This is a genomic window from Allonocardiopsis opalescens, from assembly GCF_003002095.1.
GTDB lineage: Bacteria > Actinomycetota > Actinomycetes > Streptosporangiales > Streptosporangiaceae > Allonocardiopsis > Allonocardiopsis opalescens.
In genome coordinates this window covers 800592-1031277 of sequence record NZ_PVZC01000001.1, presented here as the reverse complement: position 1 = coordinate 1031277, position 230686 = coordinate 800592, and the positions used below count along the sequence as shown (strand labels likewise).

Below are 230686 nucleotides of genomic sequence, written 5' to 3'. Positions count from 1 at the left end.
CCGGGGTACGAGGCGTCGATGATGTCGATGTCGCGCACGGTGATGGGCGCGTCCATCGGCGCGTCCAGGGCGTAGAACCACAGCGCCCCCACCCCGAACTGCCAGTTCGGGTCGAGCACCCCGGCCCGCTCCAGCGTGTTGCGCTCGAAGCGGATGGGACCGTCGGCGGGGATGGCGGTATGCCGGTTCCCGGCGTGCAGGCCGCCGCCCTGGGTGAGGGTGTCGCGGACGACGTTGTCCACCACGGTGATGTCGTCGCCGCCGTACACGGCGATGCCGTTGGCGAGGATCGGCAGCTCGACGGTGTTGTTGCGCAGGGTGATGCGGTGGTCGCGCTGCTCGTGCGACCAGATCGCCAGGCCGTCGTCGCCGGAGTTGCGCACGTGGGTGTTCTCCACGACGGCGTTGCTGACGCCCCGGTGGAAGTTGAGGCCGTCGGCGGTGAGGTTGCGCAGCCGCGCGCCGGTGACGGTGATGCCGTCCATCGGCCCGTCGAACCACATGCCGACCTTGGTGTGCTCGATCCAGATATTGGAGATCACCGAGCCGCCGCCGATGGCGCCGCCGATCCCGTTGATCTGGTGGCCGTCGTTGCGCTCGCGCACGTCGCCGAAGATGGCGAAGTCGTGCAGGTGCACATTGGTGCTGGCCGGGGTCCAGCGGCCGTAGATCCCGACGCCGTTGCCGGTGAGCACGGAGTGCCACGGCCCGGCGCCGCGGATCGTGACGTCGTGCACCACGATGTGCCGGGTGATCCGGAAGCTGCCGGCCGGGATCCACACCGTCCGGTCCTGCGCCTGCCCGGCCGCGACGGCCGCGTCGAAGGCGTTGGAGGAGTCGGCCGCGCCGGTGGGGTCGGCGCCGAACTCGGTCACCGACAGCGATCCGGCCGGCTGGGCGGCGGGCGGCGCGACCTGCTCGAAGTCGACCAGGTCGATCACGTACCAGGGGGCGTCGTCGCCGGCGTCGACCTGGAGCCGCACCTCGGTGCCGGCCGGCAGGGTGCGGCCGAGCAGGGCGCGGGTGTCGTCGTAGAAGTGGTGCTGGTTGCCGGCCGAGGGGTTGTTGGTGAAGGGGTAGCTCCCGTAGTACCAGGCGTACTGGGAGGTGACGTCGAGGTCGCGGTCGTGCGCGCCGTCGACGTACAGCGACAGGGAGTCGCTGATGCCGGTCCCGGCCGCGTTGTCGGGGATGCTGTAGCGCACCACGATCGAGTTGGCCGGCTCGGTGAGGGTGAACTCGACGTACTCGCCGTCGGCGTCCAGCCGCACGGCCTCGCGGCCCGACGCCTCGGCGGGCAGCTGCCCGAAGGTGCGGTCGGGGCCGAGGACGGTGCCGTTGGTGGCGGCGTCCTCGGCCTGCCGGGTGGTGAACGGCAGGTCGGCGCCGCGGAGGATCTGCGGGTCGTCGGCCTGGGCGGGCGCCGCCGCGGCCAGGCCGGCCGCGGCGGTGAGCAGGGCCGTCGCGGCGGCCAGGAGCGCACGGCGCGGACGGCGGACGAGGTGGGCGGACGGCGTGCTCGGGGGACGGTCCGTGCTTCCTGCTCTCCCTGTCATGGGAGCACACACCTTTCTGGGTGGAACGCCGGGCGCGCGGGCGCCCGGTAGCGGGGTGGTGCGAGGGCCGGTCGCGGCCCCCGTGCCTGTCGCCTCCTTCCGCTCGGGTCGTCTCGGTGCGTCGGTGGGCGCGCCCCCTCGCCGTCGCGTCCGGCCTCGTGCGGGATGTCAGTCGTTGGTCCGCAGCCATACCGCCGTGTCCGGCGGCAGCCCGCCGCCGTCGAGCGGTCCGCTGGCCAGCACCGGCCGGTATCCGCCGGGCAGCGCCGCCGCCGCGGCGCCCAGGTTCACCACGCAGGCGAAGCCGGGCTCCCTGCTGAAGGCCAGTACGCCCTCGGGCGCGGGCAGCCAGCGCATGCCGCCGTCGCCGAGCGCGGGCTCCTCGCGGCGCAGCCGCAGCGCGGCCCGGTACAGCTCCAGCATCGAGCCGGGGTCGCCGGCCTGCGCCTCCGCCGTGTGCCCGGCCCACTCTGCGGGCTGCGGCAGCCACGGCTGCGCGTCGGCGCCGTCGGGGCCGAAGCCGAAGGGGGGCCGCCCGCCCGACCACGGCAGCGGCACCCGGCAGCCGTCGCGGCCCCGGTCGGTGCGGCCCGAGCGCTCCCAGACCGGGTCCTGGCGCAGCTCGTCGGGCAGGTCCTCGACCTCCCACAGGCCCAGCTCCTCGCCCTGGTACACGTAGACGCAGCCGGGCAGCGCCATCGTCAGCAGCGCCGCGGCGCGCGCCCTGCGGGTGCCGAGCGCGCGGTCGGTGGGCGCGCCGTGCTGCCGATCGGCGAACTCGAAGGAGGTCCTCTCCCGGCCGTAGCGGGTGACGTGCCGGGTGACGTCGTGGTTGGACAGCACCCAGGTGGCCGGGGCGCCGACGGGGGCGTGCGCGGCCCGGGTCGCGTCGATCACCTCGCGCAGCGCGGCCGGGTCCCACGGGCAGCTGAGGAAGTCGAAGTTGAACGCGGAGTGCAGCTCGTCGGCGCGCAGGTAGCGGGCGAAGCGCTCCCGGTCCGGCAGCCACATCTCGCCGACGAACACGCGCTCGCCCGGGTAGCCGTCGGCGATCCGCCGCCAGGACCGGTAGATCTCGTGCACGCCGTCGAGGTCGCTGAACGGCTCCTCGGGGGCCTGCGGGAGGACGTCGGGCAGGGAGGGGTCCTTGACCAGGCCGTCGGCGACGTCGATGCGGAAGCCGTCGACGCCGCGGTCGAACCAGAACCGCAGGATGTCCTCGAACTCCGCCCGCACCTGCGGGTGCTCCCAGTTGAAGTCGGGCTGCTCACGGCTGTAGAGGTGCAGGTACCACTCGCCGGGGGCGCCGTCGGGCTCGGTCACCCGGGTCCAGGCGGGCCCGCCGAAGCGCGAGCGCCAGTTGGTCGGCGGCTCGGCGCCGCCGGGGCCGCGCCCGGGCCGGAACCAGAAGCGCGCCCGCTCGGGCGAGCCGGGCCCGGCGGCCAGCGCGGCCTGGAACCACGGGTGCTCGTCGGAGCAGTGGTTGGGGACGATGTCGATGATGATCCGGATGCCGAGGTCGTGCGCGGCGGCGATCAGCTTCTCCGCCTCCCCGAGGCTGCCGAACGCGGGGTGGATGTCGCGGTAGTCGGCCACGTCGTAGCCGCCGTCGGCGAGCGGCGACGGGTACCACGGGCTCATCCAGATCGCGTCGACGCCCAGGCGCGCCAGGTAGGGCAGCCGGGCGCGCAGGCCGGGCAGGTCGCCCACCCCGTCGCCGTCGCCGTCGGCGAAGCTGCGCGGGTACACCTGGTAGATGGCGGCGCGGCGCCACCAGGGCGCGTCGGTCGCGGGAGCGGGAGCGGCCGGGACGTCGGGCACGGGTGTTCCTTCCTTGACGGGGCGGTGCGGGCGGCCGGGAGCGGGTCAGCCCCGCAGGCCGCCCTCGGAGATGCCGGACAGGATGCTGCGCTGGAAGACCAGGAAGACGAGGATCACCGGCAGGGCGGCCAGCACCAGCCCCGCGATCAGCATGTTCGTCGGCATCTCCTGCTCGATCCTGGCCAGTGCGACGCTGAGGGTCTGCCTGGCCGGGTCGGGGAAGACCAGCAGCGGCCAGATGAAGTCCTTCCAGGCCGCGACGATCGCGAAGATCGACACCACCGCGAGGATGGGCCGCGACAGCGGCAGCACGATGCGGACCATCACGGTGAGCGGCCCGGCGCCGTCGATGCGGGCCGCGTCCAGCAGCGCGTCGGGGATCTGGTCGAAGAAGCGCTTGAGCAGGTACACGTTGAACGCGTTGGCGCCCAGCGGCAGCCAGATCGCCCACGGGCTGTTGATGAGGTTGATGCCCAGCAGCGGCACCTCCACCACGGTGAGGTAGGTGGGGACGAGCAGGGCGGCGGCCGGCAGCATCAGGGTGCCCAGCATCATGCCGAGGATCGCGCGGCCGAGGACCGGCCGCAGCTTCGACAGCGCGTAGGCGGCCGGCACCGCCACCGCGAGCTGGAACAACCAGGCGCCGCCGACCACCACGATCGTGTTCCAGAAGTAGCGGCCCAGGTCCATCACCGACCACGCGGCCAGGTAGGTGTCCAGGTGCCACCGGTCCGGGAAGAGGGTGGGGGGCGTGCGGACGAGTTCGGCCGACCCCTTCATCGCGCCCGTCACCGCCCAGTAGAGCGGGAACAGGAACACGAGGGTGAAGACGACGAACACGGTGAGGAAGACGGTCCAGTAGCCGATCCGCCCGGCCGGCCCGCGCAGCTGGGCCGGGGACAGCAGCGTGCGGGTGGTGCGCGGCGCGCGCTTCGCGGGCCGCGGCGCGCGGTGGGCGGGCGGGCGGCGCAGGGGTGCGATTGCCATGGGGGCCTCCCGTCAGCCCGTCGAGCGGGTGATGCGCAGGTACAGGGCGGAGAACGCGCCGAGCGCGACGAACAGCATCAGGCTCAGCGCGCTGGCCGCGCCGAAGTCGCTGTAGACGAACGCGTAGCGGTAGAGCAGCAGCAGGACCGTCACGGTGGCGTTCTCGGGGCCGCCGGCCGTCATGATGTAGGGCTCGGTGAAGACCTGCATGGTGGCGACGATCTGGAGCAGCAGCAGGGCGAGCAGCACGAAGCGGGTCTGCGGGACGGTGACGTGCCGGATGCGCTGCCACACGCCCGCGCCGTCCAGTTCGGCCGCCTCGTACAGCTCGCCGGGGATGTTCTGCAGCGCGGCCAGGTAGATCAGGGTGGCGGTGCCCATGTTTCCCCAGGTGGAGACGAGCACCAGCGAGAACATGGCGGTGTCGCCGGAGTTCAGCCACTCCAGGGTGGGCAGGTTCAGCGCGCGCAGGGTCTCGTTGAACAGGCCGGGCCCGGGGTCGTAGAACCAGCGCCACAGCAGCGCGGTGACGATCGGGGGCAGCATCACCGGCAGGTAGACCAGCAGCCGGAAGTAGCCGCGTGCGTGCCGGATCTCGTTCAGCAGCACCGCCACGGCGAAGGGCACCGCGAAGCCGAAGATCAGCGCGAGGATGGTGAAGTAGCCGGTGTTGGCCCAGGCGGTGACGAACAGCGGGTCCCCGATCACCCGCTGGAAGTTGTCCAGGCCCACCCAGGTGGGCGGGGCGACGAAGTTCTCCCGCTGGAAGCTGAGCAGTACCCCGCGCACGATGGGGAACCACGAGAACACCGCGAAGCAGACCAGCGCCGCGGCGAGGAAGGCGTACGCGATCGCGTTCTCGGCCGGCCGCACGCGGCGGCTCGGCGCGGCGCCCGCGGGCCGCGCGGCCGGGTCCGGGCGCCCGCGGCGGCGGAAGGCGCCGGTGGCGGGCGCGTCGGATGCGGCGGCCGCGCGGCCGCGGCGCCGGGTGGCGTTGGTCATCGGGACTCCCGGGGGCCGGGGTCCGGGGCGCGCCGGCCGCGCCCCGGACCCGCTGGAGGGCTCTGCGGTCAGCTCGGCCGGGCGAGCAGTTCGTTGACGGCGGTCTCCGCCTCGCCGAGCAGGGCGTCGAAGTCGGCGGCCTCGTCGGTGAGCACCGCCTGCATGACGGTGTCCAGCACCGCGTAGACCTCCTGGGCGCGCGGCGGCTCGATGCGGGTGGGCATCTGCTCGGCCGCGTCGACGAAGGGCTGGTAGTTCTCGACCGGAACGTTGGCGTTCTCCAGCCGCAGCGCCTCCTGCTGCTCGCGGATCTCACCCGTCCAGATGTCGGGGGTGGGCGGCATCGGCAGGCCGACGGGGGCGTCGTTGTCCAGGCTGCGGTCGATGCGCGCCTGGAAGCGGTCGGGGTTGAGGAAGCGCCACTCCAGGTAGGTGAGGCCGGCCTCGATCTGCTCGGGGGTGGCGGCCGGGTTGAACATGTAGCCCTCGCCGCCGGCCAGGGTGCCCAGGCCGCCGGGCATCGGCGCGAGGCCGTAGTCGTCGAAGTCGCCCTCGAACTGGTTGACGAGCTGGCTGACGTTGTCGGGGGCGGCGAGGTACATGCCGAGGTTGCCCGAGCCCATCATCCGCTGCGCGTCCTCGAACTCCAGGAGCTGCTGCTCCCCCATGGAGCCGTCCGCCCAGCGCATGTCGTGCAGGTACCGCAGCACGGCGCGGCCCTGCTCGTTGTTGAAGGCGGCGACGGGCGTCTCGCCGCCGGTGTCGACCACCTGGCCGCCCATGGCGTACATCCAGGCGGTGAAGTGCCAGCCGCCCTGGTTGTTGGCGCTCAGCTCGGCGAAGCCGACCCTGTCGTCGCCGAGGCCGGCGATCGCGTCGGCGGCCTCGCGGACCTCCTCCCAGGTCTCCGGGGGCGCGTCGGGGTCGAGGCCGGCCTCCTCGAACAGGGCGCGGTTGTAGAGGAGGCCCATCGAGTAGTTCGCGGTGGGGATGCCGTAGAGGCGGCCCTCTCCGTCGCGGAACACGTCGAGCGCGTCGGGGCGGACGCTGTCCAGGATCGCCATGTCGGCCGCCTGCTCGGTGATGTCGGCGGCCTGGCCTCGGGCGATCAGGTTGGCGGGGTCGGTGAAGTAGACGTAGAAGACGTCCTCCAGCTGGCCGCCGGCGAGCCGGGCGGCGAAGGTGTTGGGGTCCATGAACCCCTCCACCGCCTCCAGGTCGATCTCGGGGTGGGCCTCCTCGAACTCGGCCACGTCCGCGTCGAACATCGCCCGCTCGACCGCCTGCGCCTCGGGCGGGCGGCCGTTGACGGTGATGGTGACCCGGCCGTCGCCGGACCCGTCGTCGGCCGACCCGCCGCAGGCGGTGGCGGCGAGGACCGTACCGGCCGCGACGAGGACGGCACCCGCCCGGAGGAGGCGGGGTCTGCTGCTGGGCGGTCTGTTCATGGCTCGATGTCCCTTCTCCGCCGCGGACGATCCGCGGACCGTCCCGGCGAAGCCCTCAAGGCCCTCAAATTTGTGACGCTCACCATAGACATCTCAGACGGTTGACCGCAATATCTTGACGAGATTCCGTAAAAAATCGACACTACGTCGAAGGCGTGCGGGAGGCAGGTGTGCTGACGTGGGGTCCTCGAATTGAGCGACCCAGGGCCCGGGCCCTATGACGCGCGGACGCGGGCGGTGCGGCCGCTCGGATGGCGGGGATGCCGCTGCCGCCGCACTCTTCTCACCGCCCTCGGCGGCGCTGTGCCGGCTCTCCGGTTGCTCCACGGGGCGCGAGGCGACGGGGACGTGGAGCCTCTCGCCGCACTCCGACCCGTCCGGACGGCCCTCGGCCGCCTCGCCTTGGCCGGCCCGACCCGGGTGCCGGAGCGGGCGGGCGCCCGCCACGCGCTCGCCTCGATGCTCGCCCTACGGGCCCGTCATCGCGTACGCGGTCGCCGCCGCGGTGCCCTCGCTCACGGCTTGACCAGGTTGCGGCGGGCCGGGCGCCGGGCGGAGCGCCACGGGCACGGGGTGGGGGGCTCGACGCGGGCGGTGGCGTGCGTGCGGCGGGCGGGCGAGCGCACCAGCCGAACCGACGCCGCACGCGTCGCTGCCAGCACCGGCCGCAAGATCCCCTCGGGTGTCGAGTTCCCTCACGGTGTCAAACCCGGACCGCGGTTCGTCCACAGAAGCGTGCCGCCGAGGCCGGTCGTCCACAGCCGCCCCGCCCGCCCTTCCCCCGGCGCACCGGATCGCGGGAGACTGGATGTGGGGTCGCCCCCCTGGGCGGGAGGGGGATCGGTCGGGCGGTGCGGCGGCGGACGGCGGGAGCCGGACGCTCACGGTAGACGGCGGTGGCGCGCACTGCGAGGCGGAGCACGGCAACACGAAACGGAGCGCCGCCCCCGTTCAGCCCGTAATCCGCGACGCCCCGTCGAGGTCGCGGGCGCGCGCCACCGGGCCGGTGGAGCCGCGCACCACCAGCTCGGGGTCGAACATCAGCTCCTCGGCCGTGGTGGCGCCGCCGTCGATCTGCCCGGCCAGCAGCTCCACGGCGGCCCGGCCCATCGCCTCGATGGGCTGGCGCACGGTGGTCAGCGGCGGGTCGGTGCAGTTCATGAAGGCGGAGTCGTCGTAGCCGACCACCGACACCTCGCCGGGCACCGACAGGCCGCGCCGGCGGGCCGCCCGCACCACCCCGAGGGCGAGGGGGTCGTTGGCGCACAGCAGGCCGGTGACGCCCCGGTCCAGCAGCCGGCCCGCGGCCACCTGGCCGCTCTCCAGCGAGAACATGGCGTGCTCCACCGCTTCCTCGCCGACGTCCATGCCGTGGCGCTCGCCCAGGGCGCGGAAGGCCGCCAGCTTGGCCCGCGAGGGGACGTGGTCGGGCGGGCCGAGCACCACGCCGACCCGCTCGTGGCCGAGCGCGCGCAGGTGCGCCAGCCCCTGCTCCACAGCCACTCTGTCGTCGCAGGTCACCCGGGCGAAGCCCAGGCCGTCGATGGCGGCGTTGATCAGCACCACCGGCAGCTTGCGCTCGTGCATCCGCCGGTAGTGGCCGTGGGCGGCGTCGGCCTGGGCGTACAGCCCGCCCGCGAAGATCACGCCGGAGGCGTGCTGCTCCAGCAGCATCGACACGTAGTCGGCCTCGGACACGCCCTGAGTGGTGCGGGTGCACAGCACCGGGGTGAAGCCGCGCTGCGCGAGGGCGTTGCCGATGACGTCGGCCAGCGCGGGGAAGATGGGGTTCTGCAGCTCGGGCAGGACCAAGCCGACCAGCCGGGCGCGGTCGCCGCGCAGCTGGGTGGGCCGCTCGTAGCCCATCACGTCCAGCGCGGTGAGCACCGCCGCCCGGGTGCTCTCCGACACCCCTGGCCGGTCGTTGAGGACCCGGCTCACGGTCGCCTCGCTGACCCCGACCTTCTTCGCCACCTCAGCCAATCGCCGTGTCATGGGCCCACTCTACGTCAGTTTCCGCAAATTCTTGCACTCGCTTGCGTAGACCCGTCAACGCACCGCGCCGACCAGCGCGGACGCACGGCTCAGCCACCGACCAGGACGACGTGCAGGGCGAGCGGACCGTGCATCCCCCGCACCAGCTCCATCTCGATATCGCCCGAACTGCTCGGCCCGCTGATCATCTGCATACCCGAGGGGACGGGGCGCAGCGCGGCCAGCCGCGCCACGGCGTCGGCGTAGCCGGGCACCAGCCGGTCGGCCGGGACCACCGCGATGTGCACCGGCGGCACCAGCGAGGTGCCGCGCGGGTGGTCGCGGTCGTAGGCCAGCGCGAGCGTGCCGGTATCGGCCGCCGCGGCCAGCGCCGTGGTCAGTCCGAACTCCGCCGCCCACGGGTCGTCGACCAGCACCAGCCCGGACACCACCCCGGCCAGCACCTCGTCCCGGTCGGCCGCCACCGGCCGCTCCCCGCAGAGCCCGCGCACCCGCTCCGCCGCTTCGGCCGGGTCCGCCGCCCGGTGCACCCGCCCGCCGACCGCCTCCAGGGCCGCCGCGAACCGGTCCGCGAGGTTTCCGGCCCCGCCTCCGGCGGCCGTCGCCGCACCGCCGGGATCCGCCGCTGCGGGCCCCGCCAGCGCGTCACCGGCCGCGGCGCCATGCCCGCCGCCCGCATCACCGCTCACGGGAGCCGCCGCCACGTCGCCGCTCAGACCACGCGCGCCGTCCGCGTTCACGCGACCGGACGCGCCTCCGGGGTCGACCGCTCCGGTGCCAGACGTCCGCACCGCGCCGCCGCGGTCGCCGGCTCCGCCCGCACCGGAGCCCACGCCGCCCGGCCGTCCCGGCGCGTCACCGCCCGGCTCGGCGGCCCCGTCCCGTCCGGCCGGGCTCACGGGCCCACCTCCTCGGGCCGGTCGGCCGGGCCTTCGCGACGGGGCCGCAGGGCGCGCAGGGTCCGCCGGAACCGGCCCGCTTCGCGCAGGTCGGGAAGGGTGCGGCCGCGCGCCCAGCGGCGCTGCGGACCCGGCAGGGCCGCGAGCAGGCGCCGGGGCAGCAGGCGGGAGCCGAGGCGGGCGGCGGCGACCGACAGCGCGTAGCCGCGGCCGCTCGACCAGGCGGCCGCCCACGCTCGCCATCCGGCCCGGGCCGCGAGGGCGGCGGGCGCGGCCCGCTCGGCGTGGTCGGCGCGCAGGTCCACCAGCATGTCCGGCAGCGGGATCTTGACCGGGCAGACGTCTCCGCACGCGCCGCAGAGGCTGGACAGGAACGGCAGCCCCGCGTCGGCCGGATGCTCCCCCAGCAGCGGCGAGAGCACCGCGCCGATCGGCCCTCCGTAGGTGGCGCCGTAGGCGTGGCCGCCGCCCAGGGTGCGGAAGACCGGGCACGCGGTCTGGCAGGCGCCGCAGCGGATGCAGGCCAGCACCTCGGCGTACTTCCCCCGGGCGATCCGGCTGCGGCCGTTGTCCAGGATGACGACGTGCAGCTCCTCGGGTCCGTCGGTCTCGCCCTCGCGGCGCGGCCCGGTGACCATCGACTGGTAGACGGTGACGGGTTGGCGGGTTCCGGCGTAGGACAGCAGCGGGATCAGGGTGCCCAGGTCGGCCATCCGCGGGATCACCTTCTCCAGCGTCATCACCGCGACGTGCACCCTCGGCTGCGAGGTGACCATACGGGCGTTGCCCTCGTTGGTGACGGTGACCAGCGTGCCGGTCTCGGCGACCGCGAAGTTCACGCCGGTCACGCCCATGTCGGCGCGGCGGAAGTCCTCGCGCAGCCGCCCGCGGGCGAAGGACGCGAGCGCGGCGGCGTCCCGGTCCAGCCGCCGACCGGCCAGCGCCTCGAAGCGGTCGGCCACGTCCTCGCGGCCCAGGTGCACGGCGGGCGCGATGATGTGCGAGGGCCGCTCGTCGCCGAGCTGCACGATGTACTCGCCCAGGTCCGTCTCGACCACCTCGACGCCGTCGGCCTCCAGCGCCCGGTTCAGCTCGATCTCCTCGGTGACCATGGACTTGGACTTCACCACCAGCCGCGCCCCGGCTCCGGCCGCGATCCGCCGCACGGCCGCGGCGGCGTCGGCCGCGGTCGCGGCGCGGTGCACGGTGCCGCCGTGCTCGGTGATCCGCTCGGTCAGAGCCGCGAGGTACCCCTCCAGGTCGGCCAGGGTCTCGCGCCGGATCGCGGCCGCCCGCTCGCGCAGCCCGGCCATCGGCTCCGGCCAGCCGCCCCGGTGCCAGTCGCGGCTGCGGTCCGCCAGCCGCGCCCCCGACCGCCGCGCCTCCGGCCGCGCCACGGCCTCGGCCGCGACGAGCGGCAGCGGACGCCGGTGCTCCTGCCGCTCCCCGGCCGCCCACCCGGGCCGCGTCAGCGGCACCCGCTCGCGCCCGGTCAGCGCGGCCGACTCGTGCGGTGCCCGGCTCATCGGACCTCCTCCCCGGCCGGACGCACTCCGGCCCCGCCGCCCGGTGCGATGGTCAGCTTGCGGTGTTCGTCCATCAGTCCCTCCCCCGTCGGGCCGCTCCGGGCGCGCCCGCTCTCCGTACCGCCCGCGGGCGGGCACCGCGACGCCCCGCCGCGGCCGGAGCAGCCTCCGGCCGGCGCCACGCGTCCGGGCCCGCCGAGCGAGACCGCGCCGCTCACGTCGCCGCCCCGTCCCGTGCGTCCGCGGGCAGTGATCGCGGCCCGCCGGGCAGGGCCGCGGCCAGGAGTTCGGCGATGTGGACGGTGCGCAGCGGCAGGCCGCGCGCCTGGGCGCGCAAGGACAGGTGCAGCAGGCAGGTGGCGTCGGCGGACACCACCTGTTCGGGGGTGCGGCCGCCGGAGCGGGTGGCGGCGAAGTCGTCGAGTTTGCCGTCGGCCATCGCGCAGGAGAGTTCGGGGTACTTCAGCGCGAAGGTGCCGCCGAAGCCGCAGCAGACCTCGTTGTCGGCCGCCTCGGCGAGGGTGAGCCCGCGTACCCGGCCGAGGACCTGCCTGGGCGCGGACTTCTCGCCGAGCGAGCGCAGCATGTGGCAGGAGTCGTGCCAGGTCACGCAGGTGTCCAGTTCCAGGTCGAGTCCGTCGGCGCGGTCGTGCACGAAGCGGGTGAACTCCCAGGTGCGCGCGGCGACCCGTTCGGCGCGCCCGCGCCACTCCCCGTCGAGGACCCGGGCGAACTGGTGGAAGACGGTCGCCACGCAGGAGCCGGAGACGCCGACGACCGCGTCGTAGGGCTCGAACACTTCGATCCAGCGCCGCATCAGCCGCTTCGCCGGTTCCCGGTGCCCGCTGTTGAGGCCGACCTGTCCGCAGCAGGTCTGCGCCTCGGGCACCTCGACGCGCAACCCGGCCGCCGCCAGCACCCGCAGTGCGGCGAGTGCCGGTCCGGGCGCGGCGAGGTCGGCCGCGCACGAGGCGAACAGCGCCACCGTGCGCGGCGCCGCGTCCTCCCCCGCTCCGCTCACATCCACACCTCCGTCCGGTGTCCGGCGCCTCGGCGGCTCGTCATGTCCGGCCGTGCGGGCGGCGTACCGCCCGCCGGGCCGCCGACGGCGCGCGCACCGGCCGCCCGGCACCGCCGCGGTCCGCGCCGACGCGCGGCGCGGGGACCCGTCCGGTCCGCCCCGTCCTTGCCTGCGGTGCCACGGCGCTCCCGCACCTCTCGGTCGGCGGCGCGTCCGCCCGGCCCCGGTTCGGGCCGCGCCTGACGCCGGCCGGTCCGCGCCGGGGCGCGGCACCGGCCCTCCGTGCGCCGCCCCCGCCATGGCGCCCCGGTGCGCCGCGGCACCGTCCCGCGCTTCCGCCCGGCATGCGCCCGGGTGGAGGGCCCGCCTGCCCCGCCCGTCCCTCGGCGCGGGGCGACCCGCCGGTCAATGCGACTGCCTCGCCACGGCCGAGCCGCTGCCGCCGACCAGGAAGTCCAGGTCGCAGCCCTCGCTGGCCTGCAGCACGCGGTCGACGTAGAGCCGGGCCCAGCCGCGGTCGTGCGGGAGGTGCGGCGGGGTCCACGCGGCGCGGCGGCGGTCGAGTTCGTCGTCGGGCACGTCGAGGTGGAGGGAGCGCCGCTCCACGTCCAGTTCGATCCAGTCGCCGGTGCGGACCAGGGCGAGCGGGCCGCCGACGGCCGCCTCCGGGCAGGCGTGCAAGACGACGGTGCCGTAGGCGGTGCCGCTCATCCGGGCGTCGGAGATGCGCACCAGGTCGTCGATCCCCTGCTCGGCGAGCTTGCGCGGGATGGTGAGGTTGCCGACCTCGGGCATGCCCGGGTAGCCGCGCGGCCCGGCGTAGCGCAGCACCAGCACGGTGTCGGCGTCCACGTCGAGCCCGGGGTCGTCGACGACGGCGTCGTACTCCTCGATGCTGTCGAAGACCAGGGCGCGCCCCCGGTGGCGGAGCAGCCGGGGCGAGGCGGCCGAGCGCTTGATCACGGCGCCGTCGGGGGCCAGGTTGCCGCGCAGCACGGCGGTGCCCGCGCCCATCGCCAGCGGTTCGGCCAGCGGCCTGATCACCTCGGTGCCCTCGGTGCGCACGGCACCGGCGACGTTCTCGCCGATGCTCTTCCCGGTCACCGTCAGCGCGTCGCGGTCCAGTACCGGCAGCAGTTCGCGCAGCACGGCGGGCAGGCCGCCCGCGTAGTAGAAGTCCTCCATCAGGAAGCGCCCGGACGGCTGGAGGTCGACCAGCCAGGGCACGTCGGCGGTCCAGGTGTCGAAGTCGGCCAGCTCCAGCGGCACGCCGAGGCGCCCGGCGATGGCGAGCAGGTGGATGACGGCGTTGGTGGAGCCGCCGAGGGCGGCGTTGGTACGGATCGCGTTGGCGAAGGAGGCGCGGGTGACGATCCGGCTCATCCGCAGGTCCTCGTGGACCATGGCCACGATCCGCTGCCCGGCGCGCTGCGCGATGGCGTAGCGGCGGGAGTCGACGGCGGGCACCGCTGCCGAGCCGGGCAGCTGCAGGCCGAGCGCCTCGACCATGCACGCCATCGTCGAGGCGGTGCCCATGGTCATGCAGTGGCCGTTGCTGCGCGACATGCCGGACTCGGCCGCCTCGTAGTCCTCCACGCTCATCCGCCCGGCGTTGAGGTCCTGGGTGAACTGCCAGACCGCGGTGCCCGAGCCGATGTCGCAGCCGCGGAACTTGCCGTTGAGCATCGGGCCGCCGGTGACGACCAGCGTGGGCAGGTCGACGCTGGCGGCGCCCATCACCGAGCCGGGGGTGGTCTTGTCGCAGCCGGTGAGCAGCACCGCGCCGTCGACGGGGTTGCCGCGCAGCGACTCCTCCACGTCCATGCTGAGCAGGTTGCGGAAGAGCATTGCGGTGGGCCGCAGCATCGTCTCGCCCAGCGACATGACCGGGAACTCCACCGGGAAGCCGCCCGCCTGCCAGACGCCGCGCTTGACCGACTCGGCCAGCCGCCGCAGGTGCGCGTTGCAGGGCGTCAGCTCCGACCAGGTGTTGCAGATGCCGATCACCGGGCGGCCGTCGAACACCTCCTCGGAGAAGCCCTGCGCCTTCATCCAGGACCGGTGGATGAAGCCGTTGCGGCCGGACTCGCCGAACCACTCGTGGCTGCGCAGCGGCCGCGGCGCCCCGGGCGCCACCCCGCTGCCCGATCCGTCGGGATCGTGGGCGGCGGTCTCGTTCGGTTCGGCCTGCTCAGACGGCATGGGGGCTCCTTGGGGTGAGCGCTTGCGCGGCGGTCCCGGCGGCGGGCGCGCCGGGCGGCACGGCCGCGCCGGGGAGAGCCGCCGCGGCCGTGTCAAATCCGGAGGACGGGTCGTGCACAGGAACGCGCCGGCGGCCCCGCTTGTCCACAGCCCGCCCGGCGCCCTTCCCCGCGCGCACCGGAACGCGGGAGACTGGATGTGGGGTCGCCCCCCTGGGCGGGAGGGGGATGGGGAGAGGGGCCGGGCGGGCCGGCTCCCGCCGTCCGCCGCCCCACGCGGGGGCCGGCGTCATCGCGCGCCGCCGCGTGCGAAGGGGCGGTCGGCCGCGTCGACCAGCCACGAGAGTGCTTCGCGGCCCCGCACCACCGGGTTGGACAGGGTGCCGACCCCGGCGATGGCGATGTCCACCCGGTCGCCCGCCTCCAGGCTGAAGCTCAGCTCGGGCACCACCCCGGTCCCGGTGGCCAGTACGGCGCCGTCGGGGAAGTCGGTGGGCGCGAAGAGCGCCGCCACCAGGTCGTCCAGCCGCCGGTGCAGCCGGGCGGTGCTGGTGCCGCCCCGCCAGGCCACCGCTCCGCCGCGCACGATGCTCAGCTCGATGTCCAGGTCGTAGGGGTCGGCGACCTGCCAGGCGGGGCGGATGCCCGCCGCCACCGAGCAGCAGCCGTTGAAGATCTTCGCCTGCGGGATGTACAGCGGGTTCTCGCCCTCGATCGAGCGCGAACTCATGTCGTTGCACACGGTGTAGCCGACGATCTCGCCGTACCGGTTGGCCACCACGGCCAGTTCCGGCTCGGGCACGTCGATGGTGGAGTCGGCGCGCACCGCCACCGGCTCGCCCTCGGTGACCAGCCGCCACGCCACCGACTTCAGGAACAGCTCGGGCCGCGGCGCGTCGTAGACCTTCTCGTAGACGGAACTCTCGCTGCTCTCCTCCACCCGCGCCCCGCGCGAGCGCTCGTAGGTGACCCCGGCCGCCCACAGCTCGGTCCGCCCGTCCACCGGCGGCAGGGTGGCGACGGCGGCGGGGTCGACGGTGGCCGGGCCTGGCGCGGCCTCGACCAGTTCCCGCAGCTCGGCGGCGCGCAGCCGCAGCAGTCCGGCCACCCCGCCGACGCCGGGCAGCGGGGTGATGCCGTCGGGGCCGCGCAGGCCGACCCTGGCCTGTTCGTCGCCTGGCAGCGCGTAGCGGACGATGTCGGTGGGCGCGTCGCTCATCGAAGCCTCTCTGGTGGGGGTGCGGCGGGGCTCAGTGGACCGGTACGGCGAGGTCGGCGGGGGCCGTGCCGCGCCCGGGGCGGGCGGCCAGCGCGGGCGCCTGCTCGTCGAGCAGGCGCAGCATCAGCGCGGCCCGCCGCACCCGCTCGCGGCCGAGGTCGGCGGCCAGCCCTTCCAGGTGCCGCCCGGCGGGGTAGATGTTGGGGGCGTTGCGCAGCCCGAGCTTGAGGTAGACGGGCGCGGCCGCGCGCACGATGTCGGGCACGTCGTAGTAGCGGACGAAGCCGCCCTGGTCGTCGGGCGCCTCGATGTAGACGTCCAGCGGCGCGGTGGTGGCGGCCCGCACCTCGGCCAGCTGGGCCGCGGACAGGTCGGTGCCGGTGTTCAGGCTGGTGGCGCCGAGCCGCTGGTAGACGGCGCCGGTGGTGCCGTTGGCCAGCGGCAGCAGCACCGAGGTCTTGATCGCCAGCTCGGCGGGCAGGTCGCCGACGGCCTTCAGCTCGCCGAGCAGCGCCAGCACCCCGAGGTCGGCGACGAGCAGCCCGCGCACGCCCAGGCGCACCGCGCGGCGCGCCTCGGCCAGGCAGGCGTGCAGCGCCGCGTCGCCGCGCGCCGCCCCGGCCACCGCGGCGGTGGCGGCGGCCTGGCCGCCGGTGTCCCAGCCGCCGCGCGGCCCGATGAACAGCGCCACCTCCACGCCGTGCCGGGCGCCCAGCTCCGCCATCCGGCGGATCTCGGCGTCACTGAGCATCATCACGCCGCTGCCCTGCGACACCCGGTCGATCCTGACCCCGAGCGCCTCGGCCTCCTCCAGCACGGCCTCGAACACCCGCGGCCCCTCGCAGCTGGGGATCTCCACCCGGTAGCGGGACCCGTCGGCGAAGCGCAGCGGCGACTCGGCCGCCGCCGTCCGTCCGAGCACCTGGGGAACGGTCACGTCGTGCACGGCTGCTCCTCCACGCTCCTCCTTCCGCCGCCCGTGTCCGGGCGGGCCGGGCTAGATCGAGACACCGAGCAGTCCCCGGGTCACCTGGAAGCCGACGTCCGGGCCGGAGGCGGCCGGGACCCGCTCGCGGGACGCGACCGCCGCCGCGGCCTCCAGCAGTCCTTGTGCCCAGTCGGATCCGTCCGGACGCAGCCGCAGGTCGACGTCGGGCCCGTGCGCCGCGAGGGTGCCGGGGTCGGCGCTGGCGCGCAGCAGCGGCACCATGCGGTGCGCGGGCGGCGGCGTGCCGGTGACGTGCCCGGCCACCAGGTGCGCCCCGGTGGCGCCGAGCCCGGTCAGCGTCTCGGTCCAGTGCTCCGTCGGCGCGCGCATCACCTGCCAGCCGGGGGTGAGCGCCCGCTGCCCGTAGGCGAGGGTCGGCCCGGGCGCGGCCGCGCCCGGCCCCAGCGCCTCGGCGAGGAAGGCGTCCGACGCCGTCAGCGGCGAGACCGACGGGACCACGACGGTGCCGCCCGCCGCGACCAGCGCGGCGCCGAAGCGGCCGAAGGCGCGGGCGGCCTCGTCGGGCACCGGCCCGTGCGCGTGCAGTGCCACCCGCAGCGCGCCAGGCGGCGCGGGCGCGGTGCGCAGCGGCGCGGCGGCGGCCAGCACGCCGTCGAACCAGGCCGCCACCCGCTCGGCCACGGCTTCCAGGCCGCCGTCGCCCTGGATGCTGGCCCAGCCGAAGGCGCCGGGGTCGGCCCCCGCCTCGGCGAGCCGCTCCCTGAAGTAGTCGTTGTGGGTCTTCTCGCAGCCGTGCTCCAGCAGCAGCGCGGCCCGCACCAGCGGATGCGTCAGGTGGCCGACGACCGTGCGCGCGTAGGTGTCCTCCGACGGCCCGCCGGACGCGCCGCAGCCCTCGGTGTGCGGCAGCGCCACCACCCGGGTGAAGCGGGACGGGCGCAGCGGGTGGCGGTGCAGCCGCTCGGCGAGCCGCAGCGCGATCCGGCCCGAGCAGATGCTGGTCGGCATGATCAGCGCCACCTGATCGGGCAGCGGGCCCGCGCCGCCGTCCAGGCCGAGGAAGCCGGTGTCCGGCGCCGCGGCGCCGGCCCGGGCCGGCAGCGGCCGTCCGGGCAGCTCGCGGTCGGCCAGCTCGGCGGGCGCGGCGGCGGCCCCGCGGGCGAGCAGCGGCAGCGGCCGGGTCTGCCGCCAGTCGCGCCAGATCGACACCTGGCTGTGCCGGGCCCGCTCGCCGGCCGTGCGCTCCCCGGACGCCACGCGCACCGCGAGTTCGAAGGTGCGCGCGGTCAGCCCGGCCATCGGCTCGCCGTCGAGGTAGGCGCCCGCGTTCACGTCCATCTCGGCGGCCAGCCGCCGGTACCGCCCGGTGGTGCTGACCAGCTTGACGGTCGGCACGAACGGGAAGTTGGTGATGGAGCCGTTGCCGGTGGTGAAGAAGACCAGGTTGCAGCCGGACGCCACCTGCCCGGCGACGCTCTCCAGGTCGTTTCCGGGGCTGTCCATGAAGGCGTAGCCGGGCCCGGGCAGCGGTTCCGCGTACTCCAGCACGTGGTCCAGCCGCACCGCCGGGTCGCGCTTGCGGGCCGCTCCGATGGACTTGATCACGATGTTGTACAGGCCGCGGTGCAGGTTGCCGCCGGACACGTTGGTCTCGGCGGTGTGGCCGTGCCGGGCCACCTGCTCCTTGAAGCGCTCGACGGCGGCCAGGAAGCGCCGCGCGGTGGCGGCGTCGCGCACGTTGTCCAGCAGGTAGCGCTCGGCGCCGATCAGCTCGTCGGTCTCGGCCAGCACGGCGCCGCCGCCGTGCCGGATCAGCTCCCGGGCCACCGCTCCGGCCAGCGGGTTGGCCGACACCCCCGAGAAGGCGTCCGAGCCGCCGCACTGGAGCGCGATGCGCAGCCCGGCCAGCGGCAGTTCGGTGCGGCGGGCCGCGGCCAGCCGAGGCAGCCATCCGCGCACCGTCTCGGCGCCCCGGTCCAGGTCCTGGGCGAAGGAGCCGGTGCGGGTGAGCACCGCGTGCGGCACGGCGGGGCGCGGCCGCCCGTGCTCGGCCAGGTGGCGCAGCACGGCGGCCGCGCTCGGCTCCGCTCCTGGGGCGTCCACCATCAGCACGGCGCCGGCGTTGGGGTGGGCGAGGAAGCCGCCGAGGGTGCGCAGCACCAGTTCGTGGTTGTTGCCCGGCCGGCCGGTGCCGCCCTCGGTGTGCGCGACGGCGGCCACGCCGTCACAGCCGCCCGAGGCGCCGCCGGTGAAGCGCGCGGCCAGCGCCTCGGCGAAGGACGCCGTGCTCGAGGACATGCCCAGCACCACCAGGTGGTTGCGGGTGCCCGCGCCGCGCCCACGGCCCCGGTCGAAGCCGAGGAAGGTGCCGGGCTCGGGGTGCGGCTCGACCGGCCGCCCGGGCGGCAGCGCCGCCTCGTCGAGCACGTACGGGTCCAGCGGGCGGTTGCGCGCGTTGGGGCGGCCGGGGAAGGCGCCGGCCATCCGCCGCTCGCGCAGCACCTCCAGCATCCGGCCGGTGCACACGTAGTCGCCGGGCGCCAGGTCGCGCTCGGCGGTGGCGAAGGGGGTGTTCCACGACAGCAGTCCGGCCCCGCGCGGCACCGCGGCCACCGCGAAGCGGTGCCCTTCGGGCACGGTGTGCGGCAGCCGGACCGGCTCTGCCGCGCCCGGCAGCACCACCGCGGTGCCCGCCTCGATCGTCCGGACGGCAACGGCGGTGTTGTCGCCGCGCTCGGGCAGGACGGCGAGCGCGGCGAGGGGCACGGGGGAGCTCACCGCGCTCCCGCCCGGCTCAGCACGTGCACGGCCCGCCGGGAGCGGTGCGCCCGGTAGGCGGCGTACAGGGCGACGGCTCCGGCCAGGCCCCCGGCGGCGGGCGCGGCGAACAGCAGTAGCAGCCCGGCGGCGGCGCAGCCGGCGGCCACGGTGCGCCACTGCCGCAGCCGCCTGCGGTGGCCGTCCAGCGCCTCGGCCAGCACACCGGGCGGCGGGTCGGCGGCGGGCAGCGGCGCCTCCTCGGCGGCGCGGCGGCCCTCGACGACGGCGAGCCAGATGTTGGCCGGCACCGCCAGCGCGAACACCGCCGCCCACAGCGGGTCGCCGTCCAGCCAGCGTGTGCCGGCCAGCACCGCGAAGCCGATGGCGATCACGAGGTAGCGCCACCGCGGCGCCGCCGCCCCGGCCCTCACGCGATCACCCCGAAGGCCGCCAGCAGCGCGATCGTGCCGCACACGGTCAGGAAGACGGAGCCGAAGGCGACCAGCATCCGCAGCGCGGCGCTCATCCGGTACGGCCCCGGCACGTTCACCCGGTCGACGTAGAGCAGCCCCGCCCCGTAGATGCCGCAGGCGATGACGCCGCCGAGCACGGAGGCGGGGGTGATCAGCGCGACGAAGTCGGCGCCGGTGAGGACCATCGCGACCGCGCCGATGCCGGTCCAGGCGTAGACGTAGGGCCGCACGGCGCGCTGCCCGCGGGCCCGGATCCGCTCGGAGACGGCCGACAGGCTCTCGTAGGCGGTCCAGGAGTAGACCTCCCAGACCGCGTACACGGTGCCGAAGAGCACCATGACGATGGCGACGATGTAGAAGTACTCGAACACCGGCGCGACCAGGGCGAGGAACTGGCCCTGGTGGGTCAGCACGTTGTTGCCCTCGGGCACCTGGCCCTGGGCGCCGAGGATGGCGGCCCCGTTGATCATGAACGCGGCGGCGATGACGCCCAGCGCGACGAAGGCGGCCAGCATGTCGAACAGCGGCGCCCGGCTCCAGGCGCGGGCGTTGGCCACGTCGGCGCCGTCGGCGGACAGCGGCAGCCGCTCGCGGGCGGGCAGGGCGGCCAGCCGGCGGCCGATCGCGTCGATGTCGCGGTGGCCGAGCATGCCCCAGCGCTTCTCGCGCAGCAGCCCGCCGTAGCCGATGTAGTCGTACATGCCGCCGCCGAGGCCGCCCATGAACACGGCCAGTTCCACCCACACGGAGGTCGCCGCGATGTCGGGGTAGCCGGCGGCGACGAAGGGCTGGTAGGCGATCGGGCCCGGCAGCAGGCCGCGCAGGGCCGCGAGCCAGTCGGGCCGGGCGACGAAGACGGCGACGAGGACCAGCACCACCATCAGCCCGGCGATGGCTACCTGGACCTTCTCCAGCACCGGGTAGCCGCCGATCCACGACAGCAGCGTGGCGAAGGCCAGCACGCCGAGCGCGTACACCAGGCCGTCGCCCGCGCCCAGCGTCTCCAGGTAGTCGCCGAGGGCGACCGCGACGCCGCTGGCCCAGCCGGGGAAGGACAGCAGGCAGATGACCAGGAGCAGCAGCGGGAACCAGCCGCGCGGCCCGGGCATGACGCGGGCGAAGCGCATCATCGGGTGCTCGCCGGTCAGGGTGATGTGCCGGTTGGAGGCGTAGACCAGCGCGCCTTTGGCCAGCACGCCGAGCAGCACCGCCCACAGCACCGTGTAGCCGAACACGGCGCCCTCGCGGGAGGCGAGGATGGACTCGCCGCTGCCGATGGTGAGCGAGGCGATGATCGCGCCGGGGCCGAAGAACTTCAGTGCGGTGACGAGGCCGACCCTGCGGCGGCGCAGGCCCTCGGGTGCCTCGGGTATTCGGATGTCCGGAAGGGTGCCGCTGCTCGCCTGGTCGGTCATGTGCATCCCAAGGTCGGTACGCCGCCGCGATCCCCCGGGTGTCGGCTCGGCGCGGTGAAGTCGGACACGCCCCCATGAATCCTATAGGATATTTCCGGTACGAAATGCGATTATTTGATCTCACCCCGCGACTGTCAAGGCCGTGTGGGACCGTGGAGGCTCCGGAACCGCGCTTCGCCGCGCCCGGCGGGGCCCGAGCCCGAACGAAGGACCCATGCGAGCCGGTGGAGAGGACGACCCGATGAGGACGGCGCCCGCGCCCCCGCTCCCCGACGGAGCCGGCGACCCGCTCCCCCGCAGGCAGGTGCTGGCCGACGGCGTTTACGAGGCGGTCAAGGCGCTGATCATGGACCACGTCATCGCGCCGGGCGCGCGGGTGTCCATCGACGGCCTGGCCCGCCGCCTCGGCGTCTCCCCCACCCCGGTGCGCGAGGCGCTGGCCCGGCTGGAGTCGGCCGAACTGGTGGTCAAGGAGCCGCTGCGCGGCTACCGCACCACCCCGCTGCTCTCACTGGAGCAGCTGGACGACCTCTACCGGTTCCGGCTGCTGCTGGAGCCGTGGGCCGCCGCCCAGGCCGCCGCCCGCGCCGACGCCGCCGGCGCGGCCGCGCTCCGCGCCGAACTGGACTCCTGCCAGGTGCCGGCCGCCGAGTCCTACGCCGACTACAAGGCGCTGGCCGCCCACGACACCCGCTTCCACGTGCTGGTCGCCGAGCTGTCCGGCAGTCGCCAGGTGCGCACCGCCTTCGAGCGCACCCACTGCCACCTGCACATCTTCCGCCTCTACTACGACCGCCGCATCGGCCGCAAGGCCGTCAGCGAGCACCGCGCCATCGCCGACGCCGTGCTGCGCGGCGACCCCGACGCCGCCCGCGAGGCCATGCGCGCGCATCTGGAGGCGTCCTACTACGAGCGGCTGCGGCCCCTCTTCGGCGAGGCCGCCGCTCCCCCGCCCGCGGGCTGACCCGCTCCGGGCGGCCTTGCCCGCCCACCGTGTTCCCGTAGTTCCGCCAGGCCGCCGCGGCGGCGAGAGAGAGGTTTCGCGTGCGACTGATGCGTCTGGGCCCGGCCGGTGCCGAGCGGCCCGCGGTGCGGTCCGATGACGGCACCACCTACGACCTGGGCGGGCTGACCCCCGACATCGACGGCGCCTTCCTGGCCTCCGGCGGCGCCGACCGCGTCCGCGAGGAGCTGGAGCGGGGCCGGCTGCCCGAACTGGCCGCCGAGGGCCTGCGGATCGGCCCGCCGGTGGCGCGCCCCGCCGCGGTGGTCTGCGTCGGCCTGAACTACACGGCGCACGCCGCGGAGTCCGGCGTCGAGCCGCCCAGGGACCCGGTGGTGTTCTTCAAGCACCCCAACACGCTCGCCGGCCCCGACGACGACGTCGAGCTGCCGCCGGGCTCCGCGCGCACCGACTGGGAGGTGGAGCTGGCCGCGGTCATCGGCCGCCGGGCCGGACGGCTCGCCTCGGTGGACGACGCGCTCGGCCACGTCGCCGGGTACACCATCGCCAACGACCTGTCCGAGCGCGAGTGGCAGCTGGAGCGCTCCGGCGGCCAGTGGTCCAAGGGCAAGTGCGCCCCCGGCTTCAGCCCGCTCGGCCCGTGGCTGCTCACCGCCGACGAGCTGCCCGACCCCCAGGGCCTCGGCCTGCGCAGCCGGGTGAACGGCGAGCCCAGGCAGGACTCCAGCACCGCCGACATGATCTTCACCGTGGCGCACCAGATCTGGCACCTCAGCCAGTTCATGACCCTGGAGCCCGGCGACGTGCTGCTCACCGGCACCCCCGAGGGCGTCGCCCTCTCCGGCCGCTTCCCCTACCTCGCCCCCGGCGACGTGGTCGAGCTGGAGATCGACCGGCTCGGCCGCCAGCGCCAGCGCGTGGTGCCGGGCCGGCCGGGCCCGGTCTAGCCGCCGCACGCGGACGGGGGCGCGCCGCCCCCCGGCACGCCCCCGTCCCGCCCGCGCTCAGGCCGCCGTCAGCGCCACCTTGGTCCAGCCGGGCTCGCGCCGGTCGAAGGTCCGGTAGGCGTCGAGCGCGTCGCTGAACGGCTCCTCCTGCGTCAGCACCGAGCCGATGTCCACCGAGCCGCCCGCGACCAGGTCCACCAGGTCGGGGATGACGGCGCGATGGTTGCAGTTGCCCATGTTCACGGTCAGGTTCTTGTTCATCGCCGCGCCGAGCGGGAAGTGCTCGGCCTGCTGCGGGTAGACCCCGATGACGCTGAGGGTGCCCGCCTTGGCCACCGCGTCCACCGCCCAGCGCACCGCCTGGGTGGGCGCGTCGCCCGGCACCCAGGTGCCGTGGTCGGGGCGCGTCCGCGGCGCCACCTCGGCCAGCTCGTGCCGGAACTCCTCGGCGTCGCCGGAGCCGGGGCCGCCGGAGCGCGCGTCCACCCCCACCGCGTCGATCACCCGGTCGGGGCCGATGCCGCCGGTCAGCTCGACCAGCGCGGCCACCGGGTCCTCCTTGGTGTAGTCGACCACCTCGGCGTGCAGCATCCTGGCCTGCTCCAGGCGGCTGGGCACCCCGTCGACGGCCAGCACCCGCCCGGCGCCCTGCAGCCGCGCGCTGAGGATCGCGAACAGCCCCACCGGGCCGCAGCCGAAGACGGCCACCGTGTCGCCCTGGGACACCTCGGCCAACTGGGCGCCGAACCAGGCGGTAGGGAAGATGTCGGAGAGCAGGATGCCCTCCTCGTCGGAGACCTGTGGGGGCAGCGGCACCAGGCCGACATTGGCGAACGGGACCCGGGCGCGCTCGGCCTGGAGCCCGTCGAAGGAACCGGTCGCCGCCGGGCCGCCGAAGAAGGCGGTGCCCGCCCGCCGCCCGCCCGGGTTGGCCACGTCGCACTGGGCGTAGTACCCGGCCCGGCAGTAGCTGCAGGTGCCGCAGCCGATGGTCGAGGGGACCACCACCCGGTCGCCGGGCCGGAAGTTGCGAACCCCCTCGCCCACCTCGGCCACCACCCCGACGGCCTCGTGGCCCAGCACCGTGCCGGGCTCCATGCCCGCCATCGTGCCCCGCACCATGTGCAGGTCGGTGCCGCAGATGGCGCTTGTGGTCACCTGCACCACCGCGTCGCCGGGGTCCTCGACGGCCGGTTCGGGCACGTCGTCCAGCCGGATGTCGCCGACGCCGTGCCATACCACCGCGCGCATACGCACCTCCTCGGTCGTGGTGTGCTCGCGGCCGCGCCCGTCCGGTCGCGCCAGGCGCCGCAGGGGTGTCCGGGCCGCGTCCTGGCGGGCACGGCTACCCGGGCGCATCAGGGGGAAACCGGGCCTTCCGCCCGCATCGGGCGGGTCCGCGGCGCTCGTCAGGGAGCGGTTCCGGTGCGCTCCACCACCCGGGTGTCCAGCCGGATCCACACGTCGGGCGAGGGGCCCCGGCCGGGCAGCACCTCCTCGCTCCACGCGGTGCCGACGCACTCGGTCGCGATGCGCCGCCAGAAACGGGCGGCGCCCGGGTTGTCCTCCTGGAAGGCGATCCGCCACGCGCCGGGCCGGCACCGCTGGATCAGCTCCAGTGCGGCCAGCCGCCCCACGCCCCGCCGCCGCAGCGCGCGCACCACGAAGAAGGCGAAGATCGAGGTGGCGCCGTCGGGCAGCGGGCGGGTCAGCGCGAAACCGGCCAGGTGGGAACCGGCGTGGACCAGGTAGGCCTGCCGGCCGGGCTCTGTGAAGAACAGCGGCAGCGCGTCGAAGGCGAACAGGCCGTCGGCGCCGGGGGTGTGGCCGCGGAACTCCGACAGGTCGTGCCGCTCCAGTTGCGCCAGCCGCTCCACGGTGGCGCGCCGCTCCGGGCCCGCTTCCACGACGGTGACCTGCGGGTCCGGTCCGGCCTGTCCAGACTGCTCCGATTCGCGCATTGACTCAAATTACCGGCCGGCTTCGCACCGCCGCGCGCCGTCCGGGGCGTGAACGCGGGGCGGGGCGCCGGTAAAGCCCTGATCGGGCAGGTGTCCGCCGCGATACTCCTGGGAAGGGAGTGGCACAGTCCCTCCGCGCGGGTGCGCGGAGCCGCCCAGGAGGTGGCCGTGGCCTACCTGACCGAAGACGACGTCCTCGACCATGTCCGCGGTGTCTGCTTCAAGACCGGTCCGCCGGGTCTGGTGGGCATCGAGTCCGAGTGGCTGGTCATCGACCCGGAACATCCGCACGTACCCGTCCCACTGCGCACCGTCGCCCCGGTCGTCGACGCCGGGGGCCCGCCGCCGGCGGGCAGTGCGCTCACCTACGAACCCGGCGGGCAGCTGGAGCTCAGCTCGCTGCCGCAGCCCGGCCTCGCGGCGGCCTTCCGCGCGATGGCCACCGATCTCGCCGACCTCGACGGACGGCTCGCCGCCGTCGGGCTCTGCCTGTCCGGGCACGGCCTGGACCCGCACCGCTCGGTAGAGCGCCAGCTCGCCGTCCCGCGCTACGCCGCGATGGAGGCGTACTTCGACGCCCGGGGCAGGGCCGGCCGGCTGATGATGTGCTCCACCGCCTCGGTGCAGATCTGCCTGGACATCGGGCTGGACGCCGAGGACGCCCGCGCCCGCTGGCGGCGGGTGCACCAGCTGGGCCCGGTGCTGGTGGCGGCCTTCGCCAACTCCCCCCTCTACCGGGGCCGGCCCACCGGCTGGCGCTCCACCCGCCAGGCGATCTGGGCGTCGTGCGACCCGGCCAGGACCCGGCCGGTGCGCCGCGGCGACCCGCTGTCGGCCTGGGCCGAGTACGTCCTGGACGCGCCGCTGATGGCGATCCGCCGCGAGGACGCGCCCTGGATCGTCGACCCGGGCCTGCGCTTCGGCGAGTGGCTGGCCGGGAAGTTACACGGCCACCCCACCCGCGACGACCTGGAGTACCACCTGACCACGCTCTTCCCGCCGGTGCGCCCGCGCGGCTGGCTGGAGCTGCGGATGGTCGACGCGCTGCCCCGGCACTGGTGGCCGGTGCCCGTCGCGGTCGCCACCGCGCTGCTGGACGACCCGGCGGCCGCCCGCGCCGCCGACGACTGCACCGCCGCCCTGGCCGAGGCGGCCGGGCCCGAGGGCGGCTGGCGGGCGGCGGCCAGGCACGGGCCGGCCGATCCGGCGATCGCCGAGGCGGCGCGGTGCTGCTTCGCCGCCGCCCGCGACGCGCTGCCCAGGATGGGCGCCCACGAGCTGATCCCGGTCGTGGACGCCTACATCGAGCTCTACGTCGAGCGGGGCCGCTGCCCCGCCGACGACCTAATCCACGAGGAACGCAGATGAGCGAGACCGCGGCAGGACGCACCCCCGACCAGATCAAGGCCCGGATCGCCGCCGAGCTGACCGGCGGCCGCGACCGCACCCTGGGCCTCACCCTCGCCGCCCTGGACGACGACGAGCTGCTGGCCCAGCACTCCCCGCTGATGTCGCCGCTGGTGTGGGACCTGGCGCACATCGGCAACTACGAGGAGCAGTGGCTGATGCGCGCCGCCGCCGGAATGGCGGCGCTGCGCCCCGAGATCGACCGGCTCTACGACGCCTTCGAGCACCCCAGGGCCACTCGGATCACCCTGCCGCTGCTGCGCCCGGGTGAGGCGCGCGACTACATCGCCGACGTGCGCACGCGCGTCCTGGACGCGCTCGACGCCCTCGAACTGCGCCCCGACCGCCCGCTGCTGGCCGAGGGCTTCGTGTTCAACATGGTCATCCAGCACGAGCACCAGCACGACGAGACCATGCTCGCCACCCACCAGCTGCGCCGGGGCGCCCCCGTGCTGGCCGAGGCGTCGCAGGGCGCGCCCGCCCCGGCGGACCCGGGCCGGCCACCGCCCGCCGAGGTGCTGGTGGCGGCCGGCCCGTTCACCATGGGCACCAGCGGCGACTCCTGGGCGCTGGACAACGAGCGCCCCGCGCACACCGTGCACGTGCCCGCCTTCTGGATCGACACCGTCCCGGTCACCAACCGCCGCTACCTGGAGTTCATGGCCGACGGCGGCTACGAGCGCGAGCGGCTGTGGACCGCGGCGGGCTGGCGCTGGCGCGGCTCCTCCGGCAAGCGCTCCCCCGCCTTCTGGACCGCCGACGGAGACCGGTGGCTGCGCCGCCGCCTGGGCCGGGTGGAGCCGCTGCCGCTGGACGAGCCCGTCCAGCACGTCTGCTGGTACGAGGCCGACGCCTTCGCCCGCTGGGCCGGCCGGCGGCTGCCGACCGAGGCCGAGTGGGAGAAGGCCGCCCGGCACGACCCGGCGTCCGGGCGCTCCCGCCGCTACCCCTGGGGCGACGAGGAGCCGGACGCGCACCGCGCCAACCTCGGCCAGCGGCGGCTGCGGCCCGCCCCGGCGGGCTCCTACCCGGACGGCGCCTCCGCCTACGGGGTGCGCCAGCTGGTCGGCGACGTGTGGGAGTGGACCTCCACCGACTTCACCGGCTACCCGGGCTTCAAGGTGTTCCCCTACCGCGACTACTCCGAGGTGTTCTTCGGCACCGACTACAAGGTGCTGCGCGGCGGCTCCTGGGCCACCCACCCCAGCGTGGCGCGGGCGAGCTTCCGCAACTGGGACTACCCGGTCCGCCGGCAGATCTTCGCCGGCTTCCGCTGCGCCCGCGACGCCGAGGCCCGCTGATGTGCCGGCACCTGGCCTACCTCGGCCCGCCGGTGTCGCTGCGCGAACTGCTCTACGCCCCCAAGCACGGCCTGCACACCCAGTCCTACGCGCCGCGCGAGCAGCGCCACGGCACCGTCAACGCCGACGGCTTCGGGGTGGGCTGGTACGACCCGGGACGTGCCGCCCCGGTCCGCTACCGGCGCGCCGTACCGATCTGGGCCGACGCCTCCTTCGCCGACCTGGCCGACGTGGTCCGCTCCACCTGCGTGGTGGCGGCGGTGCGCAGCGCCACCGAGGGCTTCCCCGTCGAGGAGTCCGGCGCCCAGCCCTTCCGCGCCGACGGCCGCCTGTTCAGCCACAACGGCGTGGTCGGGGACTACGAGGCGGTGGAGGCGGCGCTGCGGGCACACGGCGTCACCGGGGTGCCCGACGTGCGCGCCCCGCTGGACTCCGCCGCACTGCTGGGCTGGGCGGTGCGCGCCTGGCGGTCGGGCGCGCCGCTCGGCGAGGGCCTGGCCTCGGCGGTGGCGCACACCGCCGCCCAGGCCACCGGCCGCTACAACCTGCTGGCCGCCGACGGCACCCGGCTGGCCGCCACCGCCTGCGGCGACACCCTGTACCTGAAGACCGCGTCCGGCGACGACGGACGCCCCCGCGCGGTCGTCCTCGCCTCCGAGCCCACCGACGACGCCGCCGACTGGCGGCCCGTCCCGGACGGCTCCCTGGTCGTGGCGGACCTGGAGGGGGTGGAGATCCGGCCGCTGTGAGGGAGCCGCCTTCGCCCACGACGTGAGGAGCACGATGCCCGACCCGCTGATCGACCACCACCTCGGCCCCGACGACCTCGCCAAGGCGCTGCGCGAGGACGTGCACGAGGGGCTGACCCGCCGGCCGCGCGCCCTGCCGCCCAAGTGGTTCTACGACGAGCGCGGCAGCGAGCTGTTCGAGCGGATCACCCGGCTGCCCGAGTACTACCCGACCCGCGCCGAGCGGGCGCTGCTGGCGGCGAACGCCGCCCGGATCGCGCGGTCGACCGGGGCCGACACCCTGCTGGAGCTGGGCGCGGGCTCCGGCGAGAAGACGCGGCTGCTGCTGGACGCGCTGCGCGACGCCGGGCGGCTGCACCGCTACCTGCCCGCCGACGTCAGCGGCGACTTCCTGGCCGCCTCGGCCGCCCGGATCGCCGCCGAGTACCCCGGGGTGCGGGTGCACGCCGTCGTCGCCGACTTCGAGCGGCATCTGGGGCTGCTGCCGAGGGAGGGGCGGCGGCTCGTCGCCTTTCTCGGCTCCACCATCGGCAACCTCGAACCGGAGCGGCGCCGCGGCTTCCTCGCCGAGCTGCGCGCGGTGATGGCGCCGGGCGAGGCGCTGCTGCTCGGGGTGGACCTGGTCAAGGACCCCGCCCGGCTGGTCGCCGCCTACGACGACGCGGCCGGCGTCACCGCCGAGTTCAACCGCAATGTGCTGCGGGTCGTCAACCGGGAGCTGGACGCCGACTTCGACCCCGGCGCCTTCGCGCACGTCGCCCGTTGGGACCCGCGCCAGGAGTGGATCGAGATGCGGCTGCGCGCCACCCGTCCGCAGCGGGTGCGGGTCGCCGCCCTGGACCTGGTGGCGGACTTCGAGGAGGGCGAGGAGCTGCGCACCGAGATCTCGGCCAAGTTCCGGCCCGAGGGCGTGCGCGCCGAACTGGCCGCCGCCGGCTTCGCCGCCGCGGGCTGGTGGTCCGACGGCGACTTCGCGCTCTGCCTGGCCGAGGTCGCCTGAGGCCGCTCCCCCGGGGCCGCCGGGCGGCCCCGGGGAACGCGCGAAGCCCCGCGGCTGCGCAGGTTTACCGCGCCGCGGGGGAGGCAAGCGGCCGGGCCATGACGCGAATCGCTTCGGAGTCCCTGGTGGAACGGCTGGCCGACTGGGGCGTCGACACCGTGTTCGGCCTGCCGGGCGACGGCATCAACGGGATCATGGAGGGCCTGCGGCGGCACCGGGACCGGATCCGCTTCGTGCTGGTCCGCCACGAGGAGGCGGCCGCCTTCATGGCCACCGGCTACGCCAAGTCCACCGGGCGGCTGGGCGTCTGCCTGGCCACCTCGGGCCCCGGCGGCATCCACCTGCTCAACGGCCTGTACGACGCCAAGCTCGACCACGTCCCCGTGCTGGCGATCACCGGTATGCAGGAGACCTCCGTGCTCGGCACCGCCTACCAGCAGGAGGTGCAGCTGGACCGGCTGTTCGCCGACGTCGCCGAGTACAACCAGGTCATCGCCAATCCGGTGCAGCTGCCCGGCCTGGTCGACCAGGCGGTGCGCACCGCGCTGGCCCGCCGCGGCGTCGCCCACCTCACCCTGCCCAACGACATCCAGGTCGCCGACGCCGACGCCGACCCCTGGCAGCACGTCGCCCCGGCCCGCCCGCCGCACACCGCCCCCGTCTTCCTGCCCGCCCCCGGCATCCCGCGCGAGGAGGACCTGGCCAGGGCGGCCGAGGTGCTCAACGCGGCGCGTCGCCCGGCCGTGCTGGTCGGAGCGGGCGCCCTGGGGGCCCGCGCCGAGGTGACGGAGCTGGCCGAGCGGCTGGGCGCGCCGGTCGTCAAGACCCTGCCCGGCAAGGCCGTCATCCCCGACGACTCCCCCTACACCACCGGCGGGATCGGCCTGCTCGGCACCCGGCCCAGCGAGGACCTGATCGACGAGACCGACGTGCTCTTCATGGTCGGTACCAACTTCCCCTACTCCGCGCACCTGCCCGAGCCGGGCAGGGCGCGGGTGGTGCAGCTGGAGGCCGACCCGGTGCGGGCCGGGGCGCGCATCGCCACCGAGGTGCCGATGGTCGGCGACGCCCGCGAGGGCCTGCGCGCCCTGCTGCCCCGGCTGCGCCGGGCCGAGGACCGCTCCCACCTGGAGAAGTACCAGCGGGCGAGTCAGAAGTGGCGGTCGGACATGGCGGCCATGGCCAATCCCGACCGGGACCCCATCGCCCCGCAGTACCTGGTGTCGGTGGTCGACCGGCTCGCCGACGACGACGCGATCCTCACCTGCGACAGCGGCACCATCGCCACCTGGGCGGCCCGCCACTGGACCATCCGCGGCGAGCGCGGCTTCTACCTGTCGGGCACCCTCGCCTCGATGGCGCCCGGCCTGCCCTACGCCATCGCGATCCAGCACGCCCACCCGGACCGCCAGGTGATCGCCTTCATCGGCGACGGCGGCTTCGCGATGCTGATGGCGGAGTTCCTGACCGCCGCGCAGCTGCGGCTGCCGGTCAAGGTGATCATCAACAACAACAACTCGCTCGGGCAGATCCTGTGGGAGCAGATGGTGCTGGGCTACCCCGAGCACGGCGTCCGCTTCCACGAGCCCGCCAGCGACTTCTCCACCTGGGCCCAGGCCTGCCGCGGCCACGGCGCCAAGGTGGCCAGGGCCGCCGACGTGGAGGGCGCGGTGCGCGCCGCGCTGGCGCACGACGGGCCCGCCCTGGTCGACGTGGACGTCGACCCCGACGAGCCGCCGATGCCCGCCAAGGTCTCCTACGACCAGGCCAAGAGCTTCGCCCGCGCCTTCGCGCACGGCCAGCCGCGGCGGGCCGCCATCGCGACCACCCTGTTCAAGGACCGCATCCAGAGGATGGGCGACTGAGCGTGGCCGGCCGCCGGCTCAGCCGAACAGCGAGGGCGGCGGCCCGCCCTCGCGGCGGCGCTGCCGCAGCCGCACCAGCACCACCCCGATGTCCACCGCGGCCACGGCGGCCAGCACCCCCAGCGCGACCGCGACCGCCGTCCAGCCGCGAGCGGCCGACGCCACGCCCGCCGCCAGGCACACCAGCAGCCCGAAGACGGCCAGCACCAGCCGCAGGGTCAGCGCGCTGTAGGGGCGCTCCAGGCTGCCTCTCGGGGCGCGGCGCCCCTCCCGTCCCGGCATGGCTCCTCCGTTCCGCGCGCGCTCGCGCGCCACTACTGCTCTCACGCGACCGCTGCCCGGCTCCCCCGCGCCCATGGGCGCGAATCCGCCTCCCGAGGCGGCCCCGGGGCGGCTCCCGCAGGCGTTTAGGCCGGTCAGGGCAGAGGTAGCGGCCGAGACGGGGGGAGCACCGCTCCCGTCCGGGGGAACGGAGGGGTTCCGCCGGGGAGTCCGGACCCGGAGCCCCCCAGTCGCCGTTGGAAGGTGGCGCCGGATGAGCCTGTCGAACCGGGAAGAGCGGCTGCTGAGCACGATCGAGTCCGCACTGGCCAGCGATGACCCAGAGCTCGCCGCACGAATGCGCGAGCTGAACGACGCCCTCGAAGCCGAGTCGGCCCCCTCGGGGCGCGCCATGCTGATGATCGTCTGCTCGGTGGTCGTCGCCGTGGTGCTGTCGGTCTTCGCCACCTGGCCGGGCGAGGAGCAGGACCTCTCCGGGTCGGGGTCGCCCGCCGAGTCGGTGCAGCCCGGGGCGCCCGCGGGCGACAAGCCCGCCGAGGACCCGCCCATCGGCGGCGACGCCCCCGGCTGCGCCGACGGCTGCCCCGGGTGGTGACCGGCACCCACGGGCGGCGGGTGCGCCGCCCGGAGCCGGGTAGCGGCCCGGCGAACGCGATCCGAGCGAAGGAGTGGTGATCGTCGCCATGCCCGTCCTCTTCAGGGACCTGGTGTCCTCGGTCGCCCGGCTGACCGGGCTGCACGGCGAGGAGGCGCGCGCGGTCACCGAGGTCGCCGTGATCGCCCTCGCCCGCTCCGTTCCCGAACCGGGCCGCGGCCGGCTGCTGGCCGTCCTGCCCGGCGACATGGCCGCCTTCCTGCCCCTGGCCCGCCCGCCGTCGGACCGCACCGACGAGGACGTCGTCCGCGAGCTGGCGCGGCTGGGCCGGCGCGCCCCCGCGCAGGCGCGCGCCGAGGCCATGGCCGTGTACGCGAGCCTGTGCGAGCACGACCCCGGCCTGGCCGGGGAGCTGGACCTGCCCGGCGGCCTGGCCGCGCTCTTCACCCGTCCCCGCCCCGCCCCCGCCCGCTGAAACCGGCCGCCGCGGCGCGCGGCGGCCCTGGAGTGCCGATGCCATCGAAAGCCCCCGGCGCCGTACGCGGCGCCCGGTGGTGGTCGCGGCTGCGCGGCGGCGCCACGGCGCCGGCCCGCCCCTCCGGGGAGAGCCCGGAGCGCTACCTGCGCGACCGCACCGCCCTCGCCCTGAAGGCCGTGCTCGCCGCGGTGCTCGCCTGGCTGATCGCCCGCTACGCGCTCGGCCAGCCCAACCCCTACTTCGCGCCGCTGGCGGCCACGCTCAGCGTCTACCCGACGGTGGCGCGCTCGCTGCTGGAGGGCGCGCAGTACGCGGGCGGCTTCCTGATCGGCGCCGCGCTCGCGGTGCCGGTGGGGATGCTGATCGGCCCGAACACGGCGGGCATCGCGGTCGTGGTGCTGGTGTCGATCGCGGTCTCCAGCTGGCGGCGGCTGGGCGACCAGGGCGGCCAGGTGGCCTTCACCGCCCTGTTCGTGCTGCTGTTCGGCGGCGAGCAGGCGCTCGGCTACGCGCTCCCCCGGCTCGCCGACCTCGGCGTGGGCCTGGCCGTCGGGCTGGGGGTGAACATCTTCGTGCTGCCGCCGCTGCACATGCGCCCGGCCGCCGACACGCTCGCCCGGCTGGGCGCCGACGTCGGTACCGCGCTGGAGCGGCTGGCCGGGGTCGCCGCCGACCCCGGGGACGGCACCTGGGACGCGTGGCGGCGCGCCGAGGCGGAGATGAACACGCGCGCCCGGCAGGCCAGGCGCGCCCACGACCGCGCGTACGAGAGCCTGCGCTGGAACCCCAGGGCGGCGCACCGGCGCGACCGGCCCAGCGGCGCCCTGATCGGCGCCCTGGAGCAGCTCACCGGCTACTGCAGGGCGACCGGGCACACGCTTCGCGAGACCGTCGGCGAGGAGGGCGGGCGCACCGGGCCCGCCGGCGCGTTCGGCGAGGGCTACTGCCGGCTGCTGCGCCGGATCGCGCCGCTGGTGCGGCGCTTCGCCGAGGGCGACGGCTCGGGACCGGACGGGCTGGACGACGCCTGGCGCGCCCAGCACGCGCTGGAGAAGCAGGTCGCCGACCGCAGGGCGGCCCTCGACTTCGGCGACCTGGAGAACCGATTGCTGCAACTCACGCACCGGATGCTGGCCGAGCTGACCGGCTCGGAGACCCCGGGCGGGCGCTAGCGCCCGCCCGCGGAGCGGACCGCCGCTGTTTCACTCTCCGTGGTCCGGGAACACGGACGGCGTGGCGGTAGGGCGCTGTCGGGCGACCGCGCGGACCGGCCGCCGCGGGAAGGAGTCCCCCATGGGCATCGGCGTGAGCCTGACGCTGATCACGGTCGGCGCCGTGCTGGCCTTCGCCCTCGACCTCGACATCCCCGGCCTGAACCTGCCGGCCGTGGGCTACGTGATGATGCTGATCGGCGGGGTGGGTCTCGCCATCCTGCTCTACTTCTGGCGGCCCAAGCTCCGCAAACCCACCGTCGGCGGGCCGCCCGAGGTTGAGGAGGCGATGGTGCGCCGCCGCCGGCCCGGCAGGGTGCGCCGGCTGCGTCAGCGCGACGAGCCCCTCGACGAGTGACGGCGGCGCGGCCCGCCGGCCGCGCCGCGGCGCGCACCCCGGTACGGCGCCGGACGGGGGTGACGTACCGGGGTGTCCGCGGCGGCTCAGCCCTGCCAGGGTGGCGCGACTCCCCAGCCCCAGCGGGGCACCGGCGCGTCCTCGAAGGGGGCGGCGCCGGGCTGTGAGTTGGCCAGCGCCAGCCGGGTGCCCCACTCGATGTATCCGGTGAACGCGGCCCGGAACTCCGGGTCGCCGGGCAGTCCCACCTCGTCGGCGGCGTCGGTGAGCAGCGCGATCCAGCGCCGCCGCTGCGGCTCGGTGATCGCCCTCCCCCGGTGCTGTCCGAGCATGTGCGGGTAGCCGCCGCGCTCCTCGGTGTAGCGCGCGGGCCCGCCGAAGACCTCCGCCAGCCACAGGGCGACGTAGTGGGGGTGGTGCGCGTCCATGTGCCGGAACACCGGTTCGAGCAGGTCGTCGGCGCGGACCTTGCGGTAGAAGGCGTCGGTCAGCCGCTCGAAGGCGTCGGAGCCGCCGGCCCACTCGTACAGTGACGGCGCCGGATCGCCCGCGCCCGCGCCGGTGCCGGCCACCGCGGTGGGCGCGTAGTGGCGCATCTCCTCGATGGCCTGCACGTACGGGCGGATCTCGGCGAAGAAGGCCGGGAAGGCCGCGCTCCCCCGGAAGCCCTGGAGGTGGTCCTCGGCGGAGGTCCACCGGATGCGCAGCACGTAGGCGCCGGGCTCCTCGACGCAGCCGGAGAGCTCGTAGTCGAGGCACTGCGGCGACGAGGCCAGCGGCACGGCCGCCCGCGCGTAGGCCGCCTCGAACTCCTCCCGGTCCGCCTCGGCGATCCGGTAGCGGATGTATTCCACGATCATGCGCCGAATCTAGGCGCCGCCGCGGCCGCGCCGACCGGCTCGGCCGAGTGGTTATGCCGGAGTTCATCCGGGTGTAACCGCGGCGCGCGGGGCGGGACGTCTCTCCTCGCCCGGGCGCGGTGGCACGGCGGCGCGCTGGGTCCGACGGCTGGTCTGAGCCGGTCGCGGACCCGTCCGCCCGGCCGCCGGACGGCGCGTCCGGACACCCAGTCCCGGCGGACCCGGGCAGGGCCCGCCGGGACGCCGCGCCAACGCACGGTGACAAGGCCACACGGCTTCAGGCGCGATCGCGTCGTCCGACGACGGCTTCTCGTTCGGGACGCCCGCGGGTGCAGCGGCAGGCGGTTCGAAGCCGATCGCGAACCCGTACGCCCCGGCCGCGCCCGTTCGGCGGCCCACCGACCCACGGGATCGGAGGCGCCGGGGCGCGGCCCCGCCCGACCGCCCCCAGGTCCTTTTCGGCCCGGAGCGGCCGGGCCGCACATGGCGGCGCGGCCGCGCCGGACTCGCTCCGGGCGCGGCCGCGTCGGGTCCGCGGCGGGCGGTACTCACTCGGGCACGGTGGTGAACCGCAGCACCGCGCCGACGTGGTCGCGCAGCGACAGGCGCGAGCTGTCCACTCCGGCCACCGTCACCACCTCGGCGTCGGTGGCGTGGGCGGCGCGGATCAGCAGCGCGTCGCCGGGGGCGTGGATGGGGGCGCCCCGTCCGGCGAACTCGGGGGCGTCGGCCTGGTCGCTGACCAGCTGCGCCTCGGCCGGGCTGGCCCACAGCTCGCCGTCGACGCCGTCGGCGTCGATCAGCAGAGTGTCGACCTGTCCCTGGCTGAGGGCGGCCGCCGTGCCGGAGCCGCCGTCGACAGCGCGGCGGTCGCGGCCGCGCTCCTGCTCGTAGGCGCCGATCAGCTCGGCGCGCTCGCGTGCGGCGTAGGCGCCGACGGCCTCGTCCACCGCCTCGTCCAGGCCCGCGCTGTGCGAGCCCTCGCCGCGGCCGCCGCCCTCGATCTCCACCAGGATGCTCAGGGAGGTGTCCAGGAGGTGCTCGCGGAGCGCGGCGAGCGCGCGGACGTCGCCGGTGACCAGCAGCAGCCGGGCGCCGACCTCGGTGACGGCCGTCTCGACGTCGTCGGCCACCCGGGCGGCGTTCTCCGCCCACAGGTTCTCGGACCTGCGCTGGTAGTGCTTGTGCGCCCAGTCGCCGACGTGCACCTTGCGGATGTGCAGCGTGCCGCCGTCGACGCTGCGCTCGTCCACCTCGCCGCCCGCGCCGTAGGCGTGGATGTCGGCGCCCACCCGGTCGACCTGCGCCAGCACGTACGGGACGGCGGCGTCGCGGTCGGCGATCAGCGGAAGGGTGTCGGGCACCGGCAGCCAGGAGGCGCGGTCCTGGTCCGGGCGGCGCGACAGCGTGTATCCGGCCAGCACCCGGCCCTCGGCCGCGAAGTACGCGGTACCGTGCGGGCCGGGCATGCCCAGATCGGTGCCCACCACCTCGTCAAGGGCGGCGAGGGTGTCCTCGGGCGCGCCGTCGGACGCCAGGCGCTCCCTGAGCCCGCGCCAGCGCAGCTCGATCTCCTTGGGCGCGTTCTCCACCGAGCGTGTGGTGTCCAGGTAGACGGAGGCGACCGACGCGTCCGTCTCGTACACGGGGTCGAGAAACCTTAGCTCCATGCCGTCCCGCTGCCCCTTCGCCGCACCCCCATTCACACCCCGCCGCCCCCCGGCCCCGCGGGCCCGTCGGGCCTCCGCGCGCCCGCGAAAACCGGGTGCGCGCGGCCGGGCGCGCCGCGATCCTGGACGGCATGGCGTGGATCATCGGCGCGGACTTCGACGCCTTCCCGGCGGACGCCGAGCCCTTCCTGACGCGGCGGCGCCCGCTAGACACGCAGCCGCTCCCCTCCGGTCGACCGGCCCGCCCCGCAGCGCGCCTGTCAAGCCGGCCGTCCACAGGCGGGGGCGCCTCCGGCCGCTCGTCCACAGGAGCCCGCCCGGCCGCCCACCCCGGACGCGATGTGCGCGAAAATGGAAGTGGGCTCGCCCCCCTGGGCGGGAGGGGGATGCGGGTGGTGCGGGTTCGCGGACGGGTGCGGGGCGGCGTGCGGCGGGGTGGGCACAGGGATCTTCCTACTGAAGGGTCGACGATGACCGAACAACCGCTCGCCGGCGGCGGGGCGAACGTCGGGGCCGACGCGGTGGTGCGGTCGGGTGCGATGGTGCGGCGGCCGGTCGGGCCGTGGACGCCGACCGTGCACCGGCTACTCGACCACCTGACCGCGGTCGGCTTCGCCGGAGCGCCCGGGGTGCACGGGTACGACGCGGCCGGGCGCGAGGTGCTGGACTTCGTGCCCGGGGAGGTGGTGCACTACCCGGTGCCCGAGGAGCTGCGCGGCGACGACACCGTGCGCGCGGTGGCCCGGCTGCTGCGGGAGTACCACGACGCCACGGTGTCCTTCACCGTGCCGCCCGACGCGGTGTGGCAGCTACCGCCGCGCGAGCCCGCCGAAGTGATCTGCCACGGCGACGCGGCCGGGTACAACACCGTCTTCCGCGACGGCCGGCCGGTCGCCTTCATCGACTTCGACGTCGCCCACCCCGGGCCCCGGGTCTGGGACGTCGCCTACACCGCGTACCGCTTCGCGCCGCTGCACGCGCCCGGCGCCGACGAGGGCTGGCTGCCGGTCCCCGAGGCGGCCCGGCGGCTGCGCGTGTTCGCCGACGCCTACGGCCTGTCGGCCGCCGACCGCGCCGCCCTGCCCGCCACCGTGCCCGAGCGGCTGCACGCGCTGGTCGACTTCATGCACGAGCGCGCGGCGGCGGGCAGTGCCGCCTTCGCGTCCCACATCGCCGAGGGGCACGACCAGCGGTACCGGGCCGATGCGGCGCACGTGGCCGCGCATGCCGACGTGTTGGGAGCGGCGCTCATGACAGGTCGGACCTAACGGCCCGCGCTGCCGGGCGCCCGCATCTCCGCCAGGAACGCGACCCAGGCGGCACGGTCGAAGGTGAGCTTCCCTGCGGTCCGGTTCTTCGAGTCGCGGACATCGACGCGCATGTCGGTAACACGAACCTCAATGCACGCGTTGCTGGCTCCTGAGCTGTGGCTGGCTGCCTCGGGGCTCATCGCGAGTTCTCGCACCCGCTCGAAGACGCGGAGCAGCGGCCGTGTGCCGGTCTCGGCATCGTGGTGGACGGCAGGTCCGTATACCGACGTCACGAAGCCGATCCGTGGTGCCGTAGCGAAGTCCAGGACGATGATGCAACCACCGAGCAGCGGATCGTTCGGTGCCGGCGCGGACCGAACGACCTGCACCGTGAGATCTGGCCGCGTCTCCAGCAGTTGAAGAAGGTGCAGGAGCTGCCCGCGCATGACGGAAGCAGACCCCATGGGCTACTTCACGAGCGACGACCCGCTGAGCACGTACTCGATGATTACCAGCCCCAGCCGGACGCCCGTCAAGTGCTTCGTGACCCGCGACGGCGGCCATGTCGACCTGTCCTTCGGCACCAACGGCCGCGTCGCGCTGACCATCGACGCCGCGATGCTCGACCCGATCATGGCCGCGCCGGCCAAGGTGCGGACGGTCGCCGAGGCGAGGGCGGTGCACCCCGTCGACGAGGACGACGACTGACCGGCCGGACCCTGGAGGGGAGCGGGTCCGGCCGGTCGGCTTGCCGGGGCGTGTGAGTCAGGCGGGCAGGGCGGCGGACAGGGTCGGGGCGGCCGCGGGGACGGCCGCCGGGCGCTTGACGACGACGTAGCGGATGTGGCGCCAGTGCGGGTTGTCGCCGAGGGCGTCGGCGGCGATCACGTCGGCGCCCGCGTCGTTCATCAGTGCGGCCAGCTCAGGCTGCGGCATGGTGTGCATCCGCATCGGCGCGGGGTGGCGGAGCACCACCCGCTGGAACACCCGCTGCACGGCCAGCGGCGCGTACCGCGACATGAGCCCGGGGAGGGTGCGCTCGTGCCGGTCCGGCATCCCCGCGAGCAGCACCCCCTCCGGGCGCAGCACCCGCACGAACTCGCGCAGGTATCCCCTGGCCAGCGCGGGCGGCAGGTGCTGCAGCACAAGGTCGGTATAGACGAGGTCCACGTGGTCGTCGGGCAGCACCGCCAGGTCGGGCGCCACGTTGTGCACGAAGCGGATCCGCCCGCCGGAACCGTCCAGGCGGCGCGCCTGCTCCAGCATGGGCGCGGACACGTCGACCCCCACGACCTCCCCGAAGCGCTGGGCCAGCGCGTTGCTGAGCCGCCCCGCCCCGCAGCCGAAGTCCAGTGCCCGCTCGCGCCCGGACACGACGCCGAGCCGGTCCAGCCGCGCCATCGCCGCGTCGATCTCGGCGCGGCCCGAGGCCAGGAACTCCTCGTCGGCCCACCGGCCGCCGCGTTTGCCCGCGTGGGTCAGCACCGCCCACAGCGGGTCGGCCGCGCCGAGTCTGGTCCAGTCGCGCCGCACTTCGTCCAAGCCCATGACCGCACACCTCTTCCGCGCCGCAGCGCGTCCGTCGCCAGTGGTCGACGCGCGGTCCCTGTCGGGGCGCCATGGCCCGGGCGTCCAGGCCAAACTACGGCCGCGCGCCGCACCCGCGCGCTACAGCCCGCACCCGAAACACAGGTACGGGCTGCTCCCACCGCGCCGGTGGTGCTAGGTCCACCTCCGGTCCGCCCGGCGCTGCCGCACCGGCCGGACGGTGCCGCGTTCGCACCGCTGATCCACGACGTCTCCGCTGGTGGACGTGGTGGAGCCTGATCCGCCGCCCGCCCCGTCGCGGCCGCCCGTGGGACGGAGCGCGGCGGAGCGCCCTTGACCCGACGCCGCGCCACGCGTCGACCGCACGGAGCCGACCCCACGCGCGCCAACCGTGTTCAGCAGGACGACGGCGGCCCCACTCCCCGCAGCTTCGGTCCAGCGCTGCCGTGGCCGATCCCGTTCCCGCCGGTCCTGCGCGGCTCGCGCCCTACCGCGACCCCGCGCGTGGACGGCAACGCCCCACAGGCCGCCACCCCGGCGAACGGACCGGCTGTTTCCCGCTTCGACCCGAACGCACTGGACGCCGCGAACCTGTGTGCTCACGCTCCCCGCACACACGAGCGGCGGCGGCCTCCGCGCCGAACCACTCGGCGCTCGGGCCGGAGCACTCCCCCGCCCCGAAGCTTTGATCCCGGACGGTCCGGACGCGGCGCACCCGCCCACCGCGGCCCCGTTCGCGCACCCGCGATGCGGTCTCGACGCCCCGGCCACCATTCGGCGCTCGAATCGGAGAACGTCCGGTTCGCCCCGTCCGGCCGGGGGCACCGGGCCGACCGCTGCGCGCGCACCGAGGGCGGCCGTCGATTCGATGCGCCGCATACCGTCCCCGTGAGGGCAGAGCCCGGCAGACCTGCGCACCGCCGCATACGGCCGAGTGACTGCCGGCCGCACCACCTGCTCCAGGCCGCACACCCCGAAGGGTCCGCATATCCCTTCCCGCCCGTCACATGCGACGGTGGCAAGCTTCACCACCTGACCACCGCATACCGCACCCGGCAGTCGGTCCGGTAGACCTGCGCACCTCCGTACACGGTCGAGACACAGCCGACCGCACCACCTGCCCCAGACCGCACACCCCGGAGAACGGTCCGCACCTTCGATCCCCCTTCTCGCCAGACCCGGCCCTCACCTGTCCGCACACACGCGCGACAGTGGCAAGTCCCAGCACCTGACCGCCGCACACCGCGCCCGTGCGGGCAGAACCGGTCCGGCAGACCTGCACCTCCGAACCTGGTCGGGAGACAGCCGACCGCACCGCCTGCCGCCAGACCGCACCCGCGAACGACGGTCCGCACATCCCGATCCCGCCCCCTTTCCCGACCCAGTTCCCACCTGTCCGTACACACGCGACACTGGCAAGCCCCACCACCTGTCCGGCGCACACCGTGCGGCGAGGACGGCCGGACCGCTCGAACGGACCCGTGGCGTCCCCCACGCGGCCGGCGGGAGACCGGCCCTGCCGCCGAACCGTGGCCCCGGCCGCGGCAGACCGGGTCCGCCCCGGTCCGCCGCGGCCGCACGGCACGCGGACCCGGCTAGCTCCGCGTCTCCCGTCGCACCCCCTCACGCAGGCACAGCACCACCGGGCGCGCGCCGAACAGGTGGACCACCAGTTCGCGCTCGACCACCAGTCCCGCCGCCGCGATCGCGGCGGCGTGCCGCTCCGGCTCGTGCACCAGCGCGACGATCCGCCCGCCGGGTGCCAGCACCCGGCGCAGCTCCCGCCACAGCAGGCGGGGATGCCGGGCCAGGGCTCCCGCCGCGGCGACCTGCCGCTGCCACGGCGGGTTGACCAGCACCCGGTCCACCGTCGCGTCGCCCACCGGCAGCCGCCCGGCATCGGCCCTGCCCCACCCGATCGAGGCGGGCGCCGCACCGCCGACCGCCGCGCCCCTTGCATCGCCCAGGGGCCGGTCGGAACCCGCACCGGCCGCCGCGCCGCAGCGGACGGCGTCGGGCATCGACCCGCCGGGACGCGCGACGGCGTCCGCGCGGTCCGCCCCACCGGTCGGCGGAGCGTCGGCACGGCCGTCCGCGTCGGCGGCGGGCATGCCGCCAGAACGGCCCACCGCACAAGGGCCTCCGTACGCCGACGCACCGGCCGCCGTCCCGATGTCGACGCCTGCACCGCTTCGCGGAGCATCCCCGGCCCCTGCGTTGCGGCGACCGCCCGGCCCACCACCGGCTGCCCCGACGCCCTGACATCCGCCTCCGGTGACCGGGACGCCAGAGCACACCGCCGGGGCACCGCCGTATTGGTGGCAGGGCCCGGCGCTCGGCGCCGCCGCACCGGCGTCCACGTCGCCGGAATCCCGCACGTCGGCCGAGGCGGTCGGGCGGTCCGCTCCTGCCCCGCGGGCGCGGTCGAGCAGAGCTCCGCCCGCGGGGGCGCCACCGGCGGCGGCTCCGTCGCCCCCAGGGCGCCGGTCGTCGTCGGTGACCGGGACGGGTCCACGCACGGCACTGGCCGTCAGCGCGCAGGAGAACGGCTCGGCCCCGCCGGATCCGTGCGCCGCCTCCAGGGCAGGACGGGGAGCGGCCGACCGGATCGCTCGGCCTGCCGAGGGCCCATCGGGAGGGGCGTCCGTCGCCGTCGTTGTCGGCCCGGTTCTCCCCTGATCCGCCGCGTCCGTCGGTCCTCGTAGAGCGCGCGAGGCGTTGGCGGTGGCGGCCGCGAGGGCGGCCGGGTCGGCGTCCAGCCCGAGGACGCGCAGGCCGGGAACGGCGCGGGCGGCCTCGATGGGGAGGGTTCCGGCACCGCAGCACGGGTCGAGCGCGGTCTGGCCGGGACGCGGGCCGGCCAGGGCGGCCATCGCGGCGGCCAGCGGCGGGTGCAGGGTCCCGGCGACGGACGCCTCCTTGTACGCGCGGCGGTGCAGGGGCCGTTCGCCGATGCGGACCGCGAGCACGGCCCGCTCGCCTTCGACGGTGACCCGCCAGCCGAGCCCGCCCCGCGGCGGGCGCGCGCCGCCCCGCCTGGAGTGGTAGGACGCGCCGAGGCGTTCGGCGAGCACGGCGCCGACGGCGTCCTCCAGGTCGTAGCGGTTGTAGGCGCGCTTGCCGAGGAAGGACGCGGACACGTCGAGTCCGCCGTAGCGCGGCGACCCGCCGCAGCGCTCGCGCAGCCGCAGCACCGCGTCCAGGTCGGCGGCGGCCGCCGCGTCGGCCAGCCGGTCGGGCCCGGACCGGCCGCGTCCGACGCCGCCGACCTCCGCGGCCAGGGCGAACACGTCGTCGGCGATGGTCAGGGCGAGCACGTCCGCCCCGCGTTCGGGCACCGCGAAGCGCACTTCACGGTGCCCGATCGCCTGGATCTCACCCAGGCGAAGCCGCTCGATCTCGGCGGCCAGTAGTGGTTCGACTCCTCGCACGCTCCGCGCCACCAGGCGCGCCGCCGTCACGGAAGGACGACGGCGCCGGGACGCGGAGCTGCTGAGCCGAGACGCGACAGAGCGCGCGGCATCGTAGTTTCTCCCACGTCGCGACCCGGGACGGCGCTTCGCCGTCCCGCATCACTGGCGGCGGGGCTGCCCTGGGGCCGCCAGCGGTCAGCCGCGTCGGAAGAAGAACGTCATGGACGGGAGGTTAGCAAGGCCCGGGTGCCGCGCCCAATCGGTTTTCGGTCATGCGGACACGGGCGCGCGGTGTCCGGCCGCCTGGAACGTGCTCGTACCCCGAAGGCTCCGCCCCCCTTCGCGGACGCGTCGCGGACGGCGAAGCGGGCTCGCCGGAGGAGCCGCCTGGCGTCGGCGGCGTCCGGACCGACGGCCGGTCGCAGGGCTCCGGCGGCCGCTGCGGCCGCTGCCTGGAAGGGGCGTCCCGGCGCCGGGGCGCATGGCAGAACACGTCGAGGTCCCCGGCCGGACGGTCCAGCCGTGCGGGGCGCCGCCGGCCCGGACGCGCGTCCGCCCGGCGGGTCCCGAGTGGGACCCGCCGGGCGGAGACCGCGGCGCCGCGCGGCTAGCCGCGTACCACCAGGGTGCGGGCCGCCATGTCGCCGAGGCGCTGGTTGCGGTCGGTGGCGATGATGAGGATCAGACCGACCAGGCCACCGGCCATGCCGTCGACGATCAGCAGCACCCACCGGATCAGCATCGTCACGGCGCTGACGGGTTCGCCGTCCTCGCGGACCACCCGCAGGCCGAGCAGCCTCATGCCGAGCGTCCGGCCGCTGCGCGCCGGGAGGAACACCCAGTAGGCCAGGGCGATCGCCACGGTGAGCAGCAGGGCGACGGCTCCGACCGCCACCGCGGCCCCTCCTGACGCCGGTTCGCCGTCCGGTTCCCACGGGACCAGCAGGAACAGCAGCCAGGGCAGGCCCATTAGCAGGCCGGAGACGATGGAGTCGATGATGTACTGCACCACGCGCCGCCCCACGACCCTGGTGTCCGCGCTCGGCGCGTTGGTGCCGGTTCCCCTGTCGATCGTTCCGCCGTACGTCATGTCGCCGTTCTCCTCTCCCCGGCGGTTTCCCGGCGGTCCTGCTTTCGGGATGTCCTCGCTGCTGTCCCGATTCACCCATTTCAAACACCGTCGTCACCGAGCGTGCATGCAATGGGATCGTTTCGGCCGCCAACCCCCATTTCGGCTTGATTTACGGTTAACTGCTGTGATTCCTGTCGGCGGAAAACGCGGCTGCGTCGCTAGAATCGCGGTCCGTTGACGCCTGAATCGTCGGCGGTCGAGGGGGCCTGGTGACCGATTCCGCGAGTGCGCCCAGACGACTCGACCCGCATACGTCCGCTCCGGCGCGAAGCTCCCCCTCCATGCCCGGCCGCGACCGGCACGGGCCTGCGAAGCGGGGCGCCGCGCGGCACGCGGGCGGGGGCTCGTGTCCGGTCGGCGAGCGCGAGGCGCGCCGGATGACGCCCCGAACCCGACATCTCGGCCGGGTGGCGTGCGCCGACAGCCTTTCGGTCGTCTGCGTGCGGTTCGAGAGCCAGTGGGGGACCATCCTGCTCATCGTCCGGGTACGCCGCGAGGTACTTTCGGAGTGCCCCGGCCCGCAGGATCGGTCCGGGGCGGTGTCGCGGCGTACCTGGGGCGGACGGGTCCGCGGGGTCAGGCGGTCCCGAGTGCGCACGGCGAGAGCCGCGCCCGCGCCGCTCGCCGACCGCCGCGGGCGCGGCCGCGTCGCCCGTGGAGCGCTGAACGCGGCGGGCCCGGCGACGTGAACGACGACGCAGCCGACTGGGCCGGACGCACCGACGGCGTGCGGAGCGAGGACGTGTCCTTCGGGGCGGACGCGGGGCGTGAGGTGCAGAAGGCGGCCGCGCACCGGCGCAAGGCGGCCGGGCGGCCCGTCGACTGGTCGACGCCCAGCCCCGCGCGGATGTACTGCTACTACCTGGGCGGCAAGGACTACGGCCGCGCCGACCGCGCCGCCGCCGACCGGGCGGTGGCGGCCATGCCGGAGCTGCCGGACCTCGCCCGGGCCAACCGGGCGTGGCTGGGCCGGACCGTCCGGTACCTGGCCGGGCTCGGCATCGACCAGTTCGTGGACGTCGGCGCGGGGCTGCCGGCCGAGGTGAACCTGCACGAGTCGGCGCGGTCGGCCGCGCCGGACGCGCGCGTGGTGTACGTCGACAACGATCCGGTGGTGCTCGCCCACGGGCGCGCGCTGCTGGACGACGGCGACCGCACCATCGTGGTCGACGCGGACCTGCGCCGCCCCGAGTCCGTCCTGGACCATCCGGAGCTGCGTGAGGTGGTCGACCTGGAGCGGCCGGTGGGCCTCATCTGCGCGGCCGTACTCGACGGATTCACCGATGCCGAGAACCCCTACGGCATGGTCGCCCGCCTGTGCGAGGGCATCGCACCCGGCAGCCACCTCGCGGTGTCCCACATCGAGTCCACCCCGCAGACGCGCGCGGTGGCGGAGGAGTACCGCAGGTCCGCGACCTCCTCCCCCGTCGTGCCGAGGAGCCGCGAGCAGATCGCGCGCTTCTTCGACGGCCTCGACCTGGTACCGCCCGGCATCGTCCCCCTGCACCAGTGGCATCCCGACGGCGGCGAGGCGCAGGTCCGGGCGGGGCTGTGCGGGGTGGCGCGGAAGGGCTGAGACGGTATCGGAACCGCCGGTCGTGCCGCCGCGATCGCCCGCACCGTCCGGCCCCCTGAACCGCCCGCACCGCCACGACCGGCCGGAGCCGTCGCCGCCCTCCGACCAGCGGGCTCGACCCGGCCGACCACCGATATCGGCCCGGCCGGACCATGACCGGGACCGGACAGCGCCACGTCGGCCGCAGGACCGACCTCCGAATCCGCGCCCGCCCCCGGAATCCGCCCATCCCCCGCCCTCCCAGGGGGGCCGACCCCAACACCAGCATCCCGCGGCGGCCGGGCGGCCCGGAAGGGCTACCGGCGGGTTGTGGACAACTCCCGGCATACCGAGCGGTCTGGGGACAAGCGAACACACCGGACCGGCCGGACGGCGCACAATGACGGGTGCCCGCAGGAGTGCCCACCGCGAGGAGGTACGACCATGACCGATCACCGACGCGTCCGCCTTCCGACCCCCGGCGGCCGTCCGTGCGCGGCGGGCTCTGCCGAAGGCCGACCGGAGCGGTCCGGAGTCCGGCCGCCCCGGTCCCGGGCGGCCGGTCAGTCGCGGGCCATGGGCGGCCACTGGTCGTGCCAGGGGCGGGCCTCCTCGAAGGCGCGGCTGGCGGCCAGCACGGCGCCGTCGGCGTGCCGCGCGCCGACGATCTGCATCCCGATCGGGAGTCCGGCGGCGGTGAGGCCCACCGGCACGCTCGCGGCGGGCTGCTGGGTCATGTTGAACGGGTACGTGAACGGCGTCCAGGAGGTCCAGCGCCGTCCGGGCGAGCCGGCCGGGACCTCCAGTCCGGCGGTGAAGGCGGGGATGGGCAGGGTGGGCGTCAGCAGCAGGTCGTAGCGCTCGTGGAAGTCGCCCATCAACCGGCCGAGCCGCATCCGCTCCGAGGTGGCCGTCAGGTAGTCGACGGCGGAGTAGCGGGCGCCTTCGTCGCAGACCTCGCGCAGGCCGGGGTCGAGCCGTTCGCGCTGGGCGTCCGTCAGGTGCTCGACGCACTTGGCGGCGCCGGCGAACCACAGCACGTGGAAGGCGTCGACGGGGTCGGCGAAGCCGGGATCGATCTCCTCGACCTCGGCGCCCAGTTCCTGGAAGACCTCGGCGGCGGCCGCGACGGCGGCGGCGACCTCGGGGTGCACCTCGGCGTAGCCCAGGTCGGGGCTGAACGCGATGCGCATCCCGGCCACCCGGGCCAGCGCGGCGTCGGCGAAGCGGTCGCCCGGTGGCGCCAGCGCCGACCAGTCGCGGCTGTCGGGGCCGCACACCGCGTCCAGTAGCAGGGCCGCGTCGGTGACCGTGCGGCTCATCGGGCCGACATGGGCGAGGGTGCCGAAGGGGCTGGCCGGGTAGTGCGGGATGCGGCCGTAGGTCGGCTTGATCGTGTAGATGCCGCAGAAGGCGGCGGGGATGCGCACGGAGCCGCCGCCGTCCGTACCGAGGGCGAGCGGCGCCAGGCCGGCGGCGACGGCGGCCGCGGCCCCGCCGCTGGACCCGCCCGGCGTGAGCTCGGGGTCCCAGGGATTGCGGGTGACACCGGTCAGCGGGCTGTCGGTGACGCCCTTCCAGGCCAGCTCCGGGGTGGTGGTCTTGCCGACCATGACGGCACCCTGCTCGCGCAGCCGCGCCGGACCGGGCGCGTCGACCTCCCAAGGACCGTCGCGGTCGATGGTGAGCGTGCCGCGCAGGGTGGGCCAGTCGCGGGTGAGCAGTACGTCCTTGACCGAGACGGGCACCCCGTCGAGCGGGCCGAGCTGCTGGCCCCGGTGCCAGCGGACGGCGGACTCGTCGGCGGCTCGCAGCGCCCGCTCCGGGTCCACCAGGCAGAACGCGTTCAGCGTGGGGTCGATGCGCTCGATCCGGTCGAGCACGGCGCGGGCCGCGTCCACCGGGGAGAGGTCGCGGCGCGCGTACGCCTCGGCCAGCTCGACGGCCGACATCGCCGCCGGGTCCACATCGCCCAGACGCGGCGAGCGGCGGGCCGCCCAGGTCATACCGGCGTCGGTCGTCCGGCTCCGCCAGTCGCCCATCGTCGTCATGGTCACCTCATTCGGATCTCGGGTCCCGGCCATGCCCGCGGACTCGTGGGTGTCCACAGCCCGCCGACCGGCACCAGTCGTTGTCCACAGCCTGCACTTCCCACCCGGCGCCACACGCCGAAAACCTGAAAGGATGGTTGTAGGGGGTGCCCCCCAGGGCGGGCGGGGTGGGGGAACGGAGGCGATTCGGGCGGAGGCGGACCGGTCCGTCCCGGTCCGGGCGGCGGGACGCGGTGGACGCCGGGCGCATAGCACAGGTCCGGGGCCCCGCGTCCGGTTGTGCACAGGGCGGAGCGGATGCGGCGCAGTTCGTCCAGAACCGGCTGGTAGGGCTCCCCACGGCGCACCACGGCGCGAAATACTGGTGTCGGGATGCTCCCCCCGGGCGGGAGAGGGCTGCGCGCGGGGCGACGGGCGGGGCATCAGGGAGTCCGCACGTAGCCGTGGCGCTTGTCGACGATGTTGCGGAGCGGGCGGCCTTCGATGTAGCGGTCGAGGTTGTCGGCGAAGAGACGCACCAGTTCCTCGCGCCAGCCGACCGCGTCGCCGGACATGTGCGGTGAGACGACCACGTTCGGCAGCTCCCACAGCGGCGAGTCGGGCGGCAGCGGCTCGGCGGCGAACACGTCCAGGGCGGCGCCGCCGATGGTCCCGGCCGTCAGCGCCGCCACCAGATCGTCCTGGACGACCAGCGCGCCGCGGCCGACGTTGATCAGGTAGGCGTCGGAGCGCATCCGGGCCAGGGCGGCCGCGTCGATCATGCCCCTGGTCGCCGGGGTGAGCGGGGCGGCCAGCACGAGGTAGTCGGCCGAGCCCAGGGCCGTGCCGAGTTCGTCGGCGGCCAGCACCTCGCCGAAGTCGGGATCGCCGGACCGGGCGACCCGCCCGGCGCCCGTCACGCGCAGCCCGGCCGCGCGCAGCAGCCGCGCGATGGCACGGCCGATCGGGCCGGTGCCGACCACCAGCGCCCGCGCGCCGGTGATCCGCCGGGTCTCGCGGTGCCGCCACCGCCGCTCGCCCTGCAGCCGCAGGGTGGCCGGGAAGTCCTTGGCGTGGCAGAGCACCAGGCCGAGCACGTACTCGGCGATCGGCTGGTCGAACACGCCCCTGGCGTTGGTGACCACCACCTCGCTGCGCACCAGTTCGTCGAAGACCAGCCGGTCCACCCCGGCGCTGGCGCTGTGCACCCACCGCAGCGCGCCGGCGTTCGGCCATGCGGCCGGCACGGCGTCGGACAGGAAGTCCCACACGAACAGCACGTCCGCACCGGGCAGCGCCTCGGCCAGCTCCTCGCCGGTGGCGTAGCGCACCCGGGCCCGCTCCGCCACGGCGGCCATCCCGGGCGGGCGGTCACCGTCGCGGTGCAGCACCACGACACGCGGCGTCGGCGAGCTCACGGCGCCTCCCCCGGAAAGCCGCACACCCGGGACGCGGACTCCGGTGCGGCCGGTGCCGGCACCGCTCCCCGCGCAGCCCCCTCCCGCCCGGGGGGAGCACCCCGACACCAGTCTTTCGCATCGCGGTGCGCCGTGGCGATGCCTACCGGCCGGTTCTGGATAAGCTCCGGCCCGCCCGGTCCGTCCTGTGGAAAAGCCTCGTTCGGCCGCTCGTCCCCCTTGCGGCCGCTACACGGAACCGGATCCGCCGGGAGTGGTCCGGACCGGTGTTCCCGCGTGCGGACGCCGGGCCGCCGGTGGTCCGGGACACCGCGCCCCGTCGAACGCCACAGCTTCCGGCACGCGCTGCCCCGCGGCTGGTCGAGGGCACCTAGAACCGCTGATCGCCACGGCCCCTCGCATGCGCCGCCCCAAGGACGGTTCGCGGCACTGTGAACCGCCGATCGCCGCATCCCCGCGCGGACCCCGCCCCCTGGATGCTCCGCGACACCGGGAACCGCCGGCCGGCACCGCCCCTCGCACACCCCGCCCCGCGGACGCTCCGCGACACCGCGGGCCGTCGATCGCCACCGCCCTCCGCGCACCTCGCGGACGCCGGCCGGGCACGGCCGCGGGGCCGTGTACAGGCCGTTCGCCGGTGTGCGGCGGGAAGGCTTCGCGATCACGAAAACTCCTTGTAAACAGCGCCTTCGCGGCGCTGGACGGGCATTGACACGCTAAGAAGCAATCGTATGATTGTCAACAATCGGCAACCTTCGCAGTTCGCGCGAGATCAAAGTCAAGACCGTGTCTCACGGACCGTCTTCCCGACCGCGCATGGGTCGCCGGCGACTGAGCACCCTTTGGCGATCTCTTCGGCGAGAACTCCCTGCGGCCGTGCCGATCGGTTCGTCCACCCCGCACGAAAGCGGATAAGGAGTGCTGATGTCGCGGTTGATGTCCATCACGCTGCAGAGTCGCGGTGTCTCGTGCGTCGCGGAACTGCTGGACAAAGAGGCGCCGCGCACCTGCGAGGCGGTATGGAACGCGCTGCCCCTCAGCGGCGACGCCCAGCACGCCAAGTACGCGCGCAACGAGGTGTACACCATGGTCCCGCGCTTCACCGGCGAGATCGGGCTCGAGAACCCCACCGTCACCCCCATCCCGGGCGATGTCGTGTACTTCTCGTTCTCGGGCGGCATGCTCGACCAGCGCTTCAAGGAGGACCAGGGCATCCACGAACTCCCGGGCGTCATCGACCTGGCGATCTTCTACGGCCGCAACAACCTGCTGCTGAACGGCGATGTCGGCTGGGTTCCCGGCAACGTCTACGCCACCGTCGTCGAGGGCCTGGACCAGATGGCCGAGGCGTGCCATGACGTCTGGCGCTCGGGCAGCGTCGGCGAGCGGCTCCTGTACCAGCGCCACAGCGGCTGAGCGGGCGGCCGCGGATGGCGACTGACGTCCTGGAGATGTTCTCCGGCCCCGAACCGCCCGGCCAGACCGGGCTCGGCGTGGTGGCGCCCTTCGACTTCGCGCTCGACCGCGAACTGTGGCGCTGGGCGCCCGACTCCGTGTCGCTGTACGTCACCCGGCTGCCGTTCGTCCCGGTCCCGGTGACGGTCGACATGGCGGCGGCGCTCAGCGACGGCGAGCGGGTGCGCCGCGCCACCCAGGACCTGCTCGCTCCGGAGCCGCTGGCGGTGGCCTACGCCTGCGCGTCCGGCAGCTTCGTGCACGGGGCGGCAGGCGAGCGGCGGCTGCACGAGAGCATCCTGGGGGCGGGCGCGCCCGCCGCCACCACCACCTCCGGCGCGATGATCCAGGCCCTGAACGCCCTCAACGCGCGCCGGGTCGCGGTCGTCACCCCCTACGTCGACAGCGTCACCGAACGGCTCCTCGGCTTCCTGGACGAGCACGGGGTCGAGACGGTCGGCAGTGTCGGCCTGGGCCTGCTGAACCACATCTGGAAGGTCACCTACCGGGAGGTGGTGCAGGCGGTCACGGAGGTCGACCGCCCGGAGGCGGAGGCCATCTACATCAGCTGCACCAACGTCGCCACCTACGACATCATCGGCCCGCTGGAGCGCAAGCTCGGCAAGCCGGTGCTGGCGGCCAACCAGGTGACCATGTGGTCGGCGCTGAACGCGATGGGCTGGCGGGCGCTCGGCGAGGGGCAGTGGCTGGTGGAGTCCACCCCGCTGACCGCCGCCTGAGGGCGGACCGGTGCGGCTGGGAGCCATTCCCAGCCGCTTCCCGGCCCTTTCCCAGCCTCATCCGGTCGCGGACGATAGATTGTCGACAATCGACGGGCCGAGGCCCCGGAGGAGTGACACGGTGGAGAGTGCGGTGGACGACCCGGCCGGCGGCACGGCCCTGAGCGCCCCGGCGCCCTCGGACGCCGCACCCGGCGCGGCCGTCCCGACGGTCGGCTTCCTGTACCCCGGCTACAGCGCCGAGGACGACTACCCGGCCTGGGAGCGGCTGCTCGGCGACGTCCGGCTGCCGCTCGTGCACACCCTGATGCGCGAGGACGCGCACCGGGTGGACGCGCTGCTGGACGTCGGCGGCGACGACGTGCTCGCCGAGGGGGCGCGGTCGCTGCGCGCCCACGGGGTGGACGCCGCCGTGTGGGCCTGCACCAGCGGCAGCTTCGTGTTCGGCTGGCAGGGCGCCCGGCGGCAGCTGCACGTGGTCGAGGAGGCGTCGGGCGCGCCCGCCACCTCCACCTCCTTCGCCTTCGTGAGCGCGGCCCGCCGGCTGGGCCTGCGCCGGGTCGCGGTGGCCGCCACCTACCCGCATGACGTGGCCGAGCACTTCGTCGCCTTCCTCGACGTGGCCGGAATCGAGGTGGTGGCGCTGAGCAGCAGGGGCATCGTCACGGCGGCCGAGGTCGGCACACTGCGCGGCGACGACGTCGCCGCGTTCGTCGCCGCCAACGACCACCCCGGCGCGGACGCCGTACTGGTGCCCGACACCGCCCTGCACACCGCGGGCCTGGTGGCCGGCCTCGAGCAGCGGTGCGGCAAGCCGGTGCTGACGGCCAACCAGGTGAGCATCTGGGAGGGGCTGCGCCTGGCGGGGGCCGACACTCCGCGCGAAGGGCTCGGGGCGCTGTTCGGCTCGCGGCCGGCGGGGAGACCGGACGGCTCACCGGGCCCGTGACGTCATGACCGACTGAAGATCGAGGTGCAGTATCCGCCATGAGCGATCCTGGAGAACTGGAACCCGTCACCCGGGAGTCGACCGCCGCCATCATCGCCAACCAGCTGCGTTCGGCGATCATGTACGGCTCGCTGGCCCCGGGCGACCAGCTCACCGAGACGGGCCTGGCCGCGCAGTTGGGGGTGAGCCGCGGCCCGCTGCGCGAGGCGATGCAGCGGCTGGTGCAGGAAGGGCTGCTGCGCAGCGAGACCCACCGCGGCCTGTTCGTCATCGACCTCGACGCCGCCGACGTGCGCGACATCTACCACGCGCGGCTGGCCGTCGAGCGTTCGGCCTGCCTGCTGATCATGCAGGGCAACCGGGGCGAGGCCCTGGTGGCGCTGACCGCGGCGCTCGACCGGCTGGTGCAGGCGGCGGAGTCGCGCGACCGGGTGGCGATGAGCGACGCCGACCAGGCCTTCCACCAGACCCTCGTGCAGCTGTCCGGCAACACCCGCCTGCAGCGGATGGCCGAGACCCTGCTGGTGGAGACCCGGATGTGCCTGACCGTGATGCAGGAGAGCTACCCGGAGCCGGCCGAGCTGGTCGAGGAGCACCGGGTGCTGGTCGACGCCATCGCCGACGGCGACGAGCAGCGGCTGCTGCGCCTCATCGAGGAGCACATGCTCTCGACCGTCGACCAGATCACCGACTCGGGCCCGGCGGCCCGGGCGGGCTGAGCCGCCGCCGGTCGCACGGATCCGGCGGTCGTGGCGTACAGTGCGGTCGCGAGGGCGTCGCGCACCTGGCCGGCGTGAGGCCGGACCGCCGGAGCGGCCGCCGCGGAATCGAGGTGGTGGCCCGGTGGAGGCGGGGTTCCCCGACATGTCGCGCTGTGCGCGTCTGGCGGCCTTCGGTTCCGTCTCCACGGCGCTGGCTCTGCGCAGCGACCGCGCGCTGGGCGAACTCCTGGACACGGCCGTGCCACTCGGTTCGGGCATCGGCGGGACCTCGGTCCTGCTGGAGGTGGCCGGAACCCCGGTGTTCGTGAAGCGGGTGCCCCTCACCGACCTGGAGCTGCGGCCGGAGAACGCTCGGTCCACGGCGAACCTGTTCGAGCTGCCCGTCTACTGCCAGTACGGCCTCGGGGGGCCGGGTCTGGGGGCATGGCGGGAGCCGGCCGTGCACACCATGACGACGAACTGGGTGCTGGCGGGCGATTACGAGGGCTTCCCGCTGATGTACCACTGGCGGGTGCTGCCCGGATCGGCGCCGCTCCCCGAGGAGCTGGCCGACGTGGAACGGGCCGTCGCCTACTGGGGCGGCGGGGCGCAGGTGCGCCGCCGGATCGATGCCCTCCGGCGGTCGTCGGCGAGCGTGGCGCTGTTCCTGGAGTACATCCCGAGCAACGTGCACCAGTGGCTGGGCGTCCAGATCGAAACGGGCGGCGAGGCGGCCGACCGGGCCTGCGCCATGGTGGAGAGGGAGCTGGAGGCCGGAGTCTCGTTCATGAACGGTCAGGGGCTCCTGCACTTCGACGCGCACTTCGAGAACATCCTGACCGACGGGCGGCGACTCTACTTCGCGGACTACGGTCTCGCGACCTCCTCCCGGTTCGAGCTGTCGCGCGAGGAGGCCGACTTCTTGGAGCGGCACCAGACCTACGACCGCTGCTACTCGGTCAGCCACCTGGTGAACTGGCTGGTCACCGCCTTGTACGGGTCCGGGGCGGAGGAGCGCGAGGCGCGGGTGCGCGCCTACGCCCGAGGGGAGCGCCCGCTGGGGGTCCCGGCGGCGGCCGCCGCCGTCCTGGCCCGCCACGCGCCGCTGGCCGCGGTGATGGCGGACTTCTTCCGCGCGCTCCGGCACGAGAGCAGGGAGACCCCGTACCCGCTGGAGGAGATTCGGCGGATCGGCCGGCTGGAAGGGGCCTCCCCCGGCTGACGTCCACGGTGCCCCGGAGGCCGGACGGACCCGACCGGGCACCGTCCGTCCGGCGACGGTCCCGGCCGCGCCCCCGACGCACGTCGGGCCCGCGGCCCCGCGGGGGCGCCCCCCGACGTCCATTCTTCCGCCGCGCGGTGCGCGGCGCGGCGTTCGCCGGCCGCTTGTGCGCGGGCGGCCGGGCGGTGCGCGGCTGTGGACGGGCGGTTTGACACGCGGTGCGTGCGCGGAGGGCGCGGGTCAGCCGACGGTGACGTCGATCGTGTGCCAGCCGGAGGCGCCGTCGGGGGCGGGGGGCGCTTCGCGCTCGGTCTGCACGGTGCCGTCGCCGTCGGTGGCACGGACCTGGATGGTGTGCTCGCCCGGGGCGGCGTCCCAGTCCAGCACCCACTGGCGCCAGGTGTCGGCGGAGTCCTCCGCCGCGAGCCGGGCGGGCCGCCAGGGGCCGCCGTCCACGCGCACCTCCACCGCGGTGATGCCGCGCGTCTGCGCCCAGGCGACGCCCGCGATCGGCACCCGCCCGGGCGGGATCCCGCTGCCGGGGCGGGGGGTGTCGATCCGCGACTGGGTCTTGATCGGCCCGCGCGCCGCCCAGCCGCGCGGCACCCAGTAGGCGTCGAAGGCGTCGAAGGTGGTCAGCTCCAGGTCGACCAGCCACTTGCACGCCGACACGTAGCCGTACAGGCCCGGCACCACCATCCGCACCGGGAAGCCGTGCTCGACGGGCAGCGGCCGCCCGTTCATGCCGATGGCGAGCATGGCGTCGCGGCCGTCCATCACGTCCTCGACCGGGGTGCCGATCGTCATCCCGTCCGACGAGCGCGAGACCAGCTGGTCGGCGCGGCCGCCCTCCGAGGGCGGACGCACCCCCGCCTCGCGCAGTAGCGCGCCCAGCGGCACCCCGATCCAGCGCGCATTGCCGACGTAGGGCCCGCCCACCGGATTGGACACGCACGCGAGCGTGACGTCGCGCTCGACCAGGCCGGGGTGGGCCAGCAGGTCGGCATAGGTGTAGCTGCGCTCGCGGACGCCCTGGCCGTGCAGCCGCAGCCGCCAGCGCATCGCGTTGAGCTGCGGCACCACCAGCGCGGTGTCCACCCGGTAGAAGTCCTCGCTGGGCGTGGTGAAGGGCTCCACCCCCGGCACGCCGAGGTCCGCCCCGGCCGGGACGGGACCCGCCGGCGACGCCGGCGCGGGCAGCCGGATCGCGGACCGCGACGCCCCGGCCTCGGACCGGGCCGCGCCCACCGCGATCCCGGTGGCGGCCGCGCCCGCGGACAGCACCGCCGTGGCGGTGGCGGCCAGCACGAAGCGCCGCCGGTCGAAGGCGGCGGCCGCGCCCGGCCCACCCGCACGCATCACCGGCGGCAGGCCGGCGTGAGGCGGCTCCGGCCGGGCGTCGCCGCGCTCCGGGGCCTCGGAGTCGCCGGACGCACCACCAGATCCGGGCGCGGCTCCCGGCTCCGCTCCCGCCGTCACCCCGTGCGGTCCTGCTCCGTCCAGGCCGTCCGCCGACGCCACCTGTTCCGGCCCTGAAGCCGAACTCGATCCGGACGCCACACCGGACGCCGCCCGCCCTTCCGGCCGCGTCGCGTCCGGCCCCGACGCTGCCCGCTCCGATGCCGGCACCGGACCCGGATCAGACGGCGCATCGGTCCCTCCGGCCGCGCCGCCGTCAGGGCGCACGGTGTGCGGATCCCGGCCCGGTCCGCGGGATCGCGCGGTGGCGCGCGCTCCCCCTGACGGCGCTTCCTCGGCCCGTGTCTCCGGCACCGGTGCGGTCGCCCGGCGGGCGGGCGGTGGCGGCGCCGCGGGCCAGGCCGACAGGTCGGGGCCGCCACCGGACAGGCGTGTCAGCACGACCAGCACCAGGCCGGCCGCGGCGGTTCCGGCGAGTGAGGGCAGGGCGTCGGCCGGTGCGGCCTCGGGCCGGCTGAGCGCGGCGGTCACTCCGATCGCGCCGAACACCACGACACCGAGCAGGCCGGCCCAGATCCGGAGCCGGGCCAGTACGCCGATCACCGCCGCGAAGAGGGCCAGCGCCGCGGAGATCGCGGCCAGCAGCACGATCCGGTCGGCCTCGCCGAAGACCGCGATCACGAACTGCTCGACCGGCTGCGGCGCACCGTCGATCAGGGCGCCGCCGACCGCGATCAGCGGCGCCGCCTGCGGACGCGTCAGCAGCGACACCAGTTCGCCGGCCCCGATCGCGGCCGCCGCCGCGAGCACGCCGCACAGCGCACCGAGAAGCCGTCCGGGCCTTCCGCCGCCCGGGTGGCGGTTCGTCATATCACCCACAGCACCATTCAGCCCCGTCCGACGGCGGAATGCGCGCCCGACGCGGCCCATTCGCCATGAACAGAGCATTACGTCCGACCGCGGCCCCGGCAATCCCCGCCCAGCGGGCGCGGGCGGTCCCGGGCGGCGGTCAGGCGCTGGGCAGGGCGCGGATGATCTCGTCGGTCATCTCGGTGGTGGAGGCGGTGCCGCCCAGGTCGGGGGTGCGGGCGTCCGTGGTGGCCAGCACCGTCTCGATGGCGGACTCCACCTCGCGGGCCGCGGCCTCGTGGCCCAGGTGCCGCAGCATCAGCGCGCCCGACCAGATCTGCCCGATCGGGTTGGCGACGCCGCGTCCGGCGATGTCGGGCGCTGAGCCGTGCACCGGTTCGAACATGGACGGATGGGAGCCGGACGGGTTGAGGTTCGCCGATGGCGCGATCCCGATGCTGCCCGCCACGGCGGCGCCGAGGTCGCTCAGGATGTCGCCGAACAGGTTCGAGGCGACGATCACGTCGAAGCGGGCCGGATTGAGCACGAAGCCGGCGGCGAGCGCGTCGATGTGCAGCTGCTCGGTGCTCAGGTCCGGGTGGGCGGCGGCGAACTCGCCGAACACCTCGTCCCAGAACGGCATGGTGTGGATGATGCCGTTGGACTTGGTGGCGCTGGCCACCCGGCCGCTGCGCTCGGCGGCGAGTTCGAAGGCGAAGCGCATGATCCGCTCGGTGCCGCGGCGGGTGAAGGTGGACTGCTGAACCGCGAACTCCTCGGGGGTGCCCTGGTAGAGGCGGCCGCCGATCTCGGAGTACTCGCCCTCGTTGTTCTCCCGCACCACCACCATGTCGACCATGCGCGGGGTCGCGTCGCGCAGCGGCCCGGTGATGCCGTCGAAGAGCCGGATCGGGCGCATGTTGACGTACTGGCCGAAGGCGCGCCGGATCGGGATGAGCAGCCCCCACAGCGACACGTGGTCGGGGACGCCCGGGTAGCCCACGGCGCCCAGGAAGACGGCGTCGTGCTCGCGGAGCCGGTCGAGTCCGTCGGCGGGCATCATCGCGCCGTCGGTGAGGTAGCGCTCGCAGCTCCACGGGAGGACGGTCGCGGCCAGGCGGAAGCCGTGCGCCGCGCCGACCCGGTCCAGCACCCGCAGCGCCTCGGGCAGCACCTCGTTGCCGATGCCGTCGCCCGGTATGGCCGCGATTCGGTGTTCTCGCATCTGGGTCCCGTCCTATCCGAGATCGTCCGCCGACTCGACGATTCTGGTTGCCGCGTGATCACGGATCAAGCCGCCGGACGGCCGGTCCCGGGCCGTTGCCGTCCGGTGCGTCAAGCGAGCCGTCCACAGCCGTCCGCGGCGCGGCCCGCCGTCCACAACCGCCCGGTAACCCGTCGCGGTGCGCAAGCCAGGGCGGCAGGATGGTCCTAGGGGTGCCCCCCAGGGTGGGCGGGGGCTGTACTCCTGCATCCGGCCGACGCCCCCGTCTGGCGCCCCCACCGTCGCCGCCCGCCCCGCGGCGACCGGGCGCCGGGCCTGGCCTGAGCCGCCACCGGGGCGGGGACGCCCCGGTGGCGGCTCAGGCCAGCACCGCGGGGACCGCTTCGGCCAGGATCCAGGCGCCGAAGACCGCGAAGAGGGCGGCGGCGCCGATGGCGACGGCGCGTTCGGGGAGGCGCTTGCCGATCTGGCGGCCGACGACGATGGCGAGCGCGTCGGCGGCGACCATGCCCAGCGTCGAGCCGAGCCAGGTGCCGAACCAGCCGTAGTCGGTGGCCAGCACGATGGTGGCCAGCATGGTCTTGTCGCCCAGTTCGGCCAGGAAGAAGGCGGTGGTCACGGCGATGACGGCCGACCGGGTGGTGCGCGCGGCCCTCCCCCGCTCGTCGTCGCTGAGCGTGTCGCCGCGCAGCGTCCACACGGCGAAGCCGAGGAAGGCGACGCCGGCCGCGACGGAGATCCAGTCGGTGGGCAGCGCGGCGCCCAGGCCGTAACCGATGCCGACGGACAGCGCGTGCACGACGGAGGTCGCGAGGGTGATGCCGATCAGCACCGGCCACGCCCGGAAACGCGTCGCGAAGGTCAGCGCCATCAGCTGCGACTTGTCACCGAGTTCGGCCACGAAGATGACGCCGAAGCTCACGGCTGTGCTGAGGATGAGGGATTCCATGGGGGAGACTTCCGGCTCGGGCCGGGACGGGGCGCGCGAGACTCCGACCCGGCAGCTGACTGCCAAGGTCGAAGGTCTCGCCCACCCGCTCACGCGGGCGCCGCGGCCGGAGGTCCGCGGACCTCAGTGTGTCGACCGGCGGGCTTACGGGCTACTCCCCTTCGCCAACACCCGCCAGCCTAGCGATCTTCACTCCATTGTCAATCGATTGCGCAAGTGATGTGATGTGGCTTGGGCCACCGGGTGTCGCGCCGTCCGCCCGCATCGGGAAGAATCGGCAGGGACATGACGGATCCCCGGTCGTCCGAACCCAGCGCACCGCCCGAGCCCGGGCCGCCCGCCGCGCCGCAGGTGCCGGTGCCGCCCGTCGAGCCCGAGGTCACCCCGCCGCAGCTGCGGGCCGCAGCCAACACCTTCGGGCTGCTGGCCGCGCCCACCCGCCTGCACCTGGTCTGGATCCTGGCCCGGCACGAGTGCGACGTCGGCACGCTGGCCGAGCGCACCGGCGCCACCGTCGCCGCGGTCAGCCAGCACCTCGCCAAGCTGCGGCTGGCCGGGCTGGTGACGGCGCGCCGGGTGGGCCGCCACCAGATCTACGCCGTCGAGGACCCCCACGTCCTCACCCTGGTGCAGCAGATCTTCGCGCACATCGCCCCCGACGGCGGCCTGGCGCCCGACCCTCCGTCCCCGCGCCACCCCGCCCGCGAGGCCGCCGGCGGCGACCCTGACGCCCCCTCCTGACGCGCGGCGTCAGTCCCGGGCCCGGCGGAGCATGGTGCGCACGGCGTCCTCCACCGGGCCGCCGGTGGACAGCTCGCCGAAGGAGGCGTCGGCGGCCAGTTTCGGAAGTTTCGACCGGATGGTGACGCCCCGCCGGTACAGCTCGAAGACGCGGGGGTCGATGTAGGAGGCGCGGGCCACGGCCGGGGTGTTGCCGAGGTACTCCGCCACCTCTGACACCACCCGCGCCTCGGCGCGCTGCCGGCCCGCCGAGTCGCGCGGCACGTCGGTGGAGACGGCGACGCCGACCGCGGCGAGGACGGTCGCGTGCCAGGTGCGGAAGTCCTTCACGCTCGCCTTGGGTCCGGCCAGTTCGCGCAGGTAGCCGTTGACGTCCTCGGAGCGCACGTCGTGCCAGCCGCCGGGCACCCGGTAGGCGAGCAGTTCGGGGCCCGGCGCGCGCCGCCGCTTCAGCGCGGTCACCAGGGCGCACAGCCGGTCGTCGGCCAGCTCGACCTCGCGGCGCCGACCGCCCTTGGCGGGGTAGTCGAAGACGACCCGCCCCCTGGTGCAGCTGACGTGCTCGCGCAGCAGCGTGGCGACGCCGTAGGTGTCGTTCTCGTCGGCGTAGCTTTCGCCGCCGGAGCGGAAGAAGCCGAGGTCGACCAGGCGGATCGAGCCCGCCAGCACCCGCTCGGGGCCCAGGCCGCCCTGGTCGAGGCCGGCCGCCACCCGCTCGCGCACCTCGGGCAGCCGCTCGGCGAAGTCCAGCACCCGGTCGTGCTTGGCGCGGTCGCGCAGCGCCCGCCACCGGGGGTGGTAGAGGTACTGGCGCCGCCCGGCGTCGTCGGTGCCGACGGCCTGGACGTGCCCGTCGGGTTCGACGCAGATCCACACCTCGGTCCACGCGGGTGGGATGACCAGGTCCTTCAGCCGCGCCTTGGTCTCGTGGTCGGTGACGGCGCGGCCGTCGGGGGCGAAGTAGCGGAAGCCGCGCCCGTGGCGGCGGCGCGTGTAGCCGGGTTCGTCGGGGGAGCTGGGCCGCAGTCCCGCCCGCGCGAGCTCGCGGGGCGCGTCGGCGGCCCGGTCGCGGTCATCCGCCATAGGAGGCGATCGGCAGCCAGCGGTCCTCGGGCGGCGCCTCCCAGGGGGCGCTCGCGTTGATCTCGTCGGCGATCCGCCGGGCGCTCTCGGCGTCCAGCTCGCCGGGGGCCACCCGGGCGACCAGTTCGGGCAGGGTCAGCAGCACCAGGTAGCGGCCGCTCTCCGGGCTCTCCTCCAGCAGGGGGCCGCCGAGCGGGTCCCGGTTCTCGTCGTAGGCGTTGGGGAGCACCAGGACCTGGCGGCTCGACGTGTCGTAGGAGAGGGTCGGGGTCTCCATCCCCGACCTGGCCAGCTCCCAGATGTCGTCGGGCCGCACGGTGCCGGTCATTCAGGACTCCTCGGGGTCGGCTCGCAGGTCGCCGCGGCCGCTACCCGGCGCCTCCAGGGCGAAACGGCACCCTGAGGCGGCTCACAGGTCGATGACGACCTTGACCTCGTCGTCGGCCGGGTGGAACGCCTCCGCGGCTCGGTCCAGGGGCAGCCGACGGGTGATCATGCCCTCCAGCCAGGCGCGGTCGGCGGCGGCGAGGGCGCGGACGGCGAGCGCGTAGTGGTGCAGGTTGGCGTTGACGGAGCCGAACACCACCGAGTTCAGCCGCACCATGTCGCCGTTGACGGCGCCGATGTCGACGGGGAAGGTCTCGTCGGGTGAGACGCCGAGCAGGCAGGCGATGCCGGTGCCGGCCGGGGCGTGCATCGCGTCGACCACGAGCCGGGCCACGCCGGTCGCCTCGATGACCACGTCGGGCCGCACGGCGCGGGCGACCTCGGCCAGCCCGCCGGTGTGGTAGGTGGCGCCGAGGGCGGCCACCAGTTCGGGTTTGCGGCCGGAGTCGACCCGGTCCAGGACGTGGCAGTCCAGGCCGCGCTGTCGGCCGAGCAGCGCGGCGAGCAGCCCGATCGGGCCGGCCCCGGCGACCAGCACCCGGCGCGGTTCGAACCAGGCGCGCGCGCCGATCCGCTCGATCTGGTCCCAGGCCTTGGCCACGATGGTGGTCGGTTCGAGCAGCACGCCGACGCGCTCCAACTCCGGGTCCAGCCGGACGGCGTAGTCGGCCTCCACGGTCCAGCGCTGCGCGCCGAAGCCGTGGTGGCCGGTGATGCCGCGCTCGGTGTAGCGGCCGTTGCGGCACATGTCGAACTGGCCCTGCCCGCACGGGCCGCAGGGCACCGGATCGGGCCGGCGCACCACGCCGACGACCAGATCGCCCTGGGCGAAGCCGCTGTCGGGCGGCGCGGAGGCGACCCGGCCCAGCGATTCGTGCCCGATCACCAGCCGGTCGGCGCCGGGCGGCGGGGCGCCGAACAGCCCGTCGGCGATCTCGCGGTCGGTTCCGCACACGCCGAGCGCGAGCGCGTCGACCAGCAGCTCGCCCGGGCCCGGCCGGGGTTCGGGCACCTCCTCGACCCGGAGCGTCCCGGCCTGGCCCGGGTGGACGGTGAGCGCGCGGATGCCGGTCATGGGGCCATTGTCACCCGGGACCGCCCGCGCGGGGGCGCGCACGCGCCAGCGAAACGATCAATGGGGCTTCCCGGCCGGTTCAGCCGTCCGGGAAGGGGTCGTCGGGGAGTGCGGCGGTGCCGAGTTCGGCGTCGGCGGCGCTGATGACGGCGATGTACTCGTCGTCGATCTCGTACCAGTACTCGCCGAGCCGGAACATGGGGGTGGAGCCGGTCTCGACGGGGCCGAGCCGGACGCGGCGCGGGTACACCGACCAGACCGCGTCCGGCTCCGAGGGGCGGAGCAGCCGGGTGGAGACCAGGGTGATCATGGAGTCGGCGACGACCAGGTAGAGGCACGCCGAGCCGCCGGCCAGGGCGATGGGGCAGACGTAGCGCATCCGGGCGCCCTCGGGCAGGAAGGCGCGCAGCCGCTCGCGCACCTCCGCTGGTACCGGCACCGCACCCGCCTTCCGCTCCGCCTCTCCCCGCACTGTAGACGCTGGGTCCGCGGGCCGGGACTCCCGCCGCCCCGGGCCGGGGGCGGCGGGAGGCGGGGCTCAGACCTCGTCCAGGCCGAAGCCGGTGAAGGTGATCAGGTCGGGCACGGTGAAGTCACCGGCTTCGGCGCCCGGGAGGAAGGGGCGCCAGCCGGGGTCGGTGCGCAGATAGGAGGAGGGGTCGGCGGCGAGGAGGCCGAGGAAGACCTCGGCGACGATGCGGCCGCCGACGGGGCCGAGGTGGCGGCCGCCGGCCAGGACCTGCGCCTCGCGCAGCACGTAGTACCACAGCGGGGCCGGCCCGCGCCCGGGCAGGCCCAGCTCGGACCCCGACAGCGGCTCCACGCCCATGGCCCTGGCCACGGCCTGGCCGGACGGCAGTCCGAGGCGGGCGCCGCGCACCAGGTTGCGCCGGACCAGCGAGGCCATGCCGGGCGCCTCCTCGGGCGGCAGCGCCAGCAGCGGGGGCGCGATGTGGACGTCGATGGCCCGGGTGGGCTGGAGGTCGGGGTCGCGCTTGCCCTCGATCTCGAAGAAGCGCCGCCACTCGATCTGCCAGAACGGGGGCAGCCGGCGGAAGCCGCCGAAGTGGCTGAGCGGGTCGGCCTCGCCGATCGGCTCGCTGGTGAAGACGGGCAGCCCGGGCACGGTGGTGTTCAGCTTGTACCCGGCCCGGATCATGGAGTGGCCGAAGCGGTAGGCGGCGACGCTGAACTCCACCGGCATGAAGGGCTGCCGGTTCCAGTTGAAGAAGCGCAGCCGGGGCCGCTCCACCTCGCGCCCGCCGCGCACCAGCGGCTCGCGCGGCAGCACGTCGTCGAAGGTGTCCTCGCCCACGATCCGGCGGAGGAAGTCGTGCACCACGGCCCACTGGTAGTGCCAGCGCACCACCCGCTGGGCGGCGGCGAAGGCGTCCTCGCCGGCCTGCGGCGCGGCCTCGGGGAAGTCGCCGAGGCGGGCCACGACGCGGTTGTGGAACAGCAGCATCGTCAGGTGGACGTGGCTGACGAAGACGTTCTCGTCGTTGCGTGGGTCGCCGATGAGGGCGGTGTCCTGGCCGTTGCGGGGCAGGTCGAGCAGGTCGTCGTGCTCGCCGACCAGCAGGCTGCGGCCGTCGGCCTGGTCGTAGAGGTAGGGCTGGTCGCGCGGGCCGCGCCCGTAGACGCTGTCCAGGTCGAACCTGGGGGTGCGGAAGTTGGTGAGCGCGTCGGGGTCGTTGCGCCGCTCCAGGCTGGAGACGGGGTCGAAGGTCAGGTCGTGGTCGACGAACTGGCCGATGTAGGTGTATCCGGCCGGGATGGCGTCGTTGTCGCCGGCCGGATCGGGCGGCGAGGGCTCGGCCATCACGGCGGCGACTGCGGCGATGCGCTCGTCGTCGGGCAGGTAGGCCGGCAGCCGGCGGAACATCCGGCCGAAGCGGCCCTCGTCGAGTCTTGAGCCGGCGACGTGGTCCAGGCCCCGGGTGGTCGCCCCGTGGCTTCGGGGTGTGGAGGCGTGCTGCCCTGCACGGGTCATGGTGGTCCCCTGACCTCACGCGTGCGTGGGGCTACGTGAATGGATCTCGGTGGCAATGGTGGTCTGCGGCTCGGCGGCACCGAAGGTCGGGAACGGGGAAAACCGGCCGAATCCCTTCCGAGCCGGAATACACGATCCCGCCTCCGCGCCGCCGCGGGCAAGCGCTTGGCCGACCCCGGCCGCCGGGCCGATCGCACCGGATCCGCGAAAATGTGATATCACTATGACATTAGATATCGCCGTACCGCGGCACCGATCAGGAAGGACGCGAGATGAGTGTGGGACCCGAGGTCGACGTCTCGGTCGAGATGCCCGCCCCCCAGGTGCGCGAGCGGCTGATCACCGGATCGTCGGGCATCCCCGTGCTGGGCCTCGGCCTGCTCGGGCTGATCGGCGGCGCCGGAGTGGCGGTGTGGGGCATCGTCACCGCCGCGAACGACGCGCCCGCCCTGGGCGTGCCCATGATCCTGGGCGGGGTGCTGCTCGCCGTGGGCAGCTTCATCGTGCTGTGCGGGCTGACCAACGTCGCCCCCGGCGAGGCGCGGGTGGTGCAGCTGTTCGGCCGCTACACCGGCACGATCCGACTCGACGGGCTGCGCTTCGTGAACCCGCTGACCAGCAGGCACAAGGTGTCCACCCGGATCCGCAACCACGAGACCGCGACGCTGAAGGTCAACGACGCCGACGGCAACCCGATCGAGATCGCCTCGGTGGTGGTCTGGCAGGTCAAGGACACCGCCCGGGCCAGCTTCGAGGTGGACGACTTCGTCGAGTTCGTCGGCACCCAGGCCGAGACGGCCGTCCGGCACATCGCCAACAGCTACCCCTACGACGCCCACGGCGACGGCGAGCTCTCGCTGCGCGACAACGCCGACGAGATCACCGAGAAGCTCTCGCTGGAGATCGCCGCCCGGGTGGAGTCGGCCGGAGTGCACATCATCGAGTCCCGCTTCACCCACCTGGCCTACGCGCCGGAGATCGCGCACGCCATGCTCCGCCGCCAGCAGGCCGGCGCGATCGTGGCCGCCCGGCAGCGGATCGTGGAGGGCGCCGTGGGCATGGTCGAGCTGGCGCTGGCGCGGCTGGCCGAGCACGAGGTGGTCGACCTGGACGAGGAGCGCAAAGCGACCATGGTGAGCAATCTGCTGGTGGTGCTGTGCGGCGACCGCGACGCCCAGCCCGTGGTCAACACCGGCTCCCTCTACCAGTAGCCGGGCGGCCGCCTGGCGGCACCCGCCGAGGAGGATGGTGACCGAGCGCAAGAAGGTCCTGCTCCGGCTCGATCCGGCGGTCCACGACGCCCTCGCGCGGTGGGCCGCCGACGAGCTGCGCAGCACCAACGCCCAGATCGAGTTCGTCCTGCGCCGCGCGCTGGCCGACGCCGGGCGGCTGCCCGGCAACGCCGGGAGGATCCCCCGCCGCGGCCGCCCGCCCAAGGAGCGCCCGAAACCCGACGGCGAGGCCGAGCCGGCCTGACCGGCCGCCCCTAGCCCGTCGGCGGGCGCCGCATCGCCCAGGTGCGCGGCCCGCCGCCCGGCAGTTCGACCTCGGCCGCGAGCTCGAAGCCGAGCCGGCGGTAGAAGGCGACGTTGCGCTCGCTGGAGGTCTCCAGGAAGGCCGGGATCCCGGCCCGCTCGGCCGCGGCCAGCCCGGGGCGCAGCACCGCGCCGCCCAGGCCGCGGCCCTGGGAGCCGGGGTCGACCCCCACCGCGGCGAGGAACCAGACGGGTTCGCGGGGGCGGTGCGGCTCCATGGCCTCCTCCGCCGCCCGCATCGCCTCGGCGCGCTCGCCCGCCAGCCCGTCCAGCAGTGGCGCCACCTCGGCGAAGCCCGGGGACGGGTCGCGTTCGGGGGTGGTCCACACGGCGACGGCGCGGCCGCCGCCGGCCACCCAGACCCGGCCGTAGGCCATCCCGACCCGGGTGAGGAACAGCTCCTGGAAGCGGCGCACCCGCTCGGCGTGGCCGTCGGCCGCGATCACGTGCCGGGTGAAGGGGTAGTCGGCGAAGGCCCGCGCCAGGGTGTCCACCGCCGCGGGCACGTCGGCGGGGACGGCGGGGCGCACCCCGTGGTCGTCGGTGATGGTGGTCCTCCCCTGTGGTGTCCTCATGGCGGCGGAGCGCCGCCCGGCCGGCCGGCGGGGACCAGGAAGGCGACCCCGCATAGGCGGTGCGGTGGTAGCGGCTGAGGCCCTCGATGACGGAGGCGCGGGCGGCCGGGACCACGTGGACCGCTCGCCAGGCGAGCAGGTGCGGCGGTGGCGATCAGCGCGATGAGCTGGGCGTCCACGCCTGGATTGTGCCAGAGCGCGCCCGCGCGCCCGAACGGGCGGGCGGAGCGGACGCGCGCCGGAGCCTCAGGAGCAGGGGCGGCGGATGTGCTGGCCGCCGGGAGCGGTGATCTCGTCGCGCTGGGCGTCGCTGAGCAGCGGGCAGGTGAGGCAGACCTGGCCGCCGGGGACCTGGTAGTAGAAGCAGCAGGTGCGGCGGAGCGGGTAGGGCTTGGCGGCGCCGTCGGCCGAGACCAGCTCGGCCGGGTCGACCAGGCGGCCGTAGGGGCAGGGCACCGCGTCCAGCAGCCGCTCGACGTCGGCGAGGGTGGCGGTGTCGTCGTCCAGCAGCGCCCAGGCGAGCCCGGACATGATCGAGCCCCACATGCCGCGGGCCCCCAGCCGGGTGACGTCGGCCAGGGTGCGTCCGACGGGCTCCAGGTGGCGGACGACGACCGCCTCCACCAGGGCGGACAGGCCCTCCTCGGCGTCGGCCAGCGCGGCGGGGGGCGGTGTTCCGCGCCCGCCCGGCGGGCGCAGCCGCACGCAGCGGAGGTCGGAGTCGAGCTGGAGCTCGACGTGGTCGAGGCCGACCTCGGCACCGGTACCGGTGCGCATCCAGCGGGTGGCGGGCTCCAGCGCCACCCAGTAGGTGTACGCCTTCCACCACAGGGCGGCGGCGACGTGCTCAGGGGCCTTCCACAGCCGCTCGTGGCTGCGCAGCGCGGTGCGGAGCACGTCCGGGTCGAGCATGGCCGAGCCCGGCAGCCAGCCGTCGGCCGCCTCGGCGGTGCCGGAGAGGGCACCGAGCTCGCGCACGGACATACCGTCGGACTCCTCACGTCGTCGCGTTTAGCTTAGGCTAGCCTAATGGCAAGGACGCTGCCAGCGCGACCCGGGTACTCCGATCACCAGCGCTCGAATCCCCTGCGGCGCTCCCAGTCGGTCACCTCTGCGGCGAAGGCGGCCAGTTCCGAACGCCCCGCCGCGGCGTAGTGCCGCACCGCCTCGGCGCCGAATGCCTCGCGCGCCGCTTCGCTGCCCTCCCACAGCCGCACCGCCTCCTCCAGCGACTCCGGCAGGCGGGGCAGCTCGGCCGCGAAGGCGTTGCCGTCGAAGGGCTCCCCCAGCGGCAGCGCGCGCTCGATCCCGTACAGCCCCGCCGCGACGATCGCCGCCACCGACAGGTACGGGTTGGCGTCCCCGCCCGGCACCCGGAACTCGATGCGCTGGGACTCCCGCTTCCCGACCACCCGTACCGCACACGTCCGGTTGTCGACGCCCCAGGCCACCGCGCTGGGCGCGTAGGCGCCCGGCGCCAGCCGCTTGTAGGAGTTCACGGTCGGTGCGTGCAGCAGCGCGAACTCGCGCATGCAGGCGAGCTGCCCGGCCACGAAGTGCCGCAGCGCGGGCGCCAGCCCGTCGGGACCGGCCGGGCCGCCCGCACCGCCCTCCTCCTCCGGCGCGAACACCGGGCGCCCCTCGGCGTCGCGCAGCGACAGGTGGACGTGGCAGGAGTTGCCCTCGCCGCCGTCGAACTTGGCCATGAAGGTGAGGGCGGCGCCCGCGTCGGCGGCGATCCGGCGGGCGCCCGTCTTGTACACGACGTGGTTGTCGCAGGTGCGCAGGGCGTCGTCGTAGCGGAACACGATCTCGTACTGGCCGGGGTGCACCTCGCCCCTGGCCGACTCCACCCGCAGCCCGGCGCGGGTCATCGCGGTGCGGATCTCGCGCATCAGCGGGTCGATCCCGGCGACGGCGCCCAGCGCGTAGTCGGCGCTGTGCCGGGTGGCCGGGGTGAGGCCGCGGTAGTCGAGGCGGTGCGCCTGCGCGTAGTCCTCGGCGAAGACCAGGAACTCCAGCTCGGTGCCTGCCAGCGCCCGCCAGCCGCGTCCGGCCAGCCGGTCCAGCTGGCGGCCCAGGACCCGGCGCGGCGCCACCTCCACGGGCTCGCCGCCGGGCCAGTGCGCGTCGCCGAGCACCAGGGCGGTGCCCGGGTCCCAGGGCAGGTAGCGCAGGGTGGACAGGTCGGGGGCCACCGCGAAGTCGCCCAGGCCCCTGGCCCAGGGGTCGAGCGCGTAGCCGGGCCTGGCCTCCATGTCGATGTCGACGGCGAGCAGGTAGACGCAGGCGTCGAAGCCGCCGGGCACCACCCGCTCCAGGAAGTACTCCGGGTCCAGCCTGCTGCCCTGCACCCGGCCCTGGAGGTCGGGCAGGCCGACGATCACGTTGTCGATCGCGCCCGAGGCGGCGTCGGCGCGCAGCCGCTCCAGCGGGACCGGGAACGGCGGCCGCTCGGCGAGCGGGCTGCTGCTCATCGCTCCTCCTCCGTCGGTACGTGCAGCGGGTTGGGCACCCGGGAGGCGTCCAGGTGGAACTCGGCGTCGCGCTCGGCGCGGTCGTGGTAGCCGCCGCCGAGCAGCCGCTCGCGGTTCAGGCAGACCCGCTCGAAGTCCGGCCCCAGCAGGTCGAACAGGGCGAAGCGCCCGGCCAGCTCGGGGAAGCGGGCCTGGTAGCCGAGCACCCGGCCGCGCACCAGCTCCCAGAAGCGCGCCTCGGGCACGCCCAGCTGCTCGGCGGCCAGCGGCGCGAGATAGCGGAAGTGCCCGGTGAGCAGCGACTTCACCAGGGAGGCGGTCAGCTCGGGCGCGCCGAAGCGCATCAGCACGGCCAGCGCCTCGGGGGGCAGGTCCGCATAGGCGTCGATGTCGGTGTCGAGCAGCTTCATGTCATCGACGAAGTCCTTGACGGCCAGCCGCACCGGCACGTCGCGCTCGTCGTAGACCACGATGGCGTTCTCGCCGTGCGGGTTGAAGGCCAGCCCGTACCGGTACAGCAGGTGCAGCAGCGGGGGCAGCACCGCGCCGAAGAGCCGGTCCAGCCACTCCTCGCCGGTCAGCCCGGAACGGCGGACCAGCTCGGCCGCCAGCGCGCGGCCGGCCGGGTCCACGTGCAGCAGCGCGGCGAAGGTGCGGGCCCGCTCGCCGGGGTCGAGCAGGCGGTCGACCGGCTCGCGCCACAGCGCGCCCAGCAGCTGCCGGTACCGGTAGGGGGCGCCGGGGATCGCCTCCAGCGAGGGGTGGCGGACGGCCACCGCGGCCACCTCCCCGGGCAGCACGATCCGGCATTCCTCGGCGAGGAAGGGATCGCGGTCGCGCAGCGCGTGCACCCAGGCGGTGCTGCGCGGGGCGGCCCGCGCCAGCTCGGTGGGGATGCCCCGGTAGACCATGGTGTTGAGGATGGACAGCGACAGCTTGACGTTGAGGCGGTCGGGGCGGTCCATATTGGTGAAGGTGCGGATGGACTGCTGCGGCAGGTAGCGGTCGGCGGCCTCGCCCAGCGGCACGATCCGCCCGCCGGCCAGCTCGGCGGCGAAGTGCGGCACCACCACCTCGTCCCACTGCCAGGGGTGCACCGGCAGCCACACGTAGCGCTCGGGGTCGGCGCCGGTCGCCCCGGCGCGGGCCAGGCCCTCGCGCAGCGCCGCGCCGAAGCGGCTCCGGTGCCCCTCTCCCAGCTCCGCGGCGCGCAGGGCGGCCATGTCCAGCCCCTCCACCGCGTGGTAGTCGGCCAGGTCCGGGTGGACCGCGATCCACGGCAGCGGCATGAGGCGGCGCGCCTCGGGCGCGTAGCGGCGCCGGTCGGCGGCGGAGAAGCCCACCCTGCCCTTGTTGGCGAAGATCCACGGGTGCCCGGTCTGATAGCCCTCCAGCTCGGCGTAGGGCAGGTCCGCCAGCCGCGCCGCGTCCGGACCGGTGGCCAGCAGGTGCGCGTCGGCGCTCAGGGTGGCGCTCAGCTCGGTGACGGTGAGCGCGGTGACGGCCGGGTCCATCCGCCAGTGCGCGGCCAGGTCGGCCAGCAGCGCGAACGGGTCCTCGGCCGGGGCGGCGCCGCCGGCGGCGTGCCGCAGCACCGATCCGTACTCCAGGCGCCAGCCGTCCAGGCTGGTGCGGCGGGCGGCGAAGGAGTAGGCGACCGGTCCGCCGTCCCCGCCGTCCAGCCGCACCGTCCAGCGGCCCTCCCCGGCCGGTTCGGGGCGCAGCGCCTCCTCGAAGCTCAGCTCGGCGAGCATCTTGGCCGCCAGCTCGCGGGCTGCGCGCCGCCAGTGCTTCCCGGTCAGCTCGGGCGGCAGCGCCATTGCGGCTGACCCCGACGGCGCGGCCGGGCCGGGGGCGGTCTGCGGTGCGGCGGTCACGCGCGGCCGCCTTCCGGTGCCTCCGGCGGGCCCGCCGGCGCGGTGCCGGGCTCCGGCCGGTGCAGCGGGTTGACGACCTTGCCGTACATGACGTCGAACTGGGCGTCGCGCTCGGCGCGGTCGTGGAAGCCGCCGCCGATCAGCTGCTCCCGGTTGAGCGCCACCCGGTCGATCACCGGCGCCAGCAGGTCGAACCAGGCGAAGCGCTCCGAAAGCTCCGGGAAGCGACCGTGGTAGGCGGTGATCTCCTCGCGCACCAGCGCCCAGAACGCGTCCTCGGGCACGCCGAGGTGCCGCTCGGCGATGTCGGTGAAGTAGCGGAAGTGCCCGGCGCAGATGGCCGAGAGCACGGAGTGGGCCAGCTCGCCCGGCTGCCAGCGGTGCAGCACGGCGCGCACGTGCTCGGGCAGCCGCGCGTACTCGGGCAGGTCGAAGGGGAGCAGTTCGACGTCGGAGCCGAAGTCCTTCAGCGCGATCCGCACCGGCACCTCGCGCCGGTCGAAGACGAGCACCACGTTCTCCCCGTGCGGGGTGAAGGACGCGCCGTACCGGTACAGGTAGTGCAGCACCGGCGGGAGCAGGGCGTGCAGGAAGGCGCGCAGCCAGGCGTGGGCGTCCAGGCCGGAGCGGGCCACCAGCTCGGCGGCGAAGGCGCGCCCGTCGCTGCCCTCGGTCAGCAGCGCGGCCATCGTCCTGGCCCGCTCGCCCGGCTCCAGGTAGTTGTGCACCGGCTCGCGCCAGATCGCGCCGAGGAGCTCGTGGTAGCGGTACGGGGCGTCGGGCGCCTCGGCGAAGGCCGGGTGCGGCACGGTGACCGAGGCCGACTCCGCCAGCATCGCCACCCGGCACTCCTCGCGCAGGAACGGATCCCCGTCGGCCAGTTCGCGCAGCCAGGCGGTGGTGTGCGGCGCGCACCGCGTCTGGGTGGCCGACAGGCCCCGCCACACCAGGGTGTTGCGGATCATCAGCGGCACCTTGACATTGCGCCGCGAGGGCTTGTCGAGGTTGGTGAGGGTGCGCACCGACTGGAGCGGCCGGTAGCGGTCCGGGCTCTGCCCCAGGTGCACCAGCCGCCCTTCGGCGATCTCGGCGGCGAACAGCGGCCGCACCACCTCGTCCCACTGGAAGGGGTGCACCGGCAGCCACAGGTAGGCGTCCGGGTCGGCGCCGGCCGCGCGGACCGCGGCGGCGAAGGCGGCGCGGGTGGCGGGGTCCAGCTCCTCGGCGAGCAGCCGGTGCCGGTCCAGTCCGGGCACGGCCTGGAAGCCGCCGAGATCGGGGGCGACCGCGATCCACTCCAGCCGGAAGTCGCCGCGCGCCTCGGGGGTGTAGCGCTCGGCGTCGGCCGCGGAGAAGCCGGTGCGGCCCTTGTTCAGGAACATGCAGGGGTGCCCGGTCTGGTGCGCCTCCAGGTCCTCGTGGGAGAGCTCGGCCAGCTCGGCGGCGGTGGGCAGCGAGGCGCGCAGCCGGGCGTCGGCGGTCTGGGTGGCGGTGATGTCGCGGACGACGTCGGCCAGCACGTCACCGGGCAGCCCGATCGCGGACCGGGCGTCCAGCACGAAGCGGCGCGGGTCGCAGGCCGGCTCCTCGGCTCCGCCGGCCGTCCGGACCAGCGAGGACGGGTCCACCCGCCAGGCGCCGAAGGCGGCGCGGCGGGCCGTGAAGCGGTAGGTGACGCCGCCGTCGAGGTCCAGCCGCCACCGGCCGGGGCCGCCGTCGGGGACCGGCACCGCCATCTCCTCATAGGCCAGTTCGGCCACGGTGCGGGCCAGCAGCGCGGCCCCGGCCGCGCGCCAGTTCTCCCGGTTCAGCACCGGATCGGTACCGCTGGGGGGCGGCGCCGACGCAGGCGGGCCCGCCGGGCTAGCCGACACGGACATCGTCACTCTCCTTCACCGGTGGCCCGGCGGCGGGTGCCGCCGGGGGCCGGGCGGACGGGCGGAGCAGGGCGAGCGGCGCGAGCAGGGTCAGCGCCGCGAACAGGCCGGCCCCGGCGGCCAGCGGCGCCGCCAGGTCCGCGCCGGCCAGCGGAGTGGCCAGCACCGGGCTGACCAGGGTGCCGACGGTACGTCCCGTGCCGACGGCGGCGAAGGCCGGCCCCCGGGTGCCGACCGCCTCGAACACGCGCAGGTCCAGGGCGATGTGGCCGAAGCCGAGGCCGGCGCCGAACAGTATCCTCCCGGCCACCAGCAGCGGCCCCGGTTCGGCGGCCGGCAGCTGCATCAGCAGCCCGGCCGCGCAGGCCGCGCACGACAGCGGCAGCAGCCAGCCGCCGAGCAGCCGGTGCACCCGCACCACCGACGGCAGCACGGCGACCGCCACCAGCTGCGGCAGCAGGTACAGGACCGCGGCGGCGAGCGGCCCGGCGCCGCCCGCCTCGGCGTAGGCGGTGAAGAAGGGGCGCACCACCTGGCGGCCCACCTCCGACACGAGCACCAGCACCGCGAGCAGCGCCACCGCGCGGACCAGGGTGCCCGCGGACCCGGCGCCCCCGGCCGACCCGGCCCGCGCGCCCACCGGCGCCTCGCCGGTGGCGGCGGCGGTCCCGGCCGCGCCGTCGGGGCGCCCGGCCGCACCGGCGCCCCGGCGCGAGCGCAGCAGCACCCGGTAGCAGGCGGCGGCCAGCACGATGTCGACCAGCGCGAAGGCCGAGATGCCCCAGCGGACCTCGGGCAGCGCCATCACCCCGGCGCCGATCAGGGTGGCGGCCACCGTGCCGATGTTGATCACGTAGGCGTAGCTGCGCACGTCCCTGATCCGGTCGTGCTCGGCGCCCAGGCTCATGAAGGCCGGATAGGCCAGCACGAGCGCCATCGTGGTGAACACCAGCGCGGCCGACAGCACGGTGAAGGCGGTGAAGGTGGGGGCGAAGCCGAGCGCGAAGCTGAGCACGGCCGAGGCGGCCAGGCCCGCCACCACCAGCCATCCCACCGGGACGCGTCGGGCGGCCAGCCCCCACAGCGGCAGCGCCGCCACGGCGGTGAGCCGGCAGACCCAGATGAACACGCCGGTGGCGTTCAGGTCGGTGATGCCGAACAGCCGCTCGAACAGCTGCGGGTAGAACGGGCTGAGCGCCACGTCGGCCACCAGGTGCAGCACGATGACCGCGAGGTAGACGTGCCGGGTCGCCCGCGTGCTCACCGGCGCGGCCCCCGCTCCCCCGGCCCGGCGCCGTCGGACCCGTCGACGCCGAAGGTGGTGTAGGCGGTGCGCTCGGGGAGCCGGTAGACGGTGCGGCCGGTCACCGCGTTCAGGATGGTGGCGCTCCGCCACGCGCCCAGGCCCAGGTCGGGTGCGCCCACCCCGTGGGTGTGCTCCTCGGCGTTCTGCACGTACAGGCCGCCGCGCACCTTGGGGTCGGTGGCGACCCGGTAGTCGGCGCCGACCCGCAGCCGGCCCCGTCCGTCGGTGCCGAGGAAGGCGGCGAGCGGGTCGAGCAGGTCGGGGCGGCGCGGCCGGTAGCCGGTGGCCGCCACGATCCGTCGGGTGCGGAAGGAGAAGGCGCGGTCCTGGTCGAGGTGGTGGCAGTGCAGCCGGTAGCCGCCGCCGTCGCGCTCGGCCGCCGACAGCTCCACCCCCGGCATCAGGGTCGCCTCGGGCAGGCCCGGGCGCAGGCTCCGCTGGTAGAGGGCGTCGTGGATGTCGGCGATGGTGTCGGCGCTGATCGCCTTGTACAGCTGCCACTGCCGGGGCACCAGCCGGTCGCGGACCGGTTCGGGCAGGCCGTGGAAGTAGCGGGTGTAGTCGGGGGTGAAGTGCTCCAGGCCGAGCTTGGAGTACTCCATCGGCGCGAAGGCGGGCGAGCGGGTGATCCAGCGCAGCCGCCGGGGCGCGGGGTCGCGCAGCAGCTCCAGGAAGACCTCGGCGCCGGACTGCCCGGAGCCGACCACGGTGATGTCGTCGGCGGCCAGCAGGGTGGCGGCGTGGCGCAGGTAGTCGCCGGAGTGGCAGACCTCTCCCTCGGGGGGCGCCGCCCCGCCCTCCGCCGCCAGCAGCTCCGCCAGCGGTCGCGGCAGCGCCGGCTCGGTGCCGATGCCGAGCACCACGTCGCGGGCGCGCACCTGGTACCCCGCGCCGCCGGGCGGCCGGACCTCGACGGCGAAGGCGTCGCCGTCCCAGCGCACCGACGCCACCGGAGCGCCGAAGCGGCAGCGGCCGCGCCGCTCCAGCTCGCGGGCGACCCACCCGCAGTAGGCGTCGTACTCCACCCGGGGCATGTGGAAGCGCTCGGCGAAGTAGAAGGGGAAGAGCCGGTCGTGCTCGCGCAGGTAGTTGAGGAAGGACCAGCGGCTGGTGGGGTCGACCAGGCTGACCAGGTCGGCGAGGAAGGGCACCTGGAGCCGGGCGCCCTCCAGCAGCAGCCCCGGGTGCCAGCTGAAGGACGGCTCGGCCTCCAGGAACAGCGTGTCCAGGCCCTCGACGGGCTCGGCGAGCGCGGCCAGCCCCAGGTTGAAGGGGCCCAGGCCGATGCCGACCAGGTCGAAGGCGTGCGCGCCGGATCTGGCGCCCGGCTCGCCCGGGCCGTTCGGCGTGCTCATCCGGCCTCCCCCTCGGGGGCGGCGGCGCCCGCCTCCTCGGCGGCTCCGGCCGCCGCCACCTGGTCCACCAGCGCGTCCACATCGGCGGGGGTGGCGTCGGGGTTGAGCAGGGTGAGCTTCAGCCAGATCCGGCCGCCGAACTCGGTGCGGCCGACCACGGCGCGCCCCTGCGCGAGCAGCCGGCGGCGCAGCGCGGCGTTGGCGCGGTCGTCGGCGGCGTCCCCGGCGCCGGTGCGGTAGCGGAACACCACCGAGGTGAGCACGGGCGGGGCCGCCAGCTCCAGGCGGGCTTCGGCGGCGATGCGGCGGGCGGCGTGCGCGGCCAGCTCGTGGCAGCCGTCGACCAGCGCGCCCAGGCCGCGGCGGCCCAGGGCGCGCAGCGTCACCGCGATCTTGAACACGTCGGCGCGGCGGGTGGTGCGCAGCGACCGGCCGAGCAGGCTCGGGTAGCCGGCCTCCTCGTCGTCGGCCGGGTTGAGGTAGGCGACCTTCCTGGCCAGCGGCTCGAACAGGGCGGCGTCGCGGGTGAGGAACACCCCGGCGGCCACCGGCTGCCAGCCCAGCTTGTGCAGGTCGAGCGCGACGGAGTCCGCCCGGTCCAGGCCGGTCAGCAGCCCGGCGAGCCGGTCGGAGAACAGCGCGCCGCCGCCGTAGGCGGCGTCCACGTGCAGCCAGGCGCCATACTCGGCGGCCAGGTCGGCGACGGCGGGCAGCGGGTCGATGCCGCCGAGGTCGGTGGTGCCCGCGGTGGCGACGACGGCGGCGGTGAACTCCCCCGCCGCCGCGACGGCGTCCAGCGCCGCGCGCAGCGCCTCGGGCCGCATCCGGTGGCCCTCGTCGACCGGCACCGCCAGTACGGCGTCCTCGCCCAGGCCGAGCAGGGCGGCCGAGCGCTGCACCGAGAAGTGCGCGGCGGCGCCGCACAGGATCCTCGGACGGGCCGGTGCGGCGGCCACTCCGGCGCGTGCGGCGTCCACGCCGAAGCGCTCGCGCAGCGCGGTGTCGCGGGCCAGCATCAGCCCGGTGAGGTTGGACTCCGTGCCGCCCGTGGTGACCACGCCCCCGGCCGCCGCAGGGTTGAAGCCGACCAGCCCGGCCAGCGCCCGCACGACCTGGGGTTCGAGCACGGTCGCGGCCGGCGCCTGGTCCCAGGAGTCCAGGGACTGGTTGAGCGCCGAGGCGGCCAGGTCCGCGGCGACCGCCACCGCCAGCGGCGGGCAGTGCAGGTGCGCGGCGCAGTGCGGGTCGGCAGGGTCGGCGGCGCCCGCCGCGTACCTGCGGGTCAGCTCGTACAGCGCGCCCGGCCCCTGCGGCTCCTCGGGCAGCGGCTCGCCCAGGTCGCCCAGCAGCGCGGCGGCCAGCCGCCCGGGCGGCCCCTGCGGCGCCGGGCCGCCCCGGTCGGCCCGGCCGTCGGCGAGGCCGCGCAGCGCCTCCTCGACCAGTTCCGCGAGGGCGTCCGCGTGGGCCGGCGCACCCGGCGGCACGCGTGTCGGCAGGGTCATCGCAGCGTTCTCCGCTCCGCGGTCCCGATCGCGTCGGCCAGCACGGCCAGCACGCGGTCCGCTTCCTCGTCGGTGATGGTCAGCGGCGGCAGCAGCCGCACCACGGCATCGTGCCGCCCGCCCAGTTCCACGATGACACCGGCGCGCAGCGCCTCGGCCTGCACCCTCCTGGCCAGCAGCGGGGCGGCGGGCAGCGCGCCGAGCGCGTCGGGCTCCCCCGACGGGTCCACGATCTCCAGGCCGAGCATCAGGCCGCGGCCGCGGGCGTCGCCGGCCGAGGCGAAGCGCCCGCGCAGTTCGCGCAGCCGCGCCAGCATCCGCTCCCCCAGTTCGGCGGCGCGCTCGGCCAGCCGCTCGGCCGCGATGAAGCGCAGGGTGGCGGCTCCGGCCGCCATCGCCAGGGTGGTGCCGCGGAAGGTGCCCGCGTGCGCGCCGGGGCGCCACACGTCCAGGTCGTCGCGGTAGGCGATCACGGCCAGCGGGAGCCCGCCGCCGATGGCCTTGGACATGACCATGATGTCGGGCAGCACGCCGGAGTGCTGCACGCCCCACATGGCGCCGGTGCGCCCGGCGCCGGTCTGCACCTCGTCGGCGATCATCAGGGTGCCGTGCCGGGCGGTCAGCTCGCGCAGGCGGCGCAGCCAGCCGTCGGGGGCCGGCACCACGCCGCCCTCGCCCTGCACCGGCTCCACCAGCAGCGCCGCCGCCGGGGTGACGCCGCCGGAGGGGTCGTCGAGCAGCCGGGCGGCGTACTCGGCGGCGACGTGCTCGCCCTGCTCGCCGCCGATGCCGAACGGGCAGCGGTAGGAGTAGGGGAAGGGCAGCCGGGTGACGTCGGCGGCGATGCCGGTGACCGGCTCCTTGGCGGCGACGCCACCGGAGACGGCCAGCGCGCCCAGCGTCATGCCGTGGTAGGCGCCGGTGAAGGCGAGCAGGCCGCCGCGGCCGGTGGCGGTCTGGCTGAGCTTGAGCGCCGCCTCCACCGCGTCGGTGCCGGCCGGGCCGCAGAACTGGACGCGGGCCCGCTCGGCGAACGCGCGGGGCAGGCCGGCCAGCAGCGCGTCGGTGAAGTCGTCCTTCTCGGGGGTGGCGAGGTCCAGGGTGTGCAGCATCCGGCCGGAGTCGAGCACCTTGCGCAGGGCGTCGACCACCACCGGGTGGTTGTGGCCCAGGGCGAGGGTGCCGGCGCCGGACAGGCAGTCCAGGTAGCAGCGGCCGTCGGCGCCCTCGACGGTCATGCCGTGCGCCCGGACGGGGACGACGGGGAAGCGCCGGGCGTAGGTGCGCGCGGCGGATTCGCGGCGCTCCTGGCGGTCCAGGATGCCGCGCATCGCGGCGCGGTCGGGTACGGGGGCGGACGCCTGGTCGACGTCGGAGCTGAGCATCGCGGAGTCGGCCACGGGTCAGCGGGCCCGCAGCGGCAGCACGATGGCGGTGTGCCGGCGCCAGCCGGGATAGGGGACGGTGGTGCCGACGGCCATCCACCCGTGCCGGAGGAAGACGGAGAGTGCGTGCTCGTTGGACTCCGCGACCAGCCCGGCGGCGCGCTCCTCGGTGCGGCCGGTCAGGAAGGCGGCCATGGCGGTGCCGGTGAGGCCCAGGCCGCGGAAGCGCGGCAGGATCAGGCCCTCGCACACCGCCACGGTGCGCCCGGGCCACTCCTGGACGAAGCCGGGGTCGGGCTCGGGGTCCAGGCCGCGCCACCAGCCGGTGTCGGGCCCGAGGGTGTATCCGTAGACGAAACCGGCGGGCTCCCCGCCGACGTGCCCTGCGGTCAGCCGGAACCCGGGCCGGGCGGCGCTGTGCGCCAGGCGGGCGGCGAAGGGCGGGTCGCGGTGGTCGGCGAGGTGCGCCGCACCGGCGTAGACCTCGGCGTACAGCGCCGCCCAGGGGGTGGGGTCGCCGGCGACCTCCTCGCCGTCGAGGTGCGTGTACTCGACGGCGGCCTGCGGCGGTGCGGCGGTGCGCATGGGCGTCAGCTCGGCATGGGTCATGGCGGGTCCTTCGCTAGGTGCGTGCGGCGCGCGGCGCTGCCTCCCGGACGCGGGGCGCGGCCGACTGCGGACGGATCCACGCATCCATCCGCTACTTAGGTATGGCTAACTCAAATCAGGCAATGCTTACCTTAGTTGGCCCGAGAGGGCCGTCAAGGAGCACCCCCCGTGAACCGGGCGTCACCCGCCGCCCGGGCGGCGGGCTCGGCCGGCCGCCCGCCCACCACGGACCCGGGGGCCGCGGTGGGCGGCACCGAGCGCCGGAACGCGGGCGGATGGCCCAGGAAGGCGGGCATGGCGAACTCGAAGCCGTAGGCGCCCGCGTTGGGGAAGACCACCACGTCGCCGGCCCGCAGCAGCGGCACCGTCACGTCCCTGGCCAGGGTGTCCTCCGGAGTGCACAGCTCCCCCACCACGGTCACCGGCACGCCGCGCGCCTCGGGGCGGGGCCGCCCCGGCGGCCAGTCCGGCACCGGCACCACCGCGAAGTTGTGCCGCAGCTCCCAGGAGACCGGCAGCTGGAAGTGGTTGATACCGCCGCGCAGCACCGCGAAGGCGGTGCCGTAGCTGGTCTTCACATCGGTGACCTCGGCGGCGTACCAGCCCGCCGGCGCCGCGATCCAGCGGCCCGGCTCGACGACCACCTCGACCCCGGGGTCGGGCAGCCGGCGCAGCTCGGACGCGAACAGCTCCAGGTCGAAGGCGTCCTCGTCCTCGAAGGGCACCCCGAGGCCGCCGCCGACATCCACCAGCCGCAGCGCCACCCCGTGGCGGGCGGCGGCAGCCGCCGACCACTCCAGCACCGAGCGCACGTAGCCGGCGTGCGCGGCGGCGTCCAGGTTCCCGCTGACGGCGTGCACGTGGAAGCCGGCCAGGTCCACACCGGGCAGCGACCGGGCCAGCGCGACCGCGGCCGGGACCCGCTCCTCGGGCAGCCCGAACGGGCTCGGCACACCGCCCATCGCCAGCGCGCCGCTGACCGCCACCCGGTCAGGGTTGATCCGCAGCGCCACCCGCAGCCGGGTCCCGACCGCCCCGGCGGCGGCCGATATCCGGTACAGCTCCAGCTCGCTCTCGGCGTTCACGACCACCCGGCCGCGTCCCTCGGCGTGCGCCCGCGCCAGGGCGGCGAGCATCGCCTCGGACTTGCCGGGGCCGCTGGCCGCGATCCGGCGCGGCCCGCCCGCGGCCAGCGCCTGCTCGGCCTCGGCCGCCGACGCCACCTCGAAGCCGTCCACCGCCCCGGCCAGCCGCTCGACCAGCGGCGGGTATCCGTTGGCTTTGAGGGCGAAGTAGACGCGGGCCCAGCCGGGCAGCGCCGCCCGCAGCGCGGCCGCGCGCCGCGCGGCCAGGTCCGGGTCGTACAGGTAGCCGGCGACGGGCTCGCCGCCGCCGGCCAGCTCGCGCACCCGCGCGACCACGGGCGGGGGCAGCGCCGACAGCGGCCGGGCTGGGGCGCCCGCGAACGAGCGGGGCAGCTCCATGGGCGGTCCTTCCTGGTGCGGGCACGCGTACGGCGGGGACAGGGCGTTCGGACGCCCCTCCCCGCCGCGGCGGTGCGCTACTCGTCGGCCGACGCCTCGTCGCTCGGCTCCCCGCTCGGCCCGGCACCGGGCGACGCGCTCGCGCCGCCGACCGCCGGGTCGACCCCGAACTCGGCCGCGATGTCGTCCAACACCCGGTTGGCGGCGATGACGCCGACACCGGAGATCCAGTAGGCGTCGTCCACCTCGTGCTGGACGCCCTGGAGCTGGTCCCACAGCGGGCTGGAGGTATAGCGCTCGCGGTCGGCCTCCACCTCGCCGGTGCCGTCGGCGTAGGTGGCCACGAAGATGTGCTCCGCATCCAGGTCCAGGATCCGCTCGGGGCTGTGGTAGGTGACGATGTCCTCGGTCTCGGCCTGGCCCTCGGGGGCCGGCAGGCCGAGATCGTCCAGGATCACGCCGATGTAGGAGTTGCGCGAGTACAACCGCACGCCGTCGGCGTCGCCGGCGAAGCGCACGATCGAGACGGTGGGGGCACCGCCCTCCTGCTCGCGGATGGCGTCGCCGATGGCCTGGGCGCGTGCCTCGAAGTCGGAGACCAGCCGCTGCGCCTGCTCCTCGCGGCCCAGCGCCTCGCCCGCCAGCAGCAGGTTCTCCTTCCAGGTGGCGCCGGTCTCCTCTGAGTAGACCGTGGGCGCGATGGCGGAGAACTGGTCGTAGCCCTGCTCGTCGCGGACCCGGGCCGACAGGATCAGGTCGGGGTCGGTCTGCTCGACCAGTTCGGGGTCGGCCTGGGTGAGCAGTCCCACCGGGCGCGCGTCGGCGGCGTAGGTCTCGGCGGCCTCGCCGAAGTACGCGGGCAGCGGCTCGTCCTCGGCCACGAAGGTGGTGTAGCCGACGAGGGTCGCCTCCAGGGCCAGAGCCGCGTCGACATAGGTGGCGTCCAGTGCGAGCACCCGCTCGGGCGCCGTCTCGATCACCGTCTCGCCCATGGCGTGCTCGACCACGCGGGGGAAGCCGTCCGGGCCCGGGGTGACCGACGCGGGGTCGGTGCCCTCGGCGCCGCCGCCGCAGGCGGAGACCAGTGCGACCGACACCGTGACCGCGGCCAGGCCCAGGCCGATCCGGCGTGCGCCGGAGCCGCCCCGGCGGGCGCGTTGCGTGCTGTACATAGCCGAACCCACTCACATTCCAGCCGCCCGCCGCCGATACCCCGCGGGCCACTTAGCCGAACCTAACTTAGGCGTGGCAAACTTAATCAGGCCGTACCGTAAAGAGCAACCGCCCGCATCGCCACCCGTCCGCCGCGCCCGGAAGGAACCGAGTGACCACCCCGACGACCGCGACACCCCCGGCCGCGGCGGCCGTCGCGGCGGGGCCGCCCGAAACGGGCGCCCGGCGGCGGCGTCGGGCGGTCGGGCTGCTGGTGCTGCTGGCCGCGCTGGCCGCCGCGGTAGTGGCGAGCGTCACGGTCGGCACGAACCCGCTCTCCCCCGGCACGGTGTGGCAGGCGCTCACCTCCACGGCGGGCCCCGAGGCGGACGTGATCGTGCACGAGATCCGGCTCCCGCGCACCCTGCTCGGACTGCTGGCCGGCGCCGCACTCGGCCTGGCCGGCACCCTCATGCAGGGCCACACCCGCAATCCGCTGGGCGACCCCGGCCTGCTCGGCGTCACCCACGGCGCGGCGCTGGCGGTGGTGCTGTGCATCGCGCTGCTGGGCGTCACCGACCTGCTCGGCCTGGCCTGGTTCGGCTTCGCCGGGGCGGCCCTGGCCGCCGTCGCCGTCTACCTGGTCGGATCCACCCGAGGCCGCGGCCCCACCCCGCTCAGCCTGGCGCTGGCCGGTACCGCGGTCAGCTGGCTCACCTACTCGCTGGTCTCGGCGATCGTGCTGATGGACCAGCAGACGATGGAGTCCTTCCGGTTCTGGCGGGTCGGCTCCCTGGTGGGGCGCGACCCCGCGATCCTGCCGCAGATGCTGCCCTTCCTGCTGGTCGGCGTGGTGCTGGCGCTGGCCAACGGACCCGCCCTGAACGCGCTGGCCCTCGGCGACGACGTCGCCCGCTCGCTGGGCCACCGGGTGGGGCGGGCGCGGGTGGTCGGACTGCTGGCCATCACCCTGCTCACCGGGGTCACCGTCGGCGCCTGCGGGCCGATCGCCTTCGTCGGTCTGATCGTGCCGCACCTCGCCCGCGGGATCACCGGCGCCGACTACCGCTGGCTGCTGCCGTACTCGGCGCTGCTCGGCGCCGCGCTGCTGGTGGCCGCCGACGTGATCGGCCGGGTCGTCGCGCCGCCCGGCGAGCTCCAGGTCGGCATCGTGCTGGCGATCATCGGGGCGCCGTTCTTCATCGCGCTCGTCCGCCGCAGGAGGCTCGTCCGGCTATGACCCTCCTCGCCTCCGCCCCAGGGGCGCCCGTGCGCCGCCGCGGGCGCCTGGTGGTCAGGATCGGCCCGTTCTCGGCCGTCCTGCGCCTGCGCGGCGCGGCCACCGTCGTGCTCGGTGCGCTGGCGCTGCTCGGCACGCTGCTGGCGAGCCTGCTGATCGGCCACAGCGACGTCCCGGCAGCCGACGTGATCGCCACCGCGCTCGGGCTCAGCTCCGACAACCAGTTCACCGTCTGGCAGGTGCGGGTGCCGCGGGCGGCCACCGGCGCGCTGGTCGGTGCGGCGCTGGCCATGTCCGGCGCCATCACCCAGACGATCATGCGCAACCCGCTGGCCAGCCCGGACCTGCTCGGCGTCACCCACGGCGCCAGCGTCGCCGTCGTGGCGATCGCGGTCGCGGGCGGCGTCTACGGCGCCGTCAGCGGACTGCTCGCCCAGCTCGGCGTGCCGCTCGCCGCCCTGGCCGGCGGGCTGCTGGCCGGCGGCGTCCTGTACCTGCTCGCCTGGCGGCGCGGCATCGACGGCTACCGGGTGCTGCTCATCGGCGTCGGTATGTCGGCGGTGCTGATGAACGTCACCCTGTGGCTGCTCACCCGGGGCGAGGTCACCGACGCCGGACGGGCACTCGTCTGGATCACCGGCAGCCTCAACGCCCGTACCTGGGAGAACGCCGTCCCGGTGGCGATCGCGCTGGCCGTCCTCGTGCCGCTCGCGCTGCTGGGCGCCCGCTCGCTCGACGCGCTCGGCCACGACGACGACACCGCGCGCGGCCTGGGCGTGCGGCTCGACCGCGACCGCTCCGTGCTGCTGCTGCTCGCCATCCTGCTGGCCGCCATCGGCACCGCCGCGGCCGGACCGATCCTGTTCGTCTCGCTGGCCGCCCCGCAGATCGCGCTGCGGCTCGCCGGCGGCCACCGGCCGCCGCTGCTCGCCTCCGCTCTGGTGGGAGCGGTACTGACCTGCGGTTCCGACCTCGCCGCCCGCAGCCTGTTCGGTGCCTTCCAGCTGCCCGTCGGAATCATCACCGGCAGCCTGGGAGCCGCCTACCTGATCTACCTCCTCGTCCTCCGCAACCGGAAGGCCAGCGCATGACCGAGCCGCCCCCTCCGCAGGTGCGACTGCACGCCGAGGGCCTGCGCCTGGGCTACGACGACACCATCGTCGTCGACGGCCTGGACCTGGACGTGCTCGACGGCACCATCACCGCCGTCATCGGCCCGAACGGCTGCGGCAAGTCCACCCTGCTGCGCGCGCTCGGGCGGCTGCTGCGCCCGCACGCCGGCCGGGTGCTGCTCGACGGAGCCGAGATCCGGCGGCGGCCAACCCGCGAGGTGGCGCGGGTGCTCGGCATCCTGCCGCAGTCGCCGCAGGCGCCTGACGGCCTCACCGTCGCGGACCTGGTCGCGCGCGGGCGCCACCCCACCCAGCACTGGTACCAGCAGTGGTCGTCCGACGACGAGGCGGCGGTGGACGAGGCGCTGCGGCTCACCGGCATCCTGGACCTGGCCGAGCGCGGTGTGGACGAGCTGTCCGGCGGCCAGCGGCAGCGGGCCTGGCTCTCGATGGCACTCGCCCAGGGTACCGACCTGCTGCTGCTGGACGAGCCGACGACCTTCCTCGACCTCGCCCATCAGGTGGACGTGCTCGATCTGATCGAGCGGCTGCACACCGAGCTGGGCCGGACGGTCGTGATGGTCCTGCACGACCTCAATCTGGCCGCGCGCTACGCCGGACGGCTGGTGGTGATGCGCGAGGGCAGGATCGTGGCGCAGGGGCCGCCGAGCGAGGTGATCACCGAGCGGCTGCTGGCCGAGGTGTTCGACTTGGAGGCACGGGTCATCACCGATCCGGTGGCCGGGACTCCCCTGGTGATTCCGGTGGGGAGTAAGCACCGGACCGAGGGTTCTCCGGTTCCGGTGGTGTGAGGGGGTTCGCCTCCTGTCTGCGGAGGCGGCCCGGTGGGATGGAGGCCGTGGGCCTCACCTCCGTTTCGGGGACGGCGGCCCGCCGTGGGCCGGGATGCTGACTGCGGACTGGTCTGCGGATGATGGTGGACGGTCACGTCGCCGTGGTACGCCACTGGCCATCGTTTCGTTGTCAACAACGGCCCCGGCTGGCCGGGACCGTGCTTCCCGTGAAGCCCCGCCGACTCGCGTCGACGGCCCTCGGGCGTCCAGGCCACTGCGGGTGCGTGCGGGGGAACCAGCGCGCATCGGCTCTCCCTCCCCTGACAGGACCTGGTAGGCGGCAACGTGACCGCCACGGTTCGAGAATGCCGCGGCGGCCAGGGCGGCGCCATCGCGGCGGCGGCGGGCTGTGGACAACCGGGCGCCGCGGATGGGCTTGTCCACAGGGGCGCTGGAGGGCTTGCGCTCGCTCCGGTGGACGGCCAGAGCCGTGATGCGTCAGTTGGGTGAGCCGACCAGCAGCGACTCGGGGCCGAACACGAAATCCGGGTCCACTTGGGTGGCGAGGTCGGCGCCCACGGCGGCGTTCGCCCAGCCGCGAGCGTTCTTGAGGTGGAACTCCACCGCCTGGCGGCCGAAGGTCTCCCAGTCCTGCGGGACGGCGCGCACCGCGTCGGCCAGCACGCCGAGCGCCTCGCGGTTGGCGGGCTCCAGGTCCGCGAGGGTGAACGGGCGGCCCTGCTCCATGGCGCGCACCGCGGCGGAGTGCTCCAGGGCGACCAGCAGCGCGTCGCCGACCTCGGCCTGCAGGAAGGCGAGGTCGTCGGGTCCGGTGACCTTGTTGCCGATCACCGCGATGCGTACGCCGTGGTCGCGGGCGTAGTCGGCGTACTGGCGGTAGACGCCGATGCCCTTGCGGGTCGGTTCGGCCACCAGGAAGGTGAGGTCGAAGCGGGTGAACAGGCCGGAGGCGAAGGAGTCGGCGCCAGCGGTCATGTCGACCACGACGTGGTCGTCGGGGCCGTCGACGAGGTGGTTCAGGTACAGCTCGACGGCGCCGACCTTGGAGTGGTAGCAGGCGACGCCGAGGTCGTCCTCGTCGAAGGGGCCGGTGACCATCAGCCGGGCGCCGCCGGGCAGCACGGCGGCGAAGCGGCGGTGCAGCCAGTCGTCGGCGCCGGGGCGCAGCAGCCGGGAGCCTCGGCCGGGCGGCGTGGTCTTGACCATGGCGGCGGCCGAGGCGATCCGCGGGTTGTCGCCGCGCAGGAACTCCTTGAGCTCGGCCAACTCACCGCCCATGGCGGGCGGCAGCCGCCGGGGGTCGGTCACACCGAGCGCCTCGCCGAGGTGCTGGTTGATGTCGGCGTCGACGGCCACGACGCCACGGCCGGACGCGGCCAGGTACCGCACGAACAGCGATGACAGCGTCGTCTTACCGCTGCCGCCCTTGCCGACGAAGGCGATTTTCACCGGGGATCATCCTCAATCCGAGAGTCCTGTGGGTGGGTGCCGCGCGGACACGTCACCGCGATACGGTCACACTCTGCAACCATGCGACGCCTGGATATGATAACCGTAATCATTCCTCGAATGTGGGCGATCAGTCGTGGCGGCCGCATCCCGAGGCTTTGGCGGGATGAACGGGCTCAGTCGGACGACGAGCGCAGCTTGCACGCACACGTCAGGGCGTGCCCCGCCGCAGGGTTGCCATCGGACGAGCAGGTCCAGGCGGGCGGCCGGCACCGCCACGGGTCAAGCCATGCGGCCGCGACGCGAGCTTCAGGGCGAACAGGCTCAGGACGGCGAACGGACCGCCGCTCATACGGGCAGGCGGCGCGGCTCCGCCGCGAGATGTCAGACGGTAGGCCGCGACATGCGGCCGGTCGGACGGACAGGCTCAGACGGGTGAAGGCGCCCTACTCGTAGGGGTCGGGAGGGGCGTCCAGCCCGATGACCGTCAGGGCCGCCAGCTCCGGTGTCGGCACCTGCTCCGAGGTGTCGCCCTGGGGCGGCACCCACGTGCCCACGACGCTCACCCAGGAGTCGGTCGGCGGCGCTTCGGCGCCCGAGACGACCACCTGGTTCACGATGGCGTCGGCCGCGCAGCAGTTCATCTCCAGCCGGGTGAGGTACCAGCCGCCCTCGTCGCTCTCGGTGACGAAGCCGGTGAGCTGCACCTCGCGACCCTCGAGGCCCGGGTCGGCCAGCCAGGCGCGCATCAGGAAGTCCTTGAGTTCGATGGCGACGGGGCCGTCGGCCTCCGGCAGCGGTTCGAGCGCGGCCGCCGCCGGTCCGGCGGCCGCCTCGGCGGGCGGCTCGGCGCGCTGGCCGGTCTCGGCGGTGAAGGCGCCAAGCGGCGGCGGGCTGACCACGAAGACGAAGATCGCGGGAAGCAGCAGCAGCCAGGCCACCCGGGGCGCGCCATGGGCGTGGTCGTGCGGGTCGCCGTGGGCCTCGCCGCCGTCGCCGCCCTGCGCGACGGCCTCGGCGGTGCCGTCCTCGGCCGGCGGGCGCAGTGTGCGCCGGAGTTCGGCGGCCACCCGGGCCGCGCCCAGCAGCGCCAGCACCGCCCCGGCGGCGGCGAGGAACGGGCGGAAGGCACCCTGGACGTAGTTCAGGTAGAGGTCGGAGGCGAGGGTGCAGCCCAGCGCGGCCGCGCCCAGGAGCACCAGCACCATTCCCTGCGCCATGCGGTTCACAGCAGCCACCATCCCACGAGCGCGCCGGCCGCGACGGCGGCGGCGAAGGTGGCCGGGGCGAACCGGACCACGAACGCGCGACCGAAGGTGCCGGCCTGCAGAGCGATCAGTTTGAGGTCGACCATCGGCCCGACCACCAGGAACACCAGCTGGGCGACGGGTGAGAACGCGGTCAGGCTCGCCGCCACGAAGGCGTCGGCCTCGGAGCAGATCGAGAGGAGCACGGCGAGCACGGCCAGCGCCAGCACGGCCAGCCAGGGGTTCTCCGCCACCGCCGTGAGCCAGTCGCGGGGCACGGCGACGTTGAGGGTGGCGGCGGCCAGCCCGCCGACCACCAGGAAGCCGCCCGCGTGCAGGAGGTCGTGCTCCATGGAGGCGCGGAACACCGCCCACCGGCCGCCGCCCTCGACGTGGGGGCGGCGCGGCAGCCGCAGCCACTCGGCCCGGCCGAAGCGGGCCCACAGCAGCCCGATCGCGACGGCGACCGCGAGCGAGGCGACGAAGCGGGCCAGCACCATCTCGGGCTGGTCGGGGAAGGCGACGGCGGTGGCCACCAGCACGATCGGGTTGATGGCCGGGGCCGAGAGCAGGAAGGTGAGGGCGGCGGCCGGCGCCACCCCGCGCCGGATCAGGCCGCCCGCGACCGGAACCGAGGCGCACTCGCAGCCGGGCAGCACCGCCCCGGCCAGCCCGGCCACCGGCACCGCGAGCCCGGCCCGCCTGGGCACCGCCCGCGCCCACCACGAGGCGGGCACGAAGGCCGTCAGCGCCGCCGACAGCGCCACGCCGAACACCAGGAACGGCAGCGCCTGCAGGCAGATCGCGACGAAGATGGTGGCCCAGGCCAGGAAGGCGGGCGCGGTGAGCCAGCCCGACAGCAAGGAGTGCCCGACCGCGAGGAGCACCGCGATCGCGGCGAACAGCCAGACCGTGCGGGTGGTCTCGCTCTGCCTGCGGCGCCCCCATTCGTCCGGCGGGATCAGATCGTCGTCGGCCCACGTCGAGTGCCGATCGTCGGTGGTGGACACGGCGCAACCCCGGTAAGAGACGGCGAATCGCGGCAAGCCTACTCGAAAACGGTTCTCAGTTACGGGTCTCCGCAGACGCCCGTGGTCCGCGCTCGGCGCCGGGCCGGACGGAACCGCGGCGACCGGGACCCCGGCCATCGGAGCGGCGGCGCCATGCCTCAGACGGCCACCGCGCCGGGCGCGATGGCCGGACCGGTCGAGGCCATGGACGTGACCGGCGGCTTCCGCGTCCTGAGGGACTAGCGGCGCGACGGAGATCGGCCGGGTGTCGGCGGTCCGGACGATAGTGCTGGATCCGAGGTTGACATGGCAGCGGCGGGGGCGACGAGCCACTCGAAACCGGTCCTGAGATCCGCGGGCCAACGCATGCGGCGGCCGCACCGGGCTCATCGCAGGGCGGCGGCGCGACGGCGGTCCGGGCGCTGGTGCATGTACGGGCGCACAGCGGTGCCGGGAAGCGGATGCGGGAGATCGTCCGAGCGCTGGCCGTGCGGCGCCGATGGTGCGTGCGGCGGGTCGGCGGCGACCGCCTTGACCGGTGTCCGTCCCGGCGAGCGCTGCCGGATGCCTGCTTCGCAGGCCGCTGCGTCTGCGCATCCGATCCGCGTGCGGACTCGGGGATGGAGGCGGCGCAGCCTTGGAGGAGCCGGCGCGGCACGGGCTGCGGGACGGCTCTACCGTGCTCGGGCGCCGGTCACGCCGGAGAACGGCGCCGGAAGATGCCGGAGCGAGCGGCGGCAGGCGGCGGGAGCGCCCGGTCGCGCCCGTCGAGCAGGGAGGGAGCGTCCTTCCTTGGGAACAGCGGACCGCCTGCCCCAGCAAGCGGAACGCCTACTGGACCGCGGCCGGCATGTCCGCCGGCTTGCACGCCACTGGACCGACGCTCCCACCATGTCCGACTTGCGCGTCGATCTGCCCGGAGCTCGCGAGGGCGTACGCCCGACGTGGCATTCCTCGCCCTGGAGGCGCGCACGGGCGGAGGGCCCTAGCGCCACGGGGACCCATTGCCGGCGCCCCGCCTACCGCCGACCCGTGCATCGGCCGTGCGCATGTCCGCACCGGGCCGGCGGCCGCGCCGAGGTGCGTCTGGTGCCTCGGCGCCGCCGTGCCGCCGGACGAGCGGCCCCTGTCCGCGGACGGTTCATGCCGGCCGTGCGGGGCCACCCGACCGGCTGAGACAAAACCCGGAGCGCGACAAAAGGAATCGACACAATTCCAAGATCAACTTAACGGGACGATCACGTCCATCTTGATTAAGGCAGTGTTACCCGCTTATTATCTCGACTTGGACGCCGCATCAGAAATCGCCGTTCTACCGGAGATCTGGTGCCCATGTTTTCTCCCCCGCACGTCCGCGTGCGATCCGCTCTGCGCCCGATCCTCGTGGCGCTGACCAGCCTCTTGCTGCTCTCCACGATGTTCACGGGAACCGCTTCGGCGCACGGTTCCATCACCTCGCCCGCCACCCGCAATTACGGTTGCTGGGAGCGTTGGGGCCATGACCACCTGAACCCCAACATGGCCCAGCAGGACCCGATGTGCTGGCAGGCGTGGCAGGCCAATCCGAATGCCATGTGGAACTGGAACGGCCTGTACCGCGAGAACCTTCGCGGCAACCACCGGGGCTCCATTCCCGACGGGCAGCTGTGCAGCGGCGGCCGCGCCGAGGGCGGTCGCTACAACGCTCTCGACGCCGTCGGCGCCTGGCAGACCACCCGGCTGCCCAGCAGCAGCAACTTCTCGGTCACGCTGACCGACCAGGCCCGGCACGGCGCGGACTACTTCCAGATCTACGTCACGCGCCAGGGCGTCAACACCGCCACCCAGCCGCTGCGCTGGAGCGACCTCGAGCTGATCCGGACGACCGGCTCCTACGCGCCGGCCGAGACGACCGTCATCAGCAACCTCAGCGCCCCCGGGCGCACCGGCCGCCACGTCGTCTACACGATCTGGCAGGCCAGCCACCTCGACCAGTCCTACTACCTGTGCAGTGACGTGACCTTCGGCTGACGAAGGCTTCGCCCCATCACGCCGCGGGGGCACGTCCGCGCCGCACCGGCGCGGACGTGCCCCCGTTCCCGTGCCCGCCCCTTGCGCGCGCCGCCACGGAAAACCGGTTTGCGTCTCCAGCGGCTGGAGTCTCTAGCGTCCATGCAGCCGGTGACCAGCACGGATGCGAAGGGGCGACCATGGCGGCGACACAGGGGGCGCGCGGATCGCGCAAGGCGGTGTTCGAGGCGACGCTGAACCTCAGCGCCGGGGACGCGGCAGTGGCCGACCTCGGCAAGACGCTCGGCCAGGCCGGCGCGAACCTGATGGAGGTGAAGCGGGCCTACGACTCGGCCACCGCCGGGCAGCGCGGCGAGGTGGTGCCGGCCGTGGTGACCGTCTTCGAGGACCGCTCGTTCGCGCTGCGGCTCAAGACGCCGCCCACCGCGTACCTGATCCGCCGGGCGCTGGGCGGCCCCGGCGCCGGGCGGCCGGGGCACGAGCGGGCGGGCGTACTGACCCGCGCGCAGCTGCGCTCGATCGCGGAGCGGAAGCTGCCGGACCTCAACACCGGCGATATCGAGGCGGCGATGCGCACGGTGGCCGGGACGGCCCGCTCGATGGGGGTCGCGGTCGAGCCGGGCTGACCGCGTCCGGGCGGCCGCCCTGGCAGAGGCGCGGAGCGTCGGTTTCGGATCGCGCAATTACCCGAAATGACGACGGTACGCAGGTCAAGATCATTTCTGTACTGTCAGACCCGCACTCCACGGGGCAATTCGTCCAATTTTGGTCATGTTATGGACGAGGACCCCGCGGTTAATGACAAACTACGTCCGACACCGTTTTGACCTGCTTAACCCTCCGCCCTCCCCTGCCGCGAGCAATCGATCTACCCCGACATGACCACTGGGCAGCACCGCCACAATCTGCCGGCCGAGCCGAACGGATTCTTCGGCCGCGACCGCGATGTCGCCGAGATCCGTCAACTCCTGGCCGACAATCGCCTCGTCACGCTGTGCGGAGTCGGCGGTATCGGCAAGAGCCGCCTGGCCACGCAGGTCGCGCTGCGCGCCGCCGACGACTTCGCCGACGGAGTCCGGATGGTGCAGCTCGCCGAGCTGGACCGGCCCGAGCACGTCGACTCGCGCATCGCCGCCACGCTCGGCGTGCTGGAGGAGCCCGACCGCCCGCTGCGCGCCACCATGGTGGCGGCGCTGCGCGACCGCCGGATGCTGCTGCTCCTGGACACCTGCGAGCACCTGATCGAGGCCGTCGCCGACCTGGTGCGGGCGCTGATCACCTCAGGCACCCGGCTGCGCGTGCTCGCCACCAGCCGCGAGACGCTGCGGGTGCCGGGCGAGACCGTGTGGCGGGTGCCGCCGCTGTCGTGCCCCAACCCGGCGATGCCGATCGAGCCCGGCCAGCTCGACGAGGTGCTCTCGCACGGCGCCATCGAGCTGTTCTGCGCCCGAGCCGCCGCCGTGCGGCCCGACTTCGACACCACGCCGGACACCATCGGCGCGGTGGTGGACCTGTGCCGGATGCTCGACGGCATCCCGCTGGGCATCGAACTGGCGGCGGCGTGGGTGCGGGTGCTGACCCTCGACCAGATCCTGGACCGGCTGTCGGACCGCTTCCGGCTGCTGACCCGCGGCGACCGCGCCGCCCCCGCCCGCCAGCAGACCCTGCGTGCCACCGTCGACTGGAGCCACGACCTGCTGTCGGACGCCGAGCGCACCCTGCTGCGACGGCTGTCGGTGTTCTCCGGCTGGTCGCTGGACATCGCCGAGGAGGTCTGCGGCGACCGCTCCCTGCCGCGCGAGGATGTGCTCGACCTGCACACCTCGCTGCTAGATAAGTCGCTGGTGATGTTCGACGGCGAGGTCGACGGGCTGGCCAGGTACCGGCTGCTGGACACCATCCGCCACTACGCCGCCGAGCAGCTGGCCGCCTCCGGTGAGGAGACGGCGCTGCGCGACCGCCACCGCGACTACGTCGTGGCCGACTGCGAGCGGTCCACCGCCGCGGGCTTCCGGCGCGGCACCCCGTGGCGGCAGCAGGTGCGCACCGTCCGCCGGGGCGACTACGAGCAGGGCAATCTGCACGCCGCCCTCAACTGGTCGCTGGCGGGCGGCGCCACCGAGCAGGGCCTGCGCGTGTGCAACGCGCTGCGCACCTACTGGGTGCTGCGCGGCCGCTTCACCGAGGGCGCCCTGTGGCTGCGCCGCTTCCTGGAGCGCGACACCTCCCGCGTCGCTCCCGCCGTGCTCGGCGAGGCGCGGATCCGCTACGCCGAACTCGCCTTCGACCTCGGCGCCCGCGAGGACCTGGCCGCCGTCGCCGCCGACGGTCTGGCGCTGGCCCGCGAGCACGCCGCTCCGGCCGTGGTCGCCTCCGGGCTCAGCGCGCTGGCGATGCAGCTGGCCCGCACGGCCTCGCTGGACCGCGCGCTGGAGCTGGCCGAGGAGGCGGTGCGGGTGTCGGAGCGCTCCGGCGACCGCTGGGAGGAGGCCTTCGCGCTCGGCATCGCCGCGAGCGTGCTGGCCCGCCAGGGCCGCCTGGAGGAGGCCGAGCGCGCCAACCACGCAGCCATCCGGGCCTTCCAGGATGTCGACAACCAGTGGGGGGTGGCCAGGGGCCTGGCCGGTCTGGGCACCCTGGCCATGGTCAGGGGCGACCTTTCGGCGGCGCGGGCCCGCTTCGAGGAGGCGCTGCCGCTGGCCCGCAGCATCGGGGCGGCGCCCGAGATCGCCCGCTGCCTGGCGCAGACCGGGCGGGTGCTGACCGAGCAGTCCGACTACGCCAGGGCCCGCGAGCTGCTGGTGGAGAGCCTGCGGCTGAGCAAGGCGACCGGCCAGCGGCTGGCCGTCGCGCGGAGCCTGGAGGCGCTGGCCTCGCTGGCCGTGCGCGAGGGGCAGCCCGAGCGGGCCGCGCTATTGGGCGGGGCCGCGTCCCGGCTGCGCGACGAGTCCGGGCAGCTGTCGCGCAACGGCGACCGCCTGCTGGCGGCGGCGGTGGCGCGGCTGGGCGACGAGGCCGCCAAGGACGCCTGGGAGCGCGGCCGCGGGCTGGGCACCGAGGACGCGGTGGCCGCCGCGGTGGAGTTCCCGGGGCCGCCGGTCTCCGGTCCGCCGCTGAGCGCCGCCGAGCTCACCCCGCGCGAGCGGGAGATCAGCGCGCTGCTGGCCGAGGGCCTGTCCAACCGCGCCATCGGCGAGCGCCTGTTCATCAGCCCGGCCACGGTCGCCCGCCATCTCGCCAACATCATGCGCAAACTGGGTCTGCGCGGCCGTACCCAGGTTGCCACCTGGGCGCTGCGGGAAGGGCTCAGCACGGAGCGGCGCCGGGAATAGGGGTATAGCCACAGCAGCCGCAGGGCACGTTCCCGACCGCCCCCGCCCCCTCGCCGTGAGGAGCCCGTGAGCCAGGATGGCCGACCCCCGCCCGCAGCCGCGGCACAACCTGCCCGTCGAGCCGAACAGCTTCATCGACCGCGAACGCGACCTCTCCGAGATCACCCAGCTTCTCGGGAGCAGCCGCCTGCTGACGCTGTGCGGGGTGGGCGGCATCGGCAAGACGCGGCTGGCGCTGCGGGTCGCCACGGCGCTGCTGGACGGCTACCGCGACGGGGTGTGGCTGGTGGAGCTGGCCGACCTGGAGCAGGGCGAGCTGGTCACCGCGCGCGTCACCGGCGCCCTGGGCATCCGCGAGGAGGCCGGGCACGCGCTGTTCGACACCCTCGCCGACGCACTGCGCTCGCGGCGGCTGCTGCTGGTGATGGACAACTGCGAGCACCTGCTCGACGCGCTCGCCCCGCTGTGCCGCCGGCTGCTCGCCGTCGCCCCGTACCTGACCATCCTGGCCACCAGCCGCGACCCGCTGCGCATCAGCGGTGAGACCGTGTGGCGGGTGCCGCCGCTGAGCCTCCCGCCCGAGCCGGTGGGCGACCCCGCGTCCTGCGCGCTGGCCGCGCCGACGGCCTGGTCGGCCTTCGAGGCGGTGCGGCTGTTCACCGACCGGGCGTCGGCTGCGCACCCCGACTTCAAACTGACCTCGGCGAACGCGCCGACCGTCGGGCGGATCTGCCGGATGCTGGACGGGATTCCGCTGGCCATCGAGCTGGCCGCCGCACGCGTGCGGGTGCTGACGCCGCAGCAGATCGCCGACCGGCTCACCGACCGCTTCGCGCTGCTGCGCACCGGCGAGCGCACCGCCCCGGCCCGCCAGCGCACCCTGCGCGCCACCGTGGACTGGAGCTACGAGCTGCTGACCGGGCCGGAGCGGACGCTGCTGGCGCGGCTGTCGGTGTTCTCCGGCTGGTCGCTGGAGCTCGCCGAGTCGGTGTGCGCGGACGCCGCCCTGCCGCGCGACGGGATCCTGGAGCTGCTGACCGCGCTGCTGGACAAGTCCTTCGTCACGGTGGACCGCGAGGTCGCCGGGCACCTGCGCTACCGGATGCTGGACACCCTGCGCCAGTACGCGGCCGAGCGCCTGGACGAGGCGGGCGACACGGCGGTGCTGCGCGGGCGGCACCGCGACGAGATGCTGCGGCTCGCCGAGGAGCTGGCCAGGCACAACGCGATGGGCATCGGCGCCAGCTGGGCCGAGCGGGTGCCGTGGCTGGACCGCGCGGTGGCCAACCACGACAATCTGCGCTCGGCGCTGTCGTGGTGCCTGGAGCGGGGCGACGTGGCGGAGGGGCTGCGGTTCAGCGTGGCGCTGCGCACCTACTGGGTGCCGCGTGGGGAGTCCACGGAGGGGGCGGGCTGGGCCGACCGCTTCCTGGCGGCGGCCGCGGGCGCCGACCCCGGACTGCGGGGGGCGGCGCTGGTGCGGCGGGCCGAGATGGCCTTCGAGAACGACGACCGCGAGGCGGCCAAGCGGTTCGGCGCCGAAGGGCTGCGGCTGTGCCGGGAGGCGGGCGACCACCACTCCGTCACCACCGCGCTGAACATCCTGGCCATGGCCGAGCTGCGATCGGGCGACCCGGCGGCGGCCGGGCCGCTGCTGGACGAGTCGCTGCGGATCAGCAGGGCCGAGGGCGACCTGTGGAACGAGGGCATCGCGCTGACGATCCACGGCCCGGCGGTGGCGATGACAGGCGACCTGGAGCGGGCCGAGCTGCTGTGCGCGGAGAGCCTGCGGATCTTCCGTTCGATCGACCACGCCTGGTGCGTGGCGCGGTCGCTGGTGGGGCTCGGCCGGATCGTGGAGATCCGCGGCGACCTCGCCACGGCCGAGCGGCACTACACCGAGGCGCTGGCGCTGCTGCGCTCGGTCAACGCCCGCCCCGAGATCGCGCGCTGCCTGTCCGGGCTGGCCAGGCTGGCCACGGCGCGCGGCGACCACGCGCTGGCCAGGTCGCGGATCGTGGAGAGCGTGGCGCTCAGCCACGGTTCGGGCCAGCGGCTGGGGGTGGCGCGCGGGCTCGGCGCGCTGGCGGGGGTGGCGCTGCGGGAGGAGCGGTACGCGGAGGCGGCGCGGCTGGCCGGGGCGGCAGCGGCGCTGCGGGCGGCGCTGAAGCATCCGGCGGGCGGGGCGGGGCCCAGCGGCGGGCCCGACGGCATCGCGGCCGCGGCGGGCGCGGCGATCGGCGAGGCGGCGGCGCGCCAGGCCTGGTTAGAGGGCGAGGCGATGGACGTGGACGCGGCCGTGCGCTACGCGCGGCGGGGCGGCGCCGAGCCGGCTCCGCCGCCGGCCGCCCCCGAGCCGCCCGCGGGGACCGGGCCGCGGCGCCCGGCTCCCGCGGTCCGGCCGGCGGCGCCCGCCGGGCGGCCCCTGGTCGCGGCGGAGGCGCTGACCAACCGCGAGCGCGAGATCGCCCGCCTGGTGGCGGGCGGGTTGACCAACCGGTCGATCGCGGCCGAACTGGTGATCAGCCCGGCCACGGTCGCGCGGCACATCGCCAACATCCTGGCGAAGCTGGGCTTCCGCTCCCGTACCGAGATCGCCATCTGGCAGGTGGCCCAGGACGCCGGGGCAGAGCCGGGGACCGTGCTCGACTCGGCGTGAGCGCACCGGCCCGGGCACACCGTCGCGCAGCTCTATGGACAACTCGGACTATCCCGTGGCAGCTGGGCAGATCTGCCCAGATGCAGGGCGCCTCGGCGCGCCGCCGCCTCAGGTTCGCTGCGACGTCTCAGGTCAGGACATATATCGTCTCGGTATTCGGGCGGGCGACGGGCGCGGGATGTAGGCGGCCGCCGGTGGCGGTCCGGCAGCGGGCGGGGCGGCGGCTACACATCCCGGACGCCGATTCGCGCGAAACTGCACGGTTCGACGCATGTGCCGATGCAAATGCACGTCGTACGGTCGGGGCATGATCTACCGGAGCCCCCACCCGGAAGTGCCGATCCCTGAGGTGAACATCACCCAGGCGACGCTCGGCCGGGCACGCGCGCGGGGCTCCCGTCCGGCGGTGATCGACGCCGACACCGGCCGCACGCTGAGCTACGCGCGGCTGGCCTCCGCGCTCTCGGCCGCCTCGGTCGGGCTGGCCCGCCAGGGGCTGCGCCCCGGCGAGACCGTCGTCCTGGACCTGCCCAACGTCCCCGAGTACCCCCTGGTCGCGCACAGTGTGCTGGCGGCCGGGGGCGTGGTGGCGCCCGTCCCCGAGCAGCTGCCGGAGTCGCTGCTCGCCCGGCTGCTGCACCACAGCGGCGCCCGCTACCTGGTCACCGACCCGGCCCGGCTGCCGCGCGGCCTGGCGGCCAGCCGCGGCACCGGCGTGCGGCAGGTGCTCACCGTCGACGCCCGCGTCACCGACGAGGACCGCCGCGCGGCGCCGGGGCCGCAGGCGGCCGACGAGGCCGTGCCCTTCTCCTCGCTGATGTCGCCGGGCGGGCCGACCGACACGGCGCCGCCCGCGCCGGGCCCCGGCGACCTGGCCGTGCTCGGCTACGGCGGCAGCCAGGCCGGGCTGCCCCGCGCGGCCAGGCTGCGCCACCACAACCTGGTGGCCGGCACCCTCCAGCTGGTCGTCACCGCCGACATCCGCACCGAGGACCGCGTGGCCACCACCCTGCCCTTCGGCCACCCCTTCGGCTTCGGCGGCGTGCTGAACCACTCCCTGTGCCTGGGCGCCACCCTCGTCACCGCCGCCCGTCCCGACCTCGCCGACTTCCTGGCCATGGTCGAGCGGCACCGCGTCACGGTCGCCGTGGTCGGCCCGCCGATGGTGCGGGCGCTCGCCGAGGACCCCCTGGTCAGCCAGTACGGCTTAGGCTCGCTGCGGCTGGTGGTGTGCACCGGCGCCCCGCTGGCCGCCGCCACCGCGCTGGCCTGCCGGCTGCGCACCGGCGCCGTCGTCAAGCAGGCCTACGGCCTCGCCGAGGCCGCGCCCGCCACCCACTTCCACGCCCTGGCCGAGCAGGAGGGCGAGTACGGCTCCGTCGGGCCCTGCCTGCCGTGGACCCAGTGCCGGGTGGTGGACCCGCCCAGCGGCGCCGACCGCGTGCCGGGCGACCCCGGCGAGCTGCTGGTCCGGGGGCCGCAGGTGGCGTCGGAGTACCACGGCGGCCCGGCCGGGGGCCATCCGCCCACCGGCGACGAGGACGGCTGGGTGCGCACCGGCGACATCGCCTTCGCCGACGAGCTGGGCCGCTTCCACGTGGTGGACCGCCGCACCGACCTGATCACCGTCAGGGGCCGCCCGGCCTCGCCCCGGCGCGTCGAGGACGCGCTGCTGCGGCACCCGGCCGTCGTCGACGCCGCCGTGGCGGCCGTGCCCGGCCGCACCGCCACCGGCTACGTCGTGCTGCGCCGCCCGGTCAGCGACGACGAGCTGCACGACCACCTCGCCGAACTGCTGCCGCCGCACCAGCGGGCGGTGGCGCCGTGCCGGGTGGAGCACATTCCCAGGACCGCCGCGGGCCGGGTGCTGTTCGCCCGGCTGGACGGCCGCGCACTCCGTGTCCGCCGTGTGGAGGGGACATGACGGCCACGGAGCCCGAGAAAAGCGGGGGAGGGGCCGAGCGGCCCCTCCCCCGCCCGGACCGGCCCGGCGGATTCCGGGCATCCGCCGAGGTCGACCATGAACACGCAGACGAATACACAGCCGCCTACACAATCCAGCGGATGTGTACCCGGCCGTACCCGCCGTACGGTCTCGACCATGGATGATCTCCCCGTCCGGGGCGACGAACCGCCCGGCGGCACCGCCGCCCTGCCTCCGGTCACCCGGACGCTGCTGGAGACCGCGCGCCGCCGCGGCCGCCACCCGGCGATCATCGAGCTGACCCCGCTCGGACCGGCGCCCGGGTCCGGCGCCGGGCACGCCCCCGGCCCCTCGGCCCTGGGCTACAGCGAGCTCGCCACGGTGATCACCACCGCGGCCCGCGGCCTGGCCAGACGCGGCGCACGCCCCGGCGACGTGGTCGCCGTGCTGGCCGAGCGCGGCATGGACGAGCTGATCGCGGTGCACACCGCGCTGGCCGCGGGCTGCTGCGCCCAGCCGCTGGACCCCGCCGCACCGCTGCGGCGCACGGCGGCCGCGCTCACCCGCAGCGACGCCCGGCTGCTGCTTACCGGCCGCGGCGCGGCCGACACGGCGCTCGCGGCGGCGGAGTCCTCGCGGGTGCGGCAGGTGGTCGCCTTCGGCGAGGTCCCGGCCACCACCCCGTTCAGGGACCTGCTGCTCGGCGGGCCCGCGCCCGCCGCCGGCGGCGCCGCCCCGGTGCGCGCGGTGCTGGACCACCCCCGTGCCGAGCTGAGCCACGACGACCTGGCCGAGCGGCTGGCCAAGCTGGCGGTGTCCGCTCCGGTGGAGGCGTCCGACGTGCTGCTCGCCACCCGCACCGGACTCGCGTTCACCCTGCTCACCACCTTGGCGCTGAGCCGCGGCGCCACCGTGGTGAGCGCTCGCGGCCACGTGCCCGCGCAGCTGGCCGGCGCCGTGCGGCGCTTCGGGGTGACCGCCGCCGACCACCCCGAGACCGCGGCGCGCTCCCGCTTCGGAGCGGTGCGGCTGTGCGATCCGGAACCCCCGATAGATGAACCTCAGGCACCATAATCGCGACACCCCTCCAACATCCGCCCGCTGTGCGACATACTTCGGGTACCGCCCCACACGCACACGGGCCCGATACGGTCCGCTGAAGGCCGCATACGGCTGTGATCCGGGAGTACGCCAGGTGGTCGACGTCGCGGACGCCCACGCGTCCATCGGAGCCGCGCCGGGGGTGCCCCATGCGCGGGTGCCGTCGGCCGCCGCGTCCGCGCACGCCCGCGCCCTGTCGGCCGCCGGCCGGTCCCCGTCGCCGGTGAACGGCGAGCGCGCCGCGGCGGGCGGCGGCGCCGAGCCGCCCTCCGCGCCCCCGGCCGCCGGCGGGGTGCGCAGGCTGCGCCGCCGCTTCCCCGGGCTGGCCGGGCAGGTCAAGCACGCCCGCAGGTTCGTGGCCCGAGCCCTGGGCGCCGCCCCGGTCACCGACACCGCCGTGCTGCTCACCAGCGAACTGGTCACCAACGCGCTGGTGCACACCCGCTCGGGTGTCGGCAGCGGCAAGTTCGTGGTGATCGTCCACATCGCCCCCGGCTGGTCCCGGGTGGAGGTCCGCGACCAGGGCAGCCCGCACTCCGTGCCGCATCCCGTGCGCGGCGCCCGCGCCGACGACGCCGAGGGCGGCCGGGGTATCGGCCTGGTCGAGGCGCTGGCCGACCGCTGGGGCTTCGAGCTGCTGCCGCTGGGGCGGCTGGTGTGGTTCGAGGTCGACCACCCGGCCGGGCCTGAGGAGGCGTCGCCCGGCTGACCCGCGCAGCCCTGTTGCCTTGACGTCGGCGTCAAGGTCTAGCGTCGGTGCCATGCGCATCGGCGAACTCGCGGAACGGACCGGCGTCAGCACCCGCACCCTGCGGTACTACGAGTCGCGCGGGCTGCTGGAGTCCCGCCGCGCGGTGAACGGCTACCGCGTGTACGGCGACGGCGAGCTGCGGCTCGTCCAGCAGATCCGCGCCCTCCAGGACTTCGGCTTCGAACTGGAGGAGACCAGGCCGTTCGTGGACTGCCTGCGGGCGGGCCACCCGGCCGGCGACTCCTGCCCCGACTCCCTCGACGTCTACCGCGGCAAGCTCGCCGAGATCGACGCGCTCATGGACCGGCTGCGGGCGGTGCGGATGCGGGTGGAGGCCGAACTGGTGCGGGCCGAGTCGCGGCGGCAGGGAGCGTCCGTGCCGCGGTGCGAACTGGAAGGACGAACATGATCAAGGCAGCGGGCGTGGACGAGGTCACCGACGCGGACTTCGCGGACGAGGTGCTGGCGGCCGAGGGCCCCGTGCTGGTGGAGTTCACCGCCGACTGGTGCCCGCCGTGCCGCCAGCTGGCGCCGGTGCTCAGCGCCGTCGCCGAGCAGGAGCGGGACCGGCTCCGGGTGGTGCAGATTGACGTGGACGCCAATCCGGTGACGACCGCCGCCTACGGTGTGCTGTCGATGCCCACCCTGATGGTCTTCCGCGGCGGCGAGCCGGTGCGGTCGATGGTGGGCGCCCGGTCCCAGCGGCGGCTGACGCAGGAACTCGACGACGTGCTGTGAGGGCGGGGTGTTCGAGGCCGCCCCGCCCGGGCGCCCGCCCGCGCGGGGCGGCCGGATCGCTATAGTCGGGGCACGTTCCGTGCCCGGGAGCCGCGGTGCTCGACTTCATCCCACTTCCCCCCTGGCGCTACACCCTGCTTGGGCTGGCCGGGCTGGTGCTGGCCGTGGTCGGGCTGATCGCGGTCGAGGCCGCGCTGCCCGGGCGCCTCCCGCTCGCCCCGTGCCCGCTGACCACTGAAGGCGGGCCGGCAGAGCACCCGTCCCGGTACACCGGCAGCGCCGACGCGTACGCCGGGCCGGGGCCGCACCCCGTCGTGCACCACCTGCTGGCCGGGCCCGCCGGCGGCGGCCCGCTCGACTACTACGAAGGCGGCACTCCGCTGCCCGAGGAGTGGGACGCGGGCGACTCCCCGGAGCGCGCCCCGCTGGTGCTGTGCGAGTACGTCATCGCCGGCGGCACGGTCGGGCGGTGCGACTACCGGCCCGGATTCGACGGCGTCGAGGTGACGAGCCTCCCCCTGGTGCGGACCACCCGCGACTTCCGGCTGTACGAGGCGCGCACCGGCGAACTCGTCGCCGAGTTCGAACTGGAGGGCACATCGGGATGCCCCGACCGCATGACGTACCGGTCCGAGCGGCCTGAGCGCGTCGAGCAGAGCGCGGACCCCGACGAGCTGCGCGAGCGGCTGCGGCCCTTCGTGGAGGGCCGGCCCTGAGCGCGGTGCTCAGTCGCCGTCGGCGGCCAGCATCTGGTGGCGCGGCGCGATCCCGGCCAGCGCCATGAAGCGTTCCACCTCCGCCACCCGGGTGCCGCGGGTCAGCGGCAGGTAGGGGCGGGTGGCGCGCCTGTTCTTCAGTGACGGGAAGGCCATCGGGCGGCCCCGGTAGTCGTACAGCGCCAGCGAGCGGGTGCGGCCGCGCACGATCCGGTAGGCGCCGATCTCCTCGAAGGGGCGGCGCAGCAGGTAGCGGCCGTGGGTGTAGCGGAACTCCACCCCATCGACCTCAAGGACCGGCGACGGGGCCAGCAGGCCCGCCGCACCCAGGCCCGCGGCGGCCAGGGCCGCCGGTACGGCGGCCGCGTACCAGCCCGGCAGCACGGCACCGACGGCCGCCGCCGCCAGGACTCCCGCCGCCACCAGCATGGCGAGCCGACGCCCGCGCGAGCACGCGAAACGCAGCCGCTCCCCGTTGCCGTCCAAGCGTTCACTCCCTCGGGCACACAGGGCCCGGTGCAGAAAAAGGACCGAGATGACGAGACTGAGGGAACGCTATCGCCCCGCCGGACGGCCCGGCGGGCAGATGCGCAATGTCGGGCCGAATCGGCGTTCCCGCGCCGGCGGGGCGGCCCGGTAGGCCCGCGCACTTGGCCATTGGTCGGGTCAGCGGCGCGGTGCGGTCCACCCCCATTGCGGGGAGCGGGCCTACCGGGGTCTGCGGGCGCCGGCCGGCGGGGCGGCGGCGCGTTCCCCTCCACTGTGCGGTGGTATGCCCCCCGACCCGGGCTAGCGACACGGCCACAGATGAGTGGCCGTGCGGACACCCGGACACTTCGGACCCGCAGGTTTCCGCGATTGGCTCATTTATCCAGCGTGTGCGAGTATCGGACCGAATCAGCGATGGCGGACGAGGAAGCCGGTGCGAATCCGGCGCGGTACCGCCACTGTGACCGGCGAGCGGACCCCGGCGAGCCACTGCCCATCCGGGCGGGAAGGCGGGGCGAGCGGCGACCCGGAGCCAGGACACTCGTGCCATCGCCACCTCGTCAACCGGGGCGGATCTCCCCGAGAGAGGCGGTTGTCGCGTGTCCGCACGCCTGCCCGTAGACCTGTTCGACCCGTTCCGTCCCGCCGCGCGGCGCGCGGGACCCCTGCGCGCCGGAGTGCCGGCCGCCGTCGCGGCGCTCGCGCTGGCGCTGGCCGGCTGCGGCGCGGGCGGCGCGGAGCCGGAGGGCTCCGGGGGCTCCGCCGCCGCGGCCGAGGGCTGCGTGGAGTCCTACGACCCCGGCACCGACTACTTCCCGGACAAGTCCGAGCTGCGGCACGCGAGCAACTTCACCATCGAGTACGAGTCGTCGTACCAGGTGGTCACGGTGAACGAGCCCTTCCCCGGCGGCGCGCCCGAGACCTACGTGCTGGTGCGCTGCGGCACCCCCGCGCCGGAGCTGGAGGGCGAACTCGCGCAGGCGCCGCAGATCGAGGTGCCGGTCACCAGCGTCTACGCCGCCTCAACCCCGCCGCTGCCCGCCCTGGTGGAGCTGGGCAGCCTCGACGCGCTCACCGGTGTGGCGGCGGGCGCGTACGTGTCCGACCCCCAGGTCAGGGAGCGGCTGGACGCCGGGGAGCTCGCCGAGTTCGCCCCCACCGGCCAGACCGACACCGACGCCGTCGTGGAGGCGGCGCCCGAGGTGCTGCTCAGCGCGGGCGTCGAGGACCCCGGCTACTCCGTGCTGCGCGACGCGGGCGTGCCCGTGCTGGCGCATGCCGAGTACCTGGAGCAGAACCCGCTCGGCCGGGCCGAGTGGATCAAGTTCACCGCGGCGCTCACCGGCACCGAGGCGCAGGCGGCCGAGATCTTCGACGCCGTCGAGGCCGAGTACCAGGAGACCGCCGCGCTGGTCGCCGATGCCGAGCCCGTCCAGGCGCTGCCCGGCCAGATGTTCGAGGGCGTCTGGACGGTTCCGCAGGGCGACAGCTACATGGGCCGCCTCATCCAGGACGCCGGCGGCTCCTACGCCTGGGCCGACACCGAGGGCACCGGCAATGTCGAACTCGACCTGGAAGAGGTGCTCACCGGCGCGCAGGACGCCGAGGTGTGGCTCGCCACGGCCAATGAGTGGACCTCGCTGGCCGATGTGAGCGCCGCCGACGAGCGCTATGCGGAGTTCGCCGCCTTCGAGAGCGGCGAGGTGTGGTCGTCCAACCGGGCGCTGAACGCCACCGGCGGCAACGACGTCTTCGAGCGCGGCTCCGTGCACCCCGAGGTGCTGCTCGCCGACCTCGTCTCCATCCTGCACCCCGACGTCCTCCCCGAGCACGAGCCGCAGTTCTACCAGCGGCTCTCCGAGTGAGGTCCGCGCCGTCCCTTCGCCCACCCGTGCCGCCGGCCGCGTCCGGCGGCACGGGTCCGGGCGGTGCGCGCCCGGTGGGGCCCGTGGGCGCGTCCGGCCGGTCCGGCGGCCGCCCGTCGGCGAACCGGCGCGACGAGTCGCCGGCCGCCGGCGCGGCCGCGCCGCGTCCGTCCGTTCCGGCGCCTAACGAAGCCCGCCGTCCCGGGCGCGGAGCGGCCGGGCGCGAGCGCGGGCGGTCGCGGTGAGGGACGGGCCGGCGTGGCGGCTGCCGCTGCTGTTCGGTTCGGTGTCGGTGGCCGTGGTGGCGGTCTTCCTGGCGGCGCTGTGCCTGGGCTCGACGCCGCTGCCCGTCGACCAGGCGGTGCGGGCGCTGTTCGGGCTGCCGGTGGCGGAGCCGCGGGCCGAGGCCGTGATGTGGAGCGTGCGGCTGCCGCGCGCGCTCACCGCCGTGCTGGCCGGGGCGGCGCTGGGGATGGCGGGCCTGCAGATGCAGACGCTGTTCCGCAATCCGCTGGCGGAGCCGTACATCCTCGGGGTCAGTGCGGGGGCGAGCCTCGGGGTGGCGCTGGTGGTGACCGGTGCGGGCGGGGTCGCGGTGGGCGGCTTCACCGCGGGGCTGGCCGGGCTGGGCCGGACCGGGATCGTGGTGGCCGCGTCGCTGGGGGCGGCGCTGGTGCTGGCGATCGTGCTGGTGCTGTCGCGGTGGGTCCGGTCGGTGGTCACGCTGCTGGTGATCGGCGTGATGGTCGGCTCCGGGGTGACGTCCGTGATCAGCGTGCTGCTCGTCTATACGAACCCGCAGGCCGCGCAGCAGTTCATCAACTGGGGGCTGGGCACCTTCGCCGCGACCACCTGGCTCGACCTGCGGCTGTTCGCGCCCGTGGCGCTGGCGGCGCTGCTGCTGGCGCTGGCCGGGGTGAAGTCGCTGAACGCGCTGCTGCTGGGCGAGAACTACGCCCGCACCATGGGGGTGCGGGTGCGCCGCACCCGGATGCTGACGATGGCCTCGGCCGCGCTGCTGGCCGGAAGCGTGACCGCGTTCTGCGGCCCGGTCGCCTTCCTCGGCCTGGCCGTGCCGCACCTGGCCAGGATCGCCTCGGGCACCGCCGACCACCGGGTGCTCGCCCCGGCGACCGTGCTGCTCGGCGCGGCGGCCGCCCTGCTGTGCGGTATCGCCGCCCAGGCGCCGGAGACCGGCATCCTCCCCCTCAACGCGGTCACCGCCCTGCTGGGCGCCCCGATCGTCATCGTCGTGCTGGTCCGCAGCCGCGGCGCCCTCCGCGGGGCGGCACTGTGAGCGCCGCGGCCGCGAGCGGTGCGGGCGGCGCCGCCGGGGCGGACCGCCTTGCGCACGAGGGCCGTGTGGCCGGCGCCGCCGCGGAGGGCACCCCTACGACCGGTCCCCCTATGGTCCGCGCGGTCATGTCCGCCACCCTCACACCCCCACCCCTCCCGCCCTGGGGGGGCACCCCCTATACCCATCCTCGTGCCCTGGCGTGCGCCCGGCCGGGGCGGGCGGAGGGCTGTGCAGAACTCCGGACCGGAGCGGAGGGCTGTGGATGAGCGGTAGCGGCGCCGCCCCGCCGGCTGGTAGTGCGGGGGCGGACGACACGGGCGGCTTCGCGCTCAGCGGGCTGGCGGTCGGGTACGCGCGGCGCCGGTTCGGCCGCCGGGCGGTCCAGCCGGTGCTCAGCGGCCTGACGGCCACCGCGCGGCGCGGCGAGTTCACCGTGCTGCTGGGGCCGAACGGCACCGGCAAGTCCACCCTGCTGCGCACCCTGGCCGGGCTCCAGCCGCCGCTGGACGGCACCGCCCGGCTCGACGGCGTCGACCTGGCCGCCGCGGACCCCGACGAGCGGGCCCGCCGGCTCGCGGTGGTCCTCACCGAGCGCGAGGTGCCGGGGCTGCTGACCGGGGGCGAGCTGGTCGCCCTCGGCCGCCACCCGCACACCGGCTACACCGGCCGGCTCACCGCCGCCGACCACGTGGTCGTGCGCTGGGCGCTGGGCGCGATGGACGCCGCGCACCTCGCCGGCCGCCGGGTGGCGGAGTGCTCCGACGGCGAGCGGCAGCGCCTGTTCACCGCCCGCGCGCTGGCCCAGCAGCCCTCGGCGATCCTGCTGGACGAGCCGACCGCCTTCCTCGACGTGTCGGCGCGGGTCGCGCTCACCGGGCTGCTGCGCCGGCTCGCCCGCGAGCAGGGGGTCGTGGTGGTCGCCTCCACCCACGACCTCGAACTCGCGCTGCGCGTGGCCGACACGGTCTGGCTGCTCGACCACGCCGGGCGGCTGCATACCGGCACCCCGGAGGAGCTCACCGCCGCCGGCCTGGTCGGCACGGTGTTCACCGGCGACGACCTGGTGTTCGAACCCGGCGCCGGAGTCTTCACCGTGCGCGGCGAGCGCCGCGGCACCGCGGCCGTCGACGCGCCCGCCGACCTGGCGCCGCTGCTGCGCCGCGCGCTGGAGCGGGCCGGCTGGCGGCCGCGCGCCTCCGGTGACACCGGCCCGGCCGACCTCGCCGTCGCGGCCGGCCCCGACGGCTACCGCACCGAACTGGACGGCGCCGTCGAGCATCACCCCACCCTCGGCGCCCTCACCCGCTGGGCCGCCGAGGCGCGCCCGCCGCGGCCCTGAGCCGGGCGGTCGCGTCCGCGGCGGTCACGGGTTCTGCCAGAGGCCCACCGTGTTGCCCTCGGAGTCGGCGATGTAGGCGGTGAAGCCCATGTCGCCCACGGGCCGCCTGCCCTCCACCACCCGGCCGCCGCCCTGCTCGACGCGCCGCAGGGCCGCGTCGATGTCGTCGACCTGGACGGTGACGACGGGCACCGACACCGGGCCGCGCCGCGGGGTCATGCCGCCGTTGATCGCGCCCGGGTCGCTGGGGACGCCGTCGGGGCCGGTCGGGGCGGTGCCGAGCATGACGTAGTCGAACTCCGGCATCGGTGTGGTGGTCCAGCCGAACACCTGCTGGTAGAAGCGCTGCGCCCGGTCCACGTCGTCGGCCGGGAGTTCGAAGTGCACAACAGGGTCGCTCATGGCCGTGGCCTCCTTCGGCCGGGCGGTCCCGGCACGTGTTCGCTGGTATGGGCGGTGCGCGGCGTCGGCGCGCCCTAAAATCGTCACATTGACGATATGAGGCACCGCCGGCGCACCCACCCGCTCCGACACGGCCTTGCCGGTGAATTGGCACCGAATTGACCGAAGCCCGGGACTCCCCGGCGAAGCGCCCCAGCGGCGAGAGACGAGGAACGAGGAGCGATGACCCCTTCCCCCGCGCATCCCCCCTCCCGGCGAGAGCGGTACCGGTCTCGGGTCCGCGGCTGCCTGCTGGGCGGTGCCGTCGGCGACGCCCTCGGCGCCCCGGTGGAGTTCCGCGCGCTCGCCCAGATCCGGGCCGCCCACGGCGGCGCCGGAGTCCGCCGCTTCCTGCCCGCCTACGGTCGGGAGGGCGGCGCGATCACCGACGACACCCAGCTCACCCTCTTCACCGCCGAGGGCCTGATCCGGGCCGCCCGCCCCGCCGGCTCCGGCTGCGACGCGGTGCCGTGCGTCGACCGCGCCTACCAGCGCTGGCTCGACACCCAGACCCACCCGCTGCCCACCGGCGAGCGCGACGGCTGGCTGCAGGGCGAGACCTGGCTGTACGCGCGGCGCGCACCCGGCACCACCTGCCTGGACGCGCTCACCCTGCGCCGCGGCGGCGCGGAACCGGGGCGGGCGGCGAACACCAGCATGGGCTGCGGCGGGGTGATGCGGGTGGCGCCGGTCGGGCTGCTCCCCTCGCGGTCCGAGAGCGAGGTCTTCACGATCGCCGAACGGTGCGCGGCGCTCACCCACGGCCACCCCTGCGGAACCCTGCCGGCCGGCGCCTTCGCCGTGATCGTGCACCGGCTGGCGCACTGCGACTCGATCGAACTCGCCGTGGCGGCCGCCATCGCCGAACTGGCCCGTCACCCCGGCCACGAGGAGACCACGCTCGCCCTGCTGGCCGGCCGCAAGGCCACCGCCCACCCCCCGTCTGCCGAGGTCGTCGAGCGGCTGGGCGGCGGCTGGGTCGGCCACGAGGCGCTGGCCATCGCCGTCTACGCCGCCCTCGCCCACCCCGGTCCCGACGAGGTGCTCGACGCGCTCGCGCTCGCCGTGACCCACTCCGGCGACAGCGACTCCACCGGCGCCATCTGCGGGAACATCCTCGGCGTGCTGCACGGCGAGGCGGCGCTCCCCGGCGAGCTGGCCCGGGCCGTCGAGGGCCGCGACACCGTGCTGCGCATCGCCGACGACTTCGCCCGCCGCTTCGGCGCGGGATCCCCGCCGCCGCCCTGGGAGGACCCCGCCGACCGGGAGCGCTATCCCGCCGGCTGAGGCCGGCGGCGCGGCCCCGTGCGCCTCAGTCCCTCTCCTCGCTCAGGAAGAAGGTGTTGCCGTCCGGGTCGCTCAGCCAGGTCGCCTTGGCTCCCCACGGCATCGGCTCCGGTGCCTGCCGGAACCGCACGCCCTTGGCCGACAGCTCCGCGTAGGCGGCGTCGATGTCGGGAGTGACCAGCGAGATGCCGCAGTCGCTGCTCACCGTGCCCTCGGGCCTGCCGTAGTCGGCCGCCATGCCGAGGACGAGTTCGGTGGCGGCGCCGGGAGGGGCCACCGTGAGCCAGCGGCTCCCCTCGCCGAAGGAGTTGTCGGCCCGCTTCTCCCAGCCCAGCTTCCCGACGTAGAAGGCCAGTGCCTCCTCCTGGTCGCGCACCAGCACGGTCGTCGAGTGAATCCGCGAGATCATCGCTACCTCCGCTCAGGGTCGCCGCGGCTGCTCCAGCCGCGCACCGCGAGCGTATCGGTGCAGGTCGCGCCGGTGCTTCTTCTCCGTTGCGGTCCCGCGCGCCCCCGCCTGCCGCCCCCCGGGGAACGGCGCCCGCCGGGCCCGGGCTGACACCGCCCGGCGCGGAGTGGTATGCCTACCGCGTGCTGTCACGCCTGTGGGGACCGTGGTTCCGGGTCGCGTCGGTCGCCGCGCCCGCGCGGGCCGCCTCGGTGGAGGGCGACTTCGTCTCCGTGCTCCCGGCGGCGCTGACCGCGGCGCGCCGGGACCGTCCGCTGGTGTCGGGCTGGGTGTCGCCCGGCGGCGGCGCCGCGCTGCGGCTGGTCACCAACGCCGGACCCGTCGCGGCGCCCGCGACTCCCGGCGGCGCAGAGCTGAACCTGCTCTTCCCCACCGAGTCCCGGGGCCACCCACTCACCGAGGGCACGGAGGGATTGGACGGCCTGCTCGACGGGCTGGTGTGGGGCGTGTGCGCGGGCCGGCCCGCGCCGCCGCTGGTGGAGGACGGAGCGGACCGGTCCGCCGAGGAGGCGCGGCGGCCATCGCTGTTCGAGCTGTCGCTGACGGCGCTGATCGCCGAGCGCTTCGCCTGGCTCGTGCTGGCCGAGCCCGGCGGCGATCTGGACGCGGTCCGCGCCGAGGTGCAGGACCGGCTCTCCCACCTGCGGCTGCGCTCGGACCGCTCGGCGACGGCCCGCTTCGACGTCGAGGCGGCCGAGCGGCGGCTGGCCGAACTCGACCGCTTCGCCGACGGCGGGCTGTGGCGGATCCGCGTCCTGGTGGGCGCGGACTCGCCCGACCGGCTGGCCCGCCTCGCCCCCGTGCTCACCGGCTCCGTGGAGCCGGGCGGGCACGGCTACCGGCTCCGCACCGGGCTGCAGGGGCTCCCCCTGGACCGGGCCGTGGCGCTGCGCGAGCCGGCGGCCGACCCGGGCGGCTTCGCGGTCCCGTTCACCGCCACCGCCGGGGTGGTGCCGGCGCTGGTGGGGGTGGCGCGGCGGGAGGTGCCCGGGCTGCGGGTGACGGAGTCGGGGCACTTCGACGTGACCAACGAGGGCGAAGGCCAGGCCGGCGGCGCGGCCGGCGACCGGCTCGGCCTCGGCGCGATCCTGGACGGGCTCGACCGGCCCGTCGGCCCGTTCACCGTCTCCCGCGACACCCTGAACCGGCACACCTTCGTCACCGGCGCGACCGGCGGCGGCAAGTCGCAGACCGTGCGGCACCTGCTGGAGCAGCTGGCCAGGGGCGGGGTGCCGTGGCTGGCGATCGAGCCGGCCAAGTCGGAGTACGCGGCGATGGGCGGGCGGCTGGCCGGCGTCGAGGGGCCCCTCGGCCGGCTCACCGTGATCAATCCGTCCGACACCGACGCCGTGCCGGTGTCGGTCAATCCGCTGGCGCCCGAGCCCGGCTACCCGGTGCAGGCGCACATCGACCTGGTGCGGGCGCTGTTCCTGGCCGCGTTCGACGCCCAGGAGCCCTTCCCGCAGATCATCGCCCAGGCCCTCCAGGAGGTCTACCGGGCGAACGGCTGGGACACCGTCACCTCGGGACCGCTGGTGGCCGGCACCGTGCCGACCGTGCCGACCCTGGCGCAGCTGCAGGCGACGGCGCTGGCGACCGTGGCCGAGGTGGGCTACGGGCCGGAGATCGCCGCCAACGTCACCGGCTTCGTCGACGTGCGCATCCGCTCACTGCGCACCGGCTCGGCCGGTCGCTTCTTCGAGGGCGGCCACCCCGTGAGCGTGGCCGAGCTGCTGGAGCGCAACGTGGTGCTGCAGATCGAGGACATCGCCTCCGACGAGGACAAGGCCTTCCTGATGGGCCTGCTCATCATCCGGATCGTCGAGCACCTGCGGCTGCGCGCCCGGGCCGGCACCCGCGGCGGCCTGCGGCACGTCCTGGTGATCGAGGAGGCGCACCGCCTGCTCCGCAACCGGGGCGAGGGCTCCCCCGCCGCCCACGCCGTGGAGCTGTTCGCGTCACTGCTGGCCGAGATCCGCGCCTACGGCACCGGCATCGTCGTCGCCGAGCAGATCCCCGCCAAGCTCATCCCCGACGTCGTCAAGAACACCGCCTGCAAGATCGTGCACCGGCTGCCGGCCGCCGACGACCGCGAGCTGGTCGGCTCCGCCATGAACCTCGACGAGGACCAGTCCAGGCAGGTCGTCTCGCTGCGCCCCGGCCAGGCCGCCGTCTTCACCGACGGCATGGACCGGCCGCTGCGCGTCCAGATCCCCCTCGGCGAAGGCCGCGAGGCCGTCACCCCGTCCCCGACCCCGCCGATCGCGCAGGTGCACAGCCCGTCCTGCCCCTGCGTCACGGCCCCCGGCGGCCCGTGCACCCTCCGCGAGCTCCGCTTCGCGGAACTCGCCGCCACGGCGGCCACGGACGCCGGCGCCTGGCTCCGGCTGTGGACGGAGATCCTGATCATGGGCCACCTGACCGGCAATCCGCTGCCCTCCCGCCCGCCCATCGTGCACAACCTGCTCAGGCGCCTGGACGTACGCCTCCGCGCCCCCCTGGTCGCGGCGCTCGTCGACCAGGCGGTGACCCGCCGCACCGACGCCCTGCGCCGCATCGGCGACCCCGCCGACCTCGCCCGCACCGTCGCCGTCACCGCCCACCGCCACGGCCTCGTCGGCAGCGACCCCGGCACGGCCTGGGTCACGGCGCCGATGGCCGAACTGGTCCGCGCAGTACAGGCCGGGCGGCGCCCCCGCCTGACCGCCGCCACCGCCGCCGAGATCCGCGCCGCGCTCTTCGGCTCCGACCTCGACACCCCCGCCGTGGCCGACACCGAACGCCTCGCCCCCGACGGCACCTACACGGCGGGCACCATGGTCCTCGCCAAGCACACCCAGTGCCGCTGGGTCCTGCGCATCCCGACCCTGTGGGACCTGGTGCACCCATGACCGGATACGGCCGCGCCCAACGGCATGGCGCCGCCACCCGCCGCGTGGGAAAGTGGTCAGCACACGTCGGGCACGGAGGTGTGCGGTGAACGCGATGGACCGGATCCTGCGCCCCGCCCACGACAGCGGCGACCGCCCGTCCGGCGCCCCCGACCGCCCCCGCACCATGGACGCCGCCCTCGGCGCCCCCGACTCCGACCTCGGCCGCCGCAACCGCGCCGCCCTGGAGGCGGCCTTCGACTCCTGGGACGACTCCCCCGGCGACTGGGACCTGCCCGAGGACGACGCGCCACCAGCCGACGACGTCCATTCGGACTGGCCCGGCACCCGGACGGCCGCTTCGGAACGCGCCTCCGGCCCGAGCTGGCACGACATCTCGGCAGAGATCTACGGTCCGCCGTCTCCGTCCGAGCAGCCACCGGTCGCATGGCCGGCCGCGGAGTTCCGTGGCGGCCCGGGCCGGACCGCCGAGTCGGACAGTGACGCACCGAGGTCTCCCGACCCGGCTGACACCGCACCCGATCCCGCCGAAAGGCCCGAAGGAGTGTGGAGCGCTGACCGCCGCGCGACCGCCGCCGCGCCCGAATCGGACCCGACGACGCTCCGCCGCTCCCCGGCCGAGTCCCCGGAGCCCTTCGACGAGCCCGACCAGCCGGCTCAGCCGTCGTCGGTCGAACGGCTCGCGTCGTCAGACGACGAAAGCGCGAATGGCGAAGGGACGCGGTATCGCGCCGATCCGGCACCCTCAGGAGACCCGACCCAGCCCGGCGACGCCGGCCTCCAGAACATCAGTGATCCGCTGAGACCTGAGCGCCCGCCCACGGGTCAAGAGTTGGCCGACATGCACGGCGACAAGCGCTCCCGAAGCGAACGGGCGTTGAGGACCGCCTTTCGTCGCGGCGAGGACGCTCTCGATGCCACCAGCGCGACCGGGGACCGTATGGTCGTCGATCTTGAAGCCCCATCGCCGACCGGCCACCCCGAAACGAGGGTCCCGGGATCAGATCCCGCGCCGCCCCCGCAACACGGCATAGATGGCGGAGACGCCACCTCCGCGTTGTTCGTCGCTTCTCTCGGAACAGCACAGCTGCTTATCTGGGGCCGGAACAAGTTCGCCGAAACGATAAAGAGAGTGCAATGGCCTTGGCAGTGACCGATGAACAGCTTGCCACTCTTCGTGCCCTCCTCTCCGGTGAGGTCGAGAAGTATCGAGGGTTGTTCGACCGGCTCGATCGACGCGCCGCCCAGGACGGCTACACGGCTCTGATCGCCGCGGGCTTCTTCGAGGCCGTCGACCGGAAGTTCTCGACGGGGTACGAGTATGCCGACATCATCGACTTCGTCGGCCGTCTGCGCGCACAGTCCGACGCAGCCGCCGAGGACGTGGACCCTCACGCTGCCGAGCTGCTCATCCGCCATTCCCTCGGGGAGGACGTTCCGGTCGACGAGATCGACACCAAGACCATGGTCAGTGCGCAGACGAGGGTGCTGGGGAGGGTGGTCCAGGAAGAAGGGATGAGCGGAGCCGAACTGGACTCGTTCCTGGCCGACGTTCGGCAACTCGCCGACAACTGGCTGGGCCGAGAACAGGAACAGTGACTTCGTGGTTGCCGTGACCGCCGAAGACATTGCGGCTCTTCGTTCGATTCTCACGGGTGATCTTGAGCCCTTGGATCGGCTGCATGACCGGCTCCCGGAGAGCGGTTCGCCTCCAGGACTCAAGGTGCTCCTCGTGAGCGCGTTGCGGGATGCCGCTGAACGCCGCTTCGGGCGGACCTGGTCAGGAGCGGACCTCGTCTCCTACGTGGCGCGGGTACGCGCCCGTGACCCGTCCAGGGCCGGAGCGATCGATCCGCTCACCGCCGAGCGCGTGTTGCGCGGAGCGCTCGGTGACGGTGAAGCGGTCGCGGGTTTGAGTTCCGATCAGTTCGCCCGCACGTTCGTGGAACTCCTGATCGAACTCATCATCGACGAGCAACAGGCCGGCACCGGCCTGGACGAGTTCCTGGACCGAGCGATCCGACGGTCGGAACGGTATCCGTACTGACACCTCACCCGGCTCCCGAGGCGGTCCCACCGTGCGCCGACCGGGAGCACGGGTCGGGCGCGCACCCATGGGTGCGCGCCCGACGACCGTTGGCCAGAACCGGTTCCGGGCCTCCCTACCCCTTCAGCCAGCTCATCAGCGGGCGGAGTTCGGCGCCGACCTGTTCGATCTGCTCGGACTGCTCGGACTCGCGGCGCTTGAGGAAGTTGGGGCGGCCGGCGTCGAACTCTTCGACGAGTTCGCGGGTGAAGGTGCCGTCCTTGACCTCGGCGAGGATGCGGCGCATCTCCTCGCGGGTCTCCTGGGTGATGATGCGCTGGCCGCGGGTGTAGCCGCCGAACTCGGCGGTGTCGGAGACGGACCAGTACATCTTGGAGATGCCGCCCTCGTACATGAGGTCGACGATGAGCTTCATCTCGTGCAGGCACTCGAAGTAGGCGACCTCGGGCTGGTAGCCGGCCTCGACGAGGGTGCTGAAGCCGGCCTTGATGAGCTCGGAGACGCCGCCGCACAGGACGGCCTGCTCGCCGAAGAGGTCGGTCTCGGTCTCCTCCGCGAAGGTGGTCTTCAGGGCGCCGGCGCGGGTGCCGCCGATGGCCTTGGCGTAGGAGAAGGTGAGGGGCCAGGCGTTTCCGGTGGCGTCGCGCTCGACGGCGACCAGGACGGGCACGCCGCGGCCCTCGGTGAACTGGCGGCGGACCAGGTGGCCCGGGCCCTTGGGGGCGACCATCGCCACGTCGACGCCGGCCGGCGGCTCGATCAGGCCGTAGCGGATGTTGAGGCCGTGGCCGAAGAAGAGGGCGTCGCCGTCCTGGAGCTTGGGGGCGACCGCCTCGGTGTACAGGGCGCGCTGCACATGGTCGGGGGCGAGGATCATGATCACGTCGGCCTCGGCGGCGGCCTGGGCCGGGGTGGTGACCGGCAGGCCGTCGGCCTGCGCCTTCTCCCGGCTCGCCGAGGTCTCGGGCAGGCCCACCCGCACGTCGACGCCGGAGTCGCGCAGCGACAGCGCGTGGGCGTGGCCCTGGCTGCCGTATCCGAGTACGGCGACCTTCCGGCCCTGGATGACGCTCAGGTCGGCGGCGTCGTCGTAGAACATCTCAGCCACGTCGGCTCTCTCTTTCTGGGATTCGGACGACCCCCGATCCGGTCCTCCGGGCGGCGGAGGGCCGTCCGGAGGACCGGTCGCGGGTGGTGGTGACGCTTCGTTGTGCAGTTGGGACGTCCCCGATCCGGTCCCCGACGGCGGACCGTACGGGGACGCTCTCGGGCGGCGCCGGTCGTGCTCTCGGACCCGCGATCCCGCCCCGACGGCACAGGCCGTTCGGGAACGCTTTCGGGACGACGGCGCCGGGTCGTTCCGTCGGAGGCCCCGATCCCCCCTCCCGACGGCACAAGCCGTACAGGAGACGGTCACGGGACACCGGCGCCCGGTCGCCGTCCGCGGGCCGGCGGCTCAGGCGCTGCGGTCCAGGACGCGCAGCGAGCGGTCGGTGATCGAGCGGGAGCCGCGGCTGAGCGCGACCACGCCGGACTTGACCAGCTCCTTGATGCCGAACGGTTCCAGGACGCGGACCAGGGCGTCGAGCTTCTCGGGGTTGCCGGTCGCTTCGACGGTGACGGCCTCGGACGCGACGTCCACGACCTTGGCCCGGAACAGCTGGACGGTCTCCAGGACGTGCGACCGGGTTTCGGCGTCGGCCTTGACCTTGACCAGCAGCAGCTCGCGCCGCACGGAGGACTGCGGCTCCATCTCGACGATCTTGATGACGTTGACCAGCTTGTTGAGCTGCTTGGTCACCTGCTCCAGGGGGTGGCTGTCGCAGTTGACCACGATGGTGATGCGCGAGATGCCCTCGTACTCGGTGGGTCCCACCGCGAGCGAGTGGATGTTGAAGCCGCGCCGGGAGAACAGCGCCGACGCGCGGGCGAGGACGCCCGGCTTGTTCTCGACCAGAACCGACAGGGTGTGCAGAGTCATCGGACGTTCCTACTCCTCGTCGTCCCAGACCGGCGCCATGTCGCGCGCGTACTGGATCTGGTCGTTGCTGGTGCCGGCCGCGACCATCGGCCAGACCATGGCGTCGGCGTGCACCACGAAGTCGATCACCACCGGCTGGTCGTCGATGGCCATCGCCTTCTCGATGGTGGTGGTGACGTCCTCGGGCCGCTCGCAGCGCATCCCGACACAACCGTACGCCTCGGCGAGCTTGGCGAAGTCGGGAATCCGCACGTTGCGGCCTGCCGGCCGCGGCACGGTGTGCAGGTCGGTGTTGGAGTAGCGGCCCTCGTAGAAGAGGGTCTGCCACTGGCGGACCATGCCGAGGCTGCCGTTGTTGATGACGGCGACCTTGATCGGGATGCCCTCGATCGCGCAGGTGGCGAGCTCCTGGTTGGTCATCTGGAAGCAGCCGTCGCCGTCGATGGCCCACACGGTGGTGCCGGGCAGCGCCGTCTTGGCGCCCAGCGCGGCCGGGACCGCGAAGCCCATGGTGCCGGCACCGCCGGAGTTCATGAAGGTGCCGGGGTTCTCGTAGGAGATGAACTGGGCGGCCCACATCTGGTGCTGGCCGACGCCGGCGACGTAGCGGGCGTCGGGTCCGGCGATCTCGCCGATCCGCTTGATGACGTGCTGCGGCGACAGGCTGCCGTCGTCGGGCTCGTCGTAGCCGAGCGGGTAGGTGTCGCGCAGTCGGCCGAGGGTGGACCACCAGGCGGCGTAGTCGCCGCGGTTGCCGGCGGCGTGCTCGGCCTGGACGGCGACGACCAGGTCGGCGATGACCTCGCGGCAGTCGCCGACGATGGGGACGTCGGCGTGCCGGTTCTTGGAGATCTCGGCCGGGTCGATGTCGGCGTGCACGATCGCCGCGTCGGGCGCGAAGGTGCTCAGCTGGCCGGTGACGCGGTCGTCGAAGCGGGCGCCGAGCGCGATGATCAGGTCGGACTTCTGCAGCGCCCCCACCGCGGCGACGGTGCCGTGCATACCGGGCATGCCCAGGTGCTGGGGGTGGCTGTCGGGGAAGGTGCCGCGGGCCATCAGGGTGGTGACGACGGGCAGGCCGGTCAGTTCGGCGAGCACCCGCAGCTCCTGGCTGGCGCCGGCCTTCAGCACGCCGCCGCCGACGTAGAGCACCGGGCGGCGCCGTTCGCAGATCAGCCGGGCCGCCTCGCGGACCTGCTTGGCGTGCGGACGGGTGACCGGCCGGTACCCGGGCAGGTCGAGCGCCTGCGGCCAGCTGAAGGAGGTGGCCGCCTGCAGCGCGTCCTTGGCGATGTCGACCAGCACGGGCCCGGGCCGCCCGGTGGAGGCGATGTGGAAGGCCTCGGCGATCCGGGCCGGGATCTCGGCGGCCTCCTTGACCAGGAAGTTGTGCTTGGTGATCGGCATCGTGATGCCGCAGATGTCGGCCTCCTGGAAGCCGTCGGTGCCGATCAGGGGGGTGGCGACCTGCCCGGTGATCGCGACGAGCGGCACCGAGTCCATGTAGGCGTCCGCGATCGGGGTCACCAGGTTGGTGGCGCCGGGGCCGCTGGTCGCCACGCACACGCCGGGACGGCCGGTGGCGTAGGCGTACCCCTGCGCGGCGTGGCCGGCGCCCTGCTCGTGCCGCATGAGTACATGGCGGACCTGGGTGGAGTCGAGCAGGGGGTCGTAGGCGGGCAGGATGGCGCCGCCGGGAATTCCGAACACGACGTCGACGCCGACGTGCTCCAGCGACCTGATGAGCGATTGAGCTCCGGTCATCCGCTCGGTCATCACTCGATCCTTCGGTGGGTTGGTGGGGGCGGGGGTCATGCGTCACTTGGCAACAAAAAACCCTCCACCGCGGGGCGGTTGGAGGGAGCGCGCAGAACAGACTCGGTCAGCTGGCTGCGCGCCGACCAAGTACGAGAATGAAAAGCTTGCCATGCACGTGCCTCACGATACGCCCCTCAGCTGCAAGTCCCAAACGAACCCGGAAAACGTCTCGGCATGTGGGACAGTGATGTTCGGCATGCAGCCATGGCGGAGCCGTCGGAGGAGGCCGCGGGTCCGCGCCGGGTGGGGCTCACGCGTCCGTGCCCGCCACCGACAGGCGCCCGGCCCGCTCCTCGGCGAGGGCGGCGACGCCCGCGGCGCTCATCGGCCGGGCCACCAGGAAGCCCTGGCCGTGGGCGCAGCCCATCTCGCGGAGGAGGTCGAGCTGCTCGGGGCGCTCGATGCCCTCGGCGACCACGGTCATGCCGAGGTCCTGGCCGAGGCGGACGATGGTGCGGGTCAGCCGGGTGACGGTCTGGTCGTCGCCGAGGGCGGCCGTGAACGAGGGGTCGATCTTGATCGCGTCGACGGGGAGCTGGCGCAGGTAGACGAGGGAGGCGTAGCCGGTGCCGAAGTCGTCGATGGCCAGCCGGACGCCCAGCTCGCGCAGGGCGCGCAGCCGGGGCACGGTCTCGGCCGCCTCCTCCACCAGCATCTCCTCGGTGACCTCCAGGGTGAGCCGGTCGGGCGGCAGGCCCGCCTCGGCCAGCATCTCCGCGACGTCCTCGACGAAGCGGGGGCTGCGGATCTGCCGCGCCGAGAGGTTCACCGACAGGCCGATGTCCCAGGAGGACGCCCGGCAGGCCACCACCGTGCGGAAGGCCTCGCGCATCGTCCACGCGCCCAGCTCCACGATGAGGCCGGACTCCTCGGCCGGGCCGATGAAGGAGTCGGGCGGCACCAGCACGCCGTCGCGCCACCAGCGCAGCAGCGCCTCGACCCCCAGCACCTGGGAGCCGGCCAGGTCGACGATCGGCTGGTACTCCAGGGTGAAGTCGCCGTCGGCCAGCGCGCGGCGCAGCTCGCTCTGGAGTTCGAGGCGGCGGACGACGTCGGCGTGCATGTGGCTGGCGAACAGCTCCACCTGGCCGCCGCCGGCGTCCTTGGCGCGGGCCATGGCCACGTCGGCGTTGCGCAGCAGCTCGGCGCTGCTGTCCAGGTTCTCGTCGGCGAAGGCCACCCCGACGCTGGCCGACAGCGCGATCTCGGTGTCGCCGACCTGGAAGGGCTCGCGGGAGACCTCGCCGGCCAGCCGGTCGGCGAGGTCGACCACGGACTTGGCGTCCAGGACGTTCTCGATCAGCACCGCGAACTCGTCGCCGCCCCAGCGGGCGAGGGTGTCGCCGGGGGGTACGGCGGCGCGCAGCCGCCGCGCCACCCGGGTGAGCAGGAGGTCGCCGGCGGCGTGGCCCGCGGAGTCGTTCACGGCGGTGAAGCCGTCGAGGTCGAGGAAGATCGCGGCGGCGTGGCCCCCGGCCCCGCGGGTGACGATCTCGCGGGTGCGCTCCTCCAGGTAGGCGCGGTTGGGCAGCGCGGTGACGCCGTCGTGGAAGGTGAGGTGCTCCAGCTGCTCCTGCAGCGACACCTGCGCCGTGATGTCGCGGACGGCCACCAGCAGCCGCTCGGGCTCACCGGGCCGCTGGTAGCGGGTGGTGGTGGACTCGGTGTGCCGCCAGGTGCCGTCGGCGGCGGCCACCCGGGTGCGCAGCCGCACCCCGCTGCTGTCGCCGCGGCGGAAGGCGGCGAGCGCGGCGGCGGTGCGGGGCAGGTCCTCGGGGTGCAGGATGCCCTCGACGGGGCGGCCGACGATGGCCTCGCGCCGGTAGCCGTAGGACTCCGCCGAGCCGGGGCTGGCGTAGTGGACGACGCCCTCGGCGTCGATGATGAGGATGACGTCGCCGGTGCTCTCGGCCAGGGCGTGGAAGTGCCGCTCCCAGGTGGCGACGGAGCGCCGCAGCACGAAGTTGTCGGCCATCAGGCCGAGCATGCGCAGCAGCAGCAGCGCGATGACGGAGCCCGCGACCAGGGGCAGCACCGGCGCGAGCGGTGCGGGGCTGCGGGTGGCGTGCACGGCCAGCACGCAGGTGGCGACCGCCACCATGCCGGCGGCCGCCAGTTCGGGGGCGAAGCGGTACAGGCCGCGGCCGGTGATGCGGCTGTGGCCGGAGCCGACGCGGTGCACCGCGAGCACCGGCAGGTAGGCCAGCAGCGCGAAGGCGACGACGCGCAGCGGCGACTCGGCGCCGCCCAGGGCGGGCACGCCCGTCATCTGGGTGAAGGTGCCGAGCAGGTCGGCGGCGGAGATGACGGCGAAGGCGGCCCAGGAGGTGGCGGCGAGCCGGCGCTGGCCGCGGGGGGCGGTGACGACCAGCGGCGCCACCCCGCACAGCACGAAGATGTCGAGCACCGGCAGCACGAGGACCAGCGCGAAGGTGGACCAGGACTCGCCCGAGGCGGCGTGCAGCGGCTGCAGCCACAGCACCCACACCACCACGAACAGCGAGGACGCGCAGACATAGGTGTCGGCGATGTGGCGCAGCCGCGGCTTCAGGCCACGCGGCGGCGGGGCCAGCCGGATGATGCCGTACCAGAACAGCGCGACGGCGATCAGCGCGAAGAGGTCGCCGAAGGTGAGCGGGACGTTGGTGGTGCCGAACAGCCCGCGCAGGATGAGGTCGAGGGCGGCGCCGAGGAACCAGGCGAGGGCGGCGTAGCCGAGGAGGCGCGGAATGGGGCGGTTGCTGAGGACCCGTCCCGCGTAGCCGAGGGTGCCGGCGGCGATCATCGCGGCGGCGGCGACGGCCCACTCGGTGGGGCTACCGGGCCACAGCCAGACGGCGCCCAGCGCGTAGCCCAGGCCGAGCACGAGCACCAGGCCCGGCCCCAACCAGGGGTTTCGTTGCCAGATCGCCATCCGCACGCCGCACCGCAGGCGGCCACCTCGCCCTCTCTCGGCACGTACTCGGGCGTTACCCACTGTAGGTCCGCTAGGTCACGGCGTGATTGAGCTGCGCTTGAGAGCAGGCGTCGAAATGGGGGCGACCGCTGGCGGTTTATCCGCATACGTGTGGACTTGTTGGGGTATGCCAATTCGTTTGAATCATACAAGTGGCGTGGCGGCCGCGAGGGCGGGAAGGCACCTTGGTGCCCGGCCGCGCGTTGACGCGGCAGGGCGGTGCGGTCCCGGTGCGCCGGGGCCGCGGTCCGCGATGGCAGGTGCGACGGCCGGGCGCGTCCCGGCGGGTGGAGGCGGCGGTGGCGAGGTACCGGACGGCGACGGCCCTGCTGCTGTGCGCCGCACTGCCGCTGGCCGGCTGCGGGGGCGCCCAGCCGCCCGGCGAACCGCGGGTGCCGAGCGCGGCGCCGCCCTCGGCGTCCGGCTCGGCCGCCGAGGCGGTCGCCGTGCCGGGTGAGCCCCGTGACGTGGCCACCGGGCTGGACGTGCCGTGGTCGGTGGCGCCGCTGCCCGACGGCTCGGCGCTGGTGTCCGAGCGCGGCTCGGCCCGGGTGCTGCTGGTGGAGCCGTCGGGCTCGGTCAGCGAGGCGGGCACGGTCGAGGGGGTGCGGCCGGAGGGCGAGGGCGGGCTGCTCGGCCTGGCCGTCCCGGCCGACTTCGCCGACGGCGACCACGTGTACGCCTACCACACCGCCGCCGAGGACAACAGGATCGTCCGGATGCCCTACTCGGACGGCACCCTCGGCGAGCAGGAGGAGCTGGTCACCGGCATCCCCCGCGGCGCCAACCACAACGGCGGGCGGCTCGCCTTCGGCCCCGACGGCCTGTTGTACGCCGGCACCGGCGACGCCGGGGACCGCGCGCTCGCGCAGGACACCGGCTCGCTCGGCGGCAAGATCCTGCGGATGACGCCCGAGGGCGAGCCGGCGCCCGGCAATCCGTTCGACACCCTCGTGTACAGCTACGGCCACCGCAATGTGCAGGGCCTGGCCTTCGACCCCGAGGGCCGCCTGTACGGCATCGAGTTCGGGCAGGACGCCTACGACGAGGTGAACCTGATCGAGCCGGGCGGCAACTACGGCTGGCCGGAGGTGGAGGGCGCGGGCGGCGGCGGTGACTTCGTGGACCCGCTGCTGACCTGGACCACCGACGAGGCGTCGCCGAGCGGCGCCGCGTACGCGGGCGGCTCGCTGTGGGTGGCGGCGCTGCGCGGCGAGCGGCTGTGGCGGGTGCCGGTCTCCGGCGGCGAGGCGGGCGCGCCGGAGGCGCTGCTCACCGGCGAGTACGGCCGGCTGCGCGCCGTCGCCGCCGTGGACGGCGGCGCGGCGCTGTGGGTCACCACCAGCAACCGCGACGGCCGCGGCGAGCCCGCCGGCGACGACGACCGGGTGCTGGAGATCCCGCTGACGGAGTAGGGGCGGGCCGGCGCCCGCACCGCGGCCCGATCAGCCCTGGACGCCCAGGCGCTCCAGGATGAGGGCGCGGGCGCGGCCGGCGTCGGCCTGTCCGCGGGTCGCCTTCATGACCGCGCCGACCAGCGCGCCGGCGGCGGCGACCTTGCCGGAGCGGACCTTCTCGGCGATCTGGGGGTTGGCGGCGATGGCGTCGTCGACGGCGGCGCCCAGCGCGGAGTCGTCGCTCACCACGCGCAGGCCCCGGCTCTCGACCACGGCGTCGGGCTCGCCCTCGCCGGCCAGCACGCCCTCGATGACCTGCCGGGCCAGCTTGTCGTTGAGGGAGCCCTCGGCGACCAGGGCGGCGACCCGCGCCACCTGGGCCGGGGTGATCGGCAGCTCGGCCAGGGCGACCTCGGCCGCGGTGGCGCGCCGCGACAGCTCGTTCAGCCACCACTTGCGGGCGTCGCCCGAGGTGGCGCCGGCCGCGACCGTCTCCTCGACCAGGTCGAGCGCCTCGGCGTTCACCAGGTCGCGCAGTTCGAGCTCGGACAGCCCCCACTCGCGCTGCACGCGGGCGCGGCGCGCGGCGGGCAGCTCGGGCAGGCCGGCGCGCAGCTCCTCGACCCAGTCGCGCGCGGGCGCGATCGGCACCAGGTCGGGCTCGGGGAAGTAGCGGTAGTCCTGCGCCTCCTCCTTGCTGCGGCCCTGGGCGGTGGTGCCGGTGTTCTCCTGGAAGTGCCGGGTCTCCTGGACGACGCGCCCGCCGTCGGCGAGCACGGCGGCCTGCCGCTCGATCTCGTGCCGCACCGCGCGCTCCACCGAGCGCAGCGAGTTGACGTTCTTGGTCTCGGTCCTGGTGCCCCACTGCGAGGCGCCGCGCTCCATCAGCGAGACGTTCACGTCGCAGCGCAGCGAGCCCTGCTCCATGCGCACGTCGGAGACGTCGAGGGCGCGCAGCAGGTCGCGCAGCTCGGTGACGTAGGCGCGCGCCACCAGCGGGGCCAGCTCGCCGGTGCCCTCGATAGGCCGGGTGACGATCTCGACCAGCGGGATGCCGGCGCGGTTGTAGTCGACCAGGGAGTGGTCGGCGCCGTGGATGCGGCCGGTGGCGCCGCCGACGTGCAGCGACTTGCCGGTGTCCTCCTCCAGGTGCACCCGCTCGATGCCGACGCGGAAGCTGCGGCCCTCCACCTCGACGTCGAGGTGGCCGTCGGTGCACAGCGGCTCGTCGTACTGGGAGATCTGGTAGTTCTTCGGCATGTCCGGATAGAAGTAGTTCTTCCGGGCGAAGCGGCACCACTCGGCGATGGAGCAGTTCAGCGCCAGGCCGATCCGGATGGTGCGCTCGATCGCGGAGGCGTTGGCCACCGGCAGCGCGCCGGGCAGCGCCAGGCAGACCGGGCACACCTGGGTGTTGGGGGCGGCGCCGAAGCCGGTGGGGCAGCCGCAGAACATCTTCGCCGCCGTGCCCAGCTCGACGTGGGTCTCCAGGCCGAGGACCGGCTCGAACCGGGTCAGCGCCTCGTCGTACTTCATCAGCGACACCGTGTCAGCCATGCCGACAATCCAGCCCTTCTCCAGCCTGGTGGGGGTGGCCGCGCCGACCGGGGGTCACCGGTCGCGCCGCCGCTCCCCCAGGGTATCGAGGACGCGGTGGGGGCGTGACCATGCGCGGACCCGGCGTGACGGTGCGGAACGGATCAGTGACGGTTCGCGAAGTATTCCAACTTGTTACCACTGGTGTCGGTTTTTCTCCTGAGCTTCGCTCTTCCCGCCAGAGCCGAAGCAGTAATGTTCGCAGGGCGCCGCGTCACTCCCCGGAGGACGCGCGCTACTCCGCGACAGGCCCGAACAGCGGCAGGCGATGAACGATTCACCTCGATCTCGCGGAAGGCTACTGCGCCTGGCTGACGACCCGTTCCCGGGCCGGGCGCCGGTCCACTGTCCACCCCCTCCTGAGGACTGACTCAATGCGTTCTGTTTCCCCCCGAGGTGGCCTGCGGCGCGTGGCGACCACGCTTGCCGCCACGGCCACGGCTCTGTTCCTGGGCGCCGGGCTGGCCGCCCCTGCCATGGCCGACGAAGAGCCCCCGCCCGCCGGTGTCACCGGCGACCTGCTGGAGAGCACCACCCCCGGCACCGACGTCAACTTCGGCGGCGAGGCCGACTACGCCACCCACCTGTTCCAGCTGGAGCTGTCCGACGGCACGGTGGTCGAGGCGTACTGCATCGACATCAACCAGAACACCAACACCGAGGTGCCCTACGTCGAGGGCAGCTGGGGCGACCACCCGCAGAACCCGGACTTCGAGGCCAACGCCGACCGCGTCCACTGGATCCTGCAGAACTCCTACCCGACCGTCGACGACCTGGGCGCCATCGCCGAGGCGGCGGGCACCGACAGCCTGACCCTCGAGCAGGTCATCGGCGCCACCCAGGCCGCGATCTGGCACTTCGCCGACGGCCGCGACCTGGCCGAGGGCAATGACGCCGGCGTGATCGCCCTGTACGAGTACCTCACCGGCGAGGCCAACACGGGCCTGCCCAGCGGCGGCGAGCCCACCGCCTCGCTGAGCATCACCCCGGCCACCGCCGAGGGCACCGCCGGCTCCGACATCGGTGAGTTCACCGTCGCCACCACCGCCGACGAGGTCCCGCTGACCGTCGAGGGCGCCGAGGGCGTCGAGGTGATCGTGGACGGCGCGGCCGCCTCCGCCGTCGCCAACGGCGGCACCTTCGCCGTGCGTGTCCCCGAGGGCACCGAGGCCGGCGCCGCCACCGTCAGCGGCGAGGTGAGCGCCACCGCGAACCTGGGCCGTATCTTCCGCAGCGCGAACTACGACCCGAACAACGAGGACACCTGGACCCAGACCCTGATCCTGGCCCAGACCACCAACATCACCGCCCAGGCGTCGGTCTCCGTCACTTGGGACGACGCCCCGGCTCCCAGCCCCAGCCCGAGCCCGAGCGACACCCCGAGCCCGAGCCCCTCGCCCAGCGACACCCCGAGCGAGACCCCGAGCCCGACCCCCAGCGACACCCCCGCCCCGCCGTCCGATGACGACGACCTCCCCGTCACCGGCTCGCAGATCGGCATCCTGGCCGCCGTGGCGGCCCTGCTGATCGGTGGCGGCGGTGCCGCGATGATGATCGCCCGCAAGCGCCGCGCCGCGGCCGCCGGCCTCGACGCCGACAGCTGACCGGTCCTTAGGGCCTGACACACCGGCCGGCCCCGGCGATCCGAGAGGATCGCCGGGGCCGGTTCTTCGTGTGCGGGACGCGACTCCGCTACAGGTAGCGCAGATCAGCGAGGGCGGCCTAGGTCCGCTCGACCCACGCCCGGTAGGCGGGCAGCCGGTCCAGGACCTCCAGGTCCGTCGTCTCGCCCAGTAGTTCCAGGCACTCATCGACGGCCCGACGCCGGGGCACGATCCGCTCCAGCAGTGCCTTGGGGTCGTGCACCCGCTCGGCGTCCGCGGACCGCGCCGGAAGCAGCTGCCGGTTCGCTCCCCCGATTCCGGTCCACGCCGCCGGATCGGCGAGCAGCCACGCCTCGGTCTCGCGCTTCGGGATCAGCGGCACGGCGGGGCAGCCGACGCCCAGTTCCGTGAGGCGTTCGAGCAGCCGGTCGGCCTTGCCGCGTTCGCGGTGGTCGTGGTGGACGAAGAGCACGTGGCACTCGGCCGCCAGTTCCGCGGCGGCCTGTGCCACCCGCTCGCCGTCCGCGACGGTGTGCAGATCGGACAGCGCCACATCGCCCACGTCGACCTCGCAGCGGGCCGATGCCTGGGTGGAGCGCCGGAGTTGCCGCACGATGACGCGGCCGAGGAAGAGTTCGTCGGAGGCGCCTTCCGCCAGCAGACCCGGGATCAGCAAGCGGGTCACTGGGCGTCCTGCCGGACGGTGCCCAGGTAGCGGCTCACCTCGCGCGGCGAGACATAGGTGCCGGGCTCGCCCGCGTCCCGCACCGGGCGGGCGCGGGTGATCCGGGAGGTCGGACCGCCCGGCTGGACGCGTGTCACGGTGTCCAGGAAGACGACGGAGCCGGGGCGCTCGCGTACCAGTTCGCCGACCACCACGGGCGAGTGGCTGGTGAGGACGACCTGGCGCAGCGGCTCTTCCGCCGACGCCGGGTCGGACAGGTCGGTGACGCGACGCGCGATCCGCCGCAGCAGTTCGGCGATCCGCCCGGGGTGCAGGCCGTTCTCGATCTCCTCGATCAGCAGCACGCCGGGGTGGTCGGGATCGTACAGGGCGGCGAGCAGGGCGATGATGCGCAGGGTGCCGTCGGAGACGAGGGTCGCCGGGATAGCTCCCTGGCCGCTGAACACCACGTCGAACGACCATTCCTGGTCGCGCTCGTCAAGAACCGGCTCGACGCCGGTGACCCCGGGGACGAGCGCGACGAGATCGACGACCAAGTCCTTGAACGCTTGGGAGTCGCGCATCCGGCCTAGCACCGCCGCCAGGTTGGACCCGTTCTCGCGCAGTGCGTATCGGTCTGCGGCCGGGGCGGCTTTCCGCATCTCCATCGGTTCCGGCGTGCACCACCGCCATGTGGAGGACGGCGACCAACCGGATTCCGGCTCCATGCCGATGAGTGAGATGCTGTCGGCCTGGTTCGTGACGTTCAGACCGATTATTCCCTGAACGAAGGCGGGTGACCGCTGCCATACGCCGTCCACTCGGGAATCGACAAGGACATCGGCCTTGATGGTGAACTCTTCCACCGGCCGCCGCTCGCTGTCCCAGTGGAACAACTCGCGCGGACGGCCGCGGCGTGCGGCCAGGACGGCGTCAAGCTCAACCGTCTGGAGGTCCGCGAGACACCCCAGCGCGTCGAACAGGTTCGACTTCCCGCCCGCGTTGGAGCCGACCAGGGCCAGAAACGGCGGCACGTCGAGGGTGAAGTCCAGAAAGGACTTGAAGCCGTCGATCTCGATGCGGGTGATCATGCCGCCGCTTTCTGAGCCGGGGTCGGAGCCCTCACGTTAGACCAGGGACGGGGCCTTGGTGAGGAGCTCGGCGCCCCAGCGGGCGGTGAGGGCGGACTCGACGGCGGCGGCGACGCGGTAGGTGCGGTCGTCGGCGAGGGCGGGGGCCATGATCTGGAGGCCGACGGGGAGGCCGTCTTCGGGGGCGAGGCCGCAGGGGACGGAGAGGGCGGCGTTGCCGGCGAGGTTGGCCGGGATGGTGCACAGGTCGGCGCGGTACATGGCCATGGGGTCGTCGGCGCGTTCGCCGATGGGGAAGGCGGTGGTGGGGGTGGTGGGCGAGACCAGGACGTCGACCTGCTCGAAGGCGGCGGTGAAGTCGCGGGCGATGAGGGTGCGGACCTTCTGGGCCGAGCCGTAGTAGGCGTCGTAGTAGCCGCTGGACAGGGCGTAGGTGCCCAGGATGATGCGGCGCTTGACCTCGGGGCCGAAGCCGGCGGCGCGGGTGAGGGCCATCACCTCCTCGGCGCTGCGGGTGCCGTCGTCGCCGACGCGCAGGCCGTAGCGCATGGCGTCGAAGCGGGCGAGGTTGGAGGAGCACTCGCTCGGCGAGATCAGGTAGTAGGCGGGCAGCGCGGTGGTGAAGTTGGGGCAGGACACCTCGCTGACCTTGGCGCCCAGCGACTCCAGCAGCTCCACCGCCTCGTTGAAGCGGGTGAGCACGCCGGGCTGGTAGCCCTCGCCTGCGAACTCGCGGACCACGCCGACGCGCATGCCGGCGACGTCGCCGCGCCGCGCCGCCTCGACCACCGGGGGCACCGGGGCGTCGACGGAGGTGGAGTCCATGGGGTCGTGGCCGGAGAATGCCTCGTGCAGCAGGGCGGCGTCCAGGACGTTGCGGGCGAAGGGGCCGGGGGTGTCCAGCGAGGACGCGAAGGCGATGACGCCGTAGCGGGAGGAGCCGCCGTAGGTGGGCTTGGCGCCGACGATGCCGCAGACGGCGGCGGGCTGGCGGATGGAGCCGCCGGTGTCGGTGCCGGTGGCCAGCGGCGCCTCGTAGCCGGCGACGGCGGCCGAGGAGCCGCCGGAGGAGCCGCCGGGCACCCGCTCGAGGTCCCAGGGGTTGCGGCTGGGGCCGTAGGCGGAGTTCTCGGTGGAGGAGCCCATGGCGAACTCGTCCATGTTGGTCTTGCCGAGGATCACCAGGCCGGCGGCGCGCAGCCGCTCGGTGACGGTGGCGTCGTACGGCGGGATCCAGCCTTCGAGGATCTTGGAGCCCGCGGTGGTGGGCACGCCCCGGGTGGTGAAGACGTCCTTGTGCGCGATGGGCACGCCGGCCAGCGGGCCGAGCGGCTCGCCCTGGGCGCGGCGGCGGTCGACCTCGCGGGCCTGGTTGAGGGCCCCCTCGACGTCGACGTGCAGGAAGGCGCGGACGCGGTCGTCGACGGCGCTGATGCGGTCGAGGTGGGCGCTGGCGACCTCGACGGCCGAGACCTCGCCCGAGGCGATGGCGGCGGCCAGTTCGGCCGCGGTGCGGTGGGTGAGTTCGCTGCTCGTCACAGGACTACTCCTCGTCCAGGATGCGCGGGACGCGGAAGCGGTCGTCCTCGGCGGCGGGTGCCTGGTCCAGTGCTTCGGCCACGCCCAGCGGCGGCCGCACCTCGTCGGGCCGGAACACGTTGGTCAGCGGCAGGGCGTGGGAGGTCGGCGGGACGTCGGCCGAGGCGGCGTCCTGCACCTGGGCGACGGCCGAGATGATCTCGTCGAGCTGGCCGGCGAGGGCGTCGAGCTCCTCGGGGCCGAGCGCCAGCCGGGACAGCCGGGCGAGGTGGGCGACCTCGTCGCGGGTGATGGCGGACATAGGGGAACCGTTTCTGGGCGTACGGGCGGACCGGGTGGACCACAGGGCCTAGTCGCCATCCTAGGACCTCGGCCGCGCCCCTCTCCCCGCCTCGGCCGGCCGGCGGCCGCCGGCCGGGCGGCTCAGGGCCGGATCTCGCCGTCGCGCATGGCCGGGACGGGGGTGGAGCCGATGGCGCCGCGCAGCCACTCGGTGGCGAGGTCGGCGGGCATGGGTTTGGCGAAGTGCCAGCCCTGGGCGGCGTCGCAGCCGGCGATGCGCAGGATCTCGGCGGTGGGCTCGTTCTCGACGCCCTCGGCGACCGAGCGCACCCCCAGGGCCTGGATGATCTCCACGATGGAGCGGATGATCAGCTGGTCGGCGTGGCTGCGGTCGGCGCGCCGGATCACCGCGGTGTCGATCTTTACCTCCACCAGCGGCGGCAGCCGGTGCCGTTCGAGCAGCACGTAGCCGCCGGCCAGGTCGTCCACGACGATGCCCACGCCCATCGCGGCCAGCTCGCTGAGGGTCTCGCGGGCCGCGGCGGAGTCCTCGGCCAGCGCGGTCTCGGAGATCTCGATCTGGAGGGTCTGCGGGCGCAGCCGGTGCTCCAGCAGGCCGGTGCGGACGGTGTCGAGCAGGTCGGTGTCGAGGAGGTCGCGGCCGGAGACGTTCACCGCGACGGGCACCCGCAGCCCGGCGCGGTGCCAGGCGGCCGCCTGGCGCAGCGCCTGGCCGACGACGTGCTCGGTGAAGGTGCGCATCAGGTAGGAGCGCTCGGCCATCGCCACGAAGTCGCTGGGCAGCAGCAGGCCGCGCTCGGGGTGGCGCCAGCGCGCCAGCGCCTCCACGCCGAGCACCTGGCCGTCGCGCAGCCCCACCTTGGGCTGGTAGTACAGCTCGACCTCGCCGTCGGCGACGCCGCGGCGCAGCTCGCCGAAGAGGGCGAGGCGGTCGGCGGAGTTGCGGTCCTTGTCGGCGACGTACATCTCCACGCCGGTGCGCGACTCCTTGGCGACGTACATCGCGACGTCGGCGCGCTGCATGATCATCTCGAAGTCGGGGGCGTGGTCGGGGTAGAGCGCGATCCCGATGCTGGCCTCCAGGTCGAAGGACATGCCGTCCAGCCGCACCGGTTCGGCGAGGGCCACCCGCAGCCGGGCCGCCACCTCGCGGGCGGCGGCGCCGTCGCGCACCGAGGGCAGCAGCACCGCGAACTCGTCGCCGCCCAGCCGCGCCACCAGGTCGCCGGGGCGGACGCTGTGGGTGAGGCGCTGCGCCATGATCTGCAGCAGGCGGTCGCCGGTGGGGTGGCCGAGGGTGTCGTTGACCTCCTTGAACCGGTCCAGGTCCAGCAGCATCAGGCCGACGCGCCGGGTGCCGGCCTGCGCGTCGGCGAGCGCCTCCTGCACCCGGTGGATGAGGTACTTGCGGTTGGCCAGCCCGGTCAGCTCGTCGTGGTTGGCCTGGTGCTCGCGCTTGACGGAGACCGATGCGCTGGCGTAGACGGCGATCAGCGGCAGCAGGAAGAGCGGCACCAGCAGCAGGGAGTGGTCCATCACCACGACGACCAGCGGCGCGAGGCTGAGCAGGGCGCCGGTGACCAGGAACTGCGGGCCGATCTCCTTGCGCAGCACCCGCCGCAGCGAGGCGCGCTCGTGCAGGGCGACGGCCGAGCCGACCAGCAGGGAGTTCAGCACGAAGTAGCCGGTGGCGGCGGCCGCCACGATCGGCAGCTCACCGCCGGTGGGCACCCAGGGGCTCGGCGGGCCGCCGGGGTACATCAGCGCGATGGCCGAGGCCGCCACGGCCAGGCTGAGGGTGTACTGGGCGACGTTGAACAGGGTGCGGTGCCAGGAGTGCCGCCGCGCCACCCCGGCGGTGAGGGTGGCGAAGGCCTGAACGAGGGCGGCGGCGGGCAGGCCGTAGTAGAGCAGCAGCGCGAACGAGAACGGGGTGGAGGTCGGGGCGCCGCTGGACTCGCCGCCCGAGCCCCCGGTGGAGGTGACGATCGGCCGCAGCTCGCCGAGGATCACCAGGCAGGTGATGGTCCAGATCAGTGGCTTGATCAGCAGGTTCTCGAAGCCGGCCCAGCCCAGTCCGGCCAGAGACACGCCTAGCAGCGCGCAGCCCGCGGTGGTGGCCGCGGCCAGGTACATCCACAGCGGCGACCCGATCCGGGGAGTGATGTCCCGGGGGTCCTTGGGCTCCTTCATCACGTCCTCGGCGCTCTGGGGAAGGCCCCGGCTGGGGCCGGTGGGCGGTTCTCCCACGGAGTTCTCCGGGGCGGGGAGGAGAGCCGCGTTCGCCAGGGGCCGGCCGACCCCTCGCGGTTGCTTCCACACTTTGTGTTACCACTAGTTCACGCGACATCCGGGATCATTGGACCCGTATGTCCAGTTTAGGCAGTGGAATGACCAGAGGTGGCCGATCAGTTGCCCTACGTGAAAAGGGGTGCCCCGAATCCTACTCGGCCGCGGCGGCCGGCTCCCCCACGACGGCCACACCCGCGGCCGCCTCGGGACCCTGTTCGAGCAGCACGTCGAAGCCGTCGTCGTCCAGGACCGGGACGCCGAGCTTGACCGCCTTGTCGTACTTGGAGCCGGGGCTGTCGCCGACGACCACGAACGAGGTCTTCTTCGACACCGAGCCGGAGACCTTGCCGCCGCGCCCCTGCACCGCCTCGGTCGCCTCGTCGCGGCTGTAGCGGCTCAGCGAGCCGGTGACGACCACGGTGACGCCCTCCAGCGGGCGCGGCCCCGCCTCGCCCTCCTCCTCCATGCGCACCCCGGCCGCGCGCCACTTGCGCACGATCTCGCGGTGCCAGTCGACCTGGAACCACTCGGTGACCGAGCGGGCGATGGTGGGCCCCACGCCGTCGACCGCGGCCAGCTCCTCCTCCGACGCCGCCGCGATCGCGTCCAGCGAGCGGAACTCGCGGGCGAGGTCCTGGGCGGCGCGGGGGCCGACGTGGCGGATGGACAGCGCCACCAGGATCCGCCACAGCGGCCGCCGCTTGGCCAGTTCCAGCTGCTCGAACAGGGTCTGCACGGTCTTCTTCGGCTCGCCCTTGAGATTGGCGAAGAAGGAGACGACCTTGGGCTCGCCGGTCTTGGGGTCGGTCTTGGCCTCGCCGGTGTCCTTGTCGAGCACCACAGTCCGGATCGGCAGCAGCCGCTCGGGGGTGATGTCGAAGAGGTCGCCCTCGTCGCGCACGGGCGGCTCGGCCGGCTCCAGCGGCTGGGTGAGGGCGGTGGCGGCGACGTAGCCGAGCGCCTCGATGTCCAGCGCGCCGCGCCCGGCGAGGTGGAACAGCCGCTCGCGCAGCTGCCCCTTGCAGCGCCGGGCGTTGGGGCAGCGGATGTCGACGTCGCTCTCCTTCTCCGGCCGCAGCTCGGTGCCGCACTCGGGGCAGTGCGCGGGCATCTCGAAGGCGCGCTCGGAGCCGTCGCGCAGCGCCTCGACCGGGCCGACGATCTCCGGGATGACGTCGCCGGCCTTGCGCAGCACGATGGTGTCGCCGATCAGCACGCCCTTGCGCACGACCTCCTGGGCGTTGTGCAGGGTGGCCATCTCGACGGTGGAGCCGGCCACCTGCACCGGCTCCATCACGCCGTAGGGGGTGACCCGCCCGGTGCGGCCGACGTTCACCCGGATGTCGAGCAGCCTGGTGTTGACCTCCTCCGGCGGGTACTTGTACGCGATGGCCCAGCGCGGCGCGCGGCTGGTGGAGCCGAGGCGGCGCTGGACGGCGACGTCGTCGATCTTGACGACCACGCCGTCGATCTCGTACTCGGGCTCGTGGCGGTGCTCGCCGTAGTGGGCGATGTAGCCGCGCACCTCGTCCAGGGTGCGCACCACCCGGTAGCGGTCGCTGACCGGCAGCCCCCAGGCGGCCAGCCGCTCGTAGGCCTGCGACTGGCTGGTGATGTCGAAGCCGCGCCGGGCGCCGATGCCGTGCAGCAGGATGCACAGCGGGCGGCTGGCGGTGACGCGGGGGTCCTTCTGCCGCAGCGAGCCGGCCGCGGCGTTCCTGGGGTTGGCGAAGGGCGGCTTGCCGGCGTCGGCCAGCCGGGCGTTGAGCTCCTCGAAGGCCGCGACGGGCAGGAAGACCTCGCCGCGCACCTCCAGCAGCTCGGGGGCGGGGTGGACGTCCTCGGACAGCCGGGCGGGCACCTCGTCGATGGTGCGGATGTTGTGGGTGATGTCCTCGCCGGTGCGGCCGTCGCCGCGGGTGGCGCCGCGCACCAGGCGGCCGTGCTCGTACACCAGGTCGACGGCGAGGCCGTCGATCTTGGGCTCGCACAGGTAGGCGTCGGTGGGCACCTCGGCGGCGACGCGCTGGGCCCAGGCGGCCAGTTCCTCGTCGTCGAAGGCGTTGTCGAGGCTCTGCAGCCGCTCCAGGTGCTGCACGGCGGCGAAGTCGGTGCTGATGGGCACGCCGACCTGCTGGGAGGGCGACTCGGGGGTGCGCAGGCTCGGGAAGCGCTCCTCCAGGTCGAGCAGTTCGCGCCAGAGCGTGTCGAACTCGGCGTCGCTGACGGTGGGCGAGTCGAGGACGTAGTAGCGGTAGCGGTGCTCGGTGAGGTCGGCGGCCAGCTCGCTGTGGCGCTCCCTGACCTTGGCCGGCACGCCTTCGACCACGTGTTCGCTCATGTCCTACCCCCACATACCTCGGGCCGCCGGCTACTCCGGGGCGTCGCGCAGCGCGCGCGCCCCCCGCACGCAGGCGGCGAGCACGGCGCGGGCGCGGCCGGGCGACGCCCCGGCCAGCCCGCAGGCCGGGGTGACCGCCACGGCCCGGGCGAGCTGGTCGGGCGCGAAGCCGAGCCGGCGCCACAACTCCCGGATGACTGAGACGTTAGCCGCCGGGTCTGACAAATCCGCGGTGCGCACGCGAGTGTCGCCACCGTCCGTACCAGGGAAGACGCCGAGGAGGAAGCCGGTGCCGGCCTCCACGGCGGCGCCGATGGCGTCGTAGTCGGCGCGCCGCACCAGCGACAGGTCCAGGGAGAGGGCGTCGGCGCCGGCCCCGCGCAGCAGCCCGATGGGGGCGCCGGGCGCGCAGCAGTGCACGGCGGGCGCGGCGCCGGCCGCGCGGACGGCGTCGAGCAGGGTGCGCAGCGCGTCCTCGGCATCGGGCTCCGGCACGGCGCGCAGCCGGCCGAAGCCGCTGGCCGTGGGGACCGTGCCGGCCAGTACGCCGGGCAGCGCGGGTTCGTCGACCTGGACCAGAAGCCGGGCGCCGGGCACCCGGCGGCGGACCCGCTCGATGTGGGCGGCCACGCCCTCGGCCAGTGAGGCGGCGAGGTCGCGCACGGCGCCGCCGTCGGCGAGCAGGCGGTCGCCGGAGCGCCCCTCGACGGTGGCGGCCAGCGTCCACACGCCCGCGACCTGGATCTTCATCGGGCCGGTGTAGGTGCCGGCGTGCTCTTCGAGGGCGTCGAGGTCGCGGCCGAGGTGGGAGGCGGCGCGGGCGAGGTCGCGGCCGGGGCGGTCGGCGACCCGCCAGCCCGACGGGCGCACCTCGACCGGGATCTCCACCAGCATGCCCGCGGTGCGCCCGACCATGTCGGCGCCGACGCCGCGGGCGGGCAGTTCGGGGAGGTGCGGCAGCTCGGGCAGCTCGCCGAAGACGATCCGGACCGCCTCGGCGGGGTCCTCGCCCGGCAGGGAGCCCACACCGGTCGCGGCGGCCGGGCCCCAGGGGTATTCGCGCTGCTCGCTCACGAGGCCACAGCTTAGAGCGTGCGCGGGTGCGGCGGCGTGCCGCGGGGCGGGGCGCTCAGCGCGCGGGCGGTACCGGCTCGCGCTCGGGTTCGGCGCGGGCGCGGCGGCGCCGGGCGATGCGCCACCACACCGCGGCGGCGACGGCCGCGGCCGCGGCGGCCGCCACGGCGGCGGCGCCCGCGGGCGAGCCGGCGAGCAGCCGCAGCCAGGCCCACAGCGCGGCCATGCCCACGGTGCTGTAGATGCCGGCCCAGATCAGGCAGCCGGGGACCAGGGCGAGCAGGTAGCGACCGAAGGGCATCCGCATCGCGCCCGCGGTGGCGTTCACCGCGGTCTGGATGCCGACGGTCATGAAGGAGAGGGTGACCGCGGGCGGGCCGAAGCGGCCGATGATCCGCTCGGCGCGGCCCAGCCTGCCCCCCTCGATCCGGCCGCCCAGGCGCGAGCGGTGCAGCCCCGCCGCCGCGGCGCGGCCGATCCAGTAGGTGGCCTGCGCGCGGGCGAAGACGATTCCGAACAGCGACAGGTAGACCACCCAGAACGGCAGCCCGGCGAGGAAGGGGTACTCGTCCATCACGCCCGCCCCGCACGGCGGGCGGCGGTGCCGGGGCCGCGGCCGCCCGCGGTCCCGCACGGCCGGTCCGGCCCACCTGGCAGCATGCCAATGATGATATGCCTTACCTAACTTCCGCCGACACCGGCATTCGGGACGAAAAGGGCGAAGCTCACATCGCGGGCGAGGAGGCCGGTTCGGCCCGCGCGCTCCGGGTGGCGCTGATGGTGCCCGAGCCGAGCACGGCGGTGCCGGTCGCCTCGTCGTAGAGCACGGCCGCCTGCCCGGCGGCCACCCCCCGCGCGGGCGCGTCGAGCCGGATGCGCAGCAGCCCGCCGTCGAGCCGGGCGGTGCAGGGGTGCACCTCGCCGTGGGCGCGCAGCTGCACCTGGCACCGGACCGGCTCCGACGGCGCCGGGCCGCCCGACCACACCGGCCGCTCCGCGGTGATCTCGTCGACGTCCAGCGCCTCGGCCGGGCCGACCCGCACGGTGTTGCTGACCGGCTCGATGGACAGCACGTAGCGGCGGTCGACGGTGCCGCCGCCGAGGTTCAGGCCGCGCCGCTGCCCCACCGTGTAGGCGTAGGCGCCGTCGTGGCGCCCGACGACCTCGCCGGAGGCGTCGACCACCGGGCCGGGGGCCGAGCCGAGGCGGCGGCCGAGGAAGCCGGCGGTGTCGCCGTCGGCGATGAAGCAGACGTCGTGGCTGTCGGGCTTGTCGGCCACGGCCAGGCCGCGCCGCGCCGCCTCGCGCCTGACCTCGTCCTTGGTGACGTCGCCGAGCGGGAACATCGCCCGCGCCAGCTGGTCGGGGCGCAGCACCGCGAGCACGTAGGACTGGTCCTTGGCGGTGTCGACGCTGCGGTGCAGCACGCCGCCGAGCAGCCGGGCGTGGTGGCCGGTGCAGACGGCGTCGAAGCCGAGCGCGACCGCGCGGTCAAGTACCGCCGCGAACTTGATCTTCTCATTGCAGCGCAGGCACGGGTTGGGGGTGCGCCCGGCGGCGTACTCGCTGACGAAGTCGCGCACCACGTCGCGGTCGAACTCCTCGGCCATGTCCCAGACGTAGAACGGGATGCCGATGGCGTCGGCGGCGCGGCGGGCGTCGCGGGAGTCCTCGACGGTGCAGCAGCCGCGCGCGCCGGTGCGGTACGAGGAGGGGTTCTTGGACAGCGCCAGGTGCACGCCGACCACGTCGTGCCCGGCCTCGGCGGCGCGGGCCGCGGCCACGGCGGAGTCGACGCCGCCGGACATGGCGGCGAGTACGCGCAGCGGCCGCGCGGGCGGCGGGGTGGGGGTCACCGGTGAGTTCGACATAGCATCTCCCAGGGTATGTCGTGCCCGCTCCGCCGCCGACGCCGTTTTCGGGTTTCACCGGTCGCCCGCTGCCACCGTTTCACCCGGCCGGCTCCGCCGGGGGCGCCGACGCCGTACCCTGGCCGGATCGGCCAGGGACTGGACGAGGATCCGGACAGGAAGGTCATCCGATCATGGGTCTGTTCCGTCGGCGGAAGCCGGCGCCCGACGCCTCCGCGGCGATCGCCGAGTTCTGGGCCTGGTGGTCCGCCCGCCACGCCGACGTCTCCCGCGCGCTGGCCGACCGGGAGCCCGACGCCGCGCCCGCGCACGGCTTCGCCGGTCCGCTGGCCGACGAGCTCACCGAGCGCGTGCACCGCATCCACCCCGGGCTGGCCTGGGAGGTCGATCCCGCAGACGGCGGCGAGGGCCACCGCCTGGTGCTCAGCCCCGGCGGCGACGACGCGCTGCGCGCCGCCACCGAGCGCTGGCGGCGCTCCGCCCCCGCCACCGAGGGCTGGACCTTCCACGCCTCCCGGCCGCCCGCTCCCGAGCGGCTGGCCGGCGCCCTGGACTGGGACGGCCACGAACTCGACCTGAGCCACACCCGGGTGGCGGTCCGGGTGAACGGCGACCGCATCGACGGCTCCGTCTACCACCCCGACTTCGCCTTCCTGCCCGAGGAGGTCCGCGACGCCATCGCGGCGCACGTCATGGCGCTGGCACTGGGCGAGGACACCGCGGCGCGCTGGCTGGGCGCGGTGCGCGGCGCGGAGGCGCCGCCGGTGGACCCGGTGCCCGCCGCGAGCCTGCCGTCGGTCGTCGAGCAGCTGGCCGGGATGCTCGGCGGGCCGTGGCGCAGCGGCCAGGGCCGCACCCCGCTGGGAAAGTCGGTGCTGGTGGCGCTGCGCTTCCCGCTGCGCCGCCGCGACTTCCCCGTTCACGACCTGCACGTCACCGTGCAGGTGCCCTACGCGGAGTCGGGCCGCGACGGCCTGCCCGCGGGCGGCTCGGCCGCCGCCCTGGAGGCATTCCGGGCCGCGCTGGAGGCGGAGGCGGGCGAGGACGGCGCGCTGGTGTTCTACCAGACCGGCAACGGCAGCCAGGTGCTCCGGCTGTACTGCGACCCCGCGTCCGACGTGGTGGAGCGACTGGAGAAGCTCGCCTCGCAGTGGAGCGAGGGCCGCGCCAAGGTGGCGGGCTTCCTGGACCCGGAGTGGCGCGCGCTCGCCCCGTACGTGAAGTGACCCCCGGACGGCTCAGGTGCGCGCGGCCGCGGCGCGGCGCGCCCTGGCCACGGCCGGCCCGATCGCCGCGGCCAGCTCCGCCACCTCGGCCTCGGTGGAGCCGTGGCCGAGGCTGAACCGCAGCGAGCCGCGCGCGGTGTCGGGGTCGGCGCCCATGGCCAGCAGCACGTGGCTGGCCTGGGTGACCCCGGCCGAGCAGGCGGAGCCGGTGGAGCAGGCGATGCCCTGGGCGTCCAGCAGCATCAGCAGCGCGTCTCCCTCGCAGCCCGGGAACGACAGGTGCACATTGCCGGGCAGGCGGTGGGCGTCGCCCGGCTCGGGGTCGCCGTTGAGCTCGGCGTCGGGCACGGCCGCGCGCACCCCGTCCAGCAGCGCGGCGCTCAGCGCGCGCAGCCGCCGGGCCTGTTCGGCCCGCTCGGCCACCGCGAGCCGTACCGCGGCGGCGAAGCCGGCCAGCAGCGCGGTGGGCAGGGTGCCCGAGCGCACGTCGCGCTCCTGCCCGCCGCCGTGCAGCACCGGCACGGGGTCGATCCCGCGGTCCAGCAGCAGCGCGCCGATGCCGACGGGGCCGCCGAGCTTGTGCGCGGTGAGGCTGAGCGCGGCGGCGCCGCTGGCGGCGAAGTCGACCGGCAGCCGGCCGACGGCCTGCACGGCGTCGGTGTGGAAGGGCACTCCGTGCCGGCGGGCGACGGCGGCCAGCTCGTGGACGGGCTGGACGGTGCCGATCTCGTTGTTGGCCCACATCACCGACACGACGGCGACCTCGCCGGGGGCGCGCTCGATCGCGGCGGCCAGCACCTCGGGTGAGGTCCGGCCGAGCCGGTCGACGGGCAGCTCCTCCACGACGGCGCCCTCGTGCTCGGCCAGCCAGTGCGCGGCGTCCAGCACGGCGTGGTGCTCGGCCGCGCCGACCAGGACGCGGCGCCGCGCGGGCTCGGCGGCCCGGCGCGACCAGTACAGCCCCTTGACCGCGAGGTTGTCGGCCTCGGTGCCGCCGCTGGTGAACACGACGTCGCCGGGCCGGGCGCCGACGGCCTCGGCGACGGCCTCGCGGGCCTCCTCCACCACGCGCCGGGCGGCCCGCCCGGCGGCGTGCAGGGAGGACGGGTTGCCGAGCCGGTTCAGCTCGGCCGTCATCGCGGCGACCGCCTCGGCCCGCATCGGGGTGGTGGCGGCGTGGTCCAGGTAAGCCATGATGCGCCCAGGATATGTCGGCGGATCGGGGTGAAACGCGGCCGCCCCGCCGGACATGTACGGGGCACAGGCCGCCCTCCTCGACGCCCGCCACGCGCCCCGGGGCGCGGCCCTCCCTCCGACCGACCGAAGGAGAAGCCTTGGCCCGCGCCGCCCCCTCGCCGCGAAGCGACCCGGCCGCCCGCTTCGACGCCCTGTACACCGCGTGCTACCGGGACATCCTCGGCTACGCGCTGCGCCGCACCTCTCAGCCGCAGGAGGCGGCCGACGTCGTCGCCGACACCTTCCTGACCGCCTGGCACCGCATCGGCGACGTCCCGCCCGGGGACCAGGCGCGGCCGTGGCTGTTCGGCGTCGCCCGCCGGGTGCTGGCCAACCACCGCCGCGGCGCGCGGCGCCACGGCGACCTGGCCGCCCGGCTCGGCGCCGAACTGGCGCGGCACCCCGTCGTCGAGGCCGATGCCGCGACCGGGGAGCTGGCCGAGATCGGCCGGGTCTTCCGCTCGCTGCACGACGGCGACCAGGAGCTGCTGCGGCTGGTCGCCTGGGAGGGACTGGACTCCGCCGGCCTCGCCGTCGCGCTCGGCTGCTCGGCCAACGCCGCCCGGATCCGGCTGCACCGCGCCCGGCGCCGCTTCGCCAAGGCGCTGCGCGCGGCGGGCGTGGCGGCCGACGGCCTGCCCGCCGCTCGCACCGCCTCGTCCGTGACCACCTGAGGAGGCAACCGCCATGACGTCCCGAGACGACCAGGACCGCCTGGTCGCCCTGCTCGCCCCGTACCGCACCCACACCGCCATCGCCGCCGCCGACCCCGAAGGGGACGTGGCCCAGGAGCTGCGCACCATGATCATCGACACCCCGCGTCCCGGGACCGCGCCCGACGTGCCCCAGCGGCGGCCCTCACCGTGGCGGCGGCGGCTGCTGATCGCCGTGCCCGCCGCGGCCGCGCTGACCGCCGGCGCGTTCGGCGCGACCATGCTGCTGCCCCCGGCCGATCCCGGAACGGCGCCGATCCCGGTGCCGGTCGGCCCGGCCCCCGCGCAGGCGCTGGAGATCACCGAGGACGGCGACTACGTCGAGGTGCGGGTGGTCGACCCGCTGGCCGACACCGAGCGCTTCACCGAGGAACTGGCCGCGGCCGGCTACGACATCGAGCTGAGCCTGGCCCCGGTCGAGCCGTCGAGCGTCGGCACCATCGTCTTCATGGAGACGGGCGACGTCGGCGGCGGCCGGAGCATCGAGATCATCGAGGCGCCGGGCGAGTGCGGCTCCGAGTACGGCGGCGGTATCGGCCCGTGCGACGTCGGCCTGCGCATCCCCGAGGAGTTCGACAGCTACGCGCACGTCGTCTTCGGCCGCGCCGCCACCGCCGAGGAGGGCGGCGAGGGCGCCCCCGAGGGCGCCGAGGGCTTCGAGAGCGACGCGAACCCCGGCGACGCGCCCATCGTCACCCCCGAGCAGCGGGAGGTGCTGAACAGCCTGTACGGCATGACGCTGGGCGAGGCGCGGGAGACCGTCGAGTCGCACGGCTGGACCTATGAGCTGCGCGGGATGTTCGACGCGGAGAACGAGGCGATCGAGGCCGGCGAGGTCACCGACGACTGGTACGTCAACGACGTGGCCACGCTCGCGGGCGGCGTCGTGCTGCTGTGGGTGAACGAGGAGGACCAGCACGGCTGAGCGCCGGGCCGGCCGCAGGAACGGCGAGGGGCCGCTCCCGTCCGGGAGCGGCCCCTCGGCACGCGCGTCCGCGCTACTTGCGCTTCTCGATCTCCTCGGTGAGCTGGGGCACCACCTGGAAGAGGTCGCCGACGACCCCGTAGTCGACCAGGTCGAAGATGGGCGCCTCGGCGTCCTTGTTCACCGCGACGATCGTCTTCGAGGTCTGCATGCCGGCCCGGTGCTGGATGGCGCCGGAGATGCCCACCGCCACGTACAGCTGCGGGGCGACCGTCTTGCCGGTCTGGCCGACCTGGAAGGCGTGCGGGTACCAGCCGGCGTCGGTGGCGGCCCGCGAGGCGCCCACGGCGGCGCCCAGGGAGTCGGCCAGCCGCTCGATGACAGCGAAGTTCTCGGCGTTGCCCACGCCGCGCCCGCCGGAGACCACGATGCCCGCCTCGGTCAGCTCCGGCCGCTCGCCCTTCTCCTGGACGACCCGCTCCAGCACCCGGGCGCCCTTGGCGGCCTCGGACAGCTCGACGGCGACCTGCTCCACCTCGGCCGCGGCCGGGGACGGCTGCACCGCCACCGAGTTGGGCCGCACCGCGATGACCGGCGTGCCCGAGGCCACCTTGGAGCGGCTGCGCATCGCGCCGCCGAAGATGGAGTGCTCGGCGACCAGGTCGGCGTCGACGGCGACGACGTCGGTGAGCACACCGGAGCCGAGCCTGACCGCCAGCCGGCCGGCCACCTCCTTGTTCTCGGGGGTGGCGCTGACCAGCACCGCGGCGGGCGCCTTGTCGGCCACCAGCCGGGCCAGCAGCTCGGCGCGCGGCGCGGTGACGTACTCGTTCAGCGCGGCGTCGGCCGCGTACACCTTCGCGGCGCCGTGCTCGGCCAGCACCGGCCGCCCGGCGTCGAGGCCCTCGCCGATCCAGACCGCCGAGGGCTCGCCGAGCGAGCGCGCCAGGGTCAGCAGCTCCAGGCCGGCCTTCTTGACCTCGCCGTCGATGTGGTCGACGAGGACCAGGATCTCGCCCATACCGATTCCCTCCCGTCCTAGACGAACTTCTTCGCGGCGAGGAACTCGGCGAGCTTCGCTCCGCCGTCGCCCTCGTCCTTGACCACGGTGCCGGCCTCGCGGGGCGGGGCGTCGGCGAAGTCCACCACCTGGGTGGTGGCGCCGGCCAGCCCGACCAGCGCGGGGTCGATCCCGGCATCGGCCAGGGAGAGCTTCTCCACCGGCTTCTTCTTGGCCGCCATGATCCCCTTGAAGGAGGGGTAGCGCGGCTCGTTGATCTTCTCCACCACCGAGAGCACGGCGGGCAGCGAGCCCTCGACCCGGTCGTAGCCGTAGTCGGTGATGCGCTGGATCCGCACGGTGGAGCCGTCGATCTCGACCTTGCTCGCCAGCGAGAGCTGCGGGACGCCCAGCCGCTCGGCCAGCGCCGCCGCGAGCACGCCGGTGCGCGCGTCGGTGGACTCCGAGCCCAGCACGGCCAGGTCGAAGCCGATCTTCTTGAGCACCTGCGCGAGCGCGTAGGACGTCTGCACGGCGTCGGAGCCGTGCAGGGCGTCGTCGACCAGGTGCACAGCCTTGTCCGCGCCCATGGACAGCGCCTTGCGGATGGAGTCCGACGCCTGGTCGGGGCCCATGGTCAGGATGGTGACCTCGCCGCCGTGCGCCTCCTTCAGCCGCAGGCCCTCCTCGATGGCGTATTCGTCCAGCTCGTTGATGACGCCGTCGGCGGAGGCGCGGTCCAAGGTGCTGTCAGCCGCACTCAGCTTCCGCTCCGTCGCCGTGTCCGGCACCTGCTTGACCAGTACGACAATGTTCATGCTGTTCACGGCCGGTCGGCCGACCTCCCTGCACTCTGCCGCTGTGCGCGCCACCGGCGCGGGACGGGTACGTCCATGGTCCACCAGCTTGCCAGCCGGTCCGTCCGGACGGGCACCGCGCCGCACGCGGCAGCTCCCGGGCGGCCCGGCGGCTCGCCACACCCCTGATGTTACTCACGGGTAGCCGCGGTCGGTCCACCCGGCCCCCTGTGATGCCGGTCCCGGCCGGTCGGCGCGCCGCCCGGCACCGGGACGGCTAGTTGCCGCCGAGGAAGGGGACCCACTGCTCGACCTGGTCCTGGATCGGACCGAGCAGCGGGTCGAGCAGGCCGCCGCCGTCGCCGCCCTGGCCGTCCCCGGCCGGGGGCTGCTCCTCCTCGGCCGGCGGCTCCTCCTCGCGCTGCTCCTCGGCGGGGCGCTGGGGGTCGGGCTCCTCCTCGCCGCCGGCGAACATGGCGCTCGGCGCCGTCATCGGGCTCCACACCGGCGCCTGGTCGATGCCGAAGGTGATCAGGAAGACCGCCAGCAGGCCGACCACCGCGCCGGTGATCCAGCGCGAGGTGCTCTTCGGGGTGACCCGGGTGAGCAGGTTCGACACCGAGCTGCGCACCGGGCGGGCGCCCGGTTCCAGGAAGAGGCCGATCACCACGAAGGTCAGGATGAAGCCGCCGAGCCGGTCGGGGTTGGTCTCGTTGAAGATGAAGACGCCGCCGATCCAGGTGACCAGCAAGAAGACCAGGAACAGCACGAAGGCCGTGATCAGGGTGCGCGCCACCGCCACCAGCAGCGCCCACGGCAGGGTGAGGATGCGGGTGAGCCGGTCGGACCCCGAGCTCGACGGCGGCGGGTACCCGCCGTACCGGCGCTGGTAGGCGGCGGCCTGGATCTCGCCCTTGGGGTTGTGCAGAGCGCGCGAGACGACCGAGACGCCCAGCGCGATCAGGAAGCCCACGGCGGGCAGCATCAGGGTCAGGCCGACCAGCATGGCCAGCAGCCAGCCCGCCAGCACCGGCCGGCCGACGCGGTCCTTGAGCACCGGGATCCGGCTGAGCAGCCCCGAGGAGGTCTCGGAGTCGTCGCCCTCGTCATCGCCGCCGTGGGTGCCGTAGTCGCCCACGCTGGTCTGGTCGGGCGCCGGCGCGATGGAGGTGGTCTCGCCCGAGTAGGACGAGGACGGGCGCGAGGACCGCTCCTGGCCCACCGGGGTCAGGATGTCGGCGTAGTCCTCGGGGTTGATCGTGTAGGTCTGGTACGGCGAGCCGCCCGAGGTGGGGAAGCCGCGCTGCGGGCCGGAGCCCTGGTCGGCGGGGCCGGGGTCGTCGGAGGGCTGCATCGCGGTGGTGGTGGACTCCGGGCCGCCCAGCTCGCCGCGGTGCGGCGGGATCACGGCGGTGCCCGACGGCGGCAGCGCGACGGTGGCGTCCGGGCCCGCCTGCGGGCGGACCGCCAGGGTGGGCTCGTCGGGCGCCTCGGCGGCCGGCTCCGACCGGGCCGGGGCCGGCGGCGCGGCGCCGGGCCAGCGCGGTTCGGCGGCCGAGGCGCTCGGACCGGACGGCGCGGCCGCGCCGGGCCACATCGGTTCGGCCGCCTTGGCCGCGCCGGCGGCCGCGGCCGTCCCGGCCGCACCCGCCGCGGCCATCCCGGCCGCACCCGCGGCGGCGATCCCGGCCGCTCCGGCCACGCCCGCGGCGGCTCCGGCGGCACCCGCCGTCGGGAAGTCCGCGCCGGTGGGGAAGCGTGCCGAGCCGTGCGCGGCGGCGGGGGCGCTGCGCGCGCCTCCGCCCAGGGCGGCCAGCTCCCGGAGCAGGTCGCCGGTGGTGGGCCGGGCCGCGGGGTCGCGGCTCAGCGACGCCCGCACGATCGGCTCCAGGTTCGACGGCACCCCGAACAGGTTGAACTTGCTGGTCAGGATGCGGTTGAAGATCGTTTCGAAGCGGCCGACGCCGAAGGGGGACTCGCCCTGCGCGGCGTAGGCGACGGTGGCGGCCCAGGCGTGGATGTCGCCCGCCTGGCCGACCTCGTCGGTGCCCTCGATGACCTCAGGGGCGAGGTAGCCGGGCGTGCCGACGAAGGTACCGGTCTGGGTGAGGCGGGTGGCGTCGACGATGTGGGCGATGCCGAAGTCGATCAGCACCGCCTCGCCGTCGGACAGGATGACGTTGCCGGGCTTGATGTCGCGGTGCACCACGTCGGCGGAGTGGATGGCGTCCAGCGCGCGGGCCAGGCCGGCGGCGACGCGGACCAGTTCGTCGCCCTTGAGCGGGCCGGTGTCCTGGACGGCGTCCTCGAGGGTGGGCCCGGAGATGAACTGGGTGACGACGTAGGGGAGGTCGCCGTTGACGTCTGCGTCCAGGATCTCGGCGATGTGCCTGCTGTGCACCCGCCGCATGCTCTGGACTTCGCGCTCCAGCCGTCTGCGCGCGCCCTTGTCGCCGGCGACGTGGGCCTTGAGGACCTTGATCGCCACTTCCCGGCCCGAGGCGTCGGTGGCGAGGTGCACCTTGCCCATGCCGCCCTCGCCCAGGCGCCTGCCGATGCGGTAGGGGCCGATGCGGTCGGGCAGCCCGTTGTCGTCGGACCGGCCTGCGCGCGCCATCATGAGAGTCCCGCCACCTTCGTTCCCATCAGCCTTCGTGCCTCGTACCCCACGACCACGTGCGAATTCCGCACTCTACCGGCCGTGGAGACCCGGCCGCCGGACGATGCGTTCCGTCGGCACGGACGACCGGCAGGACCGGCGCCGCACCGCGGATGAGACCCCGCCGGGGCCGCTCCGGTTCCCGTCACAGCCTAACGACACATAAGGGAGCAAGGGAGCCGATCGGACGCCCGGTGACCGGGCGGCCGCGCTCAGCCCGCCGCTTCGGGCGCCGGGCGGGCCAGGCCCTCGACCACCTCGGCGCCGGGCAGCTCGGCCAGCGCGGCGCCGGGCAGGACGAGCTTGGAGGAGCGCAGCCCGCTGCCGACGACCACCTCGGGCTCGGCGGCGGCCGCGGCGTCGACCAGGATCGGCCATCCGGCCGGCAGGCCCACCGGGGTGATGCCGCCGTAGGCCATGCCCGTCTCGGCGACGGCGGCGTCCTGCGGCGCGAAGGACGCCTTGCGGGCGTCCAGGCGCCGGCGCACGGCGCCGTTGACGTCGGCGCGGGTGGTGGCCAGCACGACCACGGCCGCGAGCCGGGTCTCACCGCCACGTCTGGCCGCCACCACCACGCAGTTGGCCGAGGCGGCCGGCGGTACGCCGTAGGCGGCGCAGAACCGCGCCGTGTCGGCCAGCTCCGGGTCGATCGGCGCGACCAGCAGCCGCTCGCGGGGCGTGGCCGACTTCCACGCCGCGACCGCGGCGGCGACGGGCGGCGCCAGCAGGTCGGCGCGCTCGGCGGCCGGATGCGTGTCGAGTCCCCACACGGTCGGGCTCCCTCGCCTTCGGTGCGATGTGTCGTATGCGCCGCCGCGCCGGGCGTCCGTGCCGCGGCGGGCGCGGCTCAGCGGCCGGTGAAGCTCGCCTTGCCGGGGCCGTGCTCCATGAAGGAGCGCATGCCCGCCTTCTGGTCCGCGGTGCCGAACAGTCCGGCGAAGTGCAGCCGCTCGATCTCCAGTCCGGTGGCCAGCTCGGTCTCCAGGCCGCTGTCGACGGCCTGCTTGGCCGCCCGCAGCGCCAGCGCGGGGCCCTCGGCGTAGCGGCGCGCCCAGGCGAGCGCGGCCGGGTACACCTCCTCGGCCGGGACGACCGCGTCGGCCAGGCCGATCCGCAGCGCCTCGGCCGCGTCGACGTGGCGGCCGCTGAAGATCAGGTCCTTGGCGCGGGCCGGGCCGATCAGCCGGGGCAGCCGCTGGGTGCCGCCGGCGCCGGGGATGATGCCGAGCAGGATCTCGGGCTGGCCGAGCCTGGCGTCTTCGGCGACCACCCGGAAGTCGGCGCACAGCGCCAGCTCGCAGCCGCCGCCGAGCGCGTAGCCGGTGACGGCCGCGATGACGGGCTTGGGGATGCGGGCGACGGCGGTGAACGCGTCCTGCAGCCGCCGGGAGTGCGCCGCCATCTCGGCGTAGCCCATGCCGGCCATCTCCTTGATGTCGGCGCCCGCGGCGAAGACCCGCTCGCCGCCGTAGAGGACCGCGGCGCGCACGGAGGCGTCGGCGGAGACCTGCTCGGCGGCGGCGCCGATCTCCTCCTGCACCTGGGCGTTGAGCGCGTTCATCTTGGGCCGGTCCAGCCGGATCGTGGCGACGGCGCCCTCGGTCTCGACACGTACGAACTCGCCCACGGTTCCCTCGCTCCCGCTCGCCAACGGCGGCCGCCGGACCCGGCGGCCGGGTCCAGCGTAGACCGGATCGCCCCGGAGTCCGCGCGGCGGCGGGCCGGACCCGCCGCCGCGCGCCAGGCCGCTAGCGCAGGTTGCCGTTGAGCATGCCCGCGGGCTCCTCGGGGTAGGCCACCAGGCCGAGTTCGGCCGGGCCGCTGAGCAGCTCGTGCCGGGGCACCACCCGCACGGTGTAGCCGAAGGCGCCCGCGCGGTCGAGGGTCATCTCCCCGGCGAAGGTGACGGCGGAGTCGTCGGTGCGCACCGGCTCCAGCGCGACCCTGGCCGGCTTCACCAGGCCGTCGCCCTCGCCGACCCGGCCGAAGACCGCCTCGACGCTGACGTCGTCGGTGCTCAGCCCGCCGAGCCGCACCGAGGCGTGCACCTCGGCCCGCTCGCCGACCTGCGGCGCGTCCACGCCCGCGACCTCGACGTGCTCGATGCGCACGCCGGGCCAGGCGTCGACGACCCGCTGCTTCCAGGCGGCCAGCTCGCGCACCGGCGCGGTGTCGGGGCCGGTGAGGCGGCGGGCGGACTCGGCCGCGGGGCCGTACAGCTCCGAGACGTAGTCGCGCAGCATCCGGGTGGCCAGCACCTTGGGGCCGAGGGAGGCCAGGGTGTGCTTGACCATCTCCAGCCAGCGGCTGGGGAGGTTGCCGCCGTCGCGGTCGTAGAACAGCTCGGCGACCTGCTCGCCGACCAGGTCGTAGAGCGCGGACGCCTCCAGGGCGTCGCGGCGGTCGGGGTCGTCGATGCCGTCGGCGGACGGGATGGCCCAGCCGTTGGAGCCGTCGAACCACTCGTCCCACCAGCCGTCCAGGATGGACAGGTTCAGGCCGCCGTTGAGGGCGACCTTCATCCCGGAGGTGCCGCAGGCCTCCAGCGGGCGCAGCGGGTTGTTCAGCCAGACGTCGGCGCCCTGCACCAGCACCCGGGCCAGCGCCATGTCGTAGTCGGGCAGGAAGACGATGCGGTGCCGCACCTCGGGGTCGTCGCTGAAGCGGACGATCTCCTGGATCAGCCGCTTGCCGCCCTCGTCGGCCGGGTGGGCCTTGCCGGCGATCACCAGCTGGATCGGGCGCTCGGGGTGCAGCAGCATCGCCTTGAGGCGGTCGCGGTCGCGCAGCATCAGGGTGAGCCGCTTGTAGGAGGGCACCCGGCGGGCGAAGCCGATGGTCAGCACGTCGGGGTCGAGGGCGTCGTCGATCCAGCCGAGCTCGGCGTCGGTAGCGCCGCGCTGCTTCCACGAGGCCCGCAGCCGCCTGCGCGCCTCCAGCACCAGGCGCTGGCGCAGGGTGCGGCGCATGTCCCACAGGTCCTTCTCGGAGACCTCACGGACCTGCTCCCAGCCGCGCGACTGCGCCAGCTCGCGGGGGTCGGCGGTGCGCTGGGCCAGCTCCATCGCCTCGTCGGCGACCCAGGTGGCGGCGTGCACGCCGTTGGTGACGGAGGTGATCGGCACCTCGTCGAGGTCGAAGCCCGGCCACAGGCCGTGGAACATCCGCCGGCTCACCGCGCCGTGCAGCAGGCTGACGCCGTTCACCCGCTGGGCCAGCCGCATGCCCATGACGGCCATGTTGAACAGCTCGGGGTCCCCGCCCGGGTAGTCCTCGGTGCCCAGCGCCATGATCCGCTCGACCGGGATGTCGGGGACGGTGCCGTCGCCGGTGAAGTGGCTGAGGACCAGGCCGCGCGGGAAGCGGTCGATGCCGGCGGGCACCGGGGTGTGGGTGGTGAACACGGTGCCGGCCCGCGCCGCCTCCAGCGCCTCCTCGAAGGACAGGCCGCGCTCGGTGACGAACTCCCTGATGCGCTCGAGGCCGAGGAAGCCGGCGTGGCCCTCGTTCATGTGGAAGACCTCGGGCTCGGGGGCGCCGGTGATCCTGCAGTAGGCGCGCACCGCCCGCACGCCGCCGACGCCCAGCAGCAGCTCCTGGCGCAGGCGGTGGTCGGTGGTGCCGCCGTAGAGGCGGTCGGTGACGTCGCGCAGCGCGGGGTCGTTGCCCTCGTGGCCGGCGTCGAGCAGCAGCAGCGGCACCCGGCCGACCTGCGCCTTCCACACGTGGGCGACGAGGGTGCGGTCGCCGGGCAGCCGCAGCTCGACGCGGACGGGGCTGCCGTCGGCCTCGCGCAGCTGGCTCATCGGCGAGCCGCCGGGGTCCATCGTCGGGTAGCGCTCCAGCTGCCAGCCCTCGCGCGACAGGCTCTGCGAGAAGTAGCCGTGGCGGTAGAGCAGGCCGACGCCGATGACCGGCACGCCGAGGTCGCTGGCGGTCTTGAGGTGGTCGCCGGCCAGGATGCCCAGGCCGCCGGAGTACTGCGGCAGCGCGGAGGTGATGCCGTACTCGGCCGAGAAGTAGGCGATGCCGGCCGGGGCGCCCTCCAGGGACTGGTACCACCGGGGCTGCGTCAGGTAGGTGCGCAGCGACTCGGCGGCGTCGCCGAGGCGGCGGAGGAACGCGGCGTCGTCGCGGAGGTCGTTCAGCCGCTCCACGGAGACCTCGCCGAGCAGCCGGACCGGGTCGCCGTCGACGGCTTCCCAGATCCGCTCGTCCACGGCGGCGAACACGGCGCGGGTCTGGGCGTCCCAGACCCAACGGAGGTTGGCGGCCAGCTCTCCCAGCGGGGCGAGCGGCTCGGGGAGGACGGTGCGCACGGTGAACCTGCTGATGGCCTTCACGCACCGCGAGAGTAGTAGGTCCGGGGGCCGCGCGCACACGGAACGCACGCGCCGGGGGCGGGCCCGCGGCGGGCGGCGCGCCGCGGCCGGATCCGGCGGGGCGCGGCGGGTTTGGCGGGGCGGCCGCGCCGTTCGGCGACCTCGGTGGCCCCTCGCGAAGCGGCCGCGGCGGCGGGCGCGTCGCGCCGCCCGGCCGGTACAAGATCCCGGACACGCCCGATACGCACGGTTACCGCCCGAGTGTCACCGAATGGGGTGTCCGCTGCACGCCGGTTCGCCCCGGTGTGGCAATGGCCACACTCCACGTTTTCCCACCGGTTATCGCCACGGTCCCGCATAGCGGTGAGCATGGGGGGAAACACTCGACCAGAACCAGCCGTCGCCCGCGATCCATCGATGCTCCCGCCCTGCGCGCGGCCGCATGTGGCCCTGCCCGCGCCAATGAAGATCATCTTTTCGGATTAGTGCGGCGGCGGACCGACTCCCGGCATTACGGTGGGCCCCGATGATCGGACGCATCCCCATACTCAACGTCCAGCCCGTGGTGGAATTCGGCACCGCCAAGGCTGCGGTAGGCGAGACCTTCCAGGTCAGCGCCACCATATTTCGCGAGGGCCACGACGGCCTGCGCGCGGCCGCGGTGGTCTGGGACCCCGCGGGCCGCCGCGGACCGCTGCGGCCCATGGCCGAGCTCGCCCCCGGCACCGACCGGTACGGGGCCGATGTCAGCCTGCCCGCCGAGGGCAGGTGGACCTTCGGCGTGGAGGCGTGGACGGATCCGGTGGCGAACTGGCTGCACGCCGCCGAGATCAAGATCCCGCTCGGCCAGGACGTCGAGCTGATGCTGGAGGAGGGCGCCCGGCTGTTCGAGCGGGCCGGCCGCCGGGTCCCCCAGCGCCCCGGCCTGATCGCGCTGGCGGCCACGCTGCGTGACGAGGACGTCGAGCCGGTCGACCGGCTCGCCGCGGCCACCGCCGCGAGCGCCCGCGAGCTGCTGGCGGCCAACCCCCTGCGCGAGCTGGTCACCCGCTCGCGGCGCTTCCCGGTCATCGTGCACCGCACCCGCGCGCTGTTCGGCTCGTGGTACGAGTTCTTCCCCCGCTCCGAGGGCGCCCGGCTGGGGCCCGAGCCCAGGTCCGGCACGCTCGCGCAGGCCGCGCACCGGCTCCCGGTCATCGCCGACCAGGGCTTCGACGTCGTCTACCTGCCCCCCGTGCACCCCATCGGCGAGTCCTTCCGCAAGGGCCCCAACAACACGCTGAACCCCGGCCCGGGCGACCCCGGCTCGCCGTGGGCGATCGGCTCCTACGCCGGGGGCCACGACGCGATCCACCCCGACCTGGGCACCATCGAGGACTTCGACGCCTTCGTCGAGCGCGCCGGCGAACTGGGCCTGGAGATCGCCCTGGACCTCGCGCTCCAGGCCTCGCCGGACCATCCGTGGGTCAAGGAGCACGCGGAGTGGTTCACCGTGCGCGCCGACGGCTCGATCGCCTACGCCGAGAACCCGCCGAAGAAGTACCAGGACATCTACCCGATCAACTTCGACAAGGACCCCGAGGGGATCTACGCCGAGGTGCTGCGGGTGGTGCGCTTCTGGATGGACCACGGCGTGCGGATCTTCCGGGTCGACAACCCGCACACCAAGCCCGTCGCCTTCTGGCAGCGGCTGCTCGGCGAGATCCACGAGTCCGACCCCGACGTGCTCTTCCTGGCCGAGGCCTTCACCCGCCCGGCGATGATGCACACCCTCGCCAAGATCGGCTTCCACCAGTCGTACACCTACTTCACCTGGCGCAACAGCAAGGAGGAGATCGAGGAGTACCTGCGGGAGCTGTCGGGCGACGCGGCCGCCTACATGCGGCCCAACTTCTTCGCCAACACCCCCGACATCCTGCACGCCTACCTCCAGCACGGCGGGCGGCCCGCGTTCGAGATCCGCGCGGTGCTGGCGTCGATGCTCTCGCCGACCTGGGGCATCTACTCCGGCTACGAGCTGTGCGAGAACAAGGCCGTGCGGCCGGGCAGCGAGGAGTACCTGGACTCCGAGAAGTACCAGTACCGCCCGCGCGACTGGGCGGCCGCCGAGGCCGAGGGCGCCACCATCTCGCCGCTGATCCGGCGGCTCAACCTGCTGCGGCGGGCGCATCCGGCGCTGCAGCAGCTGCGTAACCTGGTTTTCCACCACGTCGACCAGCCCGACATCATCGCCTTCTCCAAGCGGCTGCCGGGTGAGGGCCCCGGCGACCGCGGCGACGCCGTCCTGGTCGTGGTGAATCTAGACCCACACCATCCTCACGAGGCCACGGTGTGGCTGGACATGCCGGCGCTCGGCCTGGGCCACGACGAGCAGTTCGTCGCCCACGACGAGCTGTCGGGGGCCAGTTATCAGTGGGGGGCGGCCAACTACGTGCGGCTCGACCCCCACGTTCGACCCGCGCACATCTTCACTCTCGTCCCCGCCGGCTGACCGGGCCGCGCGCAACCGCGGCCCCGGCGGGTCACGAGCTATTGAGAGCTTGGTGGAGACCTATCGTGACCACACCTCAGCCTGTCCCGGCGCCGGGCGCCGCGGCCTCCGCTCCCGTGCCATCGCCCGTGCCGGACACGTTCACGCACGACATGCCGCGTGATCCGTACTGGTACAAGCGGGCGGTCTTCTACGAGGTGCTCGTCCGCGGATTCCATGACTCCAACGGCGACGGCACCGGCGACCTGCGCGGCCTGGTGGAGAAGCTCGACTACCTGGAGTGGCTGGGCATCGACTGCATCTGGCTGCTGCCGCTGTACGAGTCGCCGCTGCGCGACGGCGGCTACGACATCTCCGACTACATGAAGATCCTGTCGGAGTTCGGCACCCTGGGCGACTTCGTCATGCTGATCGACGAGGCGCACAAGCGCGGCATCCGGGTGATCACCGACCTGGTGATGAACCACACCAGCGACCAGCACCCGTGGTTCAAGGCGTCGCGCGAGGACCCCCACGGGCCCTACGGCGACTTCTACGTGTGGTCGGACACCACGGAGAAGTACGAGGACGCGCGGATCATCTTCGTCGACACCGAGACGTCCAACTGGACCTACGACGAGGTGCGCGGCCAGTACTACTGGCACCGCTTCTTCTCCCACCAGCCCGACCTCAACTTCGAGAACCCGGCCGTGCAGGAGGCGATCCTGGAAGTACTGCGCTTCTGGCTGGACCTGGGCATCGACGGGTTCCGGCTGGACGCGGTGCCGTACCTGTACGAGCGCGAGGGCACCAACTGCGAGAACCTCAAGGAGACGCACGAGTTCCTGAAGCGGGTCCGCGCCGAGGTGGACCGGCTCTACCCCGACCGGGTGCTGCTCAGCGAGGCCAACCAGTGGCCGTCGGACGTGGTCGACTACTTCGGCGACTTCGAGGGCGGCGGCGACGAGTGCCACATGAACTTCCACTTTCCGCTGATGCCGCGCATCTTCATGGCGGTGCGGCGCGAGCAGCGCTACCCGATCTCGGAGATCCTGACCCAGACCCCGGAGATCCCGCGCAACTGCCAGTGGGGGATCTTCCTGCGCAACCACGACGAGCTGACCCTGGAGATGGTCACCGACGAGGAGCGCGACTACATGTACACCGAGTACGCCAAGGACCCCCGGATGCGGGCGAACGTCGGGATCCGCCGCAGGCTCGCGCCCCTGCTGGAGAACGACCGCAACCAGATCGAGCTGTTCACCGCGTTGCTGCTTTCCCTGCCGGGCTCGCCGGTGCTGTACTACGGCGACGAGATCGGGATGGGGGACAACATCTGGCTGGGGGACCGCGACGCCGTTCGCACGCCGATGCAGTGGACGCCGGACCGGAACGCGGGCTTCTCCTCCTGCGACCCCGGCCGCCTGTACCTGCCGACCATCATGGACCCGATCTACGGGTACCAGGGCATCAACGTCGAGTCCCAGCAGAAGAACGCCGGCTCGCTGCTGAACTGGACCCGGAAGATGATCGAGATCCGCAAGCGGCACCCCGTCTTCGGCACCGGCGACTTCACGGAGTTGCATGCGAGCAATCCCAGCGTTCTGGCGTATGTGCGCGAGTACGGCAATGATCGGATGCTGTGCGTCAACAATCTGTCCCGGTTCCCCCAGCCGGTCGAACTGGACCTCCGGAAGTTCATCGGGGTCACCCCGATCGAGTGCACGGGCGGTGTGATTTTCCCCCCGATCGGGGAACTGCCCTATCTGCTGACGCTTCCGGGGCACGGCTTCTACTGGTTCCAGCTCCCCCCGAACCTGGAGAGCACGCACACGCCCGCCGCGCGGACCGACCCCATCGGCGACCACGGCGGCACGGCGTCACGCGACACCTAGAACAGGGCGGTATAGCGGTTCATGCACACGCTTGAGGAGCTCCTGGCGCACTGGCTACCTCAGCAGCGCTGGTTCGCGGGGAAGGGCAGCCCGATAACCGGCGTCACCCTTGAGGCGGAGTCGGTGCTGGTCCCCGGCGATCCCGAGCTGCGGCACCTGGTCGTGGCGGTCCGGCAGGACTCCGGGGTCGACCGCTACCAGGTGCTCCTCGGGCTGCGCGGCGGCGAGGAGCTGCCGGACCGGTTGCGCCACGCGTCCCTCGGCGGGTACACCCCCGGTGCCGGCGGCTCCGCCGGCACCGGACCGGTGCAGGTCTACGACGCGCTGCACGACGCCGAGCTGACCTCGGCGCTGCTGGCCGGGCTGGCCGCCGGCGCCGACCTGGGCGGGCTGCGGCTGCGGCACATCGCCGGTGTCGAGATCGACACCGGCCACACCAGCCTTGTCATCAGCGGGGAGCAGTCCAACACCTCGCTGATGTTCGGGGACGCCTACGTGCTCAAGGTGTTCCGGCGGCTGTGGCCGGGGCTCAACCCCGACCTGGAGCTGACCTCGGTGCTGTCGGAGCGCGGCTCGCCCTACGTGGCGCGCCCGTTCGGCTGGATCGAGGGCTCGGTGGCCGGCACTCCGACCACCTGCGCGCTGCTGCAGCAGTTCCTGGTCAGCGCCACCGACGGCTGGCTGCTCGCCGCCACCAGCGTGCGCGACCTCTACTCCACCCCCGATCTGCCGCCCGGGCAGGCAGGGGGCGACTTCGCCGGGGAGGCGGCGCGGCTGGGCGCGGCCACGGCCGCGGTGCACCGCAAGCTGGCCGAGGCGCTGCCGACCGGCACCGTCGGCGACGCCGAACTCGCCGAGCTGGCCGACTCGATGAACCAGCGGCTGACCCGCGCCGCCGCCTCGGTGCCCGGCCTGGCGCCCTACACCGACGGCCTGCGCGCCGCGTTCAAGGCGCTCACCGAGCTGGACGAGCCGATGCCGGTGCAGCGGGTGCACGGCGACTACCACCTCGGCCAGGTGGTGCGCACCGATGCGGGCTGGGTGCTGCTGGACTTCGAGGGCGAGCCGGCCAAGCCGGTGCCGGAGCGGACCCAGCTGTCCAACCCGCTGCGCGACGTGGCCGGGATGCTCAGGTCCTTCGACTACGCCGCCCGCTACCAGCTCGTCGGCCACCCCTACGCCGAGGAGCTGGCCGCCCCGGCCCGCGAGTGGGCGCAGCACAACCGGACCGCCTTCTGCGCCGGCTACGCCGCCGCGGGCGGCACCGACCCGATGGCGCACCAGGCGGTGCTGCGCGCCTTCGAGTTCGACAAGGCCGTCTACGAGGTCATGTACGAGGCGCACAACCGCCCGTCGTGGCTGGGCATCCCGCTCAGCTCCATCGCCGCCCTGGTGGGCTGAGCCGCTCCGCTCCCGCTGATCCCGGTCGCGCCGACCGGGTGGTACCGGATGTCCAAAAACCGTAACTCGGGCGCCGATGTGACCCATTGCGGTCAATTAGTTCCATTGCGCCATGGTGCGGGTGTTAATAGAGGGGCTTGCCCGCTCCGTCCCAGCGATGCCAACTGAAGATCGGGGTTAGCGATGCGCCCAGGCATGCGACGGGTGGCCGCGACTCTCACGGCGCTCACACTCGCCCTGTCCGTGCTCACCTCGGCCGGGGCCGGCGCGGCCGCCTCGCCGCCGGCGGGCGGCGAGGGCCCACCGGGCGAGTCCACCCGCATCACCCTGATCACCGGCGACACCCTCACCCTCGGCCCCGGCGCCGGCGCCGATGTGCGCATCCAGCGCGCCGAGGGCCGCGAGCACATCGGCTACCAGGTGCAGCGCCGCCCCGACGGCCGCGTCACCGCGATCCCGGCCGACGCGCTCGGCCTGGTCGCGGCGGGCCTGGTCGACGAGCGGCTGTTCGACCTCACCCGGCTGGCCGAGTGGGGCTACGGCGACGCCGGCCGCGACGACGTACCGCTGGTCTTCGGCAACACCGCGGCCGACACCCCTCCCTCCTACGGCTCGATCGGCGGGGTGACCCTCCTGCCGCGCACCGGGCTGACCGCCGCCTCCGTCGACAAGGACGACGCCGCCGCCTTCTGGGCCGAGGTCACCGCCTCCGCCTCGGGCGGCGGCCCGGAGCGGGCCGCGCTCGGCTCCGGCGCCGAGCGGATCTGGCTGGACGGCCGCGCGCAGGCCGCGCTGGAGCACAGCGTGCCGCAGGTCGGCGCCCCGGCCGCCTGGGAGGCCGGCTACACCGGCCAGGGCGTCACCGTCGCCGTGCTCGACACCGGAGTGGACGCCGAGCACCCCGACCTGGCCGGGCAGGTCGCCGCCGAGGAGAACTTCACCGCCACCGCCTCGGCCGACGACCTCAACGGGCACGGCACCCACGTCGCCTCGACCATCGCCGGCACCGGCGCCGCCGCCGGGGCGCCCGGCGTCGCCCCCGGCGCCTCGCTCATCTCCGGCAAGGTGCTCGACGACGACGGCTACGGCAGCGAGTCGGAGATCATCGCCGGCATGGAGTGGGCGGCGGCCAATGCCGACGTGGTGAACATGAGCCTGGGCGGCACCGACGACGAGGGCGTCGACCCCCTCGAACTGGCCGTGGCGGAGCTGAGCGAGTCCACCGGCGCCCTGTTCGTGGTCGCGGCCGGCAACGGCGGCGCGGCCGGCGCCGGCACGGTCGACTCCCCCGCCAGCGCCGACGCGGCGCTGGCCGTCGGCGCCGTCGACCGCGGCGACCGCCTCGCCCCCTTCTCGGGGCGCGGGCCGCGCGACGGCGACCACGCCGTCAAGCCCGACGTGACCGCGCCGGGTGTGGAGATCGTCGCCGCGGAGGCGAACACCGGCGGCCACATGGCCGGCTCGGGCACCTCCATGGCCGCCCCGCACGTCGCCGGGGCCGCCGCGCTGCTGGCGCAGCGCCGCACCGGCTGGGACGGCGCCGAACTCAGGAACGCGCTGGCCGCCACCGCCGTGCCGGCCGGCGAGCAGACCGTCTACGAGCAGGGCGCCGGCCGCATCGACGCGGCGCGGGCGCTCGCCGCCGCCGTCGTACCCGACGCCCCCTCGCTGTCGGGTGCGCTGAGCTGGCCGCACGGCGACGGCGAGGCCGACGAGCACACCCTGTCCTACGCCAACCACGGCGAGACCGACGTGACCCTCGAACTGGCGGTCACCGGCTCCGGGGCCGAGGGCCTGTTCACCGTCGCCGACACCACCCTCACCGTCCCGGCCGGCGGCACCGCGAGCACCACCGTCACCATCACCGCGCCGGCCGGCACCGAGCCCGGCCACCACGGCGCGCGGCTGACCGCCACCCACGCCGGCGGCGCCGTCGCCACCGCGCTGGGCGGCTACGTCGAGCCGCGCAGCGCCGACATCACCTTCGAGATGACCGACACCGAGGGGAACCCGGCGCCGGTCAGCGCCACCGCGGTCCGCCAGGGCGCCGAGGGCGAGGAGCCCTACTTCGTGCAGGTCTTCTCCAGCGAGCCGGGGCCGGTCACCCGGCGGGTGCCGGCCGGGGAGTACCTGATCGTCGGCAGCCTGGTCACCGACCCCGGCCAGGAGCCGCGCTTCCCGCTCGCGCTGGCGGGCGAGGGCGTGACCGTCACCGACCAGCCCGTCTCTGTCTCCCTGGACCACACCGCCGCCCAGCCGGTGCGGTACCTGACCGACGAGCCGCCCGCCGAGCCCTACGGCACCCAGATCTCGCTGAACATCGGCGAGTCGTTCATGAGCACCTGGAACGGCTTCGTCACCTCGCTCAGCCCCACCCGCCTGGAGGGCCTGGACACCTTCTACGGCCACGAGAGCAGCGACCTCGACCCCGACACCGTGGAGCCGATCACCTGGCTGCGCTCGGTCTACGGCACCCGCATGGACGGCATCCCGGCCGGCCCCGTGCTCGACCTGCGCAGCGCCTCGCTGGCCCGGGTCGACACCCTGGTGCGCAGCCACGGCGCCGCCGGGCAGAGCGCCGGCCTGTTCATGGCGCCCGACGTCGACTTCTTCCTGACCGCCGGCGTCTACCCCGTCACGGCGCCGGGCTCGGTGGCGGTCGGCGTCTCCCCCGGCTCCTGGGTGCCGGGCTACGGCTACCAGTACCTGCCCGAGGAGGGCCACCACCAGTTCGAGTCCACCGGGCGGCCGGTGGAGTTCGCCGGGCCCGGCCCGGCCGCGCTGGAGCTGAACCACGCCGCGCTCGGGCCCAGCGGCCCGGCCGGCACCCGGCTGGGCGACGTGATGACCGTCGACCCCTACCGGAGCCTGTTCGTCAGCCCCGACGCCGTCTACGGGCTGCCGGAGCTCACCGAGGGCCTGGTCACGGTGGCGCGCGGCGGCGAGGTCCTGGCGACCGGCCCGATCGGCGCCTACGAGATCGAGGTGCCGGCGGAGGCGGCCGAGTACACCGTCACCGCCGAGGCGGCCCGCCTCCAGGCCGAGCCGGGCGAGATCTCGCCGCGCGTCCAGGTGGGGTGGGTCTTCACCTCCGGGCGGGTGGCCGGCCCCGAGCCCGAGCCGCTGCCCAACCTCAACGCGGTGCTCGCGCCGACCGGCCTGGACGATCGCAACCGCGCCACCGCGCCCACCACCCTGCTCCACGTCCACCTGGAGAACGCCGCCGGAGCCGTGGCGGCCGAGGCGCTGATGGTGGAGGTCTCCACCGACGGCGGGGCGAGCTGGAGCGGGCTGCAGCTGCGCCCGTACGGCGGCCACTGGGCCGGCGAGATCGCCAATCCGGCCTCCGGCACGGTCTCGCTGCGCGCCACCGCCTCCGACACCGCCGGCGCCATCGTGCGCACCACCGTCACCGATGCCTACACCGTGGGCTGACCGCCCCGCCCCCGCGGCCGCCCGGATCCGATGAACCGACAGAAGCGGAGATCCTGTTGACGCATTCATGGAGACGACGGGGCCGGGCCGCCGCCCGGCGGGCCGGGGCGGCCACCGCCGCGGCCGTCCTGGCGGCGGCGCTGGCCGCCGTCCCGGCGGGGGCCGAGCCGGCTCCCGCCGCCGCGGCGGCCGAGCGGGGGGCGAGCCAGGTCACCCTGGTGACCGGCGACCGCGTGCTCATCGGCCCGGCCGCCGGCGACGGCGCCCCGTCCGTGCGGGTGCGGCCGGCCGAGGGGCGCGAGCGGGTCGGCTTCCAGACCCGGCGGCGGCCCGACGGCCACATCGTGGTGCTGCCCTCCGACGCCGTCGAGGCCGTGGCCTCGGGCCGGGTGGACGAGCGGCTCTTCGACGTCACCCAGCTGGTGGAGTGGGGCTACCACGACGCCGGCCGCGGCGACGTGCCGCTGATCCTGCGCAACGAATCCCCCGCCGAGGCCCCCGGGCTGGCCGGGCTCTCGGCGGTGGAGGTGCTGCCCGACGCCGGGCTGACCACCGCCTCGGTGGACAAGGGCGAGGCCGCCGCCTTCTGGGCCGACCTGGCCGGGGCGAGCGACGGCACCGGCGAGGGCGCCCAGGCCGGGCTGCTCGCCGCGGGCGCCGAGCGGATCTGGCTGGACGGCGTCAGGCAGGCGTACCTGGAGCACAGCGTCCCGCAGATCGGCGCGCCGGAAGCCTGGGAGGCCGGGTACACCGGCGAGGGCGTCACCGTGGCGGTGCTGGACACCGGGGTGGACGCCGAGCACCCCGAGCTGGCCGGGCAGGTGGCGGCCGAGGAGAACTTCACCGACGCGGAGTCGGCCGACGACCTCAACGGGCACGGCACCCACGTCGCCTCCACCATCGCCGGCACCGGCGAGGGCGGCTACACCGGCGTCGCGCCGGGCGCCACGATCGTCTCCGGCAAGGTGCTCGACGACAGCGGCTTCGGCTCGGAGTCGGGCATCATCGCCGGGATGGAGTGGGCGGCGGCCGAGGCCGACATCGTCAACATGAGCCTCGGCGGCACCGACGGCGCCGGGGTCGACCCGCTGGAGCTGGCCGTCGACGAGCTGAGCGAGCAGACCGGCGCCCTGTTCGTGATCGCGGCCGGCAACAGCGGCGACGGCGCCCAGACCGTGGGCAGCCCCGGCACCGCCGACGCGGCGCTGACCGTGGGCGCGGTCGACCGGGACGACCGGCTGGCCGACTTCTCCAGCCGCGGCCCGCGCACCGGCGACTACGCGATCAAGCCCGAGATCACCGCCCCCGGCGTGGACATCGTCGCCGCGGAGGCGAACACCGACGGCCACATGGCTGGCTCGGGCACCTCCATGGCCGCCCCGCACGTCGCCGGCGCCGCGGCCCTGCTCGCCCAGCGGCACCCCGACTGGGACGGCGGCGCCCTGAAGAACACCCTGGCCGCCACGGCCGTGCCGACCGAGGGCCTGACCGCCTACGAGCAGGGCGCGGGCCGGGTGAGCGTCCCGGACGCGATCGCCGCCCAGGTGGTGCCGGACGCCGCCGCGCTGTCGTCGGCCGCGCTGTGGCCGCACGACGAGCCCGAGAGCGACGAGCACACCCTGACCTACACCAACCGCGGCGACACCGAGCTGACCCTGGAGCTGGCCGTCACCGGCGCCGGCGCCGAGCTGTTCACCGTCGCCGACACCGCCCTGACCGTGCCGGCCGGCGGCACGGCGAGCACCACCGTCGCGGTCACCGTGCCCGCGGGCATCGAACCCGGGCCCCTCGACGCCCGGCTGACCGCCACCCACGCGGGCGGTACGGTCGCCACCCCGCTGGCGGTCTACGCCGAGCCCCCGAGCGCCGACGTGACCTTCGAGGCGCTCGGGGCCGACGGCGAGCCGGCGCCGGTCACCCTGCTGGCGATCCGCGGGGGCGAGGACCCGCGGGTCGTCGACGTCTACGAGACGGAGGCCGGACCGGCCACCCGCCGGCTCGAACAGGGCGACTACACGATCCTCGCCTACTTCGACCAGGGCGTCGGCGACAGCGGCCTGACGCGCCTCGCCTACCTCGCCCGGGAGCTGACCGTCGGCGACGAGCCGCTGACCGTCGAACTGGACGCCGCGACGGCCGAGCCGGTGGAGCTGCTGCGCGACCCCGGCGACGGCCTGAGCGTCGGCAGCGGCCGGGCCGAGTTCGTCGTGGACGGCGTCGTCGGCATGGGCTGGGGCGGAGTCGAGCCCGCCGTGGCCCCGGCGGAGGTGGCCGGCCTTGAGGCCGTACTCGGCGCGGACCTCACCGACGCCGGACCCGGTGAGCCGATCACCCGGCTCTCCTCGGCGGTCGCCGCGTACTCCGGCGGCCTGCCCGAGTCGCCCGCGCTCGACCTGCGGAGCGCGAGCCTGGCGCGGACCGACGCCACCTTGCGCAGCCACGGCGCCGCGGATCAGGAGGGCCTGCTCGGCTTCGCCTCGGCGGCGGGGCTGGGAGGCAGCGCCGGCTATCTGACGGCCGCGCCCGCGACGGTGGAGGTGGGCCTCACTCCGGGAGTCTGGAGCCCGCTCTACGGCTACGGGTACCTGCCGGAGTCGGACTGGTTCGCCTACGAAGCCTTCGGCGAGCCGATCGACCTGCCCGAGGCCGGGCAGGCGGCGCCGCTGGAGCTGAACACCGCCGCCCTCGGCCCGTCCAGCCGGGTCTGGGTGGGCCTGCGCGTGGACGACACGCTCGTGCTCGATCCGGCTCCGAACCTGTTCGTCCCCGCTGACGGCGCACTCGCCTTCCCGGTCCTGGCCGACGGCGAGATGACCGTCACCCGCGACGGCGAGACCCTGGTGTCGGGCCCGGTCGACGTGCAGGAACTCCAGGTGCCGCCCGAGGAGGCCGCCTACACCGTCGCGGTGGAGGCGGCCCGCGAGACGGCCGGGCCCGGCGAGGTCTCGCCGCAGGTCCAGGTGGAGTGGGGCTTCCGCTCGGCGAGCGTGCCCGGAGGCCAGGCCGAGCTGCCCACGATCGGCCTGACCCTCGCGCCCGAGGGCCTGGACGAGCGCAACCGGGCCAGGGCGGGCGGTATGACCCGGGTGCACGTCCATCCGCACAGCCCGGCCGGGTCCTACGTGCCGGCCGAGCTGAGCCTCCAGGCGTCCACCGACGGCGGCGAGACCTGGCAGGACCTGCGGGTGCGCCGCTACGGCGGGCACTGGGCGGCGCAGGTGCGCAACCCCAGGAGCGGCGCGGTGTCGCTGCGCGCCGCCGCGGCCGACGGCGAGGGCAACACCGTCGAGCAGACCGTCACCGACGCCTACACGGTGCGCTGACGCCGGCGCGGCGGCGGACCGGGGCGCGAAGCCCCGGCCCGCCGCCGCGTGCGCTCAGGCGGGCTCGACCAGGGCGGTGCGCAGCACCTCGATCTGCGCGTCGGTGACGCCGTTGCCGCGCAGGTACCCGGCCACGTCGCCGTGCTCGGCGCGCATCCGGGTCAGCACCTCCAGCAGCAGCTGGGCGGGGGCGTCGAGGTGGATGGAGCGCAGGGTCTCCATCTCGTCCTCGCCCACCCCGTAGCGCAGCAGCCGGGAGCGGGACTCGGCGAAGAAGGGCTCGCCGAGGAACTGCTCGGTGAGCTGGTAGTCGGCGGCCACGATGTCGTCGGGCACCCCGGCGACGGACAGGGCGAAGGCGACCACCAGGCCGGTGCGGTCCTTGCCCGCCGTGCAGTGCACGACGGCGGGGAAGGCGTCGGCGTCGGCCAGGGCGGCCACGGCGGCGGCCAGGCGCGGCGCGCAGTCGTCGACGAGCAGCCGGTACAGGTGGGCCAGTTCGGGGGTGAAGGCGGCCGGCCGCCCCGGGGGGTCGTTGAAGATCGGCACGTGCAGCTCGCGCGCGCCGAGGCCGTCGAGGGCGTCGGGGGCGTGGTCGCGCTCCACCGCCTCACGCAGGTCCAGCACGGTGCGCACGCCGATGTCGGCGAGGGCGGCCCGGCCCGCGCCGTCCAGCCGGTGCAGCGCGTCGGAGCGCAGCAGCGTCCGCCACCTGGTCCGGCCGCCGCCGAGGACAGGGTAGCCGCCGACGTCGCGCACGTTGTAGGTACCGGCCAGCGGTAGGTGGCGTCGGCTGTCGAGTTCTTCCGTGACGGTCATCCACGCGTGCCTTTCGTCTCGCTGGTCGTCCGGCCCCTCGGGGTCGGCGGCGCGCCGTCCGTCCCGGTGGCGGCCGGCCGCCGACCCGGACGAAGGGCACCGGAAAGCACTGATGTGATCAGCCGGACCAGACATCACCGTATCCGCATTTTCCCGGCCCGCTCCGCACCACTCGTACCGCCGCGGCCGGACATGTTCCGCGCCCGATCGGGCAGGGCGTAGCCGAGAGGGTCTCCCTCCCCCACCGCCTGTCGGCGGCGCCCGCGACCCCCGGGCGCCGCGGACCGAACGCACTGCGGACGTCCCGCGTGGTCCGCCCCTCCAGGCGCCCCGCTCTCCCGTAGGTTGTTCGTCACGGGCGGGCGCCCCGGTGGGAAGGCGGAGACGTACAGGTGCTTCGAGATGCGGAGGACACGATGGGCCGGATCGTCGCGGACGGATGGCCCGGCGAGCCGGGGGGCGAGCCTGGGCCGCCCCCCTCGCTGCTGGGCGACCTCGACCTCCACCTGCTCGGCGAGGGCCGCCACGAGCAGCTGTGGCGCGTCCTGGGCGCGCACGTGCGCACCGACTCCGCGGGCGCGCCCGTCGGCACCTCCTTCGCGGTGTGGGCGCCCAACGCCCGCGCGGTTCAGGTCATCGGCGACTTCAACTACTGGAACGGCGACCGCCACGCCATGAGCCACCGCGGCGGTGGCGTCTGGGAGCTGTTCGTGCCCGGCATCGGCGACGGATCGCTGTACAAGTACCGGGTGCACGGCGCCGACGGCGAGTGGAAGGACAAGGCCGACCCCCTCGCCTTCGCGGCCGAGGAGCCGCCCAGGACCGCCTCCCGGGTGTACACCTCGCGCCACGTCTGGACCGACGGCGACTGGCTGGAGACCCGCGCCAAGCGCGACTGGGTGCGCGAGCCGATGAGCGTCTACGAGGTGCACCTGGCGTCGTGGCGGCCGGGCCTGGGCTTCCGCGAGCTGGCCGACCAGCTGGTCGACTACGTCACCGACCTCGGCTTCACCCATGTCGAGTTCATGCCGGTGGCGCAGCACCCCTTCGGCGGCTCCTGGGGCTACCAGATCACCTCCTACTACGCCGTCGACTCCCGGCTGGGCACCCCCGACGACTTCCGCGCCCTGGTCGACCGGCTGCACCAGGCCGGCATCGGCGTGATCATCGACTGGGTGCCCGCGCACTTCCCCAAGGACGAGTGGGCGCTGGCCCGCTTCGACGGCACCCACCTGTACGAGCACGCCGACCGGCGCCGGGGCGAGCACCCCGACTGGGGCACGCTGGTGTTCAACTACGGCCGCCACGAGGTACGCAACTTCCTGGTGGCCAACGCGCTGTACTGGCTGGAGGAGATGCACGTCGACGCCCTGCGGGTGGACGCCGTCGCCTCCATGCTCTACCTCGACTACTCCCGCGAGGACGGCGACTGGCTGCCCAACGAGTACGGCGGCCGGGAGAACCTGGACGCGGTGCGCTTCCTGCAGGAGATGAACGCCACCTGCTACCGGCGGGTGCCGGGCGTCTTCACCGCGGCCGAGGAGTCCACCGCCTGGCCGGGGGTCACCGCCCCCACCGAGCACGGCGGTCTCGGCTTCGGCTTCAAGTGGAACATGGGCTGGATGCACGACACCCTGGAGTACCTGACCAAGGATCCCGTCCACCGCCAGTACCACCACAACGAGATCACCTTCTCGCTGATCTACGCCTTCAGCGAGAACTACGTACTGCCGCTCTCCCACGATGAGGTGGTGCACGGCAAGCGCTCGCTGCTGCACAAGATGCCCGGCGACGAGTGGCAGCAGACGGCGGGGCTGCGCTCGCTGCTCGGCTACATGTGGGCGCACCCCGGCAAGCAGCTGCTGTTCATGGGCGGGGAGTTCGGCCAGGGCGACGAGTGGTCGCAGGACCGGGGCCTGGACTGGTGGGTGCTGGACTACCCGCGCCACCAGGGCGTGCAGCGGCTGGTGCGCGACCTCAACCGGGTGTACGCCGACACCCCCGCGCTGTGGACCCGCGACGCCGAACCGGCCGGCTACACCTGGATCGACGGCGGCGACGCCGCGGGCAACACCCTGTCCTTCTTCCGCACCGCCTCCAGCGGCGAGCGGCTGGTCTGCCTGGTGAACTTCGCCGGCCACCCGCACCACGACTTCCACGTGGGCATGCCCGCCACCGGCCGCTGGCGCGAGGTGATCAACACCGACGCCGCCGTCTACGGCGGCAGCGGGGTGGGCAATCCGGACGGGATCGTCACCGCCGAGCCCAGCCCCTGGCACGGCCAGCCCGCCTCGGCCCGGGTCACCCTGCCGCCCTACGGGGTGCTCTGGCTGGCCCAGGTCTGAGCCGGGCCGCCCGGCCGCGCCCGCGCGGCGCGGCCAGGGCCGCTCAGGGCTGGTATGAGGTGAGGTCGGCCGACTCCACCACCGTCAGGTAGGTGTCGGTGTGGGCGGGGTCGGCCGCCGCCAGGTAGAAGGCGACATCGCTGACGGGCAGGTACCACAGCCGCGACACGAACTCGCCGTCGTCCTCGCAGGCGGCCGTCCACTCGCGGAAGTTCGCGGTGCGGCCGTCGGCCATCGCGGTGAAGCCGCGGGCGCTGATCTCGCTGTCGTCGACCTCGCGGTCGCCCGCGTTCTCGGCCAGGCAGCGCTCGTTGTCGCGGGCGAAGCCGTCGGCCTCGTCCAGGCCCTCGGCCGGCCAGCCGTCGGCGCGCTCGGCCACCGAGGGCATGATCGCCAGCGCGCCGAAGCCGCAGCCCGAGCGCCCCTCGGGGGCCAGGCAGAGGTTGCCGCCGGACTCCTCGGCCGCCCAGCCTTCGGGCACCGCCACCCGGATGCCCTGGAACTGCTGCTCGCGGTAGCCGCTGGGCGGCGGCACCGAGGCGGCGGGCATCCGCCCGGTGAAGCTGGCGTCGGGGCTGGGGGCCGCCGCCGGCGCGGCCGAGCCGCCGGCCTGCGGCGGCGCCTCGCCGCCGCCCGCCTGGCAGCCCGCGGCGAGCAGGGCGACGGCGCAGAGCAGGCCGGGCAGCGCCGCCCGCCCGGCCCCGCGAAGGCGCCGGGCCGCTGGGGCCGAGGAGCCGGCCGCCGACACGAAGGGCGCGGTCGACATACGCATTTCCTTCCGCCTTGCCCAGTCATTACCTGATCCGCCGCGTGCCTCCGGCCCGCGCCCGGCCTGCGCCGATCACAATCGGAACTGGAGTACGCACGTCGGGGGGCGTCGTATGGGTACGAGAGCGCCTGGATCTGAACAATCCGGCGGTAACAATAGCCTACGCGGGCGCCGTGGACCCGGCGTCCGCTACTTCGGGCGGCACCGCAGGCGGCGGCGCGCCGCGTCGGGCGTCGCGCTCGCCTCGGTGTCGGTGGCGACGGCGGTGCTGCTGGCCGGCGGACCCGGCCCGGTCTCCGGTGCGCGCCCGATGGCGCCGCCCGAACCCGTCTCCGAGGAGCAGCCGATCGACGCCGACCCGAGCCCGGGGCCCCGCGCCCGCACCGTCCACCGGATCGGCTACTTCCCGCAGTGGGCGGTGTACGACCGCGGCTACTTCGTGCGCGACGTGCACACCAGCGGGGCGGCGGCGCGGCTCACCCGGCTCACCTACGCCTTCGCCGAGGTCGGCGCGGACGGGCGCTGCACGATGTCCAACGGGGCGGGCGGCGACGCCTGGGCCGACTACCAGCGCCGGTTCACCGCGCAGGAGAGCGTCGACGGGGTCGGCGACCGCTACGACCAGCCGCTGGCCGGCAACTTCAACCAGCTGCGCAAGCTGCGCGAGATGTACCCCGAGCTGAGTGTGGCGGTGACCATCGGCGGCTGGAACGGGTCCCGGTACCTGTCCGACGCCGCCCGCACCCCGCAGTCGCGGGCGGAGTTCGCCCGCTCCTGCATCGACCTGTTCATCCGCGGGAACCTGCCGGTGCTGCCCGGCGAGCCGCAGGGCGGCGAGGGGGTGGCGGCCGGGATCTTCGACGGCATCGAGTTCGACTGGGAGTGGCCCGGCTCCGACGGCCACGCCCACAACGTGGTGCGGCCGGACGACCGGGAGAACTTCACCCTGCTGCTGGCCGAGACCCGCCGCCAGCTCGACGCGATCGAGCCCGAGCTGGGCCGGCGCATCAGCACCAGCGCCTTCCTGCCCGCCGAGGAGCACCGGATCAGGGCCGGGGTCGAGCCCGGGGTCTTCGAGCACCTCGACTACGCCGTCGTGCAGGGCTTCGACTTCCACGGCGCGGAGTGGGAGCGGCGCACCAACCACGCCGCCCAGCTGTTCAGCCCGCCGGGAGACCCCGCCGACCAGGCCGTGAGCGTGCACTCGGGCATCATGGCCTACCTGGCGCTCGGCGCCCGCCCCGAGCAGCTGCTGGTGAACATCCCGGGCTTCGGCCGGGGCTGGCGCGGCGTCGAGCCGGGACCGCCGGCGGTCGGCGGCGGTCCCGGGGCGAGCCCGGAGCCGGACGGCTCCGCGGCGCCCGAGCCGGCGGAGCCGCCGGATCCGGCCGGGCCCGCCATGGGCGTGGTGCACCCGGTGTCCGCCCGCTTCGACGCGCCCACCCCGCCGCCGGACGCCGCGGCCGAGGACCCCGGCCAGGCGGACGGCTCGGCCGTCGCGCCCGGCTTCGGACCCGGCTACCGGACCGGCCGCGGGGGCGCGGCGCGCGACCCGGGCCCGCCCGAGGTCTACCCGCTGGACCCGGCCTCGCTGATCAGCGCGGTCACCGGCGCGCTGCACGGCGGCTGGTCCCGCAGCGGCCTGTACCAGCCCGGCGAGGGGCCGGCCCCCGGCACCTGGGTCGCGGGCTCCGCCGACTACCGCGAGCTGCGCGAGCGGCCGGGCCGCCGCTTCCACGACTTCCTCAACGGCGCGCACTGGCTCTACGACGGCGACGAGTGGTGGTCCTACGACGACCCGGTCACCGTGCGGATCAAGTCCAGGTACGTGCTCGGGATGGGGCTCGGCGGCATCGGCTTCTGGTCCCTGGACGAGGACGACGAGGCCGGCTCGCTGGTGCGGGCCTTCACCGACGTGCTCACCGAGGACGCGGCCGCCTCGGCCTCGCCATCGCCGTCCGCGTCCCCGTCACCGTCCCCGTCTCCGTCCGCGTCCGCTCCGTCCGCCGCGCCGGCGGTGCCCGCACCGGAGCCGCCGGCGTCTGGGCCGTCGGGGCCGACGCCCGCGCCGTCCGCCGCGCCGACGGCGTCTCCCTCGGCGGCGCCCCGGCCCGGGGAGCCGGAGCCCTCACCGGGGGATCCGGCCCTGCCGTAGCGGGGGCGAGACGGCCGGGCGGGCCGCCGGAGTTCCCGTCCGGCCATAGTCGGCCGGGTGCCGCGCGTGCGGGTACGGCGGCGAATATGCTCACGGCTATGGATCCGTCGAAGATCTTCGAACCGCTGTCCCGCCTGCGCCGCACCCAGCCCCTGGTGCTGGAGCTGGACCTGACGGAGGGGGTGTTCGACAACCCGCCCACCGACCCCGTCGGGCAGCTGCTGGCCCTGCGCCGCACGCGGCTCGCCGACGTGGTCGACGGCCTGCGCAGGGCCGCGCGCGACCACCGCGTGCAGGCGCTGGTGGCCCGGGTCGGCGGCCGGCCGATCGGGATCGCCAAGGTGCAGGAGCTGCGCGCCGCCATCGCGGAGTTCCGCGCGGCGGGCAAGTACACCGTCGCGTGGACGGAGTCCTTCGGCGAGCTGGCCGGGGGCACGGTGCCCTACTACCTGGCCAGCGCCTTCGAGCGGATCAGGCTCCAGCCCTCGGGCGACCTCGCCCTGTCCGGGCTGTCCATCGAGACCCACTTCCTGCGCGGCGGCCTGGACAAGCTCGGCATCGCCTTCGAGTTCGGCAAGCGCCACGAGTACAAGAACGCCCCGAACGTCTACATGGAGGAGGCGTACACCGAGCCGCACCGCGAGGCGACCGAGCGGATCATCTCCTCGATGACCGAGCGGCTGGTCGACGACATCGCGGCCGCCCGCGGGCTGGAGCCCGCCCGGGTGCGCGAGCTGATCGCGTCCGGCCCGCACTCCGGCGAGGAGGCCGTCGAGGCCGGGCTGGTCGACGACCTCGCCTACCGCGACGAGATCTACGCCGACCTGCGCAAGCAGTTCGCCACCGTCGACGGCGGCGAGCCCCGGGTGCAGTACGTCTCGCGCTACGTCCGCTCCCAGGCGCTGCCGCCCTCGCTGCCCCAGCCGCAGGCGGCCGGGGTGGCGCTGGTGCACGGCGCCGGCCCGATCATGCTGGGCCGCACCCGGCGCGGACCCGGCACCGGCCCGATGATGGGCTCCGACAGCATCACCGCCGCGCTGCGCGCCGCCCGCACCGACGACCGCGTGCGCGCCATCGTCTTCCGGGTCGACTCCCCCGGCGGCTCCTACATCGCCTCCGACGCGATCTGGCGCGAGGTGGTGCTGGCGCGCAAGGCGGGCAAGCCCGTGGTCGTCTCCATGGGCGACTTCGCCGCCTCCGGCGGCTACTTCGTCGCGATGGCCGCCGACACCATCGTGGCGCAGCCGGGCACCCTCACCGGCTCCATCGGCGTCTTCGCCGGCAAGCCCGTCATGTCCGAGCTGCTGCAGCGGCTCGGCATCACCACCGACGCGGTGGCCAGCAGCGAGAACGCGCGCACCCTGTCGGTCACCCGCGCCTTCTCCCGCGAGGAGTGGGACAAGATCAACTCCTGGCTCGACCGCGTCTACGACGACTTCACCGCCAAGGCGGCCGAGGGCCGCGGCATGCCGGTGGAGCGGCTGCGCGAGCTGGCCAAGGGCCGGGTGTGGACCGGCGCGGACGCCGCGGCCAACGGCCTGGTGGACGAGCTGGGCGGGCTGCGCCGCGCGGTGGCGATCGCCCGCGAGAAGGGCGGCCTGCCCGCCGACGCGCCGGTGCGCGCCTACCCGCAGCTGGGCATGCTGGAGCGGCTGCGCCCCGCGGAGTCCAGCGAGGACCGCTCCGCCGCGATCGGCTCGCTGCGCCTGGACGCCTGGGGCCCGCTGTCCACCCTCGCCGCCCGCCTCGGCCTGCCCGCCCACGGCCCGCTGATGCTGCCGGGCGACTGGACCGTCCGCTAGGTGCGCGGGGAGCAGCGGTGAGCGGCCCCCTCGCGGCCGCCGAGTACACCGACGCCGTCGGCCGCTTCGCCACCGGGGTCACCCTGGTCACGGTGCGCGACGGCCGCGACGACATCGGCAGCACCGTCACCGCCTTCACCTCGGTGTCCGACGACCCGCCGACCGTCCTGATCAGCCTGCTCAGCGCGGGCTACCTGGCCGAGGCCGTCGACCGCGCCGGCCTCTTCGCCGTCAGCGTCCTCGCCGCCGCCCAGCGCCCCCTCGCCGGCCGCTTCGCCGCCGAGGGCCGCCCCAGCGCCCGCCTCCTCCTCGCCGCCGTCCCCCACCACCGCGGCCCGCACACCGGCGCCCTCGTCCCCGACGCCGCCCCCGCCGCCCTGGAGTGCCGCGTCACCCGCCGCATCGAAGCCGCCGACCACACCCTGTTCCTGGCCGAGGTGGACGCCGCCACCGTCCAGGCGGACACCGCGCCCCTGATCCGCCACCGCGGCGGTTATCTGCGCTGAGATCGCGGTCGGAGGTCTTCTTGGTGGCGGGGACGCGCCGGCCGCGTGCGTGCTGGCCTTCGCAGCGGCGAACGGCTTGCGCGGAACCGTCGAGATCAGGGGTGACGGCCTCCCGGTACGCCTGACCGAGCACAGCAACGTCGCCTGGTGGACCGACTTCGCAGCGGTATCGGCCCAGAGTTCATGCGCCACTGCCCTCGCCGACACAAGGACCCTCGACGAGGCGGAGGCCCAGGTGCGCAGGGTCACCGGGACGTCCGAGATCGACTTCGAACGAGAAGGCGCTCCGGCTCGAAGAGCGATCTACCGTCAACAGGAATGCGGGCCGCCTGATCCGGGAGCTCAAGGCGTTCGAGGCGGACGCTTCCGAACGTGGAATTCACTTCGTGACGATTCGAAGGGTCGCCGAGGCACTCGGTCTGACGGAAGTATCGGATCTCGATCTGACGGGGCTGATCAGGGCTCTCGACGGTCAGCGATTCGTATGCGGTTTGTGGACCATTCCGCACTCAGCCTCTCGTCATTGACAGGACGTGGGCATGACATCACCCGGGTGACCTGTGCGATGACGAGGTGTGGACGATCCGCCGACCCCTCAGCCCGCCAGGCCCGTCTCGGTGAGCCACGTCTCCGCCACGTCGGCGGGGTCCTGGCGGTCGGTGACGACCTGGGCCACCAGGGTGGTGAGGGTGGGGGTGTCGAGGGCGGCGGAGACGGCGTTCAGGGCTTCGCGCGCCGTGGCGTCGACGCTCTCGGAGTGGACGAGCGGGGTGACGTTCTGGGCGCCGAAGAGGTTCTCGGTGTCCTCCAGGATGACGAAGCCGTTGGCCTCGATCAGCGGGTCCGTGGTGAACATGTTGCCGGCCTGGGCCTGGCCGCCGGTGAGGGCCTGGGGGACGAGTTCGATCTGGACCGAGGTGAAGCCGGCGAAGCTGAGGCCGTAGACCTCCTCCAGGCCGGCCAGGCCGTGGTGGCGGGTCTCGAACTCGGGCGGGCCGGCCACGGTGATCTCGTCCATGACGGCTTCGAGGTCGCCGATGGCGGCGAGGCCGTGGCGCTCGGCGATGTCGGCGGGGACGACGAGGGCGTCCTTGTTCTCGGCCTCGGCGGAGTCGAGCAGTTCCAGTTGCTCGGGGAGGGCGTCGGCCAGGGCGGCGTTCACCTCGTCGGTCTCGTCGGCGTGCGCGTCGGGGTCGACCAGGGCCAGCAGCGCGCCGTTGTACTCAGGCATGACCGACAGCGCGCCGCTCTCGATCTGCTCGTAGTAGACCTCGCGGCTGCCGATGTTGAACTGGCGCTCCACCGGTACTCCCTCGGCCTCCAGCGCCTGCGCGTAGACCTCGCCGAGCAGGATGTTCTCCGGGAAGTTGGCCGAGCCGACGACCACCGCGCCGGCCGAACCGCCGGTGTCCGACGGGTCTGCCAGCGGGTCGGTGCCGCCGCCGCAGGCGGTGAGCGCCAGCAGCGACAGGACCGCGGGGACGGCCGCGGCCGACCGGGGGAATGCGTGCATGGAGGGCCTTCCGGACGTCGGGGGTGGGACGGGCGAGACAGGGCGGACGCGCATGAATCGCCACTTGGGTGTACCCGTCCGGTGCAGATCAACCGTGACCTGCGGCACGTGCGCACGGCGGGACCTGTCCACCCGGCCCCGCTGGACAGGGCCCGGCGCACGCGCGCACGGCGGAACCGTCCTCCCCCGCCCTCCGAACCGGACCTGTCCGATGGCGCCTGCCCGCGGCGGGCCCGGACGGGCGGCCGGCGCACCGAGGCGCCGGCCGCCCGCCGCTGTCAGGCCAGGCCGGCCGAGGTGAGCCAGTCCTCGGCGACCTCGGCGGTGTCCTCGCGGTCGGTGACGACCCGGCCGACGAGGGAGACCAGCGTCTCGGTGTCGAGCTGGGCGGAGACCGCGTTCAGCGCCTCGCGCGCGCCCTCGTCCACGCTCTCGGAGTGGATCAGCGGGGTGACGTTCTGCGCACCGAACAGGTTCTCGGTGTCCTCCAGCACCACGAAGCCGTTGGCCGGGATGGCCGGGTCGGTGGTGAAGAGGTTCGCCACGCCGATGTCGCCGTCGGCGAGCGCCGGGGCGATCAGCGAGGGGTCGAGCGCGGTGAAGCCGGCGAAGGTGAGGCCGTAGGTGGACTCCAGCCCGGGCACGCCCTGCGGGCGGGTCTCGAACTCGGCCGGCGCGCCCAGGGTGAGGTCCTGGGCGACGCCCTCCAAGTCCTCGATGGTGGTGAGGTCCTCGGCCTCGGCCGTCTCGGCGGTGACGGTGAGCGAGTCCTTGTTCTCGGCCGCCGAGGAATCCAGGATCTCCAGCGAGTCGGGCAGCACCTCGGCGATGGCGGCGTTGGTCTCCTCGGTGGTCGAGGCGGTCGCCTCGGGGTCGAGGTAGAACAGGATGCCGCCGTTGTACTCGGGGAAGACGGCCAGCTCGCCGTTCTCGACCTGCTCGAAGTAGACCTCGCGGCTGCCGATGTTGAGCTGGGTGCTGACCTGGTAGCCGGCCCCGGCGAGCGCACCGGCGTAGATCTCGGCCAGCAGCGCGCTCTCGGGGAAGTTGGCCGAGCCGACGACGATGCCGCCGCCGTCGCCGCCACCGCCCGCGCCCGGCGAGGCCGAGCCGCCGGTGAACGGGTCGCCGCCGCCACCGCAGGCGCTCAGCGCCAGCGCCGCCGCGGCTCCGAGCGCGACCGTACGTGTGATTCTGGACATCTGACCAACCCTTCGGTGATGGATTCCCTGCGTCTTCGACGGGTGGGCGGCGGCGCCCGGTCGGCGCCGCCCCGTGTCCGGCCGCGCGCCGCCTCAGGCGACCCCGCTGCCGCGGCGGCGCAGCCCCGCCGACACCCCGTACCTGCGCAGCAGCAGGAACAGCACGGCGACGGCGAGCGCGAGCAGGACGACCAGCACCGATCCGCCGACCACCATGTCGTACTCGCGGCGGGCCTGCCCGTCGACGATGTAGCGGCCCAGGCCGCCGATGCCCACGTAGGCGGCGATGGTGGCGGTGGCCACCACCTGGATGGCGGCGGTGCGCAGCCCGAGCAGGATCAGCGGCAGCGCGACCGGCACCTCCAGCCGCCACAGCACCGTCCAGCCGCGCATGCCCATGCCCCTGGCCGCGTCCTTGAGGTCGGCGTCCACGCCGCGCACGCCCTCGTAGGTGTTGACCAGGATCGGCGGGACGGCCAGCGCGACCAGCGCGGCCAGTACGGGCACGATCCCGATCCCGGTGAAGAGCACCACCAGGAAGAGCACGCCGATGGTGGGCAGCGCGCGGGCCACATTGGCCAGGCTGGCCGCCAGGAAGCCGCCCCGGCCGGTGTGGCCGGTGAGCAGGCCGAGGGAGACGCCGATCAGCGCCGAGATGCCCAGCGCCAGCGCCGAGTAGCCGACGTGCTCGGCGAAGCGCACGGGGATGCCCGCGGGGCCCTCCCACTGCTCGGGCCGGCCGATCCAGGCCCAGAACTCCGCGAAGAGGTTCACCGCTCGGCCCTCCCGCGCGCCCACGGGGTCAGCGCCCGCTGGAGCAGCACGAGCGCGCCGTCGATGGCGAAGGCCAGCGCCACCGACAGCACGATGCCGACCACGATCGGGGTGGGGAACTGGCGCTGGAAGCCGTCGGTCAGGATCAGCTGGCCGAGGCCGCCCAGGCCCACCAGCGCGGCCACGCTCACCATGCTGACGCTGGCCACCGCGGCGACCCGCAGCCCGGCCACGATGACCGGCACCGCCACCGGCAACTCCACCCGCAGCAGCCGCGCCACCGGCGCGAAACCGACGGCCGTGGCCGCCTCGCGCACGTGCGCGGGCACCTGGTCGAGGCCGCCCACCACATTGGGCACCAGCACCGACAGGGTGTAGACGGTGAGCGGGATGATCGCGGTCCAGTCGGTGAAACTGGTGTAGGGCAGCAGCAGGAAGAACAGCGCGATGGACGGGATCGCGTACAGCACGTTGATGCCGGTGAAGACCGGCGGGTAGAGCCGGCGCCACCGGGCGCAGGCCACCCCGAGCGGCAGCGCGATCAGCAGGCCGAGCAGCACCGGTATCAGCGACAGCCGCAGGTGCTCGGCCAGCTGGGTGCCGATGGGGTCGTCGAGGTGGCTGAGCACCCAGTCCCACCGGACCAGCGGTTCATCGGGCGGCATCGGGCGCCCCCTCGGCCGGGCCGGTGCCGTCGTCCTCGTTGCCGACGGCCCAGATGGCCTCGCCGAGGTCGGTCTGGGCCACCACCCCGGCCACGGTGCCGTCCTCGTGCACGCCGACGGCCCGGCCGGCCGGCGAGAGCACGGCGGCGTCCAGCGCCGCGCGCAGGGAGTCCTGGCCGACCTGGAAGACGTGCCCGTAGCTGGTCAGCGGCAGCTCCCCGACGGGAGTGGCCGGGTCGACCGGGGCATGGTCCTGCGACGGATCGAGCCGGGCGGCGGCCAGCCAGCCGCGCGGCCGGCGCTCGCCGTCGAGCACCAGCAGCCACGGCTCCTCGGTGCGGGCGGCGGTGGCGCCGGCCTCGGCGGCGGTCGCCGTCTGCGGGACCAGGGCGTGGGTGCGCAGCCGCAGCTGGCGGGCGGGGAAGAAGGAGAGCCGCCGCACGCCGCGGTCGTAGCCGAGGAAGGTCTCCACGAAATCGTCGGCCGGTTCGGCGAGCAGCTTCTCGGGCGTGTCGAACTGGGCCAGCCGGCCGCCCGGGCGCAGCACCGCGATGGTGTCGCCGACCTTGACGGCCTCGTCGATGTCGTGGGTGACGAACACGATGGTCTTGTGCAGCTCGCTTTGCAGCCGGATCAGCTCGTCCTGGAGGCTGGCCCGCACCACCGGGTCCACCGCGCTGAACGGCTCGTCCATCAGCAGCACCGGCGGGTCGGCGGCCAGGGCGCGCGCCACCCCCACGCGCTGCTGCTGGCCGCCGGACAGCTGGTACGGGTACCGCTTGGCCAGCTCGGGCGTCAGTCCGACCAGCTCCATCAGCTCCCGCGCCCGCCCGCGGGCCCGGCCTCGCTTCCAGCCGAGCAGGAAGGGCACGGTGGCGATGTTGTCCAGGATGGTGCGGTGCGGGAAGAGCCCGGCCTGCTGGATCACGTAGCCGATGCCGCGGCGCAGCAGCACCGGGTCGACCTCGCGCACGTCGGTGCCGTCGATGGCCAGGGTGCCCTCGGTGTGGTCGATCATCCGGTTGATCATCCGCAGCGAGGTGGTCTTGCCGCAGCCCGACGGGCCGACGAAGACGGTCGTCCGCCCGCTCGGGATGCGCAGGCTGAGCCGGTCGACCGCGACCGTCCCCCCGGGATAGCGCTTGGTCACGCCTTCGAAAGTGATCACTGGGTGTGTGGGTCCTCTCCGGCTGGACGCCTTCGGCGGCCGGTGTCCGCGCGGCCGGGCCCATCGGGCCGGTCCGCCGGGACGCGGCTCGCCCGCTGCGCGGTCCCCCTGATCGCCCCCGAGCAGTGAAACGCGCGTCCGCGAGAAAGAAGCTAACTGAGCCGACCGACAAAGAGGGCATTGCGGGCCGCCGTATCCGGCCCTGTTATCGAACCGTCATCATTGCCGGCCGCCTCCTCGACCCGGCGGCTCCCGTCCGCCGCACGGCACGTGCCTACCCTGATCGGCCGCACGTATGCCGGAGGCCGCCGCACCGGGCCGCACATGGGCTGACCGGCCCTGACGCGCCCCTCAGCCCTCGCCGGGACCGGTCTCGGCGTTCAGGCGGGCGACCAGTCCCGGCAGTTCGCCGAGCCCGTCGATCACCGCGTCGGCGCGGGCCGCCTCGGGCCGTTCCGCGTGCAGGTAGCCGAAGGGGCCGCGCCGCAGCAGCGCCGTGCGCATACCGGCGTCGGCGGCGGCGACCACGTCGTTGTCGACGCGGTCGCCGACGTAGAGGATCTGGCCGGGCGGGCGACCCGCCGCCTCGGCGACCTTCGCGAAGAAGGCGGGGTCGGGTTTTGCCACCCCCCACTCCTCGGAGGTGTGGATCGCGTCGGCGGGCAGGTCCATCGCCACCAGCGCGGGCCCGGCCTGCACCGGCTGGTTGCCGGCGATGACGACCCTCAGCCCGACCGCGCGCAGCTCGGCCAGCGCGGGCCGGGTGTCGGGGTAGAGGTCGTCGGCGTCGAATCCGGTGCGCATCCCCTCGGGCTCGGCGGTCCGCCACCGCTCCAGCTCGGCCGCCATGTCGAAGTCGGGCCGCAGGATGGTGAACGCCTCGAAGGTGGAGCGGCCGGTGGCCACCATCCCGCCCATCAGCGCGAACAGGGTCAGCGGCGGCACCCCGAGCCGCCGGGCCCACCGGGCCGCGATCCTGGACTCGTCGATGATCGTCTCGCCGACGTCCAGCGCCACGCAGCCGATCGGCGCACCGCCCATGACCTGCCCCCTCCCCCGGCCGGGCCGGTCCCGGCTCAGCCCACCTGCGGCGCGATCCGCCCGGGCGGGCGCAGCACCGCGAACGCGTCGGTGACCTCCAGCTCGCGCACCCGGAAGCGGTAGAGCGCGGCCGGTCGGCCACCATAGCGCCCCGGCGGCGCCGAGGCGCCGGTGGGTTGGATCTGGCCGCGGCGCAGCAGCACCCGCTGCAGGTTGGTGGCCGAGACCTCGTAGCCCAGCGCGGCGCGGTAGTAGTCGGTCAGCTCCGACAGGGTGAAGACGGGCGGGGCGAGCGCGAAGCCGATATTGGTGTAGGAGAGCTTGGAGCGCAGCCGCCGGCGGCCGGAGTCGACCAGCTCGGCATGGTCGAAGGCCATGTCGGGCAGCCGGTCGGCCGGGTGCCAGCGGGTGTCCTCGGGGGTCAGCGGGTCGACGCCGGCCGGGATCAGGCCCAGGTAGGCGGTGGCCAGCACCCGGGTGAGCGGGTGGCGGTCGGGGGCGCCGCGCGTCTCCAGCTGCTCCAGGTGGGTGAGCTCGCGCACGTCCACCTTCTGCTTGAGCTGGCGCCTGATGGACGGCCCCAGCCCCTCGGCGACGCCCAGCGCGCCGCCGGGCAGCGCCCAGCCGCCCTCGTACGGCGGCCGTGCTCTCTGCCACAGCAGCACCGACAGGACGTGGTCACGCACCTGCAGCACGACGGCCAGCACCTCGTGGCCCATCCCCTCCACCAGCACACCCGTATGTTAGGGTACGCTGGGTTTTCGACCAGAAGTCGAAAACATCTGAGACGAGGAACGGCCGTCGAACGGCAGGAGAAATCCGGGCGCCCCCGCCCGCCTCCGCCCGGCGGCCGGACGAGCACAGCCCGCGGAGGCCGGCCATGAGCAGCCAGACGATCCAGCCGCCGGCGCACGACGCGCCGGACGCAGCAGAGCCCGAGGGCAGAGCCGGCGCGCTCGACGGCCCGGCCTTCGAGGAGTGGGCCGACCAGGTCCGCACCGCCGCGCGGGCGCGCGACGCGGTGATCCTGGCCCACAACTACCAGCGGCCCGAGATCCAGCGCGTCGCCGACCACGTCGGCGACTCCCTGGCGCTGTCCCGGCTGGCCGCCACCGCCAGCGCGGGCACCATCGTCTTCTGCGGCGTGCACTTCATGGCCGAGACGGCCAAGATCCTCTCCCCCGGCAAGACCGTGCTGCTGCCCGAGCCCGAGGCGGGCTGCTCGCTGGCCGACACCATCACCGCCGACGACGTCCGCGCCTGGAAGGCCGAGCACCCCGGCGCCGCCGTGGTGGCGTACGTGAACACCACCGCCGCGGTCAAGGCCGAGACCGACGTCTGCTGCACCTCCTCCAACGCCGCCGACGTCATCCGGTCCATCCCCGCCGAGCAGGAGATCCTGTTCCTGCCCGACCAGTTCCTCGGCGCGCACGTGCGCCGGGTGACCGGCCGCGACAACATCCACGTCTGGATGGGCGAGTGCCACGTCCACGCCGGCATCGACGGCGCCACCCTGCGCGAGCGGGTGGCGGCCGAGCCCGACGCCGAGCTCTACGTCCACCCCGAGTGCGGCTGCGCCACCTCGGCGCTGTACCTGGTCGGCGCGGGCACGGTGCCGGCCGAGCGGGTCAAGGTGCTGTCCACCGGCGGTATGGCCGCCGCGGCCCGGAGCACCACCGCCAAGAAGGTGCTGGTCGCCACCGAGACGGGCATGCTGCACCAGCTGCGCGCCCTCAACGGCGACACCGTCTTCGAGCCGGTCAACTCGCGCGCCGAGTGCCGGTACATGAAGATGATCACACCGGCCAAGCTGCTGCGGGCGGTGCGCGAGGGTGTCACCGAGATCACCCTGGACGAGGAGACCGCCCGGCGCGCCCGGCGCTCGGTGGAGCGGATGATCGAGATCGGGCAGCCCTCGCGCGGCGGCGAGTGACCCTCCGGCCGCCGGAGGGCGGAAACGGCCGGATGCGGCCGGAGAAACAGAGAAAGGCCAGGGGAAAGCGCATTCGGCGCCGCTTGCGCGCTTTGGTCACGAAACGACCGTCATAGCGGCAAAGGATCCCGTAAGATCGCACCGACCCCGAGGTCAGATTGCACACAAACGGCCCCCGAACCCCGGTCCGCCACCAGCGTCACGGATGATTCCCGTGTTTCCGGCTCATCGCGGCCCGGGCGTGGAAACGCGGCCGCCAGGGGCCACGGGGGCACGCGGGAAGGGCCAGAGGTGTCCACGAACGACGAGAACGGGGACGGCGCCGCGGCGACCACCGGCGCGTGGCTGGTGGAGCACCTGCGCGACGACCACGGCCACGAGGACCTGTACGACAAGTTCGGGTCCCAGATCTACCGGTACTGCTGGGCCATGCTCGGCCCCAGCCACTTCGCCGCCATCGACGGCGACCAGCTCGACGGCGCCTCCTCGGCGCTGCGCGAGACCTTCCTGGCCGCCGTCGGCCATATCGGCCGGCTCGGCGACCAGACCATGCTGCGGCCGTGGCTGTTCGCGCTGGCCCGCACCGCCTGCCTGCGCCGCGGCTTCGCCGAGCGCTCGCCCTACGCCGGGCTGGCCACGATCGCGGCCGAGCGCCCGCTGGTGCGGGCGCTGTCGGTGCTCTCCCCCAGCGACCGCGACGTGCTCGAGCTCTCCGCCCGCCACCGCCTGGCCGGCGAGCAGCTCGGCAAGGTGCTCGGGCTGCCCGCCGAGACCGCCGACCGCCTCGCCGCGGCCGCGCTGCGGCGCGTCTCGCGCGAGCTGAAGGCCGGCGGCTTCCCCGGGCTGGCCGAGGCCGACCTCCTCAGCGAGCCCGACCCCGACCGCCTGGACGACATCGTCGGCCTGCTCGACCTGCTGCCGCCGCCGCGGCCGCCCCGGGCGCTGCGCTCGCTGGTGCTGCTGGCCAGCAACGACGCCGGGCACGCCGCCGAGCGCGCCGCCGCGGCCGAGCGGGTGCGCCCGCTGGGCCCCGACGGCTTCCCGCTGCACCTGGACCGCACCGAGCCGCCGCTGCCGGAGGAGGCCGCCGACACCGGCGACCTCCCCGCCGTGCCGGTGGTCCCGGCGCCCGGCGACCTCGATGCCGACCCCTGGCTCGCCGCCGAGGGCGCCGAGCCGCCCGACCTCGGCGGCGACCCCGACGACGACCGCTACGCCGCCCCGCCCCCGCGCCGCGGCCGCTGGACGGCTCCGGCGGCCGCCGGGCTGCTCACCGTGGTCGCGGCCCTGGGCATCTGGGGCGCCAGCGCGCTGTTCAGCGACGACTCACCGAGCAGCGCGGTGGCCGAGGACATCGGCGAGGGGCCCGACCGCGTGTCGGCCACCTCCGCCCCCTCCTCCGAACCGGCCTCCGCGCCGCCAGGCCCCGAGCAGCCGCAGCCGCTCGGCGACCCCGGCGCGGGCGAGGGCGGCGCGGGCGAGGAGGCGCCGGTCGCGGAGGTGCGGACCACCGCGGCCGAGGAGCCGCAGACGCCGTCGGAGCCCTCGGCCGAGGACTCCGGCTCCACCAGCCCGGAACCCGACCCCTCGGGCAGCTCCGAGCCCGATGACGACGGCGGCGGCGTCTTCGAGGACATCCTGGACGGCCTGCTCGGCGGCCTGATGGGCGACCGCTCCGAGCCCTAGGGCGCGGCTCAGCCGAGCAGGCGGCGCGCGGTGATCTCCAGGCGGAGCTGCGCCTGGTCGAGCGTGCGCCGGCCCCTGAGCACCTCGGCCAGCTCCATCACCCACACCCCGGCCAGGGAGTCGGCCAGCACGAGCTCGGCGTGGTCGGGCTCGGCCGGCCCGCCGCCGGGCCCGGCCGAGACGCGCAGCACCAGCCGGCTCACCCCGGCGCCGATGTCGGTCTCCGGCCCGGCGGCCAGCAGCGAGCGCACCACCGCGTCGGCCAGTTCGGGTTCGCGCATCAGCCCGCGCGCCGCCCGCATCAGCACCTCGACCACCTGCCCGGCGGGGTCGCCCGCCTGGGGCGGGCGGCGCCGGATGCCCTCCTCGAGCAGCGCCAGCTCCTCGGAGGCGACCGCCGCCAGCAGGTGCATCTTGGAGGGGAAGTACCGGTAGAGGGTGCCGATCGCGACGGCGGCGCGCTTGGCGACGGTGCGCATCTGCATGTTCTCCACGCCGCCGCGCGAGGCGAGGGCGGCCGCGGCCTGCACGATGCGCCGCCTGCGCTCGTGCTGGCCCCGGGTGTCGCGAGGCCGCAACTCCACCGCAGGACCGCTCACCGTCGTGCCCCCTCGGGTCTCCACTGGCGCCGATCGCGTCCTTCGGACCGGCCCGGGCGGCAAAACAGGTCGTGCACCAGGCGCGGCCCCGTCCGCGTCAGGGCCAGCTTATCCTGGCACGCGTTCTCGAACGCCTGCGCCGAGGTGACTCTTACGTAGAGAAAGCACCATATTCGGCACACCGAGCCCAGTGGAACATGTTCTAGTTCGAGCCGCACGCGGCCGCCGGTGCGCGGCGCGGGCGGCCCCGGGCGTCCGCGCCGGGGGCGCCGAAAACTAGAATCTTGTTCGGCCCGCTCGCGCGCCGGCCCGGCCGGCGCCGCCCGCGGCGGCGAGCGGATCGGATCGGCGGCGCACAGGTCGGCTAAGGTCAGTCTTCATCAGCGCGGCAACCGGAATGTCCGCACCGTCCGGCCGAGCGCGCGCCATGGGGCGAAGAGGGGTGGTTCGTGCGCGGGAACCTGTCGGCCGGACCGGATCTGGCCGGGTGAGGCGGCGATGACCCACCCCCTGCGCATCGCGCTGCTGTCGTACCGCAGCAAGCCGCACAGCGGCGGACAGGGCGTCTACGTCCGCCACCTCTCCCGCGAACTCGCCGCGCTCGGCCACCGCGTCGAGGTCTTCTCCGGCCAGCCCTACCCGGAGCTCGACCCCGGCCCCCTGCTGAACCGGGTGCCCAGCCTCGACCTCTACCGGGACGACGACCCCTTCCGCACCCCGCCGCTGAGCCACTGGCGCGACGGCATCGACGCCGTCGAGGTCGCCACCATGTGGACGGCCGGCTTCCCCGAACCGCTCACCTTCTCGCTGCGCGCCCTGCGCGCGCTGCGCCACCGCGCCGACCTCGACGTGGTCCACGACAACCAGACCCTCGGCTACGGCATGCTCGGGCTGGTCCGGCTCGGCTTCCCGCTGGTCACCACCATCCACCACCCCATCACGGTCGACCGCCGCATCGAGCTTGAGTCGGCGACCGGCTGGCAGCGGCTCGGCAAGCGCCGCTGGTACGGCTTCGTCCGGATGCAGGGCCGGGTGGCCCGCCGCGTCGGCCCGATCCTGGTGCCCTCCCGCTCCTCCGCCGACGACGTCTCCCGCGAGTTCGGGGTCGCGCCCGAGCGCCTCAGCGTGGTGCCGATGGGCGTGGACACCCGCTCCTTCCGCGAGCGGCCCGAGGTGGAGCGGGTGCCCGGCCGCATCGTCACGGTGGCCAGCGCCGACAGCCCGCTCAAGGGCGTCGCCACCCTGCTGCGCGCGCTCGCCAAGCTCGCCACCGAGCGCGAGGTCTCCCTGATCGTGGTCGGCCGCCCCAACGAGGGCGGCGCCACCGACCGGCTGGTGGACGCCCTGTCGCTGCGCGGCCGGGTCGAGTTCGTGCAGGGCATCGACGACGACGCCCTGGCCAGGCTGCTGGCCAGCGCGCAGGTGGCGGTGGTGCCCTCCCTCTACGAGGGCTTCTCGCTGCCCGCCGTGGAGGCGATGGCCTGCGCCACCCCGCTGGTGGCCAGCAGGGCCGGGGCGCTGCCCGAGGTGGTGGGCGAGGCCGCCGTGCTGGTCGCCCCCGGCGACGACGCCGAGCTCGCGGCGGCCGTCGGCGCCCTGCTGGACGATCCCGAGGCGCGCCGCAGGCTCGGCCGCGCCGCCTGGGAGCGCGTCCAGCGCCGCTACACCTGGCGTGCGGTCGCCGAGGCGACCGCCGAGCGCTACCGCGAGGCGGCCGACCGGCGCCCGGCCGCCCGCCGCCGGCCCGCGCCCGCGGGCTGAGCGGACCCGGCCGGCACCACCCCCAGTTGCGGCAGGACCCGTGAGAGAGGAGCGGCGTGCTCACCGTCGATTTCAACCGGTTCCCGGTACGGCCCGGCGACCGCGTGCTTGACCTGGGCTGCGGCGGCGGCCGGCACGCCTTCGAGCTCTACCGGCGCGGCGCCGCCGTCGTCGCCTTCGACCGCGACGAGGCCGAACTGGCCGGCGTCGCCGGCATGTTCGCCGCGATGCGCGCCGAGGGCGAGGCCCCCGAGGGCGCCCGGGCCGAAGCGGTCGCGGGCGACGCCCTGGCGCTGCCCTTCCCCGACGGCTCCTTCGACCGGGTGGTGGCCGCCGAGATCCTGGAGCACATCCCCGACGACACCCGCGCGATGGCCGAGCTGTTCCGGGTGCTGCGGCCGGGCGGGATCGCGGCCGTCACCGTGCCCTCGTGGCTGCCCGAACGGGTCTGCTGGGCGCTGTCGGAGGAGTACCACACCGTCGAGGGCGGCCACATCCGCATCTACACCCGCGCCGAGCTGGAGGCCAAGCTCAAGGCGGCCGGCTTCCGGATCGGGCCGCACCACCACGCCCACGCCCTGCACGCCCCGTACTGGTGGATCAAGTGCGCGGTGGGCGTCGACGCCGACGAGCATCCCGCCGCCCGGCTCTACCACCGGCTGCTGGTGTGGGACATCATGAAGCGCCCCTGGCTGACCCGCTCGGCGGAGCGGCTGCTCAACCCGCTGATCGGCAAGAGCGTCGTCGTCTACCTGCGCCGGCCGCCCGCCCCGCCGCGGCGGGGCGCGGACAAGGCGGCCGAGGGCGCGGGCCTGGCCCATGCCGCTGCCTGAGGTCCCCGAGGTACCCGGCGCCCTCAGCGCCGGGCAGCTGCTCACCACGGCCCGCTACCTGCTCGCGGTCCAGGAGCCCTCCGGCGCGATCCCGTGGTTCCCCGGGGGGCGGCTGGACCCGTGGGACCACGTGGAGTGCGCGATGGCGCTCACCGTCGCCGGCCACCGGGCCGAGGCGGTGCGCGCCTATGAGTGGCTGGCCGCGATGCAGCGGCCCGACGGCTCCTGGCCCGCCGCCTACCGGCGCGGCGGCTCCGACCGCGTCTCCGACCCCACCCGCGAGGCCAACCAGACCGCGTACCTGGCCACCGGCGTCTGGCACCACCTGCTGGTCACCGGCGACACCGGCGCGGCGACCCGGCTGTGGCCGGCGGTGCGGCGCGCGCTGGAGTTCGTGCTGGCCCTCCAGGCGCCGCGCGGCGAGGTGCGCTGGGCGCGCGGACCCGACGGCTCCCCCGCCCCGTTCGCGCTGCTCACCGGCTGCTCCAGCGTGTACCACGCGCTGCGCTGCGGCGTCGCGCTGGGCGAGCGCCTGGACGATCCGCAGCCGGGCTGGGAGCTGGCCGCCGACCGGCTCGGCCACCTCGTCGCCGAGCACGAGGACGTCTTCGCCGACCGCTCCCGCTACTCGATGGACTGGTACTACCCGGTGCTGGGCGGCGCGGTGCGCGGGGCGGCGGCACGCGAGCGCTTCCACCGGCGCTGGTCGGAGTTCGTGGTACGCGGGCTCGGCGCCCGCTGCGTCAGCGACCAGCCGTGGGTGACGGCCGCCGAGAGCTCGGAGCTGGTGCTGGCCCTGGACGCCGCCGGCCTGCGCGGACCGGCGCTGCGGCTCTTCCGCGACATCCAGCACCTGCGCGACGAGACCGGCGCCTACTGGACCGGCTACCAGTTCGCCAATGACGTGCGCTGGCCGGTGGAGCGCACCACCTGGACCTCGGCCGCGGTCATCCTGGCCGCCGACGCGCTCAGCGGCGCCACCCCGGGCTCGGCGCTGTTCCGCGCGCCCACCGACCGCCCGCTGGAGCGGCCGGCCGCCCCCGACCCCGCGGCCTGCGGCTGCGGGGTGCGGGTGGCCTGAGGGCGCCGGGCCGCTACTGGTCCTCCCGGCGGGCGCCGTCGTCGGGCGGCCAGATGGGCGGCTCGCCGGTCGGCTCCGGGTCGGGACCCGGCTCCGTGGTCGGGGACCCGGGGTCGGGCTCGGTCGGGATGCTGGGCTCGGGCTCGGGCTCCACCGGGCCGGGGTCGGTGGTGCCGGGGTCCGGCTCGGGCACGGTGCCGTCGTCCGGCGCGGGCGCCTGGGTGGTCGGCGCGGGCGCCGGCGCCAGCGAGCGGTCGCCGCCGCCCCAGACCGGTTCGGGGAAGCTCTCCACCTCCTGGCCGTCCATGGCGGCGGTCATGTAGGTGCGGAAGACGTCGGCGGGCAGGGTGCCGCCGGTGAGGCTGTAGTAGCCGGGGATGCCGGTGATCTCCTGGTTGTCGCGCTGGTAGATCGCGACGGCGGTGGACAGCTGCGGGGTGTAGCCGACGAACCAGACCGCCGCGCTGCTGTCGGTGGTGCCGGTCTTGCCGGCCACCGGGCGCCCGTCGGGCAGCGCCGCGCCGGTGCCGGTGCCGCGCTGCACCACCTGGGTGAGCGCGTAGGTGGTGTCGGCGGCCACGCCCTCGTCCATCGCCCGCTCGCCCTCGACCCTGATTTCCTCGGTCTGCCCGGAGCGGTCGGTGATCGAGCGGATGACGTGGGGGTCGTACTGCACACCGCCGGAGGCGAAGGTGGCGAAGCCGCCGGCCTGCTCGACCGGGGTCATCGACGCCACCCCCAGCGCCAGGGTGGGCGCCTCGGCGTGCGGCTCCAGCCGCTGCGCCGGGATGCCCGCGCGCTCGGCCATCTCCACGACGTCGGCCAGCCCGGCCTCGACCGCCAGCTGGATGTAGCCGGTGTTCACCGAGTTCACCGTGCCCTGGAGCAGGGAGACGTTGCCGTAGCTGGTGCCGCCGTAGTTCTCCACCGGGCTGCCGTTGAAGACCTGGGGCGAGCTGGCGTTCATGAAGCTGTTCAGGCTGAAGCCCTGCTCCAGCGCCTCGGCCAGCACGTAGGGCTTGAAGCTGGAGCCGACCTGGGCGCTGCCGCGGAAGGCGGTGTCGAACTGGTCCTGCTCGTAGTCGCGGCCGCCGTAGAAGGCCCAGACCTCGCCGGTGCCCGGCTCCACCGAGGCGACGCCCACCAGGACCTCCTCGGAGGTGCCCTCGGGCAGCACCTCCCGCACCGCCTCCTCGGCGGAGGCCATCATGTCCTGGTCGAAGGTGGTGACGATCTCGTAGCCGCCGCGGTTGATGTCGTCCTCGGTGTAGCCGCGCTGCTCCAGCTCGCTGAGGGCCTGCTGCCACATGTACCCGGTCTGCCCGCCCAGGTCGACCAGCGGCTCCTGCTCCTGGGGCAGCGGGAACTCCATCGCCGCCGCCTCCGCCTGGGTGACCGAGCCCATGGTGACCAGGCCGTCGACCACATAGCGCCAGCGGGCCTCCTCGGCCGGCAGGTGACTCTCGTCGGCCTCGCCGAAGGCGGTGGGCTGCTGGATGGCGGCGGCCAGGAAGGCCGACTCGTCGGGGGTCAGCTCACCGACGCCCTTGCCGAAGTAGGCGTGCGCCGCCGCCTCGATGCCGTAGGCGCCCCGGCCGAAGTAGATCGTGTTGAGGTAGCGCTCCAGGATCCAGTCCTTGGTGCGCTCCTGGTCGACCTTGATCGCGATGACGATCTCGGCCAGCTTGCGCTGGACCGTCTGCTCCTGGCTCAGGCCCTCGTAGTAGTTGCGCACCATCTGCTGGGTGATGGTGGAGCCGCCCTGCACCTGCTCGCCGGTGACGGTGGACCACAGTGCCCGCATCGTGCCGGTGACGGACACGCCCGGCTCGCTGTAGAAGTCGCGGTTCTCGGCGGACAGCACGGCGTTGCGGACGTGCTCGGGCACCTCGTCCAGGCTCACCGGGCGGCGGTCGATGCCCTGGCGGGCCAGCACGGTCTCGCCGTCGCGGTAGTAGAAGACGGAGCCCTCGTACTCGGCGGAGGGCTGCACGGCGTCGGGCACGTCGATGGCGGCGTAGGCGACGCCGAAGGCTGCCAGGCCCGCCACCATCACCGCCCCCACCAGGCTGGCGGCCCAGATGCCGATCCTGGCGGCCAGCGGCCGGTGCCGCCTGGGCCGCCGGGGACGGTCGCCACCGCCGCCCGAGGCGGCGTCCGCGTCGTCGCCGGGCGGCTCCGGCGGGCCGCCGCCGGGGCGCATCGGCCGGTTGGGGCCGGTGTCGGAGAGCCGAGGGTCGTCGGGCGAGCGCGGGGTGACCGGCGGCTCGCCGCCGGCCGCCGCGGCGGCCGCGGCCGCCACGGGGGTCTCGGCGCGGTCGCCGGCGTCGGTGCCAGAGGTGTCGCCGTCCGGGGTTCCGGCGGTGCGGTCGCCGTCGTCGACGGCTCCGGCCGTGTAGCCCTCGACGCCCGCCGGGCCGAAGGGCGTCCGCGCCCGGGTGCGGGTGCCGAAGTCGTCGGCGTCGGGCTCGTCCGCCCCGCTGCCGAAGGCGCCGTAGCCCTGGCCCGCGGCCGCGGCGCCGGGCTCGTCGGCGTCGTCGGGCTCGGGCTCGAGGTCGCCCGGGATCCGGAAGGGCTTCGACGCGCCCCACTCCGCGGCGGGCTCGTCCGCCTCAGGGCCGCCGAAGGCGCCGTACCCGGCCGGCTCCCCGGCGTTGGACGGCGCGGACGCGTCCCAGGCGGAGCCCGGCCGGATGTCCGCGTCGCCATCGTCGGAGCCGTCCATCGGCGCGGACGACGCCCACGCCGAACCGGGGCGCTCGGCGTCGGTGGTGTCGGCGTCGGCGTTCTCGGCGGCCGTGGCCGCGGCGCTCGGAGCCGGCGCCTCCCAGGCCGGGCTCGGACGCGCCTCCGCGCCGTCGTCGTCGGACGCCTCCAGCGGAGCCGGCGACGCCCACACCGAACCGGTGCCGACGACCGGGTCCGCACCGGCGTCCGCGAGGCCGTCCGAGGCGGCGGGCGGGGCCGGCGCGTCCCAGGCGGCGTCCGGGCGGGCGGCCGCGTCATCACCGTCGGACACCTCAAGCGGAATCGGCGACGGGTCGGCGCCGGAGCGGTCCGCGCCCGGGTCCTCGCCGTGCTCGAACGGACCGGCGTCGGAGCGGGCGCCGGAGTCGTCGGCCTGATCGGCGCCGCCCCAGGGCGTCCCGGAGCCGCTCCAGTCGGCGCCGTCGTCCAGCGGCTCCGCGTCGGAGCGGGGATCGAAGTGCTCGGCCACCAGGTCGGCGTCGTCATCGTCCGCCGGGACCGACCAGCCGGCGCTCGGATCGGCGGCGGGCTCGCCGGCGTCCGGCCCGTGCCCGTGGGAGCCGTTGGCGGTGCCGGGCGCCGGGCCCGCGCCGTTGCCCGCGGCGCCGTCGGCGCGGGCGTCGAAGTCGCCGAGGGCCAGGCCGGCCTCGCCGCCGTCCTCCTCGGGGGCGGCGGGCGTCCCGCCGGAGTCCGCGGCCGCGTCGTCGGAGCCGGAGGCCCGCGGATCCGGGTCCGCGCCGCCATCGGCCGGAGCGCCGGATCCGCCGAACGGAGTGGACGCGCTCCAGCCGTCGCCGGACCCGGCGGAGGGGTCCCAGCGCGGCGGGGCGCCCTCGGCGCCGTCCTCGGCGGAGCCGCGGTCGGCGGGCCCGCCGGCAGCGCCCGGTGCGCCGAAGGGCGTCGCGGGGCCTCGCTCGTCCGCGTCGTCGGGTTCCCGGCCTGCGGCAGGCTCGGGCTCGGGCGTCAGGCCGCCGGCGTCGGGGGCGCCGCCGTCGCTCTTGGCCGGCCTGCTGAACCAGCCGAGGTCGCGCCCGCTGCCGTCGGCACTCGGTTCGCCACGCCCCGCGGCGCCGTCACGCGGGTCGGGACCGGCACTGTTCTCGTTCGCACTCAAGACTCGGATTCCCCCGGCGGAGCTGTCCTGCGTCGGCTGACGGACGCGGATGCCTGCGCGGACCGCGCTTCTGCATGAGGTGACACCATCTTCACCAGTTGGACGCGTCAAGGCCCGCGTTAGATGACCCTACCTGTCCGCACCGCCTTTCCCGTCCGGATTCCAGCCCGTCGAGCGGCGTGGTTCGTCCCAAAATCGTGTCAATGACACGCCCGGACGGTTCCCGTTCTGCTTGTCGCCAAGGTCCGGACCGGGCTCCGCGCGGCGGCGGTGCCGGAGGGGCGCGCCCGGCTCAGGCGTCCGGTCCGGTGCGGCGGAGCAGCCGCAGCGAGCCGTGGACGGCGGTCTCGGCGAAGGCGCCGGAGTCGAGTGCGCGGCGGTAGACGCGGTACGGCGCCTGGCCGCCGTCGGCCGGGTCGGGGAAGACGTCGTGGATGGCGAGGGTGCCGCCCGGGGCGACGTGGTGGGCCCAGCCCTCGTAGTCGGCCCGGGCGGCCTCGTCGGTGTGGCCGCCGTCGATGAACAGCAGCCCGATCGGCACCCGCCACAGCCGGGCCACGTCGGCGGAGCGGCCGACGACGGCGATCACGGAGTCCTCCAGGCCGGCCGCGGTGATGGTGGCGCGGAAGGCGCCCAGGGTGTCGAGCCGTCCGGTCGCTGGGTCGACCAGGCTCGGGTCGTGGTACTCCCAGCCGGGCTGGTGCTCCTCGGAGCCCCGGTGGTGGTCGACGGAGACCACGACGCCCCCGGCCGCGCGGGCCGCCGCCCCGAGGTAGACCGAGGACTTGCCGCAGTAGCCGCCGATCTCCACGATCGGCCCGGCCCCGGCGGCCGCCGCGGCGGCGGCGTGCAGCGCCAGCGCCTCGTCCTCGGGCAGGAAGCCGCGTGCGGCCCGCGCCACCCGCAGCAGCTCCTCGGGCATCCCGCCCGCCGTACCGCCGGCCGTCGTCGTCACCGCCGCGTCGCCTCCATCCCCGGACCCGGGCGCCGCTCCGGTGCGCCTTCGGCCTTTCGCCCGAGTTTTCCACAGTCCGCGCCGCCCGCCGCGGGCGGCTACTCCCCGGGGAGGTCCTTGACGAAGACCATCGCGTCCATCCGGGCCAGCTGCGCCGGGTCCAGTGGGGCGTAGCCGTGGTACGGGGACCGGCGGGGCTCGGGCGGCGCCTCGCCGAAGGCGGCGGCGAGCCGGCGGGCGTCCACGACGCGGCGCTCACCGGGGAGCGCGTACAGGAGCCCTTCGAGGCTGTCCGGGGGCGGGGTGCCGACGCCCCGGTGCCGGATGGTGCCCACGGCGGTGGCCAGGAAGGCGTACCCCTGCCCGCCCATCCGGGCCTCCGCGATCGCGCCGGCGCTCCACCACTGCACCGGCGGCAGGTCCCACATGCGCATCGAGCTCTCGTCCCGCTGGAGGTGGGCGTTGTGGGCGAAGGCCAGGGTCGGGGCCCGCTCGGCGAGGGCGAGGAGGTTGTCCGCCATCATCTGGTCCCGCACGCCCAGCAGCCGCGCCATGCGGGCCGGCGAGGTGTCGGCCATCCAGTGGTGGTAGCGGAGCAGGCCGACGGCGGTGCGCCCGTACAGGCGCGCCCGGTCCCACTCGTCCCGCGAGGACGCCGCGATCAGCCGCGGCGCCTGCGCGTCGAGCAGCGCGACGAGTTCGTCGGCGAGCAGCCGCAGCCGGCGCGCCTCGGCCGACCGGCCCGCGGACCGGGACGGGTCCGTCATCGCGGCGGGGTCGGTCCACCGGTCGTCGGCGCCGAGCAGGCGGTCGAGCGCCGCCGCGGTGCAGGGCAGCAGCTCCGCGCCCACGTTCTCGGCGAGGTGGCCATGGAGTGCGGTGAGGGCCTGCCGGGGGCTCGCGGCGCCGGTGATCTCCAGCGGGCCGTCGAAGCCGGCGAAGCGCAGCCGCTCGGAGGCGGGCCGGCCGTCGTTGTAGGCGCGCATCCAGCGCACCAGCTCGCGGTTGGCGGCGCAGGCGCCGAAGCCGTGGCTGAACCCGTGCTCCATGGCCTCGTCGAGGGTGCCCGCGCCGGAGGCGAGGTGGTCGTCCACGGCCAGGCCCCTGAGGCAGTCGCTCTCGATCGCGATCGTCCGGTAGCCCTCCCGCTCGACCAGCTGCCGGAAGAGGCCGTTGCGGATGTCGAGCAGCAGGTCCTCCCCGTGGGTGGGCTCGCCCAGGGCGAGCAGCCGCGGCCGGCCCGGGAGCAGCGCCATGACGGAGGAGGAGTCGACGGGGTGGGCGGTGTCCTCGATGCCGGTGACCATGCCTTCAACGGTATCGTTGAACCTACGGTTGAATCCTTTCCGCGATACCGGCAGGATCATGGCGCAGAAGCTTAAAAGCATCGGTCGGCTCAGGCCGGTCGACCTGGCCCGTGGGCACGGCCTGTCCGCGCAGGCGGTCAGGAACTACGAGGCGGCCGGCATCCTCCCGGCCGCCGACCGCACCCCCCACGGCTACCGCGCCTACACCCCGCTGCACGCGCGGGCGCTGAGCGCCTTCCTCGCCCTGGTGCCCGGCCACGGCCATCAGACGGCGGCCGCGATCATGCGGGCCGTGAACCGGGGCGCGCTCGAAGAGGCCTTCCGCCTCATCGACGGCGGCCACGCCCAACTCCTGGACGACCGCCGCACCCTCCAGGCGGTGGAAGGCGCCCTGCGCGACCTGGAGGCCGGCGCGGACTCCGGACCGGCCGCGGCGGCCGGCCCCGGCGGCGCCTTCATCGGGCCGCTGGCGGCCAGGCTCGGCATCCGGCCGGCCACGCTGCGCAAATGGGAGCGCGCAGGACTGCTGCGCCCGGGCCGCGACCCGCGGACCGGCTACCGCGTCTACGACGAGGCCGGTGTGCGGGACGCCCGGCTGGTCCACCAGCTCAGGCGGGGCGGCTACCTGCTGGAGCAGATCGCCCCGCTGATCGACCGGGTGCGGGCGGCCGGCGGACTGGCGCCGCTGGAAGGCACCCTGCGCGACTGGCACGGCCGGCTGTCGGCCCGCGCACGCGCGATGCTGGCCGGGGCCGCCGAACTGGACGCCTACCTCCGCGCGCGCGGCTGAGCCGCGGCCGCCGTCCGGCCGCCCCGCGAGGACGCCGAACCGTGTCACGATTCGGGACGATCCGGGCGGCGCGGCGGCCGCCGCCCATAGTCTTCGGCCATGAAGGCAGCGGTGCACGACCGGTACGGGTCGCCGTCGGTGGTCCGGCTCGCCGAGGTGGAGACGCCCTCGGCCGGCGACCACGACGTCCTCGTGCGGGTGCACGCGACGACCGTCAACCGCACCGACTGCGCCTACCGCGCGGCCAAGCCCTTCTTCATGCGCGCGCTCACCGGCCTGCTCCGGCCGCGGCGCCCCGTGCTCGGCACCGAGTACGCGGGCGTGGTCGCGGCGGTCGGCGGCGGCGTCACCGCCTTCGCGGTCGGCGACCGCGTGTTCGGCTACAACGAGGGCGCCTTCGGAGCCCACGCCGAGTACCTGGCGGTGCCGCAGGACGGCGCCATCGCGCCGATGCCGCCGGACGCGTCCTTCGAGGCGGCCGCGTGCGCGACCGAGGGCGCGCACTACGCACTCGCCTTCATCCGGACGGCCGGCGTCCGGGCCGGCCAGGACGTCCTGGTCCACGGCGCCACCGGCGCCATCGGCTCGGCGGCGGTGCAGCTGCTCAAGCACCGCGGAGCGGCGGTCACCGCCGTCTGCGCCACCGCCCACCTCGACCTGGTGAAGGGCCTCGGCGCGGACCGCGTCGTCGACTACACGGCCCAGGACTTCACCGCGGACGAGCGGCGCTACGACGCGGTCTTCGACGCCGTCGGCAAGAGCACCTTCGCCCGCTGCAAGCGCCTCCTCAAGCCCGGCGGCGCCTACCTGTCCTCGGAGCCGGGCCCAGGGGCGCAGAACCTGCTGCTGTCGCTCGTCACCCCGCTGTTGCGCGGCCGCACGGTGAGGTTCCCCGTCCCGAGGCAGGACCAGGAGATGGTGCGGCACTTCGCGGACCTGCTCGGATCAGGCGCCTTCAAGCCGCTCATCGACCGCCGCTACCCGCTGGACCGGATCCCCGACGCCTACCGCTACGTCGAGACCGGCACCAAGACCGGCAACGTCGTGATCACGGTCGTAGCGGAGGGCTGAGCCCGGCCGGGTCGGGCCGGGGAGCCCGCCGGCGGCAGGAGCCCGCGCCCGCTCGTGCGGGGCGGCCGCGAGAACGCGGACCCGCCGACTTCGGTCGATTTCCACAACCTTCGTTGCCGATTCCGGGACGTTGCGGACCCACCCCGGCCACGAGTGGCTGTACGTGCTGCGCGGCCGGCTCCGGGTGCGGCTGGGCGACCAGGACTTCGTGATGGGGGCCGGCGAGGCGGCCGAGTTCGACTGCCGGACCCCGCACTGGTCCGGCGCCGCCGGTCGCGGCGGCGTCGAGGTGCTCAGCCTCTTCGGCCGGCAGGGCGAACGCATCCACCTCCGCACCCCGCGGCGCTAACGCGGGAGCCGGAAGCGCCGTCAGCTCCGCAAGCGCGCCAGCCGGGCCACGGCGTCGTCGATGACCTCGTCGCGCTTGCAGAAGGCGAAGCGCAGGTACGGGCGCCCCTCCTCGGCATCGTCGTAGAAGACCTGCGCGGGCACGCCGACCACCCCGCACAGCTCGGGGAGCCGGTGGGCCAGGGCGAGGCCGTCGTCGAAGCCGAGCGGCCGGATGTCGGTGAGCACGAAGTAGGTGCCCTGGGTGCCGAAGACGCGGAACCCGGCCTCGCGCAGGCCGGCGCTGAGGCGGTCGCGCTTGGCGGCCAGGCCGGTGGCGAGCCGGGCGATCCAGTCCTCCTGGGTCTCCAGCGCCTCCGCCACCGCCAACTGCAGGGCCGGGTTGGCGGTGTAGGTGAGGAACTGGTTGACGGTGCGCACGGCGTCGACCAGCTCGGGCGGGCCCATCACCCAGCCGGTCTTCCAGCCGGTCACCGAGAAGGTCTTGCCGGTGGAGGAGATCGCCAGGGTGCGCTCACGCATCCCGGGCAGCGTCGCCAGCGGTACGTGCTCGGCGCCGTCGTAGGTCAGGTACTCGTACACCTCGTCGGTGACCGCGACCAGGTCGTGCTCGCGGCACAGCTGCGCGATCACCGCCAGTTCCGCGGCGGTGAGCACGGTGCCGGTGGGGTTGTGCGGGGAGTTCACCAGCACGGCGCGGGTGCGCGGCCCCACCGCCGCGCGCAGCTCCTCGGGGTCGAAGGCGAAGCGCCCGCCCTCGCCGCCGCGCGGCCGCAGCGTGACGGGGCGGCGCACGCCGCCCGCCATGGCGATGGCGGCGGCGTAGGAGTCGTACATCGGCTCGAACAGCACGATCTCGTCGCCCGGCTCGGTGATGGCCAGGATCGCGGCGGCGATGCCCGCGGTGGCGCCGACGGTGACGTAGACCTCGCTCGCCGGGTCGTAGTCGAGCCCGTACCGCTCGCGCCGCGCCGCGGCGACGGCCCGGCGCAGTTCGGGCGTTCCCGGGCCGGGCGGGTACTGGTTCACGCCGCCGGTGATGCCCTCGGCCGCCCGCGCCAGCAGGGCGGGCGGGCCGTCGGTGTCGGGGAAGCCCTGGCCGAGGTTGATCGCGCCGGTCCGCTCGGCCAGTGCCGACATCTCGGCGAAGATCGTGGTGCCGAACCCGCGCATCCGGCTCACCAACCGCTGCGTCACGGCCGCCACCCTACCGGTCGCCCGGCCCGCGTCCAGGCGCGCGCCGCCGTCGCCGCACCGCCGGGCCGCGGCGGGCGGGTCCGCGCGCTCCGCCCGGGCCCGCCCCCGTCGCGGGGGTTCAGCGCTCGGCGCGCCGTTCCAGCGCCTCTGCGGCCGGGGTGCGGGCGGGCGCGGGCGTGAGCAGGTCCGAGGCGAGAAGGGCCAGCTTGTCGGCGCTGTCGCTGCCTGGCTCGGGGTGGTAGATGACGAGCATGATGCCGTCCGTCCCGTTGATCAGCAGCTTCTCGCGGTCCAGCCGGATCCGGCCCAGCTGCGGGTGGTCGAAGGCCATGGGGGCGCTGGGCCGCGTCGCGACGTCATGGCGGGCCCACAGCCGGCGGAAGCGCGGACTGGCCAGGGAGAGTTCACCGACGAGTTCGATGAAGCGCGGATCGTCGGTGTCGGTGCCCACGGACCGCCGGAACGAGGCGACCAGCCCCTCGGTGGCCCGCTCCCAGTCCGGGAAGAAGGCCCGCTCGCCGGGGTCGAGGAAGAGGTCCCTCAACCGGTTCGCCCCCGGGGCCAGCCGCGGCGAGAGCGCCGTCGCGAGCGGGTTGGCGGCGAGGACGTCCAGATAGCGGCCCTCGACGAAGGCGGGGAGCGCGAGCGTCGCCACCAGCCTCGCGGTGCTCGGCGGGACGGTCTCCTTCCGGGGCCGCCGCCGGGCGCGGCGGGGCCGGTCCGCGACGAGGCCGAGCAGGTAGTCCTCGTCGTCGAGGCGCAGGACGCGGGCGATGGCGCGGAGGACCTGCGCGGACGGGTTGCGGTCGCGGCCCTGCTCCAGGCGCAGGTAGTACTCGGCGCTGATGCCGGCCAGCATCGCGACCTCCTCGCGCCGCAGGCCCGGCACCCGCCGCCGCCCCGCCACCGGGACGCCCGCCTGCTCGGGCGTCACCAGCTCGCGGCGCGCGCGGAGGTACTCGCCCAGCAGGTTCGGCTCGTCGGTCATGCCCCCAACCGTAGGCGGCGGCCGGGCGCGGCGGCTGTCCCTGCCACTACCAGTGTCGCGGGGGCTCTGGGCCCGGCGCGCGGGCGGCTCGAGCATCGTCAGCGGCCGCGGCCGGTCCCCGTGACCGCCGGCCGCCAGGTTCCGAACGAGGAAGGCAACGACCATGGCCCAGACACGTGTTCTCGTCACCGGCGGGTCCGGCTTCATCGCCGGGCACTGCGTCCTCCGCCTGCTCGACCAGGGCTGCCTCGTCCGCACGACCGTGCGCTCGCCGGAGCGCGAGGGCGCGGTGCGGGCGGTGCTCGCCGACGCCGGCATGGTCCGCGGCGACGCCCTGAGCTTCGCCGCGGCCGACCTCACCGGCGAGGAGGGCTGGGACGAGGCCGTCAGCGGCTGCGACTACGTGCTGCACGTCGCCTCGCCCGTGCGCCCCGGGCACGTCCGCAACGAGGACGAGATCATCGCGCCCGCCCGCGACGGGGCGCTGCGCGTGCTGCGCGCCGCCCGCGACGCCGGCGTCAGGCGGGTGGTGCTGACCTCCGCGTTCCACGCCGTCGGCTGGGGCCACCCCCGGACCGGCCGCACCTTCACCGAGGACGACTGGACCGTCCTCGACGGACCCGGTACGGACGCCTACGGCAGGAGCAAGACGCTCGCCGAGCGCGCCGCCTGGGACTTCGCCGCCGCCGAGGGCGGTCCGATGGAACTCGCCACCGTCCTGCCGGTGGCGGTGATGGGGCCGGTGCTGGGCGAGCGGGTCTCCGGCCCGAACCACATCGTCCAGCGGCTCCTCGCCGGGCGGATGCCGGGCTACCCGGACCTGTACCTGCCCATCGTCGACGTGCGCGACGTGGCGGGCGCGCACGTCGCGGCCATGACCGCCGACGGCGCCGCCGGGCGGCGCTTCCTGGTGTCCAGCGGTCCCGCGATCGCGCTGAAGGAGATCGGCGCCATCCTGAGGACCCGTCTCGGCGCCGCCGCGAAGCGGGTGCCGACCCGGTCCATCCCCAGCGCGGTGGTGCGGACCGCCGCCGTGTTCTCCGCGGAGTACCGGCCCGTCGCGGCCGAACTCGGCTACGCCAGGAAGGTCTCCAGCGACCGGGCCCGCCGGGTGCTGGGGTGGCGGCCGCGCACCTCCGAGGAGGCCGTGCTGGCCGCCGCGGAGAGCCTGATCAGGAAGTCCCTGGTCACGGGCTGAGCCGGCGGGCCGGGCGGGTGCTCCGCCGACGGCGGCTGGGGGCCGCACCGCCCGGCCGCAGGCCCCTGCCGCCGCGGGTTCAGACGGGCGCCGGCACCCAGAGCGCGTCGATGCCGCGCTCCGCCGCGGCCAGGCTCTCCTCGGCCAGCGGGATCAGCTCCGCCATGGCGGGGGTGGACCTGGCGAGGGTCAGCTCGGCCGTGATGAACCGCGGCTCCAGTCCCGTCGCCGACAGCCCGTGCGGCAGCCACGGTTCGGCGTGGTCCCAGCCCTCGCGCGGCGCGCCCTCGCCGTAGCCGCCGCCGCGCGCCGCGAGGACCAGGAACTCGCGGCCGCCGAGCAGGCCCTCCCCGGTCCCGGGGTCGATGGCGCCGGGCCCGATCAGGTGGTCGACCCAGGACTTGACGATGCTCGGCGCGCCGTAGTTGTACAGCGGCAGGCCGAGCAGGACGGTGTCGGCCCGCTTCACCTCGCCGATCAGCACCTGGCTGAGCTCGAAGGACTCGGCCTGCTCGGGCGTGTGCTCGTCGGGCGGCACCAGCCGCGCCAGGCCGCCCGCCGCGTCCAGGTGCGGCAGCGGCTCGGCCGCGAGGTCCCGGTAGGTGACGGTGCCGCCGGGGTGGGCGGCCCGCCAGGCCGCGGCCGCCCGGGCGGTGAGCCGGCGGGTCACCGAGCGCTCGCCCTGGATGCTGGAGTCGATGTGCAGAAGATGGGGCATCTCTTTGACCATTCGCAGATCGTCTATGAAGGACAAATCATTGATAGCACACAGATGACTGCTCCGTACGTAGACTGTGGGCATGGTCTCCCCGCCGGTCGCCGACGAGCCCGCGCACCGCTCCGGTGCGCTGCTCGACCACTTGTCGCGGCGGATCCGCTCGCGGTCGGAGTCCGTGCTGGCCCCTCTGGGCATGCGGCCGCGCCACCTCCTCGCACTGACCCTGCTGCGCGAGCTGGGCGGTAGCAGCCAGCAGGCGCTGGCCAAGACGCTGGAGATGGACGGCACGAACATCGTCGGCCTGCTCAACGAACTGGAGGCCGACGACCTGGTCGCACGGCGCCGCTCGGCCACGGACCGCCGCCGGCACGTCGTGGAACTCACCGACGCGGGCCGGGCGAGGCTCGCGGAGGCCGAGTCCGCGCTCGCCGCGGTCGAGGACGAGGTGCTCGCCGGGCTCGACGGCGAGCAGCGCGCCACGCTGCACGCCCTGCTCCAGCAGGCGAGCGGCTGCCCCCCGCCGACCTGTGTCGAGGCGGTGAAGAACTGCTAGTGCTCCGGCCGCGCGCCGCGGCGGCCGGCCGGGTCGCGGCGGAGTCCGCGCCGGCTCACTCCTGCGCGCGCTCCGAGCGCAGCGGCGCTCCGGCCACCCGCCAGCGCGCCGCGGCGGCGCAGTGGCCGCGGGCCGCGGCCAGCCAGGGCCAGAGCGGCGCGGCCGGCCCCTCCGCCCGCTCCGGCGGCCGCCGCTGCGGCGCCGCCGGATGCCGGCCCGCGGTGGGCGCCGGCTGCGCGACCATCGAGGGCGGCCGCGCCGGATCGATCAACCTGCCTCTGTGGTCGCGCCGTTCGCGCAGCTTGCGATAGGCGTCCCACGACCAGTCCGTCCGCCACTGCGAACGCTCCGTACCCGCCAAGCGTCCCGCCCCAATCTCGCCGCGGCGCGCCACCCCCGCGCCGCGCGGGTCCGGCGGACCGGGGTCCGCCGGACTCGTCGCTCCGGCACCGTCAGGACGCCACGCCCCGACGGGCCCTCACCTCCTGCAGCACCTCGTGCAGGCGCGCCATCTCCTCCTCACTGAACCGCTCGACGAAGCGCACCATGGCGGCGCCGGGGTCATCGCTGCGCAGCAGCACCTCCCCCATGACCCGCGCCGTGTGCTCCTCGCGGGACTCCCGCGGCCAGTAGCGCCAGGCGCGGCCGGCCTTCTCCCTGCGGAGCAGTCCCTTGCGGTGCAAGATGTTGGTCACCGTCATCACGGTGGTGTACGCGACCTCGCGGCTGTAGGTCATCCGCTCGCGCACCTCCCGCACCACGAGCGGCCGCTCGGCCGCCCAGAGCGCGTCCATGATGGCGGTTTCCAGTTCTCCGAATTCTTTCACCCTCCCCCACCTCCGTAGCGACATCGTAGATAAGAGACAGCCGAGATGCCGGGTTTCGGATGCAACCGGACACATTTTCATTTCCGTGCCGGATGATCATGAAGATCGGCACCTCGACCCGGAGTGGGGCCGACGAATTAGCAGGAACGATTCCGACCGAGAAGCCCGGATAAGCGGGCGCGCCAGGCCGGAGAACCCTGCCGAAAAGGGCATAACGGCCAAATGTCGCCGAAAGAGCGGCGGAATTCGCCGAAACCCGGCCCGACCCGGCCGGACGGCGCGTGCCGGACCGGTCCCGGACCGGTCCGGCACGGCTCAGTCCAGGGCCTGGAAGTGCCCGGTGGTCTGCTCGCCGATGTCGCGCGGCACCGTGTACGGCCGCTCGGCGCTGATCTGCGGCCAGTTGTCCCTGATGTCCTCGGCGGTGGCGTCCTCCTGGACGTAGCCGGGCCCCTCGGCCACGAACACCCGCGCCACCCGGCCGCCGCCGACCGTGTACACCTCGCCGGTGGCCGCGCAGGACTCGTGCACCAGGTAGACGACGAGCGGGGTGACGCGCTCGGGCCCCAGCCGCCCGGCCATCTCCGGCGGGAACAGGTCCTCGGTCATCCGGGTGTAGGCGACGGGCGCGATGGCGTTGGCGGTGATGTCGTACTTGGCGCCCTCGATCGCCAGGGTGCGGGTCAGCCCGATCAGTCCCATCTTGGCCGAGGCGTAGTTGACCTGCCCGAAGTTGCCGAACAGCCCCGACGGCGAGGAGGTGTTGAGGACGCGCCCGTAGCCGTTCTCGCGCATGTGCGGGAACGCCGCCCTGGCCACCAGGAACGAGCCGCGCAGGTGCACCGCGAGCACCGCGTCCCACTCGGCCGCGGTGATGTTCTTGACGGACCGGTCGCGCAGGATCCCCGCATTGTTGACCACCACGTCCACGCGCCCGTACGCCTCCAGCGCCGTGCGCACCACTCCCTCGGCGCCCTCCTCGGTCGAGACGTCGCCGCCGTCCACGACGGCCTGCCCGCCGGCCGCGGCGATCTCCTCGACCACCCGCCGCGCGGGGGTGTCCGACGACCCGGTGCCGTCCACCGCGCCGCCGAGGTCGTTCACGACGACCTTGGCCCCGCGGGCCGCCAACTCCAGTGCGTGGGACCGCCCGAGGCCCTGACCGGCTCCGGTGACGACCGCCACCCGCCCGTCGAAGTGCAGGTCCGCCATGACTCGACTCCTCCTCGCCGTCGCTGCTCGCTCCTCGCCGCCCGGACGGCACCGCGGCCCATGCGGCCCGCGCGCCCCGTCGCGGCCAGCGCACCCTAGCAACCGGACGCGGCCGGCGCCCGCCGCCCCGGCGCCCGGATGCGGACGCGGGGGCCGGCGCGGACGGGAGCGGCCGCGGCGGCGAGCGCACCGGACGATTACTTGATCATCGGGACCGGGCGCCGCCACAAGCGAATAATGGCCCCCATTGCGGCGCAACAAACCGATGACGCGGGGCGTACTGTAGAAAGAATTCACCCAACAGAAATCCTTGATATAGTCGCCCTATCGTGCCGCGACATTGCGCCTCGCCGTGACCCCGACGCAGACCACTGCCGCCCGGCCGGCCATGTCCCGTCCGCGCAATCCGCTCCGGGACCGGAGGAATTTCGATATGCCTGGGAGCACCCCCCAAGCGCTGCGGCCCATTCCGCGCCGCCCGGCCCCGCCGCCCGCGATCCCCGGCGCCGGGGCGGTCCGGTGACGATCCGGGTCGTCCAGTGGGCCACGGGCACCGTCGGCCGCGCCGCTCTGCGGGCCCTGCTGGCCCGCCCCGGCTTCGAGGTGGTGGGCGTCTACGCCCACCAGCCGGACAAGGCCGGCCGCGACGCGGGCGAACTCGCGGGCATGGCGCCGGTCGGGGTCCGCGCCACCGGCGACATCGAGGAGATCCTGGCGCTGCCCGCCGACTGCGTCGCCCACATGCCGCTGCCGGCCGCCTACTTCGGCGACGACCCCGACCACGACACCAAGACCATCTGCCGGCTGCTGGCCTCGGGCAAGAACGTCGTCACCACCACCGGCTTCACCCACCCCTACAGCTACGGCCCCGAACTGGTCTCGCGGCTGGAGAACGCCTGCCGGGTCGGCGACTCCTCGCTGCACGGCACCGGGATCAGCCCCGGCTTCCTCACCCAGCTGCTGCCGTTCGCGCTCAGCACCATGTCGATGCGCATCGACCACATCTACCTGCGCGACTGCTCCGACTACGCCGGCCACCCCTCCCGCCAGATCGTGGTCGACCTCATGGGCTTCTCGCGCGACGCCGAGGCCTACGCCGCCGCGGTCCGCCCGTTCCGCGCCTTCCACCGCCAGCTCTACACCGAGTCGCTGGACCTGCTGGCCCGCGCGCTCGGCGTCGAGCTGCACGACGTGGAGGAGGACGACGAGGTCGTGGAGGCGGCCCAGGACTACACCGTGGCGGCCGGCCCCATCCCCAAGGGCACGGTCTGCGGCTCGCGCTGGCAGTTCACCGGCATCGTGCACGGCCGTCCGCTGATCAGCATGGAGTGCGTGTACAAGGCCGACGCCGGCCGGCTGTCGCGCTGGGGCACCCCGGGCTTCACCGTGCGCGTCGAGGGGCGCCCCTCGTTCATGGCCAAGGTCGAGGAGCTGGACTACGGCATGCTGGCCGCGGCCGCGCACGCCGTGAACGCCATCCCGGCCCTGGTCGCCGCCCCGGCCGGCATCCGCACCTTCCTCGACCTGCCGCTCACCGGCGGCACCGGCACGATCCGGGTCGGCTGAGCCGGCGGCCGCTCCCCGGCGGGCCGGCGCACCGCCCACGTACCGCGCGCCGCTGATCACCCCCTGTTGGAACAGGCCGTTGTGGAGTACAGATATAACGAGCCCCGGACGCCCCCCTCCACCGGGCCGGAGAGGGCGCGGGCGGGCCGGCAGGAGGGTGATGTCTGGCACACCTCAGTTCTCGGCCGAGAACGCGCAGGGCCGGTTCCACCGTCAGGCGAACCGGTTCACCTCCGTCATCACCGCCGACGGCTCCAGCGGCTACCCGGTCGAGCCCGGCCGCTACCAGCTCTACGTCTCGCTGGCCTGCCCGTGGGCGCACCGCTCGCTGATCGTGCGCAGGCTGCTCGGCCTGGAGGCGGTCGTCGGGGTAACCGTGGTCGACCCCATCCGCGACGACCGCGGCTGGCGGTTCACCCTCAACCCGGAGGGCCGCGACCCCGTGTCGGGCGCGCAGTTCCTCGGCGAGCTGTACCGCGACTCCGACCCCGAGTACCAGGGCCGCTACACCGTGCCGATGATCTGGGACCGCTCCTCGGGGCGGGTGGTCACCAACGACTTCCCGGCCATCACGATCATGTTCGAGACGGAGTTCCGGCGCTACCACCGCCCCGGAGCGCCCGACCTCTACCCGGCCGAGCTGCGCGGCGACATCGACGCCATCAACGCGCTCGTCTACCACACCGTCAACAACGGGGTGTACAAGGCCGGCTTCGCCACCTCGCAGGCCGCCTACGAGGACGCCTTCGACGCCCTGTTCACCACCTTCGACGCCCTGGAGGACCGCCTGGCCCGGCGGCGCTTCCTGATCGGCGACCGGCTGACAGAGGCCGACGTGCGGCTGTTCACCACCCTGGTGCGCTTCGACGCGGTCTACTACACCCACTTCAAGTGCAACCTGCGGCGGCTGATCGACTACCCGAACCTGTGGGCCTACGCTCGCGACCTGTACCAGCGGCCCGGCTTCGGCGACACCACCGACTTCGTGCACATCAAGCGGCACTACTTCCAGACCCACGACCAGATCAACCCGAACCGGCTGGTGCCCAAGGGCCCCTACATCGACTGGACCGAGCCGGCCGACCGCTCGCACCTGCCCGAGCGTGCGTGAAGGGCGGCACCCGTCCCTAAATGCCGCCCTTCACCTTTCCCCCGCGAGACCGGCGGCGGAGCGGCGGCTGAGCACCCCTGTTCAATGCCGCCGACCGCACTCCGACCGTCTGACGTGGCGAATCCCCTGTAGCTTCACCACATCGGTCGCTCCGGTCTCGCCACTTACGACGTAGGACCGCGCGGATGCGTTCCCGAGGTTCCCCGAAATCTTCGCGACTCTCCCGGATCGTCCCGGCGGGCCCGCCGGGCGGCCCCGGCGGCGGCGCGCCCGGCGGCCCGGACCGGCCAGGAGCGGCACTGACGTGTCGGACGGAACAGCGGAACGAGTAGCCTTGTTCTCCACATGGAGAATTGGTAGCGAGCTGCGGAAGAGGGCGATCTCCGCCGTGTCGTCTGAGGCGTCTCAACCCCTGACAGATTTCGGCCCGAACGAGTGGCTGGTGGACGAGCTCTACCAGAAGTACCTTGACGACCCCAACTCGGTCGACAAGGCGTGGTGGAACTTCTTCGCCGACTACAAGCCGGACGCCTCGTCCGGTGCGGCGGGTACCGCGAACGGCACGGCCCCGGAGGCCGCCGCCGCGCAGAAGGCCGAGACGGCGGCGGCCGCTCCTCCGACAGCCCCGGAGCGCACGGCGCCCGCGGCGGCGGAGCAGGCCAAGGCGCCGGCTCCCCCCAAGGCCGAGCCGAAGCCGGCCCCCCGCCCGGCCGCGAAGCCCGCCGCCGACAAGCGGCCGGAGGCCGACGAGGGCCCCGAGGTGGTGCGGCTGCGCGGCGCCGCCGCCCGCACCGCCGTGAACATGGCGGCCAGCCTGGAGGTGCCGACCGCCACCAGCGTGCGCGCGGTGCCGGCCAAGCTGCTGGTCGACAACCGGATCGTGATCAACAACCACCTGCGCCGGGGGCGCGGCGGCAAGATCTCCTTCACCCACCTCATCGGCTTCGCCGTGGTGCGGGCGCTGCGCGACCTCCCCGAGATGAACCACGCCTTCGGCGAGCAGGACGGCAAGCCGGTCCTGATCCAGCCCAGGCACGTCAACCTCGGCCTGGCCATCGACGTCAAGAAGGGCGACCAGCGCCAGCTGCTGGTGCCCAACATCAAGAAGGCCGACACCCTCGACTTCCGCCAGTTCTGGACCGCCTACGAGGAGGTCGTGCGCAAGGCGCGCGCCGGCTCCCTGGGCGTGGACGACTTCTCCGGCACCACGATCAGCCTGACCAACCCCGGCACCATCGGCACCGTCCACTCCGTGCCGCGGCTGATGCAGGGCCAGGGCACGATCGTGGGCGTCGGCGCGATGGAGTACCCGGCCGAGTTCCAGGGCGCCTCCGAGGAGACCCTGTCCCGGCTGGCGGTGAGCAAGATCATGACGCTCACCTCCACCTACGACCACCGCATCATCCAGGGCGCCCAGTCCGGCGACTTCCTGCGCCGGGTGCACCAGCTGCTGCTGGGCGAGGACGGCTTCTACGACGAGATCTTCGAGTCGCTGCGCATCCCCTACGAGCCGGTGCGCTGGGTGCAGGACATCACCGTCGTCGACCACCACGACGAGGTCGACAAGGGCTCGCGGGTGCACGAGCTGATCCACGCCTACCGGGTCCGCGGCCACCTGATGGCCGACACCGACCCGCTGGAGTACAAGCAGCGCCGCCACCCCGACCTCGACGTGCTGGAGCACGGCCTGACCCTGTGGGACCTCGAACGCGAGTTCCCCACCGGCGGCTTCGGCGGCAAGTCCGTCATGAAGCTGCGCGACATCCTCGGCCTGCTGCGCAACTCCTACTGCCGCACCATCGGCGTGGAGTACATGCACATCCAGAGCCCGCAGGAGCGCGCCTGGCTGCAGAAGCACATCGAGACGCCGCACGACAAGCCCGGCCGCGACGAGCAGCTGCACATCCTGCGCAAGCTGAACACCGCCGAGGCCTTCGAGACCTTCCTGCAGACCAAGTACGTCGGCCAGAAGCGCTTCTCGCTGGAGGGCGGCGAGTCGCTGATCCCGCTGCTGGACAGCGTCATCGCCTCCGCCGCCGACGCCGAGCTCGACGAGGCCGTCATCGGCATGGCCCACCGCGGCCGGCTGAACGTGCTGGCCAACATCTGCGGCAAGTCCTACGCGCAGATCTTCGGCGAGTTCGAGGGCAACATCGACCCCCGCAGCGCGCACGGCTCGGGAGACGTCAAGTACCACCTGGGCACCGAGGGCGTGTACACCGCGCCCAGCGGGCGGGAGATCAAGACCACCCTGGCCGCCAACCCCAGCCACCTGGAGGCGGTGAACCCGGTCGCCGAGGGCATCGTCCGCGCCAAGCAGGACCTGCTGGACAAGGGCGAGCCGGGCTTCACCGTGCTGCCGATCCTGGTCCACGGCGACGCCGCCTTCGCGGGCCAGGGCGTGGTGGCCGAGACGCTGAACCTCTCCCAGCTGCGCGGCTACCGCACCGGCGGCACCGTGCACGTCGTGGTGAACAACCAGGTCGGCTTCACCACCTCGCCGCTGCACAGCCGGTCGAGCTTCTACTCCACCGACGTCGCGCGGATGATCGAGGCGCCGATCTTCCACGTCAACGGCGACGACCCCGAGGCGGTGGTGCGCGTGGGCCGGCTGGCCTTCGAGTACCGGCAGCGCTTCAAGAAGGACGTCGTCATCGACCTGGTGTGCTACCGGCGCCGGGGCCACAACGAGGCCGAGAACCCCTCGTTCACCCAGCCGCTGATGTACGACATCATCGACGCCAAGCGCTCCACCCGGAAGCTGTACACCGAGGCGCTGATCGGCCGGGGCGACATCACCGTCGAGGAGGCCGAGCAGGCGCTGCGCGACTACCAGGAGCAGCTGGAGCGGGCCTTCACCGAGACCCGCGAGGCGGCCAGGCAGCCGGTGCAGCCCGGTTCGCTGGTGGCGCCGGCGGCCGGGGCGGTCGAGCAGATCGACCACGAGGCCGTCGAGACCGCCATCTCCACCGAGGTGGTCAAGCGGGTGGTCGACAGCCAGCTGAACCTCCCCGAGGGCTTCACGGTGCACCCGAGGCTGGCGCCGCAGCTCCAGCGGCGGGCGCAGATGGTCGAGGAGGACACCGTCGACTGGGCGATGGGCGAGACCCTCGCCCTCGGCTCGCTGCTGATCGACGGCCACCCCGTCCGGCTGGTCGGCCAGGACACCCGGCGCGGCACCTTCGGCCAGCGGCACTCGGTGCTGGTCGACCGCAAGACCGGCCAGGAGTTCACCCCGCTGAAGCAGTTCGACCAGGGCAACTCCAAGTTCTACGTGCACGACTCCCTGCTCAGCGAGTTCGCGGCGATGGGCTTCGAGTACGGCTACTCCGTGGTGCGGCCCGACGCCCTGGTGGCGTGGGAGGCGCAGTTCGGCGACTTCGCCAACGGCGCCCAGTCGATCCTGGACGAGTTCATCAGCTCGGGCGAGCAGAAGTGGGGCCAGCGCTCCAGCGTCGTGCTGCTGCTGCCGCACGGCTTCGAGGGGCAGGGCCCGGACCACTCCTCGGCCCGGATCGAGCGCTACCTCCAGCTGTGCGCGCAGAACAACATGACGGTCGCGATGCCGACCACCGCCGCGAACTACTTCCACCTGCTGCGCTGGCAGGTGAACTCGCAGTGGCGGCGGCCGCTGGTGGTCTTCACGCCGAAGTCCCTGCTGCGGGCCAAGACCGCGGCCTCGCCGACCGCCGCGTTCACCGACGGCCACTTCAGGCCGCTCATCCCCGAGACGGCCGAGCACGACCGCGGCGCGGTCCGCCGGGTGGTGCTCACCTCCGGCAAGATCTACTACGACCTCGTCGCGGGCCGCGAGGAGCGCGGCTCGGGCGACACCGCGATCCTGCGGGTGGAGCGGCTGTACCCGCTGCCGGTCGAGGAGATCCGCCGGGAGCTGGCGGCCTACCCCGAGGCCACCGAGCTGGTCTGGGTGCAGGAGGAGCCGGCGAACATGGGGCCGTGGCCGCTGGTGGCGCTGGCGCTGCCCGAGCAGCTGGGCCGCAGCATCACCCGCGTCTCCCGTCCGGCCAGCTCCTCGCCGGCCGTGGGCTCCAAGAAGCGGCACGACGCCGAGCAGGACGAGCTGGTCGCGGAGCTGTTCCCCCGCGGCTGAGCCGCCGACCGCGCGCACGTGCGCCCGTGCCCCGCCTTCGGGGCGCGGGCGCACGCGCGTGCGGGGCCGGGGCGTGTGCCCAGGCGGGACCGGGGTCGGCCACAATGGGCACGTGTACTACACCGACCGTGGCATCGAGGAGCTGGAGCAGCGGCGCGGGGACGAGCAGGTGTCCCTGTCCTGGCTGGCAGGCCGGCTGCAGACCTTCACCGATCTGAACCCTGAGTTCGAGACCGCCGTCGACCGGCTGGCCACCTGGCTGGCCCGGCTGGACGACGAGGACGACGACTCCGAGGATTGAGCCTCCGGCGGGTCTGACGCGATACATCTTGACTTCCGGGAAACGCGACATATCGTGAAAGCGGCACTGCTTCACGACCGGGGGTTCCCATGCCGCGCTGGACCATCGAGCAGCCGCAGACGCTCGACTTCGACGGGATCGTCACACTCACCATCCGCCTGGTCGGCGGCCATGTCGACGTGCTCACCACCAAGGGCGGCGGCACCCTGGAGGTCAGCCGCCTGTCGGGTGAGCCGCTGCTGGTCAGCCAGCAGGCCGGCATGCTGACCATCACCTACGACGACCTCACCAGGGACGGCCTGCTCGAACGGGTCAGGCAGCCGCAGCTGGCCGGTTTCCTCGGCCTCAAGCGGCGCAGCGCCACCGTGAGCGTCGCCGTCCCCGCCGACTGCCCGGTCGACATCACGGTGGCCAGCGCCTCGGTGGTGGTGGCCGGCATCCAGGCCAAGACCTCGGTCACCACCGCGTCCGGCAGCGTCACCTTGGACGGCGTGCACGGCCCGCTCAAGGCCAACTCCCTGTCGGGCGACATCGACGCCCAGGGCCTGGCGGGCGGCGTCTCCTTCCACACCCTCAGCGGTGAGATCTCGGTGGCCGGCGGCGAGGTGCACAAGCTCACCGCCCGCACCGCCTCCGGGCGGATCACCGCCGATGTGGAGCCGTCCGCCGACGCCTCGGTGAAGTTCGCCTCCGTCTCCGGCGACATCGCGCTGCGGGTGCCCGACGGCATGGCCGCCGCCGTCGACCTGAGGTCCACCTCCGGCCGCATCGACGCCGCCTTCGACGGCCTGGACGAGCGCCGCCTCCCCGGCCAGGCCCAGTCCACCGGCACCATCGGCGGCACCGACGCCGCCGCCGCGATCGGCCTGACCACCGTCTCCGGCGACATAGCCCTGCTGCGCCGCGCGGCGGGCGAACCGCCGCTCACCCCGAAGCGGATCAGGTGATCGCGATGGCCACGATCTTCGGACACGGACGGCTCCGCCTGTACCTCCTCAAGCTGCTCGACGAGAGCCCCCGGCACGGCTACGAGGTCATCCGGCTGCTGGAGGACCGCTTCATGGGCATCTACGCCCCCTCGGCCGGCACCATCTACCCGCGGCTGGCCCGGATGGAGCGCGAGGGCCTGGTCGCCCACGACGACGTGGGCGGCCGCAAGGTCTACCGCCTCACCGACGCCGGCCGCGCCGAACTCAACGCCCGCCTGGACGAACTCGCCGAACTGGAGGACGAGATCACCGACTCCGTGCACAAGGCCGCCCGCACCGTCCAGTCCGACGTCCGCGACATGGTCCGCACCCTGCGCGACGAACTCAAGCAGGCCGCCGGCGACATCCGCCGCCAGACCCGCGACCACGGCGCGGGCGAGTCCGCCCCCTCCGCCGCCGAGCCGTCCGCACGGGGGCACGGCCCGGCGGCGGAGGGCGGCGACCCGGCGTCGGCCCCGGGTGGGGCGGCAGGCCCGGCCAGTGGAGAAGGTCTAGGAGGTCCGAGCCGTCCGGGCGCCGAAGACGGTCCGGGCAGCTCCGAACACGACCGGACCGGCGGCGCGACCGAGGACGAACCCGCCGCCGGGACGGGCGGCCGGCGCCGCCGCGACCGCCGGTCCGCCCACTCCTGGTGGCAGCGCGACTGGGAGGGCTGGGCCGGCGAGATGGCCGCCTGGGGCGAACTGTGGGCCCACGGCGCCGCCGCCACCGACCCCGCCCGCCGCGAGGCCGAACGCGCCCTCCGCGAGTTCGTCACCCAGGCCCGCCAGACCGCACGCGAGGCCGCCGGCCCCGCCGACGCGGCCACCGCGCGGCTGCGCACCGTCCTGGACGACGCCCTCGCCCGCCTCCGCCGCGATCTGCCGCCGCGGGAGTGAGGCGGTCGACTCGGTCGGCGCACACGGCGAGGGTTCCGACCCGGATGCGGCCGTGGCCGATCTGAGAGAGGCCCTGGCCGCCTTGATCGAGGAGTTCGGACCGCCGCAGGAGCTTTTCCTCACCCTGGATGTCGCCCTCGCTACGGCGTGAACACCACCTTGCCGAACAGCTCGTCGGCCGCCATCGCGGCGAAGCCCTCGCGGGCGCGCGACAGCGGCAGGACGCGGTCGATGACGGGGCGGACGCCGGAGACCTCGGTGAAGCGGGCCAGGGCGGCCAGCTGCTCGCGGCTGCCCATGGTGGAGCCGACCACCGACAGCTGGAGGAAGAAGACGCGGTTCAGCTCGGCGGAGGGAGCCTCGCCGCTGGTGGCGCCGACGACGACGATCGTGCCGCCGGGGCGCAGGGCGCGCAGGGAGTGCGCCCAGGTGGCCTGGCCGACGCTCTCCAGCACCGCGTCCACCCGCTCGGGCAGCCGCTGCCCTGACTCGAAGGCCTGGTCGGCGCCGAGTTCGAGGGCGGCGGCCCGCTTGGCCTCGCTGCGGCTGGTCACCCACACTCGCACCCCGGCCGCCCGGCCGAGCGCGATCGCCGCGGTGGCCACGCCGCCGCCCGCGCCCTGCACCAGCACGGTCTGGCCCGGCCGCAGCCCGGCCCGGTCGAAGAGCACGCGGTAGGCGGTGAGCCAGGCCGTCGGCAGGCAGGCGGCCTGCTCGAAGGTGAGCGCCGCGGGCTTGGGCACCAGGTTGCGGCGCGGCACCCGGACCCGTTCGGCGAAGGTGCCCGGCCAGCGCTCCGACAGCAGCGAGCGGCGCGGGTCGAGCGTCTCGTCGCCGCCGCCCGCCTCGGGGTCGCCGACGACGCCGTGCACGATCACCTCGCTGCCGTCCTCGGCCACCCCGGCGGCGTCGCAGCCCAGGATCATCGGCAGCCGGTCGGCGCTCAGCCCCACACCGCGCAGGCTCCACAGGTCGTGGTGGTTCAGCGAGGCCGCCCGCACCTGGACCGTGGTCCAGCTCTCGGGCGTCTCGGGTTCGGGCCGCTCCCCCAACTCCAGAGCGGCCAGCGGGTCGTCCTTGTCGGCGCGTACCGCGCTCACAGCGAACATGGGGCCCACCCTACGAGTGCGCGCCCCCGCGCTCCCAGCCGCCCCGCACGGGCCGCGCGACGGCGGTCCCGCGCCAGGCGCGGGCGCCTCGGTCCACCCGGCGCACACGCGCAGGCCCCGACCGGACGCACCGGTCGGGGCCTGCGCCGCTTCGTGCGGAACCCGCCTCAGACCCGCGCGACCCCGTCGCGCCCTGCCTGCTCGGCGACGGCCGAGGCGATCGCCGGGGCGACGCGCTCGTCGAACGGGCCGGGGATGATGTACCCCTCGGCCAGGTCGTCGCCGACCAGCCCGGCCAGCGCCTCGGCGGCGGCCAGCTTCATGTTCTCGGTGATGTCGGAGGCCCGCACATCCAGGGCGCCCCGGAACACGCCGGGGAAGGCCAGCACGTTGTTGATTTGGTTGGGGAAGTCGCTGCGGCCGGTGGCCACCACCCGCGCGTACTTGTGCGCCACGTCCGGGTGGATCTCCGGGGTGGGGTTGGCCATCGCGAAGACGATGGCGTCGGGGGCCATCGAGGCGACCGCCGGCTCGGGCACCTGCCCGGCCGACAGCCCGATGAACACGTCGGCGCCGGCCAGCGCGGACTCGATCGAGCCGCTGCGGCCGCCCTTGTTGGTCAGCTCGGCGATCTCGGCCTTCGCCGGGTTCAGGCCGTCGCGCCCGGCGTGGATGATGCCCTTGCTGTCGCCCACGGCGATGTCGCCGATGCCGGCGGTGAGCAGGATCTTGGTGACGGCGATCGCCGAGGCGCCGGCCCCGGAGACCACCACGCGCAGCTCGCCGAGGCCGCGCCCGGTCAGCCGGGCCGCGTTCTTCAGCGCCGCCAGCACCACGATCGCGGTGCCGTGCTGGTCGTCGTGGAAGACCGGGATGTCGAGGCGCTCGCGCAGCCGCCGCTCGATCTCGAAGCAGCGCGGCGCGGCGATGTCCTCCAGGTTGATGCCGCCGAAGGACGGCGCCAGCCGGACCACCGTCTCGACGATGTCGTCGACCTCGGTGCACGCCAGCGCCAGCGGCACCGACTCCACCCCGCCGAACTGCTTGAACAGCAGCGACTTGCCCTCCATCACCGGCAGCGACGCCTCGGGGCCGATGTCGCCCAGGCCCAGCACCGCCGAGCCGTCGGTGACGACCGCGACCACGGAGCTCTTCCAGGTGTAGGTGTGCACCAGTTCGGGCTCGTCCGCGATGGCGCTGCACACCCGCGCCACCCCGGGGGTGTAGGCCAGGGACAGGCCGTCGGCGTCGTTCACCTCGACGGTGGCCCGCACCGCGAGTTTGCCGCCGCGGTGCAGGGCGAACGCCGGATCGGCGTCGCGGCCGCTTGCTGGAGTTGCTGGCTCAGAAGCCACAGAGACCCCTTTGTCGTCTGTCGTGTGTCGTGGCGGCCGCGCCCGGAGGGCCGCCGAGGAGCGTGATCGTCCTGGCGGCGCCGGTGGAAGAGGGTGACGGGCGGTGCGCGGAGGCCGCGGTCCGATACGGCCGGGGCCCGCGCCGCCAGGTTGAATCGGGGGTGACCCGTTACTGGATTCTGACACATCGGTGATGGGTTTCGTTGCCTCGCTACACCAAAATGTCCATGGCCATGCTCATGTCAGCCCACATGATGTCCTTTCGGACTCTGTGGCCACCATCCACGCCCCCAGGGGCACCGAGGCGGAGGACCACCACATGATCTCTTCCACCCACCACCGGCTCGCGGCCGGCGCGGTCATCCTGTCGGCCGGGCTCACCCTGGCGGCGTGCGGCGGCGGCACCGAAGGCGGCGGGGAGGCCGAGGCGAGCCCGAGCGCGCCGGCGGTGGAAGCCGATCCGGCCCTCCAGGAGCTGCTGCCCGAGGGCGTCGCCGAGGACGGCGCGCTCACCATCGGAATGAACCTGGAGTACCCGCCGAACGAGTTCGTCGGCGAGGACGGCTCCACCCCCGACGGCTGGGCCGTCGCCTTCGCCCAGGCGGTGGCGGGCAGACTCGGCCTGGAGGCCGACATCCGCAACGCCGGCTTCGACACGATCATCCCCTCGGTGCAGTCCGGCGAGTACGAGATCGGCATCTCCTCGTTCACCATCAACGAGGAGCGCATGGAGGTCGTCGACTTCGTCAGCTACTACACCGCGGGCACCTCCTGGGCCGCGGCCGCGGGCAACCCCGAGGGCGTCGACCCCGAGAACGCCTGCGGCCTGGCCGTCGGCGTGCAGCAGGGCACCGTGCAGGTCGAGGACCTGGAGGCGCGCTCCCAGGAGTGCACCGACGCCGGGCAGCCCGCCATCGACATCCGGGTGCGCGGCGCGCAGACCGAGGTGAACACCGACCTGGTGGCCGGGAACATCGTCGCGATGCTGGCCGACTCCCCCATCGTCGGCTACGCCGTGGTGCAGACGAACAACCAGGTGGAGCTGATCGGCGAGACCTACGACGCCGCCCCCTACGGCGTGGTCGTCGGCCAGGACTCCGAGGGCCTGGACGAGGCGGTCCAGGGCGCGGTGCAGTCGCTGATGGACGACGGCACCTACACCGCGATCCTGGAGGAGTGGGGCGTGCAGGACGGCGCCATCGAGACCGCCGAGATCAACCCGACGGTAGGCTGACCCGTCAGTATGACAGTCGACGAATCCCCGCACCGGGCACGGCCGGAGGAGATCCGCGCCGTGCCCGTCCGGCACCCCCTCCGCTGGGTCGCCGCCGCCGTGATGCTGGTGCTGGTCGCGATGGCGGTCAACACCCTCGTCACCAACGAGCGCTTCAACTGGCCGGAGCAGTTCGAGTACATCTTCGCGCCGCAGATCATGAACGCGCTGTACAACACCGTCTGGCTCACCATCGTCGCGATGGTCGGCGGCGTGGTCGGCGGCGTGCTGCTGGCGCTGATGCGGCTCTCGGACAACCCCATCCTGCGCGCCATCTCCTGGTTCTACCTGTGGGTCTTCCGGGCCACTCCGCTGTACACCCAGCTGCTGATCTGGGGCTCGCTCGGAGCGCTCTTCCCGGAGATCGGGCTCGGCATCCCCTTCGGCCCCGTCTTCGTCAGCTGGGAGACCAACACCCTGCTGTCGGCCGCCGCCGCGGCCGCCCTCGGCCTCGTCCTCAACGAGGCGGCCTACATGGCCGAGATCGTCCGGGCCGGCATCCTCTCGGTGGACGAGGGCCAGCGGGAGGCGGCCGGAGCGCTCGGCATGAGCCGGGCGAAGACGATGCGCCGGATCGTGCTGCCGCAGGCCATGCGGGTCATCATCCCGCCCACCGGCAACGAGACCATCGCGACGCTGAAGAACACCTCCCTGGTGGCGGCGGTGCCCTTCGCCGAGCTGACCTTCCAGGCGCAGAACATCTACGGCCGCACCTACCAGGTCATCCCGATGCTGATCATGGTCTGCCTGTGGTACCTCCTGCTGTCGTCGATCCTGATGGTCGGGCAGCACTTCCTGGAACGCCACTTCGGCCGCAGCGAGCGCGGCGCCGCCCGGCCGGCGCGCCCCGCCGCTCTGCTGTCCAGCGGACGCGAGCAGACCGGCGGAGGCGGCGGTGGCGGTGGCAGCGGAGACGGAGGCGGCGGATGAGCGGCGAACCCATGGTGCGGGCCGAAGCGGTGCACAAGAGCTTCGGCCGGACCGAGGTGCTGAAGGGCATCGACATCACGGTCGCCCCCGGCGAGGTCTGCTGCGTGGTCGGCCCGTCGGGCTCGGGCAAGTCCACCTTCCTGCGCTGCGTCAACCACCTGGAGAAGATCAACGCCGGCCGGCTCTGGGTCGACGGCGAGCTGGTCGGCTACCGCCAGCGCGGCGACAAGCTGTACGAGCTGCGCGAGAAGGAGGTGGCCGCGCAGCGCCGCGAGATCGGCATGGTCTTCCAGCGCTTCAACCTCTTCCCGCACATGACGGCGCTGGAGAACGTCATCGAGGCGCCGGTGCAGGTCAGGCGGGAGAACAGGGCCGAGGCGCGCGAGCGCGCCCTCGCCCTGCTCGAACGGGTCGGCCTGGCCGACAAGACCGGCCACTACCCCGGCCAGCTGTCGGGCGGCCAGCAGCAGCGGGTGGCCATCGCCCGCGCGCTGGCCATGCGCCCGAAGCTGATGCTCTTCGACGAGCCCACCAGCGCGCTCGACCCCGAACTGGTCGGCGAGGTGCTGGACGCGATGAAGGCGCTGGCCGAGGACGGCATGACCATGATCGTGGTCACCCACGAGATGGGCTTCGCCCGCGAGGTCGGCGACAGCCTGGTGTTCATGGACGACGGCGTGGTGGTCGAGACCGGACCGCCCCGCGAGGTGCTCGCCGGGCCGCGGCACGAGCGGACCAAGGCCTTCCTGTCCAAGGTCCTCTGAGGCGCAGGCCGCGTCCCGCGCCGGGCCGCTCGGCACCGAGCGGCCCGGCGCCGGCACGGCGGGCGCTCGCGCCCTGGGGCGCTCACAGCCGCCGCGGCGGCCACGGCCACCAGCGCCCCAGCACCCGCGCCTCCACCAGCCCGGCCGGCACCGCGCCGAACACCCAGCTGTCGGAGTTGGCCGCCGCACTCGGGTTGTCGCCCTCCAGCCACCAGCCCTCGCCGTCGCGGTGCACGGCCCGCTTGACCACCAGCAGCTCGCGCCGGTCCGGGCGGCGGGCCACCACCACGTCGCCCGGCCGCACGGCCGCCCCGCGCCGCGCCAGCAGCCAGTCGCCCGGCCGCAGCGTGGGCGCCATCGACGCCCCCGCGACCTTCACCGTCCACAGCCCCGCGATGCCTGCCACGCCGCCCCTCCCCCTCACCCTCGTTCCCGCCGTTCCTCCGCCACAGGAGTAACCTCGTGGCTTGGGACCATGATCCGACACGAGGGAAGGGAATCGATGAGGCTGATCGCACGTCTCCTCGAGCCGAAGACCACCGTGCACGCGCACTGCGACCTGCCGTGCGGCGTGTACGACCCGGCACAGGCCCGGATCGAGGCAGAATCGGTCAAGGCGATCCAGGAGAAGTACCAGAGCAACGACGACCCCGTCTTCCGCGCCCGCGCCATCCAGATCAAGGAGCAGCGCGCCGACCTGGTCAAGCACCACCTCTGGGTCCTGTGGACCGACTACTTCAAGCCGCCGCACTTCGAGAAGTACCCGCAGCTGCACGAGCTGTTCAACAAGGCGACGAAGCTCGCCGGCGCCGCCGGCGGCAAGGGCTCGGTCGACCCCGCCGATGGCCAGAAGCTCCTCGACGCCATCGCCGAGATCGACCAGATCTTCTGGGAGACCAAGAAGGCGGCCGCCTGACCCGCGGCTCCATCAGGCTCCGCCCGCCGTCCGCCGCGATCCGGCGCCCGGCGGGCCCGCACCCGGACCGGGGGACCGCGAGAGCGCGGCCCGCCCGGTCCGGGTGCGGCCGTTCCGGCGGCCTTCCCCCGGCGGCCGGACCGCCCGGCCGGTCCGAGCGGCGCCGCAGGTCCACTAGCGTGGACGGGTGATCCGTCCATGCGAGCCCGGCGACGTCCCCGTCATCCTGCGGCTGGTCCGCGACCTCGCCGAGTACGAGAAGGCACTGCACGAAGTGCGGGCCACCGCCGACGACCTCCACCGGTCGCTGTTCGGCCCGTCCCCCGCCGTCTTCGCCCACGTCGCCGACGACGGCGACGGGGCCGGGGTCGTCGGCTTCGCGCTGTGGTACGTCACCTACTCCACCTGGACCGGCCGCCACGGCCTGTACCTGGAGGACCTCTACGTGCGCCCCGAGGCGCGCGGCCGGGGCCACGGGCGCGCTCTGATGGCCGAGCTGGCCGGCGTCTGCGTCGAGCGCGGCTACGCCCGGATGGAGTGGTCGGTCCTGGACTGGAACGCGCCGGCCATCGCCTTCTACCGCTCGATCGGCGCGCGGCCGATGGACGAGTGGACGGTTCAACGGGTCGACGGCGACGAACTCCGTCGACTCGCCGGGTGACCCCCGCGCGGGCGGCCGGAAGGCCCGCAGCGCGGCGGGTTCTCTGCACCAGGACGTCCCGCGGACACGGTAGGTTGCATGCAGGACGCACTCGCTAGGGGAGGGACGTGACCGAAGATACCGCCGCACCACCGGCCGGGTTCGCCGCCGTGCGCGACGCGGTGACCGTGCGGATGCCCGCGGCCAGCGCCTACCTTTCCGTGCTCCGCACGGCGACGGCGGGGCTGGCGGCGCGCCTCGACTTCACCCTCGACGACATCGAGGACCTGCGCATCGGCGTCGACGAGGCCTGCGCGATGCTGCTCGCCCAGGCGCTGCCGGGAACCGACCTCACCGCCGAGTTCGAGCTGACCGACACCGGCATGCGGATCTCGGTCTCCGTCCTCAGCGCCGACGGCCGGCTGCCCGAGCGCGACACCTTCGCCTGGACCGTGCTCAGCGCCCTGGCCGGAGACGTCGACGCCTTCGCCGACGCCGACGACCGCGTCACCATCGTGCTGCACAAGCACCGCGCCATGCCGGGGTCGGTGTGAGCGGGAAGGGGTCGGCTCTGACGGCGAACACAGACCACGCGGTCCCCGACCGCGCTCGCGCCCGGCAGCTGTTCGAGCGCCTGACCCACCTGACCCTGGACGATCCCGAGCGCCAGCGGGTGCGCGACCAGCTGGTCGAGCTGCACCTTCCGCTGGTGGAGTACCTCGCCCGCCGCTTCCGCAACCGCGGCGAGTGGCTCGACGACCTCACCCAGGTCGCCACCATCGGGCTGATCAAGTCGATCGACCGCTTCGACCTGGAGCGGGGCGTGGAGTTCTCCACCTACGCCACCCCCACCATCGTCGGCGAGATCAAGCGGCACTTCCGCGACAAGGGCTGGGCGGTGCGGGTGCCGCGCCGGCTGCAGGAGCTCAAGCTCTCCCTGACGAAGGCGATCAGCGACCTGGCCCAGCGCCAGGGCCGGGCGCCCACCGTCCACGAGCTGGCCGAGCACCTCGGCATGTCCGAGGAGGAGGTGCTGGAGGGCCTGGAGTCCGCCAACGCCTACTCCACCGTCTCGCTGGACGCCCCCGACAGCGGTGACGAGGACGCCCCGGCGGTGGCCGACTCGCTCGGCATGGTGGACGAGGCGCTGGAGGGCGTCGAGTACCGCGAATCCCTCAAGCCGCTGCTGGAGCAGCTTCCGGCGCGGGAGAAGAAGATCCTGCTGCTGCGCTTCTTCGGCAATATGACCCAGTCGCAGATCGCGGCCGAGCTGGGCATCTCGCAGATGCACGTCTCCCGGCTACTGGCCCGCACCCTCGCCCAGCTCCGCCAGGCGCTGACCACCGAGGACTGACGGCACCGGCGGGACGCCCCCGGCTCCCGTCGGTCTCCCCGCGGCCCCCGCCGCCGAAGCTCCGCCAGGCGCCCCTGCCGTCCCCAGGGGCCCGCCGTCACCGCGCGGCGCCGGAGTCCTCGCCGCCGAAGAGCGCCGAGGTGGTGGGCGGCGCGAAGACCATCGCCAGTGCCGCCACCGCCACCACGAGCAGCACCGCACCGGCCGCCACCTGCCCGCCCTGCACCAGGGTGAAGCCCACCGGCAGCGCCAGCAGCTGGCACAGAACCACCGGGGTGCGCGCCCAGGTGTTCAGCCGCAGCAGCCCCCAGCTCACCCGCGCCAGCACCGCGCCGGCGACCACCGCGAGAACGAGCAGCGGCAGCGAGAAGCCGATCCCCGCGGAGCGCCCGGAGAGCATCTCGACGGCCAGGTAGCCGGCGGTGCCGAGCAGCGCCAGCGCCTCCACGGCCTGCAGGCCGGCGGCGGCGACGAGGGTGAGCGGCGGGGTCGGGCGCGATGTGGGCACACCCGCACGATACCGGCCCGTTCCCGCCGGACCCGACCGAGTCGGCGCGGCCCGCCGCGCCACACCATAGGCTGACAGCGTGCGAGCCCTGTTCGTGGTGAACCCCCATGCCACCTCCACCACCGCCGAGACGCGCGACGGCATCGCGGCCGCGCTCCGCCGCGATCTCGACCTGCGGGTCGCCCACACCGAGTACCGGCGGCACGCCGTGGAGATCGCCCGCGAGGCGGCGCGCGACGGTACCGAGCTGATCATCACCCTGGGCGGCGACGGCACCATCAACGAGGTGGTGAACGGCCTGCTCACCCCGGACCGGCCGGGCGACGCGCCGGGCGACCCCGCGCCGGAGTCGCGGCCGCCCGCCGAGGAGCTGCCGCTGCTGGCCGCGCTGCCCGGCGGCAGCGCCAATGTCTTCATCCGCAGCCTGGGCCAGCCGGCCGACCCCGAGGAGGCGGCCGAGGCGCTGCTCGCCGCTGTCGCCAAGGAGTCCTGGCGCACCATCGGCCTCGGCCTGGCCGACGACCGCTACTTCACCTTCTGCGCCGGGCTCGGCCTGGACGCCGAGGTGGTGCACGCCGTCGACGAGCAGCGCACCGAGGGCCACAAGGCGACGGCCACCCGCTACATGCTCACCGCGCTGCGCCACTTCCTGCTGGAGGTCGACCGCTCCGACCCCGCCATCGAACTGCTCGTGCCCGGGGAGCCCGACCCCGGCCGCCTGTTCTACGCCGTGGTCACCAACACCTCGCCGTGGACCTACGCGGGCGACAAGCCGGTCCGGCCCACCCCGCTGGCCGGCCTGGACACCGGCCTCGACCTCTTCGCGCTGACCCAGCTGGAGCCGCTGTCGGTGCTGGGCATCCTCACCCAGATGCTGGCGCCCGACGGGCTGCCCCCGGTCGGCGACGGCTACATCACCCGGCACGACATGGCCGATTTCCGCATTCGCGCCTCCCGGCCCACCGCCTTGCAGATCGACGGCGAGTACATCGGCGAACGCAGCGAGGTGCACTTTCGATCCGCACCGGAGTCGATTCGTATCGTGTTGTGAGAATGGTTCCGGCTAAACGGCTCCTGTGACGCATCTGACAGGCTCAGTGCATCCCGTGCGCGGGTAAGACCCTTGAACTTGTTACGCGCGCGTGTCAGGCTCGAAACGAAGCGGGGCTGGCAGGGAATCAGCCGAGTGAAATTCCAGGTCAGCGCCTGTTCCATGGACGCCGGCACGCGAGCGCCGGGCAGCACGCACAACGCACCGAACACCGCGAGGGGACCCAGCGGGCCCCTAGCCGCAAGTTAGTGAATTGGTTCACAAAGGGCCGGTCACCCCGGCCACCGACCTCGTGAGGAGTGGACCGCATGGACTGGCGCCATCGCGCTGCCTGCCGTGACGTGGACCCCGAGATCTTCTTCCCCATCGGGAACTCGGGCCCTGCGCTGCTGCAGATCGAAGAGGCCAAGCAGGTGTGCCGCAGCTGCTCGGTGATGAGTTCCTGCCTGAAGTGGGCCCTGGAGGCCGGCCAGGACGCCGGTGTGTGGGGCGGCATGAGCGAGGACGAGCGGCGGCTGCTCAAGCGCGGCGGCCGGCTGCGCACCGCCACCGCCGTGTAGCACCACCCGGTACCGGGCCGCCCGCGCACCAGGGGCCCGGTCGCCGGGCCCGGCGCGGCGCAGCCCCGCGGCGGACGGCTCCCAAGGCCGCCGTCAGAAACGGGAATTGTCGTCGCGCGCGATGTCGCCGCCGTCCAGCGGCAGGTCCACGGTAACGCGCGCCCCACCGCCCTCACGCGTGCCGATCTCCAGTTTGCCGTGCAATTCGCTCAGCACCAGAGTTCGCACGATCTGCAGTCCGAGACTGGACGTCTTCTCTATATCGAAATCGTCGGGAAATCCCCGGCCGTCGTCGACCACTTCGAGAATGAGGCGCTTCTCCGCACGCCGGACCAGCACCTCCAGACGGCCCGTGCCGTAGTGCAGGCCGTGCTCGACGGCGTTCTGCAGCAGCTCGGCGAGCACCATCGCCAGCGGGGTGGCGACGAGCGCGGGCAGCAGGCCGAACTCCCCGGTGCGGCTCGGCCGGATGCCGGTGTCGGCGGCCACCACCTCCCCCGCCATGTCCATGACCCGGTCGGCGATGTCGTCGAAGTCCACGATCTCGTCGGGCGTGTGCGACAGGGTCTCGTGCACGATCGCGATCGAGCCCACCCGCCGCACCGCCTCCTCCAGCGCGGCCCGCCCCTCGGGGATCTGCAGCCGCCGCGCCTGCAGGCGCAGCAGCGCGGCGACCGTCTGGAGGTTGTTCTTGACCCGGTGGTGGATCTCCCGGATCGTGGCGTCCTTGGTCATCAGCTCGCGCTCGCGGCGGCGCAGCTCGGTGACGTCGCGCACCATCACCAGCGCGCCGACGCGGACCTGGCCGACGGTGAGCGGGATGGACCGCAGCTGCACCACCACCCCGTTGGCCTCCACCTCGGCCGACTGCGGTGCCCGCCCGCTCGCCACCCAGGTCAGCGACTCGTCCACCGCCTCCCCCGACTGCGACAGCTCGACGGTGGTGCGCCCCAGCTGGGTGCCGACCAGGTCGGCGCTGAGCCCGAGTCTGCGGTAGGCGGACAGCGCGTTCGGGCTGGCGTAGACGACGCGGCCCTCCTGGTCGAGCCGGAGCAGGCCGTCGCCGACCCGGGGCGAGCGCAGCAGCGGCGCCTGCTCCTCGAAGGGGAAGCCGCCGTCGGCCACCATCTGGGCGAGGTCGCTGGCGCTCTGCAGGTAGGTGAGCTCCAGGCGGCTGGGGGTGCGCGCCGAGCTGAGGTTGGTGCTGCGCTGGATCACCCCCAGGATCTCGCCGTTGCGGCGCACCGGGATGGTCTCCTCCCGCACCGGGACCCCGCCCGACCAGTCGGGCTCCCCTTCGCGGCAGATCCGCCCCTCCGACCAGGCGCGGTCGATCAGCGGCCGCCGCCCGCGCAGCACGACGGAGCCGACGAGGTCGTCGTGGTAGGCGGTCGGGCCGGTGGTGGGGCGCATCTGCGCCACCGCCACCCAGCCGGAGCCGTCGCGCAGCCGGGTCCACAGGATGAGGTCGGCGAAGGAGAGGTCGGCGAGGAGCTGCCAGTCGGAGACGAGGGAATGCAGCCATTCGACGTCGGCCGAGCCGAGGGCGGTCTGCTGGCGGACCAGATCGGTGAGATGCGGCACCCTTGCATGATTACATCTCCGTGTCCTGGCAGTATGCCAGGATGAGCCAGCTGCCCGACCCGCTGCGCAGGCTGCGCGCCGACACGGCCGAACGCGAGCGGCGCGGGCTGCGCCGCACCCCGCGGGTGCGCACCCCCGACGGCGCGGGCGTGCTGGACCTGGCCTCCAACGACTACCTCGGCCTGGCCCGCGACCCCCGGGTGGTCGAGGCGGCGGCCGCCGCCGCCCGGTGCTGGGGCGCGGGCTCCACCGGCTCGCGGCTGGTCACCGGCAGCACCGAACTCCACGCCCGGTTGGAGTCGCGGCTGGCCGAGGCGATGTACGGCGGGCGGGCGCTGGTCTTCTCCTCCGGCTACCTCGCCAACCTCGCCGCGATCACCGCGCTCGCCCCGGCCGGCACCCTGATCGTGTCCGACCAGGCCAACCACGCCTCCCTCATCGACGCCTGCCGGCTGGCCAGAGGGCGCACGCTCGTCACCCCGCATCTGGACACCGGCGCGGTCGAGGCGGCGCTGGCGGCCCGCACCGAGCCGGCCGCCCTCGTCGTCACCGAGGGCGTCTTCTCGGTCTCCGGGCGGCAGGCGCCGCTGGCCGAGCTGCACCGGATCGCGCGGCGGCACGGCGCGCTGCTGGTGGTCGACGAGGCGCACGCCCTGGGCGTGGTGGGGCCGCAGGGGCGCGGCGCCGCCGTCGCGGCCGGCATCGCCGGGCCCGGCGCGCCCGCCCCCGACCTGGTCCGCACCGCCACCCTGTCGAAGTCGCTGGGCGCGCAGGGCGGCGCGGTCGTCGCGGCGCCCGAGGTGGTGGAGACCCTGGTGGACACCGGGCGCGGGTTCATCTTCGACACCGCGCTCGCCCCGGCCGCCGCCGGAGCCGCCCTCGCGGCGCTCGGGGTGGTGCTCGCCGAACCGGGCCTCCCGCTCCGCGCACGTGCGCATGCGCGTAAAGTAGCGGAAATCGCCGCCGGACTGGATCTGCGGGCCGGCGCGCCGGACGCCGCAGTCGTGTCCGTCGTCCTGGGCTCACCGCACACCGCCACCGCGGCGGCGCGGCTCTGCCTGGACCGCGACGTCCACGTCGGCTGCTTCCGGCCGCCCTCCGTCCCCGACGGCGGCTCCTGCCTGCGGCTGACGGCGCGCGCCGACCTGTCGGCCGCCGACCTGGACCGGGTGGCCCACGCCCTGTCCGCGGTCGCCGGGGCGGTGCGGGCGGCGGGCGCGAGCCCAGGGACGGCGCGGTGACGATAGGGGAGCCAAGGGTGCTCGACACGCACGACGGCGATGCCAGTCCGAGAGTTCCCAAGTACTACTGGGTGAAGCGCCAGCTGCTCTCGCTCATCGAGTCGCTGCCGGCCGGCAGCCCGGTGCCGCCCGAGCGCACGCTCGCGTCGGAGTTCACCACCTCGCGCACGACCGTGCGCCAGGCGCTCACCGAACTGGTGGTGGAGGGGCGGCTGCTGCGCATCCAGGGCAAGGGCACCTTCGTGGCCAAGCCCAAGGTCGCGCAGGTGCTCCAGCTCACCAGCTACACCCAGGACATGCGCGCGCAGGGGCTGCACCCCGCCACCCGCATCCTGGAGGTCAGCTACATCAACGCCGACGAGCGGCTGGCCGAGCGGCTGGCGATCCGCTCCGGCGGCCGGGTGCTGCGGATCGAGCGGCTGCGGATGGCCGACGGCGAGCCGATGGCCATCGAGACCGCGCACCTCGCCGCCCGCCGCTTCCCCGGCCTGCGCCGCCAGCTCGACCGCTACGCCTCGCTGTACGAGGCGCTGGCCACCGTCTACGACGTGCGCCTGGTCGAGGCCGAGGCGTCCATCGAGACCGTGCTGGCCACCCCCAACGACGCCCAGTCCCTCGGCGTCGACGTGGGGCTGCCGCTGGTGCTGCTCTGCCAGCACAGCTTCGACGCGTCGGGCCACCCGGTGGAGTGGGTGCGCTCGCTGTACCGGGGCGACCGCTACAAGTTCGTCACCCGGCTGCACCCGCCCCGGGAGGAGCAGCAGGGACCGTGAGCGTGCTGGTCGTCACCGGTACCGGCACCGGGGTGGGCAAGACGGTCGTCACGGCCGCGGTGGCCGCGCTGGCGCACGCGCGCGGCTGGCCCGTCGCCGTGGTCAAGCCCGCGCAGACCGGCGTCGGACCCGGCGAGGACGGCGACCTGGCCGAGGTCACCCGGCTGTCCGGCGTCACCGACGTGCACGAGTACGCCCGCTTCCCCTCCCCGCTCTCCCCGGCGGCCGCCGCCCGGGCCGACGGCCTGCCGCCGCCGGACCTGGCCGCGGCGGCCCGCTCCGTGCGGGACCTGGCCGCCGACCGCCGGCTGGTGCTGGTCGAGGGGGCGGGCGGGCTGCTGGTCCGCTTCGACCCCGACGGCGCCACCCTCGCCGACCTGGCGGTCCGGCTGCGCGCCCAGGTGCTGGTGGTGACCGCCGCCGGGCTGGGCACGCTGAACCACACCGCGCTGACCTGCGAGGCGATCGCGCACCGGGGCCTGGAACTGGCGGGCGTCGTGATCGGCTCCTGGCCGCGCGAGCCCGACCTGGCCGCCCGCAGCAACCTGGTGGACCTGGAGACGATCTCCGCCCGCCCGCTGGCCGGGGCGCTGCCCGCCGGCCTGGGCACCGTTTCGCCCGACGCCTTCCTGGTCGCGGCGCACGCGGGCCTGGCGCCCCACCTGGGCGGGGTCTTCGCTCCCGCGCACTTCCGGGCCGCCGCGGGCCCGCAGGGCTGAGCCGGCGCGGCGGCGGCCGCCGAACCGCGCCCCGGCCGCCGCCCACCGGCGACCTACCCACTGGTAACCTTCGGTCCTGACGCGCCGCCGGGTGCCGCACGAGGGACGGGTGAGGTAAGCATGGGCGAGACTCGACGTATCTCCGGCCACGCCGGGCTGCACGCCGTGGAGGTCGCCCGCGGGTACGGCGTCGAGACGATGTGGACCCTGTCGGGGGCGCACGTCTTCCCGCTCTACGACGGCGCGGTGAAGTCCGAGCCGCCGCTGCGGCTGCTGGACGTGCGGCACGAGCAGACCGCCGTGTTCGGCGCCGAGGGCACCGCCAAGCTGACCCGCACGCCGGGGCTGGCCGTGGTGACCGCGGGCCCGGGCGTCACCAACGCGGTCAGCGGCATCGCCACCTCCTACTTCAACGGCACCCCGCTGGTGGTCTACGGCGGCCGCGCGCCCAAGTACCGCTGGGGCTCCGGGCTGCTCCAGGAGCTGGACCACCCGCCGCTGGTGCGCGAGGTCACCAAGCACGCCGGCACCGTCTACGGCGCCGACCAGGTCGCGGCGGCCAGCGACGACGCCTTCCGCACCGCGCTGAGCCCGCACCAGGGCCCCGTCTTCCTCGACGTGCCGATGGACGACCTCTACGGCCAGGCCGAGACCGAGCTGCCGCCGCCCGCCCCGGTGGATCGGCTCGCGCCCGACCCCGACCAGGTCGCGGCCGTCGCCGCGCTGCTGGCCGCGGCCGAGCGGCCGGTGTTCGTCTTCGGCTCCGACATCTGGCTGTGCGGCGCCGAGGAGCAGGCGCGGGCCGCGGCCGAGGCGCTGCGGGTGCCGGTGGTCGCCAACGGCCAGGGCCGCGGCATCCTGCCGCACGGCCACGAACTGCTCGCCACCCGCGCCCGCGGCGCCGCCTTCGGCGAGGCCGACCTGGTGGTGGTGGTCGGCGCGCCGCTGGACTTCCGGCTCGGCTTCGGCGTCTTCGGCGGCCGCGACGGCGCCGCGCCCGCCCCCGTGGTGCACATCGCCGACAGCCCCGGCCAGCTGTCGTCCCACGCCGCCACCGCCGCGGTGGCGGCGGGCGACCTGGGCCTGATCCTGGCCGCGCTGGCCGACGCGAAGGGTGCGGGCGGGCCCGGCGCGCGGGCGTCCTGGTGCGAGCGGCTGGCCGAGGCGGTGCGCGAGGCCGCCGCCAAGGACGCCGGGATCCTGCTCAGCGATGCCGATCCCGTCCATCCCGCGCGGATCTACCACGAGCTGAACCGGCAGCTCGACGACGACGCCGTGGTCATCGGCGACGGCGGCGACTTCGTCTCCTTCGCGGGCAAGTACGTCGAGCAGCACCGCCCCGGCACCTGGATGGACCCCGGCCCCTACGGCTGCCTGGGCACCGGCCTGGGCTACGCCCTGGCCGCCAGGATCGCCCGCCCGTCCGCCCAGGTGGTGCTGCTGCTGGGCGACGGCGCGGCCGGCTTCTCGCTGATGGACGTCGACACGGCGGTCCGGCACCGGCTGCCCATGGTCATGGTCGTCGGCAACAACGGCATCTGGGGGCTGGAGAAGAACCCGATGCGCTTCCTGTACGGCTACGACGTGGCCGCCGACCTGGCGCCGCAGACCCGCTACGACGAGGTGGTGCGGGCCCTGGGCGGCGGCGGCGAGCTGGTCACCCGCCCCGGCGACATCGCCCCGGCCCTGCGCCGCGCCTTCGCGGCGCAGGTGCCCTACCTGGTGAACATCGCCACCGACCCCGACGCCGCCTACCCGCGCTCCACCCACGGCATCTGAGCCCGGCCTGGGACCCGCCGGCCGGTTCAGACCCGGCGCGGCGGGCGGTCGTGCACCCGCTCCAGCGCCTCGATGACCCGCGGATCGTACTCGCAGCGCGAGTCCAGGCGCAGCCGCTCGATCACGGCGGCCGCCCGGTCGCGGTCCCGCGAGCCGCCGACCAGGTCGTCGAAGGCGTTGGCGGCCTTGATGATCCTGCTGCCCAGCGGCGGCGGGCCGTCCTCGGCACGGCCGGCCGCCGGGTCGCTCTGCCGGCGCACCATCTCGGCGACCCGGTCCAGCACCCCGGTCTGCTGGATCACGCTCGCCCCGAGCTCGGCGATGCGCACCTGCTCCTCCCGCGCGGCCAGCACGGTGGCGCCGCCCGGGATCGGCCGCGGCAGCGACAGCTGCCCGATGTCGTGCATCAGCGCGGCGTACTCCAGGTCCAGCAGCTCCGCCTCGCGCAGGCCGAGGTCGCGGCCGACCATCACCGCCAGCTGGCTGACCCGGCGGGAGTGGCCGTTCTCCACGTAGCCGCCCACCTCGGTGACCCGGGACAGCGCGCGCACGGTCTGCGCGTAGGTGAGCCGGATCTCGGCGTAGCGGCGGAAGGCGACGTGGGTGACGAGCAGCGGGGCGCTGAACACCACCAGCGCGATCAGCCCCATCACGCTGGCCGACAGTGCCAGCAGCACCCCTGAGGTGGCGACCGCGACCCCGATCGGCGCCTGCGCCCGCAGCTCGTCGCGGACGGTCACCCCGAAGCGGGCCCGCAGCGCGTCGGCGCGCAGCCCGGCCGCGATGACGCAGTCGGCCAGCCAGACGAGGGTGGCCAGCACCGCCATGGCGGCGATCGCCACCCATACGTGGTGCTCCAGCGGGCGCGCCCACTCCAGGAACGGCCGGTAGACGACCGCGACCAGGGCGACGACCAGCAGCCGCCGCGCCACCGCGTCCAGATGCGGACCTCGGTTGACCACCAGGTGCGGCAGGGCGCCCAGCAGGGTCGCCAGCGCGCACACCGAGATCACCTGGGTGGCGGAGTGCACCGCGGGCACCCCGGCCACGGTGAGGACGAAGGTGTAGCCGAGCGCCCCCGCCGAGCTGATCGGCGCGACCTCCCGGTTGCCGGGCAGCGTCATCCGGGTCAGCTCCCCCACCGCCACCAGCACCCCGAAGCCGAAGGCGGTGGCCGGGTCGCGCAGCCCCGCCATCGCGGTGGCCGAGAGCGACACGGCCACCACGACCAGCGCCGCCGCCGCGAGCAGGAGCGTGCCGGTGTCGATCCGCTGCAGGGCCCAGCGGGGGGCCGACGACCGGTTCATCTGCCGGGTTCGCCCGCGACCCGGATCGGGGTGCTCGGGTCGTCGTGGTCCTGCTGGGTCACCTCGATGCCGATGTCGGGCACCTGCGGGATGTCGGGCAGCTCCCAGCCCTCGCGCCTGATCGCCTTGATGAAGGCGTCCACCATGGCCGTGTCGAAGTGGCTGCCGGCGCTGCGCCGCAGCTCGGCGACGGCCTCGTCGATCGACCGGGCGTTGCGGTAGGAGCGGGTGGAGGTCATGGAGTCGAAGGCGTCGGCCACCGCGATCGCCCGGGCGAACTCGGGGATCTCCTTGCCGGCCAGCCCCATCGGGTAGCCGCGCCCGTCCATCCGCTCGTGGTGGTGCATGATCCCGGCCAGCGCCTCGTGCAGGAAGCCGATCTCGCGGACGATGTCGTAGCCGCGCATCGGGTGCAGCTGGATCGCCGCGTACTCCTCCTCGGTGAGGGCGCCCGGCTTCTGCAGCACCCGGGTGGGCACGCCCAGCTTGCCCACGTCGTGCAGCATCCCAGCCATCTTGATGGCCTCGACCCGGTCGGCCCGCATCCCGATCTCCTTGGCCAGCAGCACCGAGCCCTGGGAGACGCGCATGCAGTGGCCGCGGGTGTAGTAGTCCTTCGTCTCCACCGCCTGGCACAGCGTCGCCACGGTGGCGTCGTAGGCGCGCTGCTGCTCCAGGCACTGGTCCAGGGTCCACTTGGCGATCAGCAGCGGCAGCAGCAGGAGCACCACCGAGAAGGGGCCGACGATAGCCCACAGCACGGCGGCGAAGAGGCCGAGCATCCCGTAGCCCAGGGAGGCGAGTTCGAGCGCGATCAGCGGCTGCCAGCGGATGGTGTTGAGCGAGAAGGGCCGGACCCCGGTGGTCAGCCAGATCACCAGGATGACCAGCACCCCGTTGACCAGGGCGTAGGTGACGGCCGCCGCGGCGAAGGGCACCAGGATCCACGGGAAGCTGCGGATGTCGGGGACGCCGATCTCACCGCCCAGGTACAGGTAGACGGTGCCGGCCGCGTAGGCCGACAGCGCCCCCTGGGCGACGTTGAAGACCGCCTTGACCATGGGGCGGTGCCGGTTGGACAGGGCGGCCAGCACGTGGACCAGCGCCGCTCCGATCGGGCCGGTCAACACCACCGACGCGAGCGCGACCGAGAGGCTGGGGGAGATGGCGGCCGCCGGCTTGCCGAGCGGGGTGCGCACCTCTTCGGCGATGAAGAACAGGATCGCGATCGAGACGACCGCGATGAAGTCGATGTCATCGAGCGGCCCCAGTGCGATGAGCACACCCGAGAGCACCACGACCGAGCCGATGTAGGCCTGTGCTCCGAGTGGCAGACCGCGCAACGAGACCTCCTCATTCCGGGCGACGCAATCCTCGCATACGACCCAGGAGACATAAGCCCTCGGCACGAAAGGTCGCGGCACGTCGGCAACTAGTGCCGACGCGGCCGCCCGGGAACGATGGCGCGGGTGCGGCCTGCCCTCGCGCGGAACGTGCCCTTACTTCGGATACGTCTAATCCCAGGTCCAGGTCTGGACCAGGAATACAACGATCAGCACGACCAGGTAAAGCGCCTGATACATCCACCATCTCATGGGAACCCGGCCTCCCTAATGCGCCCAGCGGCGGCCGAACACTGCCCAGCCTGCCGCCATGTGTGGCCTCCAGGGGGGAGGGTGGGGTGCTATGGCGGCGTGTGTGCCTGCGGGGACGCTCTGTACTTCAACGACTGATACCGACGCGCAGCCAAGCGTAACGCGAACCGCGCATAGCCCGCAGCATCCGGTCCCGCCCGGAGCCAAACGTACGGAAAACATCCGCCAATCCCCTCGCAAAACGGGAGGCGACCGGCAATCCCCAGCTCAATTCAGGTGTGAAGCCGCCGAAGATCGCCGGAAACGGCGGGGGCCGGGCGTTTCCGCGCAGACGTGTTCGTATACCGCACGGTTTACTGGCCTAATCCGGCCAAACTCGTGCGATCAGGTGTAAACCGTGACGCAATGCAAGGGCGCAGCTCCGGACGGGAGCCGCCCGGCGGGCCCGGCGCTACTCCGCCGCCGTCGACTGCTCGGCCGGGGGGCGCTCGCTCAGCTCCGCCTGGACCTGCTCGATCTTGCCCAGGACCTTGGCCCGGAGGTCCGGCGGCACCGGGTCGCACCCGCAGTGCTTGCCCACCAGCCGCTTGACGGACTCCTCCAGGCCGAACTCGCGCAGGCAGGGCCCGCACTCGTCCAGGTGCTCCTGCACCTGGGAACAGTTGCGCTGGTCCAGTTCGCCGTCCAGGTAGTGGTAGACGACGGCCAAGACCTCACTACACGGCACCTCGTGCGGTTTGCCGCAGCTCATCGCGGGTCCCCTTTCGAACGGACGTCCGAGGCCGCGACGAAGCCCCGGTCCCGCGCGTACTCCTCGAGCATGGAGCGCAGCTGCCTGCGGCCGCGGTGCAGCCGCGACATCACGGTCCCGATCGGGGTGGCCATGATGTCGGCGATCTCCTTGTACGCGAAGCCCTCGACATCGGCGAGGTACACCGCGATCCTGAAGTCCTCGGGCAGTTCCTGCAGCGCCCTCTTCACGTCGGAGTCCGGCAGGTGCTCGAGCGCCTCGGCCTCAGCCGACTTCAGCCCGCTGGAGTCGTGCGCCGCCGCCCGGGCCAGCTGCCAGTCCTCGATCTCCTCGGTCCCCGCCTGCTTCGGCTCCCGCTGCTTCTTGCGGTAGGAGTTGATGAAGGTGTTGGTGAGGATCCGATACAGCCACGCCTTGAGGTTCGTGCCCTCCTTGAACTGGTGGAAGGAGCCGAACGCCTTGGCGAACGTCTCCTGCACCAGGTCCTCGGCGTCCGCCGGGTTGCGCGTCATGCGCAGCGCCGCGGAGTACAGCTGGTCGAGGAGAGGCAGCACATCCCGCTCGAAGCGGGCACCCCGCTGTTCCAATGTCTCCTGGACCTGACCCACCCCCTCCGGTCCGGCGGCACGGCCCCCGGACACGCTCATGGGACGTCCGCCCGGCCGGCCCTCCCGGCGCGGGGCGACCGCACCCGACTCCTGAGAACCATATGACGCGTACCGCGGCGATGACACATCCGCCCCGGCCGAGCCGGTGGGTGTCGCCGCGCCGCGCGTCAGGCAAGGGGCGAGGGTCATGGGTTCGCGTACCTCCCGGCGTCGAACATGAGAATCGCTGCGACCGGTGTCAACAGCGCCGGTGCGGCAATGATTCCCGGAGGCCGCGGCATCGCATGACGCCGGCGCGGTGGCGTGGCAGAGTAAGGACAACCCTCATGGGGAGGAGCACCCGTGCGCCCATCCCCGGCGAGTCATTTCGCCGCGAGCGACTCGCCCTCGGCGTACTGGCGGTTCTACTGGGCGGTCGCGTCCGCCCAGCTGAACCGCTGGCTGCCGCGCCCGCCGGGCCGCCTGCTCGACCTGTCCGGCGTGAACTCCGCGAGCACCCGGCACGCCGTGCTGGCCGGACACGACGTGGTGGCCGTGGTCGACCCGCGCAAGCCGGCCGACCTCCCCGCCCTCGACTCCCGGCTGCACCCCGTCATCGGTGACGGCACCTTCCTGTCCTTCTTCACCGACGGATCCTTCGACGCGGTGATCGCCGACAGCCAGGTGCTGTCGCGGCAGCTGGTCACCGAGGCGCTGATGGGCGAGATCGCCCGGGTGCTGCGGCCCGGCGGCCGGGCGCTGCTGTGCGTCGACTCCGTGGTGCTCGGCATGGCCCTGCTGGCCGAGCAGGACCGCTGGCGCGAACTCGCCAACGCGGCCGCGGCCGAGGTGCTGCTGGTCCCCTGGCCCGACGGCACCATCACCCGCTGCTTCACCGGCGACCAGCTGCGCGAACTGGTCTCCGACACCGGCCTCGAACTGGAGTGGATGAAGCCGCGCACGGTGCTGTCGGCCTCAACGGTCGAACTGGTGCTGTCGTCCAACGAGCGCGCGCTGCCCCGCCTGGTCCAGGCGGAGCTGGAGGCGGCCGACTCCGCGGAGTTCAGCGGGATGCACCTGGTCGCCAGCGCCCGCAAGCCCTGAGCCGCGGACCGCTAGAACAGCTGCGCCTCCTCCGGTTCCGGCTCGGGCTGGTGCGGCCGCAGCAGCGAGGGGTCGTTGTTGCGCACGCTGTTGACGGCGTCGCCGACCCGGTGCGCCGCCAGCGAGCCCTCCGGCGGCGGCCGGAGCAGCCCCAGCACCTCGTCGGTGTCGGTGAGGGCGGGATCGAGCCAGCGGTCCCAGACCGACGGGGCCACCGGCATCGGCATCCGGTGGTGGATGCCGCGGATCTCCGGATTGGCCTCGGTGGTGATGATCGCGCAGGTGCGCCACCAGGCGTCGGGGTCGCCGTCGGGCCGCACGGGATCGCGCCACAGCTCGTAGAGTCCGGCCAGCGCGAGCGGGCGGCCGCCGCGGAAGCTGACGTGGTAAGGGTGGCGCCGCTGCTGGGAGCGCGGGCGGTCGGCCCCCTCCACCAGCCATTCGTAGTACCCGTCGACCGGGACCAGGCAGCGGCGCCGGGCGAGGGCGCCGCGGAAGGCCGGCTTCTCGGCGACCGACTCCAGCCGCGCGTTGATCATCTTCGCCGCGCCGCCGGAGTCCTTCGACCAGGAGGGCACCAGCCCCCAGCGCAGGTCGCGCAGCTCGCGGCGCGGCGGCGCGCCGGGCGCGACGCGGCGCTCCAGCACCGCGTAGACGCGCTTGGTCGGCGCGACGTTGTAATCGGGGGTCAGCTCCTCGGGGACGGCCCACTCCGCGCCGAACTCCATCTGCAGCTGTCCGCGCGTCCGGGCCAGGGCGTACCTGCCGCACATGCCGCCAGCCTAGGGGACCCGCGCGCCCGCACC

189 protein-coding genes, 2 pseudogenes and 1 riboswitch (1 of these 192 running past the window's edge) are annotated in these 230686 nt (G+C 74.5%); of the genes and pseudogenes, 89 read left to right on the top strand and 102 right to left on the bottom strand.

Translation table 11 applies throughout. The features are described from left to right. The 16 genes from CLV72_RS04115 to CLV72_RS04045 all read right to left on the bottom strand — a co-directional run. Positions 1 to 1556: the 5' portion of a discoidin domain-containing protein gene (locus CLV72_RS04115; protein WP_106239428.1), read on the bottom strand. It extends 706 nt beyond the left edge of the window; the window shows 1556 of its 2262 coding nt (coding positions 1-1556); its start codon is at positions 1554 to 1556; its stop codon lies off the left edge, out of view. Between the two features lie 168 nt (positions 1557 to 1724). Beyond that, positions 1725 to 3377: a glycoside hydrolase family 13 protein gene (locus tag CLV72_RS04110; protein WP_106239427.1), complete on the bottom strand. Its 1653-nt coding sequence runs from the start codon at positions 3375 to 3377 to the stop codon at positions 1725 to 1727. 45 nt (positions 3378 to 3422) lie between these two features. Further along, the gene (locus CLV72_RS04105) at positions 3423 to 4364 is read right to left on the bottom strand and encodes a carbohydrate ABC transporter permease (protein WP_106239424.1); all 942 of its coding nucleotides are present in this window, start codon (positions 4362 to 4364) and stop codon (positions 3423 to 3425) included. Positions 4365 to 4376: 12 nt separating this feature from the next. Continuing rightward, positions 4377 to 5366 (bottom strand): carbohydrate ABC transporter permease, encoded by a 990-nt coding sequence (locus CLV72_RS04100; RefSeq protein WP_106239420.1) that lies wholly within the window; start codon positions 5364 to 5366, stop codon positions 4377 to 4379. Positions 5367 to 5434: 68 nt separating this feature from the next. Then, positions 5435 to 6814, bottom strand: a complete 1380-nt coding sequence (locus tag CLV72_RS04095) for an ABC transporter substrate-binding protein (RefSeq protein ID WP_106239417.1) — start codon at positions 6812 to 6814, stop codon at positions 5435 to 5437. 515 nt (positions 6815 to 7329) lie between these two features. Then, positions 7330 to 7476: a hypothetical protein gene (locus CLV72_RS32045; RefSeq protein ID WP_170140865.1), complete on the bottom strand. Its 147-nt coding sequence runs from the start codon at positions 7474 to 7476 to the stop codon at positions 7330 to 7332. Positions 7477 to 7765: 289 nt separating this feature from the next. Then, complete coding sequence (locus CLV72_RS04090; RefSeq protein ID WP_106239413.1) at positions 7766 to 8809, bottom strand: LacI family DNA-binding transcriptional regulator; 1044 nt, start codon at positions 8807 to 8809, stop codon at positions 7766 to 7768. A gap of 89 nt (positions 8810 to 8898) precedes the next feature. Continuing rightward, positions 8899 to 9498 (bottom strand): LutC/YkgG family protein, encoded by a 600-nt coding sequence (locus tag CLV72_RS04085; protein ID WP_146159328.1) that lies wholly within the window; start codon positions 9496 to 9498, stop codon positions 8899 to 8901. A gap of 206 nt (positions 9499 to 9704) precedes the next feature. After that, positions 9705 to 11234, bottom strand: coding sequence for an LUD domain-containing protein (locus CLV72_RS04080; protein ID WP_106239406.1), 1530 nt, complete (start codon positions 11232 to 11234; stop codon positions 9705 to 9707). Positions 11235 to 11448: 214 nt separating this feature from the next. Continuing rightward, on the bottom strand, positions 11449 to 12255 hold the full coding sequence (locus tag CLV72_RS04075) for a (Fe-S)-binding protein (RefSeq protein ID WP_170140864.1): 807 nt from the start codon (positions 12253 to 12255) through the stop codon (positions 11449 to 11451). Between the two features lie 405 nt (positions 12256 to 12660). Beyond that, positions 12661 to 14457, bottom strand: coding sequence for an IlvD/Edd family dehydratase (locus tag CLV72_RS04070; protein ID WP_106239399.1), 1797 nt, complete (start codon positions 14455 to 14457; stop codon positions 12661 to 12663). A gap of 288 nt (positions 14458 to 14745) precedes the next feature. Further along, a complete protein-coding gene (locus tag CLV72_RS04065; RefSeq protein WP_106239395.1) occupies positions 14746 to 15675 on the bottom strand; it encodes a fumarylacetoacetate hydrolase family protein in 930 nt (309 codons plus the stop codon). A gap of 31 nt (positions 15676 to 15706) precedes the next feature. Next, complete coding sequence (locus CLV72_RS04060) at positions 15707 to 16621, bottom strand: U32 family peptidase (protein WP_106239392.1); 915 nt, start codon at positions 16619 to 16621, stop codon at positions 15707 to 15709. Between the two features lie 51 nt (positions 16622 to 16672). Continuing rightward, on the bottom strand, positions 16673 to 19402 hold the full coding sequence (locus CLV72_RS04055) for a UxaA family hydrolase (RefSeq protein WP_106239388.1): 2730 nt from the start codon (positions 19400 to 19402) through the stop codon (positions 16673 to 16675). After that, on the bottom strand, positions 19399 to 19815 hold the full coding sequence (locus CLV72_RS04050; protein WP_106239384.1) for a hypothetical protein: 417 nt from the start codon (positions 19813 to 19815) through the stop codon (positions 19399 to 19401). Before CLV72_RS04050 ends, CLV72_RS04055 begins: the two co-directional genes overlap by 4 nt. Next, a complete protein-coding gene (locus CLV72_RS04045) occupies positions 19812 to 21272 on the bottom strand; it encodes an Nramp family divalent metal transporter (RefSeq protein WP_170140863.1) in 1461 nt (486 codons plus the stop codon). Before CLV72_RS04045 ends, CLV72_RS04050 begins: the two co-directional genes overlap by 4 nt. A 241-nt stretch (positions 21273 to 21513) precedes the next feature. Here CLV72_RS04045 and CLV72_RS04040 point away from each other — a divergent pair, with 241 nt between their 5' ends. Further along, complete coding sequence (locus CLV72_RS04040) at positions 21514 to 22236, top strand: GntR family transcriptional regulator (protein WP_106239375.1); 723 nt, start codon at positions 21514 to 21516, stop codon at positions 22234 to 22236. Between the two features lie 89 nt (positions 22237 to 22325). Next, positions 22326 to 23183, top strand: a complete 858-nt coding sequence (locus tag CLV72_RS04035) for a fumarylacetoacetate hydrolase family protein (protein ID WP_342755654.1) — start codon at positions 22326 to 22328, stop codon at positions 23181 to 23183. A 57-nt stretch (positions 23184 to 23240) separates the two neighbouring features. Here the strand turns inward: CLV72_RS04035 and CLV72_RS04030 are convergent, their stop codons facing one another. Both CLV72_RS04030 and CLV72_RS04025 read right to left on the bottom strand, forming a co-directional pair. Further along, positions 23241 to 24434 carry a zinc-dependent alcohol dehydrogenase gene (locus CLV72_RS04030; protein ID WP_106239368.1) on the bottom strand — a complete coding sequence of 398 codons (1194 nt, stop codon included), beginning with the start codon at positions 24432 to 24434 and terminating at the stop codon, positions 23241 to 23243. Positions 24435 to 24592: 158 nt separating this feature from the next. Continuing rightward, a complete protein-coding gene (locus CLV72_RS04025) occupies positions 24593 to 25144 on the bottom strand; it encodes a GNAT family N-acetyltransferase (RefSeq protein WP_106239364.1) in 552 nt (183 codons plus the stop codon). A 168-nt stretch (positions 25145 to 25312) separates the two neighbouring features. On the opposite strand from CLV72_RS04025, the gene egtA reads away from it, so the two are divergent. The 5 genes from egtA (at position 25313) to CLV72_RS04000 (ending at position 31466) form a co-directional block, all read left to right on the top strand. Then, positions 25313 to 26512 carry an ergothioneine biosynthesis glutamate--cysteine ligase EgtA gene (egtA, locus tag CLV72_RS04020; protein WP_106241293.1) on the top strand — a complete coding sequence of 400 codons (1200 nt, stop codon included), beginning with the start codon at positions 25313 to 25315 and terminating at the stop codon, positions 26510 to 26512. After that, positions 26509 to 27852 carry an ergothioneine biosynthesis protein EgtB gene (egtB, locus tag CLV72_RS04015; RefSeq protein ID WP_106239360.1) on the top strand — a complete coding sequence of 448 codons (1344 nt, stop codon included), beginning with the start codon at positions 26509 to 26511 and terminating at the stop codon, positions 27850 to 27852. Before egtA ends, egtB begins: the two co-directional genes overlap by 4 nt. Further along, entirely contained in the window at positions 27852 to 28601 is a 750-nt protein-coding gene (gene egtC, locus CLV72_RS04010) for an ergothioneine biosynthesis protein EgtC (RefSeq protein WP_106239357.1), read from the top strand. The genes egtB and egtC overlap by 1 nt, the downstream gene beginning before the upstream one ends. A 34-nt stretch (positions 28602 to 28635) precedes the next feature. After that, complete coding sequence (gene egtD, locus CLV72_RS04005; RefSeq protein ID WP_106239354.1) at positions 28636 to 29601, top strand: L-histidine N(alpha)-methyltransferase; 966 nt, start codon at positions 28636 to 28638, stop codon at positions 29599 to 29601. A gap of 98 nt (positions 29602 to 29699) precedes the next feature. After that, a complete protein-coding gene (locus CLV72_RS04000) occupies positions 29700 to 31466 on the top strand; it encodes a thiamine pyrophosphate-dependent enzyme (protein ID WP_106239351.1) in 1767 nt (588 codons plus the stop codon). Between the two features lie 18 nt (positions 31467 to 31484). On the opposite strand, the gene CLV72_RS03995 is transcribed toward CLV72_RS04000, so the two are convergent. Then, on the bottom strand, positions 31485 to 31748 hold the full coding sequence (locus CLV72_RS03995) for a DUF6343 family protein (protein WP_106239348.1): 264 nt from the start codon (positions 31746 to 31748) through the stop codon (positions 31485 to 31487). 253 nt (positions 31749 to 32001) lie between these two features. Between CLV72_RS03995 and CLV72_RS32040 the strand changes: the two genes are divergently transcribed. The 4 genes from CLV72_RS32040 (at position 32002) to CLV72_RS03975 (ending at position 34390) form a co-directional block, all read left to right on the top strand. Continuing rightward, complete coding sequence (locus tag CLV72_RS32040) at positions 32002 to 32343, top strand: DUF3040 domain-containing protein (RefSeq protein ID WP_170140862.1); 342 nt, start codon at positions 32002 to 32004, stop codon at positions 32341 to 32343. Positions 32344 to 32419: 76 nt separating this feature from the next. Continuing rightward, positions 32420 to 32818 carry a DUF2267 domain-containing protein gene (locus CLV72_RS03985; RefSeq protein ID WP_106239342.1) on the top strand — a complete coding sequence of 133 codons (399 nt, stop codon included), beginning with the start codon at positions 32420 to 32422 and terminating at the stop codon, positions 32816 to 32818. A gap of 38 nt (positions 32819 to 32856) precedes the next feature. Then, entirely contained in the window at positions 32857 to 33993 is a 1137-nt protein-coding gene (locus tag CLV72_RS03980) for an FUSC family protein (RefSeq protein WP_106239338.1), read from the top strand. 121 nt (positions 33994 to 34114) lie between these two features. After that, positions 34115 to 34390, top strand: coding sequence for a hypothetical protein (locus tag CLV72_RS03975; protein WP_106239335.1), 276 nt, complete (start codon positions 34115 to 34117; stop codon positions 34388 to 34390). An 86-nt stretch (positions 34391 to 34476) separates the two neighbouring features. Here the strand turns inward: CLV72_RS03975 and CLV72_RS03970 are convergent, their stop codons facing one another. After that, positions 34477 to 35250 carry a group II truncated hemoglobin gene (locus CLV72_RS03970; RefSeq protein ID WP_106239330.1) on the bottom strand — a complete coding sequence of 258 codons (774 nt, stop codon included), beginning with the start codon at positions 35248 to 35250 and terminating at the stop codon, positions 34477 to 34479. Between the two features lie 548 nt (positions 35251 to 35798). Beyond that, the gene (locus CLV72_RS03965) at positions 35799 to 36920 is read right to left on the bottom strand and encodes a baeRF2 domain-containing protein (RefSeq protein ID WP_106239327.1); all 1122 of its coding nucleotides are present in this window, start codon (positions 36918 to 36920) and stop codon (positions 35799 to 35801) included. 470 nt (positions 36921 to 37390) lie between these two features. On the opposite strand from CLV72_RS03965, the gene CLV72_RS03960 reads away from it, so the two are divergent. Then, positions 37391 to 38188 carry a phosphotransferase gene (locus CLV72_RS03960; RefSeq protein WP_106239322.1) on the top strand — a complete coding sequence of 266 codons (798 nt, stop codon included), beginning with the start codon at positions 37391 to 37393 and terminating at the stop codon, positions 38186 to 38188. Here CLV72_RS03960 and CLV72_RS33075 read toward each other — a convergent pair. After that, positions 38185 to 38616 carry a DUF397 domain-containing protein gene (locus CLV72_RS33075; protein WP_245929849.1) on the bottom strand — a complete coding sequence of 144 codons (432 nt, stop codon included), beginning with the start codon at positions 38614 to 38616 and terminating at the stop codon, positions 38185 to 38187. The genes CLV72_RS03960 and CLV72_RS33075 overlap by 4 nt on opposite strands. Between CLV72_RS33075 and CLV72_RS03950 the strand changes: the two genes are divergently transcribed. Then, positions 38615 to 38878 carry a hypothetical protein gene (locus CLV72_RS03950; RefSeq protein ID WP_146159327.1) on the top strand — a complete coding sequence of 88 codons (264 nt, stop codon included), beginning with the start codon at positions 38615 to 38617 and terminating at the stop codon, positions 38876 to 38878. The genes CLV72_RS33075 and CLV72_RS03950 overlap by 2 nt on opposite strands. Before the next feature lie 57 nt (positions 38879 to 38935). Here the strand turns inward: CLV72_RS03950 and CLV72_RS03945 are convergent, their stop codons facing one another. The 3 genes from CLV72_RS03945 to CLV72_RS03935 all read right to left on the bottom strand — a co-directional run bounded on the left by CLV72_RS03945 (position 38936) and on the right by CLV72_RS03935 (position 44221). After that, a complete protein-coding gene (locus tag CLV72_RS03945) occupies positions 38936 to 39718 on the bottom strand; it encodes a class I SAM-dependent methyltransferase (RefSeq protein ID WP_106239315.1) in 783 nt (260 codons plus the stop codon). Between the two features lie 1595 nt (positions 39719 to 41313). Next, complete coding sequence (locus CLV72_RS03940) at positions 41314 to 43179, bottom strand: hypothetical protein (RefSeq protein WP_106239312.1); 1866 nt, start codon at positions 43177 to 43179, stop codon at positions 41314 to 41316. A 559-nt stretch (positions 43180 to 43738) separates the two neighbouring features. Beyond that, a complete protein-coding gene (locus CLV72_RS03935) occupies positions 43739 to 44221 on the bottom strand; it encodes an RDD family protein (RefSeq protein WP_106239308.1) in 483 nt (160 codons plus the stop codon). A 727-nt stretch (positions 44222 to 44948) separates the two neighbouring features. Between CLV72_RS03935 and CLV72_RS03930 the strand changes: the two genes are divergently transcribed. Continuing rightward, a complete protein-coding gene (locus CLV72_RS03930) occupies positions 44949 to 45839 on the top strand; it encodes an SAM-dependent methyltransferase (RefSeq protein ID WP_106239304.1) in 891 nt (296 codons plus the stop codon). 542 nt (positions 45840 to 46381) lie between these two features. Here the strand turns inward: CLV72_RS03930 and CLV72_RS03925 are convergent. Next, the gene (locus CLV72_RS03925; protein WP_425428041.1) at positions 46382 to 47824 is read right to left on the bottom strand and encodes an amidase; all 1443 of its coding nucleotides are present in this window, start codon (positions 47822 to 47824) and stop codon (positions 46382 to 46384) included. 467 nt (positions 47825 to 48291) lie between these two features. Then, positions 48292 to 49206, bottom strand: coding sequence for a D-2-hydroxyacid dehydrogenase (locus tag CLV72_RS03920; protein ID WP_106241286.1), 915 nt, complete (start codon positions 49204 to 49206; stop codon positions 48292 to 48294). A gap of 996 nt (positions 49207 to 50202) precedes the next feature. Between CLV72_RS03920 and CLV72_RS03915 the strand changes: the two genes are divergently transcribed. The 5 genes from CLV72_RS03915 to CLV72_RS03895 all read left to right on the top strand — a co-directional run bounded on the left by CLV72_RS03915 (position 50203) and on the right by CLV72_RS03895 (position 54333). Beyond that, positions 50203 to 50682, top strand: a complete 480-nt coding sequence (locus CLV72_RS03915; RefSeq protein WP_211302752.1) for a DUF3830 family protein — start codon at positions 50203 to 50205, stop codon at positions 50680 to 50682. Positions 50683 to 50696: 14 nt separating this feature from the next. Further along, the gene (locus CLV72_RS03910; protein ID WP_106239293.1) at positions 50697 to 51461 is read left to right on the top strand and encodes a maleate cis-trans isomerase family protein; all 765 of its coding nucleotides are present in this window, start codon (positions 50697 to 50699) and stop codon (positions 51459 to 51461) included. Between the two features lie 160 nt (positions 51462 to 51621). Continuing rightward, entirely contained in the window at positions 51622 to 52410 is a 789-nt protein-coding gene (locus CLV72_RS03905) for a maleate cis-trans isomerase family protein (protein WP_106241282.1), read from the top strand. 38 nt (positions 52411 to 52448) lie between these two features. Beyond that, complete coding sequence (locus tag CLV72_RS03900; RefSeq protein ID WP_106239290.1) at positions 52449 to 53129, top strand: GntR family transcriptional regulator; 681 nt, start codon at positions 52449 to 52451, stop codon at positions 53127 to 53129. A gap of 124 nt (positions 53130 to 53253) precedes the next feature. Beyond that, positions 53254 to 54333: a protein kinase family protein gene (locus tag CLV72_RS03895; protein ID WP_245929848.1), complete on the top strand. Its 1080-nt coding sequence runs from the start codon at positions 53254 to 53256 to the stop codon at positions 54331 to 54333. A gap of 240 nt (positions 54334 to 54573) precedes the next feature. Here CLV72_RS03895 and CLV72_RS33070 read toward each other — a convergent pair whose 3' ends face one another. From CLV72_RS33070 to CLV72_RS03880, 3 genes are all read right to left on the bottom strand, one after another. After that, a complete protein-coding gene (locus CLV72_RS33070) occupies positions 54574 to 56622 on the bottom strand; it encodes a molybdopterin-dependent oxidoreductase (RefSeq protein WP_106239286.1) in 2049 nt (682 codons plus the stop codon). A 139-nt stretch (positions 56623 to 56761) separates the two neighbouring features. After that, on the bottom strand, positions 56762 to 57826 hold the full coding sequence (locus CLV72_RS03885) for a tartrate dehydrogenase (RefSeq protein ID WP_106239282.1): 1065 nt from the start codon (positions 57824 to 57826) through the stop codon (positions 56762 to 56764). A 358-nt stretch (positions 57827 to 58184) separates the two neighbouring features. Further along, positions 58185 to 58775 carry a TMEM165/GDT1 family protein gene (locus CLV72_RS03880; RefSeq protein ID WP_106239278.1) on the bottom strand — a complete coding sequence of 197 codons (591 nt, stop codon included), beginning with the start codon at positions 58773 to 58775 and terminating at the stop codon, positions 58185 to 58187. A gap of 285 nt (positions 58776 to 59060) precedes the next feature. On the opposite strand from CLV72_RS03880, the gene CLV72_RS03875 reads away from it, so the two are divergent. After that, entirely contained in the window at positions 59061 to 59516 is a 456-nt protein-coding gene (locus CLV72_RS03875) for an ArsR/SmtB family transcription factor (protein WP_106239274.1), read from the top strand. Positions 59517 to 59525: 9 nt separating this feature from the next. On the opposite strand, the gene CLV72_RS03870 is transcribed toward CLV72_RS03875, so the two are convergent. The 3 genes from CLV72_RS03870 to CLV72_RS03860 form a co-directional block, all read right to left on the bottom strand. Further along, the gene (locus tag CLV72_RS03870; RefSeq protein ID WP_106239271.1) at positions 59526 to 60599 is read right to left on the bottom strand and encodes a DNA topoisomerase IB; all 1074 of its coding nucleotides are present in this window, start codon (positions 60597 to 60599) and stop codon (positions 59526 to 59528) included. Then, positions 60589 to 60927, bottom strand: a complete 339-nt coding sequence (locus tag CLV72_RS03865) for a hypothetical protein (RefSeq protein ID WP_106239265.1) — start codon at positions 60925 to 60927, stop codon at positions 60589 to 60591. The genes CLV72_RS03870 and CLV72_RS03865 overlap by 11 nt, the downstream gene beginning before the upstream one ends. Before the next feature lie 81 nt (positions 60928 to 61008). Next, positions 61009 to 62052: a glucose 1-dehydrogenase gene (locus tag CLV72_RS03860; RefSeq protein WP_106241273.1), complete on the bottom strand. Its 1044-nt coding sequence runs from the start codon at positions 62050 to 62052 to the stop codon at positions 61009 to 61011. Between the two features lie 152 nt (positions 62053 to 62204). On the opposite strand from CLV72_RS03860, the gene CLV72_RS33860 reads away from it, so the two are divergent. After that, the gene (locus CLV72_RS33860; protein ID WP_425428040.1) at positions 62205 to 62393 is read left to right on the top strand and encodes a ShlB/FhaC/HecB family hemolysin secretion/activation protein; all 189 of its coding nucleotides are present in this window, start codon (positions 62205 to 62207) and stop codon (positions 62391 to 62393) included. Positions 62394 to 62599: 206 nt separating this feature from the next. Here CLV72_RS33860 and CLV72_RS03850 read toward each other — a convergent pair whose 3' ends face one another. Next, positions 62600 to 64054: a peroxidase family protein gene (locus tag CLV72_RS03850; protein ID WP_106239258.1), complete on the bottom strand. Its 1455-nt coding sequence runs from the start codon at positions 64052 to 64054 to the stop codon at positions 62600 to 62602. A 272-nt stretch (positions 64055 to 64326) separates the two neighbouring features. Between CLV72_RS03850 and CLV72_RS03845 the strand changes: the two genes are divergently transcribed. Then, on the top strand, positions 64327 to 65265 hold the full coding sequence (locus tag CLV72_RS03845; RefSeq protein WP_106239254.1) for an SPFH domain-containing protein: 939 nt from the start codon (positions 64327 to 64329) through the stop codon (positions 65263 to 65265). Between the two features lie 37 nt (positions 65266 to 65302). After that, the gene (locus tag CLV72_RS03840) at positions 65303 to 65530 is read left to right on the top strand and encodes a type II toxin-antitoxin system antitoxin (RefSeq protein ID WP_106241270.1); all 228 of its coding nucleotides are present in this window, start codon (positions 65303 to 65305) and stop codon (positions 65528 to 65530) included. 10 nt (positions 65531 to 65540) lie between these two features. On the opposite strand, the gene CLV72_RS03835 is transcribed toward CLV72_RS03840, so the two are convergent. The 12 genes from CLV72_RS03835 to CLV72_RS03780 all read right to left on the bottom strand — a co-directional run bounded on the left by CLV72_RS03835 (position 65541) and on the right by CLV72_RS03780 (position 81208). Further along, positions 65541 to 66164, bottom strand: a complete 624-nt coding sequence (locus CLV72_RS03835) for a GNAT family N-acetyltransferase (RefSeq protein ID WP_106239250.1) — start codon at positions 66162 to 66164, stop codon at positions 65541 to 65543. Positions 66165 to 66410: 246 nt separating this feature from the next. Further along, complete coding sequence (locus CLV72_RS03830) at positions 66411 to 67148, bottom strand: (2Fe-2S)-binding protein (protein WP_106239247.1); 738 nt, start codon at positions 67146 to 67148, stop codon at positions 66411 to 66413. Positions 67149 to 67231: 83 nt separating this feature from the next. Beyond that, entirely contained in the window at positions 67232 to 68641 is a 1410-nt protein-coding gene (locus tag CLV72_RS03825) for a glutamine synthetase family protein (protein ID WP_106239244.1), read from the bottom strand. Beyond that, positions 68638 to 70518 (bottom strand): IucA/IucC family protein, encoded by a 1881-nt coding sequence (locus CLV72_RS03820; RefSeq protein WP_245929847.1) that lies wholly within the window; start codon positions 70516 to 70518, stop codon positions 68638 to 68640. The genes CLV72_RS03825 and CLV72_RS03820 overlap by 4 nt, the downstream gene beginning before the upstream one ends. Next, the gene (locus CLV72_RS03815) at positions 70515 to 72398 is read right to left on the bottom strand and encodes an IucA/IucC family protein (RefSeq protein ID WP_106239238.1); all 1884 of its coding nucleotides are present in this window, start codon (positions 72396 to 72398) and stop codon (positions 70515 to 70517) included. The genes CLV72_RS03820 and CLV72_RS03815 overlap by 4 nt, the downstream gene beginning before the upstream one ends. Further along, complete coding sequence (locus tag CLV72_RS03810; protein WP_106239235.1) at positions 72382 to 73659, bottom strand: hypothetical protein; 1278 nt, start codon at positions 73657 to 73659, stop codon at positions 72382 to 72384. The genes CLV72_RS03815 and CLV72_RS03810 overlap by 17 nt, the downstream gene beginning before the upstream one ends. Continuing rightward, entirely contained in the window at positions 73656 to 75056 is a 1401-nt protein-coding gene (locus CLV72_RS03805) for a lysine N(6)-hydroxylase/L-ornithine N(5)-oxygenase family protein (RefSeq protein WP_106239232.1), read from the bottom strand. Before CLV72_RS03805 ends, CLV72_RS03810 begins: the two co-directional genes overlap by 4 nt. Continuing rightward, positions 75053 to 76558: a pyridoxal phosphate-dependent decarboxylase family protein gene (locus tag CLV72_RS03800; RefSeq protein ID WP_106239229.1), complete on the bottom strand. Its 1506-nt coding sequence runs from the start codon at positions 76556 to 76558 to the stop codon at positions 75053 to 75055. The genes CLV72_RS03805 and CLV72_RS03800 overlap by 4 nt, the downstream gene beginning before the upstream one ends. Then, positions 76555 to 77958 (bottom strand): diaminobutyrate--2-oxoglutarate transaminase family protein, encoded by a 1404-nt coding sequence (locus CLV72_RS03795; protein WP_211302679.1) that lies wholly within the window; start codon positions 77956 to 77958, stop codon positions 76555 to 76557. Before CLV72_RS03795 ends, CLV72_RS03800 begins: the two co-directional genes overlap by 4 nt. A gap of 3 nt (positions 77959 to 77961) precedes the next feature. Then, positions 77962 to 78552 (bottom strand): GNAT family N-acetyltransferase, encoded by a 591-nt coding sequence (locus tag CLV72_RS03790; protein ID WP_245929846.1) that lies wholly within the window; start codon positions 78550 to 78552, stop codon positions 77962 to 77964. Positions 78553 to 78704: 152 nt separating this feature from the next. After that, positions 78705 to 80036 carry an alanine racemase gene (locus CLV72_RS03785; RefSeq protein ID WP_106239225.1) on the bottom strand — a complete coding sequence of 444 codons (1332 nt, stop codon included), beginning with the start codon at positions 80034 to 80036 and terminating at the stop codon, positions 78705 to 78707. Between the two features lie 77 nt (positions 80037 to 80113). Then, the gene (locus tag CLV72_RS03780; RefSeq protein ID WP_106239221.1) at positions 80114 to 81208 is read right to left on the bottom strand and encodes an ABC transporter substrate-binding protein; all 1095 of its coding nucleotides are present in this window, start codon (positions 81206 to 81208) and stop codon (positions 80114 to 80116) included. Positions 81209 to 81360: 152 nt separating this feature from the next. Between CLV72_RS03780 and CLV72_RS03775 the strand changes: the two genes are divergently transcribed. From CLV72_RS03775 to CLV72_RS03765, 3 genes are read left to right on the top strand one after another with little or no spacing between them, the layout of a single operon-like run. Continuing rightward, positions 81361 to 82428: a FecCD family ABC transporter permease gene (locus CLV72_RS03775; RefSeq protein WP_106239218.1), complete on the top strand. Its 1068-nt coding sequence runs from the start codon at positions 81361 to 81363 to the stop codon at positions 82426 to 82428. Then, on the top strand, positions 82425 to 83519 hold the full coding sequence (locus CLV72_RS03770) for a FecCD family ABC transporter permease (protein ID WP_106239214.1): 1095 nt from the start codon (positions 82425 to 82427) through the stop codon (positions 83517 to 83519). Before CLV72_RS03775 ends, CLV72_RS03770 begins: the two co-directional genes overlap by 4 nt. Beyond that, positions 83516 to 84352 carry an ABC transporter ATP-binding protein gene (locus CLV72_RS03765; protein WP_106239211.1) on the top strand — a complete coding sequence of 279 codons (837 nt, stop codon included), beginning with the start codon at positions 83516 to 83518 and terminating at the stop codon, positions 84350 to 84352. The genes CLV72_RS03770 and CLV72_RS03765 overlap by 4 nt, the downstream gene beginning before the upstream one ends. Before the next feature lie 480 nt (positions 84353 to 84832). On the opposite strand, the gene CLV72_RS03760 is transcribed toward CLV72_RS03765, so the two are convergent. The 3 genes from CLV72_RS03760 to CLV72_RS03750 form a co-directional block, all read right to left on the bottom strand. Further along, positions 84833 to 85804 (bottom strand): ATP-binding protein, encoded by a 972-nt coding sequence (locus tag CLV72_RS03760; protein ID WP_106239207.1) that lies wholly within the window; start codon positions 85802 to 85804, stop codon positions 84833 to 84835. Between the two features lie 446 nt (positions 85805 to 86250). Then, the gene (locus CLV72_RS03755; protein ID WP_245929845.1) at positions 86251 to 87024 is read right to left on the bottom strand and encodes a TIGR03943 family putative permease subunit; all 774 of its coding nucleotides are present in this window, start codon (positions 87022 to 87024) and stop codon (positions 86251 to 86253) included. Between the two features lie 5 nt (positions 87025 to 87029). Beyond that, positions 87030 to 88061, bottom strand: coding sequence for a permease (locus tag CLV72_RS03750; RefSeq protein ID WP_245929844.1), 1032 nt, complete (start codon positions 88059 to 88061; stop codon positions 87030 to 87032). A 1356-nt stretch (positions 88062 to 89417) separates the two neighbouring features. Here CLV72_RS03750 and CLV72_RS03745 point away from each other — a divergent pair. From CLV72_RS03745 to CLV72_RS03700, 10 genes are all read left to right on the top strand, one after another. After that, positions 89418 to 90071, top strand: a complete 654-nt coding sequence (locus CLV72_RS03745) for a lytic polysaccharide monooxygenase auxiliary activity family 9 protein (RefSeq protein ID WP_483860563.1) — start codon at positions 89418 to 89420, stop codon at positions 90069 to 90071. A 179-nt stretch (positions 90072 to 90250) separates the two neighbouring features. Beyond that, positions 90251 to 90697, top strand: coding sequence for an uL11 family ribosomal protein (locus CLV72_RS03740; protein WP_106239193.1), 447 nt, complete (start codon positions 90251 to 90253; stop codon positions 90695 to 90697). Between the two features lie 252 nt (positions 90698 to 90949). Beyond that, positions 90950 to 93403 carry an ATP-binding protein gene (locus CLV72_RS03735; RefSeq protein WP_106239191.1) on the top strand — a complete coding sequence of 818 codons (2454 nt, stop codon included), beginning with the start codon at positions 90950 to 90952 and terminating at the stop codon, positions 93401 to 93403. A 76-nt stretch (positions 93404 to 93479) separates the two neighbouring features. Then, positions 93480 to 96062 carry a helix-turn-helix transcriptional regulator gene (locus CLV72_RS03730; RefSeq protein WP_106239187.1) on the top strand — a complete coding sequence of 861 codons (2583 nt, stop codon included), beginning with the start codon at positions 93480 to 93482 and terminating at the stop codon, positions 96060 to 96062. A 307-nt stretch (positions 96063 to 96369) separates the two neighbouring features. Beyond that, on the top strand, positions 96370 to 97986 hold the full coding sequence (locus tag CLV72_RS03725; protein ID WP_170140860.1) for an AMP-binding protein: 1617 nt from the start codon (positions 96370 to 96372) through the stop codon (positions 97984 to 97986). A 177-nt stretch (positions 97987 to 98163) separates the two neighbouring features. Then, a complete protein-coding gene (locus CLV72_RS03720) occupies positions 98164 to 99060 on the top strand; it encodes an AMP-binding protein (RefSeq protein ID WP_170140859.1) in 897 nt (298 codons plus the stop codon). 121 nt (positions 99061 to 99181) lie between these two features. Next, positions 99182 to 99796, top strand: a complete 615-nt coding sequence (locus tag CLV72_RS32695) for an ATP-binding protein (protein ID WP_245929843.1) — start codon at positions 99182 to 99184, stop codon at positions 99794 to 99796. Positions 99797 to 99848: 52 nt separating this feature from the next. Next, positions 99849 to 100247 carry a MerR family transcriptional regulator gene (locus CLV72_RS03710; protein WP_106239177.1) on the top strand — a complete coding sequence of 133 codons (399 nt, stop codon included), beginning with the start codon at positions 99849 to 99851 and terminating at the stop codon, positions 100245 to 100247. After that, positions 100244 to 100576, top strand: coding sequence for a thioredoxin family protein (locus CLV72_RS03705; protein WP_106239174.1), 333 nt, complete (start codon positions 100244 to 100246; stop codon positions 100574 to 100576). The genes CLV72_RS03710 and CLV72_RS03705 overlap by 4 nt, the downstream gene beginning before the upstream one ends. A 95-nt stretch (positions 100577 to 100671) precedes the next feature. Then, positions 100672 to 101292: a hypothetical protein gene (locus tag CLV72_RS03700; RefSeq protein ID WP_106239171.1), complete on the top strand. Its 621-nt coding sequence runs from the start codon at positions 100672 to 100674 to the stop codon at positions 101290 to 101292. A 9-nt stretch (positions 101293 to 101301) separates the two neighbouring features. On the opposite strand, the gene CLV72_RS03695 is transcribed toward CLV72_RS03700, so the two are convergent. Beyond that, positions 101302 to 101778 (bottom strand): hypothetical protein, encoded by a 477-nt coding sequence (locus CLV72_RS03695; protein ID WP_245929842.1) that lies wholly within the window; start codon positions 101776 to 101778, stop codon positions 101302 to 101304. Between the two features lie 379 nt (positions 101779 to 102157). After that, a riboswitch (cobalamin riboswitch) is annotated at positions 102158 to 102342 on the top strand. A gap of 38 nt (positions 102343 to 102380) precedes the next feature. Between CLV72_RS03695 and CLV72_RS03690 the strand changes: the two genes are divergently transcribed. From CLV72_RS03690 to CLV72_RS03675, 3 genes are all read left to right on the top strand, one after another. After that, on the top strand, positions 102381 to 103646 hold the full coding sequence (locus CLV72_RS03690; RefSeq protein ID WP_211302677.1) for an ABC transporter substrate-binding protein: 1266 nt from the start codon (positions 102381 to 102383) through the stop codon (positions 103644 to 103646). Between the two features lie 241 nt (positions 103647 to 103887). Further along, positions 103888 to 104943, top strand: coding sequence for a FecCD family ABC transporter permease (locus tag CLV72_RS03685; RefSeq protein ID WP_211302676.1), 1056 nt, complete (start codon positions 103888 to 103890; stop codon positions 104941 to 104943). A gap of 262 nt (positions 104944 to 105205) precedes the next feature. Beyond that, on the top strand, positions 105206 to 106282 hold the full coding sequence (locus CLV72_RS03675) for an ABC transporter ATP-binding protein (protein ID WP_106239167.1): 1077 nt from the start codon (positions 105206 to 105208) through the stop codon (positions 106280 to 106282). A 24-nt stretch (positions 106283 to 106306) separates the two neighbouring features. Here the strand turns inward: CLV72_RS03675 and CLV72_RS03670 are convergent, their stop codons facing one another. After that, a complete protein-coding gene (locus CLV72_RS03670) occupies positions 106307 to 106684 on the bottom strand; it encodes a VOC family protein (protein WP_106239163.1) in 378 nt (125 codons plus the stop codon). A 222-nt stretch (positions 106685 to 106906) separates the two neighbouring features. On the opposite strand from CLV72_RS03670, the gene CLV72_RS03665 reads away from it, so the two are divergent. Continuing rightward, positions 106907 to 108010, top strand: coding sequence for an ADP-ribosylglycohydrolase family protein (locus tag CLV72_RS03665; RefSeq protein ID WP_106239159.1), 1104 nt, complete (start codon positions 106907 to 106909; stop codon positions 108008 to 108010). A gap of 25 nt (positions 108011 to 108035) precedes the next feature. Here CLV72_RS03665 and CLV72_RS03660 read toward each other — a convergent pair whose 3' ends face one another. Continuing rightward, positions 108036 to 108419 (bottom strand): VOC family protein, encoded by a 384-nt coding sequence (locus CLV72_RS03660; RefSeq protein WP_106239155.1) that lies wholly within the window; start codon positions 108417 to 108419, stop codon positions 108036 to 108038. Positions 108420 to 108601: 182 nt separating this feature from the next. Between CLV72_RS03660 and CLV72_RS03655 the strand changes: the two genes are divergently transcribed. From CLV72_RS03655 to CLV72_RS03640, 4 genes are all read left to right on the top strand, one after another. After that, complete coding sequence (locus tag CLV72_RS03655; protein ID WP_106239151.1) at positions 108602 to 111370, top strand: ATP-binding protein; 2769 nt, start codon at positions 108602 to 108604, stop codon at positions 111368 to 111370. An 85-nt stretch (positions 111371 to 111455) separates the two neighbouring features. Then, a complete protein-coding gene (locus CLV72_RS03650) occupies positions 111456 to 112523 on the top strand; it encodes a hypothetical protein (RefSeq protein WP_106239148.1) in 1068 nt (355 codons plus the stop codon). Then, entirely contained in the window at positions 112508 to 112969 is a 462-nt protein-coding gene (locus CLV72_RS03645) for a hypothetical protein (protein WP_106239145.1), read from the top strand. Before CLV72_RS03650 ends, CLV72_RS03645 begins: the two co-directional genes overlap by 16 nt. 4 nt (positions 112970 to 112973) lie before the next feature. Continuing rightward, the gene (locus CLV72_RS03640) at positions 112974 to 113417 is read left to right on the top strand and encodes a hypothetical protein (RefSeq protein WP_146159326.1); all 444 of its coding nucleotides are present in this window, start codon (positions 112974 to 112976) and stop codon (positions 113415 to 113417) included. A gap of 115 nt (positions 113418 to 113532) precedes the next feature. Here the strand turns inward: CLV72_RS03640 and ilvC are convergent, their stop codons facing one another. The 4 genes from ilvC to CLV72_RS03620 all read right to left on the bottom strand — a co-directional run bounded on the left by ilvC (position 113533) and on the right by CLV72_RS03620 (position 120130). Continuing rightward, positions 113533 to 114516 carry a ketol-acid reductoisomerase gene (gene ilvC, locus CLV72_RS03635; RefSeq protein ID WP_106239137.1) on the bottom strand — a complete coding sequence of 328 codons (984 nt, stop codon included), beginning with the start codon at positions 114514 to 114516 and terminating at the stop codon, positions 113533 to 113535. A 357-nt stretch (positions 114517 to 114873) separates the two neighbouring features. After that, entirely contained in the window at positions 114874 to 115398 is a 525-nt protein-coding gene (ilvN, locus tag CLV72_RS03630; RefSeq protein ID WP_106239134.1) for an acetolactate synthase small subunit, read from the bottom strand. Between the two features lie 9 nt (positions 115399 to 115407). Next, positions 115408 to 117213: an acetolactate synthase large subunit gene (locus tag CLV72_RS03625; RefSeq protein WP_106239131.1), complete on the bottom strand. Its 1806-nt coding sequence runs from the start codon at positions 117211 to 117213 to the stop codon at positions 115408 to 115410. 253 nt (positions 117214 to 117466) lie between these two features. Next, positions 117467 to 120130 (bottom strand): EAL domain-containing protein, encoded by a 2664-nt coding sequence (locus CLV72_RS03620; RefSeq protein ID WP_106239129.1) that lies wholly within the window; start codon positions 120128 to 120130, stop codon positions 117467 to 117469. A gap of 341 nt (positions 120131 to 120471) precedes the next feature. Here CLV72_RS03620 and CLV72_RS03615 point away from each other — a divergent pair, with 341 nt between their 5' ends. Then, positions 120472 to 121587, top strand: a complete 1116-nt coding sequence (locus CLV72_RS03615) for a PQQ-dependent sugar dehydrogenase (protein ID WP_106241244.1) — start codon at positions 120472 to 120474, stop codon at positions 121585 to 121587. Positions 121588 to 121617: 30 nt separating this feature from the next. Here the strand turns inward: CLV72_RS03615 and gatB are convergent, their stop codons facing one another. Continuing rightward, complete coding sequence (gatB, locus tag CLV72_RS03610) at positions 121618 to 123126, bottom strand: Asp-tRNA(Asn)/Glu-tRNA(Gln) amidotransferase subunit GatB (protein ID WP_245929840.1); 1509 nt, start codon at positions 123124 to 123126, stop codon at positions 121618 to 121620. A 449-nt stretch (positions 123127 to 123575) separates the two neighbouring features. Here gatB and CLV72_RS03605 point away from each other — a divergent pair, with 449 nt between their 5' ends. Next, positions 123576 to 124769, top strand: coding sequence for a thioester domain-containing protein (locus tag CLV72_RS03605; protein WP_170140857.1), 1194 nt, complete (start codon positions 123576 to 123578; stop codon positions 124767 to 124769). Between the two features lie 118 nt (positions 124770 to 124887). Here the strand turns inward: CLV72_RS03605 and CLV72_RS03600 are convergent, their stop codons facing one another. The 9 genes from CLV72_RS03600 to mnmA form a co-directional block, all read right to left on the bottom strand. Continuing rightward, on the bottom strand, positions 124888 to 125454 hold the full coding sequence (locus CLV72_RS03600) for a DUF4276 family protein (RefSeq protein WP_106239123.1): 567 nt from the start codon (positions 125452 to 125454) through the stop codon (positions 124888 to 124890). Then, positions 125451 to 126524 carry an AAA family ATPase gene (locus CLV72_RS03595; RefSeq protein ID WP_106239121.1) on the bottom strand — a complete coding sequence of 358 codons (1074 nt, stop codon included), beginning with the start codon at positions 126522 to 126524 and terminating at the stop codon, positions 125451 to 125453. Before CLV72_RS03595 ends, CLV72_RS03600 begins: the two co-directional genes overlap by 4 nt. 36 nt (positions 126525 to 126560) lie before the next feature. Continuing rightward, the gene (gatA, locus tag CLV72_RS03590) at positions 126561 to 128063 is read right to left on the bottom strand and encodes an Asp-tRNA(Asn)/Glu-tRNA(Gln) amidotransferase subunit GatA (protein WP_106239119.1); all 1503 of its coding nucleotides are present in this window, start codon (positions 128061 to 128063) and stop codon (positions 126561 to 126563) included. A gap of 4 nt (positions 128064 to 128067) precedes the next feature. Then, positions 128068 to 128364: an Asp-tRNA(Asn)/Glu-tRNA(Gln) amidotransferase subunit GatC gene (gene gatC, locus CLV72_RS03585; RefSeq protein ID WP_106239115.1), complete on the bottom strand. Its 297-nt coding sequence runs from the start codon at positions 128362 to 128364 to the stop codon at positions 128068 to 128070. 122 nt (positions 128365 to 128486) lie between these two features. After that, positions 128487 to 130616, bottom strand: coding sequence for a putative bifunctional diguanylate cyclase/phosphodiesterase (locus tag CLV72_RS03580; protein WP_342755647.1), 2130 nt, complete (start codon positions 130614 to 130616; stop codon positions 128487 to 128489). Between the two features lie 193 nt (positions 130617 to 130809). Then, positions 130810 to 132999, bottom strand: a complete 2190-nt coding sequence (gene ligA / locus CLV72_RS03575; RefSeq protein WP_106239109.1) for an NAD-dependent DNA ligase LigA — start codon at positions 132997 to 132999, stop codon at positions 130810 to 130812. Between the two features lie 30 nt (positions 133000 to 133029). Continuing rightward, positions 133030 to 134073, bottom strand: coding sequence for a methionine synthase (locus CLV72_RS03570; RefSeq protein ID WP_106239105.1), 1044 nt, complete (start codon positions 134071 to 134073; stop codon positions 133030 to 133032). Between the two features lie 55 nt (positions 134074 to 134128). Next, the gene (locus CLV72_RS03565) at positions 134129 to 134647 is read right to left on the bottom strand and encodes a DedA family protein (RefSeq protein ID WP_106239102.1); all 519 of its coding nucleotides are present in this window, start codon (positions 134645 to 134647) and stop codon (positions 134129 to 134131) included. Between the two features lie 151 nt (positions 134648 to 134798). Then, complete coding sequence (mnmA, locus tag CLV72_RS03560) at positions 134799 to 135944, bottom strand: tRNA 2-thiouridine(34) synthase MnmA (protein WP_281262389.1); 1146 nt, start codon at positions 135942 to 135944, stop codon at positions 134799 to 134801. 173 nt (positions 135945 to 136117) lie between these two features. Here mnmA and CLV72_RS33545 point away from each other — a divergent pair, with 173 nt between their 5' ends. Next, a complete protein-coding gene (locus CLV72_RS33545; RefSeq protein ID WP_106239098.1) occupies positions 136118 to 137170 on the top strand; it encodes a DUF695 domain-containing protein in 1053 nt (350 codons plus the stop codon). A 12-nt stretch (positions 137171 to 137182) separates the two neighbouring features. On the opposite strand, the gene CLV72_RS03550 is transcribed toward CLV72_RS33545, so the two are convergent. Next, positions 137183 to 138364, bottom strand: a complete 1182-nt coding sequence (locus CLV72_RS03550) for a cysteine desulfurase family protein (RefSeq protein ID WP_106239094.1) — start codon at positions 138362 to 138364, stop codon at positions 137183 to 137185. A 140-nt stretch (positions 138365 to 138504) separates the two neighbouring features. On the opposite strand from CLV72_RS03550, the gene CLV72_RS03545 reads away from it, so the two are divergent. Further along, a complete protein-coding gene (locus CLV72_RS03545; RefSeq protein ID WP_245929839.1) occupies positions 138505 to 139080 on the top strand; it encodes an RNA polymerase sigma factor in 576 nt (191 codons plus the stop codon). 13 nt (positions 139081 to 139093) lie between these two features. Next, on the top strand, positions 139094 to 140044 hold the full coding sequence (locus CLV72_RS03540) for a hypothetical protein (protein ID WP_106239087.1): 951 nt from the start codon (positions 139094 to 139096) through the stop codon (positions 140042 to 140044). A gap of 73 nt (positions 140045 to 140117) precedes the next feature. Here the strand turns inward: CLV72_RS03540 and CLV72_RS03535 are convergent, their stop codons facing one another. From CLV72_RS03535 to glgP, 6 genes are all read right to left on the bottom strand, one after another. After that, positions 140118 to 141065 carry an electron transfer flavoprotein subunit alpha/FixB family protein gene (locus tag CLV72_RS03535; protein WP_106239084.1) on the bottom strand — a complete coding sequence of 316 codons (948 nt, stop codon included), beginning with the start codon at positions 141063 to 141065 and terminating at the stop codon, positions 140118 to 140120. Between the two features lie 17 nt (positions 141066 to 141082). Further along, on the bottom strand, positions 141083 to 141862 hold the full coding sequence (locus tag CLV72_RS03530) for an electron transfer flavoprotein subunit beta/FixA family protein (RefSeq protein WP_106241229.1): 780 nt from the start codon (positions 141860 to 141862) through the stop codon (positions 141083 to 141085). A gap of 256 nt (positions 141863 to 142118) precedes the next feature. After that, the gene (locus CLV72_RS03525) at positions 142119 to 144461 is read right to left on the bottom strand and encodes a serine/threonine-protein kinase (protein WP_106239081.1); all 2343 of its coding nucleotides are present in this window, start codon (positions 144459 to 144461) and stop codon (positions 142119 to 142121) included. A 251-nt stretch (positions 144462 to 144712) separates the two neighbouring features. Further along, complete coding sequence (locus tag CLV72_RS03520; RefSeq protein ID WP_106239077.1) at positions 144713 to 145270, bottom strand: YbaK/EbsC family protein; 558 nt, start codon at positions 145268 to 145270, stop codon at positions 144713 to 144715. A gap of 77 nt (positions 145271 to 145347) precedes the next feature. After that, positions 145348 to 146127 (bottom strand): enoyl-CoA hydratase/isomerase family protein, encoded by a 780-nt coding sequence (locus CLV72_RS03515; protein WP_106239073.1) that lies wholly within the window; start codon positions 146125 to 146127, stop codon positions 145348 to 145350. 121 nt (positions 146128 to 146248) lie between these two features. Further along, positions 146249 to 148843: an alpha-glucan family phosphorylase gene (glgP, locus tag CLV72_RS03510; RefSeq protein ID WP_106239069.1), complete on the bottom strand. Its 2595-nt coding sequence runs from the start codon at positions 148841 to 148843 to the stop codon at positions 146249 to 146251. Positions 148844 to 149348: 505 nt separating this feature from the next. Here glgP and CLV72_RS03505 point away from each other — a divergent pair. From CLV72_RS03505 to CLV72_RS03485, 5 genes are all read left to right on the top strand, one after another. Beyond that, on the top strand, positions 149349 to 151313 hold the full coding sequence (locus tag CLV72_RS03505; protein WP_106239066.1) for an alpha-1,4-glucan--maltose-1-phosphate maltosyltransferase: 1965 nt from the start codon (positions 149349 to 149351) through the stop codon (positions 151311 to 151313). A 152-nt stretch (positions 151314 to 151465) separates the two neighbouring features. Beyond that, complete coding sequence (treS, locus tag CLV72_RS03500) at positions 151466 to 153187, top strand: maltose alpha-D-glucosyltransferase (RefSeq protein WP_170140856.1); 1722 nt, start codon at positions 151466 to 151468, stop codon at positions 153185 to 153187. 21 nt (positions 153188 to 153208) lie between these two features. After that, the gene (locus tag CLV72_RS03495) at positions 153209 to 154588 is read left to right on the top strand and encodes a maltokinase N-terminal cap-like domain-containing protein (RefSeq protein ID WP_106239061.1); all 1380 of its coding nucleotides are present in this window, start codon (positions 153209 to 153211) and stop codon (positions 154586 to 154588) included. Positions 154589 to 154792: 204 nt separating this feature from the next. Continuing rightward, positions 154793 to 158023 (top strand): S8 family peptidase, encoded by a 3231-nt coding sequence (locus CLV72_RS03490; RefSeq protein WP_146159325.1) that lies wholly within the window; start codon positions 154793 to 154795, stop codon positions 158021 to 158023. Between the two features lie 56 nt (positions 158024 to 158079). Continuing rightward, positions 158080 to 161346: a S8 family serine peptidase gene (locus CLV72_RS03485; protein WP_106239053.1), complete on the top strand. Its 3267-nt coding sequence runs from the start codon at positions 158080 to 158082 to the stop codon at positions 161344 to 161346. Positions 161347 to 161400: 54 nt separating this feature from the next. Here CLV72_RS03485 and CLV72_RS03480 read toward each other — a convergent pair whose 3' ends face one another. Next, positions 161401 to 162165: a tyrosine-protein phosphatase gene (locus CLV72_RS03480; protein WP_106239050.1), complete on the bottom strand. Its 765-nt coding sequence runs from the start codon at positions 162163 to 162165 to the stop codon at positions 161401 to 161403. A gap of 392 nt (positions 162166 to 162557) precedes the next feature. On the opposite strand from CLV72_RS03480, the gene glgB reads away from it, so the two are divergent. After that, positions 162558 to 164510 carry a 1,4-alpha-glucan branching protein GlgB gene (gene glgB, locus CLV72_RS03475; protein WP_245929838.1) on the top strand — a complete coding sequence of 651 codons (1953 nt, stop codon included), beginning with the start codon at positions 162558 to 162560 and terminating at the stop codon, positions 164508 to 164510. Between the two features lie 43 nt (positions 164511 to 164553). Here glgB and CLV72_RS03470 read toward each other — a convergent pair whose 3' ends face one another. Next, positions 164554 to 165276, bottom strand: coding sequence for a hypothetical protein (locus CLV72_RS03470; RefSeq protein WP_106239042.1), 723 nt, complete (start codon positions 165274 to 165276; stop codon positions 164554 to 164556). A gap of 250 nt (positions 165277 to 165526) precedes the next feature. Here CLV72_RS03470 and CLV72_RS03465 point away from each other — a divergent pair, with 250 nt between their 5' ends. From CLV72_RS03465 to CLV72_RS33855, 4 genes and pseudogenes are all read left to right on the top strand, one after another. Continuing rightward, positions 165527 to 167434: a glycoside hydrolase family 18 protein gene (locus CLV72_RS03465; protein WP_170140855.1), complete on the top strand. Its 1908-nt coding sequence runs from the start codon at positions 165527 to 165529 to the stop codon at positions 167432 to 167434. A gap of 98 nt (positions 167435 to 167532) precedes the next feature. Continuing rightward, positions 167533 to 169236: a signal peptide peptidase SppA gene (gene sppA, locus CLV72_RS03460; protein WP_106239035.1), complete on the top strand. Its 1704-nt coding sequence runs from the start codon at positions 167533 to 167535 to the stop codon at positions 169234 to 169236. A 17-nt stretch (positions 169237 to 169253) separates the two neighbouring features. Beyond that, positions 169254 to 169742, top strand: a complete 489-nt coding sequence (locus CLV72_RS03455; protein ID WP_106239031.1) for a flavin reductase family protein — start codon at positions 169254 to 169256, stop codon at positions 169740 to 169742. 49 nt (positions 169743 to 169791) lie between these two features. Further along, a pseudogene (locus CLV72_RS33855) lies at positions 169792 to 170010 on the top strand (DUF1152 domain-containing protein); the annotation flags it as partial. A gap of 327 nt (positions 170011 to 170337) precedes the next feature. On the opposite strand, the gene CLV72_RS03445 reads toward CLV72_RS33855, so the two are convergent. The 7 genes from CLV72_RS03445 to CLV72_RS03415 form a co-directional block, all read right to left on the bottom strand. Continuing rightward, positions 170338 to 171255 carry an ABC transporter substrate-binding protein gene (locus CLV72_RS03445; RefSeq protein WP_106239027.1) on the bottom strand — a complete coding sequence of 306 codons (918 nt, stop codon included), beginning with the start codon at positions 171253 to 171255 and terminating at the stop codon, positions 170338 to 170340. A 278-nt stretch (positions 171256 to 171533) separates the two neighbouring features. After that, on the bottom strand, positions 171534 to 172457 hold the full coding sequence (locus CLV72_RS03440) for an ABC transporter substrate-binding protein (protein ID WP_106239024.1): 924 nt from the start codon (positions 172455 to 172457) through the stop codon (positions 171534 to 171536). A gap of 93 nt (positions 172458 to 172550) precedes the next feature. Continuing rightward, positions 172551 to 173231 (bottom strand): ABC transporter permease, encoded by a 681-nt coding sequence (locus CLV72_RS03435; protein ID WP_106241226.1) that lies wholly within the window; start codon positions 173229 to 173231, stop codon positions 172551 to 172553. After that, the gene (locus tag CLV72_RS03430) at positions 173228 to 173896 is read right to left on the bottom strand and encodes an ABC transporter permease (RefSeq protein ID WP_106239020.1); all 669 of its coding nucleotides are present in this window, start codon (positions 173894 to 173896) and stop codon (positions 173228 to 173230) included. The genes CLV72_RS03435 and CLV72_RS03430 overlap by 4 nt, the downstream gene beginning before the upstream one ends. Next, a complete protein-coding gene (locus tag CLV72_RS03425; RefSeq protein WP_106239017.1) occupies positions 173883 to 175064 on the bottom strand; it encodes an ABC transporter ATP-binding protein in 1182 nt (393 codons plus the stop codon). Before CLV72_RS03425 ends, CLV72_RS03430 begins: the two co-directional genes overlap by 14 nt. A 351-nt stretch (positions 175065 to 175415) precedes the next feature. Continuing rightward, entirely contained in the window at positions 175416 to 176105 is a 690-nt protein-coding gene (locus tag CLV72_RS03420; protein ID WP_106239013.1) for an HAD family hydrolase, read from the bottom strand. 35 nt (positions 176106 to 176140) lie between these two features. Then, entirely contained in the window at positions 176141 to 176824 is a 684-nt protein-coding gene (locus CLV72_RS03415) for an NUDIX hydrolase (protein ID WP_106239009.1), read from the bottom strand. Positions 176825 to 176985: 161 nt separating this feature from the next. Here CLV72_RS03415 and nadA point away from each other — a divergent pair, with 161 nt between their 5' ends. Beyond that, complete coding sequence (nadA, locus tag CLV72_RS03410; RefSeq protein ID WP_106239006.1) at positions 176986 to 178038, top strand: quinolinate synthase NadA; 1053 nt, start codon at positions 176986 to 176988, stop codon at positions 178036 to 178038. 291 nt (positions 178039 to 178329) lie between these two features. Next, the gene (locus CLV72_RS03405; RefSeq protein WP_106239002.1) at positions 178330 to 179724 is read left to right on the top strand and encodes a sigma-70 family RNA polymerase sigma factor; all 1395 of its coding nucleotides are present in this window, start codon (positions 178330 to 178332) and stop codon (positions 179722 to 179724) included. Positions 179725 to 179732: 8 nt separating this feature from the next. On the opposite strand, the gene CLV72_RS03400 is transcribed toward CLV72_RS03405, so the two are convergent. Beyond that, entirely contained in the window at positions 179733 to 180323 is a 591-nt protein-coding gene (locus tag CLV72_RS03400; protein WP_245929837.1) for a TetR family transcriptional regulator, read from the bottom strand. Between the two features lie 498 nt (positions 180324 to 180821). Here CLV72_RS03400 and CLV72_RS03395 point away from each other — a divergent pair, with 498 nt between their 5' ends. The 3 genes from CLV72_RS03395 to CLV72_RS03385 are packed head-to-tail and all read left to right on the top strand — an operon-like array spanning position 180822 to position 183998. Beyond that, complete coding sequence (locus CLV72_RS03395) at positions 180822 to 182084, top strand: glycosyltransferase family 4 protein (protein WP_106238994.1); 1263 nt, start codon at positions 180822 to 180824, stop codon at positions 182082 to 182084. Positions 182085 to 182140: 56 nt separating this feature from the next. Further along, positions 182141 to 182917, top strand: coding sequence for a class I SAM-dependent methyltransferase (locus tag CLV72_RS03390; RefSeq protein ID WP_106238955.1), 777 nt, complete (start codon positions 182141 to 182143; stop codon positions 182915 to 182917). After that, a complete protein-coding gene (locus CLV72_RS03385; protein ID WP_106238951.1) occupies positions 182904 to 183998 on the top strand; it encodes a prenyltransferase in 1095 nt (364 codons plus the stop codon). Before CLV72_RS03390 ends, CLV72_RS03385 begins: the two co-directional genes overlap by 14 nt. Positions 183999 to 184011: 13 nt before the next feature. Here CLV72_RS03385 and CLV72_RS03380 read toward each other — a convergent pair whose 3' ends face one another. The 3 genes from CLV72_RS03380 to CLV72_RS03370 form a co-directional block, all read right to left on the bottom strand. Next, positions 184012 to 187860, bottom strand: a complete 3849-nt coding sequence (locus CLV72_RS03380; protein ID WP_106238946.1) for a transglycosylase domain-containing protein — start codon at positions 187858 to 187860, stop codon at positions 184012 to 184014. A gap of 292 nt (positions 187861 to 188152) precedes the next feature. Then, positions 188153 to 188782 (bottom strand): class I SAM-dependent methyltransferase, encoded by a 630-nt coding sequence (locus tag CLV72_RS03375; RefSeq protein WP_106238943.1) that lies wholly within the window; start codon positions 188780 to 188782, stop codon positions 188153 to 188155. A gap of 131 nt (positions 188783 to 188913) precedes the next feature. Next, the gene (locus CLV72_RS03370) at positions 188914 to 190122 is read right to left on the bottom strand and encodes an erythromycin esterase family protein (protein WP_106238939.1); all 1209 of its coding nucleotides are present in this window, start codon (positions 190120 to 190122) and stop codon (positions 188914 to 188916) included. A gap of 58 nt (positions 190123 to 190180) precedes the next feature. On the opposite strand from CLV72_RS03370, the gene CLV72_RS03365 reads away from it, so the two are divergent. The 3 genes and pseudogenes from CLV72_RS03365 to CLV72_RS03355 form a co-directional block, all read left to right on the top strand. Continuing rightward, entirely contained in the window at positions 190181 to 190912 is a 732-nt protein-coding gene (locus CLV72_RS03365) for a TioE family transcriptional regulator (RefSeq protein WP_106238935.1), read from the top strand. A 99-nt stretch (positions 190913 to 191011) separates the two neighbouring features. Then, positions 191012 to 191983: an NAD(P)-dependent alcohol dehydrogenase gene (locus CLV72_RS03360; protein ID WP_211302675.1), complete on the top strand. Its 972-nt coding sequence runs from the start codon at positions 191012 to 191014 to the stop codon at positions 191981 to 191983. A gap of 133 nt (positions 191984 to 192116) precedes the next feature. Then, positions 192117 to 192332, top strand: a pseudogene (locus tag CLV72_RS03355) (cupin domain-containing protein); the annotation flags it as partial. A gap of 20 nt (positions 192333 to 192352) precedes the next feature. On the opposite strand, the gene CLV72_RS03350 reads toward CLV72_RS03355, so the two are convergent. Together CLV72_RS03350 and CLV72_RS03345 are read right to left on the bottom strand one after the other, a co-directional pair. After that, a complete protein-coding gene (locus tag CLV72_RS03350; RefSeq protein WP_245929918.1) occupies positions 192353 to 193504 on the bottom strand; it encodes a pyridoxal phosphate-dependent aminotransferase in 1152 nt (383 codons plus the stop codon). A 142-nt stretch (positions 193505 to 193646) separates the two neighbouring features. After that, positions 193647 to 194516 (bottom strand): helix-turn-helix domain-containing protein, encoded by an 870-nt coding sequence (locus CLV72_RS03345; protein ID WP_106238928.1) that lies wholly within the window; start codon positions 194514 to 194516, stop codon positions 193647 to 193649. 163 nt (positions 194517 to 194679) lie between these two features. On the opposite strand from CLV72_RS03345, the gene CLV72_RS03340 reads away from it, so the two are divergent. Further along, the gene (locus CLV72_RS03340) at positions 194680 to 195714 is read left to right on the top strand and encodes an SDR family oxidoreductase (protein ID WP_106238925.1); all 1035 of its coding nucleotides are present in this window, start codon (positions 194680 to 194682) and stop codon (positions 195712 to 195714) included. A 79-nt stretch (positions 195715 to 195793) separates the two neighbouring features. On the opposite strand, the gene CLV72_RS03335 is transcribed toward CLV72_RS03340, so the two are convergent. Then, entirely contained in the window at positions 195794 to 196432 is a 639-nt protein-coding gene (locus tag CLV72_RS03335) for an FMN-dependent NADH-azoreductase (RefSeq protein WP_106241215.1), read from the bottom strand. Between the two features lie 82 nt (positions 196433 to 196514). Between CLV72_RS03335 and CLV72_RS03330 the strand changes: the two genes are divergently transcribed. Further along, positions 196515 to 196985, top strand: coding sequence for a MarR family winged helix-turn-helix transcriptional regulator (locus tag CLV72_RS03330; protein ID WP_106241212.1), 471 nt, complete (start codon positions 196515 to 196517; stop codon positions 196983 to 196985). Between the two features lie 55 nt (positions 196986 to 197040). On the opposite strand, the gene CLV72_RS31660 is transcribed toward CLV72_RS03330, so the two are convergent. The 3 genes from CLV72_RS31660 to CLV72_RS03315 all read right to left on the bottom strand — a co-directional run bounded on the left by CLV72_RS31660 (position 197041) and on the right by CLV72_RS03315 (position 199024). Next, positions 197041 to 197256 carry a hypothetical protein gene (locus CLV72_RS31660; RefSeq protein ID WP_146159324.1) on the bottom strand — a complete coding sequence of 72 codons (216 nt, stop codon included), beginning with the start codon at positions 197254 to 197256 and terminating at the stop codon, positions 197041 to 197043. A 181-nt stretch (positions 197257 to 197437) separates the two neighbouring features. After that, the gene (locus CLV72_RS03320; RefSeq protein ID WP_211302674.1) at positions 197438 to 197812 is read right to left on the bottom strand and encodes a BlaI/MecI/CopY family transcriptional regulator; all 375 of its coding nucleotides are present in this window, start codon (positions 197810 to 197812) and stop codon (positions 197438 to 197440) included. Positions 197813 to 198127: 315 nt separating this feature from the next. Continuing rightward, complete coding sequence (locus CLV72_RS03315; RefSeq protein WP_106238912.1) at positions 198128 to 199024, bottom strand: SDR family oxidoreductase; 897 nt, start codon at positions 199022 to 199024, stop codon at positions 198128 to 198130. A 519-nt stretch (positions 199025 to 199543) separates the two neighbouring features. On the opposite strand from CLV72_RS03315, the gene CLV72_RS03310 reads away from it, so the two are divergent. From CLV72_RS03310 to CLV72_RS03285, 6 genes are all read left to right on the top strand, one after another. After that, on the top strand, positions 199544 to 200590 hold the full coding sequence (locus CLV72_RS03310) for an NAD(P)H-dependent amine dehydrogenase family protein (RefSeq protein ID WP_245929836.1): 1047 nt from the start codon (positions 199544 to 199546) through the stop codon (positions 200588 to 200590). Between the two features lie 160 nt (positions 200591 to 200750). Next, positions 200751 to 201701, top strand: coding sequence for a glutathione S-transferase family protein (locus tag CLV72_RS03305; RefSeq protein ID WP_106238903.1), 951 nt, complete (start codon positions 200751 to 200753; stop codon positions 201699 to 201701). A 388-nt stretch (positions 201702 to 202089) separates the two neighbouring features. Further along, positions 202090 to 205812 (top strand): multifunctional oxoglutarate decarboxylase/oxoglutarate dehydrogenase thiamine pyrophosphate-binding subunit/dihydrolipoyllysine-residue succinyltransferase subunit, encoded by a 3723-nt coding sequence (locus CLV72_RS03300; protein WP_106238900.1) that lies wholly within the window; start codon positions 202090 to 202092, stop codon positions 205810 to 205812. Positions 205813 to 205924: 112 nt separating this feature from the next. Beyond that, complete coding sequence (locus CLV72_RS03295; RefSeq protein WP_106238896.1) at positions 205925 to 206113, top strand: DUF6104 family protein; 189 nt, start codon at positions 205925 to 205927, stop codon at positions 206111 to 206113. 89 nt (positions 206114 to 206202) lie between these two features. Further along, entirely contained in the window at positions 206203 to 207060 is an 858-nt protein-coding gene (locus CLV72_RS03290; RefSeq protein WP_106238891.1) for a DUF4097 family beta strand repeat-containing protein, read from the top strand. 5 nt (positions 207061 to 207065) lie between these two features. Continuing rightward, entirely contained in the window at positions 207066 to 207980 is a 915-nt protein-coding gene (locus tag CLV72_RS03285) for a helix-turn-helix transcriptional regulator (RefSeq protein ID WP_106241209.1), read from the top strand. Positions 207981 to 208120: 140 nt separating this feature from the next. Here the strand turns inward: CLV72_RS03285 and CLV72_RS03280 are convergent, their stop codons facing one another. Both CLV72_RS03280 and CLV72_RS03275 read right to left on the bottom strand, forming a co-directional pair. Further along, the gene (locus tag CLV72_RS03280; RefSeq protein WP_106238887.1) at positions 208121 to 209089 is read right to left on the bottom strand and encodes a zinc-binding dehydrogenase; all 969 of its coding nucleotides are present in this window, start codon (positions 209087 to 209089) and stop codon (positions 208121 to 208123) included. Positions 209090 to 209256: 167 nt separating this feature from the next. Further along, positions 209257 to 210444 (bottom strand): NAD(P)-dependent malic enzyme, encoded by a 1188-nt coding sequence (locus CLV72_RS03275; RefSeq protein WP_106238885.1) that lies wholly within the window; start codon positions 210442 to 210444, stop codon positions 209257 to 209259. Between the two features lie 319 nt (positions 210445 to 210763). Between CLV72_RS03275 and CLV72_RS03270 the strand changes: the two genes are divergently transcribed. From CLV72_RS03270 to CLV72_RS03260, 3 genes are read left to right on the top strand one after another with little or no spacing between them, the layout of a single operon-like run. Then, on the top strand, positions 210764 to 211678 hold the full coding sequence (locus CLV72_RS03270; protein ID WP_106238882.1) for an ABC transporter substrate-binding protein: 915 nt from the start codon (positions 210764 to 210766) through the stop codon (positions 211676 to 211678). A gap of 9 nt (positions 211679 to 211687) precedes the next feature. Next, on the top strand, positions 211688 to 212647 hold the full coding sequence (locus CLV72_RS03265) for an amino acid ABC transporter permease (RefSeq protein ID WP_106238879.1): 960 nt from the start codon (positions 211688 to 211690) through the stop codon (positions 212645 to 212647). Then, positions 212644 to 213411, top strand: a complete 768-nt coding sequence (locus CLV72_RS03260; RefSeq protein ID WP_281262387.1) for an amino acid ABC transporter ATP-binding protein — start codon at positions 212644 to 212646, stop codon at positions 213409 to 213411. The genes CLV72_RS03265 and CLV72_RS03260 overlap by 4 nt, the downstream gene beginning before the upstream one ends. Before the next feature lie 82 nt (positions 213412 to 213493). Here the strand turns inward: CLV72_RS03260 and CLV72_RS03255 are convergent, their stop codons facing one another. Then, positions 213494 to 213817: a S26 family signal peptidase gene (locus CLV72_RS03255; RefSeq protein ID WP_245929835.1), complete on the bottom strand. Its 324-nt coding sequence runs from the start codon at positions 213815 to 213817 to the stop codon at positions 213494 to 213496. Between the two features lie 96 nt (positions 213818 to 213913). Between CLV72_RS03255 and sodN the strand changes: the two genes are divergently transcribed. The 4 genes from sodN (at position 213914) to CLV72_RS03235 (ending at position 216321) form a co-directional block, all read left to right on the top strand. Next, positions 213914 to 214327: a superoxide dismutase, Ni gene (sodN, locus tag CLV72_RS03250; protein ID WP_106238875.1), complete on the top strand. Its 414-nt coding sequence runs from the start codon at positions 213914 to 213916 to the stop codon at positions 214325 to 214327. A 187-nt stretch (positions 214328 to 214514) separates the two neighbouring features. Next, complete coding sequence (locus CLV72_RS03245; protein ID WP_106238871.1) at positions 214515 to 214988, top strand: GNAT family N-acetyltransferase; 474 nt, start codon at positions 214515 to 214517, stop codon at positions 214986 to 214988. 107 nt (positions 214989 to 215095) lie between these two features. Further along, positions 215096 to 215521 (top strand): ATP-binding protein, encoded by a 426-nt coding sequence (locus tag CLV72_RS03240; RefSeq protein WP_106238867.1) that lies wholly within the window; start codon positions 215096 to 215098, stop codon positions 215519 to 215521. Continuing rightward, entirely contained in the window at positions 215518 to 216321 is an 804-nt protein-coding gene (locus tag CLV72_RS03235; protein WP_106238863.1) for an RNA polymerase sigma factor SigF, read from the top strand. The genes CLV72_RS03240 and CLV72_RS03235 overlap by 4 nt, the downstream gene beginning before the upstream one ends. Positions 216322 to 216418: 97 nt before the next feature. On the opposite strand, the gene CLV72_RS03230 is transcribed toward CLV72_RS03235, so the two are convergent. Then, the gene (locus CLV72_RS03230) at positions 216419 to 216829 is read right to left on the bottom strand and encodes a hypothetical protein (protein WP_106238858.1); all 411 of its coding nucleotides are present in this window, start codon (positions 216827 to 216829) and stop codon (positions 216419 to 216421) included. Positions 216830 to 216908: 79 nt separating this feature from the next. On the opposite strand from CLV72_RS03230, the gene CLV72_RS03225 reads away from it, so the two are divergent. Next, a complete protein-coding gene (locus CLV72_RS03225) occupies positions 216909 to 217880 on the top strand; it encodes a diacylglycerol/lipid kinase family protein (protein ID WP_106238856.1) in 972 nt (323 codons plus the stop codon). 308 nt (positions 217881 to 218188) lie between these two features. Continuing rightward, on the top strand, positions 218189 to 218440 hold the full coding sequence (locus CLV72_RS03220) for a WhiB family transcriptional regulator (RefSeq protein WP_106238853.1): 252 nt from the start codon (positions 218189 to 218191) through the stop codon (positions 218438 to 218440). A 93-nt stretch (positions 218441 to 218533) separates the two neighbouring features. On the opposite strand, the gene CLV72_RS03215 is transcribed toward CLV72_RS03220, so the two are convergent. After that, a complete protein-coding gene (locus tag CLV72_RS03215; protein WP_106238849.1) occupies positions 218534 to 220024 on the bottom strand; it encodes a PAS domain-containing sensor histidine kinase in 1491 nt (496 codons plus the stop codon). Positions 220025 to 220065: 41 nt separating this feature from the next. Here CLV72_RS03215 and CLV72_RS03210 point away from each other — a divergent pair, with 41 nt between their 5' ends. From CLV72_RS03210 to CLV72_RS03195, 4 genes are all read left to right on the top strand, one after another. Beyond that, positions 220066 to 221265, top strand: coding sequence for an 8-amino-7-oxononanoate synthase (locus CLV72_RS03210; RefSeq protein ID WP_106238845.1), 1200 nt, complete (start codon positions 220066 to 220068; stop codon positions 221263 to 221265). A 17-nt stretch (positions 221266 to 221282) separates the two neighbouring features. Continuing rightward, on the top strand, positions 221283 to 222038 hold the full coding sequence (locus CLV72_RS03205) for a GntR family transcriptional regulator (RefSeq protein WP_106238841.1): 756 nt from the start codon (positions 221283 to 221285) through the stop codon (positions 222036 to 222038). Further along, entirely contained in the window at positions 222035 to 222757 is a 723-nt protein-coding gene (bioD, locus tag CLV72_RS03200; protein WP_106238838.1) for a dethiobiotin synthase, read from the top strand. Before CLV72_RS03205 ends, bioD begins: the two co-directional genes overlap by 4 nt. 120 nt (positions 222758 to 222877) lie before the next feature. Further along, positions 222878 to 224536, top strand: coding sequence for an acetolactate synthase (locus CLV72_RS03195; RefSeq protein WP_106238835.1), 1659 nt, complete (start codon positions 222878 to 222880; stop codon positions 224534 to 224536). A 26-nt stretch (positions 224537 to 224562) separates the two neighbouring features. Here the strand turns inward: CLV72_RS03195 and CLV72_RS03190 are convergent, their stop codons facing one another. The 4 genes from CLV72_RS03190 to CLV72_RS03175 all read right to left on the bottom strand — a co-directional run bounded on the left by CLV72_RS03190 (position 224563) and on the right by CLV72_RS03175 (position 228797). Further along, positions 224563 to 225843, bottom strand: a complete 1281-nt coding sequence (locus tag CLV72_RS03190; protein ID WP_106238832.1) for an HD-GYP domain-containing protein — start codon at positions 225841 to 225843, stop codon at positions 224563 to 224565. Further along, a complete protein-coding gene (locus tag CLV72_RS03185) occupies positions 225840 to 227186 on the bottom strand; it encodes an HD-GYP domain-containing protein (RefSeq protein WP_106238828.1) in 1347 nt (448 codons plus the stop codon). Before CLV72_RS03185 ends, CLV72_RS03190 begins: the two co-directional genes overlap by 4 nt. A gap of 703 nt (positions 227187 to 227889) precedes the next feature. After that, a complete protein-coding gene (gene rsrA, locus CLV72_RS03180; protein WP_106238825.1) occupies positions 227890 to 228189 on the bottom strand; it encodes a mycothiol system anti-sigma-R factor in 300 nt (99 codons plus the stop codon). Then, positions 228186 to 228797 (bottom strand): sigma-70 family RNA polymerase sigma factor, encoded by a 612-nt coding sequence (locus CLV72_RS03175; RefSeq protein WP_106241200.1) that lies wholly within the window; start codon positions 228795 to 228797, stop codon positions 228186 to 228188. The genes rsrA and CLV72_RS03175 overlap by 4 nt, the downstream gene beginning before the upstream one ends. A 342-nt stretch (positions 228798 to 229139) precedes the next feature. On the opposite strand from CLV72_RS03175, the gene CLV72_RS03170 reads away from it, so the two are divergent. Further along, positions 229140 to 229880, top strand: coding sequence for a class I SAM-dependent methyltransferase (locus tag CLV72_RS03170; protein ID WP_106238821.1), 741 nt, complete (start codon positions 229140 to 229142; stop codon positions 229878 to 229880). A gap of 11 nt (positions 229881 to 229891) precedes the next feature. Here the strand turns inward: CLV72_RS03170 and CLV72_RS03165 are convergent, their stop codons facing one another. After that, entirely contained in the window at positions 229892 to 230653 is a 762-nt protein-coding gene (locus CLV72_RS03165; RefSeq protein ID WP_106238817.1) for an SOS response-associated peptidase, read from the bottom strand. Between the last annotated feature and the right edge of the window lie 33 nt (positions 230654 to 230686).

Excerpts from the sequence above, each read along its gene's own strand:
- egtB (WP_106239360.1), top strand. The coding sequence starts at position 26,509 with ATGAGCGAGACCGCGGCAGGACGCACCCCCGACCAGATCAAGGCCCGG.
- CLV72_RS03350 (WP_245929918.1), bottom strand. The coding sequence starts at position 193,504 with ATGCGCGGGTTCGGCACCACGATCTTCGCCGAGATGTCGGCACTGGCC.
- CLV72_RS03925 (WP_425428041.1), bottom strand. The coding sequence starts at position 47,824 with ATGACCTGGGCGGCCCGCCGCTCGCCGCGTCTGGGCGATGTGGACCCG.
- CLV72_RS04080 (WP_106239406.1), bottom strand. The coding sequence starts at position 11,234 with ATGAGCCGGGCACCGCACGAGTCGGCCGCGCTGACCGGGCGCGAGCGG.
- CLV72_RS03420 (WP_106239013.1), bottom strand. The coding sequence starts at position 176,105 with ATGGGCGGTGCGCCGATCGGCTGCGTGGCGCTGGACGTCGGCGAGACG.
- CLV72_RS03430 (WP_106239020.1), bottom strand. The coding sequence starts at position 173,896 with ATGCCGCCCGATGAACCGCTGGTCCGGTGGGACTGGGTGCTCAGCCAC.
- CLV72_RS04095 (WP_106239417.1), bottom strand. The coding sequence starts at position 6,814 with ATGAACAGACCGCCCAGCAGCAGACCCCGCCTCCTCCGGGCGGGTGCC.
- CLV72_RS03530 (WP_106241229.1), bottom strand. The coding sequence starts at position 141,862 with ATGAACATTGTCGTACTGGTCAAGCAGGTGCCGGACACGGCGACGGAG.
- CLV72_RS04065 (WP_106239395.1), bottom strand. The coding sequence starts at position 15,675 with ATGAGCGACGCGCCCACCGACATCGTCCGCTACGCGCTGCCAGGCGAC.
- CLV72_RS03550 (WP_106239094.1), bottom strand. The coding sequence starts at position 138,364 with ATGGCTTACCTGGACCACGCCGCCACCACCCCGATGCGGGCCGAGGCG.
- CLV72_RS03975 (WP_106239335.1), top strand. The coding sequence starts at position 34,115 with ATGGGCATCGGCGTGAGCCTGACGCTGATCACGGTCGGCGCCGTGCTG.
- CLV72_RS03625 (WP_106239131.1), bottom strand. The coding sequence starts at position 117,213 with ATGACCCCCGCCCCCACCAACCCACCGAAGGATCGAGTGATGACCGAG.
- CLV72_RS04030 (WP_106239368.1), bottom strand. The coding sequence starts at position 24,434 with ATGCGCGCGGTGGTATGGCACGGCGTCGGCGACATCCGGCTGGACGAC.
- CLV72_RS04045 (WP_170140863.1), bottom strand. The coding sequence starts at position 21,272 with ATGACCGACCAGGCGAGCAGCGGCACCCTTCCGGACATCCGAATACCC.
- gatC (WP_106239115.1), bottom strand. The coding sequence starts at position 128,364 with ATGTCCGCCATCACCCGCGACGAGGTCGCCCACCTCGCCCGGCTGTCC.
- CLV72_RS03290 (WP_106238891.1), top strand. The coding sequence starts at position 206,203 with ATGCCGCGCTGGACCATCGAGCAGCCGCAGACGCTCGACTTCGACGGG.
- CLV72_RS03765 (WP_106239211.1), top strand. The coding sequence starts at position 83,516 with ATGACCGAGCCGCCCCCTCCGCAGGTGCGACTGCACGCCGAGGGCCTG.
- CLV72_RS03900 (WP_106239290.1), top strand. The coding sequence starts at position 52,449 with ATGAGCGATCCTGGAGAACTGGAACCCGTCACCCGGGAGTCGACCGCC.
- CLV72_RS03970 (WP_106239330.1), bottom strand. The coding sequence starts at position 35,250 with ATGATCGTGGAATACATCCGCTACCGGATCGCCGAGGCGGACCGGGAG.
- CLV72_RS03790 (WP_245929846.1), bottom strand. The coding sequence starts at position 78,552 with ATGACCCATGCCGAGCTGACGCCCATGCGCACCGCCGCACCGCCGCAG.
- CLV72_RS03645 (WP_106239145.1), top strand. The coding sequence starts at position 112,508 with ATGGCCTTGGCAGTGACCGATGAACAGCTTGCCACTCTTCGTGCCCTC.
- CLV72_RS03440 (WP_106239024.1), bottom strand. The coding sequence starts at position 172,457 with ATGTCCAGAATCACACGTACGGTCGCGCTCGGAGCCGCGGCGGCGCTG.
- CLV72_RS03815 (WP_106239238.1), bottom strand. The coding sequence starts at position 72,398 with ATGTCCGTGTCGGCTAGCCCGGCGGGCCCGCCTGCGTCGGCGCCGCCC.
- CLV72_RS03965 (WP_106239327.1), bottom strand. The coding sequence starts at position 36,920 with ATGGAGCTAAGGTTTCTCGACCCCGTGTACGAGACGGACGCGTCGGTC.
- ilvC (WP_106239137.1), bottom strand. The coding sequence starts at position 114,516 with ATGTTCTACGACGACGCCGCCGACCTGAGCGTCATCCAGGGCCGGAAG.
- egtC (WP_106239357.1), top strand. The coding sequence starts at position 27,852 with ATGTGCCGGCACCTGGCCTACCTCGGCCCGCCGGTGTCGCTGCGCGAA.
- CLV72_RS03280 (WP_106238887.1), bottom strand. The coding sequence starts at position 209,089 with ATGTTCGCTGTGAGCGCGGTACGCGCCGACAAGGACGACCCGCTGGCC.
- CLV72_RS03780 (WP_106239221.1), bottom strand. The coding sequence starts at position 81,208 with ATGTACAGCACGCAACGCGCCCGCCGGGGCGGCTCCGGCGCACGCCGG.
- CLV72_RS03740 (WP_106239193.1), top strand. The coding sequence starts at position 90,251 with ATGGCGGCGACACAGGGGGCGCGCGGATCGCGCAAGGCGGTGTTCGAG.
- CLV72_RS03345 (WP_106238928.1), bottom strand. The coding sequence starts at position 194,516 with ATGACCGACGAGCCGAACCTGCTGGGCGAGTACCTCCGCGCGCGCCGC.
- CLV72_RS04025 (WP_106239364.1), bottom strand. The coding sequence starts at position 25,144 with ATGCGCGAATCGGAGCAGTCTGGACAGGCCGGACCGGACCCGCAGGTC.
- CLV72_RS03720 (WP_170140859.1), top strand. The coding sequence starts at position 98,164 with ATGGATGATCTCCCCGTCCGGGGCGACGAACCGCCCGGCGGCACCGCC.
- CLV72_RS03870 (WP_106239271.1), bottom strand. The coding sequence starts at position 60,599 with ATGGCGGATGACCGCGACCGGGCCGCCGACGCGCCCCGCGAGCTCGCG.
- CLV72_RS03360 (WP_211302675.1), top strand. The coding sequence starts at position 191,012 with ATGAAGGCAGCGGTGCACGACCGGTACGGGTCGCCGTCGGTGGTCCGG.
- CLV72_RS03835 (WP_106239250.1), bottom strand. The coding sequence starts at position 66,164 with ATGAGGACACCACAGGGGAGGACCACCATCACCGACGACCACGGGGTG.
- CLV72_RS33860 (WP_425428040.1), top strand. The coding sequence starts at position 62,205 with ATGACGGCGATGTACTCGTCGTCGATCTCGTACCAGTACTCGCCGAGC.
- CLV72_RS03395 (WP_106238994.1), top strand. The coding sequence starts at position 180,822 with ATGACCCACCCCCTGCGCATCGCGCTGCTGTCGTACCGCAGCAAGCCG.
- CLV72_RS33075 (WP_245929849.1), bottom strand. The coding sequence starts at position 38,616 with ATGCGCGGGCAGCTCCTGCACCTTCTTCAACTGCTGGAGACGCGGCCA.
- CLV72_RS04035 (WP_342755654.1), top strand. The coding sequence starts at position 22,326 with ATGCGTCTGGGCCCGGCCGGTGCCGAGCGGCCCGCGGTGCGGTCCGAT.
- CLV72_RS03755 (WP_245929845.1), bottom strand. The coding sequence starts at position 87,024 with ATGGCGCAGGGAATGGTGCTGGTGCTCCTGGGCGCGGCCGCGCTGGGC.
- CLV72_RS03480 (WP_106239050.1), bottom strand. The coding sequence starts at position 162,165 with ATGACCGTCACGGAAGAACTCGACAGCCGACGCCACCTACCGCTGGCC.
- CLV72_RS03660 (WP_106239155.1), bottom strand. The coding sequence starts at position 108,419 with ATGATCTCGCGGATTCACTCGACGACCGTGCTGGTGCGCGACCAGGAG.
- gatB (WP_245929840.1), bottom strand. The coding sequence starts at position 123,126 with ATGGCTGACACGGTGTCGCTGATGAAGTACGACGAGGCGCTGACCCGG.
- CLV72_RS03910 (WP_106239293.1), top strand. The coding sequence starts at position 50,697 with ATGGCGACTGACGTCCTGGAGATGTTCTCCGGCCCCGAACCGCCCGGC.
- CLV72_RS03540 (WP_106239087.1), top strand. The coding sequence starts at position 139,094 with ATGACGTCCCGAGACGACCAGGACCGCCTGGTCGCCCTGCTCGCCCCG.
- rsrA (WP_106238825.1), bottom strand. The coding sequence starts at position 228,189 with ATGAGCTGCGGCAAACCGCACGAGGTGCCGTGTAGTGAGGTCTTGGCC.
- ligA (WP_106239109.1), bottom strand. The coding sequence starts at position 132,999 with ATGAGCGAACACGTGGTCGAAGGCGTGCCGGCCAAGGTCAGGGAGCGC.
- CLV72_RS03705 (WP_106239174.1), top strand. The coding sequence starts at position 100,244 with ATGATCAAGGCAGCGGGCGTGGACGAGGTCACCGACGCGGACTTCGCG.
- CLV72_RS03865 (WP_106239265.1), bottom strand. The coding sequence starts at position 60,927 with ATGACCGGCACCGTGCGGCCCGACGACATCTGGGAGCTGGCCAGGTCG.
- CLV72_RS03920 (WP_106241286.1), bottom strand. The coding sequence starts at position 49,206 with ATGGCCGCCGTGGCGGAGCGGGCCCGGGTGCGCTACGCCACCGGCGAG.
- CLV72_RS03675 (WP_106239167.1), top strand. The coding sequence starts at position 105,206 with ATGAGCGGTAGCGGCGCCGCCCCGCCGGCTGGTAGTGCGGGGGCGGAC.
- CLV72_RS03595 (WP_106239121.1), bottom strand. The coding sequence starts at position 126,524 with ATGATCACCCGCATCGAGATCGACGGCTTCAAGTCCTTTCTGGACTTC.
- CLV72_RS03800 (WP_106239229.1), bottom strand. The coding sequence starts at position 76,558 with ATGACCCTGCCGACACGCGTGCCGCCGGGTGCGCCGGCCCACGCGGAC.
- CLV72_RS03885 (WP_106239282.1), bottom strand. The coding sequence starts at position 57,826 with ATGCGAGAACACCGAATCGCGGCCATACCGGGCGACGGCATCGGCAAC.
- CLV72_RS33545 (WP_106239098.1), top strand. The coding sequence starts at position 136,118 with ATGGGTCTGTTCCGTCGGCGGAAGCCGGCGCCCGACGCCTCCGCGGCG.
- CLV72_RS03505 (WP_106239066.1), top strand. The coding sequence starts at position 149,349 with ATGATCGGACGCATCCCCATACTCAACGTCCAGCCCGTGGTGGAATTC.
- CLV72_RS03935 (WP_106239308.1), bottom strand. The coding sequence starts at position 44,221 with ATGACGTACGGCGGAACGATCGACAGGGGAACCGGCACCAACGCGCCG.
- CLV72_RS03735 (WP_106239191.1), top strand. The coding sequence starts at position 90,950 with ATGACCACTGGGCAGCACCGCCACAATCTGCCGGCCGAGCCGAACGGA.
- CLV72_RS03670 (WP_106239163.1), bottom strand. The coding sequence starts at position 106,684 with ATGAGCGACCCTGTTGTGCACTTCGAACTCCCGGCCGACGACGTGGAC.
- CLV72_RS32040 (WP_170140862.1), top strand. The coding sequence starts at position 32,002 with ATGAGCCTGTCGAACCGGGAAGAGCGGCTGCTGAGCACGATCGAGTCC.
- CLV72_RS03305 (WP_106238903.1), top strand. The coding sequence starts at position 200,751 with ATGTCTGGCACACCTCAGTTCTCGGCCGAGAACGCGCAGGGCCGGTTC.
- CLV72_RS03880 (WP_106239278.1), bottom strand. The coding sequence starts at position 58,775 with ATGGAATCCCTCATCCTCAGCACAGCCGTGAGCTTCGGCGTCATCTTC.
- CLV72_RS03415 (WP_106239009.1), bottom strand. The coding sequence starts at position 176,824 with ATGGGCCACGAGGTGCTGGCCGTCGTGCTGCAGGTGCGTGACCACGTC.
- CLV72_RS03830 (WP_106239247.1), bottom strand. The coding sequence starts at position 67,148 with ATGTCCGTGCGCGAGCTCGGTGCCCTCTCCGGCACCGCCGAGGCGGCC.
- CLV72_RS03285 (WP_106241209.1), top strand. The coding sequence starts at position 207,066 with ATGGCCACGATCTTCGGACACGGACGGCTCCGCCTGTACCTCCTCAAG.
- CLV72_RS03620 (WP_106239129.1), bottom strand. The coding sequence starts at position 120,130 with ATGGCGATCTGGCAACGAAACCCCTGGTTGGGGCCGGGCCTGGTGCTC.
- CLV72_RS03270 (WP_106238882.1), top strand. The coding sequence starts at position 210,764 with ATGATCTCTTCCACCCACCACCGGCTCGCGGCCGGCGCGGTCATCCTG.
- CLV72_RS03385 (WP_106238951.1), top strand. The coding sequence starts at position 182,904 with ATGCCGCTGCCTGAGGTCCCCGAGGTACCCGGCGCCCTCAGCGCCGGG.
- CLV72_RS03825 (WP_106239244.1), bottom strand. The coding sequence starts at position 68,641 with ATGAGCAGCAGCCCGCTCGCCGAGCGGCCGCCGTTCCCGGTCCCGCTG.
- CLV72_RS03495 (WP_106239061.1), top strand. The coding sequence starts at position 153,209 with ATGCACACGCTTGAGGAGCTCCTGGCGCACTGGCTACCTCAGCAGCGC.
- CLV72_RS03365 (WP_106238935.1), top strand. The coding sequence starts at position 190,181 with ATGGCGCAGAAGCTTAAAAGCATCGGTCGGCTCAGGCCGGTCGACCTG.
- CLV72_RS03165 (WP_106238817.1), bottom strand. The coding sequence starts at position 230,653 with ATGTGCGGCAGGTACGCCCTGGCCCGGACGCGCGGACAGCTGCAGATG.
- CLV72_RS03375 (WP_106238943.1), bottom strand. The coding sequence starts at position 188,782 with ATGCCCGAGGAGCTGCTGCGGGTGGCGCGGGCCGCACGCGGCTTCCTG.
- CLV72_RS03995 (WP_106239348.1), bottom strand. The coding sequence starts at position 31,748 with ATGCCGGGACGGGAGGGGCGCCGCGCCCCGAGAGGCAGCCTGGAGCGC.
- treS (WP_170140856.1), top strand. The coding sequence starts at position 151,466 with ATGCCGCGTGATCCGTACTGGTACAAGCGGGCGGTCTTCTACGAGGTG.
- CLV72_RS04000 (WP_106239351.1), top strand. The coding sequence starts at position 29,700 with ATGACGCGAATCGCTTCGGAGTCCCTGGTGGAACGGCTGGCCGACTGG.
- CLV72_RS03330 (WP_106241212.1), top strand. The coding sequence starts at position 196,515 with ATGGTCTCCCCGCCGGTCGCCGACGAGCCCGCGCACCGCTCCGGTGCG.
- ilvN (WP_106239134.1), bottom strand. The coding sequence starts at position 115,398 with ATGACTCTGCACACCCTGTCGGTTCTGGTCGAGAACAAGCCGGGCGTC.
- CLV72_RS03470 (WP_106239042.1), bottom strand. The coding sequence starts at position 165,276 with ATGTCGACCGCGCCCTTCGTGTCGGCGGCCGGCTCCTCGGCCCCAGCG.
- CLV72_RS04070 (WP_106239399.1), bottom strand. The coding sequence starts at position 14,457 with ATGCCGTCTGAGCAGGCCGAACCGAACGAGACCGCCGCCCACGATCCC.
- CLV72_RS03190 (WP_106238832.1), bottom strand. The coding sequence starts at position 225,843 with ATGAACCGGTCGTCGGCCCCCCGCTGGGCCCTGCAGCGGATCGACACC.
- CLV72_RS03535 (WP_106239084.1), bottom strand. The coding sequence starts at position 141,065 with ATGGGCGAGATCCTGGTCCTCGTCGACCACATCGACGGCGAGGTCAAG.
- CLV72_RS03960 (WP_106239322.1), top strand. The coding sequence starts at position 37,391 with ATGACCGAACAACCGCTCGCCGGCGGCGGGGCGAACGTCGGGGCCGAC.
- CLV72_RS03370 (WP_106238939.1), bottom strand. The coding sequence starts at position 190,122 with ATGGTCACCGGCATCGAGGACACCGCCCACCCCGTCGACTCCTCCTCC.
- sodN (WP_106238875.1), top strand. The coding sequence starts at position 213,914 with ATGAGGCTGATCGCACGTCTCCTCGAGCCGAAGACCACCGTGCACGCG.
- CLV72_RS04100 (WP_106239420.1), bottom strand. The coding sequence starts at position 5,366 with ATGACCAACGCCACCCGGCGCCGCGGCCGCGCGGCCGCCGCATCCGAC.
- CLV72_RS03265 (WP_106238879.1), top strand. The coding sequence starts at position 211,688 with ATGACAGTCGACGAATCCCCGCACCGGGCACGGCCGGAGGAGATCCGC.
- CLV72_RS03805 (WP_106239232.1), bottom strand. The coding sequence starts at position 75,056 with ATGAGCACGCCGAACGGCCCGGGCGAGCCGGGCGCCAGATCCGGCGCG.
- CLV72_RS03335 (WP_106241215.1), bottom strand. The coding sequence starts at position 196,432 with ATGCCCCATCTTCTGCACATCGACTCCAGCATCCAGGGCGAGCGCTCG.
- CLV72_RS03315 (WP_106238912.1), bottom strand. The coding sequence starts at position 199,024 with ATGGCGGACCTGCACTTCGACGGGCGGGTGGCGGTCGTCACCGGAGCC.
- CLV72_RS04040 (WP_106239375.1), top strand. The coding sequence starts at position 21,514 with ATGAGGACGGCGCCCGCGCCCCCGCTCCCCGACGGAGCCGGCGACCCG.
- sppA (WP_106239035.1), top strand. The coding sequence starts at position 167,533 with ATGGATCCGTCGAAGATCTTCGAACCGCTGTCCCGCCTGCGCCGCACC.
- CLV72_RS04090 (WP_106239413.1), bottom strand. The coding sequence starts at position 8,809 with ATGACACGGCGATTGGCTGAGGTGGCGAAGAAGGTCGGGGTCAGCGAG.
- mnmA (WP_281262389.1), bottom strand. The coding sequence starts at position 135,944 with ATGTCGAACTCACCGGTGACCCCCACCCCGCCGCCCGCGCGGCCGCTG.
- CLV72_RS03980 (WP_106239338.1), top strand. The coding sequence starts at position 32,857 with ATGCCATCGAAAGCCCCCGGCGCCGTACGCGGCGCCCGGTGGTGGTCG.
- CLV72_RS03210 (WP_106238845.1), top strand. The coding sequence starts at position 220,066 with ATGAGCCAGCTGCCCGACCCGCTGCGCAGGCTGCGCGCCGACACGGCC.
- CLV72_RS03445 (WP_106239027.1), bottom strand. The coding sequence starts at position 171,255 with ATGCACGCATTCCCCCGGTCGGCCGCGGCCGTCCCCGCGGTCCTGTCG.
- CLV72_RS03665 (WP_106239159.1), top strand. The coding sequence starts at position 106,907 with ATGACCCCTTCCCCCGCGCATCCCCCCTCCCGGCGAGAGCGGTACCGG.
- CLV72_RS03845 (WP_106239254.1), top strand. The coding sequence starts at position 64,327 with ATGAGTGTGGGACCCGAGGTCGACGTCTCGGTCGAGATGCCCGCCCCC.
- CLV72_RS03770 (WP_106239214.1), top strand. The coding sequence starts at position 82,425 with ATGACCCTCCTCGCCTCCGCCCCAGGGGCGCCCGTGCGCCGCCGCGGG.
- CLV72_RS03730 (WP_106239187.1), top strand. The coding sequence starts at position 93,480 with ATGGCCGACCCCCGCCCGCAGCCGCGGCACAACCTGCCCGTCGAGCCG.
- nadA (WP_106239006.1), top strand. The coding sequence starts at position 176,986 with ATGAGCAGCCAGACGATCCAGCCGCCGGCGCACGACGCGCCGGACGCA.
- CLV72_RS03340 (WP_106238925.1), top strand. The coding sequence starts at position 194,680 with ATGGCCCAGACACGTGTTCTCGTCACCGGCGGGTCCGGCTTCATCGCC.
- CLV72_RS03915 (WP_211302752.1), top strand. The coding sequence starts at position 50,203 with ATGTCCATCACGCTGCAGAGTCGCGGTGTCTCGTGCGTCGCGGAACTG.
- CLV72_RS03710 (WP_106239177.1), top strand. The coding sequence starts at position 99,849 with ATGCGCATCGGCGAACTCGCGGAACGGACCGGCGTCAGCACCCGCACC.
- CLV72_RS03785 (WP_106239225.1), bottom strand. The coding sequence starts at position 80,036 with ATGGAGCTGCCCCGCTCGTTCGCGGGCGCCCCAGCCCGGCCGCTGTCG.
- CLV72_RS04105 (WP_106239424.1), bottom strand. The coding sequence starts at position 4,364 with ATGGCAATCGCACCCCTGCGCCGCCCGCCCGCCCACCGCGCGCCGCGG.
- egtD (WP_106239354.1), top strand. The coding sequence starts at position 28,636 with ATGCCCGACCCGCTGATCGACCACCACCTCGGCCCCGACGACCTCGCC.
- CLV72_RS03950 (WP_146159327.1), top strand. The coding sequence starts at position 38,615 with ATGACGGAAGCAGACCCCATGGGCTACTTCACGAGCGACGACCCGCTG.
- CLV72_RS03565 (WP_106239102.1), bottom strand. The coding sequence starts at position 134,647 with ATGGACGAGTACCCCTTCCTCGCCGGGCTGCCGTTCTGGGTGGTCTAC.
- CLV72_RS03220 (WP_106238853.1), top strand. The coding sequence starts at position 218,189 with ATGGACTGGCGCCATCGCGCTGCCTGCCGTGACGTGGACCCCGAGATC.
- CLV72_RS03850 (WP_106239258.1), bottom strand. The coding sequence starts at position 64,054 with ATGACCCGTGCAGGGCAGCACGCCTCCACACCCCGAAGCCACGGGGCG.
- CLV72_RS03260 (WP_281262387.1), top strand. The coding sequence starts at position 212,644 with ATGAGCGGCGAACCCATGGTGCGGGCCGAAGCGGTGCACAAGAGCTTC.
- CLV72_RS03525 (WP_106239081.1), bottom strand. The coding sequence starts at position 144,461 with ATGATGGCGCGCGCAGGCCGGTCCGACGACAACGGGCTGCCCGACCGC.
- CLV72_RS03725 (WP_170140860.1), top strand. The coding sequence starts at position 96,370 with ATGATCTACCGGAGCCCCCACCCGGAAGTGCCGATCCCTGAGGTGAAC.
- CLV72_RS33070 (WP_106239286.1), bottom strand. The coding sequence starts at position 56,622 with ATGACGAACCGCCACCCGGGCGGCGGAAGGCCCGGACGGCTTCTCGGT.
- CLV72_RS03195 (WP_106238835.1), top strand. The coding sequence starts at position 222,878 with ATGGGCGAGACTCGACGTATCTCCGGCCACGCCGGGCTGCACGCCGTG.
- CLV72_RS03875 (WP_106239274.1), top strand. The coding sequence starts at position 59,061 with ATGACGGATCCCCGGTCGTCCGAACCCAGCGCACCGCCCGAGCCCGGG.
- CLV72_RS03945 (WP_106239315.1), bottom strand. The coding sequence starts at position 39,718 with ATGGGCTTGGACGAAGTGCGGCGCGACTGGACCAGACTCGGCGCGGCC.